Source organism: Mesorhizobium sp. M1143 (genome assembly GCF_040318435.1).
Lineage (GTDB): Bacteria > Pseudomonadota > Alphaproteobacteria > Rhizobiales > Rhizobiaceae > Mesorhizobium.
Genome location: NZ_JAMYMJ010000004.1, coordinates 1 through 224,595, shown reverse-complemented (window position 1 = coordinate 224,595; position 224,595 = coordinate 1). Strand labels below are relative to the sequence as shown.

227 protein-coding genes, 3 tRNA genes, 3 pseudogenes and 1 riboswitch (1 of these 234 only partly in view) are annotated in these 224,595 nt (G+C 62.1%); of the genes and pseudogenes, 120 read left to right on the top strand and 113 right to left on the bottom strand.

Annotated features, from left to right (window positions below; genetic code table 11):
• Nucleotides 1-312: the 3' portion of a TrmH family RNA methyltransferase gene (locus NKH35_RS05710; protein WP_023729785.1), read on the top strand. It extends 540 nt beyond the left edge of the window; only the last 312 of its 852 coding nucleotides appear in the window; its start codon lies off the left edge, out of view; the stop codon is at nt 310-312.
• Between the two features lie 66 nt (nt 313-378).
• On the opposite strand, the gene NKH35_RS05705 is transcribed toward NKH35_RS05710, so the two are convergent.
• The 3 genes from NKH35_RS05705 to gcl form a co-directional block, all read right to left on the bottom strand.
• The gene (locus tag NKH35_RS05705) at nt 379-1,266 is read right to left on the bottom strand and encodes a 2-hydroxy-3-oxopropionate reductase (protein WP_027050438.1); all 888 of its coding nucleotides are present in this window, start codon (nt 1,264-1,266) and stop codon (nt 379-381) included.
• A 218-nt stretch (nt 1,267-1,484) separates the two neighbouring features.
• Complete coding sequence (gene hyi / locus NKH35_RS05700; RefSeq protein WP_023688406.1) at nt 1,485-2,282, bottom strand: hydroxypyruvate isomerase; 798 nt, start codon at nt 2,280-2,282, stop codon at nt 1,485-1,487.
• 168 nt (nt 2,283-2,450) lie between these two features.
• Nucleotides 2,451-4,232, bottom strand: coding sequence for a glyoxylate carboligase (gene gcl, locus NKH35_RS05695; RefSeq protein WP_027050436.1), 1,782 nt, complete (start codon nt 4,230-4,232; stop codon nt 2,451-2,453).
• A 203-nt stretch (nt 4,233-4,435) separates the two neighbouring features.
• On the opposite strand from gcl, the gene bhcR reads away from it, so the two are divergent.
• Nucleotides 4,436-5,254 carry an HTH-type transcriptional regulator BhcR gene (gene bhcR, locus NKH35_RS05690; RefSeq protein WP_352913724.1) on the top strand — a complete coding sequence of 273 codons (819 nt, stop codon included), beginning with the start codon at nt 4,436-4,438 and terminating at the stop codon, nt 5,252-5,254.
• Nucleotides 5,255-5,310: 56 nt separating this feature from the next.
• Nucleotides 5,311-5,664: a hypothetical protein gene (locus NKH35_RS05685; RefSeq protein WP_352913721.1), complete on the top strand. Its 354-nt coding sequence runs from the start codon at nt 5,311-5,313 to the stop codon at nt 5,662-5,664.
• A 76-nt stretch (nt 5,665-5,740) separates the two neighbouring features.
• Here NKH35_RS05685 and NKH35_RS05680 read toward each other — a convergent pair whose 3' ends face one another.
• Nucleotides 5,741-6,049, bottom strand: coding sequence for a BA14K family protein (locus tag NKH35_RS05680; protein WP_023667455.1), 309 nt, complete (start codon nt 6,047-6,049; stop codon nt 5,741-5,743).
• On the opposite strand from NKH35_RS05680, the gene NKH35_RS05675 reads away from it, so the two are divergent.
• Nucleotides 6,042-6,185 (top strand): hypothetical protein, encoded by a 144-nt coding sequence (locus tag NKH35_RS05675; RefSeq protein ID WP_352913718.1) that lies wholly within the window; start codon nt 6,042-6,044, stop codon nt 6,183-6,185. The two genes, NKH35_RS05680 and NKH35_RS05675, sit on opposite strands and share 8 nt — an antisense overlap.
• Nucleotides 6,186-6,252: 67 nt before the next feature.
• Here NKH35_RS05675 and NKH35_RS05670 read toward each other — a convergent pair whose 3' ends face one another.
• Both NKH35_RS05670 and NKH35_RS05665 read right to left on the bottom strand, forming a co-directional pair.
• Nucleotides 6,253-6,462 (bottom strand): hypothetical protein, encoded by a 210-nt coding sequence (locus NKH35_RS05670; protein ID WP_023729791.1) that lies wholly within the window; start codon nt 6,460-6,462, stop codon nt 6,253-6,255.
• A 128-nt stretch (nt 6,463-6,590) separates the two neighbouring features.
• Entirely contained in the window at nt 6,591-6,758 is a 168-nt protein-coding gene (locus NKH35_RS05665; RefSeq protein WP_023695307.1) for a hypothetical protein, read from the bottom strand.
• Nucleotides 6,759-6,915: 157 nt separating this feature from the next.
• Here NKH35_RS05665 and NKH35_RS05660 point away from each other — a divergent pair.
• Nucleotides 6,916-6,991 (top strand) — tRNA-Thr (locus tag NKH35_RS05660).
• A gap of 99 nt (nt 6,992-7,090) precedes the next feature.
• Nucleotides 7,091-8,503: a tyrosine-type recombinase/integrase gene (locus tag NKH35_RS05655; RefSeq protein ID WP_352913716.1), complete on the top strand. Its 1,413-nt coding sequence runs from the start codon at nt 7,091-7,093 to the stop codon at nt 8,501-8,503.
• On the opposite strand, the gene NKH35_RS05650 is transcribed toward NKH35_RS05655, so the two are convergent.
• Nucleotides 8,493-9,527, bottom strand: coding sequence for a COG3904 family protein (locus NKH35_RS05650; RefSeq protein ID WP_352518602.1), 1,035 nt, complete (start codon nt 9,525-9,527; stop codon nt 8,493-8,495). The genes NKH35_RS05655 and NKH35_RS05650 overlap by 11 nt on opposite strands.
• An 84-nt stretch (nt 9,528-9,611) precedes the next feature.
• Here NKH35_RS05650 and NKH35_RS05645 point away from each other — a divergent pair, with 84 nt between their 5' ends.
• The 6 genes from NKH35_RS05645 (at nt 9,612) to NKH35_RS05625 (ending at nt 14,064) form a co-directional block, all read left to right on the top strand.
• On the top strand, nt 9,612-9,935 hold the full coding sequence (locus tag NKH35_RS05645) for a hypothetical protein (protein ID WP_502906973.1): 324 nt from the start codon (nt 9,612-9,614) through the stop codon (nt 9,933-9,935).
• Nucleotides 9,936-10,285: 350 nt separating this feature from the next.
• Nucleotides 10,286-10,543 (top strand): hypothetical protein, encoded by a 258-nt coding sequence (locus NKH35_RS05640; protein WP_352518603.1) that lies wholly within the window; start codon nt 10,286-10,288, stop codon nt 10,541-10,543.
• Between the two features lie 6 nt (nt 10,544-10,549).
• Nucleotides 10,550-10,876, top strand: a complete 327-nt coding sequence (locus tag NKH35_RS32005; protein WP_502906972.1) for an HxsD-related protein — start codon at nt 10,550-10,552, stop codon at nt 10,874-10,876.
• Nucleotides 10,869-12,326: a His-Xaa-Ser system radical SAM maturase HxsB gene (gene hxsB / locus NKH35_RS05635; RefSeq protein WP_352913712.1), complete on the top strand. Its 1,458-nt coding sequence runs from the start codon at nt 10,869-10,871 to the stop codon at nt 12,324-12,326. Before NKH35_RS32005 ends, hxsB begins: the two co-directional genes overlap by 8 nt.
• Before the next feature lies 1 nt (nt 12,327).
• Nucleotides 12,328-13,491: a His-Xaa-Ser system radical SAM maturase HxsC gene (hxsC, locus tag NKH35_RS05630; protein WP_352913710.1), complete on the top strand. Its 1,164-nt coding sequence runs from the start codon at nt 12,328-12,330 to the stop codon at nt 13,489-13,491.
• 9 nt (nt 13,492-13,500) lie between these two features.
• Nucleotides 13,501-14,064: a class I SAM-dependent methyltransferase gene (locus NKH35_RS05625; protein WP_352518605.1), complete on the top strand. Its 564-nt coding sequence runs from the start codon at nt 13,501-13,503 to the stop codon at nt 14,062-14,064.
• A gap of 65 nt (nt 14,065-14,129) precedes the next feature.
• On the opposite strand, the gene NKH35_RS05620 is transcribed toward NKH35_RS05625, so the two are convergent.
• Nucleotides 14,130-14,417 carry a hypothetical protein gene (locus tag NKH35_RS05620; RefSeq protein ID WP_352913707.1) on the bottom strand — a complete coding sequence of 96 codons (288 nt, stop codon included), beginning with the start codon at nt 14,415-14,417 and terminating at the stop codon, nt 14,130-14,132.
• Between the two features lie 77 nt (nt 14,418-14,494).
• Nucleotides 14,495-14,758, bottom strand: a complete 264-nt coding sequence (locus NKH35_RS05615) for a hypothetical protein (RefSeq protein WP_352518606.1) — start codon at nt 14,756-14,758, stop codon at nt 14,495-14,497.
• A gap of 94 nt (nt 14,759-14,852) precedes the next feature.
• Between NKH35_RS05615 and NKH35_RS05610 the strand changes: the two genes are divergently transcribed.
• The gene (locus tag NKH35_RS05610; RefSeq protein WP_352913704.1) at nt 14,853-15,023 is read left to right on the top strand and encodes a hypothetical protein; all 171 of its coding nucleotides are present in this window, start codon (nt 14,853-14,855) and stop codon (nt 15,021-15,023) included.
• Between the two features lie 209 nt (nt 15,024-15,232).
• On the opposite strand, the gene NKH35_RS05605 is transcribed toward NKH35_RS05610, so the two are convergent.
• The 3 genes from NKH35_RS05605 to NKH35_RS05595 form a co-directional block, all read right to left on the bottom strand.
• The gene (locus tag NKH35_RS05605; RefSeq protein WP_352913701.1) at nt 15,233-15,619 is read right to left on the bottom strand and encodes a response regulator; all 387 of its coding nucleotides are present in this window, start codon (nt 15,617-15,619) and stop codon (nt 15,233-15,235) included.
• A 321-nt stretch (nt 15,620-15,940) separates the two neighbouring features.
• On the bottom strand, nt 15,941-16,321 hold the full coding sequence (locus tag NKH35_RS05600) for a response regulator (protein WP_352913698.1): 381 nt from the start codon (nt 16,319-16,321) through the stop codon (nt 15,941-15,943).
• A 169-nt stretch (nt 16,322-16,490) separates the two neighbouring features.
• A complete protein-coding gene (locus tag NKH35_RS05595; RefSeq protein WP_352913750.1) occupies nt 16,491-16,655 on the bottom strand; it encodes a hypothetical protein in 165 nt (54 codons plus the stop codon).
• Nucleotides 16,656-17,017: 362 nt separating this feature from the next.
• On the opposite strand from NKH35_RS05595, the gene NKH35_RS05590 reads away from it, so the two are divergent.
• From NKH35_RS05590 to NKH35_RS05550, 9 genes are all read left to right on the top strand, one after another.
• Complete coding sequence (locus tag NKH35_RS05590) at nt 17,018-17,686, top strand: recombinase family protein (protein WP_352913696.1); 669 nt, start codon at nt 17,018-17,020, stop codon at nt 17,684-17,686.
• 457 nt (nt 17,687-18,143) lie between these two features.
• Nucleotides 18,144-18,587 carry a hypothetical protein gene (locus NKH35_RS05585; RefSeq protein WP_352913693.1) on the top strand — a complete coding sequence of 148 codons (444 nt, stop codon included), beginning with the start codon at nt 18,144-18,146 and terminating at the stop codon, nt 18,585-18,587.
• Nucleotides 18,588-18,631: 44 nt separating this feature from the next.
• Nucleotides 18,632-19,255: a helix-turn-helix domain-containing protein gene (locus NKH35_RS05580; protein ID WP_352913691.1), complete on the top strand. Its 624-nt coding sequence runs from the start codon at nt 18,632-18,634 to the stop codon at nt 19,253-19,255.
• Between the two features lie 563 nt (nt 19,256-19,818).
• Nucleotides 19,819-20,001, top strand: coding sequence for a hypothetical protein (locus NKH35_RS05575; RefSeq protein ID WP_352913688.1), 183 nt, complete (start codon nt 19,819-19,821; stop codon nt 19,999-20,001).
• Nucleotides 19,994-20,419 carry a hypothetical protein gene (locus NKH35_RS05570; protein ID WP_352913685.1) on the top strand — a complete coding sequence of 142 codons (426 nt, stop codon included), beginning with the start codon at nt 19,994-19,996 and terminating at the stop codon, nt 20,417-20,419. The genes NKH35_RS05575 and NKH35_RS05570 overlap by 8 nt, the downstream gene beginning before the upstream one ends.
• On the top strand, nt 20,409-20,792 hold the full coding sequence (locus NKH35_RS05565; RefSeq protein ID WP_352913683.1) for a hypothetical protein: 384 nt from the start codon (nt 20,409-20,411) through the stop codon (nt 20,790-20,792). Before NKH35_RS05570 ends, NKH35_RS05565 begins: the two co-directional genes overlap by 11 nt.
• Nucleotides 20,793-20,913: 121 nt before the next feature.
• Nucleotides 20,914-21,375, top strand: a complete 462-nt coding sequence (locus NKH35_RS05560; protein WP_352913680.1) for a hypothetical protein — start codon at nt 20,914-20,916, stop codon at nt 21,373-21,375.
• A gap of 77 nt (nt 21,376-21,452) precedes the next feature.
• A complete protein-coding gene (locus NKH35_RS05555; protein ID WP_352913677.1) occupies nt 21,453-21,848 on the top strand; it encodes a hypothetical protein in 396 nt (131 codons plus the stop codon).
• Between the two features lie 201 nt (nt 21,849-22,049).
• A complete protein-coding gene (locus tag NKH35_RS05550; RefSeq protein WP_352913674.1) occupies nt 22,050-22,298 on the top strand; it encodes a hypothetical protein in 249 nt (82 codons plus the stop codon).
• A 554-nt stretch (nt 22,299-22,852) separates the two neighbouring features.
• Here the strand turns inward: NKH35_RS05550 and NKH35_RS05545 are convergent.
• From NKH35_RS05545 to NKH35_RS05530, 4 genes are all read right to left on the bottom strand, one after another.
• On the bottom strand, nt 22,853-23,404 hold the full coding sequence (locus NKH35_RS05545) for a DUF2569 family protein (RefSeq protein ID WP_023706997.1): 552 nt from the start codon (nt 23,402-23,404) through the stop codon (nt 22,853-22,855).
• A gap of 153 nt (nt 23,405-23,557) precedes the next feature.
• Nucleotides 23,558-24,238 carry a TetR/AcrR family transcriptional regulator gene (locus NKH35_RS05540; protein WP_352913671.1) on the bottom strand — a complete coding sequence of 227 codons (681 nt, stop codon included), beginning with the start codon at nt 24,236-24,238 and terminating at the stop codon, nt 23,558-23,560.
• A gap of 69 nt (nt 24,239-24,307) precedes the next feature.
• Nucleotides 24,308-25,735 carry an amidase gene (locus NKH35_RS05535; protein ID WP_023734391.1) on the bottom strand — a complete coding sequence of 476 codons (1,428 nt, stop codon included), beginning with the start codon at nt 25,733-25,735 and terminating at the stop codon, nt 24,308-24,310.
• A gap of 97 nt (nt 25,736-25,832) precedes the next feature.
• Nucleotides 25,833-26,867, bottom strand: a complete 1,035-nt coding sequence (locus NKH35_RS05530; protein ID WP_023688398.1) for an extracellular solute-binding protein — start codon at nt 26,865-26,867, stop codon at nt 25,833-25,835.
• A gap of 283 nt (nt 26,868-27,150) precedes the next feature.
• Between NKH35_RS05530 and NKH35_RS05525 the strand changes: the two genes are divergently transcribed.
• The 3 genes from NKH35_RS05525 (at nt 27,151) to NKH35_RS05515 (ending at nt 33,144) form a co-directional block, all read left to right on the top strand.
• Nucleotides 27,151-30,126, top strand: coding sequence for a caspase family protein (locus NKH35_RS05525; RefSeq protein ID WP_352913668.1), 2,976 nt, complete (start codon nt 27,151-27,153; stop codon nt 30,124-30,126).
• A gap of 444 nt (nt 30,127-30,570) precedes the next feature.
• Nucleotides 30,571-31,338, top strand: coding sequence for an NAD kinase (locus tag NKH35_RS05520; protein WP_023715779.1), 768 nt, complete (start codon nt 30,571-30,573; stop codon nt 31,336-31,338).
• A gap of 192 nt (nt 31,339-31,530) precedes the next feature.
• On the top strand, nt 31,531-33,144 hold the full coding sequence (locus tag NKH35_RS05515) for a DEAD/DEAH box helicase (RefSeq protein ID WP_031196539.1): 1,614 nt from the start codon (nt 31,531-31,533) through the stop codon (nt 33,142-33,144).
• A 42-nt stretch (nt 33,145-33,186) separates the two neighbouring features.
• Here the strand turns inward: NKH35_RS05515 and NKH35_RS05510 are convergent, their stop codons facing one another.
• The 5 genes from NKH35_RS05510 to NKH35_RS05490 form a co-directional block, all read right to left on the bottom strand.
• Nucleotides 33,187-33,858, bottom strand: coding sequence for a WbqC family protein (locus NKH35_RS05510; protein ID WP_023734395.1), 672 nt, complete (start codon nt 33,856-33,858; stop codon nt 33,187-33,189).
• A complete protein-coding gene (locus NKH35_RS05505; protein WP_155924165.1) occupies nt 33,855-34,796 on the bottom strand; it encodes a hypothetical protein in 942 nt (313 codons plus the stop codon). Before NKH35_RS05505 ends, NKH35_RS05510 begins: the two co-directional genes overlap by 4 nt.
• An 11-nt stretch (nt 34,797-34,807) precedes the next feature.
• Nucleotides 34,808-35,761, bottom strand: coding sequence for a hypothetical protein (locus NKH35_RS05500; protein ID WP_023734396.1), 954 nt, complete (start codon nt 35,759-35,761; stop codon nt 34,808-34,810).
• On the bottom strand, nt 35,761-36,429 hold the full coding sequence (locus NKH35_RS05495; protein WP_023688392.1) for an acetyltransferase: 669 nt from the start codon (nt 36,427-36,429) through the stop codon (nt 35,761-35,763). The genes NKH35_RS05500 and NKH35_RS05495 overlap by 1 nt, the downstream gene beginning before the upstream one ends.
• A gap of 64 nt (nt 36,430-36,493) precedes the next feature.
• On the bottom strand, nt 36,494-37,183 hold the full coding sequence (locus NKH35_RS05490) for a class I SAM-dependent methyltransferase (RefSeq protein WP_196813703.1): 690 nt from the start codon (nt 37,181-37,183) through the stop codon (nt 36,494-36,496).
• 73 nt (nt 37,184-37,256) lie between these two features.
• On the opposite strand from NKH35_RS05490, the gene NKH35_RS05485 reads away from it, so the two are divergent.
• A complete protein-coding gene (locus tag NKH35_RS05485) occupies nt 37,257-38,909 on the top strand; it encodes a B12-binding domain-containing radical SAM protein (RefSeq protein WP_352913663.1) in 1,653 nt (550 codons plus the stop codon).
• Nucleotides 38,906-40,036 carry a DegT/DnrJ/EryC1/StrS family aminotransferase gene (locus tag NKH35_RS05480; RefSeq protein WP_050485848.1) on the top strand — a complete coding sequence of 377 codons (1,131 nt, stop codon included), beginning with the start codon at nt 38,906-38,908 and terminating at the stop codon, nt 40,034-40,036. Before NKH35_RS05485 ends, NKH35_RS05480 begins: the two co-directional genes overlap by 4 nt.
• Nucleotides 40,037-40,266: 230 nt before the next feature.
• Here the strand turns inward: NKH35_RS05480 and NKH35_RS05475 are convergent, their stop codons facing one another.
• The 4 genes from NKH35_RS05475 to NKH35_RS05460 all read right to left on the bottom strand — a co-directional run bounded on the left by NKH35_RS05475 (nt 40,267) and on the right by NKH35_RS05460 (nt 43,321).
• A complete protein-coding gene (locus tag NKH35_RS05475; protein WP_023691231.1) occupies nt 40,267-40,875 on the bottom strand; it encodes a hypothetical protein in 609 nt (202 codons plus the stop codon).
• A 237-nt stretch (nt 40,876-41,112) separates the two neighbouring features.
• Nucleotides 41,113-41,763 (bottom strand): YiaD family glycine zipper/OmpA-like lipoprotein, encoded by a 651-nt coding sequence (locus NKH35_RS05470; protein WP_023667470.1) that lies wholly within the window; start codon nt 41,761-41,763, stop codon nt 41,113-41,115.
• Between the two features lie 151 nt (nt 41,764-41,914).
• Nucleotides 41,915-42,283, bottom strand: coding sequence for a GFA family protein (locus NKH35_RS05465; RefSeq protein ID WP_352913661.1), 369 nt, complete (start codon nt 42,281-42,283; stop codon nt 41,915-41,917).
• Between the two features lie 147 nt (nt 42,284-42,430).
• Entirely contained in the window at nt 42,431-43,321 is an 891-nt protein-coding gene (locus NKH35_RS05460; RefSeq protein WP_352913658.1) for a LysR family transcriptional regulator, read from the bottom strand.
• A gap of 103 nt (nt 43,322-43,424) precedes the next feature.
• On the opposite strand from NKH35_RS05460, the gene NKH35_RS05455 reads away from it, so the two are divergent.
• A complete protein-coding gene (locus NKH35_RS05455) occupies nt 43,425-44,294 on the top strand; it encodes an NmrA/HSCARG family protein (RefSeq protein ID WP_023715785.1) in 870 nt (289 codons plus the stop codon).
• Between the two features lie 54 nt (nt 44,295-44,348).
• Here the strand turns inward: NKH35_RS05455 and NKH35_RS05450 are convergent, their stop codons facing one another.
• The 5 genes from NKH35_RS05450 to NKH35_RS05430 form a co-directional block, all read right to left on the bottom strand.
• Entirely contained in the window at nt 44,349-44,738 is a 390-nt protein-coding gene (locus tag NKH35_RS05450) for a hypothetical protein (RefSeq protein ID WP_352913657.1), read from the bottom strand.
• 287 nt (nt 44,739-45,025) lie between these two features.
• Entirely contained in the window at nt 45,026-45,445 is a 420-nt protein-coding gene (locus tag NKH35_RS05445) for a GFA family protein (RefSeq protein WP_023691227.1), read from the bottom strand.
• Nucleotides 45,446-45,563: 118 nt separating this feature from the next.
• A protein-coding gene (prfB, locus tag NKH35_RS05440; RefSeq protein WP_155922402.1) for a peptide chain release factor 2 occupies nt 45,564-46,695 on the bottom strand; the annotation gives its coding sequence in 2 pieces (ribosomal slippage) (nt 45,564-46,628 and nt 46,630-46,695; 1,131 coding nt in all).
• A 130-nt stretch (nt 46,696-46,825) separates the two neighbouring features.
• Complete coding sequence (locus NKH35_RS05435; RefSeq protein ID WP_023695364.1) at nt 46,826-49,282, bottom strand: penicillin-binding protein 1A; 2,457 nt, start codon at nt 49,280-49,282, stop codon at nt 46,826-46,828.
• A 213-nt stretch (nt 49,283-49,495) separates the two neighbouring features.
• The gene (locus NKH35_RS05430; protein ID WP_023695365.1) at nt 49,496-50,755 is read right to left on the bottom strand and encodes an N-acetylmuramoyl-L-alanine amidase; all 1,260 of its coding nucleotides are present in this window, start codon (nt 50,753-50,755) and stop codon (nt 49,496-49,498) included.
• 648 nt (nt 50,756-51,403) lie between these two features.
• Here NKH35_RS05430 and NKH35_RS05425 point away from each other — a divergent pair.
• Complete coding sequence (locus NKH35_RS05425) at nt 51,404-54,322, top strand: Rne/Rng family ribonuclease (protein ID WP_352913656.1); 2,919 nt, start codon at nt 51,404-51,406, stop codon at nt 54,320-54,322.
• Nucleotides 54,323-54,415: 93 nt separating this feature from the next.
• Here NKH35_RS05425 and NKH35_RS05420 read toward each other — a convergent pair whose 3' ends face one another.
• Both NKH35_RS05420 and NKH35_RS05415 read right to left on the bottom strand, forming a co-directional pair.
• Nucleotides 54,416-55,345: a glutaminase gene (locus NKH35_RS05420; RefSeq protein WP_023710571.1), complete on the bottom strand. Its 930-nt coding sequence runs from the start codon at nt 55,343-55,345 to the stop codon at nt 54,416-54,418.
• Between the two features lie 11 nt (nt 55,346-55,356).
• A complete protein-coding gene (locus tag NKH35_RS05415) occupies nt 55,357-56,505 on the bottom strand; it encodes a pyridoxal phosphate-dependent aminotransferase (RefSeq protein WP_023710572.1) in 1,149 nt (382 codons plus the stop codon).
• A 152-nt stretch (nt 56,506-56,657) separates the two neighbouring features.
• Between NKH35_RS05415 and NKH35_RS05410 the strand changes: the two genes are divergently transcribed.
• From NKH35_RS05410 to aat, 6 genes are all read left to right on the top strand, one after another.
• Nucleotides 56,658-58,070: a M48 family metalloprotease gene (locus NKH35_RS05410; RefSeq protein WP_023710573.1), complete on the top strand. Its 1,413-nt coding sequence runs from the start codon at nt 56,658-56,660 to the stop codon at nt 58,068-58,070.
• Nucleotides 58,071-58,128: 58 nt separating this feature from the next.
• Nucleotides 58,129-58,932 carry a DsbA family protein gene (locus NKH35_RS05405; protein ID WP_023667484.1) on the top strand — a complete coding sequence of 268 codons (804 nt, stop codon included), beginning with the start codon at nt 58,129-58,131 and terminating at the stop codon, nt 58,930-58,932.
• Nucleotides 58,933-59,079: 147 nt separating this feature from the next.
• A complete protein-coding gene (aroQ, locus tag NKH35_RS05400) occupies nt 59,080-59,514 on the top strand; it encodes a type II 3-dehydroquinate dehydratase (protein ID WP_023667485.1) in 435 nt (144 codons plus the stop codon).
• Nucleotides 59,515-59,540: 26 nt separating this feature from the next.
• Nucleotides 59,541-60,005 carry an acetyl-CoA carboxylase biotin carboxyl carrier protein gene (gene accB / locus NKH35_RS05395; protein WP_023681496.1) on the top strand — a complete coding sequence of 155 codons (465 nt, stop codon included), beginning with the start codon at nt 59,541-59,543 and terminating at the stop codon, nt 60,003-60,005.
• Between the two features lie 10 nt (nt 60,006-60,015).
• On the top strand, nt 60,016-61,359 hold the full coding sequence (gene accC / locus NKH35_RS05390; RefSeq protein ID WP_023681497.1) for an acetyl-CoA carboxylase biotin carboxylase subunit: 1,344 nt from the start codon (nt 60,016-60,018) through the stop codon (nt 61,357-61,359).
• Nucleotides 61,360-61,386: 27 nt separating this feature from the next.
• Complete coding sequence (gene aat, locus NKH35_RS05385) at nt 61,387-62,004, top strand: leucyl/phenylalanyl-tRNA--protein transferase (RefSeq protein ID WP_023667488.1); 618 nt, start codon at nt 61,387-61,389, stop codon at nt 62,002-62,004.
• Between the two features lie 42 nt (nt 62,005-62,046).
• On the opposite strand, the gene NKH35_RS05380 is transcribed toward aat, so the two are convergent.
• The 3 genes from NKH35_RS05380 to NKH35_RS05370 form a co-directional block, all read right to left on the bottom strand.
• Entirely contained in the window at nt 62,047-62,430 is a 384-nt protein-coding gene (locus tag NKH35_RS05380; protein ID WP_352913653.1) for a hypothetical protein, read from the bottom strand.
• A 74-nt stretch (nt 62,431-62,504) separates the two neighbouring features.
• The gene (locus NKH35_RS05375) at nt 62,505-63,056 is read right to left on the bottom strand and encodes a DUF2155 domain-containing protein (RefSeq protein ID WP_352913651.1); all 552 of its coding nucleotides are present in this window, start codon (nt 63,054-63,056) and stop codon (nt 62,505-62,507) included.
• Between the two features lie 115 nt (nt 63,057-63,171).
• A complete protein-coding gene (locus NKH35_RS05370) occupies nt 63,172-63,570 on the bottom strand; it encodes an NADH:ubiquinone oxidoreductase subunit NDUFA12 (protein WP_023667491.1) in 399 nt (132 codons plus the stop codon).
• A 325-nt stretch (nt 63,571-63,895) separates the two neighbouring features.
• Here NKH35_RS05370 and panB point away from each other — a divergent pair, with 325 nt between their 5' ends.
• The 5 genes from panB (at nt 63,896) to NKH35_RS05345 (ending at nt 68,561) form a co-directional block, all read left to right on the top strand.
• Complete coding sequence (gene panB, locus NKH35_RS05365; RefSeq protein WP_352913648.1) at nt 63,896-64,726, top strand: 3-methyl-2-oxobutanoate hydroxymethyltransferase; 831 nt, start codon at nt 63,896-63,898, stop codon at nt 64,724-64,726.
• Nucleotides 64,727-64,737: 11 nt separating this feature from the next.
• Nucleotides 64,738-65,595: a pantoate--beta-alanine ligase gene (gene panC / locus NKH35_RS05360; protein WP_023821373.1), complete on the top strand. Its 858-nt coding sequence runs from the start codon at nt 64,738-64,740 to the stop codon at nt 65,593-65,595.
• Nucleotides 65,596-65,818: 223 nt separating this feature from the next.
• Complete coding sequence (locus tag NKH35_RS05355; protein WP_352596625.1) at nt 65,819-66,979, top strand: helix-turn-helix transcriptional regulator; 1,161 nt, start codon at nt 65,819-65,821, stop codon at nt 66,977-66,979.
• A gap of 181 nt (nt 66,980-67,160) precedes the next feature.
• Nucleotides 67,161-67,988, top strand: coding sequence for an ArnT family glycosyltransferase (locus NKH35_RS05350; protein WP_352913645.1), 828 nt, complete (start codon nt 67,161-67,163; stop codon nt 67,986-67,988).
• A 15-nt stretch (nt 67,989-68,003) separates the two neighbouring features.
• Nucleotides 68,004-68,561, top strand: a complete 558-nt coding sequence (locus tag NKH35_RS05345; protein WP_352913643.1) for a glycosyltransferase family protein — start codon at nt 68,004-68,006, stop codon at nt 68,559-68,561.
• Nucleotides 68,562-68,577: 16 nt separating this feature from the next.
• Here the strand turns inward: NKH35_RS05345 and NKH35_RS05340 are convergent, their stop codons facing one another.
• From NKH35_RS05340 to NKH35_RS05325, 4 genes are all read right to left on the bottom strand, one after another.
• Complete coding sequence (locus NKH35_RS05340; protein WP_352913642.1) at nt 68,578-69,066, bottom strand: GNAT family N-acetyltransferase; 489 nt, start codon at nt 69,064-69,066, stop codon at nt 68,578-68,580.
• Between the two features lie 4 nt (nt 69,067-69,070).
• A complete protein-coding gene (gene gatB, locus NKH35_RS05335) occupies nt 69,071-70,570 on the bottom strand; it encodes an Asp-tRNA(Asn)/Glu-tRNA(Gln) amidotransferase subunit GatB (protein ID WP_023695378.1) in 1,500 nt (499 codons plus the stop codon).
• A gap of 194 nt (nt 70,571-70,764) precedes the next feature.
• On the bottom strand, nt 70,765-71,196 hold the full coding sequence (locus tag NKH35_RS05330; protein WP_023667498.1) for a CBS domain-containing protein: 432 nt from the start codon (nt 71,194-71,196) through the stop codon (nt 70,765-70,767).
• A 151-nt stretch (nt 71,197-71,347) separates the two neighbouring features.
• Nucleotides 71,348-72,115, bottom strand: coding sequence for a rhomboid family intramembrane serine protease (locus NKH35_RS05325; RefSeq protein WP_352913640.1), 768 nt, complete (start codon nt 72,113-72,115; stop codon nt 71,348-71,350).
• 404 nt (nt 72,116-72,519) lie between these two features.
• Here NKH35_RS05325 and NKH35_RS05320 point away from each other — a divergent pair, with 404 nt between their 5' ends.
• From NKH35_RS05320 to NKH35_RS05310, 3 genes are all read left to right on the top strand, one after another.
• Nucleotides 72,520-73,155: a PAS domain-containing protein gene (locus NKH35_RS05320; protein ID WP_352913638.1), complete on the top strand. Its 636-nt coding sequence runs from the start codon at nt 72,520-72,522 to the stop codon at nt 73,153-73,155.
• Between the two features lie 124 nt (nt 73,156-73,279).
• Nucleotides 73,280-73,897 (top strand): PilZ domain-containing protein, encoded by a 618-nt coding sequence (locus NKH35_RS05315; protein WP_023667501.1) that lies wholly within the window; start codon nt 73,280-73,282, stop codon nt 73,895-73,897.
• Between the two features lie 288 nt (nt 73,898-74,185).
• The gene (locus tag NKH35_RS05310; RefSeq protein WP_023681509.1) at nt 74,186-74,794 is read left to right on the top strand and encodes a transglutaminase-like cysteine peptidase; all 609 of its coding nucleotides are present in this window, start codon (nt 74,186-74,188) and stop codon (nt 74,792-74,794) included.
• A gap of 244 nt (nt 74,795-75,038) precedes the next feature.
• On the opposite strand, the gene NKH35_RS05305 is transcribed toward NKH35_RS05310, so the two are convergent.
• Nucleotides 75,039-75,566, bottom strand: a complete 528-nt coding sequence (locus NKH35_RS05305) for a gamma carbonic anhydrase family protein (protein WP_023667503.1) — start codon at nt 75,564-75,566, stop codon at nt 75,039-75,041.
• Between the two features lie 85 nt (nt 75,567-75,651).
• Nucleotides 75,652-76,020, bottom strand: a complete 369-nt coding sequence (locus NKH35_RS05300; RefSeq protein ID WP_352913637.1) for a DUF6949 family protein — start codon at nt 76,018-76,020, stop codon at nt 75,652-75,654.
• A gap of 110 nt (nt 76,021-76,130) precedes the next feature.
• Between NKH35_RS05300 and NKH35_RS05295 the strand changes: the two genes are divergently transcribed.
• Nucleotides 76,131-76,856, top strand: a complete 726-nt coding sequence (locus NKH35_RS05295) for a hypothetical protein (RefSeq protein ID WP_352804484.1) — start codon at nt 76,131-76,133, stop codon at nt 76,854-76,856.
• Nucleotides 76,857-77,111: 255 nt separating this feature from the next.
• Here NKH35_RS05295 and NKH35_RS05290 read toward each other — a convergent pair whose 3' ends face one another.
• The gene (locus tag NKH35_RS05290) at nt 77,112-77,315 is read right to left on the bottom strand and encodes a DUF3126 family protein (RefSeq protein WP_006200852.1); all 204 of its coding nucleotides are present in this window, start codon (nt 77,313-77,315) and stop codon (nt 77,112-77,114) included.
• A gap of 255 nt (nt 77,316-77,570) precedes the next feature.
• The gene (gene cysE / locus NKH35_RS05285) at nt 77,571-78,419 is read right to left on the bottom strand and encodes a serine O-acetyltransferase (RefSeq protein WP_023695384.1); all 849 of its coding nucleotides are present in this window, start codon (nt 78,417-78,419) and stop codon (nt 77,571-77,573) included.
• Nucleotides 78,420-78,552: 133 nt separating this feature from the next.
• Here cysE and NKH35_RS05280 point away from each other — a divergent pair, with 133 nt between their 5' ends.
• Nucleotides 78,553-79,167, top strand: coding sequence for an HD domain-containing protein (locus tag NKH35_RS05280; protein ID WP_352913634.1), 615 nt, complete (start codon nt 78,553-78,555; stop codon nt 79,165-79,167).
• On the opposite strand, the gene NKH35_RS05275 is transcribed toward NKH35_RS05280, so the two are convergent.
• The 6 genes from NKH35_RS05275 to NKH35_RS05250 form a co-directional block, all read right to left on the bottom strand.
• Nucleotides 79,164-79,664 (bottom strand): GNAT family N-acetyltransferase, encoded by a 501-nt coding sequence (locus tag NKH35_RS05275; RefSeq protein WP_023725758.1) that lies wholly within the window; start codon nt 79,662-79,664, stop codon nt 79,164-79,166. The two genes, NKH35_RS05280 and NKH35_RS05275, sit on opposite strands and share 4 nt — an antisense overlap.
• Before the next feature lie 39 nt (nt 79,665-79,703).
• Nucleotides 79,704-80,018 carry a hypothetical protein gene (locus tag NKH35_RS05270; RefSeq protein ID WP_023822943.1) on the bottom strand — a complete coding sequence of 105 codons (315 nt, stop codon included), beginning with the start codon at nt 80,016-80,018 and terminating at the stop codon, nt 79,704-79,706.
• A 70-nt stretch (nt 80,019-80,088) separates the two neighbouring features.
• Nucleotides 80,089-80,277 carry a hypothetical protein gene (locus tag NKH35_RS05265; protein ID WP_352913632.1) on the bottom strand — a complete coding sequence of 63 codons (189 nt, stop codon included), beginning with the start codon at nt 80,275-80,277 and terminating at the stop codon, nt 80,089-80,091.
• A gap of 238 nt (nt 80,278-80,515) precedes the next feature.
• Entirely contained in the window at nt 80,516-81,283 is a 768-nt protein-coding gene (locus tag NKH35_RS05260; RefSeq protein ID WP_023725755.1) for an alpha/beta fold hydrolase, read from the bottom strand.
• Nucleotides 81,284-81,293: 10 nt separating this feature from the next.
• Nucleotides 81,294-81,866: a DUF192 domain-containing protein gene (locus NKH35_RS05255; RefSeq protein ID WP_352913630.1), complete on the bottom strand. Its 573-nt coding sequence runs from the start codon at nt 81,864-81,866 to the stop codon at nt 81,294-81,296.
• A gap of 128 nt (nt 81,867-81,994) precedes the next feature.
• A complete protein-coding gene (locus tag NKH35_RS05250; RefSeq protein WP_031201193.1) occupies nt 81,995-82,591 on the bottom strand; it encodes a cold-shock protein in 597 nt (198 codons plus the stop codon).
• Nucleotides 82,592-82,948: 357 nt separating this feature from the next.
• On the opposite strand from NKH35_RS05250, the gene NKH35_RS05245 reads away from it, so the two are divergent.
• Complete coding sequence (locus NKH35_RS05245; RefSeq protein ID WP_023667513.1) at nt 82,949-83,389, top strand: VOC family protein; 441 nt, start codon at nt 82,949-82,951, stop codon at nt 83,387-83,389.
• Nucleotides 83,390-83,522: 133 nt separating this feature from the next.
• On the top strand, nt 83,523-83,816 hold the full coding sequence (locus NKH35_RS05240) for a DUF2218 domain-containing protein (protein ID WP_023688364.1): 294 nt from the start codon (nt 83,523-83,525) through the stop codon (nt 83,814-83,816).
• A 106-nt stretch (nt 83,817-83,922) separates the two neighbouring features.
• On the opposite strand, the gene NKH35_RS05235 is transcribed toward NKH35_RS05240, so the two are convergent.
• Genes NKH35_RS05235 through ilvA form a run of 3 tightly spaced genes read right to left on the bottom strand, consistent with a single transcriptional unit; the run spans nt 83,923 to nt 86,090 of the window.
• Entirely contained in the window at nt 83,923-84,231 is a 309-nt protein-coding gene (locus tag NKH35_RS05235; protein ID WP_081731510.1) for an outer membrane protein, read from the bottom strand.
• A 27-nt stretch (nt 84,232-84,258) separates the two neighbouring features.
• A complete protein-coding gene (locus NKH35_RS05230; protein WP_023688362.1) occupies nt 84,259-84,837 on the bottom strand; it encodes a DUF1697 domain-containing protein in 579 nt (192 codons plus the stop codon).
• Complete coding sequence (ilvA, locus tag NKH35_RS05225; RefSeq protein ID WP_023715803.1) at nt 84,834-86,090, bottom strand: threonine ammonia-lyase IlvA; 1,257 nt, start codon at nt 86,088-86,090, stop codon at nt 84,834-84,836. Before ilvA ends, NKH35_RS05230 begins: the two co-directional genes overlap by 4 nt.
• 123 nt (nt 86,091-86,213) lie before the next feature.
• On the opposite strand from ilvA, the gene NKH35_RS05220 reads away from it, so the two are divergent.
• The 4 genes and pseudogenes from NKH35_RS05220 to NKH35_RS05205 all read left to right on the top strand — a co-directional run bounded on the left by NKH35_RS05220 (nt 86,214) and on the right by NKH35_RS05205 (nt 90,094).
• Nucleotides 86,214-87,224 carry an aminopeptidase P family N-terminal domain-containing protein gene (locus NKH35_RS05220; RefSeq protein ID WP_352913627.1) on the top strand — a complete coding sequence of 337 codons (1,011 nt, stop codon included), beginning with the start codon at nt 86,214-86,216 and terminating at the stop codon, nt 87,222-87,224.
• Nucleotides 87,217-87,615 carry a hypothetical protein gene (locus NKH35_RS05215; protein WP_352913626.1) on the top strand — a complete coding sequence of 133 codons (399 nt, stop codon included), beginning with the start codon at nt 87,217-87,219 and terminating at the stop codon, nt 87,613-87,615. Before NKH35_RS05220 ends, NKH35_RS05215 begins: the two co-directional genes overlap by 8 nt.
• A 100-nt stretch (nt 87,616-87,715) precedes the next feature.
• Nucleotides 87,716-88,789 (top strand): alpha/beta hydrolase, encoded by a 1,074-nt coding sequence (locus tag NKH35_RS05210; RefSeq protein ID WP_352913623.1) that lies wholly within the window; start codon nt 87,716-87,718, stop codon nt 88,787-88,789.
• Nucleotides 88,790-89,306: 517 nt separating this feature from the next.
• Nucleotides 89,307-90,094 (top strand): annotated as a pseudogene (locus NKH35_RS05205) (alpha/beta hydrolase).
• Between the two features lie 21 nt (nt 90,095-90,115).
• Here the strand turns inward: NKH35_RS05205 and ade are convergent.
• Nucleotides 90,116-91,927 carry an adenine deaminase gene (gene ade, locus NKH35_RS05200; protein ID WP_023734425.1) on the bottom strand — a complete coding sequence of 604 codons (1,812 nt, stop codon included), beginning with the start codon at nt 91,925-91,927 and terminating at the stop codon, nt 90,116-90,118.
• Between the two features lie 262 nt (nt 91,928-92,189).
• Here ade and NKH35_RS05195 point away from each other — a divergent pair, with 262 nt between their 5' ends.
• From NKH35_RS05195 to NKH35_RS05175, 5 genes are all read left to right on the top strand, one after another.
• Nucleotides 92,190-93,041 (top strand): alpha/beta fold hydrolase, encoded by an 852-nt coding sequence (locus NKH35_RS05195; protein WP_352913620.1) that lies wholly within the window; start codon nt 92,190-92,192, stop codon nt 93,039-93,041.
• Between the two features lie 129 nt (nt 93,042-93,170).
• A complete protein-coding gene (locus NKH35_RS05190; RefSeq protein ID WP_352913618.1) occupies nt 93,171-93,833 on the top strand; it encodes an outer membrane protein in 663 nt (220 codons plus the stop codon).
• A gap of 128 nt (nt 93,834-93,961) precedes the next feature.
• Nucleotides 93,962-94,047, top strand: a tRNA-Leu gene (locus NKH35_RS05185).
• 1,333 nt (nt 94,048-95,380) lie between these two features.
• Nucleotides 95,381-95,572 carry a hypothetical protein gene (locus NKH35_RS05180; RefSeq protein WP_023734429.1) on the top strand — a complete coding sequence of 64 codons (192 nt, stop codon included), beginning with the start codon at nt 95,381-95,383 and terminating at the stop codon, nt 95,570-95,572.
• A gap of 890 nt (nt 95,573-96,462) precedes the next feature.
• On the top strand, nt 96,463-96,711 hold the full coding sequence (locus NKH35_RS05175) for a hypothetical protein (protein WP_023695401.1): 249 nt from the start codon (nt 96,463-96,465) through the stop codon (nt 96,709-96,711).
• Here NKH35_RS05175 and NKH35_RS05170 read toward each other — a convergent pair.
• Complete coding sequence (locus tag NKH35_RS05170; RefSeq protein WP_352757907.1) at nt 96,708-97,571, bottom strand: ATP-dependent DNA ligase; 864 nt, start codon at nt 97,569-97,571, stop codon at nt 96,708-96,710. The genes NKH35_RS05175 and NKH35_RS05170 overlap by 4 nt on opposite strands.
• Nucleotides 97,572-97,657: 86 nt before the next feature.
• On the opposite strand from NKH35_RS05170, the gene NKH35_RS05165 reads away from it, so the two are divergent.
• Both NKH35_RS05165 and NKH35_RS05160 read left to right on the top strand, forming a co-directional pair.
• Entirely contained in the window at nt 97,658-97,879 is a 222-nt protein-coding gene (locus tag NKH35_RS05165) for a hypothetical protein (RefSeq protein WP_023681532.1), read from the top strand.
• A gap of 723 nt (nt 97,880-98,602) precedes the next feature.
• Nucleotides 98,603-98,791, top strand: coding sequence for a hypothetical protein (locus tag NKH35_RS05160; protein ID WP_023688348.1), 189 nt, complete (start codon nt 98,603-98,605; stop codon nt 98,789-98,791).
• A 375-nt stretch (nt 98,792-99,166) separates the two neighbouring features.
• Here NKH35_RS05160 and NKH35_RS05155 read toward each other — a convergent pair whose 3' ends face one another.
• Together NKH35_RS05155 and NKH35_RS05150 are read right to left on the bottom strand one after the other, a co-directional pair.
• Nucleotides 99,167-100,138: an ATP-grasp fold amidoligase family protein gene (locus NKH35_RS05155; protein WP_352757908.1), complete on the bottom strand. Its 972-nt coding sequence runs from the start codon at nt 100,136-100,138 to the stop codon at nt 99,167-99,169.
• A gap of 89 nt (nt 100,139-100,227) precedes the next feature.
• Nucleotides 100,228-100,806 carry an NUDIX domain-containing protein gene (locus NKH35_RS05150; protein ID WP_023667531.1) on the bottom strand — a complete coding sequence of 193 codons (579 nt, stop codon included), beginning with the start codon at nt 100,804-100,806 and terminating at the stop codon, nt 100,228-100,230.
• Nucleotides 100,807-100,950: 144 nt separating this feature from the next.
• On the opposite strand from NKH35_RS05150, the gene NKH35_RS05145 reads away from it, so the two are divergent.
• From NKH35_RS05145 to NKH35_RS05130, 4 genes are all read left to right on the top strand, one after another.
• Entirely contained in the window at nt 100,951-102,048 is a 1,098-nt protein-coding gene (locus tag NKH35_RS05145) for an NADH:flavin oxidoreductase/NADH oxidase (RefSeq protein WP_352757909.1), read from the top strand.
• Between the two features lie 124 nt (nt 102,049-102,172).
• Nucleotides 102,173-102,487, top strand: a complete 315-nt coding sequence (locus NKH35_RS05140) for an SH3 domain-containing protein (protein WP_352913614.1) — start codon at nt 102,173-102,175, stop codon at nt 102,485-102,487.
• An 84-nt stretch (nt 102,488-102,571) separates the two neighbouring features.
• Nucleotides 102,572-102,850, top strand: a complete 279-nt coding sequence (locus NKH35_RS05135) for a DUF982 domain-containing protein (protein WP_032891817.1) — start codon at nt 102,572-102,574, stop codon at nt 102,848-102,850.
• Nucleotides 102,851-102,909: 59 nt separating this feature from the next.
• The gene (locus NKH35_RS05130; protein ID WP_023667535.1) at nt 102,910-103,149 is read left to right on the top strand and encodes a DUF2188 domain-containing protein; all 240 of its coding nucleotides are present in this window, start codon (nt 102,910-102,912) and stop codon (nt 103,147-103,149) included.
• Nucleotides 103,150-103,268: 119 nt separating this feature from the next.
• Here NKH35_RS05130 and NKH35_RS05125 read toward each other — a convergent pair whose 3' ends face one another.
• Both NKH35_RS05125 and NKH35_RS05120 read right to left on the bottom strand, forming a co-directional pair.
• Nucleotides 103,269-103,541 (bottom strand): hypothetical protein, encoded by a 273-nt coding sequence (locus NKH35_RS05125; RefSeq protein ID WP_023688343.1) that lies wholly within the window; start codon nt 103,539-103,541, stop codon nt 103,269-103,271.
• A gap of 65 nt (nt 103,542-103,606) precedes the next feature.
• On the bottom strand, nt 103,607-104,608 hold the full coding sequence (locus NKH35_RS05120; RefSeq protein ID WP_352757910.1) for an alpha/beta fold hydrolase: 1,002 nt from the start codon (nt 104,606-104,608) through the stop codon (nt 103,607-103,609).
• A gap of 175 nt (nt 104,609-104,783) precedes the next feature.
• Here NKH35_RS05120 and NKH35_RS05115 point away from each other — a divergent pair, with 175 nt between their 5' ends.
• From NKH35_RS05115 to NKH35_RS05085, 7 genes are all read left to right on the top strand, one after another.
• Entirely contained in the window at nt 104,784-105,524 is a 741-nt protein-coding gene (locus NKH35_RS05115; protein ID WP_023681539.1) for a competence/damage-inducible protein A, read from the top strand.
• Between the two features lie 98 nt (nt 105,525-105,622).
• On the top strand, nt 105,623-106,456 hold the full coding sequence (locus NKH35_RS05110; protein WP_023729831.1) for a universal stress protein: 834 nt from the start codon (nt 105,623-105,625) through the stop codon (nt 106,454-106,456).
• Nucleotides 106,457-106,543: 87 nt separating this feature from the next.
• Nucleotides 106,544-107,044, top strand: a complete 501-nt coding sequence (gene gpt, locus NKH35_RS05105; RefSeq protein WP_023667540.1) for a xanthine phosphoribosyltransferase — start codon at nt 106,544-106,546, stop codon at nt 107,042-107,044.
• Between the two features lie 206 nt (nt 107,045-107,250).
• Nucleotides 107,251-107,748, top strand: coding sequence for an NUDIX hydrolase (locus NKH35_RS05100; RefSeq protein WP_023667541.1), 498 nt, complete (start codon nt 107,251-107,253; stop codon nt 107,746-107,748).
• Between the two features lie 185 nt (nt 107,749-107,933).
• The gene (locus tag NKH35_RS05095; protein ID WP_023681541.1) at nt 107,934-108,254 is read left to right on the top strand and encodes an ArsR/SmtB family transcription factor; all 321 of its coding nucleotides are present in this window, start codon (nt 107,934-107,936) and stop codon (nt 108,252-108,254) included.
• Nucleotides 108,251-108,715: an SRPBCC family protein gene (locus tag NKH35_RS05090; protein WP_352913611.1), complete on the top strand. Its 465-nt coding sequence runs from the start codon at nt 108,251-108,253 to the stop codon at nt 108,713-108,715. The genes NKH35_RS05095 and NKH35_RS05090 overlap by 4 nt, the downstream gene beginning before the upstream one ends.
• A gap of 20 nt (nt 108,716-108,735) precedes the next feature.
• On the top strand, nt 108,736-109,149 hold the full coding sequence (locus NKH35_RS05085) for a GFA family protein (RefSeq protein ID WP_023695410.1): 414 nt from the start codon (nt 108,736-108,738) through the stop codon (nt 109,147-109,149).
• A gap of 43 nt (nt 109,150-109,192) precedes the next feature.
• Here the strand turns inward: NKH35_RS05085 and NKH35_RS05080 are convergent, their stop codons facing one another.
• The 6 genes from NKH35_RS05080 to NKH35_RS05055 form a co-directional block, all read right to left on the bottom strand.
• Nucleotides 109,193-110,998, bottom strand: coding sequence for an ABC transporter ATP-binding protein (locus NKH35_RS05080; RefSeq protein ID WP_352913609.1), 1,806 nt, complete (start codon nt 110,996-110,998; stop codon nt 109,193-109,195).
• A gap of 389 nt (nt 110,999-111,387) precedes the next feature.
• Nucleotides 111,388-111,798 (bottom strand): GNAT family N-acetyltransferase, encoded by a 411-nt coding sequence (locus NKH35_RS05075; protein ID WP_023818165.1) that lies wholly within the window; start codon nt 111,796-111,798, stop codon nt 111,388-111,390.
• Nucleotides 111,799-111,869: 71 nt separating this feature from the next.
• On the bottom strand, nt 111,870-112,820 hold the full coding sequence (locus NKH35_RS05070) for a diacylglycerol kinase catalytic domain-containing protein (RefSeq protein ID WP_027050400.1): 951 nt from the start codon (nt 112,818-112,820) through the stop codon (nt 111,870-111,872).
• Between the two features lie 13 nt (nt 112,821-112,833).
• On the bottom strand, nt 112,834-113,718 hold the full coding sequence (locus NKH35_RS05065) for an SPFH domain-containing protein (protein ID WP_023691182.1): 885 nt from the start codon (nt 113,716-113,718) through the stop codon (nt 112,834-112,836).
• Between the two features lie 34 nt (nt 113,719-113,752).
• Complete coding sequence (locus tag NKH35_RS05060; RefSeq protein WP_023691181.1) at nt 113,753-115,468, bottom strand: NAD+ synthase; 1,716 nt, start codon at nt 115,466-115,468, stop codon at nt 113,753-113,755.
• A gap of 62 nt (nt 115,469-115,530) precedes the next feature.
• The gene (locus NKH35_RS05055) at nt 115,531-116,247 is read right to left on the bottom strand and encodes a DNA-3-methyladenine glycosylase I (protein WP_023691180.1); all 717 of its coding nucleotides are present in this window, start codon (nt 116,245-116,247) and stop codon (nt 115,531-115,533) included.
• 91 nt (nt 116,248-116,338) lie between these two features.
• Between NKH35_RS05055 and NKH35_RS05050 the strand changes: the two genes are divergently transcribed.
• Both NKH35_RS05050 and NKH35_RS05045 read left to right on the top strand, forming a co-directional pair.
• Complete coding sequence (locus NKH35_RS05050; protein WP_352913605.1) at nt 116,339-116,902, top strand: DUF1003 domain-containing protein; 564 nt, start codon at nt 116,339-116,341, stop codon at nt 116,900-116,902.
• The gene (locus tag NKH35_RS05045; RefSeq protein ID WP_352913747.1) at nt 116,899-117,498 is read left to right on the top strand and encodes a DedA family protein; all 600 of its coding nucleotides are present in this window, start codon (nt 116,899-116,901) and stop codon (nt 117,496-117,498) included. The genes NKH35_RS05050 and NKH35_RS05045 overlap by 4 nt, the downstream gene beginning before the upstream one ends.
• A 57-nt stretch (nt 117,499-117,555) precedes the next feature.
• On the opposite strand, the pseudogene NKH35_RS05040 reads toward NKH35_RS05045, so the two are convergent.
• The 3 genes and pseudogenes from NKH35_RS05040 to NKH35_RS05030 all read right to left on the bottom strand — a co-directional run.
• Nucleotides 117,556-117,969: pseudogene (locus tag NKH35_RS05040) on the bottom strand (hemerythrin domain-containing protein); the annotation flags it as partial.
• A 163-nt stretch (nt 117,970-118,132) separates the two neighbouring features.
• A complete protein-coding gene (locus NKH35_RS05035) occupies nt 118,133-118,492 on the bottom strand; it encodes a diacylglycerol kinase (protein ID WP_023681553.1) in 360 nt (119 codons plus the stop codon).
• Between the two features lie 75 nt (nt 118,493-118,567).
• The gene (locus tag NKH35_RS05030) at nt 118,568-118,987 is read right to left on the bottom strand and encodes a GFA family protein (protein WP_023681554.1); all 420 of its coding nucleotides are present in this window, start codon (nt 118,985-118,987) and stop codon (nt 118,568-118,570) included.
• Nucleotides 118,988-119,325: 338 nt separating this feature from the next.
• On the opposite strand from NKH35_RS05030, the gene NKH35_RS05025 reads away from it, so the two are divergent.
• The 3 genes from NKH35_RS05025 (at nt 119,326) to NKH35_RS05015 (ending at nt 121,627) form a co-directional block, all read left to right on the top strand.
• Nucleotides 119,326-120,396, top strand: coding sequence for a GGDEF domain-containing protein (locus NKH35_RS05025; RefSeq protein WP_023681555.1), 1,071 nt, complete (start codon nt 119,326-119,328; stop codon nt 120,394-120,396).
• A 105-nt stretch (nt 120,397-120,501) separates the two neighbouring features.
• Nucleotides 120,502-120,897 (top strand): MbcA/ParS/Xre antitoxin family protein, encoded by a 396-nt coding sequence (locus tag NKH35_RS05020; RefSeq protein ID WP_023667557.1) that lies wholly within the window; start codon nt 120,502-120,504, stop codon nt 120,895-120,897.
• Entirely contained in the window at nt 120,857-121,627 is a 771-nt protein-coding gene (locus NKH35_RS05015; RefSeq protein WP_023688327.1) for an RES family NAD+ phosphorylase, read from the top strand. Before NKH35_RS05020 ends, NKH35_RS05015 begins: the two co-directional genes overlap by 41 nt.
• 58 nt (nt 121,628-121,685) lie before the next feature.
• Here the strand turns inward: NKH35_RS05015 and NKH35_RS05010 are convergent, their stop codons facing one another.
• The gene (locus NKH35_RS05010; protein ID WP_023688326.1) at nt 121,686-123,059 is read right to left on the bottom strand and encodes a class II 3-deoxy-7-phosphoheptulonate synthase; all 1,374 of its coding nucleotides are present in this window, start codon (nt 123,057-123,059) and stop codon (nt 121,686-121,688) included.
• Between the two features lie 271 nt (nt 123,060-123,330).
• Here NKH35_RS05010 and NKH35_RS05005 point away from each other — a divergent pair, with 271 nt between their 5' ends.
• Nucleotides 123,331-123,939 carry a hypothetical protein gene (locus NKH35_RS05005; RefSeq protein ID WP_196814070.1) on the top strand — a complete coding sequence of 203 codons (609 nt, stop codon included), beginning with the start codon at nt 123,331-123,333 and terminating at the stop codon, nt 123,937-123,939.
• Here NKH35_RS05005 and mfd read toward each other — a convergent pair.
• Together mfd and NKH35_RS04995 are read right to left on the bottom strand one after the other, a co-directional pair.
• Entirely contained in the window at nt 123,936-127,427 is a 3,492-nt protein-coding gene (gene mfd, locus NKH35_RS05000) for a transcription-repair coupling factor (RefSeq protein WP_023691172.1), read from the bottom strand. The genes NKH35_RS05005 and mfd overlap by 4 nt on opposite strands.
• A 10-nt stretch (nt 127,428-127,437) precedes the next feature.
• Nucleotides 127,438-127,725, bottom strand: coding sequence for an FAD assembly factor SdhE (locus NKH35_RS04995; protein WP_023681561.1), 288 nt, complete (start codon nt 127,723-127,725; stop codon nt 127,438-127,440).
• A 314-nt stretch (nt 127,726-128,039) separates the two neighbouring features.
• On the opposite strand from NKH35_RS04995, the gene recG reads away from it, so the two are divergent.
• Nucleotides 128,040-130,148: an ATP-dependent DNA helicase RecG gene (gene recG, locus NKH35_RS04990; protein WP_027050382.1), complete on the top strand. Its 2,109-nt coding sequence runs from the start codon at nt 128,040-128,042 to the stop codon at nt 130,146-130,148.
• Here recG and NKH35_RS04985 read toward each other — a convergent pair.
• From NKH35_RS04985 to NKH35_RS04970, 4 genes are all read right to left on the bottom strand, one after another.
• Nucleotides 130,100-130,870, bottom strand: a complete 771-nt coding sequence (locus NKH35_RS04985) for a DUF502 domain-containing protein (RefSeq protein ID WP_031193123.1) — start codon at nt 130,868-130,870, stop codon at nt 130,100-130,102. The two genes, recG and NKH35_RS04985, sit on opposite strands and share 49 nt — an antisense overlap.
• Before the next feature lie 92 nt (nt 130,871-130,962).
• Complete coding sequence (gene glmS / locus NKH35_RS04980; protein WP_352444069.1) at nt 130,963-132,786, bottom strand: glutamine--fructose-6-phosphate transaminase (isomerizing); 1,824 nt, start codon at nt 132,784-132,786, stop codon at nt 130,963-130,965.
• 194 nt (nt 132,787-132,980) lie between these two features.
• Nucleotides 132,981-134,354 (bottom strand): bifunctional UDP-N-acetylglucosamine diphosphorylase/glucosamine-1-phosphate N-acetyltransferase GlmU, encoded by a 1,374-nt coding sequence (glmU, locus tag NKH35_RS04975; protein ID WP_352913600.1) that lies wholly within the window; start codon nt 134,352-134,354, stop codon nt 132,981-132,983.
• A 123-nt stretch (nt 134,355-134,477) separates the two neighbouring features.
• Nucleotides 134,478-135,227 carry a cytochrome c biogenesis CcdA family protein gene (locus tag NKH35_RS04970; protein WP_352913598.1) on the bottom strand — a complete coding sequence of 250 codons (750 nt, stop codon included), beginning with the start codon at nt 135,225-135,227 and terminating at the stop codon, nt 134,478-134,480.
• A 218-nt stretch (nt 135,228-135,445) separates the two neighbouring features.
• Between NKH35_RS04970 and NKH35_RS04965 the strand changes: the two genes are divergently transcribed.
• The 8 genes from NKH35_RS04965 (at nt 135,446) to rpmG (ending at nt 144,807) form a co-directional block, all read left to right on the top strand.
• Nucleotides 135,446-135,823 (top strand): COG4315 family predicted lipoprotein, encoded by a 378-nt coding sequence (locus NKH35_RS04965; protein WP_023734452.1) that lies wholly within the window; start codon nt 135,446-135,448, stop codon nt 135,821-135,823.
• A 316-nt stretch (nt 135,824-136,139) separates the two neighbouring features.
• Complete coding sequence (gene topA / locus NKH35_RS04960) at nt 136,140-138,803, top strand: type I DNA topoisomerase (protein WP_352913596.1); 2,664 nt, start codon at nt 136,140-136,142, stop codon at nt 138,801-138,803.
• Nucleotides 138,804-138,807: 4 nt separating this feature from the next.
• Entirely contained in the window at nt 138,808-141,114 is a 2,307-nt protein-coding gene (gene rnr, locus NKH35_RS04955; protein ID WP_352913594.1) for a ribonuclease R, read from the top strand.
• Complete coding sequence (locus NKH35_RS04950; protein ID WP_031194788.1) at nt 141,114-141,566, top strand: DUF983 domain-containing protein; 453 nt, start codon at nt 141,114-141,116, stop codon at nt 141,564-141,566. The genes rnr and NKH35_RS04950 overlap by 1 nt, the downstream gene beginning before the upstream one ends.
• Before the next feature lie 87 nt (nt 141,567-141,653).
• On the top strand, nt 141,654-142,394 hold the full coding sequence (locus tag NKH35_RS04945) for an NUDIX hydrolase (protein ID WP_023710624.1): 741 nt from the start codon (nt 141,654-141,656) through the stop codon (nt 142,392-142,394).
• 79 nt (nt 142,395-142,473) lie between these two features.
• Complete coding sequence (locus NKH35_RS04940; protein WP_023681570.1) at nt 142,474-143,649, top strand: MFS transporter; 1,176 nt, start codon at nt 142,474-142,476, stop codon at nt 143,647-143,649.
• A 116-nt stretch (nt 143,650-143,765) separates the two neighbouring features.
• Nucleotides 143,766-144,221, top strand: a complete 456-nt coding sequence (locus NKH35_RS04935) for a YqfO family protein (protein WP_352913590.1) — start codon at nt 143,766-143,768, stop codon at nt 144,219-144,221.
• A 418-nt stretch (nt 144,222-144,639) separates the two neighbouring features.
• Nucleotides 144,640-144,807 carry a 50S ribosomal protein L33 gene (gene rpmG, locus NKH35_RS04930; protein WP_006201775.1) on the top strand — a complete coding sequence of 56 codons (168 nt, stop codon included), beginning with the start codon at nt 144,640-144,642 and terminating at the stop codon, nt 144,805-144,807.
• Nucleotides 144,808-145,216: 409 nt separating this feature from the next.
• Here rpmG and NKH35_RS04925 read toward each other — a convergent pair whose 3' ends face one another.
• Complete coding sequence (locus NKH35_RS04925) at nt 145,217-146,590, bottom strand: PleD family two-component system response regulator (RefSeq protein WP_023681572.1); 1,374 nt, start codon at nt 146,588-146,590, stop codon at nt 145,217-145,219.
• A gap of 24 nt (nt 146,591-146,614) precedes the next feature.
• On the bottom strand, nt 146,615-146,986 hold the full coding sequence (locus NKH35_RS04920) for a response regulator (protein ID WP_023667574.1): 372 nt from the start codon (nt 146,984-146,986) through the stop codon (nt 146,615-146,617).
• Between the two features lie 239 nt (nt 146,987-147,225).
• Between NKH35_RS04920 and NKH35_RS04915 the strand changes: the two genes are divergently transcribed.
• A complete protein-coding gene (locus tag NKH35_RS04915) occupies nt 147,226-147,525 on the top strand; it encodes a DUF3572 domain-containing protein (RefSeq protein WP_023691161.1) in 300 nt (99 codons plus the stop codon).
• Nucleotides 147,522-148,175 (top strand): hypothetical protein, encoded by a 654-nt coding sequence (locus tag NKH35_RS04910; protein ID WP_023695429.1) that lies wholly within the window; start codon nt 147,522-147,524, stop codon nt 148,173-148,175. The genes NKH35_RS04915 and NKH35_RS04910 overlap by 4 nt, the downstream gene beginning before the upstream one ends.
• 25 nt (nt 148,176-148,200) lie before the next feature.
• Here NKH35_RS04910 and NKH35_RS04905 read toward each other — a convergent pair whose 3' ends face one another.
• Together NKH35_RS04905 and NKH35_RS04900 are read right to left on the bottom strand one after the other, a co-directional pair.
• Nucleotides 148,201-149,730, bottom strand: a complete 1,530-nt coding sequence (locus tag NKH35_RS04905) for a hypothetical protein (RefSeq protein ID WP_352913587.1) — start codon at nt 149,728-149,730, stop codon at nt 148,201-148,203.
• 98 nt (nt 149,731-149,828) lie between these two features.
• Nucleotides 149,829-150,404 carry a GNAT family N-acetyltransferase gene (locus tag NKH35_RS04900; RefSeq protein WP_023681576.1) on the bottom strand — a complete coding sequence of 192 codons (576 nt, stop codon included), beginning with the start codon at nt 150,402-150,404 and terminating at the stop codon, nt 149,829-149,831.
• 67 nt (nt 150,405-150,471) lie between these two features.
• Here NKH35_RS04900 and NKH35_RS04895 point away from each other — a divergent pair, with 67 nt between their 5' ends.
• Nucleotides 150,472-151,800: a DNA polymerase IV gene (locus tag NKH35_RS04895; RefSeq protein WP_352913584.1), complete on the top strand. Its 1,329-nt coding sequence runs from the start codon at nt 150,472-150,474 to the stop codon at nt 151,798-151,800.
• 6 nt (nt 151,801-151,806) lie between these two features.
• Here NKH35_RS04895 and NKH35_RS04890 read toward each other — a convergent pair whose 3' ends face one another.
• Complete coding sequence (locus NKH35_RS04890; RefSeq protein ID WP_352913581.1) at nt 151,807-152,313, bottom strand: hypothetical protein; 507 nt, start codon at nt 152,311-152,313, stop codon at nt 151,807-151,809.
• A gap of 183 nt (nt 152,314-152,496) precedes the next feature.
• Here NKH35_RS04890 and NKH35_RS04885 point away from each other — a divergent pair, with 183 nt between their 5' ends.
• Nucleotides 152,497-153,378 carry a DMT family transporter gene (locus NKH35_RS04885; protein WP_352913579.1) on the top strand — a complete coding sequence of 294 codons (882 nt, stop codon included), beginning with the start codon at nt 152,497-152,499 and terminating at the stop codon, nt 153,376-153,378.
• A 12-nt stretch (nt 153,379-153,390) separates the two neighbouring features.
• Here NKH35_RS04885 and NKH35_RS04880 read toward each other — a convergent pair whose 3' ends face one another.
• From NKH35_RS04880 to NKH35_RS04865, 4 genes are all read right to left on the bottom strand, one after another.
• Complete coding sequence (locus tag NKH35_RS04880) at nt 153,391-154,194, bottom strand: potassium channel family protein (protein ID WP_352913577.1); 804 nt, start codon at nt 154,192-154,194, stop codon at nt 153,391-153,393.
• Between the two features lie 153 nt (nt 154,195-154,347).
• Nucleotides 154,348-154,746 (bottom strand): nuclear transport factor 2 family protein, encoded by a 399-nt coding sequence (locus tag NKH35_RS04875; RefSeq protein ID WP_023667583.1) that lies wholly within the window; start codon nt 154,744-154,746, stop codon nt 154,348-154,350.
• 169 nt (nt 154,747-154,915) lie between these two features.
• Complete coding sequence (gene dnaE, locus NKH35_RS04870; RefSeq protein WP_352804544.1) at nt 154,916-158,443, bottom strand: DNA polymerase III subunit alpha; 3,528 nt, start codon at nt 158,441-158,443, stop codon at nt 154,916-154,918.
• 260 nt (nt 158,444-158,703) lie between these two features.
• Nucleotides 158,704-160,716, bottom strand: coding sequence for an acetyl-CoA carboxylase biotin carboxylase subunit (locus NKH35_RS04865; protein ID WP_352913575.1), 2,013 nt, complete (start codon nt 160,714-160,716; stop codon nt 158,704-158,706).
• Between NKH35_RS04865 and NKH35_RS04860 the strand changes: the two genes are divergently transcribed.
• The 7 genes from NKH35_RS04860 to NKH35_RS04830 all read left to right on the top strand — a co-directional run bounded on the left by NKH35_RS04860 (nt 160,709) and on the right by NKH35_RS04830 (nt 165,755).
• A complete protein-coding gene (locus tag NKH35_RS04860) occupies nt 160,709-160,942 on the top strand; it encodes a hypothetical protein (RefSeq protein ID WP_352913573.1) in 234 nt (77 codons plus the stop codon). The genes NKH35_RS04865 and NKH35_RS04860 overlap by 8 nt on opposite strands.
• Nucleotides 160,942-162,069, top strand: coding sequence for an S-(hydroxymethyl)glutathione dehydrogenase/class III alcohol dehydrogenase (locus NKH35_RS04855; protein ID WP_352913571.1), 1,128 nt, complete (start codon nt 160,942-160,944; stop codon nt 162,067-162,069). The genes NKH35_RS04860 and NKH35_RS04855 overlap by 1 nt, the downstream gene beginning before the upstream one ends.
• A 67-nt stretch (nt 162,070-162,136) precedes the next feature.
• The gene (gene gfa / locus NKH35_RS04850) at nt 162,137-162,706 is read left to right on the top strand and encodes an S-(hydroxymethyl)glutathione synthase (RefSeq protein WP_023729860.1); all 570 of its coding nucleotides are present in this window, start codon (nt 162,137-162,139) and stop codon (nt 162,704-162,706) included.
• A 64-nt stretch (nt 162,707-162,770) separates the two neighbouring features.
• On the top strand, nt 162,771-163,238 hold the full coding sequence (locus NKH35_RS04845) for a YaiI/YqxD family protein (RefSeq protein ID WP_352913568.1): 468 nt from the start codon (nt 162,771-162,773) through the stop codon (nt 163,236-163,238).
• A gap of 16 nt (nt 163,239-163,254) precedes the next feature.
• Nucleotides 163,255-163,932 (top strand): DUF1345 domain-containing protein, encoded by a 678-nt coding sequence (locus NKH35_RS04840; RefSeq protein ID WP_352913566.1) that lies wholly within the window; start codon nt 163,255-163,257, stop codon nt 163,930-163,932.
• Nucleotides 163,933-164,086: 154 nt separating this feature from the next.
• Nucleotides 164,087-164,962 (top strand): cytochrome b/b6 domain-containing protein, encoded by an 876-nt coding sequence (locus tag NKH35_RS04835; RefSeq protein ID WP_352913563.1) that lies wholly within the window; start codon nt 164,087-164,089, stop codon nt 164,960-164,962.
• 1 nt (nt 164,963) lies between these two features.
• A complete protein-coding gene (locus NKH35_RS04830; RefSeq protein WP_352913560.1) occupies nt 164,964-165,755 on the top strand; it encodes a molybdopterin-binding protein in 792 nt (263 codons plus the stop codon).
• 145 nt (nt 165,756-165,900) lie between these two features.
• On the opposite strand, the pseudogene NKH35_RS04825 reads toward NKH35_RS04830, so the two are convergent.
• Nucleotides 165,901-166,890 (bottom strand): annotated as a pseudogene (locus NKH35_RS04825) (hypothetical protein); the annotation flags it as partial.
• 199 nt (nt 166,891-167,089) lie between these two features.
• Nucleotides 167,090-167,176: riboswitch (glycine riboswitch) on the top strand.
• A 149-nt stretch (nt 167,177-167,325) separates the two neighbouring features.
• On the opposite strand from NKH35_RS04825, the gene gcvT reads away from it, so the two are divergent.
• From gcvT to gcvP, 3 genes are read left to right on the top strand one after another with little or no spacing between them, the layout of a single operon-like run.
• On the top strand, nt 167,326-168,426 hold the full coding sequence (gene gcvT, locus NKH35_RS04820) for a glycine cleavage system aminomethyltransferase GcvT (protein WP_352913558.1): 1,101 nt from the start codon (nt 167,326-167,328) through the stop codon (nt 168,424-168,426).
• Between the two features lie 5 nt (nt 168,427-168,431).
• Entirely contained in the window at nt 168,432-168,800 is a 369-nt protein-coding gene (gene gcvH / locus NKH35_RS04815) for a glycine cleavage system protein GcvH (RefSeq protein ID WP_023681591.1), read from the top strand.
• A gap of 17 nt (nt 168,801-168,817) precedes the next feature.
• Nucleotides 168,818-171,628 (top strand): aminomethyl-transferring glycine dehydrogenase, encoded by a 2,811-nt coding sequence (gene gcvP / locus NKH35_RS04810; protein WP_352913555.1) that lies wholly within the window; start codon nt 168,818-168,820, stop codon nt 171,626-171,628.
• A 12-nt stretch (nt 171,629-171,640) separates the two neighbouring features.
• Here the strand turns inward: gcvP and NKH35_RS04805 are convergent, their stop codons facing one another.
• The 11 genes from NKH35_RS04805 to cpaB all read right to left on the bottom strand — a co-directional run bounded on the left by NKH35_RS04805 (nt 171,641) and on the right by cpaB (nt 181,822).
• On the bottom strand, nt 171,641-172,804 hold the full coding sequence (locus tag NKH35_RS04805; protein WP_023688295.1) for a GGDEF domain-containing protein: 1,164 nt from the start codon (nt 172,802-172,804) through the stop codon (nt 171,641-171,643).
• 161 nt (nt 172,805-172,965) lie between these two features.
• Entirely contained in the window at nt 172,966-173,436 is a 471-nt protein-coding gene (locus NKH35_RS04800; protein WP_023688294.1) for a hypothetical protein, read from the bottom strand.
• Nucleotides 173,437-173,568: 132 nt separating this feature from the next.
• The gene (locus NKH35_RS04795) at nt 173,569-174,087 is read right to left on the bottom strand and encodes a PA3715 family protein (protein ID WP_502906974.1); all 519 of its coding nucleotides are present in this window, start codon (nt 174,085-174,087) and stop codon (nt 173,569-173,571) included.
• A gap of 25 nt (nt 174,088-174,112) precedes the next feature.
• Entirely contained in the window at nt 174,113-174,406 is a 294-nt protein-coding gene (locus tag NKH35_RS04790) for a hypothetical protein (protein ID WP_245262619.1), read from the bottom strand.
• A gap of 146 nt (nt 174,407-174,552) precedes the next feature.
• Nucleotides 174,553-175,518, bottom strand: a complete 966-nt coding sequence (locus tag NKH35_RS04785; RefSeq protein ID WP_023688293.1) for a type II secretion system F family protein — start codon at nt 175,516-175,518, stop codon at nt 174,553-174,555.
• Between the two features lies 1 nt (nt 175,519).
• Nucleotides 175,520-176,485 carry a type II secretion system F family protein gene (locus tag NKH35_RS04780; RefSeq protein ID WP_352913550.1) on the bottom strand — a complete coding sequence of 322 codons (966 nt, stop codon included), beginning with the start codon at nt 176,483-176,485 and terminating at the stop codon, nt 175,520-175,522.
• 4 nt (nt 176,486-176,489) lie between these two features.
• Nucleotides 176,490-177,911, bottom strand: a complete 1,422-nt coding sequence (locus tag NKH35_RS04775) for a TadA family conjugal transfer-associated ATPase (RefSeq protein ID WP_023667600.1) — start codon at nt 177,909-177,911, stop codon at nt 176,490-176,492.
• Nucleotides 177,908-179,122, bottom strand: a complete 1,215-nt coding sequence (locus NKH35_RS04770; RefSeq protein ID WP_023667601.1) for a CpaE/TadZ family protein — start codon at nt 179,120-179,122, stop codon at nt 177,908-177,910. The genes NKH35_RS04775 and NKH35_RS04770 overlap by 4 nt, the downstream gene beginning before the upstream one ends.
• A gap of 44 nt (nt 179,123-179,166) precedes the next feature.
• Nucleotides 179,167-179,433, bottom strand: coding sequence for a hypothetical protein (locus tag NKH35_RS04765; protein ID WP_023667602.1), 267 nt, complete (start codon nt 179,431-179,433; stop codon nt 179,167-179,169).
• A gap of 4 nt (nt 179,434-179,437) precedes the next feature.
• Entirely contained in the window at nt 179,438-180,838 is a 1,401-nt protein-coding gene (locus NKH35_RS04760; RefSeq protein ID WP_352913548.1) for a type II and III secretion system protein family protein, read from the bottom strand.
• A gap of 78 nt (nt 180,839-180,916) precedes the next feature.
• Complete coding sequence (gene cpaB / locus NKH35_RS04755) at nt 180,917-181,822, bottom strand: Flp pilus assembly protein CpaB (RefSeq protein WP_023688289.1); 906 nt, start codon at nt 181,820-181,822, stop codon at nt 180,917-180,919.
• A gap of 256 nt (nt 181,823-182,078) precedes the next feature.
• On the opposite strand from cpaB, the gene parE reads away from it, so the two are divergent.
• Both parE and NKH35_RS04745 read left to right on the top strand, forming a co-directional pair.
• On the top strand, nt 182,079-184,133 hold the full coding sequence (gene parE, locus NKH35_RS04750; protein WP_023691142.1) for a DNA topoisomerase IV subunit B: 2,055 nt from the start codon (nt 182,079-182,081) through the stop codon (nt 184,131-184,133).
• Nucleotides 184,134-184,235: 102 nt separating this feature from the next.
• Entirely contained in the window at nt 184,236-186,305 is a 2,070-nt protein-coding gene (locus NKH35_RS04745; RefSeq protein ID WP_352913545.1) for an FUSC family protein, read from the top strand.
• 4 nt (nt 186,306-186,309) lie between these two features.
• On the opposite strand, the gene NKH35_RS04740 is transcribed toward NKH35_RS04745, so the two are convergent.
• On the bottom strand, nt 186,310-187,431 hold the full coding sequence (locus tag NKH35_RS04740) for a DUF2336 domain-containing protein (protein ID WP_023701210.1): 1,122 nt from the start codon (nt 187,429-187,431) through the stop codon (nt 186,310-186,312).
• Nucleotides 187,432-187,522: 91 nt separating this feature from the next.
• Here NKH35_RS04740 and NKH35_RS04735 point away from each other — a divergent pair, with 91 nt between their 5' ends.
• Both NKH35_RS04735 and NKH35_RS04730 read left to right on the top strand, forming a co-directional pair.
• Complete coding sequence (locus tag NKH35_RS04735; protein WP_460221626.1) at nt 187,523-188,035, top strand: MaoC family dehydratase; 513 nt, start codon at nt 187,523-187,525, stop codon at nt 188,033-188,035.
• Nucleotides 188,035-188,910 (top strand): HpcH/HpaI aldolase/citrate lyase family protein, encoded by an 876-nt coding sequence (locus tag NKH35_RS04730; protein WP_023734472.1) that lies wholly within the window; start codon nt 188,035-188,037, stop codon nt 188,908-188,910. The genes NKH35_RS04735 and NKH35_RS04730 overlap by 1 nt, the downstream gene beginning before the upstream one ends.
• Here NKH35_RS04730 and NKH35_RS04725 read toward each other — a convergent pair.
• Both NKH35_RS04725 and NKH35_RS04720 read right to left on the bottom strand, forming a co-directional pair.
• Complete coding sequence (locus tag NKH35_RS04725; RefSeq protein ID WP_352913543.1) at nt 188,907-190,808, bottom strand: CASTOR/POLLUX-related putative ion channel; 1,902 nt, start codon at nt 190,806-190,808, stop codon at nt 188,907-188,909. The genes NKH35_RS04730 and NKH35_RS04725 overlap by 4 nt on opposite strands.
• Nucleotides 190,809-190,919: 111 nt before the next feature.
• The gene (locus NKH35_RS04720; protein ID WP_023723386.1) at nt 190,920-191,504 is read right to left on the bottom strand and encodes a nitroreductase family protein; all 585 of its coding nucleotides are present in this window, start codon (nt 191,502-191,504) and stop codon (nt 190,920-190,922) included.
• Here NKH35_RS04720 and NKH35_RS04715 point away from each other — a divergent pair.
• Complete coding sequence (locus tag NKH35_RS04715) at nt 191,488-191,676, top strand: hypothetical protein (protein ID WP_155923774.1); 189 nt, start codon at nt 191,488-191,490, stop codon at nt 191,674-191,676. The two genes, NKH35_RS04720 and NKH35_RS04715, sit on opposite strands and share 17 nt — an antisense overlap.
• Entirely contained in the window at nt 191,669-192,631 is a 963-nt protein-coding gene (locus tag NKH35_RS04710) for an RgsD C-terminal domain-containing protein (RefSeq protein WP_023695450.1), read from the top strand. Before NKH35_RS04715 ends, NKH35_RS04710 begins: the two co-directional genes overlap by 8 nt.
• Before the next feature lie 58 nt (nt 192,632-192,689).
• Here the strand turns inward: NKH35_RS04710 and NKH35_RS04705 are convergent, their stop codons facing one another.
• Nucleotides 192,690-193,628, bottom strand: a complete 939-nt coding sequence (locus tag NKH35_RS04705) for a lysophospholipid acyltransferase family protein (protein ID WP_023688280.1) — start codon at nt 193,626-193,628, stop codon at nt 192,690-192,692.
• Nucleotides 193,629-193,713: 85 nt separating this feature from the next.
• On the bottom strand, nt 193,714-195,687 hold the full coding sequence (gene thrS, locus NKH35_RS04700) for a threonine--tRNA ligase (RefSeq protein WP_023688279.1): 1,974 nt from the start codon (nt 195,685-195,687) through the stop codon (nt 193,714-193,716).
• 206 nt (nt 195,688-195,893) lie between these two features.
• Here thrS and NKH35_RS04695 point away from each other — a divergent pair, with 206 nt between their 5' ends.
• Nucleotides 195,894-196,730: an SAM-dependent methyltransferase gene (locus NKH35_RS04695; RefSeq protein WP_023734475.1), complete on the top strand. Its 837-nt coding sequence runs from the start codon at nt 195,894-195,896 to the stop codon at nt 196,728-196,730.
• 13 nt (nt 196,731-196,743) lie between these two features.
• Here NKH35_RS04695 and blaOXA read toward each other — a convergent pair whose 3' ends face one another.
• From blaOXA to NKH35_RS04680, 3 genes are all read right to left on the bottom strand, one after another.
• Nucleotides 196,744-197,559, bottom strand: coding sequence for a class D beta-lactamase (gene blaOXA / locus NKH35_RS04690; protein ID WP_023688277.1), 816 nt, complete (start codon nt 197,557-197,559; stop codon nt 196,744-196,746).
• 157 nt (nt 197,560-197,716) lie between these two features.
• Nucleotides 197,717-198,085 carry a membrane protein insertion efficiency factor YidD gene (gene yidD, locus NKH35_RS04685; RefSeq protein WP_023667617.1) on the bottom strand — a complete coding sequence of 123 codons (369 nt, stop codon included), beginning with the start codon at nt 198,083-198,085 and terminating at the stop codon, nt 197,717-197,719.
• Nucleotides 198,086-198,208: 123 nt separating this feature from the next.
• The gene (locus tag NKH35_RS04680) at nt 198,209-198,367 is read right to left on the bottom strand and encodes a hypothetical protein (protein WP_023667618.1); all 159 of its coding nucleotides are present in this window, start codon (nt 198,365-198,367) and stop codon (nt 198,209-198,211) included.
• Nucleotides 198,368-198,461: 94 nt separating this feature from the next.
• Between NKH35_RS04680 and NKH35_RS04675 the strand changes: the two genes are divergently transcribed.
• Nucleotides 198,462-199,379, top strand: a complete 918-nt coding sequence (locus NKH35_RS04675) for a LysR substrate-binding domain-containing protein (RefSeq protein ID WP_023688276.1) — start codon at nt 198,462-198,464, stop codon at nt 199,377-199,379.
• Nucleotides 199,380-199,405: 26 nt separating this feature from the next.
• Here the strand turns inward: NKH35_RS04675 and tolA are convergent, their stop codons facing one another.
• Both tolA and NKH35_RS04665 read right to left on the bottom strand, forming a co-directional pair.
• Nucleotides 199,406-199,804 carry a cell envelope integrity protein TolA gene (gene tolA / locus NKH35_RS04670; RefSeq protein ID WP_155923776.1) on the bottom strand — a complete coding sequence of 133 codons (399 nt, stop codon included), beginning with the start codon at nt 199,802-199,804 and terminating at the stop codon, nt 199,406-199,408.
• A 40-nt stretch (nt 199,805-199,844) separates the two neighbouring features.
• On the bottom strand, nt 199,845-200,291 hold the full coding sequence (locus NKH35_RS04665; protein WP_023688274.1) for an iron-sulfur cluster assembly scaffold protein: 447 nt from the start codon (nt 200,289-200,291) through the stop codon (nt 199,845-199,847).
• 243 nt (nt 200,292-200,534) lie between these two features.
• Here NKH35_RS04665 and folE point away from each other — a divergent pair, with 243 nt between their 5' ends.
• The 3 genes from folE (at nt 200,535) to NKH35_RS04650 (ending at nt 202,720) form a co-directional block, all read left to right on the top strand.
• Nucleotides 200,535-201,170, top strand: coding sequence for a GTP cyclohydrolase I FolE (gene folE, locus NKH35_RS04660; protein ID WP_023667622.1), 636 nt, complete (start codon nt 200,535-200,537; stop codon nt 201,168-201,170).
• Nucleotides 201,171-201,205: 35 nt separating this feature from the next.
• The gene (gene hisI, locus NKH35_RS04655) at nt 201,206-201,664 is read left to right on the top strand and encodes a phosphoribosyl-AMP cyclohydrolase (protein WP_023688273.1); all 459 of its coding nucleotides are present in this window, start codon (nt 201,206-201,208) and stop codon (nt 201,662-201,664) included.
• Between the two features lie 84 nt (nt 201,665-201,748).
• Nucleotides 201,749-202,720, top strand: a complete 972-nt coding sequence (locus NKH35_RS04650) for a patatin family protein (protein WP_023688272.1) — start codon at nt 201,749-201,751, stop codon at nt 202,718-202,720.
• A 15-nt stretch (nt 202,721-202,735) separates the two neighbouring features.
• Here the strand turns inward: NKH35_RS04650 and recJ are convergent, their stop codons facing one another.
• From recJ to NKH35_RS04630, 4 genes are all read right to left on the bottom strand, one after another.
• Nucleotides 202,736-204,520: a single-stranded-DNA-specific exonuclease RecJ gene (gene recJ / locus NKH35_RS04645; protein ID WP_023734478.1), complete on the bottom strand. Its 1,785-nt coding sequence runs from the start codon at nt 204,518-204,520 to the stop codon at nt 202,736-202,738.
• 247 nt (nt 204,521-204,767) lie between these two features.
• Complete coding sequence (locus NKH35_RS04640; RefSeq protein ID WP_023753343.1) at nt 204,768-206,081, bottom strand: homoserine dehydrogenase; 1,314 nt, start codon at nt 206,079-206,081, stop codon at nt 204,768-204,770.
• A 50-nt stretch (nt 206,082-206,131) separates the two neighbouring features.
• Nucleotides 206,132-207,349, bottom strand: coding sequence for an LL-diaminopimelate aminotransferase (locus NKH35_RS04635; protein ID WP_023681615.1), 1,218 nt, complete (start codon nt 207,347-207,349; stop codon nt 206,132-206,134).
• 89 nt (nt 207,350-207,438) lie between these two features.
• The gene (locus NKH35_RS04630) at nt 207,439-207,849 is read right to left on the bottom strand and encodes a hypothetical protein (RefSeq protein ID WP_023688270.1); all 411 of its coding nucleotides are present in this window, start codon (nt 207,847-207,849) and stop codon (nt 207,439-207,441) included.
• Nucleotides 207,850-207,946: 97 nt separating this feature from the next.
• Between NKH35_RS04630 and phaC the strand changes: the two genes are divergently transcribed.
• The 3 genes from phaC to NKH35_RS04615 all read left to right on the top strand — a co-directional run bounded on the left by phaC (nt 207,947) and on the right by NKH35_RS04615 (nt 211,662).
• On the top strand, nt 207,947-209,782 hold the full coding sequence (phaC, locus tag NKH35_RS04625) for a class I poly(R)-hydroxyalkanoic acid synthase (RefSeq protein WP_023688269.1): 1,836 nt from the start codon (nt 207,947-207,949) through the stop codon (nt 209,780-209,782).
• A gap of 360 nt (nt 209,783-210,142) precedes the next feature.
• The gene (locus NKH35_RS04620; RefSeq protein ID WP_245260877.1) at nt 210,143-211,264 is read left to right on the top strand and encodes a YcbK family protein; all 1,122 of its coding nucleotides are present in this window, start codon (nt 210,143-210,145) and stop codon (nt 211,262-211,264) included.
• 323 nt (nt 211,265-211,587) lie between these two features.
• Nucleotides 211,588-211,662 (top strand) — tRNA-Glu (locus NKH35_RS04615).
• Nucleotides 211,663-211,681: 19 nt separating this feature from the next.
• Here NKH35_RS04615 and NKH35_RS04610 read toward each other — a convergent pair.
• Entirely contained in the window at nt 211,682-212,836 is a 1,155-nt protein-coding gene (locus tag NKH35_RS04610) for a class I SAM-dependent methyltransferase (RefSeq protein ID WP_352913744.1), read from the bottom strand.
• Between the two features lie 498 nt (nt 212,837-213,334).
• Between NKH35_RS04610 and NKH35_RS04605 the strand changes: the two genes are divergently transcribed.
• From NKH35_RS04605 to NKH35_RS04595, 3 genes are all read left to right on the top strand, one after another.
• Nucleotides 213,335-213,973 (top strand): methyltransferase, encoded by a 639-nt coding sequence (locus NKH35_RS04605; protein WP_352913741.1) that lies wholly within the window; start codon nt 213,335-213,337, stop codon nt 213,971-213,973.
• The gene (locus tag NKH35_RS04600) at nt 213,943-216,489 is read left to right on the top strand and encodes a glycosyltransferase (RefSeq protein ID WP_023734482.1); all 2,547 of its coding nucleotides are present in this window, start codon (nt 213,943-213,945) and stop codon (nt 216,487-216,489) included. The genes NKH35_RS04605 and NKH35_RS04600 overlap by 31 nt, the downstream gene beginning before the upstream one ends.
• 362 nt (nt 216,490-216,851) lie before the next feature.
• The gene (locus NKH35_RS04595; protein WP_023734483.1) at nt 216,852-218,579 is read left to right on the top strand and encodes an adenylate/guanylate cyclase domain-containing protein; all 1,728 of its coding nucleotides are present in this window, start codon (nt 216,852-216,854) and stop codon (nt 218,577-218,579) included.
• A 231-nt stretch (nt 218,580-218,810) separates the two neighbouring features.
• Here the strand turns inward: NKH35_RS04595 and NKH35_RS04590 are convergent, their stop codons facing one another.
• Together NKH35_RS04590 and NKH35_RS04585 are read right to left on the bottom strand one after the other, a co-directional pair.
• A complete protein-coding gene (locus NKH35_RS04590; RefSeq protein WP_352712792.1) occupies nt 218,811-219,836 on the bottom strand; it encodes a class I SAM-dependent methyltransferase in 1,026 nt (341 codons plus the stop codon).
• Nucleotides 219,833-220,822 (bottom strand): acyltransferase family protein, encoded by a 990-nt coding sequence (locus NKH35_RS04585; RefSeq protein ID WP_032996874.1) that lies wholly within the window; start codon nt 220,820-220,822, stop codon nt 219,833-219,835. Before NKH35_RS04585 ends, NKH35_RS04590 begins: the two co-directional genes overlap by 4 nt.
• A gap of 594 nt (nt 220,823-221,416) precedes the next feature.
• On the opposite strand from NKH35_RS04585, the gene NKH35_RS04580 reads away from it, so the two are divergent.
• The 5 genes from NKH35_RS04580 (at nt 221,417) to NKH35_RS04565 (ending at nt 223,510) form a co-directional block, all read left to right on the top strand.
• Nucleotides 221,417-221,854, top strand: coding sequence for a Ros/MucR family transcriptional regulator (locus tag NKH35_RS04580; RefSeq protein WP_352712794.1), 438 nt, complete (start codon nt 221,417-221,419; stop codon nt 221,852-221,854).
• A gap of 29 nt (nt 221,855-221,883) precedes the next feature.
• Nucleotides 221,884-222,114 carry a DUF6894 family protein gene (locus NKH35_RS32000; RefSeq protein ID WP_488494727.1) on the top strand — a complete coding sequence of 77 codons (231 nt, stop codon included), beginning with the start codon at nt 221,884-221,886 and terminating at the stop codon, nt 222,112-222,114.
• A gap of 505 nt (nt 222,115-222,619) precedes the next feature.
• Nucleotides 222,620-222,823 carry a CsbD family protein gene (locus NKH35_RS04575; RefSeq protein WP_023673385.1) on the top strand — a complete coding sequence of 68 codons (204 nt, stop codon included), beginning with the start codon at nt 222,620-222,622 and terminating at the stop codon, nt 222,821-222,823.
• Nucleotides 222,824-222,982: 159 nt separating this feature from the next.
• Complete coding sequence (locus NKH35_RS04570; protein WP_023697507.1) at nt 222,983-223,162, top strand: hypothetical protein; 180 nt, start codon at nt 222,983-222,985, stop codon at nt 223,160-223,162.
• 54 nt (nt 223,163-223,216) lie between these two features.
• Nucleotides 223,217-223,510 carry a helix-turn-helix domain-containing protein gene (locus tag NKH35_RS04565; RefSeq protein WP_352712799.1) on the top strand — a complete coding sequence of 98 codons (294 nt, stop codon included), beginning with the start codon at nt 223,217-223,219 and terminating at the stop codon, nt 223,508-223,510.
• 529 nt (nt 223,511-224,039) lie between these two features.
• Here NKH35_RS04565 and NKH35_RS04560 read toward each other — a convergent pair.
• Entirely contained in the window at nt 224,040-224,237 is a 198-nt protein-coding gene (locus NKH35_RS04560; RefSeq protein WP_352712796.1) for a hypothetical protein, read from the bottom strand.
• Nucleotides 224,238-224,595 lie beyond the last annotated feature (358 nt).

Here is a 224,595-nt window from a genome sequence, read left to right as displayed (position 1 = left end):
GCCTCCGGCGCGCTGGAACATATCGACCAGATCGAGGTGAAGAACCTCGCCGACGCGCTGGAACAGCTGCACGAAGCCGGCTTCCAGACCATCGGCCTCGATTCGGACGGGCCGGCCGAACTCGAAACGGGTTTTTCAGGCGAGAAGATCGCGCTGGTGCTTGGCGCCGAAGGCAAGGGCCTGCGCCAGAAGACGCGCGAGACGGTGACCACGCTCGCCCGCCTTGACATGCCCGGCGCCATCCGCTCGCTCAACGTGTCGAATGCGGCGGCGGTGAGCCTTTATGCGGCACGGAAATTCCTTGGAGGGTGAATGGTGAAATAGTGAATGGGAAAGCGTTCTTACCGTCACCATTCACCATTCACTATTCACCATTCACTATTCACCCACTTCATGCCCCGCCATCCGCTCCAGCGCCCGCACCAGCGCCGAATGATCCTCTTTCGCCCCGCCATTCGCCGCGCACGAGTTGAACAGCTGCTGCGTGGTCGAAGTATTCGGTAGCGAAACTCCGAGCGCCTTGGCGCCTTCCAGCGCCAGGCTGAGATCCTTCTGGTGCAGTTCGATGCGGAAGCCCGGCGCGAAGGTGCGCTTTATCATGCGCTCGCCATGCACCTCGAGGATGCGCGATGCCGCCAGCCCGCCCATCAGCGCCTGCCGGACCTTGGCGGGGTCGGCGCCGGCTTTTGCGGCAAAGACCAGCGCCTCGGCGACCGCCTCGATGGTCAGGGCCACGACGATCTGGTTGGCAACCTTGGTGGTCTGGCCGACGCCGTTCGGGCCGACAAGCGTGATGTTCTTGCCCATCTTTTCGAACACGGGCTTGGCGCGCTCGAACGCCTTGTCCTCGCCGCCGACCATGATGGTCAGCGACGCCGCCTTTGCGCCGACCTCGCCGCCCGACACCGGCGCGTCAAGATAGTCGCAGCCGAGATCGTTGATTTTCTTGGCGAAAACCTTGGTCTCGATCGGCGAGATCGAGCTCATGTCGATGACCAGCTTGCCCTTGCTCAGGCCGGAAGCGACACCGTTCTCGCCGAACAGCACCTCGGCTACCTGCGGGGTGTCGGGAACCATGGTGATGATGATATCCGCGGCCTTCGCCACTGCCGCGTGGCCGGTGATGCTTCTCAAGCCCTTGGCGACGAGATCGGCCGGCGGCTTCGAGCGGTGGTCGCTGGCAATGACGGCGTAGCCGGCATCCAGGAGATGCCCCGCCATCGGCGCGCCCATGATGCCAAGGCCGATGAAGCCGATGGTTTCCATTGTTGTCTCCTTCGTTGAGGCTGAGTTCCTTCGCGCCCCCCTCTGGCCTGCCGGCCATCTCCCCCACTTGTGGGGAGATTGGCAGTTCCGGCGCCTCGCTCACCCTGCAATGTTGGGAATTGACGAAAGCCGGGATGACGTCTGATCTTCCCACCTGTGGGGGAGATGGCCGGCAGGCCAGAGGGGGGCGCGAAGGAACGCGACTTCAATCGTAACAGCTAAGCCGCGGCACTCCCCTGCCCGTTAAGCTCCCGAAACCACCCCAGCCCAGCCTCCGTCCCCGCCTTCGGTTTGTATTCCGCTCCGACCCAGCCGGAATAGCCGATCCTGTCGATATGCTCGTAGAGGAAGGGATAATTGATCTCGCCCGTCCCCGGCTCGTGACGGCCGGGATTGTCCGCAAGCTGGATATGCGCGATGCGGCCGAGGTTGGCCTCGATGGTACGGGCGAGATCCCCCTCCATGATCTGCATGTGATAGATGTCGTATTGCAGGAACAGGTTCTTCGAGCCGACGCGGTCGATCATCGCCAGCGCATGGTTCGAATAGTTCAGGAAGAAGCCCGGGATATCGCGCGTGTTGATCGGCTCGATCAAAAGCCGGATGCCGGCCTGCTCCAGTTTCTCGGCTGCAAACGCCAGGTTTTCGGCAAAGGTATTTTCCAGCACCGAATGATCGACACCCTGCGGCGCGATGCCGGCGAGGCAATTGACCTGCTCGCAGCCCAGCGCATGGGCATAGCTGATCGCCTTGGCGATGCCTTGCCGGAATTCCGGCACGCGGTCGGGTAGCACCGCGATGCCGCGCTCGCCCTTGCCCCAGTCGCCGGCCGGCAGGTTGAAAAGCACCTGGTTCAGGCCGTTCTTCTTCAGCCGGGCCGCGACCACGTCAGGCGTATGATCATAGGGGCCGATATATTCGACGCCCTTGAAGCCGGCGCGGGCTGCGGCATCGAAACGATCGAGGAACTCATGCTCGCCAAAGAGCATCGACAGATTGGCTGAAAAACGCGGCATTCTTTTTCTCCTTCTTCTGCTTGGCCCTAGGCGTGTTGAGATTCAGGTCGGGCAGAGTCGAAAACGGTGACTTTCGAGAACCGGAGCGGAACGTACTTTCTGTACGTGAGCACCGGAAGCGCAGGAAGGCGCCGTTTGCAGGCCTGTCTCACCTGAATATCGGCGCGCCTAATCGAGCAACACAATCGCCGTCGGCGCATCCTCATGGCTTTCGGCAAGGTCCTCGAATTCGGTGATCTTGTCGATTTCCGTGCCCATGGAAATGTTGGTGACGCGCTCGAGGATGAATTCGAGCACCACCGGCACCTGGTATTCCTTCATCAGCCGCTGCGCTTCCTTGAACGCGCCGGCGAACTCTTCCGGTTTGCGCACCCGGACCGCCTTGCAGCCCATCGCTTCTGCGACCGCGACATGGTCGACGCCGTAGCCGGCCTCCGGATCGTTGGCGCGGTTGACGTTCTCGAAGGCCAGGCTCACCTCGAAATCCATCGCAAAACCGCGCTGCGCCTGGCGGATCAGGCCGAGATAGGCATTGTTCACGACGACATGGATATACGGCAGTTTGTGCTGTGCGCCGGCCGCCAGTTCCTCGATCATGAACTGGAAGTCGTAGTCGCCCGACAGCGCCACGATGGTGCGATCCGGATCGGCGGCGCGCACGCCAAGCGCTGCCGGCAGCGTCCAGCCGAGCGGGCCGGCCTGGCCGCAATTGATCCAGTTGCGCGGCTTGTAGACATGCAGGAACTGCGCCCCGGCGATCTGCGAGAGGCCGATCGTGGTGACGTAGGTGGTGTCACGGCCGAACGACTTGTTCATCTCCTCATAGACGCGCTGCGGCTTCAGCGGCACCTGCTCGAAATGCGTCTTGCGCTTCATCGTCTTCTTGCGGGTCTGGCATTCCTTCGCCCAGCCCGACCAGTCGCGCAGCTTTCCTGCCGTCTTCCATTCGGTGGCGACGTCGAGCAGCATCTTTAGTGCCGCACCGGCGTCCGAGACGACGCCGAGATCCGGCGCGAACACCCGGCCGATCTGGGTCGGTTCGATGTCGACATGGATGAATTTCTTGCCCTTGGTGTAGACATCGACCGAACCGGTGTGGCGGTTGGCCCAGCGATTGCCGATGCCAAAGACGAAATCGGCTTCCAACATCGTCGCATTGCCGTAGCGATGCGAGGTCTGCAGCCCGCACATGCCGGCCATCAGCCGGTGGTCGTCGGGGATCGCGCCCCAGCCCATTAGCGTCGGGATGACCGGCACGCCCGTTATCTCGGCAAATTCGATCAACAGATCCGACGCATCGGCGTTGATGATGCCGCCGCCGGCGACGATCAGCGGCTTTTCCGCGGCATTGAGCATCGCCAAGGCCTTTTCGGCCTGGGCGCGCGACATTGCCGGCTTGAACGGGACCAGCGGTTCATAGGCATCGATATCGAATTCGATCTCGGCCAATTGCACGTCGACCGGCAGGTCGATGAGCACCGGGCCCGGTCGCGACGAGCGCATCAGGTGAAATGCCTTCTGCAGCGCCATCGGCACGAGATAGGGCTCCATGACCGTGACCGCCCATTTGGCGACGGGTGCGGCTATGGCGGCGATATCGACCGCCTGGAAATCCTCCTTGTTGAGCCGTGCCCGCGGCGCCTGACCAGTGATGCACAGGATCGGGATGGAGTCCGCCGCCGCCGAATAGAGCCCGGTGACCATGTCGGTGCCGGCCGGGCCCGACGTGCCGATGCACAGCCCGATATTGCCTGATTTAGCTCTCGTGTAGCCCTCGGCCATATGCGAGGCCGCTTCGACATGGCGCGCCAGGATGTGGCGGATCGAGCCCCTCGCCTTCAGCGCCGAATAGAACGGATTGATCGCCGCGCCCGGCACACCGAAGCCGCAGGAAACGCCTTCCTTTTCGAGAACGAGAACCGCTGCATCTACAGCGCGCATCCTGGCCATGTCCAGCCTCCGCAAATTGTTGGTCGACCGACAATGCCAGTATGGTTTTCATTTTTCAATTTTTTCAGAATAATTTTTCATTTCTAGAAAACGGCTCCTGTCCACTGATTTCGCTGGCTTTTCCGTTTTTCATGAATCCGGGCACCATAATCTGTGAAAATGTTTTTCATTGCGATTTCGCCAAAAGCGGCGACTAGGCCCCCATGCACACCCCCAAAAAACGCCAGCGCGGCCGGCCGCGCGCTTTCAACGGTCCGTCCGAGGCCGGTTCTGTACAGTCGCTGGACCGGGCCTTGCGCATCCTGGCCATCGTCGCCGAAGGCAGTGGCCTGTCGCTGAGCGAGATTTCGGCGCGCAGCGAGCTCGCAGCGTCCACCGCCTACCGCATGCTGACGACGCTGCAGAACCACGGCATGGTTGAATTCGATACATCGGACCAGTTGTGGTCGATCGGCGTCGAGACTTACCGCATGGGTGCCGCCTTCCTGCGCCGCCGCAAGCTGGTCGACCGGGCCCGCGTGGTCATGCAGGAATTGATGGAGAAGACCGGTGAAACCGCCAATCTCGGCGTCGCCGAGGACGATTGCGTCGTTTTCGTCAGCCAGGTCGAGACCCATCAGGCGATCCGCGCCTTCTTCCGCCCAGGCACGCGCAGCTCCTTCCATGCCTCGGGCATCGGCAAGGCGGTGCTGGCGCAGCTCGAGCCGGAACGCGTCGCCGCCATCCTGCGCAAGTCGGGCCTGCAGCGCTTCACCGACAAGACGCTGTCCGACATTTCGGCGCTGGCCCATGACCTGGCTGTCATCAAGCACCGCGGCTGGTCGGTCGACGACGAGGAGCGGCATCCCGGCATGCGCTGCGTGGCCGCCGCCATTTTCAACGAGTTCGGCGAGCCGATCGGCGGTGTCTCGGTCTCCGGACCGACGGTGCGGGTGACGATGGAGCGGCTGGACGAGATCGGGCCGCTGGTGCGCGACGCCGCCGCTGAGGTGACGAGGATGATCGGCGGGTTCCGATTATAATGCGGAGAACGCTTCAGCTTTTGCTCGCCGCTTCACTGTGCGGATGCGTGGCGACGGTGCCCGAGCCCGCCCCTGTCTCCCAGCAAGTCAGCGAGATTCCGATCTCGCTCGCTTTGGAGGAGACAATCACGATCGGCATTCGCCAGCATTTACATGATCCTGTATCCGCCAAATTCGGGACGATGCGTGCCGGCGAGCGAACGCTCGACGGCCGCCGCGAAATCCTGGTCTGCGGCCATGTCGCTGCAAAGACGTCGTCCGGTGGTCATACAACAGACCAACCGTTCGCCGCCAAGATCTATCCGGATGAAGGAAGCAGCTTCGAACTCATCGCCATGGGGGATCAATCGCAGAATGCGAGTGTTGCCCGCATCTGCCGTGCAGCGGGATTGCCGATCTCCGAACCGTAGCCCGCACCGCGGCGCGCTCAAATCAGGAAGGAGGGGCTGCGTACAGCCCCTCCTTTCCGTGTGGGGGTGCCTCCTCTTAAAGGCGGCAATAGTGGCGGTAGCCGTCGTAGCCGACATAGGTGTCGGAGTACGGATCGTAACTGGCGTAGCGATTGGCGCAGCGGCGGACGTGCCAGGAGCCACCCTCGTCGTCGACATAGACGGTGCGGGGCTGCTGGTTGAGCAGGCTGCCGAGCACGAAGCCGCCGACGCCGGCGGCGATGCCGATGCCGATTTCGCGGTTGTGGTGATGGCTGTGGGCGGCCGACGGCTGGACGGTGCCGACCAGCGAGGTGGCGGCGACGGTGCTGGCGATGAGGGCAGAAGCGATTTTGCGCGTGAACATGACGATCTCCTTGTTTCGTTGCGAGAGGCGATCCATCCGCCTCTTGATCATCGGTCGTTTCGGCGCGGAAAAAGGTTCGAAAGAATTTGGGATTTTCTTGAAGGCTGGAAATCAGCCGATGGAAACCATGATCTGATCGATCGAGCGCTCAACGCAAAAAAGGGCGGCTGAAGCCGCCCTTTCCGCGAGGCAGGTCGTCTCGCTCAAAGGAAGATGATCACCTTCCCGTGGTGATGATGATGCTTGTGGTGATGATGCTTGTGGTGATGGTTCCACCACCACCAGGGCTTGTCGTGGTGCTTGTGATGGTGGTGATGATGGCCGTGAGCGGAGGACGACTGGACGGTACCGGCGAGCGCGCCGTTGGCGAGGAAGATGGCGACCAGGCCCGAAGTAAGAGTGCGCTTCAACATGATGATCTCCTTGATCGAGGCGATCATTCGCCTCTGGAGATCAGTTGCGGTGACGTGGTGAAAGGTTCGAAGGCTTTGGGTGAATTGTGAATAGTCAATGGTCCGAAAGGCGTTTGCCCATTCACCATTCATCCCATCCCAGTCACATGCCGCAGCCAAAACGCCATCGCGATAAAACCGACGATGGCGGCGATGCCGGTCCAGTCGACATTGGCGCTCTTCACGTCCCTGATGAGCTTTACCGCAAGCAGCCAGGCAATGACGACAAGCGGCAGGATGATGACAAGTCTGATCATGCGACACCCGTTCGATGCGTTTGCACCTGAGAGATATGTAGGAATCGCATTGGCGGTTTTCAGCATGGCGGCCCGCCCACCTCGGCGGGGTCCATCAGCGATCGAAAACGGAGTTTTGTCTTTACTGGCGCACGAAATATGCTAACCGGAGCGCCGTGCCCTTGTAGCTCAGCTGGTAGAGCAGCGGTTTTGTAAACCGAAGGTCGGCGGTTCGATTCCGTCCGGGGGCACCAGTTTCCACCCGACAATCCCCAGAAATCAAGGAACTCACGGGTTTCAACGTTCCCCGAGGTACACCAAAAGGTACACCGAGGGGTACACCGAGGATGAAAATGGCACTGGAACACGTCCAGCCGCGCGGCAACAGGAAGGTCTATCGAAGGAAGGTGCCGAAGGCACTTCAAGGCATTCTCGGCAAGACTGAGATGGTGCTTCGCCTCGGAAGAACCGACGCCGAGGTGCGCAAGCAGTATGACGCCACCCACGCCGAGGCAGAGCAAATCTTCGCCAAAGCATGGGATGAGTTGCATGGAGTGAAGGCGCCGGCTGCGAAGCTCACAGCGCGCGAACTGTTCGACCAAGCGACGAAGCGACTTCGGGACCTTGGCTTCAACCCATATCGCGCCGGCAGCGGCGATCCTGATGATCATGAGGAACTGTCCGAATGGATTGCTCGCGATGTAGTCGCTGAGCAGATCGCCAACGGCTACCCGAGGGACGAAGAGACCGACCATCCCGTTGGCGTCTCTGACGAGGACCGCGCACTGCTCACGCTTCTGACCTCCTCAAATAAGCCCGTCGGTCCCGCACCCACCCTAGAGGACGCCAAGCGGCTCTATCTGAAGGACCGGTTCACCAAGACCAATCCTTCCGAGAAATCGAAGAAGCGGGATCAGCAACAAGCCGACCGGGTGGTCGGGCATGTGAAGTCGGCTCTCGGCTATGACCCGGTGCTGGCGGACATGAAGCGTGCCGACGCCAGAACCGTTGCTAACGCCATGTTGAAGGAAATCCCGACTGCTGCGACTGTGGACCGATACCTCAATGTCGTGCGCGCAATCGTTGCCTATGGCATTCGTGAGTTCGACCTGACCGGCACAAAGAACCAGTTTGAGAAGCTTGATGTTGCCGACAGCAGTAGGGAGCCAGACAAGCGAAAGAGGCTTCCTTTCACCCCCGAGCAATTGGCCGCGACGCGGGAGCGGGTACTTGACCGCGCTGCCGGCGACCTCCAACAGATTTGGAGGCTCCTAGAAGGCACCGGCTGCCGTCTGTCCGAGATTACCGGGCTTCGGGTCAGCGACGTTATGCTGGAGGCCCAATATCCGCACATCGACGTTGAGTGGCATGACGAGCGCCGGGTCAAAACCGAAGTGTCTCGCCGGAAGGTTCCCCTCATTGGTGACGCCCTCCAGGCGGCGCGGGAGGCAGTCACGGCTGCAGGTGAGAGTAAAATGCTGTTTGCCCGTTACGGTCATGAAGGCGGCGGCGACAAAGCCTCGGCGGCGCTTGGAAAGCACGTCAGAGCCGCCGTGACTGACAAGAAGGTGACCACCCACTCGTTGCGCCACCGCATGGAAGACTTGCTGGTGATCGCTTGGGTCCCCGAGAAGCTCAAGCGGTCCATCATGGGGCACTCAGGGGGCGGCGCTGGGGACAACTATGGTGGGGAAGAGGCGCGGCTCAAGGTGGCAACTGAGGCCATGGTGAAGGCGTTGGCAACCGTTGGCTTGCCTAGCGCGTGACTTTGCTGGTCTCAGCGATGATTTTGGGGCTCTGTCCAATCGCAATCGTATAGCTGAAGCGCGCCACACCCTTAGCCTGCTTGTGCCTTGGCAGACTGCGGACGACCCAGTCGTAAGTGCCCGACACCATGCATCGCTCATTGGCACAAGTGACTATGACGCTCTCGTCGTGGAGATTGTATCCACGTTCAGGCCATCGTTGGAAATAGCTTCTCTTGTCGGCGATGATCGAGCTTAGGTCCGTTGGCTTTCCGTAATAATCGACGATGCCAGCATACGAATTTTGAACCTGAGCGATCGCCAAATCTGCGTTGTCGCCATGGTGCTCGATGAGCCCTTTGATAAATGCTACCGCCGCGCTCTCTAGCTGGCGCTCGTCTGCGCTGGCTTCAGTTGGGGCCGGACTGGGGGTTGGCGACACACGCGACGTGTCAACGGACGGCGGCGTGGTGGAAATGTTGGTGACGCGCAGTTCACCCATCTCGCTGGCGGACAGATATCGCATATCAGACCTGTCGTAGCTCAATGCCACGGCCATCAACTTGGGGTCTACGCCCATCTCGGCCATGTAGGACATGATTTCGGCAGTTACGGCTTGAACGTTCGCCACAGCCTCGTCGGTAGACATCCCGCTGTCTGGGGCGAAGGATGAGCGGTGAACACCAATAGAGCCCGGATCGGCAACACGGCGAACGCCACCCATGTAAGCTAACGAGCAAGCCGACGCGCACTGCAACTGTCGGACTTGAAGCGTATCAAGGCCGGCCGCCCGGATCATACGTCCAAGCTGCATTGCACTTCCGATACTGCCCCCCGGCGAGTCGAATACGACCACCCTAGCCCCACTGCTTGCGACAGCGCGCCTAAACTCATTCAGAGGTTCGTTGACGCCAAATTCACCGGAGACGATGAGAAACGGAAGCTCGCCCGGCGACGACACCGGCTTGTATTCCAGAGCCTTAGCTGAACTTGATGTGGCGACAATAACTGACGCGACAGCGAGAAACTTCACAACCGAACGCATAACCCAACATCCAAACCCACCAACCTCAACTAAGAGCCACTTAAACAACTATTTCAAGGGGCAACTGGACCCGGGCAACTGGCGATGAGAGAACTGGTTGAAACTCAGTGTCCTGTCGGGAACATTAAAACGATGTGCAACCTCTACAACCTCACCACGTCGCAAGAGGCCATCCGCCAATGGACGGGCGCTTTGCGGGACATCTTGGGGAACCTTGAGCCGTCCCCAGATATCTATCCCAACCTTCCGGGTCCGGTGGTCCGCAACGCGCTAGATGGTCAGCGTGAGGTTGCCAAACTGCTCTGGGGGATGCCGACCCCTCCCGAGCGGGTCAAAGGCAAGGCCGACTATGGCGCCACCAACATCCGCAACCCGCAGTACTCCCACAAGAAACCGAGACATGGCTGACCGCGCCGTGGTCTGAGGCGAAGCAGCTACAGCGGACGGCGCCGGACGACGCGCTTGTGATCGTTGAGAAGCCGGCGACTCAGATCAAGTTCCCTGAGGGTTCCAAGGCTGGAAGCGGTCAATTGTCGCTGCTGTAGGGCCAAAGCAGCAGTGTACCAAAGCCCGGTCCGACAAAGAACCGAAGAAGTGCTCCTCCACTAAAAAAGTCGCGAGAATCAGGCCTAATTGCTCATGATGGGGTCCTTATAGCTCAAAGAATGCTAACCTTGTTGGTGGAAGCTGCTCAGAACCACTTGCGTTCCGACCGAGGGCGCTTTAAGTCTAAGCATCTTGGGGATGGGGAATCTTAAATGACAAAGCGCAATTTTCTGTCGCCGATTGCTCTGTCGGCTTCGATTATCTTGGGCACACCGGTGCAAGCGGCGGTTTCGATAGATTCCGCTGAAGCAATCGCGAATGCAACGGAAACCAGCGTATCGCCAGGCAACGATGGGTTCGGAGTGGTCCTTGATCGCTCCAGCGGCACCGAAGTGAGGATGGCATACCATTCCAGCCATTCTTCGCACTCCAGTCATGGTTCTCACTGTTCCGGCTACAGCTACTGCTAGCTGCACATGCTCACCGCAACCGTGGAGACGGCGAACTCCGCAGAGATACGATTTGATCTGACCGTCTTCTCGTTGGATTGCGTGAAGCGTGCCGTTTATAGAGTGACCGGCGGCTCGTCAGTGGACATTGCCACAGAGGCTGGGTTCGCGAAGTGCGTGCTTCACTTCAATAAGCCGACCTCGTTGGAGCAGGCTGATCGAGCCATTGAAGCTCTGCGACTTGAAGTACTAGACCAGGACCTACGCAGGACCGTAGCCGAGGAAACTGCCTCGGTCAGAAACGCAGTGCTAGCCCTGGCTTTTTCCAAATCCGGCCTTCAATCAATTGACTAAGTTCGCTCCACCAGCGGATTTTCGGGGGGCTGTCGAAGCCCAATATCAATTGGCCTTCTTTCGTTTTTCGCCGCTGGAAGGTGATCGTTACGTACTCACCAATCAGGCGGGAGAATATTTGGTTCTATCACGGGCGGTACTGTCGTCCTTCATTCGACACGAACTGCCGACTAGCGACCCCCATTACTTGCGCCTTCGGCACCGACACTTTCTTTTTGATGCCTCATCAAACCTCGGTAAGGCATTGCTCGCCAACAAAGTCCGAACCAAAGCGAAGCGGCTAGAGAATTTTACAGCCCTTCATATCATGGTGGTCTCGCTTCGCTGTGAGCATTCGTGCCCTTACTGCCAAGTATCGAGGCAGAGTGAGGACCGCTCCGCATTTGACATGAGTGAGGAGACCGCAGAAAAAGCACTAGCGTTGGTATTTCGCTCGCCGAGCCCTTCCATAAAGATCGAATTTCAGGGAGGAGAGCCGCTTCTGAACTTTGAATTGATCCGCTACGTCGTAGAACGAGCCGAGCGGATTAATTCATCGGAGCAGCGAGACTTGCAGTTCGTAATCACGACAAATCTCGCAGTTGTAGATGACGCGATGCTGGAGTTTTGCCGCCTCCATAAAATCCTTATCTCAACCTCATTAGATGGGCCGTCTCACCTCCACAATTCAAACCGTCCACGCCCTGGCAAGAACAGCTACCAGTTAGCTGTTGCAGGCATCGAGAAGGCGAGGAAGGTGCTCGGGCATGAACGCGTTAGTGCGCTCATGACGACGACCAAAACGAGCCTCCCCATGGGCCGTCCGATCATTGACGAATACGTGCGGCTACAATTCCCAGGTATATTCCTCCGACCCTTGTCACCATACGGGTTCGCCATCAAGACCAAGTCGTATGCGGCCTATGATGTCGAGAGATGGTTGGATTTCTATTTCGATGGCCTGGAATACATAATTGACCTGAATAGGAAGGGTTTGCCGTTTAAGGAGTTTTACGCGTCAACCATCCTGACAAAGATGCTCACTCCATTTGAGCCTGGCTATGTGGATCTGATGAGCCCTGCCGGGATAGGGATATCGGCGGTCGTGTACAACTATGACGGCGACGTATATGCGTCAGACGAGGCACGAATGTTGGCCGAGATGGGCGACAAGACGTTCCGTATCGGCAACGTCCATGCCAACAGTTACCAGGAGATATTCGCGTCAGACGCCCTGCTGGACCCGATAGAGCAGTCCTTCGCCGGCTCTGCACCGATGTGCTCAGAGTGCGCTTTTGAGCCTTACTGCGGGTCAGACCCTGTCTTCCACATGGCCACACAGCGTGACTTCGTGGGGCTGAAGACGAGGTCCGCCTTTTGTCATCGGAACATGACCATCTTCAAGAGGCTCATCAGCCTGATGGAAGACAGTCCGATGATCCGCGAGTTGTTCTTACAGTGGGCCAACTAGGATGCTCCAGCTCAGCGGCTTCGCCAAGACAAACAACCTAATAGCCAACCCTCGGCCCGTATTACTCCGGCTGATCGGCGCTGATCGGGTGGGGCAGCTTGTCAACTCGGAGCACGACGCCCGCCTCTTCAGAGGTGGAAGCCTTGCAGAGGGTTTCGAATGGGTTGTCACCTTTGAAGCCCATAGGACCGAAGCTGAGCAAGTTGCTAATAGCAAGCATATCATCGTCCTACCGGACCATTTTGGGTACCTTGGCGATGGAGATGTCATTAGGTTCGTTCCCGGTCGGAATGCAATCCGAGTGCTTTTCCGGGCAACGGCCAGCGCCAACTATTTTCTGCTCACGGAACGCTGCAACCACTACTGCCTTATGTGCTCGCAGCCCCCGAAAGATATTGATGACAGTTGGCTCGCTGCGGAGATGCAGGAGCTGCTTCCGCTTCTGCCGGTCAGCACACCATTTCTGGGCCTGACGGGAGGCGAACCTACTCTGCTTGGGGAAGATTTTTTTGATCTTTTGTCCACAGCCAAAGCGCTTATCCCAGACACGGCGGTCCACATTCTGTCCAACGGTCGGGCTTTCCAAGATTTCGAGTTTGCGTCACGCTATGCAAGCCTGAACCACAGACATCTATCGCTAGGCATTCCTCTTTATTCGATCGATCCTGAAGTCCACGACTACGTTGTTCAGTCCAAGGGCGCCTTTGACGAGACCGTTAAGGGCATTTTGAATCTGGGGGCGCTTGGACAGAAGGTCGAAGTACGCGTTGTCGTGCACAAGCAGACATGCAATGGGCTACTAGAGCTCTCAGAATATATCTTCAGGAACTTGACGTTCGTTGACCACATCACGTTTATGGGTTTGGAGATTACCGGGTTCACCCGTGCAAACATGGACAAGCTCTGGATCGACCCTTTCGAATACCGTGGCGAGCTTCGGTCGGCAGTCCAGTTCTTGGCGGCCGCCAAGATGAATGTGTCAGTGTACAACCATCAACTATGCGTACTTGATCCGTCGATTCATCGGTATGCAAGGCAGTCGATTAGCGATTGGAAAAACGAGTACCTCGACGAATGCTCCAACTGCAGCCGCCGCGACGAATGTGGGGGCTTCTTCTCTTCAAGCAAGCTCGCTCATAGTGCGCACATTGCGGCATTCCAATAGGGCTGCCTGATGCCAGAACAGCTTGATCGCCGCGCCCGATTCCCCACCGACTTAGATCTATCGCCATACGTCCGACGCTGCTTCAAGCGCCTTCCAAAGACGTCCGGGCTCGATGTGCTAGATGTCCCTTCTGGATTTGGCAGGCATTCATTGTTCTTTGCCGCTCAAGGTAATCGGGTCGTGGCGGCTGACATAGATCAACACAGACTAGACCAGTCGATGGCAAGCTGGCGAACAGTGAAGCCACCCCGAGGGAATTTGCAGCCAGTTTTGGTCGACGCTGAACAGTCTTTGCCTTTCTCCCGAGAGGCTTTCGATCTCGTGCTTGTTATTCACTACGTTTCCGACAAGGTCATTGAGGCGGTCTGCCCTCTGATACGCACAGGTGGATTTCTCATATACGAGACGTTCGGCGCACACGGTCGAAATCGCAGAAACCTACCGACTGCGGGGCAAACGGCGAATAGAGTTTCGGGATTTGAGGTGCTGGATTTGAGAGAGAGACCATTTCGCACTGCTGCGGGAGAGACAGTCACAGTCAAGATGCTGGCGCGAAAGCTAGCAGCTACATAGCCTTGGGCCTCACTCCTCATCACGCCAGACAACCCGCCGCACCGTCCTGATCTCTGCGAGCCGCGTCACCCGAATGCCTGGCGTTCCCGTGCCGACGGGTTTTGTGTCTCGGCGTGCATGTACTCGTTCTTGCCGAACCGTCTGCAGCTCATTTTCCTCCCGACTAGCTCCTCCTCAACCTCCCCGAAGATTTCCCTCAGGTCACTCGGCAGATACCATCGTTTGACGTTACACAGCCCGCATCGGACCAGCAGCAGCTGCCCAATCGTGGGCATTGCTGAGCTTCCATTCGCCTCCGCGCTTTCGTCTTCCACCAGTGTCAAGCCGTCGCCGACAGGTTCGTAGCCGTCCACAAGGGCCACGTGATGAAGGCACTCAAGGCGCCGGGCGTCCCGTTAGGAAGACCGACGAGGATGCTGAAGCTAAGGCCCTAAATGACGACTGCCGACAACAGCAGGACGACACCAATACCGATCATCAGTAGGCCGGGCCAGTTTTGCGACAGCCCGAGGAAACCCAGCCCGCGATGGCGCGGCTCAAGTGTCGGACCCGGCGTTGCGAGATTTGGCGTCGGGCCGCCTGGACGTGCGGGAAAGGGCGTCGGATTGCTAAGCCGCCCGCGATTAAGCACTGCCAGCGCCATGTACACAATGCCAGCGACAATGAGCAATGCACCGATCAGGATGACAGCCATTTCTCTCTCCTCGATCTCTCACGAAGCGCTTCGCTGCAGAACTATCAAGATGCCCGGCAGGTTCCGACAAGGGGGCGCACTAATGGTTCGGAGCGTGAGCCACACGGCCACCGAGCCGCAACTCGATCGATCCGCCGGCGATTTGGAGCTGGCTGCCGACGAGGCAAAAGCCGCCAGCGGTGGAGACGCCCGGGAGGCCGTGAAGGCGCTCCTTGTCGCCAACGCCTCGTTGGAACGCGAGGTGGCCCTATGGCTCCAGCGGTGAGCTTTGGGTTTAGCAGGGGGTGGCATCTCGGATGAACTTACAGGCAGTTCACCGTCTTGCCCCCTCAGGTCACAAAGCCTTCCACTGGCACTACCCTCGCCTGTTCTCCCTTTGGGTGATCCCCTAAGTGACGCTTGATCGCCTCCTCAGGCAGCCCCAGCAGTTCTCCCTGTGGTGCAGCCGAGGGGTGCCTTAGGGTGCCAGGGTAGTCAGGAGGAAGTTGGACCACCCTCATTCAGTAGGTTCGAGAGCCCTGTAATGATCTGGGGCATGACGAACGGCTTGGTGATCATGATGCTGTTGGGCACCCCGAGCGCGGGCCAATCGTCCGCACCATCTCCGCTCACGTAGATGACAGGTAGGTTGGGATTGACGCTCCGAGTGTGCCGGGCGACTTCCCAGCCGGTGGGTCCCTCGCCCAGTCTTATGTCTGTGACTAGGGCCTCAATGCGCTCAGGGTCGTCGTTGAAGGCCCGTATTGCATCTGCCCCTTTCGTCGCTGAGACCACCTCGAAACCAGCGTCAACCAGGGAGTGCTCAACATCTATGAGGATCATACTCTCATCCTCAACAAGCAGGACGACGATGGATGACATGGGCCGACCTGTTTGTCGAACACTGACGGCCAGCAATGCACGAGGCGGCGAATTGTTCCCGCCAAATTAACATTTGTTAATCGGAGAGCAGGACTTCCTCCTCCTTGGCAGCCAGCCAGAAGAGCCTTTGGACCTCTTGAGCTGACGCCCTATGCTTCCTGAAGGCCACGCAAACCTGGACCGCACGTCGCCAATGAGCGCCCCTCTTGGTGAACCTTAGGAGCTGCGCGCCGGCTGCCTCGACCGAGGCGACGTTGTAGCGGAGACCTAGGGGTTCCCTAATGGGGACTGCTGGGGTGAACCAATTGAGTGCCATAAACGTCATGCGGCGGACCGTCTTCTGACACAAGCGGCCACTGCATTAGTCACATCACCGTCCGCAGCTGGCTTTGATACCCAAGTTCCCTTTTGAAAGATCGGGGCGTAGTAGCGAGGATCGAACACGATTCCCGAATGGACGACAAACGGGATATCCCGCGCATAAAGGAGCCTGGCTATGTCCTCGCAACTTCCATCATTCAGCTCGATATCAAGGACGGCTACATCGGGGGAATTTGATTGCAGCCACTTAAGAGCCTGAGAGCAAGATGGCAGGACTGCCAAGACATTGAAGCCGGCATCAGACAATGTGTCTTCAACGTCGAGCGCAATTAGCGGCTCGTCTTCCAAGACGACAACCGACAACACCGATTGGCTGCCCATCGTTAACCCTCGTGAGGGGCAGGAGGTTGAAGACCCTTCCCACTCGCCAGTGCCTATACCCTCGGCCGGCGACGAATAGGTTATCAACGTCCACTTAGATACATTGTCAAGAGCTTTTTTCGCTTAGAGCCAGCGATGATTTCAGGCGCAGCGCGGCACCTAAGTGCTATCAGGCGAACCCTCCTGGGAACCTCCCGTGGGACAGCCTCTGCTTCAGGTCGTTGGCATTCAGGATGTCCGCCAGCTCCTTGGCGTACTCCGGGTCGGGAAGGTCGACAGATGGGTGGCCCGCTACAATAGCAGGCTGCCCAGTGAACACGTCGAACACCGTCAACGTTCCATCCTGTTCCCGCCTGACGTCGTACCGCAGAGTTGCCATTAGGGACATCTAATGTGGGTCGGGAATGTTTGGTACAAAAATCCGCGCGGGTGATCGGATAAGAGGCACGCGCGGTGGCCCCCCGTACCCGGTCAGGTTCGACGATAAGACGCCCGCCGGTTTCCGTGACGATGGCCGTTGCGATGCCCTGAGGGGTGACGCTGGGCTCGGGTCGATGCCGGCTGGGGACACCCGGACCATAGCACAACCCGACAGTTTCGCAGGCGTCTTGTCCTTGACGCTGTACCTCATTCTCAAGTACGAGGTACAGAAAGCGAGCCCAGTGGCTTGCACCACAAGGGATCGGACTTCAGAGAATGACCACAGCAGTTGCTTACCTTCGGACATCCTCACGCACCAATGTCGATGGCGACAGTGCACCACGGCAGCAGCAAGCTATCGAGGCCTACGCCAAGCGCCACGGGATCAAAGTGGTTCGGGAGTTCCACGATGCGGCAGTGAGCGGGGCTGACCCGATTGATACACGTCCGGGCTTCCAAGACCTCCTTGAGTACTTGGCAGGCAATGGGGCGCGGGTGATCCTAATCGAGAACGCCAGTCGGTTCGCGCGTGACCTCGCGGTGCAGATAGCAGGCCATAAGCTCCTGCAAGGTCTCGGCTATGAGCTGATCCCGGTCGATGCGCCGGACAGTTTCACCGACGACACGCCTACCGCAGCAATGGTGCGGCAGATACTCGGAGCCGTGGCTGAGTTTGAGAAGGCGCAGCTCGTGGCGAAACTCAAGGGTGCACGGGACAGGGCCTCCAAGGCCATTGGACGGCGCGTGGAAGGGAATCACGGTTACCGCTTGGACAAGCCGGACCTGATCAAGGAAGCCAAGCGATTGGCCCGGAAGAGCCCCAAGACAGGCAAGGCGAGAAGCCTTCGTGAGATTGCAGCGATGCTTGCAGGACGGGGATACACGACCGTCAACGGCCAGCCGTTCTCAGCTTCTCAGGTGCAGCGGCTGATTGATACGGCGTGACAATAGGGACACCCAGCAGACTGTGGCGGGCGAACATTAGAAACCGCTGAATAAGGCCCCCACTAGCACCACGCAGGCGATTTGGTCGCGCCATGACGGATTGGGTTAGGTTGCCCCACTCGCACCTACCATCAGTTCACAAGGCCTTCCACTAGTACTGCAAAGGCGACAATCCGGACCGCTAGGCGAGTTAGGCTCATTTGCTCCCTGAATGACAACGGCCCCCACTAGCACTACGAGACGCGTTTCATTCATGCGACTTCACATCTACCGACCGGCGCTGTTCTCCCAGCGTTTGCGACTGCCATTGTCTCTTTCGCTTTTCCTAGGCGATGGGAAGTGGCGCACTGGCTGGTCGGTAGATGTAAGGCCGTGTGCGTCTCTATCTGTCCTCCGGTTTTGTATGAAATCACCGGCGAACTGTTTTGTATGAAGCACTATCACGAAAGGATCGCTCTTGAATTTTGACGACACTACTGTCCAACAAATCGGGGCTCAGGCCTACGGGCATTACAAGGCCGGTGAAAAGAACTACACCAAGGCTATGGAACACGCCAAATCGGCGGGCCTCTACCTAATCGAGGCCAAGAAGCGCGTTGGCACGGGCAAGTTTGTCGCGTTCCTCGCCGATCACTGTCCCATCAGCAAGTCTCGTGCCTATGAGTTCATTGCCATTGCGGAAGGTCGGAAGAGCCCAAGTGCCGAGGCCGACCGCGTCCGAGAATGGCGGCAGAAGCAGGCCGGGGTGCGGCAGCTTCAGGGCCAGTCCGTACGTACGGAAACGCGAAACCCTTCCGCAGATTCCGGGAGGGAACGCCTGGAAGCCATGGCGCGCGAGCTCATCAAGCGCCTCTCCACCGCTCAACTTGAAAATTGGATCAGGCTAGCTCCCGCTGCGTAAAGCGGCAGGGCTGGTCACCTCGATGCGCCGCAAAAGGAACCAATATGACCAACTTCAATCTCCTTGAAGCCGATTTCGTCAAGGTTTCGGACTACTGGACCGCCGAGGTGGAGGCGTTTCGACGGAAAGGCCCACGCTGGACAACGCCCCGTTACCAAGAGGCAGCCCGCAAATTCAGTGAACGCGCGCCAGAGTTCAACCATAAGGCCGCCCTCGTCCTACGCGCTGAGGGCTTCTCGCAGCCCGCTTCCGCGAAGGTGCTGGGGATCACCGACCGTGCCGTGCGATCTCATCTTTCGCAGCCCTGTGAGGCTCTGGAGGCTGAATGCAAGGGGATCGCTTGGCGAGGCCGTGTACAGCGCTATGAGGTAACCAAGCGGGGACGCGCTCCGTTTGATGTCTGGGCACGCCTGAAGACGAGCAAGGCCCCCGTGGTGGCTGACCTTCTCGGCTTCGACCCATGGACAGCCGAGGGCATCGGGGTCGGCACCCGCGAGAAGGTCGCCTTCTACATCGTGGATGGATGGTCGCAATCCGAAGTGGCGGCTCTGCTCGGCATCTCGAAGCAGGCAGTGTCGAAGCATGTCGCTGCAATCAAGGCCCAGATCGCGGCACGAAAGCGGGATACCGGAAGATTGTTCAAACTGAAACGAACCCGGAAGTTATGAAGGCGCTGAACCAAGATTTCTAAATGATAACAATAGCATAAGCGGTTGACTACCGCATATAGGCACAACTCCCCTCAGGGACTTTCCCTTCGGGTGTCACCTTGATCAGGCCTTCGGGCTCCCTATCGACGATAGGCTTATCCGAAGATGGCACCAAGGTTCTCCTGAGTTGCTCAGGGACATAAGACACCCTCTAGAAGCCCTCTGTAACCAGAGACAGCCTAGAGATACCCTTATTTCTGAATTGTCATTGGTCGCTTCGCTCCGAAGACCATGGAATGTGTCTCCTGAGTACCTGATCAACCTCAGCACAACTTCACTCAGAGCTTTGGTCTACTCTCTGGATTTCCCTTGTTCCAAGGTCATAGCCAGAGGGAACCCAAACGAACCCTGAAGTCTGACCACCCGAGGCTTGGATGACCGATGGTCTCCCCTCCACAGGTCTTCACCCTTCCACGTCAACCGGAAGCGTCCCTTTAAGGGAAGCTCTCGAATGTCACCACGAACACCTCACCCGAAAGGATCACAACAGATGAACATCACCACAGGAGCCGACCCCTATCATGTCGACTGAGGCCGACCGCATTGCATGGCGGATACACGGTCGAGAATGGCGAGCAGCGAACCCGGCTCGCGCCAAGGAAATCAGCCGCGAATGGTATCACCGCAACAAGGCCCAGGTAGCCGAGGCACGGAAGATGAAGCGAGAGGCCGCGCGTCTGGTCAAGGAGGCAGTCAATGGTTGAGATAACCCGCCAGATCACCCCAGCAATCCGCGTTGTCGAGACTGACCGTGAATGGATCGTCCAGACGGTCGAGATGAAGCGGACCCGCAGACAGGGGGTTCACACCACCGGCAAATGGGCTGACCGCGCGTACATCACCAGCCGGTCAATGCTGAACATGGAACTGAAGCGGCTGGTCGGCAAAGGAGCCGTCAAGGCTGGTCTTCGAGGGCATGTCGAACATGACGCCTTGGACTGGTTGAACCGCCTGCCCGTTCGGCATCCGTCGCGGGACAAGGAACCCAGCGTTATCGACATGCTGGAGGCCTCGACAGCGGCCAGCGAGCATGGGGAAACCTTCCGTGACCATCTGCCGCTGATCGTGAAGCACGGGCCGCTAAGGTGGCGCAACGACCGGAATGCGCGCTTTGACCCTTGACGACATCAGGCGGCGGGAATGGGTCGCGACCTACCCGACGCGGGAAGCGGCCCTTGCATTGGTCGAATGGATCAAGGCCGATGACTGGGAGACCACCTCCGAGTTGGACCGAAGGCTTCCGGGCATCGGCATCGATTGGACCCAGAGCTTCAACACGGCTGCTGAACGATGCTTTGAAATCTACGGCTATCCCGAGCTTGAGGCTGTGGCAGTCGCACGGCGTTTTGCCGAGATGTCTATGAGACCCACAGCGCCGCGTGGAAGGGTCGCCGGAGGCAGCGATGGCCTTACCGGAGCAACGACCCCAACAGGCCTTAGCGCGCGTCCTGAAGCCCTCCAGACGATGTCTTATGGGTTCACGCCACGGCGCTGACACCAAGTCTCACGGAAACTCCACGGGACATCAGCCACCACCATCACCACCAACCTATCCGCACCCGGAGCAATGACGCGCCGGGGCGGTCAACCATGACCAAATTGAAGGAACGAACGTCATGAACGATTTCAACAAGGCCAGCGGCCTCATCACCACGGGCACGACCGACATCCGCGCTCAGGAAACACGGGAGCGACAGGCCCTTGAAGACCGGGTGGATCAGATGCGGCGCGACCATGAGCAGGCCGAGAAGGACCGCAAGGAAGCCGACTTTCAAGAGCAGATCGCGGCGCAAACGGAAGCAGGCCTTCGGGCAAACCAACAGCTTCAGGCTAAGCGCCTTGGCATCAACACCGAGCAGGCCCTGACCGAAGGCCAGAAAGCCCAGGTAGCAGCGGCTAAGCCGATGAACGGCTCGGCACCGCAGGCCCTTGTGGATCAGCTTCCGGTGACCGTTGGTGGTATCCAGTTGGGACCCCAGCAGGCCAAGGACATGGCGGCACGTGGGGAGATCAGCCAGGGCGATTACGTTGCGGCTGTGAACGCGGCTCTGGTCCCCTACGGCTATTCTTTCAGGTAGCCACGGGGGCCGAGAGTGACGACGGGGCTTCGGCCCCTGAGTTGCCCACCGTGGATGGCGAGGCCGGCGAGGCCGACGTGGAACTGACCGACGACGAGAGAGAAGAGAAACAACATGCAGAGTTTGTCCGCATGGCTGACCAGAGCCTTGACCGCTTCAGGGATACCCACAGCGAACCACAACAGCAGTTCATCGTGGATGCCTACGTGGAGACCGGAGAAATCCTTACCGGCGAAGCATACGGGATCGACCCGGTGGAAGCGGCTGTGGTCGAGACTGCGTTCTCTCAGCATCTGGACCGCAATGTCCTTCGGCAGCATGGGCTGACGTTGGTCACGTACTTCGAGCATGTGGACGAGGCTGACTACCCGACGCTCCGCAGAGCTGCGGCCAAGGGGGAATGGCACGTCTTCCACGGCCATGCCCAAGCCATAGCAGCCGCCCGGAAGAACGGTTCTGCCTACTCCGACTAACTCGCACTGCAACACATTCCCTGCCCCGATGCGTCGCCCCAAGAGGTGCGTCGGGGTGGGACGTCTAACGCTATGCCCGTCAGCAGCGGTTGCAATGCGCTTTTGGCCGATGTCCTGAGTGTCTGGTTTCGGACATAGGCTTGAAAGCCGCCGCATGTTAGCGGTAAATCGTGGTGGTTTGGGTCCGGGGAGGAACTCTCGATGACCAACACTTTTCACACCGTCAGCGTTGAAGGTGCGGCTGAGGCCTACGTGCTGTCTAGAGGCAGGGCCGGCTTTCTCTCCATCGCACAAGCGATCCGCGCCATCCGAACACTCATGCCGGCTTGCAGGGCCACCGACCGCGAGTTGGAGGAGATGCTGGCGGACGCATGCATCGCTCACCGTGTGCCTGTCGCTTTCGACGCAACAACACCGGTCGACGTCCCAGAAATGCCGCTCCATTCCTAGGCCTGAGATGCCCGAGCTTTGGCAGACGCCCAATTCCTCAGCCGTCAGACAGGCAATTGTCTGCTACCTAATTGAGAATGTCGAACGTCCGGTCGTTTCGATATCCGCTGCAATCCTGGCGGTGAGGGAGAGATTTCCCGGTTGCGACCTCACGGATTGGCAGCTTGGTGATCTTGTTGCGCGAAGTGCCGTCGACGCAGCCTTTGCGATCCACTTCGACGCCGGTGGTCGCTAGCACGGTTTTTCAGTTATGGGATTTTGCCAGGGTCGCCGAAGTTGACAAGAGGTACACCATTCTGGCACAAAGAGGTACACCGAGCTTAACGGCCTCGGGGGAAGAGCCCATCTTATCTCCTTGATTTCTAACCGGAAGTTCGGGTGGAACGCCCCAGTTGGATTTGGCATTTAGCGCCGTCCGGGGGCACCACCCCTTCGCTCTTCGAGCTTCGGGTGGCAGGCCACCCAAAGCTCGTTAGACGAAGGAGGACTGCCGACGGTTCTATTCGGCGGAGCTGGCAGCACGACATCAGGCCAACTCGCAGCCGTCGGACCTTCTAGGAAAATGTCGCGGCCTGTATGGCCGCCGTATCGCCGAACGTGTTTCTCACCCTGACCGACCTGTATACATAGGCGGCCCAGATCCCTGTGACTATGAAGGATGCCAAAGGTGTAACCAGAGCCCCTCCGGCAAGCAAACGGTTTACCGGGACACCAAGCACAATCGATATCCAAACTGCGTCCAGTATGAACAAGAGAGGGATCGCAAACCACAGACATATGAACAGCTGCGGGAAGCGGTGGCTTCGCCGCAGCATCGAAACAAGCACGACCAGCTGAAGCACCAGAAATGCCAGATTGAGGGCTGCCTCGCCATAGATGGCCAAGGCCCCGTTGGGCACTGTAACAAGCTGTTGGTAGGTTTTGACCAGACTGGCCATATCGACAAGTGTGCGCAACGGCGAAAGGGACAGGCTGATCGCCAGCAGGATCAGCCAGCCGCCGAACCCCACGAGGTCATCTGGGCTCTGTGAGGATTTGCGCGACGACCGGACGGCGAAGAAAACCGGCACACCAATCAGCAACAGAAGTATCAGCCAATGCCACATCTACCCACCCTCGAATGCATCCTTAGGTTGTTTAAATCGCACCTCTGGATTGTGCAAGCATTTTTACAGAGATCAAGGCATCGTAGAGATTTTCGGGTTTAGGTTTGCAGAGGACGCTTTCCGTCGCTCGCAATGGCCGCATCTCACCCCAAGTCAAAAATGCCGCGGAAAGGCCTGGTGCAGCAGGAGCAGCATGGTCTTGCGCAGCACGTCGGTGTCGCGGCTGGACGGGTTGAGATGGTCCCAATACCAGGCGCCGTGAACCAGATAATTCAGGCTCTCCGACAGCGTGTCTATGTCGACGCCGGTGTAACCGCCGCTGCGCGAAATCTCGATCAGCAGTTCGCGCGCTTCGGCCGTGTAGGCGAGATCGCTCGGCAGGCCGATTTCATTGTAGATCTGCATGCTCTTGCGGTCGCTGGAAAAGACGACGAAGACCGAAACCCATTTTGGATGCTGCCGGGCAAAGCGCTGCGCGCAATCGACCGCGCCCAACACCCGCTCCACCGGCGACAGGCCGGGCGCCCGCACCAGCGTCAGCCACAGCGCGTCATATTGGTCGCTGAGATATTGCAGGACGGCCCGAAACAGGTTCTCCTTGCTGCGAAAATGAAACACGACCAGTGCGTTGGACGAGCCGACATGCCCGGCAATGCGCTGCATGGTGACGCTGGCCAGCCCCTCCTCCGCGATGAGCTCGATGGTGGCGTCGATGATGCGCTGGACGCTCGCTTCGCCGCGCTCGCGCCGGCGGTCCATGGGCGCGGCGTCGTTCGCCGCACCCTTGGCCGCCTTGCTTTTTCCCGCATCCGGAGTGGCTATGCGTTGCGCCATTGTCGTCAGGCCTTTCCCCGGCGGCCGAAACGTCCCGCCGCTGCTTTGGCATGCCGGAGCCCTGTGGACTCACAGCGCTGGGCGTGTCCCGGCGTTCGTGTACCACTGACCCCGAGCCGTCTCATAGGCCATACCCGCCCGGAACACGTCGGCGTCGCTATAGGTGCGGCCGACAATCTGGATGCCGGTGGGCACGCCATTGGCGGCGCGGCCCGACGGCACGGACAGAACCGGGCATCGGCTCAGCATGTTGAACGGCGTCGTCATCACCCAGCCCAGCGACGGGTTCACCTCTCGTCCATTGATCTCGACCTTGCCTTTGGTCTGATCGAATTCCGCCGGCACTGCGGGAAGCGCATTGGTCGGGCAGATCAGCACATCGTATTTTTCCAGCAACGGCCCCAGCGTCTGGTACATCCTGGCCGCCACGTCCAAAGTTGCGACAAAGTCCGTGGCCTTCGACTTCTGGCCGTCCTGCGCAAACTGCCTGGCATAGCTGGTCATGTCCTTGCCGTGCTTGGCGAGCAGCGGCGACAGCGAGGCGCCGAAGAGATGTTCGAGATAGGCCATGCCGGCCTTGAGCACCTCGCCGCCCCAGCCGAGGTCCACCTCCTCGACAGTGGCGCCGAGCGAGCGGAACACATCGCAGGCGGAGAGCGTGTTTTTGCGCACGTCCGCATCGACCTCGAAGGACCCGAGATCCATGGAGAAAGCGATCTTCCAGCCTTTGATCGGCTTGTAGTCGAGCGGCAGGCGCAGTTTCGGGCGCAGCGTGGCGATGTCGAGCGGGCTCGGTCCGGCCATGACATTCTGCAGCAGGATCGCATCCCCGACGTTTCGGGCCAGCGGCCCGGTGTGGCAGTAGAAATCGAGATTGAACGGCGGCTCATCGGGATTGCGGCCGTAAGGCGGCTTGAAGCCGACGAGGCCGCAGGCCGAGGCAGGGATACGGATTGAGCCTGCAATGTCCGAGCCGGTGGCGATCGACGATGTGCCCGACGCCAGCGTTGCCGCCGAACCACCCGACGAGCCGCCCGGCGTAAAATCCGGATTCCAGGGGTTGCGCGTGACGCCCCAGCGCTTCGACCAGGTATAGCCGGCGCAGCTGAATTCGGGCGTCGCGGTGCGGGCGTGCACGATACCACCCGCCTTCATGACACGCTCGTTCATCGTCGAGGTATGGCCGCCAATGGCATCCTTCGACAGCAGCGAGCCATGCGAGGTCGGCTTGCCCTTGATGTAGCTCTCATCCTTGATGCCGATCGGCAGGCCCTCGAGCGCGCCGGTCCTGGCGCCTCTGGCGTATTTCGCCTCGGCTTTTCCGGCGAGATCCATCGCCTCGTCGAAATGCGTGAAGGTGAGGCAGTTGATCGTCGCCTTGGTTGCCTCGGCGCGGCGGATGGTGGCCTGCATCAGTTCCAGAGGCGACAGTTTCTTCGCCTTGAACAGCCGCAACGCCTCGCTGGCCGGCATGTAGCAAAGGTCGAGATCGGACATAAAAAATCTCCCGCGGCGGCTTTACGGCATCTGGCATTGGGGATGGCCGAGCCGCGATGCGCGGCCCGATGTTGGTCAGCTTCGGCCGGCGGCGCTGCTATTTCTGCAGATCGGTCCAGATCCTGGTGTAGAGCGCCTGGACGTCTGCGGGACAGGCCGACATGAATTGGCCCTTGTCGGCAAATTCGGCCGGAACATCCACTTCGGGCGCGCCCTTCATATCGGCCGGCAGGAAGGGCTCGGAGCCCTTGATGCCATTGGCGTAGTGCGCGAAGGCCGAGATCATCGCTGCATTCCTGGGGTCCATGATGAAATTCTGGAAGAGCTTGGCGTTCTCGACGTTCTTGGCATCCTTGAGCACCGCGACATTGTCCATCCAGATTGGAAAGCCCTCCTTGGGATAGCCGTAGACGATCTTGTCGTTCTCCAGCCGCTCGCGCAGCGATATGCCGTTCCAGTTGACGCCGGCGGCAATGTCACCCCTGCCGAGACCGTCGACGGCCGCATAGTCGAGCGACAGCCATTTCGCTTTCGCCTCGATGAGCTTGTCATGCACCTTTTTCAAAAGCACCTTGTCGTCGGTGCAGTACTTACCGCCCTCATAGGCAATGGCGAGGAACATGATGTCTCCCATTTCGGGCACGACATTGATCTTGCCCACGAGTTCCGGCGGCGGATCGAGGAAAATCGCCGAGGTGTTCGGATCGCCCGCATAGACCGATTTGTTGACCGAGATGCCGGTCGTGCCCCATTGCCACGGCACCGAATATTTGCGGCCGGGGTCGAACGGCACGTCGACCCATCTCGGATCGACGTTTCTAAAGTTCTCCATCGTGTTGGGATCGGTTTCCAAGAGCAGGCCTTCGCTGATCCAGATCGGCATAACGCTGGCCGATGGAACGACGATGTCATAGCCGGAAGCGCCCTGGCGGACCTTGGCCAGAGCCGTATCGTTGGAGTCGTAGTCGGTGACGGTAACCTTGACCTTGTAGGTTTCCTCGAACTTCTTGATCAGGTCCGGGCTGGTGTAGTTGCCCCAATTGTAGATTTGGAGTTCGCCCTCGGCGCGGGCAATGCCGGTCATCGCCAGCAGCGACAGGCCGAGCGCCGTGGCGGTCGATTTCAACTGCATGCTTGTGTCTCCCATTGTTGGGACCGGCGGGATTGCGCCTCGAGTCCCTAAGTTCCCTTCGTCCTGGTGATCATTCACCGGCGAATGCCGGCTGACCAACTCGGTATCTCGGCAACGGTATTAATTACTAAACATACAGTCAATATCTTTTGCGACACAACTGCATGGTCGGCACCGGCAGTGCGCCGGCGAAGCCGACATGATATGGTCAAGGTTGGGCCATTGATGAATTGGGGCAAGCCGTGGCGTGAGCGCCGCAGCCTGCAGGGCTTGGATCACGGTCATGCGCCTTTTTCTGGCGGTCGTGCTGCTGATGACCATGGCGCTCTTCTCCGCTGCGCGCGGCGAAGCGCGGATAGCGCTGGTTGTCGCCAATCCGGCCTCTGAGGGCTCACCGGCAATCGCCAACGCCGACCTCAGTGCCGAACTCGTTGCAGCGACACTACGATCGCTTGGCTTCACCGTCCGGCAGGTGTCGGATGGCGACCGCGCCGATGTCGCGCGCGCCATGCATGATTTCGCCCAATCCCTGGCCAATCCGGACTCCGTCGGCATCTTCTACTATGTCGGCCACACCGCGCAGGCCAACGGCAGGAACTATTTACTGACGCGCGGCACCCGGATCGATTCAAAGGAAACGGTCGACCAGACGGCATTGCCCCTCGATCTGTTCATGCAGGCGCTCGAGGCAACCCCGACATTGAAGGTGGTTCTGCTCGACAATCCCGGCGATGGCCACAACCCTACTTCCGGCGTGATGCAGGGTCTGGCTGCGGTCGATCCCCTCACCCACGCCATCGTCGCTCTGTCGGCCAAACCCGGAACCGTTGCACTGGACGAAGCCCGCCCCGTCACCGTATTTGCCGATGCGCTCACCGCTGCGCTGGTCAAGCGCGGCGCGGACATAGCCATCATCCTCGCCTCGGTCAGGCAAACCACTATCGACAAAACGTCAGGCGCCCAGTGGCCATGGATGGCATATGGCCGCTCGGCAGACGCTGCCTTTGTGCTGACGCCGGACCAGGTGGCCGGCGCGGCACCGGCGCTGCCGCTTGTGCCGGAACCGGCACCGCCGGCGATGGCGAGCGGCGGCTACATCTCCGGGAGTGGCGGTTGGGAGCCTGATGGCAGCGACTACGCCGATGGCAGCGGTCAGGAGCCCTACCCCATGGACGTTGCCCCGGGCTCCGGCAGTCCCGATGCCGCGATGGGCGACAGCGCCAAGGAGGCGGCGCTCTACGAGGAATACAAACGCCAGGAACAGCAGCGCCAATTGCAGGAAGAGCAGGCTCGGCAACGATACGAAGAGGAAAAGCAACGTCTTGAAGACGCAGCTGCGGCCGCTGCCCAGAACAATCTCGGCGGGACCTATCCGCAGGATGGCGGAGCCACCGGCGCCGAACCGCCCCCCGATAAGGCAGGGATCCCCCCTGAGGACGGCATGACATCGGCCCCGCCACCCGCGACCGGCGCCGAAAGTCCGCCGGAGGCGCAGGCGCCACCGAAACCAGCGCCGCCGCCCATCGACCAGGCGCAAAGCCCTCCTTCCGGCGGCGCCCTTCCACAACCCGAGACGGGCGCTGTCGAAGTGGTGCGCCATCCAACCATCGATGCGCCGGATGAGATTGTCGCCGGCGAGACGGTGACCGTTTCGATCGCCCTTACCGAAGAGCAATTCACGCCCGAAGTGAAGGTGAAGGCAGCGCCGGGCTCGTCGGTGACGGAAGATGGCGCCCTGGCCATGGCGATGCCGGCAGGAGCCGAGCAATGGCCGATCGACATCGATCTGTTCGCCTCCGGCTTCGATCTCACCGACGGCGGCAAATGGAGCCGACGGACGACGCTCTACCGCCAGGGCGACAGCGACTTCGTCCGCTTCGACGTCAAGGCGCGGCCGATCGCCAAGGACAGCAAGCCGTCCCAGTTCATCGCACGCATCTACAGCGCCGGGAGGTTCCTCGGATCGGCGTCGCGGTCCGTTGTCATCCGTCGCACAGCGCCTGTCGAGGCAGCCGCTCCGAGCGCCACAGCCGAACGCTCCGCAGCACCTGCCATGCTGATGCTGGCCGCAGCGGCGCCGCAGCCGGCGGTAACTGGCAATGTGACGCTCGGCGGCGCAGCCGGCGATGACGTCCCCGATCTCGACGTGACCATACTCTATGACGATCCGAGCGGGCTGGGTTCGGGGCAGATCATCATCCATTCGCCGCATCTGGCCGGTCCGGTGACCGATACGTTCTCGACGCCACCTGAGATGGCGGCATGGCTGGACTCCGAATATCGCCGCCTGCTGCAGCTCGGCCTGAGCCTGCGCGGCGCGGTATCGCTGCAGCAGCCTGCCGCAAGCAGCGATCCGGGGACGCAAAAGCGCTTTGTCACGCTCGCCGCCGAAGGTTTTGGCGATGCGCTCTACCGCGACTATGTGCCGAAAGCGTTCAAGGACGTGTTCTGGTCGCTGCGCGGCAAAGGCGAGCTGCATTCGATCCAGATCACCTCGAACAGCCCGACACTGCCCTGGGAATTGATCCGCCCGCGCAGCGTCGACGGCGCCACCGCCGACGGTTTTCTCGGCATGGGCTATCGGCTGGCGCGCTGGGCTCCGCGCAGCAGTGCCTCACAGGTCGACAACCCGCTCGACCGCATGACCTTCACCGGCGTCGCGGCTGTCGCGCCCTCCTATGTCGACAAGCGCTCGCTGCGCTTTCAGCAGGACGAGATCGCGGCGCTGAGCAAGCTTTACGGCTACCGCCGCTTCGATGGCGATTTCACCTCTTTCGAGAAACTGGTCGGTGAAGTCTCGACCGGTTTCATTCATTTCTCCGGTCATGGCGCGGTCAACCAACCGGGCAGCGGCCGGCCGGTCTTTGCCATCGATCTCGTCGATCAGTCGCTCGACCCGGATACATGGGCTGCGTTGGTCGCCACCGCGCATGGCAAGGGCAATCCGTTCTACTTCTTCAACGCCTGCGACACAGGCCGTTCCCAGATGCTCGGCGGCTTCGTGCAGGGCTGGGGTCCGGCGGTTCTGGCGGGCGGCGCTTCCGGCTTCATCGGCGGCATGTGGCCACTGACCGACCGCGCGGCAGCGGCCTTCTCGACCGATTTCTATGGTGGCATCAGCACGCGGATCAAGGACAGGCCGGTCTATCTGGCCGAGATCCTGCAGGATGTCCGCAGAGAATTCTACCAGACCGGCGATCCGACCTATCTCGCCTACACATTCTACGGCAACGCCAATCTTCAGATCGTCGCGCAGTGAGCGATGGATCGTCGTTGGCAGATTGGCTTCAGCCTACAACGCGTTTTGCGGGCATGGCACGCCGGCGTCGCCGCAGCGTGAGGCCGTCGGCCTGGAGCTCATGTCTTCGGAATGCCGTACAAGCTCAGCAAAGAGAAGGGCGAAGCTTCCCAGCATCAGGAAGACGATAATCAGGCGTGTCACCGGCAATAGACAGGTCTCGACTGGCTAGCCCCCCAGCCACCCATCCTCTGTCGGCTAACATGATCGATCAGGCTTTACGAGTGCTTAAGCTCGCACTTAACCATCACATTCGCCGTTCCGGCGACATGAAGCGCGAGCCGCCGATTTCGTTTCGCCGCGGCCGCAACTGCGCCGACGATGCCTCCCTTTGCAGATGCGCTTGCCCATGCTACCCCACGCAACCGCCGCCGACCGCCATCGGCCGACCGCCATCGGAATGTCATGAGCAAAGCCAATTTCGCCTTCGTCTCCTCCGACACTGCCGATGCCAAGGCGGCGATGGAGAGCCTGTCGGCCCGCTATGGCCAGGCATCCTTCGACGACGCCCAGGTGGTGGTGGCGCTGGGTGGCGACGGCTTCCTGCTGCAGACCTTGCGCGACACGATGAGCACGGGAAAGAAGGTCTACGGCATGAACCGTGGCACCATCGGCTTCCTGATGAACGAGTACCGCGTCGGGGGCCTCACCGAGCGCATCGCGGCCGCCGTCGCCGAAACGATCCGCCCGCTGGAAATGCTGGCGTTGACGCATGAGGGCGAGACGGTTTCGGCACTCGCCATCAACGAGGTGGCGCTGTGGCGTCAGTCCTACCAGACGGCAAAGATCCGCATCACCGTCGACGAGCAGGTCCGCATCGAGGAACTGAACTGCGACGGCGTGATGATCGCGACGCCGGCCGGCTCCACCGCGTACAATCTTTCGGCGCACGGGCCGATCCTGCCGCTGGATGCGCCGTTGCTCGCGCTGACCCCGGTCAGCCCGTTCCGGCCGCGCCGTTGGCGGGGTGCCTTGTTGTCAAACAAGGCGACCGTACGCTTCGATATTCTGGAGTCGGAAAAGCGCCCGGTGAACACCGCCGCCGACCACACCGAGGTCAAGGCGGTGGCTTCCGTAACGGTCCGCGAATCGCCGACTGCGACGGCAACGCTGCTGTTTGATCCCAACCATTCGTGGAACGAACGCATTCTCGCCGAGCAGTTCCGCTATTGAGCCGGCGCAAAGAGTGACTACCTAATTAAGCATCGCGATTAAGCTTACGTTTTCACAATCGTGCCAATCCCGCCCGTTTCTGTTGACAAATCGCGGGCTTGCGCCTAATCGCAATACCAATCTTGCAGGCACGCTGTGCTTGCCGCGACGGATGCCGTTGCGCTTCCCCGAACCAGCCAAAGACAGCAACTCTTGTCCTCAGACACCACGACCGCTCTAGAAGCGTTGACCTTTTCAGACCTCGGCCTGTCGCCCAAGGTCCTTTCCGCAGTCACCGATGCGGGCTACACTGTGCCGACGCCGATCCAGGCTGGCGCCATCCCGCATGCCTTGCTCGGCAAGGATATTCTGGGCATAGCACAGACCGGCACCGGCAAGACGGCTTCCTTCGTGCTGCCGATGCTGACCCGCCTCGAAAAAGGCAGGGCCCGTGCCCGCATGCCGCGCACGCTGATCCTCGAGCCGACGCGCGAGCTCGCCGCGCAGGTCGAAGAGAATTTCATCAGATACGGCAAGAACCACAAGCTCAACATCGCGCTGCTGATCGGCGGCGTCTCCTTCGACGAGCAGGACAAGAAGCTGGAGCGCGGCGCCGACGTGCTGATCGCCACGCCCGGCCGTCTGCTCGATCACCGCGAGCGCGGCAAGCTGTTGCTCAACGGCGTCGAGATCCTCGTCATCGACGAGGCCGACCGCATGCTGGACATGGGCTTCATCCCCGACATCGAGCGCATCTGCGAGATGATCCCGTTCACCAGGCAGACGCTGTTCTTCTCAGCGACCATGCCGCCGGAGATCACCAAGCTCACCGAGAAGTTCCTGCATGCGCCGGTGCGCGTCGAGGTTTCCAAGGCGGCATCCGCTGCCACCAACATCATCCAGCGCCTGGTCAAGTCCGGCTCCAAGCCGTGGGACAAGCGCGAGACGCTTCGCAATCTGATAAAGGCCGAAGACGCCGAGCTGAAGAACGCTATCATTTTCTGCAACCGCAAGGTCGAGGTCGCGGAGCTGTTCCGCTCGCTGCTGAAGTATGATTTCGACGCCGGCGCCCTGCATGGCGACATGGACCAGCGCGCCCGCATGCAGATGCTGGCCAATTTCCGCGATGGCAAATTGCGCTATCTCGTGGCGTCCGACGTCGCCGCGCGCGGCCTCGACATTCCCGACGTCAGCCACGTCTTCAACTACGACGTGCCGATCCACGCCGAAGACTATGTCCACCGCATCGGCCGCACCGGCCGCGCCGGACGCTCGGGCAAATCCTTCACCATCGCCACCAAGTCCGACACCAAATACATCGACGCCATCGAGCGGCTGATCGGCAACAAGATCGAGTGGCATGACGGCGACCTGTCGACCGTGGTCGCCAGCGAAGGCGGCGAGGACGAAGCGCCCCGCCGTGGCCGTGGCGCTCCGCGCCGCGCCGGCCGCAAGGACGAGGACCGCAAGGCCCATGATCGCAAGGAGGGTGGCGAGCGCAAGCCGCGCGAACGCCATGCCAAGCGCAGCGACGACGCGCCAGCGGCAGATGCCGCGCGCGAGGAACAGCCGGTGGTAGCCGAGGCCGCGGTCGCCGACATCGGCGAACGGCATCAGCGCAAGGAAGCGATCCGCTCCGAAAACAGCGACCGCAAGGTCTCCGATCGCAACAACGAGAACCGCGCCCCGGAACGCGGCGACACAAGGCCGCAGCGCGCCAGCAACAGCCGCCCTGCCCGCGGCAACAACCGCGGTGAAGACAATGACGGCACCGTCGGCTTCGGCGACGACATGCCGGCCTTCATGAAGATCGTCGCCAAGGTCTGATCGTCGCAGTCCTAAAATAGCTGCCAAGTGATCGGCAATTGCTCACGGCCCCCATTGGCACGTGTTTCGAACATCGTCGCGAAGGTCGGCGAGGTTATTGCCAAAAAAGGCAGGCAGGATGTGGGGGAACCTCCCTGCGTAGGGCACGAGAAACTGCAGATCGATGCCCGCCTGCTGGAAGTTCTCGGTGGCATAAAGGTGGCGCCCACCGGCAGCGTTGATGTAGCGCTGTCCGCCGAGCGCTCGAACGATGCCGATAATGCGCGCTTGCCCTCGCAAGGCGGGATCAACGCCGAGGCTGGAACTGCGCAAGATGTTTGCTTTGAGTTCGAGCGCGTCGGCGACGAGCCGAAGACCGTTCTCGAGAAAGCTTGTCACGTCGCCAAGCGGCCCGGTCAGATGGCGGCTGATCCGCTCCGCGGCCGGCGTTGTCGCCTGGCCCGGCAGGCCGAAAGCGGCCAGGCGCTTGTCCAGAGCGGTTCGGGCGCCGTCCGCCCAGCGCAGATCCTTTATCTGTGTATTGAACGGCATAGGCGCGAGCGGCAATGTCAGCCAGCGGCCCGGTGTCATTTCGCAACGATGCACCCGTCCCCGGCGCGGGAACTGGACATCGTCGAAAACAACGAAGACGTCGCTCGCAGCCATCAGGCGAAAATAGCCCGCATGCGGGAAGAAATATGGCTGCATGACAGCAATGGTGAGCTTGCCCGTCACTGCGTCTTGCCTTCGCCATAGAAGCAATGAGGCAAGCTTCGAACGTGCTGCTGGAACGCTTGAAGGACCGGCGATGCGAACGACTTGCCACAGAAGGCGTCGAATTCGTCGCGGTTGCACAGGAAGCTGTGGCGATCGAACTGCTCGCGGCGAAGATAATGCAGCACCCGGATATCCGCCGGGTCGCGCAGCCCGTGCGCCAGCATCTCGTCGGAGTTTGGACAATTGTATTCCGGCCCGAGAGGCAACGCATCGGCCCCGACCGTCAGGATGGCCAGCGACAGCGCGATCTGGCCGGAAAAGAAGATCGAGGGCTGATCCTTCAAATAATCCAGTACGCGCGCGGTAAGCGGGCGGATCAGTGGCTGAATGGCGCTGAAAGCGCTTTTGTTGAAGACGACGAAGCCATAGTTGATATAGGCGGGGCACCCGCCGAAGGCGCCATCCGACGACTCGGAATATCGCCAGTTGAGAGGCGTATCTGCAAAGCCGAGCGTCTCAAGAAGCCGACGCCATGCAGCGTTGTTTTCCGAGCCATCTCTCGAAAATGGCGAGAAATGCGCCGGTAGGCCGGCAACACTCGGCCGATCAGCGTCGCGCATGCGTTGCAAAAGCTCGTCGATCGGCCGCATCAGGCAGGCGTCGGCATCGGCGAGGATGATGACATCGCCGCGCGGCGCCTCGGCATAGCGGTCAAAGCCCGAGGAGAAACCCCGGTCGCTGATAGCACGCGGCACGGGGCGCCACGTTACCGGGAAGGCCGAGGACCAGGTGTTGGCGGCATGGAGTTCGTCGATGTCGGCATGCCCGCCAACAGAGACCACAATGGGGGCGGCCGCATAGACGCCGCCGAGCTTGGCCAACGACAAAGCTGCCAGCTTGACGTTTGAGAAAAATTCCGGCTCCGGCAGGATCGGGATGCGAAATTCGAAAGTCATGCCGGTCCCCGTCATGTCAAATCGCGAGTCGCCCAGCCGATGCCGGCCTCGCCGAACCCGTTGCCGTTGTAGAACATCACTTCACCGGAAGCCCGTCGCATGACGCAACAATAGGCCTGCATCCAACTGTCGAAGTCGCCGGCCGCCGGCGGATTGCTGAAGATCACAGGTTCCGCCTCGCCAGCCATGCCATCCCGGACATCTATCAGGCGGGAAAAAAGGCGGTAGGCTTCATTGCCACCATCGCGAAAGTCCCGCCCGCGGCGGCTGTACCACAGCCGTATACCGCCAGCCTCATGCGTGACCCAGGGACGCGTCTGGCTGTTCCCGTCCCCGAGGTCGTCACCTAGGACCGGGACCGAGCCTGTTTCCCACAGAATTCCGTCCCTCGAAACACAGCTGCGGAGCACATAGTCAGGCTCCCGGACACCTCTAGTCTCCACCCAACCGGTGCCGCTCGCATACCACATGCGATAGCCGCCCTTGATCGCACCAACGAAGGGCGTTGACACGAAATAGGGATCTGCCGGACCGATACTGCGGACCGGCCCCGCAAATGCTCTCTCGAAATTCAGCCCATCATCGCTGGTGGCGAGCCCGATGGCGATCTGAAAGCTGACATCGCTACGTGGGTAGATGCCCGAATAATACAGATGCACGCGCCCACCGATCATCACCGCGCAGGAGGGCCCCAGCCCCGAGCAATCGAAAGTGCCTGGCAGGCCCGGCTCCATGATCGGGTCGAAATACTCACCCAACACACGCATGCCGTCTTGCGGGTCGACATCAACGGCCAGGATGGATGACCGGTTGGCGCTATTGCGCCCGGCGAAATAGATGCGCCAAAGCCGAGGCGAAAGGGCGAGGACCGTCGGAACCTGCGCGTAGCTGCCCCACCACCCGTGCCCTGCCTTTATGGGCACCAGCAACCCCTGCCGGGTCCATTTCCTCTGACGGCCAGGCATCAGCGGAACTTCATCGACTTGATACGGGCGCTGGAATAGGGCTTCGGCAAGTCCGAGGGATGACGCACTACACTGTTGGCGGGCACATCGCGCCGGATCATGCAACGGGACTCGATATAGCTTCCGGCACCGATCGTGATGCCGTTGTCGATGCCGACCTGGCCGCCGATCAGGCTGCACGTGCCGATATGGACACCGCTCGCCAGCCCCACCTGCGACGAGACGAAGCAGAAATCCTCGACGATGGAGTGATGACCGACATGGCTACCGCTCCACATCATGATGCCTTCGCCGAGGCGGACAAACGGCTGCAGCGTGCAATTCTCGAGAATGAAGCAGTTTTCACCAACCGTGTCCGCCATATTGTGCGTAGAGGGGTGGATGAAGCGCGTGAAGCTGTACCCGCGCGCCCGGCCCTGCTTATGCCGATCACGGCGGAACTCGTTGAGGTTCTGGTAGCTGAGCGGACCAAGCAGCTTGACGGTTTCAGGCGGGAATCGATCCTCAAGCTTTTCCCAGGCGACCACGGGAAGACCTTTGAACTCGGTTTGTGTGAGGAAGTCTTCGTCGACAGTAAAACCGACGACGCGATCCTCTCCGAACCTGTCGAGGTAGGCCCACGCGACCTCGGCGATCTGGCCCATCCCAAAAATAACCACGTCCGCCATGCCGCCCCCGCGCCTATGCCCATTATATTCTTGACCCGCAAGCCGGAAATCCGCGGATCGTCGGCTACGCGGCAGCCTTGTAGACGTAAACCGTGTACTCGTAGAGCCCGTAGTCGGCGCGAATGAGGTGATGACGCGACAATTGACCGACGACGAAGTGGCTTATCCGATCATAAGGTACGTGAAAAAGGTCCTCGCGTTCCCAGTCGACGTGCTTCGACATCAGGTTGAAGGCCATTCCCTTGCGGGCATGCGGGAACACCCTTGCGATCAACCGGGTCATGGTGTCGAACATCGTCTCGTAGGCGACGCCACAACGCTCCGTGAAGACCCCGTTCATGATGATGTAGTCGGCCTCGGGCACAACCACCTCATTCTGCATCACGTCCATACAGTCAAAGGTCACGCCGGGATATTTGCGCCGGCACAGGTCAATGAACCGTGCGGACAGATCGAGCCCCCGATATCGCAGTTTGCGATCGTCGGATTGGCGCAAATAGTCGAGGAAATGGCCGGCGCCGCAGCCGAAGTCCAGCACATCGACCCGGTCGCGCTCACGCATCGCCTCGGCCATTATGCGGTAACGTGTCGCTGCCCCCCCGGCATCCGGCCAGTCGACTCCCTGGGGCGTATCGCCATGACGTGCAAGACACGCCTCGTAGTGGGCGACCAGCGCGTCGTATGGACCACTGTCGGGCAATTGGAATACCTCGTCTAATTGGCAATAGAAGGCGTCGGCTGGCTTGTATATCACTCTATAATCTGCGCGAAACATCATGTCACTGAATCGCTCACTCACAGGCTTATACTCGATGGACACTTCGAATATGCCTTTGCCGCGCAAGCTTCGGGTTTGCCTCATCAATCCGCGGTTCCGCCCTTCCGTCTGGAGCCGGGACGAGGTGCTTCCCGTTCTGCCTGGCAAGAAAGGCAGCTGGATCGTGACAGGTTCCCTGCCCGCCCTTGCGGCGCTTGCTCCGGATCATTGTGATGTCGTCCTGCTCGATGAGAATGTCGAGGACCTGGATTTCGAGCGGCTCGGTGCCTTCGACATCGTCGGCGTGACCGGCATGATCGTGCAGCGCGACCGCATGTTTGAAATCCTCGAGAGACTGCGCGATCTACCGATTACCGTCGCCGCGGGCGGTCCCTATGTCTCGGTGTCGGAGGCGGAGTTTGTCGACCGCTGCGACGTGCGCTTCATCGGCGAAGCCGAGGAAACGTGGCCTCGCTTCCTGACGGCTTTCGCTCGCGGAGAGCCTGTCCAGAAGCGCTACGAGCAGGACGCGAAAACCGATATGGAGACCGTCCCCACGCCTCGATATGACCTGCTGAAATCTGGAAGCTACGTGGTAGCGTCTCTACAGTTCTCGCGAGGATGCCCCTTCCTTTGTGAATTCTGCGACATCATTACCATCTTCGGTCGCCGGCCACGCCTGAAGTCGCCGGCGCAAATGATTCGCGAGTTCGATGCGATCGTGAAGGCGGGCTTCCGTACCTGTTTTCTGGTCGACGACAATTTCATCGGTAACAAGGTCAAGGCCAAGGAACTCCTGAGAGGCCTGATCGATTGGCAAAAGGTAAACGGCTATCCATTGGCCTTTTCGACAGAAGCCAGCATCAATCTGGGTGACGACGCGGAAATGCTCGATCTGATGCGTCTGGCCAATTTCCGCCAAGTCTTTGTCGGCATCGAGTCGCCCCGCGCCAAGTCGCTGATGGAAACGAGGAAGATCCAGAACGTTCGTGGCGACAGCATGATCGACAAATTGCAGCGCATCCGCGACAGCGGGCTGGTGATTCAGGCGGGTTTCATCGTCGGTTTCGATAGCGACGATGAGGCGATCTTCGATGAGCAGTTCGAGTTCATTCAGCAAATCGGTATCGCGCAAGCATCTGTGGCAATCTTGTGCCCGATCCCCACGACGCCGCTCTATGGGCGGCTGAAGATGGAGGGTCGGCTGGACCTCAGCGACCCCTATGTCAGCTTCCGCCCGAAGAAGATGACGCGCGAAGCGCTGAGGGCCGGCTATGACAGGTTGGTGCAGCGCCTTTACGAGCCGGACGCCTACTTCAGCCGCCTTGTGGATGGCTATTTCGGATCGCCAGGCTTTCGCAAGAGCCGGGCGACGCTTGCAACCCTGATCGGCCGGAAGCGTTCCGGCGTGACCCGGATTGCGGAATTGGCCGGTGCCATCCTGATGGCTGCCCGACTCTTCAGAGCTTTGCTTGCCAAGCGCAGCGCGATGTCGCTGGGCGGCGCCTATGTCAGGCATTGGCGCCGCAACCGGCGTCTCTGCGGCCGCGAGGCGATACCATTCGCCAGTTTCGTGCTGCTTTGCGCCGATCACTGGCATTTTTACACCATCTCGCGGACCAGCAGTAAGATCGAGATCGGGACCAGCCGGCCCGAAACCTTGCGGCCCATACCCGCAAATGAAGGCCTCTATCTGGACAAGACCGCAGGCGGTAGAGCTTGAACGCCGACGGATTGTGGGATGCCGATCCCGGCCCAGCGCCCGATGTTCCCGTGTCGCGCCCGCGACTGCCGACAGGCGACAGCATCCTTCCCTATCTGCACGAGATCGATGCAACCCGCTGGTACAGCAACAACGGTCCGTTGAACCGGCGTTTCCAGGAAGCTCTCAAGACTCGGACCGCTGCAGGCCATGTCGTATGTGGCGCAAACGCAACGCTGGGGTTGGCGCTCGCATTGATGGCGCAGAAACCGGCGAAGGGAAGTCTCTGCATGATGCCGTCCTGGACCTTCGCGGCCAGCGCGCACGCGGCGGTCCTCGCAGGGCTCGTTCCATGGCTGGTCGACGTAGACCTGGACAGCCAGCAACTGTTGCCCGAGAGCGCGGCAGAACTCCTCCGCCAGGCTCCCGGCGGCGTCGGAGCGGTCATGCCGGTCATGCCGTTCGGCCGCCCGATTGGTGTCGCGAACTGGGATCGGTTCAAGAGCGATACCGGTCTTGCCGTGGTAATTGACGCAGCCGCAGCCTTCGACACCTTGACGCCATCGCGGGTTCCGGCAGTCGTCAGCCTGCATGCCACCAAGGCACTCGGCATCGGCGAAGGTTGTTTTATCGCGTCAGACGACGGCTCTCTGATCGAGGAAATCGCGGAGGGTGCCAACTTTGGTTTTTCAAATTCGCGCGAGGCGGTCAGACCGGCCCTGAACGGCAAGCTCAGCGAGTATGGTGCGGCCGTCGGCCTGGCTGCACTTGAGCTGTGGCCACATACGCGTGCCGCCTACAAGCGCGTTGCCACAAGCTATAGCCGCTCGCTGGGGTCGATTTCCGGGCTGAGCTTGCCGGAGGGGTTCGGCGAAAAATGGATATCCTCCACCGTCACCATTGGCCTGCCGCCTGGTTCGATGGACCGGGCGCTCACGGCGCTGGCGAAAGGAGGGGTTGGTGTGCGCCGGTGGTGGGGTGGCGGTCTGCATCGGCACGCAGCCTTCGAACATTTTCCCAGGCTGCCGCTACAGACCACTGACATACTGGTAGCGACTCAACTGGGGCTACCCTGTTGGACCGATCTTGCGGATGAAACAATCTCCCGCATCTGCTCGATCCTCAGCGAAGTGGCTGCTGCGGGCTGAGCCGAATGTCTGGTCGAGTCTTAACGCAAAACGGCCCCTTAGCGCCCAGCGCGATGCTGGCGCGTGCGCAATTTTGCCGCCATTGTCGGCTTCCCGACGACGACATCATGCGGGCAGCCTTCATGCGCGCCGGCCCTCATGCCGATCGTCGTCCGAGCCTGACTCCCGAGCGCTCTCAAATGCAGCCGGCCAGCTTGCACTCTTGGCACGCTCCTATCCTGGCCCGTCCGTCACATCGGGCCGGGCATCATCTTGGTCGGGTTTTCCAGCATCGGAAACTCTGCCTTGCTGCATTTCACGTTCGGGTTGGTCGGACTGAACATGCCGTTCGGATTGTCTCTGAACAGCCAGGCATGAAGGTCGTAGTGGACGAACTCCCTCGGAATGAGCGGATAGTGCCCTTCCATCGGTCCCATGAAGGTCTGGCCAAATAGTTTTGGAGGTTCCTTGGTGTCTGGCGTCAGGGGCACCAGCCATTCCACGCCAACCAATTTCAAGCCTTTCTTGGTCGGCTCGTAGATCAGCACATTGGGGCGCATCGGATCGAGTTTCTGACCGACACTCGGGACGTTGACGAAATGGATGCCCATAGCGCCCTTCGGATAGTCCATTGCGCCCTCGATCCTGTCCCCGCTGTAATAGACGCACCCGACAGTCGACAGATAAAGGTCGCGGACGGCGACCGTGTAGTCTTCATATTTGGCGAGCGATTTCTTCAACGCTTCGATGTCGGCTTTGTTGGCGTCCTCGGCTCGAGCCGTGGCCGCCGCGCACCAAGCAGAGACCAGACCTGTCAAAATGAGGACGCCGCAACGCCCAAGACGAGCTGTTCTTGTCATGCATTCCTCCCAGATTTCCTTATCTGGCCGTGCAGGACCGGGGCCGACTAAGTGACTGCATGGCCGTTTGTATCGCCCCATCCCCTCTGGAACCGCACCAATGCTAATCCCTTCCAAGGCCTCCGGAAAGGGATTATTAGAAATCTCTAATGCGTTAGACCTTTTGGCGGACCACAGGAGCCCAAAAAGAAAGCGGCCCCTTGCGGGGGCCGCCTTCGCATTTCGATGCCGAACAATTCAGGTCAGCGGCGAAAGCTGGATCTCGACGCGCCGGTTCTGCGCACGGCCGGCCGCCGTTCCGTTGGACGCGATCGGACGGGTCTTGCCGAATCCGGTGACGGCGAAGCGGCGCGAATCGACACCTTGGCCTGAGAGATAGTTGGCGACCGCCAATGCGCGGCGCTGCGACAGATCGAAATTGTGTTCGTCGCCACCGGTCGAATCGGTATGGCCGAACACGTCGACCGTGGTCTGCTTGAACTTCTTCAGCACCAGCGCAACCGAGTTCAGCACCTGGTAGAAGCCGGGCTTCACCGCATCCTGGTCGACGTTGAAAGTAATGTCGGACGGCATGTTGAGGATGATCTGGTCGCCGGTGCGGGTGACGCTGACGCCGGTGCCTTCGAGCTGGCGGCGCAGTTCAGCCTCGTTCTGGTCCATGGTCGCGCCGATGGCGCCGCCGGCCAGCGCGCCGATACCGGCGCCGATCAGCGCGTTGCGGCGGTCATTGCCGCCGGCAAGCAGGCCGAGGCCCGCGCCCGCCAGGGCGCCAAGGCCGGCGCCGGCTGCGGTGTTCGAAACCTTCTGCTCCCCGGTGTACGGATCGGTCGTGGTGCAGGCACTCACCAGCACAGCCGTCGCAACGGCGACGAGCACAGTCTTTTTCATAAGGATCGTCCCTCTCCAAAGCGCGGCCTTTGCGGCTCGCGCATATAAGCCCTTCTCCGGTCTTGTAACATGAAATGCGGCGAAAAACCGAGCGGCGAAAGCGGCTTCTCCCCGCTCGCGCCACACTTCCGCTTCGGTGGCTGGTGCTGGCCTACCAGAGGTTCTTGCCGTCAATGACGACCACCTCGACCTTGTCGAGGTCGAAATCGTCGAACAGCTGCGAATTGACTGAGATCTTGGGATTGTCGAAGTCCGGTTTTCCGGTCGACCAGTCCGGCGTTTCGGTGAAGGTGCCGCAGCCGCAAATGGCGCAAAACCCGTGTTTGACGGTCTTCGATCCCCATTGATAGAAGGAAACGTTTTCCGGCGAGCTGGTGAGCTTGAATTGCGACGGAACGTAGTAAGCCCACAGCGAACCGCGCTTGGAGCAGAACGAGCAGGTGCATTGTGTTACCGTCTCGGGCGCCTGCGAAACCTCGAACGTCGTCGCCTTGCAATGACAGCTGGCCTTGATGGTCATGAAAAGCTTTCCTCTCCGTTGCCCGCCACCCATGCGGCAAGGCACCATAAAGGAAGGCTCCTGACAACTGTCTGTCAGCAGGCTCCGGTCGATCGAGCCGAGCGGCGCTCTGGCTGAAGCAGGCCCGTCGTCACCTCCCAATCGTCGTCACCTGCCGATATAGGCGGCCAGTTCGTCCGGCGTCCCGTTTGGGAAAGCCTGTTTCAGAAAATCCAGGAACGCCGACACGCGCGCGCTGAGCAGCCGCCGGGAGGGGTAGAGCGTCCATAGAGAAATTTCGGGGCCGTCAATATCCCCCCAATTCACCAGTGTGCCGTCAGCCAGGTCGTGGGCCACCAACGAAATGGGAAGCCGTCCTGCGCCGATGCCGGCTCGCACCGCATCCCGGACCATGATCAGCGTCGACAAGGCGAGGACCGGCTCGATTCTAAGTGTTGCCCGGCCACCTGGTGTCTTCACCTGCCATGTTTGCCGCTCGCCTGTCCCGCGCGCAACGCCAGGAGCGGCGAGCCCATCGGTCGGGCGAGGAAGGTCCGGGCTCGCCACAACGACCAGGCGGTCGCGGAGAAACGCCCGTCCGACCAGGCTTTCATCGGGATCCGGATTGACCCGGATTACCAGATCGTAGCCTTCCTCGATCATGTCGACATGCCGGTCTTCGGTGGTCACTTCAAGCCTCACCTCAGGATACCTCAGGGCAAATCCCGCAGCGATCCTCCCCATTGCAGTCTGCGAAAAATGCAAAGGCGCGCTGATCCGCAATCTGCCCTTGGGTCTCTGACCGCCCGAGGCAATCGCCGATGCCGTCTCGTCCAGCTCGGCAAGCAACGCCCCCGTCCGCTCGAAGAGCGCCCGTCCTTCTTCGGTCAGCTTCAGGTTACGCGCACCCCGTTCGAACAGACGCAGATCGAGACAGCTTTCCAATTCGCCAACGCGCCGGGACAACGTTGCCTTGGGCCGGCCGGTGGACCTTGCCGCTTTGCCGAAGCCGCCATGGCGAGCCACGAGGTTAAAATCGGCAAGGGCTAAAAGATCCATGACTGTCCCACCAGCGAGACGACGTGTCTAAAATTGCCGTCTACTGGGCTCTTTGTGAGCCACACATATTGGGGCTGTCAAGCAACCCAACAGGAGAAATTCCATGACCATTCTCGTTACCGGCGCCACCGGCAATATCGGCCGCCAAGTCGTCGAACAGCTCGCCAAGCGCGGCGCCGATGTGCGTGCTCTCGTGCGCGATCCGTCGAAAGCCAGTTTTCCGGCAGGCGTATCCGTCGTGCAAGGCGACTTTCTCGATGTCGATTCGCTGCGCAAAGCCATGTCTGGCGTTTCCACGCTGTTCCTCTTGAACGCCGTGGTGCCGGACGAATTCACCCAGGCTTTGATCGCCTTGAATGTCGCCCGATCGGCCGGCATCGAGCGGATCGTCTATCTCTCGGTGATCCACGCTGACGTCTATGTGAACGTGCCGCATTTCGCGGGCAAGTTCGGCGTCGAGCGAATGATCGAACAGATGGACTTCAAAGCTACGATCTTGCGCCCGGCCTACTTCATCCAGAACGATCTGACGGTCGAAGACGTCATCACCGGCTACGGCACCTACCCAATGCCGATCGGCCCCAAGGGTCTCGCCATGATCGACGCCCGCGATATCGCCGAGATCGCCGCTCTTGAGCTGCTGCGTCGCGAACGGTCCAAGGAGCCGCTTGCGTTCGAGAGGATCAACCTCGTCGGTCCGCAGACACTGACCGGGACGGACATTGCCGCAATCTGGTCAGACGTACTCGCCCGCCCGATCAGCTACAGCGGCGACAATACGGAGGGTTTTGAGCAAAATCTCAAGCAGTTCCTGCCCGCCTGGATGGCCTACGACATGCGCCTGATGGGCGAGCGTTTCTTCACCGACGGGATGTTGCCCGAGGCCGGCGACGTCGAGCGCCTGACGGCACTTCTGGGTCGCCCACTGCGCCCGTATCGCGACTTCGCCTCAGCACTCGCTGCTTCCGTCTGACGCAAGCGCCTTCAGCACCAAGGCCGGCCTTCCGATGAGAACTGCCAACAGAACTCAGTAGGAACGCGGTGGCACGAACAGGCAGATCGTCTTGCCTGCGTCGAGGCCGGCCTGGTGCGCGCACCAGTGGAAATCGCCGTCGGGTGAGTCCTTGACCCGCTTGTCGCTCATCGGCACGACCTCCCCCGTTCCGGCGATGACATAACCCTCCGGCTTTTCCAGCACCTCGCCGGTATGGGTGGTGCGGCAGTCGTAGTTTGCACAGCAGGCGAAGGGATAACTCCAGCCTTGCGGCTTCACCGCCGTGGGCTTGGCGTCATGGGCGAAGGCGGGTGCGGTCAGCACCGCCATCGCGATTGCAACGATCGGGGTGACGAACAAGGAAAACAGGAGTCGGCCAGCCGGTTGAACGGCTCTGGCCGATCGGAGAGTGGCAGCAGACATGGAAGCGTTCCTTTCACACGAGCATCAAGCGTTTCGCTTGCCCGTTCCCGGAACGTGTCTTCCCAGTGGCCGGATCGTCAGGTCGCAGATATGCCGCGTCCGGCCATAAATGCTTTTTCTCTTCCAGCGCTCGGATGCTGGGCTGATTCCTTGGCCGGCGCAAGAAGTTGCTGCGCGAGGCCGCACATCTACGCCGCCATCTGCAACCGCTGACGAGATCCAAGGCCAGGCTCAACTCCCGGCAGACGGGCAACGAAACAACGGGATTGGCCGTATGTGGTTCCAGCCTATACGTCGCCTGGACCGGCGATCACATGCCCTTCATATTGCGGCAAGTCGTCGGCGATGGTGAACCATGGCGCCTTGGAGCCGACGAAGATGTGCGCGGTCGGCCGGATCGTTGGATCGTCGACCAGCGTGCCCATGGCGACGTGGACATAGGCGCCGTCGCGGACCAGCGAATACAGCAACGAGCCGCAGCGGCTGCAATGCGCATCGTGGCCGCTGTCATCGCCGAAATGGATGAGCCCGTGATGCCCTTCGGCAAGGGCAAGTTTCTCGCGCTCGATGCCGGCGAAGGGCTTGAAGGCGGAACCTGTGGTGCGCCGGCAGTTCGAACAATGGCAGTTGGCGGCATAGACGAACTCGTCCGCCACTTCATACTGGACCGCGCCGCAAAAGCATTTGCCGGTGAGCCTGCGAGTCATGGTTCCTCCTTCGCTCCCCCGCCAAGGGATGTTCTTATTCAAGTCAGCCGAGTCGAAAGTGGCGGAAGCGCAGGAATCTGCCATTCGCAGGCCGGCCTCAGCTGAATATGGACATATCCTAGTCGAGGTCGGCCACGGCTTCACCGGCACCGCCCTCGATGCGCTGCGACAACGAAGCTTCCATGAAGTCGTCGAGGTCGCCGTCGAGCACGCTCGACGGGCTGGTGCTCTCGACGCCGGTGCGCAGGTCCTTCACCAACTGGTAGGGCTGCAGCACATAGGAACGGATCTGGTGACCCCAGCCGATGTCGCTCTTCGACGCTTCTGTGGCATTGGCCACCGCTTCGCGCTTCTTCAGCTCTTCCTCGTAAAGGCGCGAGCGCAGCATTTCCCAGGCCTTCGCCTTGTTCTTGTGCTGCGAGCGTTCGGCCTGGCAGGCAACCGCGATGCCGGTGGCGATATGGGTGATGCGAACCGCCGAGTCCGTGGTGTTGACGTGCTGGCCGCCCGAACCGGATGAGCGGTAGGTGTCGATGCGTACATCGGATTCCGAGACGTCGATCTCGATCCTGTCATCGACGACCGGGTAGACCCAGACGCTGGAGAAGGACGTGTGGCGGCGCGCATTGCTGTCATAGGGTGAAATGCGGACCAGGCGATGAACGCCCGACTCGGTCTTCAGCCAGCCATAGGCATTGTGGCCCTTGATCAGGAGCGTGGCGGACTTGATGCCGGCCTCTTCGCCGTCATGGACTTCCAGCACTTCGACCTTGAAACGGCGACGCTCGGCCCAGCGCGTGTACATGCGCAGAAGCATCGAGGCCCAGTCCTGGCTCTCGGTGCCGCCGGCGCCGGCATGGACTTCGAGATAGGTGTCGTTGGCGTCGGCCTCGCCCGACAGCAGCGTCTCGACCTGGCGGGCCTTGGCCTCGCCCTGCATCGAGCGGAGGGCTGCTTCCGCCTCGGCGATCACGCTCTGGTCGCCCTCTTCCTCACCCAGTTCGATCAGGCCGATATTGTCTTCCAGCGCCTGAGTCAGGCTTTTGACGCCGGCGATCCCGTCTTCGAGGCCTTGGCGCTCGCGCATCAGCTTTTGCGCTTCCAGCGGATCATTCCAGAGGCTGGAATCCTCGGCGCGCACGTTCAGGTATTCAAGCCGCTTTATAGCCTGATCCCAGTCAAAGATGCCTCCTCAGCAGGGTGATCGCCTGCCTGATCTCGTCGACAATATTCTGCGTTTCCGCGCGCATGGCTGGTTGTTCTGTCCTGTTTTTGAAGTGGCGCTTGGGTCGGCGCGATACATAGGCACGGCATTGCTGCCTGTAAAGCGAAATGGGCCGGCTCAACAAGCCAGCCCATTCGACGTAAAAAATCAGGTCGTCAGTAGAGTCCGCCGCCGGGTGCCTGGATAGCTTCCGTAGCCTGCGGCGATAGCGGTCCGCCGGCGCCGTTGGACCCGTCGGCGCCCATGCCGATCACCCAATAGCTGTCGGCGGGGCCGGTGCCGGGCTTGAAGGCTTCGATGATGGTGCCGGGATCGCCCGACGCGGCACGCATGCCGGTCTTGCGGTTGATCGCGACCAGGTTCATGCCTTCCGGCACCTTGAAGTCGACATTGGGCGTGCCGTCCAGCGCAACGCGCATGAAGTCCTTGAAGATAGGCGCCGCCAGACCACCGCCGGTGGCGCCATGGCCGAGACCGCGCGGCGTGTCGTAACCCATGTAGAGGCCGACGACGAGGTTCGGCGTATAGCCGATGAACCAGGCGTCCTTCTCGTCATTGGTCGTTCCGGTCTTGCCGGCGATGTGGCGGCCAAGCTCGGCGATGGTGGCGCCGGTGCCGCGCTGGACCACGCCTTCCATCATCGAGGTGATCTGGTAGGCAGTCATCGGATCGAGCACCTGCTCGGAATTGTCGACCAGTTCCGGTTCGGGCTGGTTGTTCCATTCGGGCGCGTTGCAGCCTTCGCAGCCGCGCTCGTCCTGCTTGAACACGGTCTTGCCGTAGCGGTCCTGGATGCGGTCGATGAGCGAGGGTTTGATCGACTTGCCGCCATTGGCCATGATCGAATAGGCCGACACCATGCGCATCACCGTCGTCTCGCCGGAGCCCAGCGCCATCGGCAGATACGGCGCCAGATGGTCGTAGACGCCGAAACGCTCGGCATATTCCACCACCAGCTTCATTCCCATGTCGTTGGCGAGCCGCACCGTCATCAAATTGCGCGACTTTTCGATACCGGAGCGCAAGGTCGCGGGGCCGGCCACCGTGCCGTCATAGTTCTTCGGCGTCCAGGTCGTGTTGCCGCTCTGGATGGTGATCGGTCCGTCCATGATAACCGAGGCCGGCGTATAGCCATTGTCGAGCGCGGCCGAATAGACGATCGGCTTGAAGGACGATCCCGGCTGGCGCATCGCCTGCGTGGCGCGGTTGAACTCCGACTGCGCATAGGAGAAGCCGCCGACCATGGCCAGCACGCGGCCGGTATGTGGATCCATGGCGATCAGGCCGCCCTCCACTTCCGGCACCTGGCGCAACGTGTAGGCGCCTTCCGACCCTTCGTTCTTCTGCACGAAGATGACGTCGCCGGGCTGCAGTACATCGGCCGGAGACTTGGCCTTGACCGTCTTGCCATCGACCACATGGCGCATGGCAAAGCTCATGTCTTCCTTGCTGACGGCGCCTTCGACGCGTTCCTTGACGATGTCGCCTGATATCTGCCGCGTCGGCTGCAGGCCGATGGAAAGGCCGGTCGCCGAGCTGTCGAGCACGACGGCAAGCGACCATTCCGGCACGTCTTCCAGCCCCTTGACGTTGCCCAGCGCCACGCCCCAGTCGCCGGAAGCATCGATATGCGTCACCGGTCCGCGATAGCCGCGCAGCGTGTCGTATTTGAGCAAGCCGTTCTGCATCGACTTGCGGGCGATGAGCTGGATCTTCGGATCGAGCGTCGTGCGCACCGAAAGGCCGCCCTCATAGAGCGCGTTCTCGCCATAGCGCGAGATGATCTGGCGGCGCACTTCCTCGGTGAAATATTCACCCGCAAACAGATAGGAGCCATTGCGGCGCGGCGTCACGCCAAGCGGCTCGGCCTTGGCCTTGTCGCCTTCCTCGCGCGTCACGTAGCCGTTCTCGACCATCTGGTCGATGACCCAGTTGCGGCGCTCGATGGCGCGGTCGGCATGCTTGAAGGGATGGTAGTTGTTGGGCCCCTTCGGCAGCGACGCCAGATAAGCGGCTTCCGCGACGGTGAGTTCGTTGACCGACTTGTCGAAATAGGTCAGTGCCGCGCCCGCAACGCCATAGGCGCCGAAACCGAAGAAGATTTCGTTGAGATAGAGCTCAAGGATGCGGTCCTTCGAATAAGCCTGCTCGATGCGGAAGGCCAGGATCATCTCCTTGATCTTGCGCTCGTAGGTCTGGTCCGAGGACAAGAGGAAGTTCTTCGCCACCTGCTGGGTGATGGTCGAGGCGCCGACCTGGCGCCTGCCCGAACCCAGATTCTGCAGGTTGACGTAGATGGCGCGGCCAAGCCCGGTGATGTCGATGCCGGGATGGTTGTAGAAATTCTTGTCCTCGGCCGACAGGAACGCCGCCTTGACCCGGTCCGGAACCGCCTGGATCGGCAGATAGAGCCGCCGTTCGCGCGCATATTCGGCCATCAGCGAGCCGTCGGAAGCATGGATGCGGGTCGTCACCGGCGGCTCGTACTTGGCCAGAACCTCGTAGTCGGGTAGGTCTTTCGACAGATGGCTGATGTATATCGCCACGCCCGCGGCGACGATAAGCGCCAGCGTCGTGCCGATACCAAAGAAATAGCCGATAAGACGAATCATGCCCGCTCCAGTCCGAGGTCCGGGAATTTCCTAGACGAAGCCGCCTTTCGCGCAAGCCTTCGCAACTGTCCCGATCCGTGATGGAAAACCCATGTCGCCACCATGTGGGCAAAATACGGCAGTGCCCGGTTTCGGCATCCCCCACCGGAAATAAAAGCGCCTAGTGTTGTCCCCGTGCAACGCTGCCTCCGGTCGTGGGCGGCGGCGACCATCTCAGCCTCCGGTTCCCGTTCCCATCTTGGCGGAGGCAAACAGGGCGACGGCGTTGGTGATGCTCTGCGCCGCCTTGCCGCGCCAGTCGGCGTCGAGCAGTTGCGCCTCATCCTTGGCGTTGGAGAGATAGCCGAGTTCCACCAGCACCGACGGCACATCGGGCGCTTTCAGCACTTTGAAGCCGGCCGAACGCTGCGGATTGTTGATCAGGCCGACGCTGGTGGACAACTGGCCGACCAGAGTGTGGGCAAAGCTCATCGAGAAATTATGCGTCTCGCGGCGGATCAGGTCGATCAGTATGTCGGTGACTTCCTTGTTGTCGTCCTTGATCACCATGCCGGCGAACTGGTCGGAGAGGTTTTCACGGTCGGCAAGCGCCTGCGCTTGCGGATCGGACGCCTTGTCGGAGACGGTATAGACGGTGGCGCCTCTGATACCCTTGACGCTGATCGTGTCGGCATGGATCGAGATCAAAAGGTCAGCCTCGTGCTGCCGGGCGATGCGCACGCGGTCATCGAGCCGCAGGAACTCGTCGGTGTCGCGCGTCATGAACACGTCGTAGTTGCCGACGGTGGCGAGCTTGTCGCGCAATTCAGTGGCAAAGGCCAAGGTCACGTTCTTCTCGATGGTGCCGTTGAGGCCTTCGGCGCCACCGTCGATGCCGCCATGGCCGGGATCGATGACGATGGTGAAGCGATGCCCGGGATTGGAGATCGGCCCTGTGCCGACCCTGGAGCCCTTGTCGGTGGAGACGGTCGAGCCAGTGGTCAGCGCCTGGTTGGCAAGGGCTTCGTCGAACTCGCGGTCGGAGGCTGCCGACATGTCGATGGCGATGCGATAGCCTGCGCCGTCCTCGTTCTTGAGCACCTCGAGCTTGTCGACCGAGAACGGCCCCTTGCCGGTCAGGATCAGCCGCGATCCCTCGCCCTGATCGCCATAACGCACCGCTTTGACCAGGCCGCGGGCCTTGGCGTCCTTCGCGCCAATGGCGAATCGGGTGCGCGGCAGGTCCACGACCAGCCGGTTGGGGCCGCGCAGCAGGAACCATTTGATGTCGGGCTCGCGGTCGAAATCGATGACGATGCGCATCTTGGTTGCGTCGCCGGCCATCTTGTAGGCGGTGGCGCCGAGTGGCGCATCGGCGGCGCGTGAAACCGGCGCAAAAGCAAGGCAAAGCGCCAGCAGCAACAGCACACCGGCAGCGCGCAGGAAACGGCCTGCACGGCCATGGCCCTTGTCTGTGGTGCCCGCCAGTCCCATTTCTTGCAGTCGCTCCTGGTTTGGCGCCTTGCGCCCGCGTGGTTGGTCGAAATGCCGGTCAGGCCGCAGACTCGATTAACGATTGGTATCCAGAGAAGGTTAACCAAGCCTTTTCATTGAGGATTAAGGCCTGTGCTTCCGTTACGGCACTGCTTTTTGCCGGCATCCGAAATCGGGGTTGCCTTCCACCCCGTCAAATCATAAAAGCGATGGTGGATCACTGCAATCCTGGAACCGCTTCTCCCGCAGCTTCCTGCTACAGGTCAGATGAAAGGCGGCTCCTTTCGCTTCCCGCGAAAAGGCTTCAGGTGATCGCGACGAATTTCGCAGGTGTGCGCCCGTGGCGGGGGAATCGCCTGCGTGAGGAAAACGGCCGGGTTTGTTCCCGTGCCGGCTCTGTATGAGCAAACAAGCTGGTCCGGTTCGTCCGGGCTTTGGTTCAAAAGGTTCTGCTGGTGACGATGGCTTCAAGCGCAATCATGGAAAGGTCCGCATCAAACCGCGCCATTGTGGCTGCGGGCGGCACCGCCATGGCGCTCAAGCGGCGTCCGGCGGACATTCAGACATCCGGCACCCACATCCCAGACACGCAGCAGCGGGCTTTGCCTCGCAAGCTGCGGCTGACGGCTGCCGGGAGGAAACGAAATAATGCCCAACAAAATGCTGATAGACGCCTCCCACCCGGAGGAAACACGCGTTGTCGTTATCCGCGGTAACCGTATTGAAGAATTCGACTTTGAATCTCAGGACAAGAAGCAGCTCAAAGGAAACATCTATCTCGCCCGCGTAACGCGCGTCGAACCTTCCCTTCAGGCAGCCTTTGTCGAATATGGCGGCAACCGTCACGGTTTCCTCGCCTTCAGTGAAATTCACCCCGACTATTACCAGATCCCGGTCGCCGATCGTCAGGCTTTGCTGCGCGCTGAAGCGCAGGAAGCCGAGGACGAGGAGAACGAGGACAATGACGGCGACGACCGCCAGAGCCGCGATCGCGGCCGGCGCGGCCGCCGGCGCGGCGGCAAGGGTCGTGAGCGAGGCGAACACAAGCGCGACGCCGGCGCCGATGATGAGAACGGCGAACATGGCGATGCCGGCAGCGATGCCGTCTCCGAAGCGCCTGCTTCCGAGCATGCCGCGGCCGATACCGCCGGGCATGACGATCATGCCGGGCATGGCGACAGCGAAGCCTCCGACGCCGAGACATCCAGGAGCGAACCGTCGGAAGGCGGCCCGACATCGATCGCGGCAAGCGTCGAAGCGGATGTGATCTCCGAAGCTGTCCCTGCGGCGGAGCCGGGTGACGAAAGGTCGTCCAGCGAGGCAAGTGGCGAAGCCACCTCCGGGGACAATGACCGCGGCATGCTGGAAGAGGTGCAGTCCTCGCATCCGGACGACCACGAGATCGAATCCGTAGGCGCCGAGGATGCGCTGGAAGAGGTGCGCAGCCGCCGCAAGCCGGTGCGCCGCCAGTACAAGATTCAGGAAGTCATCAAGCGCCGGCAGATTCTGCTGGTGCAGGTGGTCAAGGAAGAGCGCGGCAACAAGGGCGCTGCACTCACCACCTATCTGTCGCTTGCCGGCCGCTATTCCGTGCTGATGCCCAACACCGCACGCGGCGGCGGCATTTCGCGCAAGATCACCAGTGCGGTCGACCGCAAGCGCCTCAAGGAGGTCGTTGCCGATCTCGAAGTGCCGCAGGGCATGGGCGTCATCCTGCGCACCGCCGGCGAAAGCCGCACCAAGGCGGAAATCAAGCGCGACTACGAATACCTGATGCGGCTTTGGGAAAACGTCCGCAATCTGACGCTGCAATCCACCGCCCCTGCCCTCGTCTATGAGGAAGGCAGCCTGATCAAGCGCTCGGTGCGCGACCTCTACAACAAGGATATTGACGAGATTCTTGTCTCCGGCGAGGAAGGCTACCGCGAGGCCAAGGATTTCATGCGCATGCTGATGCCGAGCCACGCCAAGGTGGTTCAGCCGTTCCGCGACACGACGCCGATCTTCGTGCGCAACGGCATCGAGGCGCAGCTCGACCGCATGCTGCAGCCGCAGGTGACGCTGAAGAGCGGCGGCTACATCATCATCAACCAGACCGAGGCGCTGGTCGCCATCGACGTCAATTCGGGCCGCTCCACCAAGGAGCACTCGATCGAGGACACCGCTCTCCACACCAACCTTGAAGCGGCGGAAGAAGTCGCCAGACAATTGAGGCTGCGCGATCTCGCCGGCCTGATCGTCATCGACTTCATCGACATGGAGGAGAACCGCAACAACCGCTCCGTCGAGAAGCGGCTGAAGGATCACCTCAAGAACGACCGAGCCCGCATCCAGGTCGGCCGCATCTCGCATTTCGGCCTGATGGAGATGTCTCGCCAGCGCATCCGCGCCAGCGTGCTGGAATCGACCATGAAGCCCTGCCCGCATTGCGGCGGCACCGGCCATGTGCGCTCCGATTCGTCGGTGGCGCTGATGGTGGTGAGGGCGATCGAGGAATTCCTGCTCAAGGATTCGCGCAGCCACATCACGGTGCGGACCCCGGCGGCGACCGCTCTCTATGTGCTCAACCACAAGCGCGGCACGCTGGTGGAACTCGAAAGCCGCTTTGGCTTGACCATCACCGTCGAGGCCGATGATACGGTCGGTGTGCAGCATTACGCGATCTTCCGCGGCGCCATTGCCGAAAAGCCGGAAGGCTTTGTCGAAGCGCGAACCTTCCCGGCCTATGTCGAGCCGGAAGAGCCCGAGGACGAGATCGTCATCGAGGAGGAAGACGACGAGGTTGTGGTACAGGCAGAGCAGCCGCGTCAGGCGCAGCCGCAGTCGCAGCAGCAGCAGCCGAGATCGGCTGAGGACGGCGAAGGCCGCGATCGCAAGCGTCGCAAGCGCCGCAGGCGGCGCGGCGGCAAGGATCGCGAACGCGAACATGGCGATCGCGAGCATGGCGCCGAAGGTGCTTCGGTTTCGGCGGCAAGCGACGACTTTGCCGCTGAACCAGGCGATGACGATGCAACACAGCAAGACGAAGCCCAGGTTGGCGCCGTCGAAACGGTGGAAGCATCAGATGACGCCCAGGGCAAGAAGCGCCGTCGCGGCAAGCGCGGCGGCAAGCGCAATCGTCGCGAAGACGGCACGGAGACCGAAGCCGGCGAAACCGCCTCGGTGGCCGAGGCCGCTGAAGTCGGAACGGCCGCAAGCGAGCCCGTGGCAGCCGTAGCGGTTGAAGAAGCAGCGGCTCCCGCCGCGGCGAACGACGACGCTCCAGCCGAAAAGCCGAAGAAGAAGCGCGCTTCAAGGGCAAAGAAGGCTGTGGTGGAAGTCGCCGATGAGACGGCGGCCGAGGCTGCACCGGAAGCTGCCGTCGAAGCAGCCGCCCCCGCTGCGGCCGATGCCGCCACGGAAACGACAGTCGACGACGAGCCCGCCAAGGCTCGCCCGTCACGGCGCAAAGCCGTGGCCGCGGATACCTCCGCGGTGCCGGTGGTTTCCTCCAGCGTTGCTGACGAGGCAAAGTCAGAGGAAAAGCCGAAGCGCGCCGGCTGGTGGCAGCGGAAGGGCTTTTTCTAAGCTATTCAGCCGATTAAGATAGGTTCCTGACAAAAATCCCGCGCCGTTCAAACCACGGCGCGGGATATTTGCATGCGCGAATGACGGAAGGCGTCAGGGGGCGAAAATCGACCAGTTCATCATCCTGGCCAGTTTTTCCAAGGCGATCGACCCCAGCTTGGAATTGCCGTTGGCGTTCAAGCCCGGCGACCATACGGCGAGCGAAGCAACACCCGGCACGATCCCCAATATGCCACCGCCGACGCCGCTTTTGCCGGGAATGCCGACACGGAAGGCGAAATCGCCGGAGCCGTCATAGTGGCCGCAGGTCAGCATCATGGCGCCGATGCGCCGCGCCCGCTCGGCAGACACCACGGAGTGCCCGGTTGCCGGGTTTCTGCCGCCATTGGCGAGGAAGCGGCCGGCCAGCGCCAATTGCCGGCAGCTCATGGCGATGGCGCAATGGTGGAAGTACACGCCCAGCGCCAGCTCCGGTGCATGGTGGAGATTGCCGAAGGATTTCATGTAGTTGGCAAGCGCGAAGTTGCGATAGCCGGTGGCGCGTTCGGAAGCCGCGACCTCGCGGTCGATGATGATCGCTTCGTCATCAGCAAGGAACTGGATGAAGCGCAGGATTTCGCCGATCGCCTCGCGCGGCTGGTGGCCGGCAAGCAGTATGTCGGAGACGACGATGGCGCCGGCATTGATGAACGGATTGCGCGGAATGCCGTTCTCATGCTCGAGCTGCACGATCGAGTTGAACGGATTGCCCGACGGCTCGCGTCCGACACGCTGCCACAGCGCGTCGCCGACATTGCCGAGCGCCAACGTGAGCGTAAACACCTTGGAGATGGACTGGATCGAAAACGCCTGGTCGGCGTCGCCGGCGACCAGCACGCGGCCGTCATTGGTCACGGCGGCAATGCCGAATTTCTTCGGATCGACCTTGCCGAGCTGCGGAATGTAGGTGGCGACCTCGCCGCGATCGGAGCGCTCGGCCATCTCGGCGGCGATGTCGGCCAGCGCTTGTTCAAGATCCGGCATGCTCGTCCCCGCTATTTCAGCCAGCGCTCGATGCGCGCCATCGCCTCGACCATGTCGTCATGGCTGCCGGCATAGGAAAAGCGCATCGTGCGGTGTCCTGCCAGCGGATCGAAATCGCGACCGGGCGTCGCCGCCACATGCGCTTCGGCCAGCATTTTGCGCGCAAAGGCCATGCTGTCATTGGTATGCCGGGTGACATCGCAGAAAGCGTAGAAGGCACCGTCCATCGGCGCCGCCAAGGGAAATCCGAGTTCCGGAAGGCGCCGCATCAACAGCTCGCGGTTCCAGGCATAGCGCGCCTTCACTGCTTCCAGCTCTTGCGTCGCCTTGAAGGCTTCGATCGCCGCGATCTGCGACAGTTCCGGCGGCGAGATGTAGAGGCTCTGGGCGATGCGCTCGATCGGCCTCACCAGAGCTTCCGGCAGCACCATCCAGCCAATGCGCCAGCCGGTCATGCAATAATATTTCGAGAAGGAATTGATCACCGTCACGCCTGAGCCATGGGCCAGCGCAGTGGTGTCGGGCGCGGCATAGGCCAGCCGATGATAGATTTCGTCCGATATCACCGCGATGCCGAGTTCTTCGGCTGTCCTCACCAGTGCGGACAACTCGTCGGCGGGAATGACCGCACCTGTCGGATTGGCCGGGCTGGCGAACAACACGCCCTTCAGCGGTTTTTCCTGGTGCGCCGATTTCAAATGCTCGGCGTGCAGGTAGGCGTCCGTGCCGAGCTCGATCTCGACGATCTCGATGCCGAGCGCGGCCATGATGTTGCGGTAGGCCGGATAGCCGGGTGCTGCGATGGCGACGCGGTCGCCGGGATCGAACATCGCCAGGAATGCCAGATTGAAGGCGGCCGACGATCCCGTGGTCACGGCGATCCGGTTCGGCGCGACATCGATCCCGTAGTGATCGCCATAATGTCCGGCGATCGCCTTGCGCAGATCCGCCAGACCGAGCGTGTCGGTATAGCCGATGCGTCCGATCCTCAGCGCATTTGCGGCTGCTTCCCTCACGCCCACGGGCGCCGGATCGGATGGCTGGCCGACGGCCATGGAGACGACAGGCACGCCCGTCGCCTTCAGCCGGTTGGCTTCGGCCAGAATGTCCATGGCGTGAAACGGCTCGACTTCACCGCGGCGCGACAGCGAAACTACCATTTGACCTCAATCTTTCCGTCCGGCCCGCCGCTCAAAGCCATCAACCGGCGGCAGCGCCGCACAAATGCCCGATTGATGTGAGGATCACAAGTTCGCCTAGTTTCGGTGCCGTGACTTTTCATCGTTCGCGCGCTCGTTTACCAGTGGACCTCATGCAGAGCCGACCCAAATCAACGATGTCCAAATCTTCCATCAGGAAGACAGCGCGCGGCTTTGCGACGCTTTTGCTTGCCGCCGCCGTCGCTGCAACCGGCTCGGTGACGGCCTTCGCGCAGGCGGTGCCGGTCGTGCGCGATGCCGAGATCGAGGCGCTGGTGCGCGACTATGCGCGGCCGATCTTTAAGGCGGCCGGTCTTGCCAATGACGGCGTCGATATCGTTCTGGTCAACGATCAGAGCTTCAACGCCTTCGTCACCGGGCGCCGGCTGTTCATCAACACCGGCGCGCTGATGCAGGCAGAAACGCCCAACGAGATCATCGGCGTCATCGCCCATGAGGCCGGCCACATCGCAGGCGGCCATCAGCAGAAATTGCGCGACCAGCTCGAGCGCGCCAAGACCATGGCCATCATCGCCACGCTGCTTGGCGCCGGCGCCATCGTTGCCGGCGCTACCACCAACAGCCGCGGCCTTGCCGGCGCCGGCATGGGTGTCGCCGCGGGCGGCGGCGAGATGGCGCAGCGCAGCATTCTTGCCTACCAGCGCACCGAAGAGTCGACCGCCGACCGCTCTGCCATCACCTATCTCAATGCCACCGGCCAGTCCGGCATGGGCATGCTGAAGACCTTCGCCCGCTTCCAGAGCGCGCTGTCGCTTTCCGGCACGCAGGTCGATCCCTACCGCATCAGCCACCCGATGCCGCAGGAGCGCATCGCCAATCTCGAAGTGCTGGTCAAGCAGAGCCCTAACGTCGACAAGGTCGATCCGCCGGCACTGCAGCAGCGGCACGACATGATGCGCATCAAGATCGCCGCCTATATGGGCGGCCAGGCCGCCGCCACGCGGCTGATCCGCAAGGCCCCGGGCAGCCTCGCCTCGCGCTATGGCGAAGCGCAGATGGCCTATCTCTACGGCAATCTGGGTGCAGCACTGACCAAGGCCAATGCATTGATCAAGGAACAGCCGAAGAACCCCTACTTCCAGGAAATGCGCGGCGACATACTGATGAAGGCCAACAAGCCCAAGGACGCCGCGGACGCCTATGCCAAGGCGGTCAGCCTCGATCCGGTGAGGTCGGGCCTGTTGCCCGTTTCCCTCGGCCAGGCGCTGATGGCCATCGGCACGCCCGACTCGCTGAAGAAGGCGGTGGTGCAGATCAACAACGGTCTCGGGCGCGACAAGGAAAACACGGTCGGATACCGCTATCTCGCCCAGGCCTATGGCGAGCTTGGCAACATTCCGGCGGCGGAACTCGCCACCGCCGAGGGCCACTTTTATTCCGGCGATTACACGAATGCGAAAATTTTCGCCATGCGCGCGCAAAAAGACTTGAAGCGCGGCGAGCCCGGCTGGATTCGGGCGCAGGACATCATAAACTACAACCCTTCAGGCAAACTCAAGAAATGAACCTTCCGGTCGCCCGCGGCGACTAGGATAGACCGGAACCGGTAAAGAGGATGAGACGATGAACAAGGCAATATTGCTCGGCACGACGGGAGTGGCGGCTGCTCTTGCCATGCTGGCTTTCGGGTTCGTCGCCGGCAGTCCGCAGGTGGCCAAGGCCGGCACGGCGCAGACCGTGCAGACCGCCTCTGCCGACACCAAGATCGATCGCACCGAGGTCGAGGGCATTATCCGCGACTATCTCCTGAAGAACCCCGAAGTGCTGCTCGAAGTGCAGGAGGCGCTCGAGGCCAAGCAGAAGGAAGAGCAGCGCATAGCCAGCCTCGGCGTCATCGAGAAGGCCAAGTCCGAGATTTTCAACTCGACCTTCGACGGCGTCGTCGGCAATCCGAAGGGCAAGGTCACCATCGTCGAATTCTACGACTACAATTGCGGCTTCTGCAAACGCGCCATCGACGACATGCAGGCTCTGACAAAGGCCGATCCGGAGCTGCGCTTCGTGCTCAAGGAATTCCCGATCCTCGGGCCGGATTCGCAAAAGGCCAGCGTCGTCTCGATGGCTTTCCACCTGATGCATCCGGAGAAATACGGCGAGTTCCACAACGCCCTGCTCGGCGGCCAGGGCCGCGCCACCGAGGCGGCGGCCATCAAGGTTGCGCTGTCGCTAGGCGCCGATGAGGCGAAATTGCGCGAGAAGATGAAGGATCCGACCATCACCGAGGCTTTCTCCAAGACCTTCGACCTCGCCAACAAGCTGGCCATCACCGGAACGCCTTCCTACGTGGTCGGCAATGAGGTGGTGTTCGGGGCGCTCGGCCAGGAAGTGCTGGCCGAAAAGATCGAGGCGGCGAAAGCCGCGCTCTGATCTTGCACGCGAGCCTTCTCACGGGCACATTTCCGCCTGTTGTGGACAGTGAAAGATCGCACTTGTGCTCTTTCCGCGGGCGGCTATGCCCATTATAGAAGGCCCTGCGCGCCGGCTTGAGGCCGGCGTCGGAAAAGGTCGGCATTTTTGAAAACGATTTTCGTCCTGAACGGCCCCAACCTGAACGCGCTCGGCAAGCGCGAGCCGGGCATCTATGGCGGCAAGACGCTTGCCGCGATCGCCGACGACTGCAAGCAGGCGGGCGCCGCCCTTGGTCTCGAGATTGATTTTCGCCAGTCGAACCATGAGGGCGACCTCGTCGACTGGATCCAGGAAGCTGGCGACAAGGCAGCCGGCATCGTCATCAATCCGGGTGCCTACAGCCACACCTCGATTGCCATTCACGACGCCATCCGCGCTGTCGCGCCGCTGCCCGTCGCCGAAGTTCACCTCTCCAACATCCACGCGCGGGAACCATTCCGCCACGTCTCCATGGTCGCGCCGGTCGCTGTCGGCATGATCTGCGGGTTCGGGCCGCTTGGCTACTCGCTGGCGCTGCAGGCGCTGGCGGCACGCCTATGACCGGCCCACAAACAGAAGGCTCGAAAATGTCGATAAAGAAGACCGGTGTTGACCAGCAACTGATCCGCGATCTGGCGGGCATACTGAACGACACCAATCTCACCGAGATCGAAGTCGAGCTCGGCGACCTGAAGGTGCGCGTATCGCGCCAGGCGCCGGCCGTCCACGCCATCGCCGCACCGCAGGCCGGTTATGCTCCGGCAGCGCAGCAGCCCGCGGCGGGCGCGGCTGCCGCACCAGCAGTGGCCGATCCGTCCAAGAACGCGGTCCCCTCGCCGATGGTCGGCACCGCTTATCTCGCGCCCTCGCCCGACGCTAAGGCCTTCATCGAAGTCGGCCAGAAGGTCAAGGAAGGCCAGACGCTGCTGATCATCGAAGCGATGAAGACGATGAACCAGATCCCTTCGCCGCGCGCCGGCACGGTGACGGCGATCCTGTTCGAGGACGGCCAGCCGGTCGAGTACGGCATGCCGCTCGTCGTGATCGAGTAGAGCGGGCCGGATGTTCCAGAAGATCCTCATCGCCAACCGCGGCGAAATCGCGCTTCGGGTGCTGCGCGCCTGCAAGGAACTCGGCATCCAGACCGTGGTCGTGCATTCGACCGCCGACGCTGACGCCATGCATGTCAGGCTCGCCGACGAAAGCGTGTGCATCGGTCCGCCGCCGTCGCGCGACAGCTACCTCAACATCCACCAGATCGTCGCCGCCTGCGAGATCACCGGCGCCGACGCCGTGCACCCGGGCTACGGTTTCCTGTCGGAGAACGCCAAGTTCGCCGATATCCTCGCCGCCCACAACATCACCTTCATCGGTCCGTCGGGCGACCATATCCGCATCATGGGCGACAAGATCGAGGCCAAGCGCACGGCAAAGCGGCTCGGCATTCCGGTTGTGCCGGGCTCCGACGGCGCAGTCACCGACCAGAAGGAAGCCAGGCGCATTGCCGCCGAGATCGGCTATCCCGTGATCATCAAGGCTTCGGCAGGCGGTGGCGGGCGCGGTATGAAGGTCGCCCTTACCGAAGCCGATCTCGAGATCGCCTTGCAGACAGCCAGCACGGAGGCCGGCGCGGCCTTCGGCGACGATGCCGTCTACATCGAGAAATACTTGGAAAAGCCGCGCCACATCGAGGTCCAGGTATTCGGCGACGGCGCCGGCCGCGGCGTGCATTTCGGCGAGCGCGACTGTTCGCTGCAACGCCGCCACCAGAAAGTCTGGGAAGAGGCGCCCTCGCCGGCCCTCAACGCCGAGGAGCGCGCCCGTATCGGCAATATCTGTGCCAAGGCCATCGCCGACCTCGGCTACTCCGGCGCAGGCACCATCGAATTCCTGTACGAGAATGGCGAGTTCTACTTCATCGAGATGAACACGCGGCTGCAGGTCGAGCATCCGGTGACGGAGGCGATCACCGGCATCGATCTGGTCCACGAACAGATCCGCGTTGCCTCCGGCGGCGGGCTTTCGGTGCGCCAGGAGGACATCAAGTTCAACGGCCACGCCATAGAATGCCGCATCAATGCCGAGGACCCGCGCACCTTCACGCCTTCGCCCGGCACGATTACGCATTTCCACACGCCTGGCGGTCTCGGCATCCGCGTCGATTCCGGTGTCTATTCCGGCTACAAGATCCCGCCCTATTATGACAGCCTGATCGGCAAGCTGATCGTGCACGGCCGCAACCGCGTCGAATGCATGATGCGGCTGCGCCGGGCGCTCGACGAGTTCGTCGTCGATGGCATCAAGACGACACTGCCGCTGTTTCGCGACCTGGTCGGCAATGCCGATATCGCCAATGGCGACTACGACATCCACTGGCTGGAAAAGTATCTGGCCAAAGAGGAATAGCGCCCGAATTGCCGCTATGATGCCGCGATGACCCGCCCTTACGCTCCCGGCTATCGCATTCCGACCGACCTGTTGCTCAAGGCCTATGCCTCGGGCGTCTTCCCGATGGCCGAGAGCGCTTCCGACCCGGAAGTGTTCTGGGTGCGGCCGGAGACGCGCGGCATCATTCCGCTCGATGGCTTCCACACGCCGAAGAGCTTGAAGAAGACGATCCGCAAGCACCCGTTCGACATCCGCTTCGATTTCGATTTCGAGGCGACGATCGACGGCTGCGCCGAAAAGCGCGAGGAGCGCCGCTCGACCTGGATCAACGCGCCGATCCGCGAAGCCTATATCGAGCTGCACCGTCTTGGGCACTGCCATTCGGTCGAGGCATGGCGCGAGGAACGGCTGGTCGGCGGCCTCTATGGCGTCTCGCTCGGTCGCGTGTTCTTCGGCGAAAGCATGTTCGCCCGGGAAACCGACGCGTCCAAGACCTGCCTGTATCATCTGGTCGAGCGGCTGAAGGCGCGCGGCTTTGCCCTGCTCGACACGCAATTCACCACTGAGCATCTCAAACGCTTCGGCGCGGTCGACGTGCCGCGCGTCAAATACGAGAAGATGTTGGCCGAGGCGCTGAAGGGCGAAGCCGTTTTTTATCCCTGATCGGAGACCGAGCGGCCGAGCCGGCTCGACCGGTGAAAGGGGTCAGCCCTTCGCGGTTTCCATCGGCGTCTGCGAATGGAACATCATCTTCCAGCCGTTGACACGGTGGACATAGCCAGTGCTGACCAGCGCCGCGTAGGGCTCGCCGTTTTCCCGTGTCGCATGAGCCTCATAGGTCAGCATGATAATGTCGCTGCCGGGCTCGATGATACCCTTGAGGTCGATCTGAAGGTCGCGCCAGCGTTTGGGCTTGGTCGCGGTCTTGGCCAGATCGGCATTGTCCATTGCCTGTGCCATCTCAGGAAACGCCACCAGGCATTCTGTGTCGACATTGGCGGCGTAATAAGCTTCGTCGCCCGTCCAGAACCCCTTTTCGAGTTCGAGCAGGTCGTCTTTGCTGGCCGTGATGCGTTTGCTGTCCGACATCAGAATATCCTCCAAGCGCGCAAATGCGCGGTCGTCCATGGCCCAACGCATGGTGGCCATGACGGTTCCGGGGATCAGTTGGTGTTGGTCGCGTCAGGCTCCGTGGGGTCCGGCTGTTCGGCGGCCGGAGCAGCGGTAGGCTTTGGCTTGGACGTGTCGACCTTGGGCGTCTCGGCATTGGCCGCGTCGGGCGGCGGCACATCCGACTTCTGCTTGCAGCCCTTTAGCCAGACGTCATAGACGGCGTGCTCGACGGCGTTTAGGCCGGGGCTCTCGGCGAACATCCAGCCGGTGAAGATGCGGCGGATCTTGCGGTCGAGCGTGATTTCGTCGACTTCGACGAAGGAATCGGTCTTCGGCTCTTCATTCTCCGGCCGCGAATAGCAGATGCGCGGTGTCACCTGCAAAGCGCCGAACTGCACGGTTTCGTCGATGTAGACATCGAAGGTGATGATACGGCCGGTGATCTTGTCGATGCCGGCAAATTCGGCGACCGGATTGGTGATGCGATCGGAGATTGCGGGTGCTGCCGCAGGCGCCTGCGCCGAGGCAAACGCTGTCGGGAACATGGCGACAGCGCCAATTGCCGCCAGTCCGGCCATCGATGTCAGGCTGAAAATGTTCATGCGGAGATACCGGTGGTTTGGGCCCGGGTGATTCTGTCACGCCCAAGGCTATTCGCCGTTGTCATATCAGCAAGCAGCTAAACGCCAATTGTGGCGACAAAGGACCGGCCGGCGGTCAAGAACCAGGCGTCCACGCATCGTAGTCGCCCGTCACCTGCGGACGGTGCTGATTGGTGAGCACGGAACCCTTCGGGCGATAAGCCGCCGGTGTTCCCGTGAGGTTCGGCTCATGCGCCTTTTCCCATTCGCGCGGCCGATAGTCGTCGCTTGGCGGCGCCACATCGACGCGGTGATGCATCCAGCCGTGCCAGCCCGGAGGGATCGCCGAGGCCTCCGAATAATTGGCGTAGATGACCCAGCGGCGGGTGCGGCCTTCCGAATCGACGCCGCCTTCGTAGTAGACGTTGCCGGCCCCATCCTGGCCGACCTTGTTGCCGTGGCGCCATGTGTGAAAACGGGTTCCCAGCGTCTGGCGGTTCCACCAGGTGAAAAACTGCAGAAGGAAAGTTTTCATTCAGATCCTCGCGGGCGCGCGGCGGTGGCTGTTCCCTGCTTATGGCGTCAGGCCTTGGCGAAGGCAAGGGTTTTGCGGCGCCTGCGGCACTGACGGCATGCCGAAACGCTCGGTCATTGGCCGATCCATTTCGCACCTGCGAACCGACGCTTGCCAAGCCGGCTGCGTCTTCCTAAAGCTCTCATCGCCCGGCGCTGCCGCATGACCCCGAAAATCGAAATCGATTTTGGGAAAGGATCATGCGCAAACCAAAGTGCTACAGCGTCCTTTGCGCGTCCACGGGACGCGCGGCGCTGTAGTCAACGCCGGCTGCGGGAGGTGAGGAATGGCCCCAGCTGTCGCCAGGATCAGTGCGAAGACAATACGCGCCCGCAAGGGCGGCGTGCCGGTCGTATGCCTTACCGCTTACACCTATCCCGTCGCCCGCCTGCTCGACGATCATGTCGACCTTCTCCTGGTCGGCGACAGCGTTGCCATGGTGCTGCATGGCCACAAGACCACGCTCGGCGCCTCGCTGGAGATGATGATCGCCCATGGCCAGGCCGTGATGCGCGGTTCATCAAAGGCCTGCGTGGTGGTCGATATGCCGGCCGGCAGCTACGAGACTTCGGCCGCGCAAGCCCTTGCCTCGGCGCGCCGCATCTCTGAGGAAACCGGCTGCCAGGCGGTGAAGCTGGAAGGCGGCGTCGAAGTCGCCCTCCAGATCGCGGCAATCGTCGCGGCCGGCATTCCAGTGATGGGCCATATCGGCTTGCAGCCGCAATCGGTGGAAAAGGACGGTGGCTACAAGATCAAGGGCCGCACGCCGGAGAATGTGGCCGCGCTCATGCGCGACGCCGACGCGGTCGAGAAAGCCGGCACGTTTTCGCTGGTCATCGAGGGCACGGTCGAGACCGTTGCCGCCGACCTCACCCGGCGCATTGCCATTCCCACCATTGGCATCGGCGCCAGCCGCGATTGCGACGGCCAGATCCTGGTCATCGACGACATGGTCGGCCTGACGGTCGACCGGGTGCCGAAATTCGTCAAGGAATACGCCGATTTGCGCAGCGCGGTCGCCGATGCCGCGGCGCGCTACGCAGCGGAGGTGCGCAGCCGCACCTTCCCCGGGCCGGGCCACGTCTTTTCAGCCGCGAGCGACAAGGACAAGGCATGAACCGGCCCCCCATCAGCCAGCCGCTCGTCGTCGACACCGTGCCCGGCCTTCGCGCGCAGATCCGCGAATGGCGGCGCGAAGGCCTGAGCGTCGCCATGGTGCCGACCATGGGCGCTTTGCATGACGGCCATATCTCGCTGGTCGGGGCCGCGCTCGCAACGGCCGATCGCTGCGTCGTCTCGATCTTCGTCAACCCGGCCCAGTTCGCCCCCACTGAAGATCTCGACAAGTATCCGCGTCAGCTGGCCCGCGATCTCGACCGGCTGACCGAGGCCGGCGCACAGCTTGCCTTCACGCCTACGGTTTCCGAGATGTATCCGGCAGGCTTTGCGACGAAGATTTCGGTCGGCGGCCCGTCTTCTGGCCTGGAATCGGATTTCAGGCCGACCTTCTTCGAGGGCGTCGCCACGGTCGTGGCCAAGCTCTTTCTGCAAGCCCTGCCCGACTACGCCATCTTCGGCGAAAAAGACTACCAGCAGCTTTGCGTCGTCCGAAAGCTCTGCCGCGATCTCGACTTGCCGGTGGACATCGTCGGCGCGCCAACCGTGCGCGATGCGCATGGCCTGGCAATGTCGTCGCGCAACGCCTATCTCGACGCCGCCGAGCTCGACGTCGCGCGACAGCTCAATGTCATCTTGCGCCAGACGGCGGCAGCGCTCGCGGCCGGTGCCGATGAAAACGGCGTTACCGGTAAAGCCACTGCCGCGCTTCTCGAGGCAGGCTTCGACAGCGTCGACTACGTCGCCGCACGCGAGAGCCTGACGCTCACCTCGTGGCGGCGTGACGGCGATGGCCGCCTGCTTGCCGCAGCGTGGCTTGGCAGAACTAGGTTGATCGACAATGTGGAAGTTTCCTCATTTATTCCCTGAAAAATTCCAATTCCGTTCACTTTGATTTGTATCGCAGACCGGCCCGAGCGCTCTTAGACAACGGCTCATCAGGCACGTTCTGGCCAGCCCGTAAGCGCTCACAATACACCGAACGCCGCTGTGAGACGTTTCACAGACTTAACCAAGCCGGCTATGTTGTGTGCGCCCCACGCAGAGACAGTGTGTTACCTGCCACTACGCTGCAATACTTACGAGGCTCTACGTGTCTGTCCAAGCCAACGTATTCGGTCGCGCCCTGCCGCAGATCGTCGAAGCGATTTACGATTCGATTGCCGATGTCGGCCGTTGGCCATCGACGCTCGAATCAATCTGCAAATTGGCGCTCGGCCGGCTTGCCATGCTGGCGGTCGTCGATACGGCGAGAAACTCGGCCCGGTTTTCGACTTCCTGCGGCGATCCGGTCCTGCTTGAGCCGCTGCAGCGCGACTACGCCTGCGAGGTGCCCTTCTTCAAGGCGGTGCCGAAGATGGAAATCGACATGCCGTTCACCGTCGATAGCGTCTACGCCCTGCAAGGCCCCGACGCCCGCCAGAACTGGCTCGAAAGCCGCATCGTGCGCGAGTGGGTGGAACCCAACCGTCTCGACGATTTCTTCTGGGTAGCGCTGATGAAGCAGCCGGCGCGCACCGGCACGCTGATGGTGGTTACCGACAAGGACAGGCCCCAGATTTCAGCCAGGGATATCGACCTGATGTCCAGGCTGGCCCCCCATGTCCGGCGTGCGGTGACCATCGGCGACCTGTTCGAGGCCGAGCGGCGCAAGGCCGACATCTTTCGCTCGATCCTTGAGAGCCTCGACCATCCAGTGCTGATCGTCGCCGACGATATGCAGATCATTTTCGCCAATCCGGCAGCCGAAGCCCTGCTCACCGAAACCGCCTCAGTGTCCTCGGTGCGCGGCCAGCTGTCCTTCGCTTATGCCAACGCCAACACCGCCATCGGTCGCGCCGTCCAGCTCGGCACGCGCGACGAATTCGCGCTCGGACCGTCCGGCATCAACATTCCGCTGGTGAAGGCCATGTCTCCGGCGGTGGCGCATGTCATGCCTCTGGCGCGACGCGACATTTCGGCCCGCATATCGCCGCGCGCCGCCGCGGCCATTTTCATTGCCGCCGCCGGCGCCGCATCAGTGCCGGCGCTGGAAGCGATCGCTGCGCTGTTCGGACTGACCGCAGCGGAAAAGCGTGTCGCCGGCCATGTCGCCGCCGGGCTGACACGGCGTGAAATCGCGGCTGCCAGCGGCGTCTCGGACGGCACCGTCAAATCACAGCTGGCAACCATCTTCGACAAGACCGCCACCGGCGACCAGCGAGAGCTGGAACTCCTGATGCGCGAATTGACGCCGCCGCTGCGCTCGGCCTGAAGCCATACTCGGAGCCAATCGTCAAATTTTTCAACTATTTGCCGGTACGCAGGCGTAATCACGATACCAAGCCGGCATCGTTGCAATTCGGCCAAAATCATGGTGCGGTTCTGCTCCGGTCCGGAGACGGTGCATCGTGCACGACCGGACGTGGAAACCATTTCCTGGGCGGTCCCCGAACTTGATACCGACACGAATTGAACGGCTGCTGCCTTACCTCTTCCTGCTGGCCCTGCTTTGCATCGCGCTCGCTTTCCGTCCGCTACTGCCGGTCGATGAGACGCGCTATCTCAGCGTCGCCTGGGAGATGTATCTCGGTGGACATGTCTTCGTACCGACGATGAACTTTGCGCCCTATCTGCAGAAGCCGCCGCTGTTGTTCTGGCTCATCGATCTCGTCTGGAACATCTTCGGTGTGAGCCGCGCGGCGGCGATGCTCGTCATCTTCGCCGCCTCGTCGCTGGTCATCTGGCTGACGACACTTCTGGCCAAAACCCTGTTTCCCGAGCGCCCGGACATCGCCAGTCGCATCCCCTGGCTGGTGGCCGGCAGCACCGTCTTTGTCATCTATTCGACCCTGATCCTGTTCGACATGCTTTTGACGGCTTGTGTGGTCGCCGCACTGCTGGCGTTGCTGGGCTTCGCCAGGACCGGCAACCGCTGGCAGGCGGTGCTGGCGGGTCTGTTCATCGGGCTCGGCGTGCTGGCCAAAGGCCCGGTCGTGCTCATTCACATCGGCGCGCCCGTCCTGCTCTATCCTCTCTGGCGTGACCGGCGAGCCGGCCTTGCCCCTTTGCAGTTCTTTGCCGGAGCCGGCCTGGCAATTCTCGCCGCCCTTGTCCCGGTCGCCATATGGCTGGCGCCCGCGACCATCCTGACCAAGGGCAGTTTCGTCTACGACCTCGTCTGGAACCAGTCGGCAGGTCGGGTTACCGGAAGCCTGCACAATTCGCATGGCCGGCCGTTTTACTTTTACCTGATGCTGTTGCCGCTCATGTTCGTGCCCTAGGCCTTTATCCCCCCGGTGTGGCGGCTGAAGCCGGCTGCCCGGATACGCAGCCTCATCGACACGAAATCCCCGGATCTGCGTGCCCTGCGCCTGCTGTCGTTCTCGTTCATTGCGGTGCTGCTGGTCTTCAGCGCCATATCCGGCAAGCAGCCGCACTATGTCGTGCCGGCACTACCGTTCGCGACCATTCTGCTGGGCTACTTCATGGCCGAGATTTCAGTAGCCAGGCTGAGGGCGACGGCCTTTGTCATGCTTGCCCTTTTCGCCATCGGCCACGCCGCCGCCTCGGCGACCGTGTTCAAACGCTACGATCTCACGCCGCTGGCGAGCTTCATCGACGAACGAAAGGACGCCGACTGGGCCGTCGCTTACGACTATCAGGGCGAGGTCGGTTTCCTTGGGCGAATAGAGAAGCCATTCGAGAACGCCGACAAGCCTGAGGAATGGCTCAAGTCTCATCCCGGCGGCTACGTCATCGAAAAGCAATCGAAAGATCCGGGCACATCCGAACAGATCGCCTTCCGGCAGCCGGTGGAACGCGGCTATCTGGTCGTCCTGAAAGGACAGCACTGAACGTTTCGTCGGACGCTTATCCCAGCGGCTTCTCGAAGATCAGCGCCGGCAACCCCGAACCGCCGCCGCAATCGGCGGTGCTGCCGGCCGGCAAAAATCCCTTCGAACGGTAGAAGGCGATGGCCGGCACGTTGGCCTCTTCCACCTCGACCCGCAAAGTGTTTGCCTCGGGAAAGCTGGCTTCGACCTCGTCCAGCAAGGCCTGGCCGATGCCTTGCCGCTGGCAGGCCGGCAGTACATAGAGCTGGTTCAGCAACACGATCTTCGCATCCGCCGTTGGGGCGGCAAAAGCCATGCCGCCGATACGCTTGCCGTCATCGGCGACCAGGAATTCCGAGTTCGGCCTTGTCAGCCGCGCCTTGAGCGAGGCGATCGAATGCCAGTCGTCGGTAATTTCGATCACCCGCTGGGCGCCATAGATCGCGTCGTAGGTTGCGTGCCAGGTTTCGACCAGCAGCGCGCGGACAGCGGCAAGGTCACGTTCGCTGGCGGTGCGGACGAACATTGTTCTATTCGATACCGAGCTTGGCCTTGACCAGATCGTTGACCGCCTGCGGGTTGGCCTTGCCGCCGGTGGCTTTCATCACCTGGCCGACGAACCAGCCGGCCATGGTCGGCTTGGCGCGAGCCTGCTCGACCTTGTCGGGGTTGGCGGCGATGACTTCGTCGACCGCCTTCTCGATGGCGCCGGTGTCCGTGACCTGCTTCATGCCGCGGCTTTCGACCAGCTGGCGCGGATCGCCGCCCTCGTTCCAAACGATCTCGAACAGATCCTTGGCGATCTTGCCGGAGATGGTGCCTTCCTTGATCAGGTCGATCACGGCACCGAGCTGCTCCGGTGTTACAGGAGCATTTTCAATGTCCTTGCCGGCCTTGTTAAGCTGGCCGAGCAGGTCATTGATGACCCAGTTGGCGGCAAGCTTGCCGTCGCGGCCCGAGGCCACCTGCTCGAAATAGTCGGCGATCGGCTTTTCCGACACCAGGATCGAGGCGTCGTAGATCGACAGGCCAAGTGAGGAGATCAGGCGCGCCTTCTTGTCGTCGGGCAGTTCCGGCAACTCCTTGGCCAGCGCGTCGACATAGGCCTGGTCGAACTCCAGCGGCAAAAGGTCGGGATCGGGGAAGTAGCGGTAGTCATGCGCCTCTTCCTTGCTGCGCATCGAGCGCGTCTCGCCTTTGACGGCGTCGAACAGCCTGGTTTCCTGGTCGATCTTGCCGCCATCCTCGAGGATGGCGATCTGGCGGCGCGCCTCGAACTCGATGGCCTGGCCGATGAAGCGGATCGAGTTGACGTTCTTGATCTCACAGCGCGTACCGAATTCGCCGCCGGGCCTGCGAACGGAGACGTTGACGTCGGCGCGCATCGAACCTTCGTCCATGTTGCCGTCGCAAGTGCCGAGATAGCGCACGATGGTGCGCAGCTTGGTGACATACGCCTTGGCCTCGTCGGCGGAGCGCATGTCGGGCTTGGAGACAATCTCCATCAGCGCCACGCCGGAGCGGTTGAGATCGACATAGGACATGGTGGGATGCTGATCGTGCATCGACTTGCCGGCGTCCTGCTCCAGGTGCAGGCGCTCGATGCCGATCTCGATGTCCTCGAACTCGCCCTGCCGGTCGGGACCGACCGAAATGACGATCGTGCCTTCGCCGACGATCGGCTGCTTGAACTGCGATATCTGGTAACCCTGCGGCAGGTCGGGATAGAAATAGTTTTTCCGGTCGAACACCGACTTGTGGTTGATCTGCGCCTTCAATCCGAGGCCGGTGCGGATCGCCTGCTTGACGCATTCCTCATTGATGACCGGCAGCATGCCGGGCATGGCCGCGTCGACCAGACTGACATTGGCGTTGGGCGCCGCGCCGAAAGTAGTCGACGCCCCGGAAAACAGCTTTGCTTCCGAGGTCACCTGCGCATGAACCTCGAGGCCGATGATGATCTCCCAATCGCCGGTAGCGCCGGGAATAAAACGTTTGGCATCGGGCGTGCGGGTATCGATAAGGGTCATGGTGGCCTGCGCTTTTGGCTCGCGAAAACTGCGATTTTCGCGAATTTGGGTATCGGTCTTCGCTAGTGCAAACCGCTTCGCGAGACAAGCGCCCAAAGCAGCGGGCTGGCCTTTTCAGCCCCTTTCGGCCGCTCTACAACCAATAGAATGAACGCCGCCGGCCGGCATTCCCGGTCGGCGGTTTCTTCGTCAGGTCAGGCTGTTGCGATGTAGGCCCTGATCTCGTCGGCCTCGCGCTCGACATCCTCGATGCGGCGCTTGACCACGTCGCCGATCGACACGATACCGTCGAGCAGCCCATCCTTTTCCACCGGCAGATGGCGGAAACGGCCTTTGGTCATGATCTCCATCACCTCGTTGACCGTGTGGTTCTCGTTGCAGATCTTCACTTTCGGCGTCATCGCCGAGCGTACCGTTATATCAAGTGCGGCAGCGCCTTCCCTGGCAACGACCCGCACGATGTCACGCTCGGAAAGGATGCCGACGATCTTGCGATCGCCGTTGGTGATGACCAGTGCACCGATCTTGTGGTCGGCCAGGATTCGAATGGCTTCGCTGAGCTTTACATTCGGCCCGAGCGTGAACACGTCATGGCCTTTTCTCTCGAGAATTGCCTTAACCGTCATGGCGTCCTCCTCCTCCTGCTTGGCTAGCCAGCTCCCGCCCTGACCGGCTTCACATAAGAGTGAACATCGTGCGCCGTGATCGGTTGCTTTTCAAGTGTGCCAGTGGGGTGTGCCAGTGGGGTGTGCCAGTGGGGTGCGCCAATAGAGTGCGCTAGTCGGGGGTGCGCTGGTCGTCGGGGATCTCCCATTCAGGCGCCCGCCAGCGCCGGTCGAACCAGCGCAATCCGAAGAAGCCTGCGACGAGGCCGCCAATGTGCGCTTCCCAGGCGATCTGGCCGGGTTCTCCGAGCCCGAGACCGTAAAGGCCGGTGGCGAGATTGATGACCATCCAGGCGCCGAGAAAATTGACGACGCCGCGCATGCGCAAAACGACTGCGATCGGCAGCACGGGACCGGCAAAGGCCGCCCTGCCGGAGGAGCGGTCGGTACGGAACCCGAAGCGAGCCGCCGCACCCATCATGCCCGATATCGCCCCGGAAGCGCCGACCAGCGGTGCTTCGCCGTATGGATGGACCGCCCAGAACAGCACCACCGCGGCCAGCCCGGTGGCGGCGAAAAACAAGGCGAACCAGAACCAGCCGAGACGGTTGGCCAGCGGCGACCCGAAGGCGGCCAGCGCAACCATGTTGATGGCAATGTGAGCAACGCCGCCATGCATGAAGGCATATGTGAAAGGACGGGTGAAGAGGAACCAGTCGAAACCGTATTGGCCGGTGTAGAGGACGGGAATGAAGGCGCCATCGGTGAGCAATGTTATCTGCTGCTCTTCGGTCAGCACATATTGCTGCAGCAGGAAGACGGCAACGCAGATGCCGATCACCGCCAGCACCACCGGTGGCAGGTTGAACACCGGCTCGCGGCGCGGCGGCGGCGCCTCCGCGGTCTGTTCGATCTCCAAGGGGCCGGCCGGTTCGCTCATATGCTCTGATCCAGGGATTTGCGTGTCGTCGCGAGCATCTAGGCCATGCCCGGACAAATCACAAACTACGAATCACAACCGCGAATCACCAGGGGCGCGAATCAAAAAGAAGCCGTCCAAGGTTTCCCTTGAACGGCTGGTCGAGCCCCCCTGCTCCCCTAAACTATTGACCGAAGTGCTGTTGGTCGTCGCGAAACGACCGCTTCTGGAGTGGTTTTGGTGTGCCATGGCAAGCCTGCGCGCGCAACGTAAACCACTTGTTAACCTTAACGCCCCCGACCCGTGAACAAGTCTTAACGACGCTGGCACGCATCCTGCTCCGGAACGCATGTAGGTCATCGGAGGGCGCCCTTTCTGTTCACCGATGGGACCATCAGACGGCAGAATGCGCGGAGTTTCATAGCATGAACCAGAACGGATCAATCGCGCTGTTCCATTATTGGAATCGCCTGCGTGGTGGACGTCCTGCCCCAAAGCGTTCGGAGGTCGAACCGGCCGACATCAAGGCGCTTTTGGCCGACACCTTCATCCTGGAAAGGGATACGCGCGGCGAAGCGGTGTTCCGGCTTGCCGGCACCAGGCTTTGCGCCGGCTACGGCCGCGAGCTCAAGGGTTTTTCGTTCCCCTCGCTATGGCGTGAGAAGGACCAGCGGCTGGTGTCGCGCCTCATTCACGGCGTTTTCGAGCAGAAATCCGTGGTGTCGATCACTTATGAGGGATTCAGCCGCAACGGCCGTTCCAACCACTTCGAACTGCTTGCGCTGCCGCTCGATGGCGGCCTCGAGAACCCGCGCTGCCTCGGTGTCATCAGCGCCGTGGAAAAGCCGTTCTGGCTGGGCGCCGACCCGATCACCGATGCGCTGATCGATGCCATCCGCGTCATCGATCCCGACAAGGACCCGATGTTCCTGAAAAACCGGCCGGAAATATCCGTTCCGTCGTTGGCTCCCGAACTCGAAGCGCCGGAGACCATCTCGGCGCTCGGTCGGTCGCGCCGTATCCGCCACCTCGTCGTGTTCGACGGCGGGCGCGAGCAATAGTCTCCAAGCCGGCGCTAATCTTAACTATCGGGGGCCCACTTTTCCCCTTTGTTAACCTGCTTGGCTGTAGTTTTTGCCGAGATTCCACGCACGACGCGGGAATGCCAACGGGGTGTAGGCAGTCATGAGGTCAGCGGCGGTCGAATACGCACCGTCCCGCGCCGAAAGGCGTAACTTTCAGCGCGTCCGGGTCAAGATCTACGGGCGCTTCATGCTGGAGGACCGCACCGAACACCCTTGCCAGGTCGTCGATATGTCACCGGGCAATGTCGCGTTGCGCACCGAGCGCGTCGGCATGCCGGGCGAAAAAATCATTGCCTATATCGATCATATCGGCCGCATCGAGGGCGTGGTGACGCGCACTTCGCAGGACGGCTTTGCCATGACCGTCATTGCCTCGGATCGCAAGAAGGACAAACTGGCCGCGCAGTTGACCTGGCTCGCCAACAAGCATGAACTCGACCTGCCGGAAGACCGCCGCCACGAACGCGTGGCGCCGCGCAACCCGACAAGCGTGCTGCAGCTCACCGATGGGCGCCAGTATCAGTGCCGCATCATCGACCTGTCGCTGTCGGGCGCGGCGGTCGAGATCGACGTCAAGCCGGCGCTCGGCATCCAGGTCATGCTGGGCACCATGCGTGGCCAGGTGGTGCGTCATTTCGAGGATGGCGTTGCCATCGAATTCGCCGTCATCCAACGCCCGGAAACGCTCGATTCCGAGTTCAACGCCCCGCGCGCCTGAACGATCGGCAACAGGCAGCAAAAACGAACCGGCCCTGCGCGGCCGGTTTTTTGTTGCCGGCGTTCCGCCTGCCTCTCCAGCTTGTAGCGGCACGCAGCAAATCCACGGCTCCACCCGGAAATCCGCGCCCCGACACCGCGGGTTTACGCCGAGACCTGAACGATGTTATTTTAAAATAGGTCAAATTTTACGCGTATTCTATTGAGCTTTTACTCAATGTCTACTTCGGGTTTTTGCGTCAAATAAATCCAACGCTGTCATTGTCTCCTCAAACGGGGAGACTGACGAATGGCAAAGATTTGGGGCAAGCTGTTGCTCTTGGCAATGGCGATGCAGCTTTCCGCTTGGGGAACGGCGCAAGCAGCAGGACCGGCCTACATGCACACTGGCGGCCGCACGACACAGCCGGTCGGTCACTACGAATTCTGCCAGAAGCTGCCGCAGGAGTGCGCTCAGCGCACGCCGAAGCAGGCACCGGTCGAACTGACCCGCAAGCTGTGGGCGGCGATCGTCGACGTCAACAATTCTGTCAACACCCGGATCGTGCCGCGCACCGACATGGAAATGTGGGGCAAGGAAGAGGTCTGGTCCTATCCCGACAGCGGCTTCGGCGACTGCGAGGACTATGCGCTGGAGAAGCGCCGCGAATTGATGGCGCTTGGCGTTCCCGCCGGCAATCTCTTGATGACCGTAGCGCGCCAACAAAATGGCGACGGCCATGCGGTGCTGACCGTGCGCACCAGCCTCGGCGAGTTCATCCTCGACAATCTGGAGTCCAAGGTGCTGTCCTGGACCGACACCGACTACACCTACCTGAAGCGCCAGTCCGACCAGAATTCCGGCGTGTGGGTGACGATCAATGACGGTCGCGCCGACGCGGTTGCCAGCGTCCGCTAGGACGCCATTACAGAGGTCAAGCACATCGAATAATGCGACGTGCCTAACGAGAAAGCCCGGTCGAGTCCCCACCCTCCCCGTCCCCAACGACCGGGTTTTAAGGAGCCGGCCCCGTCCCCGGGCCGGCTCCACTATTTCAGACCATGATCCCGAACCGAAGGACCGCGGCAGCGAAAAGTGAGAACCGGTTTTTGCTGCGCTGACCTGCCGTTCGGAAAGGATCATCGTCAAACAGGAATAGAGTTCAGGCCTTCTTCAGCCCGGCCTTGAAGCGCTTGCCGTTGGCGACATAGTGCGCGGCCGACGCGCGCAGCCTGGCGACCGCGGCGTCGTCCAGCGTCCTGATCACCCGCGCGGGCGAGCCGACGATCAGGCAATTGTCGGGGAACTCCTTGCCTTCGGTGACCAGCGCGCCGGCGCCGACCAGGCAATTCTTGCCGATCCTGGCGCCGTTGAGGACTATGACGCCCATGCCGATCAGGCTGTTGTCGCCGATCGTGCAGCCATGCAGCAAGGCGCGGTGGCCGATCGTGCAGCCCTGCCCGATCGTCAGGGAAAAACCGGGATCGGTGTGCATCACCGTGTGTTCCTGGACATTGCTGTCGGCGCCGATGACGATCGCCTCGTTGTCGCCGCGGATGACCACGCCAAACCAGAAGCCGGCATTGCGGCCGACGCTGATGTCGCCGATCAACGTAGCGTCCGGCGCGATCCAGTTGCTGTCGGCATCCTCGAAACGGGGCGCTTTTCCGTCGATTGCGTAGGTCGGCATTTGCAGTCTCCGATTCGTCGCAGGCCGGGACAAACCCTAGAACAATCCGAGGAAAACCGCGTGCCGGTTTTCTCCCGCAATTGCCTCAAGGCAAATACCGCGCCAGCGATTCCACCAAAAGCTGAAGCGCACCAGGAGAGCTGATGCCCCAGGAGGCAATGGCGATCAGCACGATGCCCAGCACCAGCGCCCAGGCGATCACCGTGCAGCCGCAGGACATCAGCATGAGCGTGGAAATGCGGCCTTCGCGCCGTGCATCGAGCGCCTCGTTGGCGAGCATGAACGGCCCGGCGCAAGCGGTCGTGGCCAGCGAGCGCAGGATGTACTCCGGCGACACATAAGGCTCGGCAAAGGCAAGCCGGCGGCCCGCCGCCAGTTCCATCACGGACCCGGTAAGCCCGCAGGCGGTGAGCCCGACGGCAAAAGCGAAGAGAACGGGTAGCAGCAGGCTCATCTTTACCTTCCGTTTACCATGAAATCGCACAGTCGCGTCCAGCGCAGCAAGAGCCATGCCGCGGCATGTGTGCCGCCCAGGGACAGAGGGCGGCGACTATGGGGATTGCGATGAAGCAGGCAGCGACCGCAGAAGAGTTCAACGTCGTCGATTCCGTGCTGATGAAGCGGGTGTTCTATGCTTTTGCCGCACTGGCGCTGCTGTCGCTGGCGATCAGCCTTGGCGGAAAATGGTTCGGCCGCTCGATCGCCATGGCCGGCTACACCGACGACATCACGGTCCACAGGGTAGTGATCGGCAACAATGTCATTGCCGTGCCGGCCAACGCCATCCGCTTCCTGCAGGCGCGCCGCGACGGCATCGCTTCGCGCCTCGACCTCTATCTGCGCTATCCCCAGATGGACGGTTACAGCGAAGCCGCCCGCGACGATTTCAACCACACGGGGGCCGCCAAAAACATCATCTTCCTGTCGTTTGAACCGCAGATGATGTCGCGCGACATGAGCGGCCGTTTCGCGCCGATCTATAGCGCGCTCATCAGCCAGCCCGGCGCGCCCGGCCCCGGCGGCACGACGATTTACGGTTTTACGGAAAAATCAGGCTATCTCAACGAGGTGCTTGCGGTCGCCGGCCGGCCCGGCAAGGACCCGTTCGTCGCCCGCTGCCTGAGCGGACCGAGCGCTGAGGAATCGCTGGCGCCCTGCGAGCGCGACATCCAGGTCGGCGACAGCCTCAGCCTGACCTACCGCTTTCCCCGGGAGTTGCTGGGCAACTGGCCGGCGCTTGACGCCGCTATCGTCGCCGAGGCCACGCGCGTCTTAAAGACCGCACGGTAGCGGCCCTCCGCTTTTGTCATACACGGGCGCGAAGCCGCGCGGACCCGAGGATCCGTTCCATGCCCTTAAGGCAGCGAAGCGGTGCAGAATTACTGTTGGGAAGCAGCAGAGGCAGTTCTGGACCGCCACATTCCTGAGCCGAGGCCCGGAATGTATCCCAGGGTCTCAGCGACGCCGCTGTGCGGCTGCTTCTCCCCGGGATGACGATGGCGCAGGTGGCTGCCGCCAATCGCCGAAGTCCGTAGCCCTCTGGGCTCAGGCCAGATCGATGTCGAGGATCGCCATCGAGAAATTATAGTCGCCGTCGTCCTCGTCCTTGAAGACGATGCCGAGGAACTCGTCGCCGACATAGACCTCGGCCGAATCTTCCTTGCGCGGCCGCGCCTTCACCTCGAGTTTGGGATTCTGGAAGACGCGCTTGAAATAGGCGTCCAGCTTTCTGATTTCGTCCGGCTTCAAAAGTCTTCTCCGATCGTCGGGCTTGCTCGTTGGAACGCGCTTCTGGCACGTCGACAATGGCGATGTAAAGGCAAGCCGGTTGGATAGAACGCGAACCCTGGAGCCGGATGATTTCAGGTCGAATCCAAATCCGCCTCTAAATCAAGGAGGTAGAGCATGATGTCGTCCGAAAACCGCTTCACACTTTTCGGCATCATGCTCCAGAGGCAACGGCGCCGGCAACCGGACTCAGTCCGGCACGCCGGGTGTTGCAAATCAGATGTCGAAGCTGACGACCTGGTCCATCGACTGCGACGGCAAAAGCTGGTCCATCTGCCGCGAAGGCTGGTCGCAGCCGGTCTCGCCGACGACGCGGGCCGGTACGCCGGCAACCGTCTTGTTGTGCGGCACCGGCGACAGCACGACCGAGCCTGCCGCGATCTTCGAGCAATGGCCGATCTCGATATTGCCGAGAATCTTGGCGCCGGCGCCGATCAGCACGCCGTAACGGATCTTGGGGTGACGGTCGCCGCCGGCTTTGCCGGTGCCGCCCAGCGTCACGCCGTGCAGGATCGACACATCGTCCTCGATCACCGCCGTCTCGCCGACGACGAGGCCGGTGGCGTGGTCGATGAAGATGCCCTTGCCGATGCGGGCGGCCGGGTTGATGTCGGTCTGGAACACCGAGGACGAGCGGCTCTGCAGATAGAGCGCGAAATCCTTGCGGCCCTGATTCCACAGCCAATGTGCCAGCCTGTGCGTCTGGATGGCATGGAAACCCTTGAAATAGAGCACTGGCATGATGAAGCGGTCGCAGGCCGGATCGCGGTCGTAATAGGCCTGGATGTCGACACGAACGATCGACGACCATTCCTTGTCGTCGGCCAGCATCGACTTGAACGTCTGGCGGATGAGGTCGGAGCCGATGTCCTGATGCGCGAGCCGCTCGGCGAGCCGATGGATGACAGCTTCCTCCAGGCTCTCCTGGTTGAGGATGGTCGAATAGAGGAACGCCGCCAGAAGCGGGTCGCGGTTGACCGCTTCCATCGCCTCGTCGCGGACCGAACGCCAGATCGGATCGACCGGCTGCACCTTTGTGGGGCGGGAAATGCTGATGCTGTTCATCGACGTCTTGTCCTGCGTCCTGGCCGCTTGCCTATTCTCCGGCGGCACATATAAGCCAGATCATAGCACGATTGAACTCAATTTTCCTTAGTGCTCGGTGAAATGGATTTGGTTCACGGAAATTCAAGCCGCCATGGAAAACGAACCCTTGATCGACGCCCCGCTGAAACGCGCGCTTTGCCGGCTCTATCAAGCTCCGGATCGCCACTATCACAACCTCGCCCATATAGAGGCGTTGCTGGCGCTGGCGGACGAATATCGAGCATCGCTGCATGATTCCGGCGCCGTCGAAGCCGCAATCTGGTTCCATGACGCCATCTATGACAGCCGCGCCAAGGACAACGAGGCCAGGAGTGCGGCACTTGCTCAGGACAAACTTGGCGCCCGCACCGATCCGGAGCGCCTCGGCCGCATAGCGGCGATGATCGTCGCCACCGCCACGCATGAGCTGCCCAGCCTTCAACCACGGGGCCTTGCCGATGAGAACGCCCTCCGCGACGCAGCGCTTTTCCTCGACATGGACCTGGCGATCCTGGGTGCGTCACCCGACGCTTTCGACGCCTACGAACAAGCGGTCCGCCGCGAATATGGCTGGGTCGAGGAGCCGATGTGGCGCGCCGGCCGCGGCGTGATTCTCAAGACTTTCCTCGCGCGCCAGCATATTTTTCACTCGCAGGAATTCCGCCAGAGGTTCGAGCCCCAAGCCAGGCAAAACCTGGCGCGGTCTCTAGAAACGCTCAAATCCTAATCCGGAAATGTCCCCATGCGCTGCGCATAGGCTTTGAAACCGGCGCGCCTGTAGACCGATTGCGCGGCCGGATGGTCGTATGTGTCGGTATGAAGCCAGACCCTTTGCGGCGCCCGCGACCAGATGGCGCGAAGCGCCTGGTCGAGCAGGAACGGGCCGAGCCTGCGACCCTGGAAGGCGGGAACCAGCCCGAAATGAACCAGCTCGACCTCAGGCTGGCCGACGCCGTTGAATTCGCACAGGCCAGCGGCCTCGCCCTCGACGCGCAGCACATGGATATGTGTCGAGGGCAGCGCCAGCAGGCGCTCGAGGTCTTCCGCCGGCATGCGCAGCCGCTGGTCCCACTGCACCGGCTCGCCGACAGCGCGGTAGAGGTCGATGTAAGCGGCGCTGTCCAGCCTTTCCAGCGCCACCGTGGTCGCTGCTGCAGGGCTGACGCGTGCAGGCGCCAAATCGCGCGGGCGCATGTCCATATAGGTGACGAGAAGGTCAACCAAAGCGGCACCGCCTCCGGCTGCAAGCCAGACGAAGATCGATCACCTGAAGGCGCCAACGGACTTGGTCGCCGCCCAAACAAAGAACAGGCCGATCACCAACGACAGCCCGTTGAGGAGGATACCGACGATGCCGAGGACATGATTGTCGTTTGAACGTCCCAGTGCCATCAAGCCAAAAACCACGCCGGTGATGTGCGCCAGCGGCGCCGCAACGAGAAACACCACCAGAAAAACCCCGCCGAGGACGTTTTGAGCGGCCAGCGACGCCTCGCCTGGCATCAACGCCAGCGTGACCACCGCCGCAAAATCCATTGCGAACGCCAGCAGGGCCAGGATCACCGAGCGTTTGCCCAAGCTGCTCCGCCCCACCACGCCGGGCATTGCTATCGTGCTTCTTCCCCATCCGGCCATTACTCGTCCCCGATCAGGTGAAAGCGCCTATCGTCGATGCCATTGCCACAAGCAGCAGGAAGCCAACCGCCAGGGAGCCGCCGTTGAGCAGAATGCCGACGACCCCAAGCACGCGGCTATCGTTCGAACGCACCAGCGCCATCAGCCCGAAAATCAATCCGGCAATATGCGCCAACGGCCCTGCCAGCAGGAAAACCGCCATGAAGAAACCCGTGGCGATGTCTGGGCACGCTCGGATGCGTGGGTCGGCAGCGCCACCATTGTGGTCAGCGCTATCACACCGGCACCGAAGGCGAGCAGCGCCAGGATGACGGAACGCTTGCCGAACTTGCTTGTCACGACGGGGCCCGGCAGAGCGTCGGCGCTTCTTCCCCATTGTGCCATTGTTTGCCACCCCTCGCCGGCCGCCCAATCCATATCGCCCGAAAATCGCTTACCGGTTAAAGCGGATTCTCGGCATAAAACTCCAAAACCCGCTGCTTGAAGGTCTTGTCGCCCACCGCCAGCATATGGTCACGGCCGTCGATGTGAAATGACTTGGCATTCGGCATCAGCGCGGCGAGCTCGTCGGGCGAGCCGCCGATATCGTCTGTCGTCCCGACCGCAATCAGCGTCGGTTGGGCGATGCGCGTCATGTCGTGTTCGCTGAGCAGTTCGCGCGACGTGGCGATGCAGGCAGCCAATGCCCGGCGGTCGCTGCGCGTCTGATCGGCAAAGGCGCGAAAGGAGCGACCGCGCGGATGGCTGGTGGCGGCCGGATCGTCGGCCAGCAGCGCCTCGGCGATCGGATCCCAGTCGCCGACGCCGTCGACCATGCCGATGCCGAGGCCGCCGAAGACCAGCGTCGCCACCTTGTCGGGATCGGACAGCGCCAGGAACGCCGCGATGCGCGCGCCCATCGAATAGCCCATGACATGCGCGCGGCCGATGCCGAGATGGTCGAGCAGGGCCGCCGCGTCCGAAGCCATTTTGGCCGGGGTGTAGTCGGCCTCGTCATAGCTTTTCGACGACGAGCCGTGGCCGCGATTGTCGAAGGCGATGGCGCGATAGCCGGCATCGTTCAGCGTCTTGAACCAGCCGGGCGATACCCAGTTGACATAGTGGCTGGAGGCAAAGCCGTGGATCATCAGCACCGGATCGCCCGCCCCCGACGCCGGCAGGCGGTCGAGGAAGGCGAAGTCGAACCCGTCATGGGAGAAGAATTGCATCGGGAGCGGCTCAGCCGGCGCCGGGCGTGGGCGCGTTGCCCTTGTCCGATGGCGGCATGCCGGGGCCGTACACCGTGCCGACGGCCGGATGGCGCAGCAGATCGCCATGGTCGATGCCGTTTTTGGCGGCGGTGCCGGCCTTGAGCTCCAGCACGAAGCGCACTGGCACACCCGGCGAGATGACTGCATCGGACAATGGAGTGCCGTGCTTGACGGCCCGGACCTTGCCGTCCTGTCCAACAAAGATCAGGTCGAGCGGCATCGGCGTGTTGTGCATCCAGAAGCCGACCTGCTTCTGCATCTCGAAGACGAACAGCATGCCATGATTGTCGGCCATATCCTGGCGATACATCAGGCCGGCCTCGCGTTCCGAGTCGGTGTCGGCGACTTCGATCGAAAAGGATTTATCGCCGCCTTTCGTCGCCACGACCAAGGGTGTCGGATCGACGGGAAGGATCATCGCCTGACCGCCGGCGATCGTCTGCTGGGATGCGGTCGGCTGCCCGGAATAGAAGTAAGCGCCTGCGGCTACCGCAACGATGACGCAGAGCGCGCCCGCTGTCAGCCAGTTCCTGTACGCCATTGGAAATCCTCGACCAAAGACCATGATCCCTAAAAGTGGTCTCAGGTATTCGGATAAGATCGTGGTGAAACCAAGAAAAAGAGCCGTCCTGAATTGGTCGGCTGGAGTTCATCGTAAGGGCTCGCGTCCTAATGCGCGACCGGCAAGGTGCCCATATCGGGGTGAATCTCGGCAGCCATGAGGCCCTTGTCACCGCGTCCGAAACGCACCAGCACGACCTGTCCGGGCCTGAGCTCGGTGATGCCATAGCGGCGCAGCGTCTCCATATGGACGAAGATATCCTCGGTGCCCTCGCCGCGCGTCAGAAAGCCGAAACCCTTGGTGCGGTTGAACCACTTGACCAGCGCCCGCTCGAGCCCGCTTTCCGGCGTCACCGCCACATGGGTGCGCTGTTCCTGCATCTCAGCCGGATGGACCGCGGTGGTGGTGTCCATGGACAGCACCCGGAACGCCTGCAAACCACGGTCGCCATGCTTGACAAGGCACACGACACGCGCGCCCTCCAATGCCGTCTGAAAACCGTCCTTTCGAAGGCAGGTGACATGGAGGAGGATGTCGCCCGAAGAACCGTCATCGGGTAGTATGAAACCGTAGCCCTTGGCCACGTCGAACCATTTGATGGCGCCGGCGATTTCGACAAGGTCGGCGCTATCGCCGCCACTGTCGCGCTTCAGGGCGCCGTCAAGGTTCTCATCCCGCCTCGTGAAAGAGGCCTTATCCCCCATAAGAACGCCCCCTTTTTTCAAGAAAACCGCAAGTGATTCTTGACATTAGATTAACACCGCCGCTTCCGGGGTGTGCAAGACCTGCCGTGCCTTTTTTCACGGTTGAATACAGGAATAGCTGACTTGTTGTTTGCCGGCGTCGCTGCCGGCAGCAATGACGATCCATCAAGGCGGTCAACCGGTCGGCAATTTGCAAGGGATTTTGCCGAAATCGGCAACCACTTGTGTCCGGCGCTTTTGTCAGAGCAATCTGATTTTTCCAAAACCGGTGACCACTTTTCCAGTCCGATGCTCGTTGCCCTTCGGCGGGGTGGACCTTATGTTGCCTCGCAACCCAAACATCCCCGAGGAAATCCCATGCGCTACCTCCACACAATGGTCCGTGTCGCCGACGTCGATGTCTCGCTTGATTTCTACTGCAACAAGCTCGGCCTTAAGGAAGTGCGCCGCTACGAAAACGAGCAGGGCCGCTTCACGCTGATCTTCCTCGCCGCCTCCGAGGATGTAGAAAGCGGCATCACTGAGAAGGCGCCGCTGATCGAACTGACCTACAATTGGGATCCGGAGGAGTACAAGGGCGGCCGCAATTTCGGCCATCTCGCCTATGAGGTCGACGACATCTACGCCACCTGCCAGCATCTGATGGACAATGGCGTCATCATCAACCGGCCGCCGCGCGACGGCAACATGGCCTTCGTCAAGTCGCCGGACGGCATCTCCTTCGAACTGCTGCAGAAGGGCCCGGCCAAGCCCAAGGCCGAGCCGTGGGCATCGATGCCGAACACCGGCACCTGGTAGCGATCACGCCATCTTGAGCGAGGCGGCCGCGCCGACAAGCCGGCCGCCTTTGCCATTTCGACCAACGGCACCTATTTACCTGCCTGTCGCGCCAGCCAAGCAAAGCCAGTGCCTCATCCAGGAGAATTCGTTCATGCCGACCAGCCGTGCCGATGTCACCACCGCATATGCCAGCCGCTATTTGCAGCAGCTGTGCAAGCACTGGGCGCACAAATCTCCCGTCGAATTCGATCCGAACCACGGCACCATCGATCTGTCGCTCGGCCGCACGGTTCTCGATGCCGATGCGGCAGCGCTGCATATCACGGTGTCGACGGATGAAAGTGGATCGCTGGAGCGCATGGAGAGCGTCGTTGCCGATCACATCAAGCGCTTCGCCTTCCGCGAGGAGCTGACTTTCGAGTGGAAGCAGGCTCCGGCGACCTGATCTGCTGTCAGCCGCAACGCCGAACGCCGGAAGCTGGCCAGCCCCGGACAACGTTATGGCGTCACTTGGTTGCGACGCCATCTGAATTGTCGGAACGACGGATCGATCAGAACTTGTAGTTCAGGCCGATCTTGATCGTATGGGCGTCGATCTTCACCCTTGCGTCGTTGCCCTCGATATCTGTCAAACGGACCTTGCCGAAGTCGAAGTACTGGTATTCCAGCTTCGTGGTCCATTTGTCGGCGAAGGCCCATTCGACACCGCCACCGATCGTATAGCCGAAGCGGCCTCCGCTCCTCGATGCGCTGCTGTCCGGGTCGGGCACCCCGTCAAAATCGAAAGTATCGCCATAACTCAATTTGTAGTGAGTCGCCGCCGCGCCGCCCTTGTTGTTTAGCCGAGACTTAATTAGCATCGCGACCGCAATGCAGATCTAAGCGATTCAAAGCGAACGCGCCATCTGCAGCAGCGCCAGCACCGAGCGCCAGTTGCGCGCGGTGCCGGGCACTTTCAGCACGCGCGGGATCAGCCCGGCGAACACCGATTTGCCGAGCCCGTCCGGCGCCTTGAGGTAGAGCACGTCGTCCCTGACCTCGAAGCTTTCCGGGCCGGTGCATTTTTCGGCAAGCCTGGCGATCTCGTCCGCCGTCGGCTGGCGCTCCAGCGTGTAGGCGTGAAGCTTGGTCGGATCGCCGGCGACTTCCGGATAAGGATTCTCCTTCACCAACCGTTCGAACCAGGAGAGATCGCGCACCATGATGCGCGAGTGAAAGCCCCATTTTTTCTCGAACGCCATTTCGATCTGTTTCGCCAGCGTGGCGGCGTCGCCCTTCCTGGCCCGGAACACGACATTGCCGCTCTGTACATAGCTGGCGACGTCCGAGAAACCGAACTCTTCGAAAAACGCTCGCAACTCCGCCATCTTGACGATGCGGTTGCCGCCGACGTTGATGCCGGAAAACAGCGCGACGAAGACCACCCTTCGCTCTTCGAGCTTCGGGTGGCAGGCTGTACCGCTCATATGATGAACCCGGCCAGGGTCTCGTTGTCGGTGATGTCCTGATAGTGCACGCCCTCGGCCTCGAAATTCGCCCTCAGCAAATCGAAGTTTCGCCGGTCTTTGGTTTCGATGCCAATAAGCACAGAGCCGAAATTGCGCGCCGATTTCTTCAGATATTCGAAGCGCGCGATGTCGTCGTCGGGACCGAGCAGTTCGAGGAAGTCGCGCAGCGCGCCCGGCCGCTGCGGAAAGCGGATGATAAAATATTTCTTCAGCCCCTCGAAGCGCAGCGCCCGCTCCTTCACGTCGGGCAGCCGCTCGAAATCGAAATTGCCGCCCGACACCACCGCGACGATGGTCTTGCCGCGGATTTCCTTGCGCGAAAAATCCTTCAACGCGTCGATCGCCAAGGCACCGGCCGGCTCCAGCACCACACCTTCGATGTTGAGCATCTCGATCATGGTGGCGCAGAGCCGGTTCTCAGGGATCAGCCGCACCGCCTGAGCGGCGAACTCCTTGAGGTGGCGCAACGGCTCGCGGCCGATCTCGGCCACCGCCGCGCCGTCGACGAAATTGTCGACATTGGCGAGCCGGACGCGCTTGCCGCTGGCGAGGCTCTGATGCAGGCTCGGCGCACCGGCCGGTTCGCAAAAGACGTAGCGCGCGTCACGTTGCTGATCGGCGAAATAGTGCGTCACCCCCGCGGCCAGGCCACCGCCGCCGACCGGCAGCATGATGATGTCGGGCATGCGCGCGCCTGGCATCTGGTCGGCGATCTCATAGGCGACCGTCGCCTGCCCCTCGATAATATCCTTGTGGTCGAAGGGCGGCACCATATGCGCGCCGGAACTTTCGGTGAATTCGAAGGCGGCGCGGTAGCAGTCGTCGAAGAAGTCGCCGACCAGCCTGATCTCGACGAAATCGCCGCCGAACAGCCGCGTCTTGTCGATCTTTTGCTGCGGCGTCGTCACCGGCATGAAGACCACGCCCTTCTTGCCGAAATGGCGGCAGACGAAGGCAAAGCCCTGCGCATGGTTGCCGGCCGAGGCGCAGACGAACAGCTCGGCCTCGTTGCCGGCGGCAAGCGCCTTGCGGAAAAAGTTGAAGGCGCCGCGGATCTTGTAGGAGCGCACCGGCGAAAGATCCTCGCGCTTCAACAGCACCCGAGCCCCCGTCTTCTTCGACAGATAGTCGTTTTCCTGCAGCGGCGTTTCGGGAAAGATCTCGCGGATCGCGGCTGCGGCGGTGGCGACACGGGAGGAGAAACTGTTCATGGCGCCGTCACCTCTGGATCGAATGGTTCGAAGGCGAAGCCTATTGCACAATTCGCCGTTTGCAGCCACCGATGCGGCGCGGCCGCTTTGACGCGCCAGCAGGAATCCATTGGAGCCATCTTCATGCCTGTTTCGGCTGTCGCCCTGAAGACCATAGACCTTCCTGAATTCGGCGAACCAACAGTGATGCCGCTAGTTCAGCGGCGGACCTACGAAGCGCGCATCGAGGCTCTGCTGGCGCGCGGCGCCGAGGCCGGGCTCGACGCCTTTGCCGTCTATGGCGACCGCGAGCACGCGGCCAATGTCGCCTATCTCAGTGGTTACGATCCGCGTTTCGAGGAGACGCTGCTGGTCATCGTTCCCGGCAGCCAGCCAAAACTTCTCGTCGGCAATGAGGGTTGGGGCTATGCCGAAATCTGCGACGGGCCTTACCAGCGCGTCCTATACCAGACCTTCTCGCTGCCGGCGCAGCCACGCGACCGCTCGGCCTCTCTATCCGACACGCTTGCCGCCTGCGGCCTGAAAGCCGGCCAGAAGATCGGCGCCATCGGCTGGAAGCCGTTCGGCCCCGGCGATGGCGGCTTTGGCGAGACGACGCTCGACCTGCCGTCCTTCATCGCCGATACGCTGCGCACACTGGCCGGCGACAGAGGCGCGGTGGTCAACGCCGCCAACCTGTTGATGAACCCATCCGACGGCCTACGCGCCATCAACGAGGCAGACCAATTGGCGTCCTTCGAATTCGCCGCGACCTTTTCCTCGCAGGGCCTGCGCAACGTGCTTGGGAATATTGAGCCCGGCATGAGCGAATTGCAGGCCGCGCGGCTGATGGGGATCAACGGCCTGCCCCTGTGCTGCCACCCGATGCTGTCCGCCGGCAGGCGTGCGCCCTACGGCTTGCCTAGCCCGCCTCGACATCATCAAGCGCGGCGATCCCGTCACCATGGCCTATGGCATCCAGGGCTCGCTCAACGCCCGCGCCGGCTTCCTGGTCGAGAGCGCGGCCGAACTGCCGCGCGAGATAAGCGACTATGTCGAACAGCTGGTAGCGCCCTATTTCGCCGCCGTCGTCGACTGGTACGAGACCATCGGCATAGGCGTTGCCGGCGGAGCGCTTTGGAAAGCCGTGCATGACCGCATAGGCGACCCGTTCTTCGGCGTCTCGCTCAATCCCGGCCATCTCGTCCACATCGACGAATGGATGCATTCGCCGGTGTTTTCCGGCTCGGACATCAAGCTGCAATCGGGCATGGCGCTGCAGGTCGACATCATTCCGGCGACCGGAACCAGCTATTTCACCACCAACATCGAAGACGGTATCGCGCTTGCCGATGAGTCCCTGCGCGAGGAGATCGCGGCCCGCTATCCCGAGGCATGGCGCCGCATCGAGGCGCGCCGCGCCTTCATGCGCGACGTGCTGGGCATCAGGCTCAAACCCGAGGTATTGCCCTTCTCCAACATCCCTGCGTTCCTGCCGCCATTCTGGCTTTCGCGCAACAGTGCGATGGCTGTGACCCGACGCTGATCACATTTCGGCTGGACACGACTTACTTCTGCCGCACTCTCACTGTCCGGGAGGTGCCGCGGGGGTATATGGGCCTTTTGGCCGGAGTGGAATTTTTGACGTGCGTTTGAAGACGATTTACATTCTTGCACTTGCCCTGTTGATCGCCGGCTGCGGCGGCCGCAAAACCGAGGAACTGCTCGGCAGCGCCGTCATGTCCACGCCGGTGACCGAAATCTCGGGCAATCACTCGATCTTCATTGCCACCACACGCAAGAAATCCGACGATCCCAACAAAGTTTTCGACGGCGAACGCTCGGCGACGCTGAACTACGCCCGCGTCACCGTCACCGTTCCCGGCATCCACCAGACCGGCCAGATCGAGCGCCGCTCGCGCGGCAAGTCGAACGACCCGGCGAAATACTTCATGGCTTCCGAGGTCGTCGGCTACGATGCGCAGCCTCAATTCTCAAGCGCGCTCAACACCGACATCGCCGCGCGCGGCGGCCGCGTCATGGTCTTCGTGCATGGCTACAACACCGGCTTCGACGACGCGGTCTACCGCCTGACCCAGATCGTCCACGATTCCGGCTATCCCGGCACGCCGGTGCTGTTTTCCTGGGCATCGGGCGCCAGAACCACCGACTATGTCTATGACAAGGAAAGCGCCAGCGCCGCCCGCGATCAGCTGGAGGTGACGTTGCGCATGCTGCAGCAGTCCGGCGCGCGGCGCATCGACATCGTCGCCCACTCGCTCGGAACCTGGGTGACCATGGAAACGCTGCGCCAGATGGCCATCACCGGCGACCGCGATCTCGGCGGCAAGCTCGGCGATGTCGTGCTGGCTTCTCCCGACATCGACGTCGACGTCTTCAAGAGCCAGATGCGCCGCTACGGCAAGCCGGACAAGCCGTTCATCCTGCTGCTCTCCGACGACGACCGGGCGCTGCGGCTCTCAGGCCTGATCGCAGGCTCGCGGCCACGCGTCGGCGACTACAAGGATGCCGCCGACCTCGCCGCTTATGGCGTCACCGTGGTCGACCTCTCCAAGGTCAAGGGAGGCGACAGCTTCAACCACACCAAATTCGCCGACAATCCCGAACTGGTGAAGATGATCGGCCAGCGGCTGCGCGAGGATGACGGCTTTGCCAGCGACCAGACGGTGACCGACCGTATCAGCGCGCTCGGACAATAAGGCTGTCGCCTTGCGGCGACCGTCGCCGCGTGAGGTCGCGAATGCCGCTCGGCCCGATCACTTTCAACTGGACCGGACCGGTCTCTGCCTCTACGACATTGAAATCGGCGCCAATGCGCCAGCGGGAGCCCGCTTGAACGAGCGATGGAAGACTGTCCTGGTCCTTGCGTTCGCGCTAGCTGCCGCCGGCTGCGCCGGCCCGAACACCCATGACCTGTTGAACGAGACGACGGTTTCGGTGCCTGCCTCCGACATCGCGGCCACCCACGAAATCTTCGTCGCCACCACCCGCAAGCAGGCGACCAAGGACCCACGCCAGGTGTTCGATGGCGATCGCTCGCTGACCACCAGCTACGCTCGCGTCGACGTCACCGTGCCGAAGGTCCACCAGGTCGGCGCCATCGAGCGCGCCAAGGGCTCGGCCAATTCGAACCCGGCCAAGCAATTCACCGCCACCGACGTCGTGCGCTACGGCGACGCCTCGCAATTCGCCAAGGCCGTCGGTGCCAACATCACCATGAATGGCGACCGCGCGCTGGTCTTCGTCCACGGCTTCAACAACGGCTTCGACGATGGGGTCTACCGGCTGACGCAGATCGCCCACGACACCGAATATCCCGGCACGCCGATCCTGTTTTCGTGGGCTTCGAGCGGCAAGACCACGGGCTATATCTACGACAAGGACAGCGCCAACGCGGCGCGCGACGACCTCGAGGCGACGCTCAGGATGCTCGCCAAGACAAAGGTCAAGAGCATCGACATCATCGCGCATTCGATGGGAACCTGGGTGACGATGGAAGCGCTGCGCCAGCTCGCCATCACCGGCGACCGCGATCTCGACGGCAAGCTCGGCCGTGTCGTCCTGGCATCGCCCGATATCGACGTCGACGTCTTCAAGAAGCAGATGATCCGCTACGGCAAGCCCGACAGGCCGTTCGTCATCCTGCTTTCCGCCGACGACCGTGCTCTGCGATTGTCCAGCCTGATATCCGGCGACAAGCCGCGCGTCGGCGACTACGGCAACGCCGCCGACATTGCCAGTTACGGCGTTACGGCGTCGTTGTGGCCGACCTCAGCCAGATCAAGGGCGGCGACCGCCTGAACCACGCCAAATTCGCCGACAACCCGTTCCTGGTGCAATTGCTCGGCGACCGTCTGCGCGCTCCAGCCGGCCTTGCATCGGACGAACCCACGCAGGGCCAGATCGACAATCTCGGCCGAGGCCTCGGCAAGGCAGTCGGATCCGTCGCCGAGATCATCATCACCACGCCATTCAAGGTGCTGACCATCGCCACCGGCGGATGAGAGCCAAGCAGCGGGCTGATCTCAGATAAAAAGATCGACCTTCTGGAACGTCGTCACGTCGATCAGGCCGACATCGGAAATCCTGAGCTCCGGAATGACGACCAGCGCCAGCAGCGAGTGCTGCATGTAGGCGTTGTTGAGCGAGCAGCCCATCTTGCGCATCGCCTCGGTGAGTTTCTCCGCCTTGGCCGCCACGATTTCCGCCCGCTCGTCCGACATCAGCCCGGCGATCGGCATTTCGACCAGCGCAAGCTCCTTGCCCTTCGAAAACAGCACCACGCCCCCGCCGACCTCGCCCAGCCGGTTGACGGCCAGCGCCATGTCTTCCTTGTTGGTGCCGACGCAGATGATGTGGTGGGCATCATGCGCGACGCTCGACGCCATGGCGCAGTCGCCCATATAGCCGAAGCCGGAGACGAAGGCATTGGTGACGCCTCCGGTGCCGCGGTGGCGCTCGACCAGCGCGATCTGGCAGATGTCGTTGCGGCGATCCATGGCGACCAGCCCGTCCTCGACCGGCAGGTCGGCCTCCAGCGCCCGCGTCGGCGCCTGGTTTTCGATCACGCCGATGACCCGCACCCGCACCTCGTTGGCGCCCTTGGGCGCCGCAATGTCGAAGTCGCCTGGCTTCAGCTTCTTGCCGAGCTTGACGGTGTTCTTCGCCGATTTGGGGTAATCATAGGCCGGAATGTCGATCTCGAGCTTGCCGCCCTTGGCCAGCCTGATACCGCGGCCATAGACCTCGTCGATGGTCATGGCGGCAAGATCGGAGACGATCAGCAGATCGGCCAGCCGTCCCGGCGCGATCGAGCCCAGTTCGCGCTCCAGCTTGAAATGCTGGGCGGTATTCAGCGTCGCCATCTGGATCGCCGTCACCGGCTTCAATCCCTGTTGGATGGCGTGGCGCACCACCCGGTCCATATGGCCTTCATGCACCAGCGTGCCGGAATGGCTGTCGTCGGTGCACAGGATGAAGTTGCGCGGGTCGAGACCGCTCTCGGTCACCGCCTTGATCTGCGAGGCAACATCGTACCAGGCCGAGCCCAGCCGCAGCATTGCCTTCATACCCTGGCGCACACGGGCGATTGCGTCCTCGGCGCGTGTGCCTTCATGGTCGTCCTCCGGCCCGCCGGCGACATAGCCATGGAACGGCAGGCCGAGATCGCGCGACGCATAGTGGCCGCCGACCGTCTTGCCCGCTCGCACCGTGGCGGCTATCTCGCCCGACATCACCGGATCGTTGGCCACGACACCGGGAAAATTCATCACTTCGCCGAGCCCGATGATGTTTTCCCAGGTCATCGCTTCCGCGACATCGGCGACCGTCAGTTCGGCCCCGGCATGCTCCAGCCCCGGCGCCGACGGCACGCAGGACGGCATCTGGACATGGACGTTGATCGGCATGGCGACGGCCTCGTCATGCATCAGCCGCACGCCGGGCAGACCCAGCACATTGGCGATCTCGTGCGGATCGATGAACATCGAGGTGGTGCCGTGCGGGATGACGGCGCGGCAGAACTCGGTCACCGTCACCATGCCGCTCTCGACATGCATGTGCGCGTCGCACAGGCCGGGCACCAGATAGCGGCCGCCGGCATCGACCACCTTGGTGCCCTGGCCGATGGCATGGCTGGCATTCGGCCCGCAATAGGCGAAGCGGCCGCCGGCAACGGCGATGTCGGTGCCGGCTATGATTTCGCCGGAGTGCACGTTCACCCAGCGGCCGTTGCGAATGACGAGATCGGCAGGCTTGCGCCCCGTCGCGACGTCGACCAGATGCGTCGCCATCTCGGTCCAGGGCTTGGGTTTCGTCGCCGACGGCTGCTTGGCCATGAAAGACTCCTGTTTGCCCGACTGTGCCAAGCCGGCAACGTTTTGACCAGCGATTGCGGACGAAATCCGGTCGATGAGAACTCGCCCGGGCGGATGCGCCGCACCTGCTCACCCCGATGGCAGGCATCAACGGTGCGGTCATTCAGTTTGGCTTGTGCCGGCACTTATGTTACCATTCTGGCCATGGTGCTGATTTGCGCCGACGACCCGCCGCGAGGCGGGTTTTTGTTATGATGAGGCCGAGACCTCCTGAGGTGAAGTCATGATCCGGTTCCTGAAAGCATTCGCCTTCGTCACCCTGTTCCTGATCTCGTCCGGCTTTGCATCCGCCGAGGAGCGTTGGCAGACCTTGCCGGAGCCGGCGGCGATGCCCAAACCGGATCAGAGCGGGTATGCGCCGGTCAACGGCATTCAGATGTACTATGCCGTTTTCGGCGCCGGTGATCCGATTCTCCTGATTCATGGCGGCCTTGGCCACGGCGACATCTGGGCAAGCCAGGTGGCGACGATGTCCAAGACGCACAAGGTTATCATCGCCGACAGCCGCGGCCATGGCCGCTCTACCCGCACCGAGCAAGCTTACGGCTATGACCTCATGGCGTCGGACTATCTTGCGCTGCTCGACTATCTCAAGATCGACAAGACCGCTCTTGTCGGCTGGAGCGACGGCGGCATTATCGGCATCGACATCGCGCTGCATCATCCGGAGCGGCTGACAAGGCTCTTTGCGCAGGCCGCCAACGTCACCACCGATGGCGTCGATCCGGGTGTGCTGACCAACAAGACCTTTGCCGCCTATATCGACCGCTCGGGACGCGACTACAAGAAACTGTCGAAGACTCCCGACCAGTACGATGCCTTCGTGGCGCAGATCAGCCACATGTGGGAGTCGGAGCCGGCCTGGACCAAGGAACAGCTCGGCAAGATAACCACGCCGACCGCGATCGTTGCCGGCGACCATGACGAGGCGATCAAGCGCGAACACACCGAATACATGGCCTCCGTCATTCCGGGCGCCAAGCTCATCATCCTGCCCAACGCCAGTCATTTCGCCATGCTGCAGGCGCCGGACGAATATAGCCAGGCGGCGCTGGATTTCATTGACGCCAAATAGCGCCCCCAGGTAGAGCACCCCAGCGCAGCAACGGGTGCATTCCGATTGTTGAACAATGGGTTCCGTTTTGCGGCGAATAGGATTACCTTCCGGCAAGGCGCCTTCTGAACCGCCTTTTCGGAGAACTCGATGCGCTGTCTGACCATTGCCAGTGCCGGATTTCTGATTGCTCTGGCCGGGCCGGCATTCGCCGCCGACTCGATGGCGGTGCCGATGACCGAACCAGGCTTCGACTGGACCGGCTACTATGCCGGCCTGCAGGCTGGCTACGGCTGGGGCCAGTCCGACATATCAGTGACGGAAGGCGCGCCGTTTTCCATCTCGCCCGACATTGACGGCGGTTTCGTCGGGGGCCATGTCGCCGGCCTGTGGCAGTTCGACCAGGCAGTGCTCGGCGCCGAGGCGGAGCTCAATTACTCCGCCATCGACGGTACGGCCGTATCAGGCCTTGGAAGCACATTTCGCACGGACATCAAGTGGTTCGGATCTGTCGACGCCAAAGCGGGCTTAGCCATGGACCGCTTGCTGGTCTACGGCGTCGGCGGCGTCGCCTTTGCCGGCATCGAAACGTCGCAAGTCGCAGGCGCGTCGTTCGCCGGCACACGCACGAATGTCGGCTGGACCTTGGGTGCCGGCGTCGACTACGCGCTGACCGACAAATTCATCGTCGGCGCGCAATATCGCTATTACGATTTCGGCTCCGAGCACTATGACGTGGCGGAACCCTTTAACGATCGCGATCAGGATGTGAAGCTGAACGCGGTCGGTATCAATCTCAGCTACAAATTCTGAGCGTTCTCGGCGACTGAGATTTTCGCGACAACCAATTGTTTTGAAATCACGAACCACCTTTCATGAGTTCGACACTCGGCAAAAGATGGCTTGACGGGTTTTCGCTGGCGTCTGAAAAGGGCTGGCCTGCGGACGTGGCGGAATTGGTAGACGCAAGGGACTTAAAATCCCTCGATCTCTGATCGTACGGGTTCGATTCCCGTCGTCCGCACCAAATTGAAATGCTTAGGATTCGTTCTGTAAGAACTCACTGGCTACCATAGAAAAGGCTGACGCGGGTAGCCGTAGAGCCGGGATACAAAGCCGGGAACTGCCATGCTGGAGTTTTGGTGTTCGGTATTGGCTGCCGTAAGAACAGTGACGGGGCTGACGGCGCAACTGCGCTTGAGCCAAATCCCGAACCTGTAGCCCTTTCGGTCGTAAGCTCGGCAGTTGGGGATCTAATGCAGCCGAAAAACGACGGTATCCGTGTCGCCGGACTTGCATCGAATGCCGACCAAAACGCCGGTTTCATAGTCATCGACGTGCCACGGTCGGAACGTCGACCACACCGCAGCGATCAAAAGCTATATTACAAGCGTGCTGGTAGCTCTTCATACGCTATGGAGCATGTCGACATCGAGGATGCCTTCCGAAGGATCTCCGTACCGGAACTTACAATGAAGGCCGACATGAGAAATACGCGTCGTCCGGCCTTGACGGTCATTAGATCAGGATGTGGCTGCAGAACGTCTCAAAGACCTTTGCGAGCCGGCCACCTATTGGCCAGGGCAATCCTCTTCGAGTGTAAGCCGCAACTCACAGACCTTATCATGCCGATGCCACTGGGGCTTGGCTTTGATAAAAGCGCATTGGCAGAGGAGAGGGACAAAACTGAAGAGGTTTAACACTCTTGCTGGAATACCTGCTGCAACACTCCTGTCGGTAGCGACCGACCGCGCGGGCCAGGTCAAGCACTCCCTTGGGAGCCGGCTGGGGCCGCAGCGCCTCAACCCGGTGGGCATGCTCCGTCGCGATTTTAAGAAGAGTTGCAGCCGTTTCCTGTGGCGTCCGACCTTGCGCTTCTGACGCAGTCACCAAGGCCGCAAACGCGGCTTCTAATGCGACTTCACAGTTCACCTCACGGTCTGGGCTATCCTCTGGCAATCGGGGGTTCGACCGATTGGGACATGGTGACTTCTTTCAAAGGGGAAAAACCGCCGCCCCAGCCTTTTGCCACTCAAACATTTCAGCAAAGGATCACTCCAGCTATCAGCAGCGTGATTAGAACTGACAACGGCACGGCCAGAAGACCGACCAACTCAACATTTCTTGTGTTTTGTCGCTTGTCCATCTTCGTCGCCCGCATGTCGTTGGCTTTGGCATCTTGCCGTCAACGTGCAGCTGTTGGAACCAACCACAAGTGCCGCTGATCGGAGATTCAGTCGGTGCTGCATATTAGCAACACATTGTGGAACGATCGGGCGGCATCAGCCAATTGCTTTTGAATGCCCTTGCACTTGCTTCGTACGATTCCGTACAGTTTCCCCCATTGGGGGAGGCGGCCGATGGACCATGACGAGGAAGGCTACAGCATTAACGCCTTCGATTTCGATGTGGTGTGCGAGACCTTCAGGAGATCCGTTCGGGAGCTGGGCCTGGCTGAAGAGCATTGGGTAGACCACGCGAAGGCGCTCCTACGGGAATTCACCGACAGCGCACCTGACGACGACATGATTAGCCGGATCGTCGGGCGCTAGTGGCCTATACAGCTGTAGTTTGTTAGAATCGTACCCCGGTCCTGCCACGGAAACCTTTTCCAAGGTTTGCCGCGTCATAGAGGCATCACAGAAGCTCTTGGAACAGATTGCCCAGCGCGGAGGCCCATTAACGAAAAAGCTCGCCACCTTGAGGCAACGGGCATCGCCAATGCCCTCAGAGAGCCCTGCCTGGACGTGTGGCGTCCTGTCCGGCCCTCGCCATTGATTTCGTCGGCAAGCTTGTCTTTGGCCTCGTGATAGGAGTTGGCATCGGGATGGCAATCGCCGGCTGCCAAGGATGCCGGGCCGCTGGCCGACCTATCAGTCAGGCGTCCGTAGCCAGAGCGTTATAAAGCAGCAAACACGCCAGGATAGAAACGGCGCTGCCTAGCAGCTGGTCTGCCGTCAGGCCGGAAAAATAGACAAGATGAAACGTCACCATCGCTCTACCAATCACGGTTCGGAACACTGCCGAATTAACCGTTAGCCCACGCTAATGTTCCGCTCTGGACTCACTACCGCTTTGGAAGAATCCTGCCGCAGCGATCAGCGCCCCGCCGACCTTGATCTCAACGTCGGTGCCACAAGGCTTTCCTTCGTTCGCATGGTTCGTAGAGATTAGCACGATCGCATACTCTCATCTCATCCGGCGTCGTCTCCCTCACAAAGCAGCGCCGGTAAGGCTCGGCGACCTTCTTGTTGTCCCGTGTGCCAAAGGAGGTCGCCGGGCCTGCCGTTGCTCATCTTTGCTGGTGGCTGCTCCTGATGGCTGCGCTTGACGCCGTCGCCCTACTGCTACCTGCGGGGTAAGGCTGGCGAGCCCTCTTCTCAGGCAGTCCGGCATGCAGGATTATAGTCCTCGTTGCGGCGACCCTCAATGGAGAGCGCCAATGGCCAGAACCAAACCTTCGGAACAACTTTCCCGGGCTGAAATCGAGCGCTTCCTGGCGGCAGCCGAAGCGCTGCACAAGAGCATCGTCGGGCCGCTCCTGGCGTACCACGGCGAGCACTACCAAGCTCTACGCAAGGTCCATGGACCCCTGTTGAAGTCGATCGAGACCATCACCGGCCAGAGGGCGAAGTTCATCCAGTGGAACGGGACAGGACCGGCACAGCCCCGGGACAAGCCTCCGGGCTAAGTCTCCTCCCGGAAATCCAGCAGCTTGGCATGGCGAAGCTTCTCCTCGCCCTTCAGGAACCGCACGCGGCCGACCAGGCCCGGCTTTAGCCATTCGGCCTTGTCACTCTTGAGCCCTTTCGGCGCCGGCCCGCCAATCTTGCCTTGCACGCGGTCCCATAGGCGCTGGCGCTTGTCCGCCTTGAAGGTGACGAAGGCGCCGCCGGCATAGTGGCCTTTGTCGGCCATCAGCACCATGGCAGGCTTGCCGGCCTCGCGCTGCACGCCGATGATGTCCATCTCCTTTTCGGCATAGCACTTGATCTTGCGCCAGTTCGTCGTCGGACCCGACCGATACTTGCTGCCCTTCCGCTTTGAAACGATACCTTCAAGCCCAGCCTGGTCAACCAGATGAAAGACGGCGTCGCCAGTGCCCGGCATCGCTTCGCTGAACTGGATTCGGCCACCGTCCGGGATCAACGCCCGGAGGATCTCGCGACGGTCTTCCACCGGCGTGTTCCGCAAGTCATGCCCGTTCAGATGCAAGAGGTCGAATGCTGGCAGATACAGATCGCGCGACGGCTTGCGGCTGGTCGCGGCTGATTGATGCGCATGGAAGTCGGATAGGCCAGCCTCATTGATCGTAATGGTCTCGCCGTCGATGATGAAGTCTTTCGCCTCCATCGCTTCCGCCTCACCGGCAAGTTGGATGTAGCGGCCCGTCCAATCATAACCGTTCTTGGTGATCAGCCGAATCCCGTCATCATCCTTGATGACCTGGGTGCGGTACCCATCGAATTTGATCTCATGAATCCAATCATCGCCCATCGGCGGCGTGTCGACCAGTTCGGGTTCCATGGGCTTGATGAATTTCAGACGCATGCACTGACTCGCAGAACTGCGACTTCAATTAGCTAGCGCTAAATTAGTTCCGGAACATTTTAGACGAATTGGATGTTTGAAGGGCTATGAAGATCGAAGCCGACCAATGCCGGGCAGCGCTGACGCTCATCCGGCGCACAATGGAAGAGCACTGTCCTCCTGGCGTGCTGCCGAGCGAAGAGATGGTCAATGGGCTCTATGGTCCGGAACTGATCCATGAGGCGGAAGCCATTGCCGCCGGCATCGTCGCAACCATTGACCAGCTGCAATTGCCCGTGATGAAACCGCCGTCCCCTAGTATCAAATAGAGACCGATACAGGGAAGGTCGCTTGGCCGCGCGATCGTGGGCTCGCAACGACCGGCGAGGCGATGCCGGCCTCACCAAGGGTTACAGCCCCTCGACCAGCAGCGAAGGCGGCTCGCGGCAGTGCAACGCCCGAAGTGTTTCGAGACGACGTGTCCACCGAGCGTAGCCAGCGCGCGTCGTGCTGCACAAGGACCGAGGCAGCGGCACGGCCGCCCGGGTTACTCCAAAGGCGGCTCTTCGCTCTGTGGAGCCAAAACGGTGATATCCATCCTGGCGATTGTCGATGCGGCGCGCCCCTGGGCGCCAGAATCCGTGTCGCCACTTTCTGCCGCCATTGCCTTGGCGCGATGTCCTACGCTGTCTGCGCTTTTGCCTGGCGCAAATCCTTCGCCCGGTTCTGTCTTTGCGGGTTTCGGTCGAGTTTCAGCTGCCTGCCGATGTTGGTTTCCAATCGCCGAGACCATTGATACCTCCCCTTGATGAGGCCGCGACTGTACCTGTCAAGGCTGTAGCGAGGCTGATCACTTAAGTGGTCGGGTTGCGCCCGCTCGTAGTGGCCCTCCGATCACTGGGCTCTCGATGCCTTGGCGCTCGCGGACGTCTGGTCGGGTCGGAAGTTCAAACTCAGCCGCCCTTTGCGGCACCGGCTTCGCCCGACAACTAGGAACGATTTCGGCCGCCATGTGTTACGCAATCATGAATCTCGCGGATCCCGGATCAACAATGGCAACCGATCTTTTCACGATGCAACTCGCTGATGCTCAGCAGCGCATCAAACAGACCGAGTTCGCGCTGGTACTCAGCGAGAAAATGGTGGCTGAGAACCTCGCTTTATCCAGCAGGATACGATCGGCGAGGCGGCGTGTCCTGAAGGCCGGAAGGCCTCTGGCGACAGTCGACTCAACAAGCTGAAAGAGTTCTTCAAATGATCTCGACCCAGTCCGGACGTGGGAGAGCTTGCCGGTAACCTTAGCGGTAATCGGCCGAGTCGCAGCAGGAAGGGCGCTGAAAACTTGCTCGATGAAGACTGCGGCGTCGCTATGAATCTCGCCTTGTGTTGCCGAATCCGATCTGCGCAAAGGCGCGTGGTCGAGACCAGGCAGCGGCTCACGAAGATTGATCCCAGCAGGGCAAATTGACCGCTACGGCTCAGTTGAGGCAGCACTTCGAAATCACGGCTATTGACCTGCTGAGCTATCAGTTTCCCTCGATCTCTAATCGTATGGGTTCTCCGCACCACCCTTCGCTCTTCGAGCTTCGGGTGGCACGCCACCCAAGGCAGCCATCTCAAACGTCGAGATAGCCGGCGGCGACGAGCATCGCCTTGTATCGTTGGGCAAATCGGCTGGGCAAACGACTGAGGTAACCTGACGCGCCAATATCCCAATGCGCGCCCAGTTCGCGGTCGAACGCAGCCGGGTCGAATTGCAGCAAGCCGCTGCGTGGGTAGACCGTGAATTCTCCGAAGATCGGCTCCCCCTCCTCCTCGTAGAAATCGACACGCACCATGTCGAACTCGCTGCCGAGCGCCTCGGCTGCCTCGATCATCCGCGCCAGGCTCTTGGGAGGGGGAATTTCCAGGCTCGAGTCGATCGCGCCCTGGACGATGTTCAGCGGGCGCCAATCGCGATCCAGGTGGGCGGTATTCTTGACCGTGGAACGGAAGGCGACGACGACAATGTAGGCGACGTGGCCAGCCAGCACACAGAATTTGTAGTCGACCGGGTCATAATCCTGGTCCTTGCCGACAAGCGCTTCGACGAAAACCCGCCGCTCTATGTGCGCATAGCTGCGCTCCAGCTTGCGGGCGCCATAGGTTTGGCCAAGGTATTCCGTCATCTCGGCAATGATCGCCTCCCGGTCGGCGTTGGCCGGATCACGAACGATGACATTCATGGCGCAACCGTGGTTGCATTTGACGGCGTAGGGGATTTTCAGGTCATCGAAAGGGATCTGGCGCGGATCGTCGCCCTGCCACAGCACCTCCGGGATGGCGAGCCCGGGAAGCCGCTCCCTGACGATTTCCTTGGACTTGAGCTTGTCGAGAAGGCCGGTAAAGCGAGGATCGTCATCGAAAATCTTGCGCCAGTGGATCTTTTCCGTGAACGTCACCGGGGCTGCAAAATTCGGCAGATGCCGCATCCGCTCAAGGAAACGCTGGGTCAACCGGCGGTAGCGGACAAGCAGCGCGGCGTTCAGCAACAGGAGAGATGCCCGCGCGCTGTTTCGCTTCAGCCATGCCTTTGCGCCACGCGCCATTCCGGTGTCCTTGCAACCTGCGCAACTTCATCCGCGAAGTGGACGTGCCACCCTGCCCGCAGCAGTGAGGCACGTCGAGCTTCGCCGAGCTAGCCCTTCATCGGGTACAGTTTCAAATGCTGGATCAGGATGATCGTCTTGGCGTCGATGATGCGGCCGTCTGAAATGCCGGCCAGCGCTTCATCAAGAGGCATTTCCAGAACCTCGATGTCCTCGCCCTCGTCGGCCGCGCCGCCGCCGGCCGAGATGCGGTCGGCGGGTGAATAGCGCGCCACAAAGAACCACAGCCGTTCGGTGACGCTGCCTGGGCTCATATAGGGGGAAAACAGCCGCTCGATGTTCTGTAAGCGATAGCCGAGCTCTTCCTCGGCCTCCTTGAGGATGGCGGTTTCGGGATCGTTTTTGTCGAGCAGGCCGGCGCAGGCCTCGATCAGCGGTTCGCGGTGGCCGGTGACGTAGGCGGGGTAGCGGAACTGCCGCACCAGAAGCACCGTCTGACGCTCGGGATCGAAAGGCAGGATCACCGCGCCGTCGCCACGGTCGTAGGTCTGGCGAATCTGCGTCTCCCACTGCCCGTCGCGCCGGCGGTAATCGAGAACGGTCTTCTTCAGAACCGCCCAGTCGTCGGACAGGACTTCCTCCGAGCGGATGCGGATACGATCTTCCATGATGAGCTCCAAGCTGTCGGCGCCATGGCGTAACCGCGAACGGTTTTGCGCGCAACCGAAACGGCGAAGCTTTCACCGCCTCGTGTCTGGTGCCGGCAACTGCCATCGCCTAAATAGCTGCAGTCCCTCTCCGGAGTTTTTTTGATGACCGCAGCGCTTTTCCAGCCGATCGCCCTCGATGGCCTGACCTTTCCGAATCGTATCGCGGTGGCGCCGATGTGCCAGTATTCCGCCGAAGACGGCTCGGCCAGCGACTGGCATCTCTATCACTGGATGAACCTGGCGATGTCGGGCGCCGGCATGGTCACCGTCGAGATGACCGACGTCGAACGGCGCGGCCGCATCACCCATGGCTGCCTCGGCCTCTATTCCGACGACAACGAGGCGGCCGCCCGGCGCACGCTAGATGCAGCAAAGCGCGTCGCCGCGCCGGAAACGAAATTCGGCATTCAGCTTGCTCATGCGGGCCGCAAGGCCTCCAACCGAAAGCCCTGGGAAGGTGGCGGCCCATTGCAGCCGGGCGAGGATCCCTGGCAGACCGTCTCGGCCTCGGCCATCGCCTATGACACCGGCTGGAATGTGCCGCATGCGGTGGAGGAGGATGAAATCCTGCAGCTTATCGAGCGCTTCACTCAAGCCGCGAGGCGGGCCGAGCGCGCCGGCTTCGACTTCCTCGAACTGCACGCCGCGCACGGCTATCTGATCTTTCAGTTCCTGTCGCCGCTTTCCAACCAGCGCACCGACCGCTGGGGCGGCTCGCTGGAAAACCGCATGCGTTTCCTCATCGAGATCGCCAAATCGGTGAGGAAGGCGGTTCCAAACCTGATGCTTGGCGCCCGCCTGTCGGTAAAGGACTGGGTCGATGGCGGTTTCGAGGTCGCGGACGCGATCGAGGTGGCCAAAGCCTTGAAGGCGCTTGATGTTGCCTATCTCTGCTGTTCGAGCGGCGGCAATTCGCCGTTGCAGAAGCTGCCGACCGGCCCCGGCTATCAGGTGCATCTGGCCGAAGCGGTGCGCAAGGGCGCCGGCATCCCGACACGGGCTGTCGGCCTGATCGACGATCCCGCGCAGGCAGAGGCGATCGTCGCCGACGGCCGCGCCGACATGGTCGCGCTGGCCCGCGCCTTCCTCGCCGATCCGCGCTGGGGCTGGCGCGCCGCCGCCACCTTCAGCGAAAAAATCCATCCCGCGCCACAGCTCGCCCGCTCGGTGACCACGATGCAGCACTGGACGAAGGGCTGAACAGGCAGTGCCGACGGATGCGCCAAAAGCATCTGCTGGACAGATTGCCGCAGCTTCGCTTTAATCCGCCCGCTATAGTCCCTGGGGGCAGGCCGCCTTGGCGGCCGGATTGGGAGCAAAGTCCATGGCATCAAGGGCAATCTATCCGGCGGCAGCCGCTCTGGTGGTTGCGCTGTCGTTCGCCGCGTCGTCTCCGGTCGGCGCGCAATATTGCGAAGGCACGGTGCACGGCCTGTCCAGGCACTACGATCTGGATACCGGCAGCGGGTTTCTCGCCGTGCGCGCACGGCCGCACTCGTCGTCGCGCATGATCGGGCAATTGTTCAACGGCGACCACACGGAGATTTTCGACCGCCGCGGCAACTGGTACCAGGTCGAAATCGGCGGACGGACCGGCTGGGCCAACGCCCACTGGCTGCGCAACGACTGCGGTTACTGAGACCAACGATTGCGGTTGGTGAGACGTTTGGGCGCAGGCTGACGGCCACTTTTGCAACCATATTGGCTGCTTTGCGTTGCGGCCATCATGGATAACAAACCTTTTGAAACCCCGGTCGTGGTCGAACTCGGCCATGTCGGCAAATATCGCCAGATCCGCAGCACCCAGGAAGCGGCGGAGTGTCTGATGACGGTGTGGCCGCTCAATCGCGGCCCGCGCCATCGTGATGCTCTCGACACTTGCCTCAAAGTGCTGGAAGGTTATCGTTCGACGGCCGATGCACGCAGGGCTTTGATCGAAGCGGCCAAGGAATCGGAAGTGCTGGTTCCCGAAGACCGGCTGCCAGACGCCAAGTTGCATTGAAGCCCAGATAGCATTGAATAACGGGCCGCATTGAGCGGACGGACGAACCGGAGGATTTCATGGCGAAGCTGACTTACAAGATCGTCGAGCATGACGGGGGCTGGGCCTACAAGGTCGGTTCGACATTCTCGGAGACATTCCCGACCCACCAGGATGCGCTGCGCGCCGCCGAGATCGCCTCGGCCGAACAGCAGATCGCCGGCGCCACGGACGGCATTCAGTATGAGGATGCCGAAGGCAAGTGGCACGACGAACTGGCCGACGGCCGCGACCGGCCGCAGACCGAAGTTTCCGACTGATCCTTGCCCCTCAGCTTTCGCTGCCGGCCATGGATGCTCGCCTAAGCAATTCCCTTGGGAATTGCGTGTCAAAACAAACAGGCGGGACATCCTGCCGGTCAGTCGAAGCCGCGGCTTGATCACTTGCCGCAATATTGATCGTTCACGTTGGGCCTCACATTTCCATAGGGTCCTGACGGGTCGGAGGCGCACGGCCCCGTAGCGCCGCCATAGCCTTGGCTGCCGTCGGCATTGATGCTGCCGGTGGTGCTCTGGTCGACGGTCGATGACTGCTCGTTCCCGAACGGCCACCAGCTGTGATGGTTGGAATACGTGCTGTCCGATGACTGCGCCATCGCCGATGTGGCAAGACCGATCGTCAGCACGGATGCTGCAAAAACTTTCCTGTACATTGAATTACTCCGTATCCGCCGCCTTGGGTGCGACACGGGGTAAAACCGGATATCAGCCGAATGGTTCAGTGAAATTGTTGTGAGGCTGTGGTGAGGTCTTGGCCGGCGAATGTCCGCTCGGCAATGCGCTTGATGAAGGCGATGACGCGGTCCGGCTCGACGAATTGCGGCATGTGGCCGAGGCCTTCGACCGTCTCGAAATCGAGCCCTTCGATCCTGTCCTTCATCGGCTCCCCATGTATGCGCATGGCGATGACGCGATCGGCTGTCCCGAAGAAAATGCCGGCCGGCATGGCGATCTCTTCATAGCGCTCTTCGATGCGGCCAAGATCCTGTTCGACCGCTACGAAATCGGTGGAGGTTGCATGGAAATGGCTTGGCCTCAGCCCGAGCCATCCGCCGCCATCGATCATGTAGTCGGCGGGAACGGCCTGCGGCGCGAAGATGAACTCCAGTGTCTGCCGCGCATATCTGAGGCTTGTCGGTATCGCGACGGTGTAGGCCATGATCCAGCGCCAAAGCCGCGAACGGATATAGAGCAGGCCCGCTTTCTCGCGGGCGCCGGCTTCCAGATGCGTCAGCGGCGCCAGCAAAGCGATGCCGGAAATCGCGCCGGGATGCTCCAAGGCCAGGGTCAGCGCGACGGCGCCCGCCAGCGAGTGCCCGACCACGAGCGGCCTTTCCAGCCCGAGTGTTTCGATGAAGCGCCTGATGATCTCGACCTGTTCAGGCAGACGGCCGGTGGCTCCTCGCGCGCGAACAGAATAGCCCGATCCCGGCCGGTCGAGTGCAATGAGGCGGTAGCCAGGGCCAAAGCGCTCAAACAGCGTGTGGCGAAACTGGTGGAGCTGCGCGCCAAGTCCGTGCACGAACAGGATCGGCCGTCCCTCGCCCGTTTCGACATAATGGATGCGGCTGCCGTCGATCTCGACGAAGTTTCCGCTGGCCGGCACCAGCCTTTCGGCCTTGGCGGCAATCCAGAGCGTAGCGGCCACCAGACAGGCCACGATGACGAGAGCCAGCACGGACAGGCCGGCGACAAGCCAAAGCAGAATCGATACCAGCATGTTTTCACCCGGGAAGCGGACCGGCGCGCACCATCACCCACTGACGAACGCTCGGCAAGGCAGATGGCGGCTTGTGTCGGCATTGCCGCCAGTTCGATGGCGCGCTATCTCAGGCGACCTTCTTTCTGCCTCAGGCGACCTTGTCTGCCAACGGGCCTGTTTGCCGGAGCCTTCCATGCCTGAAATCGTCACTGCCGCCATGCTTGTCATCGGCGACGAGATTCTGTCCGGCCGCACCAAGGATAAAAATATCGGCCACCTCGCCGACATCATGACGGCCATCGGCATCGACCTGAAGGAAGTGCGCATCGTTCCCGACGAGGAGGACGAGATTGTCGCTGCGGTGAATGCCGTACGCGCCCGCTACACCTATGTCTTTACCACCGGTGGCATCGGCCCGACGCATGACGACATCACCGCCGATTCCGTTTCCAAGGCTTTTGGGGTGCCGTGCGAATACGACGCCAAGGCCTATGCCATGCTGGGCGAGAGCTATGCCGCGCGCGGCATCGAATACACCGAGGCCCGCAAGCGCATGGCGCGCATGCCGCGCGGCGCCGACCATATCGACAATCCGGTCTCCGTCGCGCCCGGCTTTCGCATCGGCAACGTCCATGTCATGGCCGGCGTGCCGGCGATTTTCCAGGCCATGCTCGACAATGTCGTGCCGACGCTGAAGGCCGGCACCAAGATGCTGTCGGCCACCGTCCATTGCCCGTTCGGCGAAGGCCTGATCGGCGGTCCCCTGGGCGACATCCAGAAGGCGCATCCCGACACCATCATCGGCTCCTATCCGAAATATGGCGACGGCAAATTCTGGACGGAGCTGGTGGTCCGCGCCCGCAGCCAGGAGGCGCTGGATTCGGCACGCAAGGACGTCGAGGCGATGGTGGCCGGCTTCACCGCCGCCAATTGACCCTGGGTTCGCGGACCATCGCCGGGCCGGAACCAAGCACCGCACTCCCACGTTTTCCCTCGGGCGCAGCACGCGCTGGCAGATTTGAGGGATTTCGCATGCGCTTCAAGACCATCGTCGCCATATTGCAGAACGAACAGGACGCCGAACGCGTGCTCGACTGCGCCATCCCGCTTGCCGACCGGTTCGAGAGCCATCTCATCGGCATCCATGCCGAAGCGCTGCCCGTTCCCTACACCTCGGCAACCGGCTTCCCCGACACCGAGTTCCTGCAGGTCTCCGCCGACATGAACCGCGAGCGCGCCGAGAAATTGCAGGCGCTTTTCGTTCGGCAGATCGAGAATTCCGGCCTGTCCTTCGAATGGCGCAGCCTCGAGAGCTTTTCCGGCGACAGCGCGCTGACGGGTATTTCCAGCGTGCGCGCCGCCGATCTGATCATTGCCGCGCAGCGCGAGACCGGGGGCGACACGAGCGCCGATGTCGACACGCTGGTTTACGATGCCGGCCGGCCAGTGCTGGTGGTGCCGCATGAGGGGCCATTGGTCACCACATTCAAACATGTGCTGCTGGCCTGGAACGGCAGCAAGGAGGCGGCGCGTGCCGCCTTCGACGCGCTGCCCTTCATCATCGAGGCCGAAAAGACCGACATTCTGGTCATCGATCCGCCGGATACGCTGGATGACAACCCGGAAGCCGCCGGCGCCGAGATCGCCGCAGCACTCTCCAGGCATGGCGCAACGGTCAGCGTGTCGGTGCAGAAATCGGGCAACGCCTCGGTCGATGACGTCATCCAGACCCGGATCGCCGAGACCGGAGCCGACCTTCTGGTGCTCGGCGCCTACAGCCATTCCTGGCTGCGTCAGCTTTTGTTCGGCGGCGTCACGCGCACCGTGTTGCGCAGCGTGCCGGTGGCGGCCTTTTTGTCGCGTTAACTCCACAGACTGGCCCCGCCCTTGCCAATGCCCTGACTTTCCAGTTAATTCCGCGCGCATTCCACAATGTTGCGCGCGGAGTGCAGAATGTCCCTTCCCGAAAAAGCCTTTCCGGTCTCCTGGGACCAGTTCCACCGCGATGCCCGGGCGCTCGCCTGGCGGCTTGCCGGCGCCAACAAGGGTCAGTGGAAGGCCATCGTCTGCATCACCCGTGGCGGCCTGGTTCCCGCTGCCATCATCTCGCGCGAACTCGGCATACGCGTCATCGAGACGGTCTGCGTCGCCTCCTATCACGACTACACCAGCCAGGGGCAGTTGCAGGTGCTGAAGGAGATCACGCCGGCGCTGCTCGCCGATGATGGCGCGGGCGTGCTGATCATCGACGACCTCACCGACACCGGCAAGACCGCAGGCATCGTGCGCGCCATGATGCCCAAGGCGCATTTCGCCACTGTCTACGCCAAGCCGAAAGGCAGGCCGCTGGTCGACACCTTTATCACCGAAGTCAGCCAGGACACCTGGATCTACTTTCCCTGGGACATGGGTTTCACCTACCAGAAGCCGATCGCCGACGATCACGCCGGCTGATTCGCGCCAGCCCCATTTCTGCCCAGACGGCCAAACCCGCCCCGTTTGCTATGAAAACAGGCAATGGAAGGCACATTATTCTGTCGAATCGACGCCTGTTGGCGGATTGGACGGTTGGTGTGATGTTTTTTACTTTTAAGACTTACACTTGTCGGTAAGATTCATACGGCGGCTAACGATTCTGAGGGCTGGGGTAGCTTTCACTGATGCTGACGACACCGGCGACACACGACCATCTGGCTGAAAGGGTCCGCAAGCTCTTCGGCACTTCGCCTTGTCGCCTGCAGGTTGCCGCTTTGCCATGGCGCAATAACGAAGACGGCGTCGAGATCATGCTGATCACCAGCCGAGACACCGGGCGTTGGGTGCTGCCGAAGGGCTGGCCCGAGGCCAGGGAGCCGCTCTGCGAGGCAGCGGCGCGCGAGGCGGGCGAGGAAGCCGGATTGCGTGGCAAGATTTCGCTTTTCGAGGCCGGTCGTTACTTCTACGCCAAGGCCCTAGCGTCCGGCGAGGAAGTGCCTTGCGAAGTGCTGGTGTTTCCGCTGCAGGTCGAGCACGTTGCCGACCGCTGGAAGGAAAAGCGCGCGCGCACCCGCAAATGGGTCAATGGGGCCGAGGCCGTACGCATGGTCAACGAACCGGACCTCTGCCAGATCATCGCCCATTTCTGCGCCGATCCCGACAAGTTCGTCGTTAGAGCGTAGCTCACAGCCACCGCTGCATAGTCCTGCGCGCCCGCACCGGTTCTTGCCCCGATTCCGGGCTTGGTGCTTCGCTCCGCGCGCCAGCAATCCGACACTATAAATCCCTCCCCTTCAGGCCAAGCTTAGCCACAGCTTGACATGCAGGCTTTTACCTGCATATTGTGTCTTCAAGATGAGTGAGACCAATGGACGCCGACAAGGTTTTCAAAGCGCTGGGCGACCCGACCCGCAGAATGCTGCTCGATCTTCTGTGTGAGAAGAACGGCCAGACGCTCGGCGAACTTTGCGAAAATCTCGACATGGCGAGGCAATCCGCCACGCAGCACATCGATCTGCTGGAAGCGGCCAATCTGATCAGCACGGTCAAGCGTGGCCGCGAGAAACTGCATTTCATCAACCCCGTGCCGCTGCACGAAGTCTACGAGCGGTGGGTGCGAAAATTCGAACGGCAGCGGCTGAGCCTGCTGCACGACCTGAAACAAGAACTCGAAGGAGACGACCAATGACCCGGGAAACCACCAGTTTTGTCTACGTGACCTACATCAGATCGACGCCACAAAAGGTGTTCGAAGCCATCACCAGGCCCGATATCGCCAAGCGCTACTGGGGCCACGAGAACGTCTCCGACTGGAAGCCCGGCTCGAAATGGGAACATATTCGCGCCAATGAGGAGCGCTCTATCGAACTCGTCGGCAAGGTGGTCGAAATCTCGCCGCCAACCCGCCTGGTGATGAGCTGGGCCAACGCTTCGCAGGCCGACGATCCCACCAAGCATAGCCGGGTGACGTTCGCCATCGAGGAATACGACACCATGGTCAAGCTGACCGTCAGCCATGACGAGCTCGAAGCCGGCAGCGGCATGGCCAAGGGCATCAGCCAAGGTTGGCCGGCCGTGCTGTCCAGCATGAAATCCTTCCTCGAAACCGGCACAGGCATCGACCTGTTCGCCAAGCCGAAATCGGCCTGAAGCAACCGCGGAGAACGATGATGACCAGGCACTTTACCGGCGGCTGCGCCTGCGGCGCGATCCGCTATGAGGCCAGCGGCGAGCCGATCTTTCAGAACCACTGCCAATGCCTCGATTGCCAAAAGCGCAGCGGTACTGGCCATTGTTCCTATGTGACCTTCGGCCGGCGCGCTGACGTAAAGATCACCGGCGAGCCGAGCACGTGGCGGATGATCGCCGACAGCGGCAATGAAAAAGCCCAGGCCTTTTGCCCGACCTGCGGCACGCCGGTCTACGTAACGTTCGTCGCCATGCCGGAGGTGACGGCTATCCAAGCCACGAGCCTCGATGATCCCGGCCAGTTCGACCCGCAGGCGGTCACCTACACCGTGCGCGGCCACGCCTGGGACACGATCGACCCAGCGCTTCAGCCATTCGAGCGAATGCCTGGATGAACCAGGCAGAGCCCTATCCCTCGGATAGGGCTCTGCGTTCAGCTCAGATCACCAGGCCCTTGGTCAGTTCCAGCGCCTGCCGCTCGAACAGGCGGCGGTAGATGCCGCCCTTCAGCCGGATCAGCTCGTCATGCGAGCCTTCCTCGACGATCTTGCCACGGTCGAACACGAGCAGCCTGTCCAGCGCCCGCACCGTCGACAGACGGTGCGCAATGACCAGCGTCGTGCGGCCAACCATCAGCCACTCCATCGCCTGCTGGATCAGCACTTCCGATTCCGAATCGAGGCTCGATGTCGCCTCGTCCAGGATCAGGATGCGCGCATCCGCCAGGAAGGCGCGCGCGATCGCCACCCGCTGGCGCTCGCCGCCCGACAGTTTCACGCCGCGTTCACCGACCAGCGTGCCGTAGCCCTTCGGCAGGCCGGTGATGAAGTCGTGCGCGCTGGCGAGCTTGGCGGCATGCTCGATCTCGGCCTGCGTGGCGTCCGGACGGGCATAGGCGATGTTTTCCGCCAGCGAGCGGTGGAACAGGATGGGCTCCTGCTGGACGATGGCAATCTGCGCGCGCAGCGACGCCTGTGCAACCTGGGAGATGTCTTGGCCATCGATCAGGATCCTGCCGCCGCTGACATCATAGAGACGCTGGATCAGCTTCACGAAGGTCGTCTTGCCCGAGCCGGAATGGCCGACCAGTCCGACCCGCTCGCCCGCCGCTATCTCCAACGAAAAGTCGCGGTAGAGCGGCAAGCGATGGCTACCATAGTGGAAGGTGACGTTATCGAAGGCGATGTGGCCATGCGTGATCCGGATCGGCTTGGCGCCGGGCCGGTCCTCGATGCCGAGCGGTTGCGACTGGAAATCGACCAGTTCCTCCATATCGTTGACCGAACGCTGCAAATTGCGGATATGCGTGCCGATGTCCCTGAGGTAGCCCTGCAGCACGAAGAACGAGGTCAGCACGAAGGCGACATCGCCCGCACTTGCCTGGCCCCAGGCCCACAGCATCAGCGACAGGCCGATTACTGCCGTCCGCAGCACCAGCAGCATGGCGCCTTGCGTCGTGCCGTTGATGGTGCCGCGCACCCAGGTGCGGCTGGTCCGCGCGCGCCATTTGGCGACGACCTTGGCAAGCCGCGCTTCCTCGCGCGTCTCGGCGCCGAAACCCTTGACCACGGCATTGCAGCTCAGGGCATCGGCAAGCGAGCCGCCAAGCCGCGTATCCCAGCTGTTGGCGAGCCGTGCCGCGGGCGCGACGTAGCCGAGCGACAGCAGCGCCGTCACGGTGATGAACAGCAGCGAGCCGACTGCCACGACCAGCCCCATCAGCGGCCAGAACCAGCCGAGCAGCAACGTCGAGCCGACCAGCATGGCGACCGACGGCAGCAACGCAATCAGGATGGTGTCGTTGAGCAGGTCGAGAGCCCACATGCCGCGCGTAACCTTGCGCACCGTCGATCCGGCAAAGCTGTTGGCGTGCCAGTCGGTTGAGAAGCGCTGCACGCGATAGAACGCGTCGGCGGCGATGTCGGCCATCATCTTCAGCGTCAGTTCGACAATGCCCATGAAGGCGAGGTTGCGCAGCACCACGCCGGTCAGCGCCAAAGCGATGAGCGCGAAGAACGCCGCCATTGCCGCGTTCCACGCGACATCGTCAGCCAACGCACTGCTGGCGACGGCGTCGACCAGCCGGCCGGAATAGAGCGGCGTCAAGACGTCGGCCAGGGTCGACAGCAGGAAGCTGCCCATGATCAGCGAAAGCCGCCACGGCTGGCGCCGCCAGTGGCTGAGCGTGAAGCCAAGAACGCTGCGAAAGGCGCTTGCACGCAGATCGATTCGAAAACGAGTCATGATGTCATCCGGGCGCAAATCTGCCCGGTCCCGGTAAGGTCTGAAAATTGAAAACCGCGCTGGGCAATTCGCCCGGGGCTGCGGAGGTTCGGCATAGGTGGCGGCGCGCCCGATTCGTCGGGTGGCTACCGGCATCGGCAGAAGCCTGTACTCGACCCGGCATCGGCGCGAAGGACAAACCTTCGCCGGACGCCAGGTGAGACCTAGGCTTCGCGGCCTCGCATTACCATGTGAAATACTGCCATTCGGACCTCCCGCAAGACACTTGCGGAGCGGTCCTTATAGAGACGCCATGAAGGATCGCCAAGGCCGGGCACGTGGCAAAGCGTAACTGGTCCAACCAGTGAGGTTAATTTGCAACAACAGCCGGTCAACCCCCTCGCTATGCCTCATTCCGGGTTGCGATCGAGGCGCATGTAGCGGCCGTCGGTCGATGCCTTGAAGCCCAGCTTCTCATAAAGGCCATGCGCGTCACTGGTCGACAGGCTCCAGTGCGAGACCGTGCTGAGTTCAGGGTGGTCGATGAGCGCCCGCACCAGTTGCGTGCCAATGCCTTGGCCACGATGCTGCGGCCAGATGATGATGTCGGCGAGATAGGCAAACACCGTACGGTCGGTGATGGCCCGGCCAAAACCGACTTGGTTCCCATCGATATAGGCCGCGGTGCAGAACGAGTTGGCAAAGGCGCGGCGATGAAAGTCATCGCTGCGGCCGGCGCCCCAATAACTCGCCATCAACAGATCGGAGGTCGCCCGGAAATCGATCCGTGACATGTCGAAGCTGATTTCACAGTCGGGCATGGTGCCTCGCAAAGAATGGAGGGCGGCCGAATTTCGGTCCGGCCCGTGGTTTGGTTACCGACCTGGCGCGCTTACGGCACCACGAGATAGGCCTTCTGGTCGGCGATCGCGATGGTCACGTCGGTGCCGGAATTGAACTCGACGAAATCGAGCTCCATCCCGTCGCTGAAGATTACGCCGCCCCTGCTCTGCCGCGAAGAAACCACCAGCGGCCGGTCGCGGGTGATGACGCCATGCACAAGCGACACGCCGGTCGTGTTGCTCGGAAACGGTTCGCGCACCGAAAAGAACAGCTGTTCGCCTTCGCGGTCATAGCCTTGCGGCGGCACGGTCGGCACGGAGTTGTCACCATAGGCCGCAGCCAGTCCCGCGGCGCCCGCCATCACCGAGCGTAGCCAGCCGGTAGAGCCGGCGCCCGTGGAGATGATAATGCCGCTCGACGACTGGCGCTCGGTCCTGCCGCCATAGGTCAATTCGTAGCGCGCCGAGACATGCGTCGAGGCGCCAACGAACAGATCGTTGAAGGCGATCAGCCGGCGTCCGTCATTGGAGCGCGCTTCGGCCATCACCACCGCCTGGCGCTTCGCCTTGCCGGCGATCGTCAGGCCGAGGACCTTTTCGGTATCGTCGGCATTCCACGGCAGCAGCACGCCGTCGAAAAGCGCCGGGTTCGGGTTGATGCCGATCAGCGGCTGGTACGGGAGGTACTTCGCGGTGTTGGACACCAGCCCGTCCTGACCGAGCGCGATCACCGCGTCGGAGCCGAATTCGAACTGCGGTACCAGTTCGCGGTCGAGCCGCAACTGTTTGAGGCCTTGGGGAAGCGAACCCATCACCCGGTCGAGCGCCTGGTGATAGACGTCATGCGCCGCCTTGACCGGGTCGAAATTCATGCCGGCCTGCCGGAGATAAAAGCGCGCCTGTCCCTGCGTGTTGAAGCGCGTCGTCAGCTCCTCCAGCTCGGTCTTGCGGGTGACGACGATCACCCGGTCGATCGGCCTGCCGCTCTGGTCGCTTGCCACCCGTGCTTGCCTTTCAGGACCCGGCTTTCGGCGTGGAAAGCTGGCTGAGCGCGCTGGTGAGCATGTCAGGCGTGATCGACAGATTGCCGACCGAACCGCCCTTTTCCGCCCAGGCCTTGAAAGCCATCGCCGTCAGCACGTGCGCCGGCGCCGACGAATAGACGGTGAGTTCGAGCTGTTGGGCCTTGGCTTGCGCCTCGGCAAGCGTCAGCTTGTTGCGCGCCTCGGTATCGACCAGCAGCTTGTTGCGTTCGGCAAGCTCGATTTCGGTCGCCAGCTCGCTCTGCTTGATCTCGCGCTCCTTCTCCACGCCCCAGGCACGGCGCCCATAGATCGCGGCATCGGCCTGGCGCTGCAGCGCCTCGCGATATTCGGTCTGGAGCGCCTTGCGGATCTCCGGCGTCGGCTGGACCGAGGTGATGTGAACCTCCTCGATCGACAGGCCGGCGGTCGCGGCAATCGGATCGTTGCGCAGCAGTTCGGCCAGATTGCCGCCGAGCTTGGTCACCTCGGCCAGCGCCTGTTCCAGCGTCATGCTCGAAACCACCGCGCGGGCGCGGCTCTGTATCGCCAGCACCAGGCGTTCGGCGATCTTCTCACGGCCGTCGCCGACGACGTCGGCACGGCTGAGCTTGGCGCTGAAGTCGAAGCCTTCGGCCGCCTTGAGCGGATCGACAATGCGGTAGCTGACGGAACCCTGGATCGCCAGATCCTGGAAATTCGCCGTCGTCTCGGTGAAGATGAAAGGGTTGTCGAGCGACGTCACCGGCACCATGGCGATGGTGGTGCCGAACGTCCCGTACCAGAAGGAGATGCCGCGCCCCTGCTCACGGACCTTGCCGTTCTTGAAGCGCAGGATGTGATACTCAGGCGTTCCCTTGAAATAGCTGATAAACATGCGGCCCCCCAAGGTTCATCAATTTGATCGATGCTTAACCGCGATCCCTGAAACGGTTGGTGATGGGATAGCGGCGGTCGCGGCCAAAATTCTTCCGGGTGATCTTCACGCCCGGCGCCGCTTGCCGGCGTTTGTATTCGGCAATGTAGAGCAAATGTTCGACGCGCGTCACCGTCGCCCGGTCATGGCCGCGCGCGACGATGTCGTCGACGCCCATCTCGTTCTCGACCAGGCATTCCAGAATGTCGTCCAGCACCGGATAGGGCGGCAGCGAATCCTGGTCGGTCTGGTTCTCGCGCAATTCCGCCGACGGCGCCTTGTCGATGATATTCCTGGGGATCACCTCGCCTGAGGGACCGAGCGCGCCCGGCGGCACATGGCTGTTGCGCCAGCGCGACAGCGCATAGACCTGCATCTTGTAGAGGTCTTTTATCGGGTTGAAGCCGCCATTCATGTCGCCATAAAGCGTGGCGTAGCCCACCGACATCTCGCTCTTGTTGCCCGTGGTGACGACCATCGAGCCGAACTTGTTGGAGATCGCCATCAGGATCGTGCCGCGCGCGCGGCTCTGTAGATTCTCTTCGGTGATGCCTTCCTTGGTGCCTTCAAAAAGCTGCGCCAGCGTGTGTAGGAAACCCTCGACCGGTTCGAAGATCGGCACGATGTCATAGCGGCAGCCAAGCGCACGGGCGCAATCCTCGGCATCCTTCAGCGAATCCTCCGAGGTATAACGGTAGGGCATCATCACCGCCCGCAGCCGCTCCTCGCCGAGCGCATCGACGGCCAATGCGGCGCAGATCGCCGAATCGATGCCGCCGGAGAGACCCAGCACGACGTTCTTGAAGCCGTTCTTGTTGACGTAGTCGCGCAGGCCGAGCATGCAGGCGCGGTAGTCCGCCTCCTCGCTCTCGGGGATTTTCGACATCGGCCCTTCCGAGCAGACCCAGCCGTCGAACTCTTCTGCGTTTTGCGCGCCTGCGGCGACGCGGTTGCGCTTCCAGGTGGTGACGTCGACAGTTTCCTCGAACTGGCTCATCTGGAAGGCGAGCGTCTTGTCGGCGCCGATGGCAAAAGAGGCGCCGTCGAAGATCAGCTCATCCTGGCCGCCGATCTGATTGGCATAGATCATCGGCAAACCGGTCTCGATGACCTGGCGGATAACGACCTGATGGCGCACGTCCATCTTGGCGCGGTAGTAGGGCGAGCCGTTCGGCACCAGCAGGATTTCCGCGCCGCTCTCGGCCAGGGTTTCACAGATCCCGACGTCGCCCCAGATGTCCTCGCAGATCGGAATTCCGATGCGCACACCGCGGAAGTTGACGGGTCCCTGAGCCTCGGGGCCGGCCTGGAAGACGCGCTTCTCGTCGAACTCGCCATAGTTTGGCAAATCGAGCTTGTAGCGCTCGGCGAGGATCTTGCCGCCATCGGCGACGATGATCGAATTGTGGGTGCCGCTCTTGCGCTTCAACGGCGTGCCGATGATGACGCCCGGCCCGCCGTCGGCGGTATCTCCGGCGAAGTCCTGAGCGGCCTTCTCGCAAACCTTGAGGAAGGCCGGCTTCAGCACCAGGTCCTCCGGCGGGTAACCGGCAAGGAAAAGCTCGGTGTAGAGCACGATGTCGGCGCCCTGGCGGGCGGCATCGGCCCTGGCCTCGCGCGCCTTGGCGAGGTTGCCGGCGACATCGCCGACCGTCGGGTTGAGCTGGGCAACGGCGATGCGCAGAATATCGGGTGCGGTCTTCTGGGTCATCTGTGCGGTTTAGCGCGGCAAATTTGCCCGGGCAATGGCGTTCGTTTGGACCAATTCGGTGATCAGTCATCGCCCATATATTCGCGCAGCGATTGCGGCGAATGGTTCTCTCCGATCGACATCGCCAGAATGCGCGAGATGTGCCGGCGCGGCAGGCCGGTTTCCTGCGCCCATTTGTTGATCTGCGCCTGAATCCTGTCGAGATCCCTCTTCGACGTCGGACTTTCGGCGATGTCGAGGCCGGCGTCACGCAAAGCCGCGACCATATCGGCCGAGATGACGAAGGCGTCCCATTGCAGCCAGCGCAGGAAATACTGGCCGGTGTTGCCGCCAAGCCGGCTGCCATGCTTGCCGAGATACGCCATCAGCCCGACCTGGTCGTCGTCAGGCCACTCCGCGAGGAATTTGCCGAAACCGCCATGTTCCTTCGACACACGCTCAACGAAGGCGGCGTTGTCGCGGACGGATTTGATCTTCTGCGGGTTGCGCACAATGCGTTGATCAGCCGTAAGGTCGTGCCAGAAGTCATCAGGTTGAAACAACAGCCGTTTCGGCTGGAAATGGAGAAACGCGTCCTCGAACCCGGGCCATTTCTGTTCAATAACGCGCCAGACGAAGCCGGCGGCAAACACCCGCTCGGCCATTGTCGAGAGGATACGATCGTCCGTAATGTCAGCCACGGCGGCATTTTCAGGCGCCGGCCCGAGCAGCGAGGTCAGCACCGCGTCGCCGCCTTTGCGTTTTGCAGCACGGGCGCGAATCTTCGCGAAATCGGGCATCCTGCATCCTCGCGCCGCGCTTTTGACGAAACGCCATCTTCCTATATGCAAACGAGGCTGCCAAGCCGACGCTTTTCCTATGGAGACATCCATGCACAAGACCGTGCCAGAACTGGCCAACCGCTGGCTGAAGCGAACGCCGGAGGGCCTCAGCGAGCTCGAGCGGCGGGTGTTGCAGAGCACTGTCGACCGCAAGCCCATCTCGCAGGATATCAACGACAGCCTCACCGGCCTTCAGGGCGCCGGCGACCGGATCGCCGATGCCATTGCCCGCATCGGCGGCTCGTGGACGTTCATCCTGTCCTTCATTGCTTTCCTGGTGCTGTGGATCGGCGCCAATTGGTGGCTGCTCGGGCGAGACTCGTTCGACCCCTACCCCTTCATCTTCCTCAACCTGGTGCTGTCGATGATCGCCGCCTTGCAGGCGCCGGTGATCATGATGTCGCAGAACCGCCAGGCCGCGCGCGACCGCATCGACGCCGCGCATGACTATGAGGTCAACCTCAAGGCCGAGATCGAGATCATGGCTCTGCATGAAAAGCTGGACGAACTGCGCCACAGCCAGATCATCGGCGTGCGCGAGGACATGGCGCGCCTGGCCGAACAGGTGAACCGCATAGACGAAAAACTGTCGGGCCGGCAAACCTCTCAATGACCGGGATCGTCCATCACCTCATCGAGCAATATGGGTTGATCGCGGTTTTCCTGGGCTGTGTCGCCGAAGGCGAAAGTGCGGCCATCCTCGGCGGCTTCTTCGCCCATCAGCATGTCTTCATCCTCTGGAAGGCTTTCCTCGCGGCCGCCATTGGCGCCTTCGTCGGCGACACGTTTTTCTTCATTCTCGGCCGCAGCTTTGCCGACCATCCCAGGGTGCTGAAACTGAAGGCGAGGCCCGGCTTCAACCACGCCTACCGTCTCGTCTCGTCCCATCCCAACATATTCGTCCTGTCCAACCGCTACATCTATGGCCTGCGCCTGGTCGGCGGCATCGCGGCCGGTTTCGCCAGCATTTCGGTAGCGCGCTTCGTTATCCTCAACGCGGTGTCGTCGCTGGTCTGGGCGGCTTTGTTCTGCGGCATCGGCTACGTCTTCGGTCTCGGCGCCGAGCAGATGATAGGCAAGGCTCACGAACGGCTGCTGATCGCGCTTGCCATAGGTCTGGGTGTCGCCATCCTTGCCTGGCTCATCGCCCGCACCGTCGTCGGCAAGGAGCGCGCCAAGGACGCCCGCGACAGCGAAACGACATCGTAAGGTTCGGTCGTCGTCCTCGACCAGAGCCCGGTCGCCGCGATCGAGGATCAGCGGGATGATGAGATCTTCCTCGTCGGCCAGATGCCGCTTCAGCATGGCGACCAGCCGGCTGTTCTCGTCCGCATAGGCGTCGGCGGCGAAGCGCTGCCTGTCCTCGCTCTCCTCGAGCGTGCGGATGAAGGCGTTCGCCGTCTCGGCGTTGCGCTCCAGCCCCTCATGAATGGTGTGATGGTCGGCATCGAGGATTTCGAAGCCGCGCTTCAGGCGCGGCTCCGCCTTGGCGAAAGCCGGGAAATATTGGTAGTCCTCGACATTGTGGTGGCCGTCGAGATTGCCGAGAAAGTGGTTCAGCCGCGGCGCGAACCAGCGCGCGAAATCCGGCGCCGTCAGCCTGCCTTCGCGATAGTCGCCAATGCCGTTGGTGAGCATGCCGCCCAGCTCTCGGAACATGTCGTGCCGCTGCAGCCACATGTTTGCCATGCCGTGGATGTTGGCGTGGCCCTGCCATGTCTCGCGCGGATATTTTTCCGCCAGCCAGCGCAGGTCTTCCGGCAGGCCGGCTCTTTCAAGCAGCAGAAAATTGGCTTCCACGACGTCAGTCTCCTTTGGTGACTAACATATGGGAGCGTTCAGATCAGATCGGTAGTCCCGTGATGCGCTCGATGAGGGCGATTCCCCAGACGCCGGCGACGATAATAACCGAAATCAGCACCGCCAGCGAGCCGCAGTCCTTGGCGAGCTGGATGTCGACGTTGAACTCGCGACTGAAGGCATCGCAGGCTGCCTCGATGCCGGTGTTCAGCACTTCGACCATGATGAGCAGCAGCACCGCGCCGATCAACAGCGCGTAGCCGCGCCACGAGACCGAGACGAACCAGCCGAGCGGCAGCGCCAGCACCAGCAGCATCAGTTCCTGCTGAAATGCCCTTTCGCTGGCGGCGAGCTTGCGAAAGGCTCGCACAGAATTGAAGTAAGCACCGATCAGCCGCTGCATGCCGCATCCCCTTCGAATCACCGGCAGGGGATATCGCAATGGCTGGATCAAGGGAATAAGGCAGCCGCCGCAAAATCACTCCTCCGCAACCTTGATCGGCGGCGTCGACTTCTCGAACTGCGGCAGTCCATCGTCGATCGTATAGTAATCGCCCTTGTCGCCGACAAAGATGTGGCATTGGCCTTCGAGCCCGGTCGGGTTGTCGAACGATCCGGCCAGAACCGAGACATAGGCATCCTGACCCGGCTTCCAGAACAGCACCGAGCCGCAGATCTTGCAAAAGCCGCGCTTGGCAAAGGAAGACGATTCGTACCAGCTGATGTTGTCGGCGCCGGTTATCGTGATGTCGCCGTCGGCGACGTTGGTCGCGGCGTAAAAATGCCCGCTCTGCTTGCGGCACTGCGAACAGTGGCAATAAATGACTCCGCGCAACGGCCCTCGCGTCTGGAAACGCACGGCTCCACACAGGCAAGATCCGCTGTGGTTGTTGCTCATCCCTGCCTCCACCAGCCATCGTTCACGGCTTCGCCGCTGGCCGAGAGGATTTCAGTTTTGCCGCAGCCGGGCACCGGCAAATGCGACATGGGGTGGGCGTGTTCGGACCTGACCTCAGGATCTTTGCAAACCATTTCTGCAGCCTGCGGTAGAACGGACGCGTTACCTGGCGGCACATTAAGGAAACTTTAGCGCCGGCGCATCTATGGTCGTTGCCAAGCGAATGTCGCGATTGGGGACGTGTCTTTCGCAGGATGATCCGAAATACGGCTGGCACTCTCCGGTCGGCGGCATCTCGCACGGTCTGCGATGGTTCCCAGAGGCAGAGTGAACAGAACATGCAGCCGGCAGCCGTCCAGACCGACCGAAACAGCGACATTGCAACAGCCGTTGTGGCGACCATGCGTCAGCTCGGTGTGCTTGGCCTGCCGCGCAATTACGAAATCTTCTACGAAGCACTGAAAGGCACCAACCGCGAACTCGGCCTGGCCGTCGTCGCGCTCGGCAACCAGCCGACGCAGGACGATCTCGACCGCATCGGCCGCGCTTTCTTTGCACAGCATCACGGTCCCGGCATTGTCGAGCAGGCGCGCGACGTGCTGGCCAGGGAACTCGAGGACATCGCCTTGCTGCTGCGCAGCGAACGTAGCCATATCGAGAAATACGGCAAGATCCTCGATGAGACATCGAGTGGCCTCGCCAACCGCAGCCTGCTTTCGCAGGATCTGCTGCAGAAGGTCGCCAGCGCCATGGCGGCGGCCACCAACTCGACCCTCGACCACGGCAAGCAGGTTGCAACCACGCTGAGCGACAAGACGGCGGAACTGGAGAGCGTCAAGTCGAAGCTTGAGGAGTACAAGCGGCTCGCCGACACCGACCCCTTGACCCATATCTGGAACCGCCGCGCCTTCGACAAGCAAATCACGGCGATTTACACCTCCAACAAGGGGATCCTGTTCAACGCCCTGATCCTTGCCGACATCGACCATTTCAAGGGTGTCAACGATCGCTACGGCCACCCGGTCGGCGACAAGATCATCCAGATCGTCGCTGAAATCTTCCAGACCAGCATCCGTGAAGACATGTTCGTTGCCCGCACCGGCGGCGAGGAATTCGCGCTGATCGTCGAGGGCGCCAGCGAGGATACCACTTACGAGATCGCCGAACGCATCCGCGTGCTGATCGAACAGACGCCGTTCACCAGCAGCCAGACCGGCGCCAATTACGGCACGGTGACCGTTTCCATGGGCATCTGCATGGCTTCCGAAGCGGAAAGCCCGGAGGATCTTTACACCAAGGCGGACCGGGCGCTCTACCGCTCCAAGGTTGGCGGGCGCAACCGCGTCACCCGGCACTCGACAATGGCCGGCCGCACCGGCAAGAACTGGCTGCTATACAAGAAAGACTGACGCTTCGGCGTGCAGCCAATTCCCGGGCACAGGCAAATTTATCGGATCCCGCCTCTTTCCATATGAATTTCAGTGGACTATATTTTCCATGGAAAGAGAGAGGCCATGTCTGTTACACAACCCAATGCCGCCCCTGATCTCACCGCGACGGCGGCCGAAAACGCGGTTCTGACCAAGGCCACGCTGCGCGCCGCCGAACTCTTGGATATAACCGCCAGGGTGCTTGCGTCGATCATCGGCGTCTCGGAAGCCACGGTTTCACGCATGCGCAGGCAGGAATTCCTGCTGGAGCGCGGCACCAAGCCGTTCGAACTCGCGGTGCTGTTCGTGCGGCTGTTCCGTTCGCTCGATGCCATTGTCGGCGGTGACGAGACGATAGCCCGGGCATGGCTGAAGAACGCCAACACGGCTTTCGATGGCAGCCCGCTTGAAAAGATCCTCACCATTACCGGGCTTGTCGATGTCATTGCCTATCTGGACTCCCGACGCGCTCTCGTCTGAAGCCGTCCGGCTCGACGGCAAATACTGGCGCATGGTCGAGGCGCAGCACCGCGTCTCGACGCTGAAGATCGTCGACACGCTGGACGAACAGGCGCTGCTCGAGGATCTGATCGAGGAGACCAAGCCGCAGATCCCCATGGAATGCCGGCATCTCCACTATCTCTTGGCGACGCCCTTCCGCTACGGCTCGATCTATCCCTACGGCTCGCGCTTCCGCCGCGCCGGCCGCACCCTGGGCGTCTACTATGCGGCGGAGACGATCATGACGGCGGTCGCCGAAATGGCCTTCTACCGCCTGCTGTTCTTCGCCGATTCGCCCGACACGCCATGGCCGCGCGACGCCGCCGAATACACCGCCTTCGCCGCTGCGATCCGTACCGACAATGCCATCGACCTGACGCGGCCGCCGCTCGACCGCGATCGGGCCCATTGGACGCATCCGACCGACTATGCCGCCAGCCAGGCGATTGCCGATGTCGCGCGTGAGGCTGGGCTGGAGGCGATCCGTTACCGTTCGGCGCGCGACCCGAAGGGCGTCAATGTGGCGCTGCTGACATGCCGCGGCTTTACCAAGGCCAAGCCGCTGGAGCCGCACACATGGCGCATCCGGCTAGGCTCCCTCGGCGTCCAGGGGATCTGCGAATTTCCGGAAAGGCGCATCGAGTTTTCCAGAACCGCCTTCGCCAATGATCCCCGGCTCAACGGATTGCGCTGGGAACGCGGGCGTTGATCAAACGAAAAAGCGCCGGATTTCTCTGGCGCTTATCATTTCAATTCTGAAAACGGGTTCAGCCGTTAGCCACCTGCTTGTGCTGCACCGGATGGCTCTTCTTCAAGAGATCCGACACCAGGAACGCCAGCTCGATCGCCTGGTCGGCGTTGAGGCGCGGGTCGCAATGGGTGTGATAGCGGTCCTGCAGCTCCTCGGCGGTGATGGCGCGGGCGCCGCCGGTGCATTCGGTGACGTTCTTGCCGGTCATCTCGACATGGATGCCGCCGGGGTGCGTGCCTTCGGCGCGATGCACCTCGAAGAAGGTCTGCACTTCCTTGAGGATGCGGTCGAACGGCCGCGTCTTGTAGCCGGCAGCCTCGATCGTATTGCCGTGCATCGGGTCGGACGACCACACGACGCTGCGACCTTCCTTCTGCACCGCGCGCACCAACTTCGGCAGATGGTCGGCGACCTTGTCGGAGCCGAAGCGGGCGATCAGCGTCAGCCGGCCCGGCTCGTTCTCCGGATTGAGCAGGTCGATGAGCTCCAGCAGGCCGTCAGTCGTCAGCGACGGGCCGCATTTGAGGCCGAGCGGGTTCTTGATGCCGCGGCAATATTCGACATGCGCATGGTCGGGCTGTCGGGTGCGGTCGCCGATCCAGATCATGTGGCCCGACGTTGCGTACCAGTCGCCGGAGGTCGAATCGACGCGGGTCAGCGCCTCTTCATAGCCGAGCAGCAGCGCCTCGTGACTGGTGTAAAAGTCGGTCTCGCGCAGCGCGTAGTTGGTCTCCGAGGTGATGCCGACGGCCTTCATGAAGTCCATCGTCTCGGTGATGCGGTTGGCGAGCATGCCATACTTCTCGCCTTGCGGGCTGTCGGAGACGAAGCCCAGCATCCAGCGATGCACATTCTCCAGGCTGGCGTAGCCGCCTTGGGCGAAGGCACGCAGCAGGTTAAGCGTCGCCGCCGACTGGCGGTAGGCCATTTCCTGGCGGGCCGGGTCGGGAATACGCGACTTGGGGTCGAACTCGATGCCGTTGATGATGTCGCCACGGTAGCTTGGCAGCGTCACCTCGCCCTTGGTCTCATTGTCGGACGAGCGCGGCTTGGCGAACTGGCCGGCGACACGGCCGACCTTCACCACCGGCTGCGCGCCGGCAAAGGTCAGCACCACCGACATCTGCAGGAAGACGCGGAAGAAGTCGCGGATGTTGTCGGCGCCATGTTCGGCGAAACTCTCGGCGCAATCGCCGCCCTGCAGAAGGAATGCGTCGCCGGCAGCGACAGCCGCAAGCTGCTTCTTCAGCTTGCGCGCCTCACCGGCAAAAACCAGCGGCGGAAAGGTGGCGAGCTGGGCTTCCGTGTTCTTCAGCGCGGCGAGGTCCGGATAGGCAGGAACCTGCTTGATCGGCTTTGCTCTCCAAGAATTCGGCGACCATTTCGTCATCGCTGCACCCAAACGCTCTTTCCAGCAGGCTTTTGCCCGCCATTCCCGCCCCATATGGGGATGGCGGCTCCATACACGAAGCCGATTTTCTATTCTAGACCGGAATTCAAGCGCTGGCGAATGATGGGGAGCTCCATGCCGCGACCCACTTTGGCTTCTTATCTTCGCGACGGCTGTGCAATATCCCTTGGTGCCAGAATCGATCCTCACCGATGTAGTCGCGCCGGTCATCGTCCGCTGCGCAACAATTCTCCATGGAGTTCCTATGTCCGTGTCCGCCTACCTTGACCGCGTGCGCCGCGAGCAAGGCCTGTTTACGATCGAAGAGGTTGTTGGCCTGTCCGAGCGCGGCAACGTGATCTACGACCCCTACTCCACGCTGATTTCCGCAGGCGCCGTCATCGGGCGAGGCAACGTCTTCTTCCCCGGCGTCTACCTGTTCTGCACCGACGGTGGCGCGCTGGAGATCGGCGACGCCAACATTTTCCACGCCAACACACTGTTCGAAGCATCCGCCGGCGCAATCCGCGTCGGCTCACGCAACCAGTTTGGCGAAGGCGGTTTTACTGCAAAGGCCAACAGGCCGGGAGCCTCGATCGTGATCGGCGATCAAGGCCGCTATCTCAACGGCGCGGCGGTGTTCGGTGAGACGGTGCTCGGTTCGGGCAGCCAGCTTCTCGGCGCGATCACCGTCGACAGTTGCCGGCTGGAACCGGGCGGCAGTTTTCGTGAGTCCGACCCCGACCGCCGGGCCGGATTGCTGAAAGGCGCCGGCGCCGCGCGCGGCTTCACCGTGCCTGCCGGGCACGTCATCGTCGGCGCCGGCACGTTCTCGGCATCCGACCTGCAGTTGCAGTCGAATTTCCATCCGAAAGTCTAGGTGGCCACCAGCCGCGCCAACTGCGTCATGACGACAGCCGAGCCCGCCAGGCGCTTTTCCGCCGTCGGCCAGTCGCGGATGAAGACCACGCTGTGGTCGGCCCTGATCTTGGCCAGCGAGCCCTGTTCGCCGATGTACTTGACCAGCCCGACCGGGTTCGAAAACTCGCGCTTGCGGAAGTGGATGACGACGCCCTTGGGGCCGGCATCGAGCTTTTCGACATTGGCCCTCCGGCAGAGTGCCTTGATGAAGACGATCTTGAGCAGATGCTTCACTTCCTCCGGCAGCGGGCCGAAGCGGTCGATCAGCTCGGCGCCGAAAGCATCGATCTCCTCGGTGCTTTCGAGATCGCCAAGGCGGCGGTAGAGCGCCAGCCTGAGCTGCAGGTCCGGCACATAGCTTTCCGGGATCATGACCGCCGTGCCCACCGCGATCTGCGGCGACCAGCCGCCATCCTGCACCTCACCGGAATCCTTCACCTCGGCCACCGCCTCCTCCAGCATCTGCTGGTAGAGCTCAAAGCCGACCTCCTTGATGTGTCCGGATTGTTCTTCGCCGAGTAGATTGCCGGCGCCCCTGATGTCGAGGTCGTGGCTGGCGAGCTGGAAGCCGGCGCCAAGCGTGTCCAGCGATTGCAGCACCTTCAGCCGGCGCTCGGCGGTGTCGGTGAGCTTGCGATTGGCCGGCAGCGTGAACAACGCATATGCCCGCACCTTGGAACGGCCGACGCGGCCGCGCAGCTGGTAGAGCTGCGACAGGCCGAACATATCGGCGCGATGGATGATCAGCGTGTTGGCGGTCGGAATGTCGAGCCCGGATTCGACGATGGTGGTCGACAACAGCACGTCGTACTGGCCGTCATAGAAGGCGTTCATGATGTCGTCGAGTTCGCCCGGCGGCATCTGGCCATGGGCCACCGCCACCTTCAGCTCGGGGACGGATTCGCGCAGGAAATCATGGATTTCGGCGAGATCGCTGATGCGCGGAACGACATAGAAGGAATGGCCGCCGCGGTAGCGTTCGCGCAGCAGCGTCTCGCGGATGACCAGCGGGTCGAAAGGCGAGATGAAGGTGCGCACCGCCATGCGGTCGACCGGCGGCGTGGCGATCAGCGACAGTTCGCGCACGCCGGTCAAGGCAAGCTGCAGCGTGCGCGGGATCGGCGTCGCCGACAGCGTCAGCACGTGGACGTCGGTCTTGAGGTCCTTCAGCCGTTCCTTGTGCTTGACGCCAAAATGCTGCTCCTCGTCGATGATCAGCAGGCCGAGATTCTTGAACGAGATCGCCGACCCGAGCAGTGCATGGGTGCCGATGACGATGTCGACCTGCCCCTCGGCGATGGCTTTCTTGGTTTCCGCCAGTTCCTTGGCGCCGACCAGCCGCGAGGCCTGGCCGACGCGGATCGGCAGGCCGGAGAAGCGCTGCGAAAAAGTCTTGAAATGCTGGCGCGACAACAGCGTCGTCGGCACCACGACCGCGACCTGGAACCCTTCCATCGCCGCGATGAAGGCGGCGCGCAACGCCACTTCGGTCTTGCCGAAGCCGACATCGCCGCAGATCAGCCGGTCCATCGGCTTGCCGGCGCCGAGATCGTCCACGACGGCATCGATCGCGCCCTGCTGGTCGTCGGTCTCCTCATAGGGAAAGCGCGCCGAGAATTCGCCGTAAAGCCCTTCCGCCGGCACCATGGGCGGCGCGGTACGCATCTGGCGCTCGGCGGCAATGCGGATCAACTGTCCGGCCATGTCGAGCAGGCGCTTCTTCAGCCGCGCCTTGCGCGACTGCCAGGCGCCGCCGCCGAGCTTGTCCAGCGTCGCCTCGGCTGTGTCAGAGCCGTAGCGCGACAGAAGCTCGATGTTTTCCACCGGCAGGAACAGCCGGTCGTCGCCGGCATAGTGGATTTCCAGGCAGTCATGCGGCGCGCCGACCGCCTCGATGGTGCGCAGGCCGATGAAGCGGCCAATGCCGTGATCGGCGTGGACGACGATGTCGCCGGCCGACAGCGACGAGGCCTCGGCGATGAAATCCGACGCGCGCTTCTTGCGCTTCGAGCGGCGGATCAGCCGGTCGCCCAGAATGTCCTGCTCGGCGACGACGACCAGCTGTTCGGTCTCGAAGCCGGATTCCAGCGGCAGCACGGCGAGTACCGCCTGCCCCGGCTCGAGCTTTTCCGCCTCGGCCAGCGTCGCCACCGGCACGAGATTGCCGAGATGGTGCTCGGCCAGGATCTGGCCCAACCGGTCGAGCGAGCCTTCGGTCCAGCCGGCGACGATGACCCGGCGGCGCGCCGCGCGCTCGTCAGCGATGTGTTTTACGACGACATCGAAGACGTTGATGTTTGGGTCAGCCCGTTCCTCGGCAAAACTGCGGCCATGGCGCGAGCCGCCATGGAAGACCTTCTTGGCCCCGACATCGGGCGCGTCGAAGGCGGTGAAGTCGATGGCTTCGCGCGGTCCGAGCGACGCCACGAGGTTTTCCGGTGAGAGATAGAGCAGGTCCGGCGCCACCGGCTTGTAGGGCACGGCGTCCTTCAACGCGGCGTCGGCCTGTTTGCGGCGCGCTTCGTAGTGGTCGAGGATTAGCGTGTGACGCTCAGCCAGCGCTTCGTGCGCCAGATGGTCGAAGATGACAGGCGCATCCGGCAGATAATCAAACACTGTCTCCAGCCGCTCGTAGAACAGCGGCAGCCAGTGCTCCATGCCGGCAAAGCGCCGCCCTTCGCTCACCGCCGCATAAAGGCCGTCGTCGCGCTGCGGCGCGCCAAAGGCTTCGATATAGGAGCGGCGGAAGCGGCTGATGGTTTCGGGGGTCAGCGCCACTTCACTCATCGCCTGCAGCGCCATCGACTTGCGCTGGCCGGTGGTGCGCTGCGTGGCGGCGTCGAAGACGCGGATCGATTCCAGCGTGTCGCCGAAGAAATCGAGCCGCAGTGCTTCCGTCCAGCCGGGTGCGTAGAGGTCGAGGATGCCGCCGCGCACGGCGAATTCGCCGATACCGCGCACCGTCGGCACTCGCTCGAAGCCGGAAATCTCCAGCCGGGACACCAGCGCGTTCATGTCGATTTGGTTGCCGGGCTTTGCGTGGAAAGTCTGCGCTTCGACCAGATCGGCCGGCGGAATGCGCTGCAGCAGCGCATTGGCAGTGGTCAGGATGACCGCGCGATGCGGCTTTTTTGCCAGCGCGATCATTGCCGTCAGGGCGTCGAGCCGCTTGGCGGCGGCATCGGAGCCTGGCGAAACGCGGTCATAGGGCAGGCAATCCCAGGCCGGCAACTCCAGCACCGGCAGGCCGGGGGCGGCAAAGGTCAGCGCCTCGATGATCGACGGCAGGCGCTGGCCGTCGCGCGCCACGAACAGCACCGGTTTGTCAGGCGCAATCTCATGGATCGCCTGCACCAGCGCAAAGGCTTCGTAGCCATCGGCAACGCCGTCGACGATGAACTGGCCGGCACGGCCTTTCGGCAGACCGATTTTGGGAATGAGGCTCATGGTTGCACGTTTAAAATGTCATGGTCCGGCGCGATGCCAGGATCTTTTGCAGGACGGCACAGTCGATATTCCTGGGAACCGGGCGTTCGCCGGTGACCATGGGCAGGAATTCGGTGTCGGGGATGTCGAGGAGCCTTTCATATTGGTCGATTTCATCGCCGGTCAAGGCGCCGATCTCGTTGTCGGCAAACGTACCGAGGATAAGGTCCATCTCGCGCATCCCGCGATGCCAGGAGCGGAACAACAGCTTGCGGCGCCTGATATCCAGCCCCTCGCTTGATCGTTTCGTCCCGGTCATCGTGCCGCATCCTTGCTTGGTGCGGCGCATATAGCGTGGATAGAGGGCGGTGTCAGCCTTGCAACGCACGGGTGGGCGGCTAAACATCCCTGGTGTGAAGAACACTCCTGACAACGCTGGTGCCGGACACCGCCCGCACTTCACCCTCCCCCTTGTGGGGAGGGTCGGCGAGCACGCTTCGCAAAGCGAAGCGAGTGAGACGGGGTGGGGGTGCGGCGCTGACCTACCGACTTCCTCGAAAGTTAGCCGCGCACCTACCCCCATCCCGCTCCGCTTCGAGGATCGACCCTCCCCACAGGGGGGAGAGTGAAGCCATGCGCCCCTCCCTCCTCGACCCTCTCTTCGTCCCGATCACTTCGCTTGCCGGCGTCGGCCCCAAGGTTGGCGCTCTGATCGAGAAGGTGGTGGCGGCCGATCTCGGCGAACGGCCGGCGCGCGCCGGCGACCTGTTGTTCGTTCTGCCGCACACCGTCATAGACCGCCGCAATCGTCCCGGCATCGCGCTTGCGCCGGCCGGCGCCATCGTCACGCTCGACGTGCGCATCGACCGCCACCAGCCGCCGCCGCGCGGCAACCGGTCGGTGCCTTACCGCGTCTATGCCCATGACGACACCGGCGAGATCGGCCTGATCTTCTTCCACGCCCATGCCGCCTATCTCGAAAAGGCGATGCCGGTGGGCGAGCATGTCGTCGTCTCCGGCCGCATGGAGTGGTTCAACGGCCGCCCGACCATGGTCCATCCCGACCATATCGCCCTGGTGAGCGAGGCGGAAACACTGCCGCTGGTCGAACCGGTCTATCCGCTGACCGCCGGCCTGTCGGGCAAGGTGCTGCGCCGCGCCATCGGCCAGGCGCTCGGCCGGCTGCCGGAATTGTCGGAATGGCAGGACGGCGCCTTCATGCGCAAGCAGACTTTCCCCGCCTTCGCCGACGCGCTCGCCCGCATCCACTATCCCGCGGACCCGATCGATGTCGCCATCGAGGGGGTGGCATGGCGCCGCCTTGCCTATGACGAGCTTCTCGCCGGCCAGGTCTCGCTGGCATTGGTGCGGGCAAAAGTGCGCCGCCTGTCGGGCCGGCCGCTCATCGGCGACGGTCGCATCGTTGAGAAACTGCGCGCAGCCCTGCCCTATTCATTGACCGGCAGCCAGGAATTCGCGCTTGCCGAAATCAATGCCGATCTGGCCGACCCCGAGCGCATGCTGCGCCTGCTGCAAGGCGATGTCGGCTCCGGCAAGACGGTGGTGGCGCTGCTGGCCATGGGGCGCGCAGTCGAGGCCGGTGGCCAGGCGGCATTGATGGCGCCGACCGAGATCCTGGCGCGCCAGCATCTGGCGACGATCACGCCTTTGGCCGAACAGGCCGGCCTGCGCGTCGCTATCCTGACCGGCCGCGAAAAGGGCCGCGAACGCACTGAAACGCTATCAGGTCTCGCCAGCGGCGAGATCGACATCGTCGTCGGCACCCATGCGCTGTTCCAGGAAACGGTGACCTATCACGACCTCGTCTTTGCCGTGGTCGACGAGCAACACCGCTTCGGCGTCCACCAGCGGCTTGCCATCACCGCCAAGGGCGACGCCCCCGACATGCTGGTGATGACGGCGACGCCGATCCCGCGCACTCTGGTGCTGACCGCCTTCGGCGACATGGACGTCTCCAAGCTGACGGAAAAACCGATCGGCCGCCAGCCGATCCGCACCGTCACGCTGCCACTGGAACGGCTGGACGAGTTGGTCGGTCGCATGCTGGACGCGGTTGCCGACGGCCAGAAGATCTACTGGATCTGCCCGCTGGTCGAGGAATCCGAAGAGATCAAGCTGATGTCGGCCGAGGACCGTTTTGCCTCGCTGCAGCCCTTGTTCGGCGATCGCATCGGCCTCGTCCACGGCCGCATGAAGGGTGCCGAAAAGGACGAGGCGATGCGCGCCTTCAAGGCCGGCGAAACCCGCATCCTGATCGCCACCACCGTTATCGAGGTCGGCGTCGACGTGCCGGACGCCACGATCATGGTCATCGAGCATGCCGAGCGTTTTGGCCTGGCGCAACTGCACCAGCTGCGCGGCCGCGTCGGGCGCGGCGACAAGCCTTCTTCCTGCGTGCTGCTTTACAAGGACCCGCTCGGCGAGACGGCAAAGCGCCGGCTGTCGGTGATGCGCGAGACCGAGGACGGTTTCCTGATCGCCGAAGAGGATCTGAAGCTGCGCGGCGAAGGCGAATTGCTCGGCACCCGCCAGTCCGGCACGCCGGGCTTCCAGGTGGCGCGCATCGAGGTGCACGCCGACTTGCTCGAAGCAGCCCGCGACGATGCAAGGCTGATCCTGTCGCGCGACCCGGAACTACAGTCTGAGCGCGGCGAGGCGCTGCGCCTGCTGCTCTATTTGTTCGGCCGCGACGAGGCCGTACGGCTCTTGCGCGCCGGCTGAGCGCCCTCGGCGATCAGCCCGCCAAGCGGCGGGTTGGCGAGATCTCCGTCGATCGGCTGGCCGTTCATCGTCACCATTTTCGGCTTGACTTCGGGCGCCACCAGCCCGGCCGAGACGATCAGCCTGGCGCCGTCCTCGATCGTCATGTCGAGCAGCACGATGTCGGATTTCGGCACGTACATCAGGAAACCGGTGGTAGGGTTCGGCGTGCACGGCATGAACACGGCGATCATCGGGTCGCCTGCATGGTCGAGCTTCTGGTTGATCTCGGTTTCCTTCTCGCTGGCGACGAAGACCAGCGACCAGACGCCTTTTCGCGGATATTCGACCAGCCCGACCTGGCGGAACATATCGCCCTTGTTCGACAGCACCGTCTGGAAAATCTGCTTCAGCGAACCGTAGATGCCGCGCACCAGCGGCATACGGCCAAGCAGCCGTTCGCCGAAATTGACGATGGCGCGACCGACGATGTTGGCGGTCATGAAGCCGATCAGCGTGATCAGCACGAGCGCCACGATCAGGCCGAAGCCGGGCACCGGAAACGGCAAATAGGTGTCGGGGCTGTAGCGCGCCGGAATGTACGGCTTCACCCAGGAATCGACCCAGCCGACGAACGACCAGGCGATATAGGCGGTGATCGCCAGCGGCGCGCAGACGATAAAGCCTGTGAGGAAATAGTTCCTCAGCCGGGTCATGCCGGAAGTTCTGGGAGCATCGGACATGGTTCACCGGGGATGCGGGTTGCAGCGCCACACTAGTGAAGCGGACGGCGCTTTGGAACTGCGAAGTTTTTTAGACCCCCGATGAGCGCCGACTACTCCACGGTCACCGATTTCGCCAGATTGCGCGGCTGGTCGACGTCCGTCCCCATGAACACGGCGGCGTAGTAGGCCAGCATCTGGATCGGCAGCGCATAGATGATCGGCGAGATGATTTCCGGCACGTCAGGCAGGATGATCGTCTCCATCGTCTTCAAGCTCACCTGAGCCGCGCCCTTGGCGTCGGTGATCAGGATGATCTTGCCGCCGCGCGCCGCCACCTCCTGCATGTTCGACACAGTCTTTTCGAAGATGCGGTCATGCGGCGCGATGACGATGACCGGCATGTTTTCGTCGATCAGTGCGATCGGGCCATGCTTCAGTTCGCCCGCGGCATAACCCTCGGCATGGATGTAGGAGATTTCCTTGAGTTTCAGCGCGCCTTCCATGGCGAGCGGGAAATTGGTGTCGCGGCCGAGATAGAGCACGTCCTTGTAGCGCGAGATTTCGCGCGCGATGCGCTCGATCTGCTCCTCGAGCTTGAGCACCTGGTTGGCGTAGCGAGGCGCCTCCGAAAGAGCGCGCACCAGCGTCTTTTCCTCGTCCTTCGAGATCGTGCCGCGGGCCACACCCGCACGCACCGCCAGCGAGGCCAGCACCGAAAGCTGGCAGGTGAAAGCCTTGGTCGAGGCGACGCCGATCTCCGGCCCGGCCAACGTCGGCAGCACGACGTCGGATTCGCGCGCCATGGTCGATTCGCGCACATTGACGATGGCGCCGATCTTCATGCCCGCCTTGCGGCAATAGCGCAGCGAGGCCAGCGTGTCGGCGGTTTCGCCGGACTGCGAGATGAAGAAGGCAGCATCATCAGCCGATAACGGCATTTCGCGATAGCGGAATTCCGAGGCGACATCGATGTCGACCGGCAGCCGCGCATAGCGCTCGAACCAGTATTTGCTGATCAACCCCGCGAGATAGGCGGTGCCGCAGGCCGAGATCGCCAGCCGGCCGATCTTAGCGAAGTCGAACGGCAGTTCCAGCGGCTTCGACACGCCAGAGACGAAATCGACATAGTGCGCCAGCGTATGCGAGATCACTTCGGGCTGTTCATGGATTTCCTTTTCCATGAAATGGCGGCGGTTGCCCTTGTCGACCATGAAGCTGGTCGACAGTGATTGCTGGCGCTTGCGGGCAACCTCTTTGCCGTCGATGTCGAAGATGGTGACGCCATCGCGGCGCACCACCGCCCAGTCGCCGTCTTCGAGATAGGTGATGGAATTGGTGAACGGCGCCAGCGCGATGGCGTCGGAGCCCAGAAACATCTCGCCATCGCCATGGCCGACGGCCAGCGGCGGGCCATTGCGGGCGCCGACGATGAGATCCTCGTCGCCGGTGAACATGATGGCCAGAGCAAAGGCGCCTTCCAGCCGCTTCAGCGCCTGGTGCGCCGCCTCGATCGGCTTCAGCCCTTTGGCAAGCTGCCGCGCCACCAGATGCGCTACGACCTCGGTATCGGTCTGCGACGAGAAGGAATAGCCGTCGCGGATCAGCTCATCGCGCAACTCGGCGAAATTCTCGATGATGCCGTTGTGAACGATGGCGACGCCGTCGGAGAAATGCGGATGGGCGTTGGTCTCGTTGGGCACGCCATGTGTGGCCCAGCGCGTGTGGCCGATGCCGATCGTGCCATCGAGCGGCTCGTCCTTCAGCCGGCGTTCGAGGTTGATCAGCTTGCCTTCGGCGCGGCGGCGGCCAAGCCGGCCATGCTCGATCGTGGCGACACCGGCCGAGTCATAGCCGCGATATTCCAGCCGCTTCAAAGCATCGACGATGAGCGGCGCGACTTGGCTCTGGCCGACAATTCCGACGATACCGCACATGCGCCTGCCCCCGATTCACCTGGAAAACCAGTCCCGATGGAAAACCAGCGCTATCTAGGGATTGCCGGCCCGCCGCGAAAGTCACTTTGCGTTTCGTCTGCTGTAACGGAACGCTTCTCAACCCGATGCACCATGACACACCGCTCTTGCAATCCGGTTACCGCAATTCCTCGGTTGTTCAATTGCTTCGGCGGTTAATGGCCGGTGCCGGCCTTTTTCTTCGCCGCTGCGGCAGACGCGAAGCGCTCGCGCAATTCCTTGCCCTTGCCGGGAATGGTCTTCTGGCGGGCGCGGCCGAAGGCCAGCGCATCGTCCGGCACGCTTTCGGTTATGACGCTACCCGAGGCGATGTAGCCGCCCTTGCCGATCGTAACCGGCGCCACCAGCGACGAGTTCGAACCGATGAAGGCGCCCTCGCCGATGTCGGTGAAAAACTTCGAGTAGCCGTCATAGTTGCAGGTAATGGTGCCGGCGCCGATATTGGCCCCCGCGCCCACACGGGCATCGCCGATATAAGTCAGATGATTGACCTTGGCGCGCTCCTCGATGACCGCCTGCTTGACCTCGCAGAAATTGCCGACCTTGGCTTTCTCGCGGAGATCGGCGCCTGGCCTGAGCCGTGCGAACGGACCGACGTCGCAATTGGCAGCGACGGTCGCGCCTTCGATGTGGCTGAAGGCGTGGATCTTGGCGCCGCCGGCGATTTTCACGCCCGGGCCGAACCAGACATTGGGCTCGACGATGGTGTCGGCGCCGATTTCGGTATCGTGCGAGAAATACACGGTGTCCGGCGCAATCAGCGTTACGCCCGACAGCATCGCCTCGTCCCGACGACGCTGTTGCCAGATGCCTTCCGCCTGCGCCAGCTCGGCCCTGTTGTTGATGCCGAGCGCGCTCTCGAAGCTCGTTTCGGTGGCGACGACATCGAGCCCTTTCGCACTGGCGATCTCGACGATGTCGGTGAGATAGTACTCGCCCTTGGCGTTCTTGTTGCCGACCTTGTCGAGCAGTTCGAGCGCATGAGCGCCGGCCACCGCCATCATGCCGGCATTGCAGAAGCCGATCTTCTTTTCCTCGGCGGAGCAGTCCTTCTCCTCGCGGATGGCGGTGAGCTTGCCACCTTTTTCGATCAGCCGGCCATAGCCGGCCGGGCTGGGCGGACGGAAACCGATCACCACGACGGCCGCGCCATCGGCAAGCTTTTGCCGCGCGGTCACCAGGGCTTCAGCATCGATCAGCGGCGTGTCGCCGAACATCACGAGAATATCGTCATAACCCTTTGATATCGCATCGCGCGCAGCCAGCACGGCATGTGCAGTGCCGAGCCGCTTCTCCTGCACGAAGGTCTCGGCCTTGGGCGCGAATTTCGCCGCCGCCTTGCGCATATCATCGGCGCCATGGCCGATCACCAGCGCCTGGCTGCGGGCGCCGGCGGCCTCGGCCGCTTTCACCACATGGGCGACCATCGGCAGTCCGGCGATCTGGTGCAGCACCTTCGGCATCGCGCTCTTCATGCGCGTGCCTTCACCGGCGGCGAGAATGACGGACAAGCAGGATCTCTGGCTCATGGAAGGACAACCGTATGAAATGGGATCAGGAATCGCAGAGTGGTAGCATCTGGCGTCATGCTGCACCAATGGGGTTAAATTCCGGTGAGGTGATGAGGCAGTTCACTCTCGATCAGCGGATCGCTACCCCAGCCGGCCCAGCACCGGAAAATTCTCCAGCAGCCAGTAGGACACCGTCTGCACGCCGCCGGTGAGGAAGAACACGCCGGCGACGACCAGCAGCGCGCCGATGGCTTTTTCGACGCGGCCGAGATGGACGCGGAACCTGCCGAGGAAGCGCATGAAGGCGCCGGAGAACAGGGCAGCAATCAGGAACGGAATGCCGAGGCCAAGCGAATAGGCGGCAAGCAGAAGAGCGCCCTCGCCCACCGTCTCGCGGCCGCCGGCCAAGGGCAGGATCGGCCCCAGCACCGGGCCGATGCACGGCGTCCAGCCAAAGGCGAAGGCCAGCCCCATGACATAGGCGGCGACCATGCTGGCAGGCTTGCCCTGCGATTGAAAGCGCGCCTCGCGCGACAAAAGCGGGATGCGCAAGATGCCGAGGAAATTCAGCCCCATCAGGATGATCAGCACGCCGGCAGCCATCGCCAGCGGTTCCTGCCAGACGCGCAGCCAGTGGCCGATGGTCGAGGCGCCGGCGCCGAGCGCCACGAACACGGTGGAGAAACCGAGTACGAAGGCGAGCGAGGAATAGATGAGCGCGCCGCGGGCGCCGGCCTTGGCCGCGACGCCGGCACCGCCACCGCGAAAGTCGTCGACCGACACGCCGGCCATGTAGCAGAGATAGGGCGGCACCAGCGGCAGCACGCAAGGCGACAGGAACGAGATCGCCCCCGCTCCGACCGCGCTGACATAGCCGATGTCCAATGGCATTCCAGAACCCCAGATTCCTTGGCGCCGATATAGCGACGCAAAATCGTGTTCGCCAATCACCATCGTGTGGAATTTGGCTACAGATACGATCCGGCCGGACGAATTGTTGTCGGCCAATCCCAAGTTGACCAAGCCGGGGAAGAAATGTCCCTCGCCGAACGTTCACATAGCGAAGCCGCGATTTCTGCGCGCTTCGTCGGATCACCAGGGAGATTTCCATGAAAACGATCACCGTCGGCCTGGCCGCCCTTCTGCTCAGCACCGCCGCATCCTTCGCCGCCGAAGCGTGGAAGGAAGCGGAAGTCGCTGGCACCAAGATCTACACCGATGCCAACGGCATGACGCTCTATACCTATGACAAGGACGAGAAGGGCAAGACCAACTGCTATGACAAATGCGCCACCAACTGGCCGCCGCTGAAGGCCGAGGACGGCGCCAAGGCGGACGACGAATGGACCATCGTCGACCGCACTGACGGCACCAAGATGTGGGCCTATGACGGCAAGCCGGTCTACACCTTCATCAAGGACAAGAAGGCCGGTGACATCACCGGCGACGGCGTCGGCGAAGTCTGGCACATCGTCAAGGCCGACTGATCGTCCGAACCTCTATCCCGCGCGCCATCGGCGGGACTCGGCTGGCCGCCGGCTCCAAGCGACCCGGCGGCCAGTTCGGCATTTACGGGCAGCACGAACCGGTCGCGGCGCCTTTCCCGGTGGCTCGAAACACGAACCGTCCCAGACAAAAATTTTGTGATCTTCTCCATACACTCTAAGAGTGTATTGCGGCACACGCCTCCGCATTTTGGCCGCTTGCCCTTGACCGATCGCAAAAGCGCGGCCATGTGAGCGACCAATTGAATGCGTCACGCAGCGGAATTCTTCTGCCGCCCCACAGCTGATATGAGACCTCATGGACGTCGTCGTCGTCGAATCGCCGGCCAAGGCAAAGACAATCAACAAGTATCTCGGCAAGAACTTCAAGGTTCTGGCCTCGTTCGGCCATGTCCGCGATCTGCCGGCCAAGGATGGTTCGGTGCGTCCCGACGAGGATTTCGCCATGTCCTGGGCGGTCGACACCGCGTCCGGAAAGCGTCTCACCGACATCGCCAACGCGGTCAAGGATGCCGATGGCCTGATCCTCGCCACCGATCCGGATCGCGAGGGCGAAGCCATTTCCTGGCACGTGCTGGAGGTGCTCAAGCAGAAGCGCGTGTTGAAGGACAAGCCGGTCAGCCGCGTCGTCTTCAATGCCATCACCAAGTCGTCGGTGCTGGAAGCGATGGCCAATCCGCGCCAGATCGATGCGCCATTGGTCGATGCCTATCTGGCTCGCCGCGCACTCGATTATCTCGTCGGCTTCACGCTGTCGCCGGTGCTGTGGCGCAAATTGCCGGGCGCCCGTTCCGCCGGCCGCGTCCAGTCGGTGGCGCTGCGCCTGGTCTGCGACCGCGAATCCGAAATCGAACGTTTCGTCCGCGAGGAATACTGGCAGATCGCTGCCCTCCTCGGCACGCCACGTAACGACAGCTTCGAGGCGCGGCTGACCGCGTTCGAGCGCAAGAAGCTGCAGAAGCTCGACATCGCCAGCAAGGCGCAGGCCGACGATATCAAGGGCATGCTCGAAGGCGCGACCTTCAAGGCTCTGTCGGTGGAAGCCAAGCCGACGCGGCGCAATCCTGGCCCGCCCTTCACCACTTCGACGCTGCAGCAGGCGGCATCGTCGGGCCTCGGCTTTTCGGCGACGCGCACCATGCAGGTGGCGCAGCGCCTCTATGAAGGCATGGAGATCGGCGGCGAGACCACCGGCCTGATCACCTATATGCGAACCGACGGCGTGCAGATGGCGCCGGAGGCGATTGACGCCGCCCGCGACACCATCGCCAAGGAATTCGGCCCAAGATACCTCCCGGAAAAGCCGCGCCAGTACACAGCCAAGGCCAAGAATGCCCAGGAAGCGCACGAGGCGGTCCGCCCGACCGATTTCATGCGCACGCCGGCTTCGGTCAGGCAGTATCTCGATTCCGACCAGCTGCGGCTTTACGAATTGATCTGGAAGCGCGCCATCGCCAGCCAGATGCAGTCGGCCGAGATCGAGCGTACCACGGTCGAAATCGAGGCGGTCAATGGCGCTCGCACCGCGGAGCTTCGCGCCGTCGGTTCCGTCGTTCGCTTCGACGGCTTCATCGCCGCCTACACCGACCAGAAGGACGACGACGCCGAAGACGAGGAAAACCGTCGTCTGCCCGAGATCCGTGCCGGCGAGCAGCTGGCCCGTCAGGCGATCAATGCCACCCAGCACACCACCGAGCCGCCGCCGCGCTATTCCGAGGCGTCGCTGATCAAGAAGCTGGAAGAGCTCGGCATCGGCCGTCCGTCGACCTACACCGCGATCCTGAAGACGTTGGAAGACCGTGACTACGTCAGCATCGACAAGCGCCGGCTGGTGCCGCAGGCCAAGGGCCGGCTGCTGTCGGCTTTCCTCGAAAGCTTCTTCGAGCGTTATGTCGAATATGACTTCACGGCCTCACTCGAGGAAAAGCTTGACGAGATTTCCGACGGCAAGCTCGCCTGGAAGGACGTGCTGCGCGACTTCTGGAAAGACTTTTCCGGCGCGGTCGCCGACATCAAGGAACTGCGCGTCACCGACGTGCTCGATGCGCTGAACGAGGAACTGGCGCCGCTGGTGTTCCCCGCGCGGGAGGATGGCTCGAATCCCCGCATCTGCCCGAAATGCGGCTCCGGCAATCTGTCGCTGAAACTCGGCAAGTTCGGCGCCTTCGTCGGCTGCTCCAACTATCCGGAATGTTCCTTTACCCGCCAGCTCGGCGACGCCGCCAACCCGAATGGCGAGAATGGCGGCGGCGAGGACGGCACCAAGGTGCTCGGCAAGGACCCCTACACGGCAGAGGAAATCACGCTGCGCTCAGGCCGCTTCGGTCCTTATATCCAGCGCGGCGACGGCAAGGAAGCCAAGCGCTCCAGCCTGCCCAAGGGCTGGACGCCTGATTCCATCGACCATGAGAAGGCCCTGGCGCTGCTGTCGCTGCCGCGCGACATCGGCAAGCATCCCGAGTCCGGCAAGATGATCTCCGCCGGGCTTGGCCGCTATGGTCCGTTCGTTTTGCACGATGGCACCTACGCCAATGTCGACAGCATCGAGGATGTGTTCTCGATCGGCCTCAACCACGCTGTCACCGTGATCGCCGAGAAGCAGCTGAAGGGCAAGGGCGGCCGCAATGGCGGCACTGCGGCGGCGCTGAAGGAACTCGGCGACCATCCCGATGGCGGGGGCAAGATCGTCGTGCGCGATGGCAAATATGGGCCCTATGTCAACTACGGCAAGGTCAACGCGACACTGCCCAAGGGCAAGGATCCGCAGTCGGTGACCGTCGAGGACGCGCTGGCGCTGATCGCCGAGAAGGAAGCCAAGGGCGGCGGCAAGAAGCCGTTCCGCAAGGCGGCAGCCGCCAAGGCCCCCACAGCCAAGAAAACCACTGCCAAAACAACCACTGGCAAGAAAACCACAGCCAAGAAGTCGGCGACCAAGAAGCCGGCGGCGAAGAAAAAGGGATAGCAGCGTGGCGCGCAGGATCACCGGTAGAAGCCACGGCGATCCGCGCACCGCCGACACGAGGGCCAAGGTCAAGGACGACTACAGGCCCTCGCGTGACGAAATCCTGCGCTACATCGCCGAGAACCCCGACCGCGCGGGAAAACGCGACATCGCCAAGGCGTTTGCCTTGCGCGGCGACGACCGCATCTGGCTGAAGGACATTCTGCGCGACCTGCAGGACGAAGGCATCCTGACCAAGGAGCGCAAACGGCTGGCCCGTGTCGGCGCCTTGTCGCATGTCGCCGTACTCGACATTTTTGGCCGCGATGGCGACGGCATCCTGCTGGCGCATCCTGCCGAGCCCGTAGGCACCGGCGAACCGCCCGTCGTCTCGATCCGCGTCTCGCGCGGCGGCAATGGCCCGCAGCCGGGCATCGGCGACCGTGTGCTGGCCAAGACCTTCCCGACCGACGATGCGACCGGGCCCGCCTATACGGGCCGCGTAATGAAGATTTTCGAGAAGCGGACAGATGCCGTGCTGGGCGTCTTTCGTATCCTTCAGGACGGCACCTTCCGCATCGAGCCGGTGGAACGTCGCCAGCCCGAACTGATCGTCGACAAGGAATTCCAGAACGGCGCCAGGAACGGCGACCTTGTCGAGGTCGAGCCCGCGCGGGCCTCCCGGTATGGTTTGCCGCGCGCAAAAGTGGTGGCGGTGCTGGGCTCGCTGACCAGCGAAAAGGCGGTCTCGATGATCGCCATCCACGCGCACGACATTCCGCATATCTTCCCGGCCGACGTCATCGCCGAATCCGAGGCGGTAAAACCGGCGACGCTTGCTCACCGCGAGGACTGGCGCGACCTGCCGCTGGTGACCATCGACCCGGCCGACGCCAAGGACCATGACGACGCCGTCTTCGCCACGCCCGACCTCGACGAGAAGAACCCCGGCGGCGTGATCGCCACGGTGGCGATCGCCGATGTTGCAGCCTATGTCCGCTATGGCACCGCACTCGATCGCGAGGCGCTGAAACGCGGCAATTCTGTCTATTTCCCCGACCGCGTCGTGCCGATGCTGCCAGAGCGCATCTCCAACGACCTGTGCTCGCTGCGCGAAGGCCAGGACCGTCCCGCGCTTGCCGTGCGCATGATTTTTGCCGCCGATGGCCGCAAGCTGCGTCACACCTTCCACCGCGTCATGATGAAATCGGCGGCAAAGCTCGCCTATCCGCAGGCCCAGGCCGCGATAGACGGCCTTCCTGACGACAAGACCGGCCCGATCCTCGATACGGTGCTGAAGCCGCTGTGTGACGCCTACGCCATCCTAAAGCGCGGCCGCGATGGCCGCCAGACACTCGAGCTTGCTCTGCCCGAGCACAAGATCCTGCTCAAGCCGGACGGCACCGTCGACCGCGTCGTCGTCCCGGAGCGGCTCGACGCCCACAAGCTGATCGAAGAATTCATGATCCAGGCCAATGTCGCCGCCGCCGAAACGCTGGAAGCGAAGAAGCAGGCGCTGGTCTACCGCGTCCACGATGCGCCGTCGCTGGCCAAGCAGGAATCGCTGCGCGAGTTCCTGCAGACGCTCGGCCTGTCGCTGGCGCGTGGCGCGCAGATGCGGCCCGCCCAGTTCAACGGCATTCTCGAGCGCGTGCGTGGCGCCGACAATGAGGGGCTGGTCAACGAAGTGGTGCTGCGCTCGCAGAGTCAGGCCGAATATTCGCCCAAGAACATCGGCCATTTCGGCCTCAACCTGAAGCGCTACGCGCATTTCACCTCGCCGATCCGCCGCTATGCCGATCTGATCGTGCATCGCGGGCTGATTGCCGCACTTGGGCTCGGCCCTGGCGGGCTGACGCAGGACGAAGAGACGCGGCTGGAAGACGTCGCGGTGCTGATCTCCGGCACCGAGCGCCGCGCCATGGCGGCCGAGCGCGACACCGTCGACCGGCTGATCGCTGCCTACCTCGCCGAGCGCATCGACGACCGGTTCGACGCCCGCATTTCGGGCGTCACCAAATCGGGACTATTTGTCCAATTGCCGCAGTTTGGCGCAGATGGCTTCATCCCGGTGTCAAGTCTGGATGGCGATTACTATATATATGACGAAACCGCGCGATCGCTGTTCGGAGAACGCACCGGCAAGGGCTATCAGCTTGCCGACCGCGTCGAGGTTCGCCTGATCGAGGTGGCGCCTATGGCCGGCGCGATGCGTTTCGAGATGCTGACCGACCCGAAGCCCCTGCCCGGCTCCAAACGGTCGTTTCACAAGGCAAAAGGCCGCGCCCGCGCGTCGCAATCGCGCCCGGGGTCGCGCGGCAGGAGACGATAATGGCAAGCGAAATGGGAATCCAGAAGCAGGTTTTCGGCGGCGAACATCATTCGGGCCGAGTCGCCCGCCCGCTGTGGACGGCGATGAAGCGCGGCGCCCTTGGCCGCTGCCCGCATTGCGGCGAAGGCAGGTTGTTCGCCGGCTTCACCAAAAGTGTCGACAAATGCGCCGTGTGCGGTGAGGAGTTCCACCACCACCGCGCCGACGACCTGCCCGCTTATCTCGTCATCGTCATTGTCGGCCACATCGTTCTCGGCGCCTTCATGGGCGTTGAGGCGACCTCGACGCTCTCCATGTGGCAGCACATCGCCATTTGGGTGCCGTTGACCATCGTGCTGTCGGTCGCTCTGCTGCAACCGGTCAAGGGCGCCGTCATCGGACTGCAATGGGCGCTCTATATGCACGGCTTCGGCGGCGAAAAAGACGGCACCGAGCCGCATCCCGGAACCTAGTTTGCGTCAGGGCAATGTCGCTTGGCGCAACATGCCGACCGTGAAAGGCCACTTTCGTTTGCCAGAAGTTTCCGCTAGGTCCTGCGCATGGAAGGTATGACCAAGGCGGAAGTCAGCAGGATGGACCGTGGCGCAGCCGCCCACAGCGGCCTGCCCATACGCCCGCGCGATGCCGCCACCCTGATCCTGCTCGACCGCGAGGGCGACGAGATTCTGGTGCTGATGGGCCGGCGCCATGCAGGCCACGCCTTCATGCCCGGCAAGTTCGTCTTTCCCGGCGGCCGCACCGATTCGGCCGACAGCCGCATAGCCGTTGCCACCCCATTGCTCCCGGAGGAAGAAGCCAGGCTGACCGCCGGCGTCGGCCGCATCAGCCCGTCGCGGGCCCGTGCCATCGCGCTCTCGGCCATCCGCGAGACTTATGAGGAAGCCGGCCTGCTCATCGGCCGCAAAGGCTCGTTCGCAACCGACAAGCGCGACTGGCAGGGCTTTGTCGAGCACGGCGTCCAGCCTTCGCTGGCGCCGCTGCGCTTCATCGCCCGCGCCATCACCCCGCCCAATCGCGTGCGTCGTTTCGACACCCGCTTCTTCAGCGCCTGGCGCAGCGATGTCGCCGTGGAACTGCCGGGTGGCGGCCCGACCAATGAGCTGGAAGAACTGGTCTGGCTGCCGCTTGCCAAGGCCAGAGAGGCCGATATCCCCGACATCACCCGAACGATCTTGCAGGAGCTGGAGACGCGGCTTGCCGGCGATCCGCGCCTGCGACCCGGTGGGTCCGTGCCGTTCTACCGGCTTATCCGCAACCGCTTCGTTCGCGAAATTCTTTAGAGCAATTCCAGGAAAAGTGTGACGCGGTTTTCCGTCCGGAATTACGCAATATCAAACAGACAGAGTATTCAGGCATCACATGACGGTCGATACCCAGCAAGAGGGCGACGAGCGCGTACATTGGCTACCGATGATCGCCGCGATCTCGTCGATCAGCGTCGTCGGCATCGCCATAGGCCTCGGCATGCCGCTGCTCAGCGTTATTCTCGAGAGCCGCGGCCACTCGGCATCGATGATCGGCCTCAACACCGCGGTCGCCGGCCTTGCCTCGATCGCCGGCGCCCCGCTGGCCACGCCGCTGGCGATGCGCTTCGGCGTCGCCTGGACGATGATCGCCATGATCGCCGCCGGCGCGCTCGCCTTTGTCGGCTTCCACTTCGCGCCGGACTTCTGGATGTGGTTCCCACTACGCGTCGTGCTGCACATCGCGCTGACGGTGCTGTTCATCCTGTCGGAATTCTGGATCAGCACCTCGGCGCCGCCGCGCCGGCGCGGCCTGGTGCTCGGCATCTACGCCACAGTGCTGTCGCTCGGCTTCGCCGCCGGGCCATGGATCTTCGCCCATATCGGCAGCACCGGCTTCTTGCCGTTTGGCGTCATCATCGTCCTGGTCGCGCTGGCCGCAATCCCGGTGCTGGCCGCACGGAATGAAAGTCCCACAATCGTGGTTGACGGCGAAACCAGCAACTTCCTGCGCTACATCTGGCTGGTGCCGACAGCGACCGCCGCCGTGCTGGTGTTCGGCGCCGTCGAGACCGGCGGCTTTGCGCTGTTCCCCGTCTATGGGAACCGCATCGGCTATTCCGAGGCGGATGCAGCCCTCCTGCTCACCATGATCGGCCTCGGCAACGTGCTGTTGCAGATCCCTATCGGCATGATCAGCGACCGCGTCTCAGACCGCCGCTATCTGCTTTTGGCCTGTGCCACGGTCGGACTTGCCGGCACCATCTTCATGCCGTTCTTCGCCGGCAATTGGCACCTGATGGCGGCGCTTCTGTTTGTCTGGGGCGGCGTGGTGGCCGCCATGTACACGATCGGCCTTGCCCATCTGGGCTCGCAGCTCTCCGGCCATGAACTGGCCTCGGCCAACGCCGCCTTCGTGCTCTGCTACGGCGTCGGCATGGTGCTTGGCCCGCAGGCGATCGGCATCGGCATGGATGCCTTCGGGCCCTCCGGCTTCGGCTGGTCGCTCGGCCTGTTCTTTGCCGCCTATATCGCCTTGGTCAGCGCCAGGCTGGTCCGCAAGATCTGGTAGCCTGTCCGTCGCCAGCCTGCGCAATCCTGACGGGATGTCGCCGCTGCTGACAGAACCGTGTCAGGAGACCTCAGCTAAAAGGGTGTCCCAAAAAACCCGAGTTTGAGGATACGGCGATGATCGACAGCGGCTTTGAAACCACATCTCTGCGCATGACGCTTCTGCTGCTTGTCAGCTTCCAGGCCCCGGCAGCCGATGTCGACCGCATCATGGACGCCGTGGTCGCGATCGCGCCGCTGGCAATGGGCAAATACGACCGCAACGCCTATCAAACGGCGCACGGCATCGAACGCTACCGACCGCTGGAAGGTGCAGCCGCCAGCGTCGAAACCGAACTGCGCCGCCGCCCCGGCACCGTCGAGGTCTCGTTCGAGTTGCCCGACGACCAGTCGCTCGCCGCCCGCGTCGTCGAGGCGATTTTCCAGGCGCATTCCTACCAGGAGCCGGTGATCCGCATCCAGCCGATCCTCGCCAGCCGCTCCAAGGGCCTGGACGACCGCGCCAATCCGAATCGCTGGTGGAACACCACTGGGGACTGGAAGAAAGCGCTTCCAGTTAAGGAAGAAGCCTAGAAATCCGGCCCCGCTGAGGGGAAGCAGCGGCTTTACCTTCTCCGTTGTGAGGTGAGAAGCGGTCCGAAGCGGACGAAAAGCCAATTGCTTGGTTTTCGAGATTCGAACGCCCTGAGCCTGCGAAGAGTTGGTCGGGGTGACCAATCCACCCTGCCGAACCCCGCCGCTTCGCAGCGTCCCGGCATTCGCCGGCCTATAGCCATGCTGTCCGTCTCATCCTCAGCCTCCATCGGGCCGATGATAAAACCGGACAACTCATGTGCTCCTAATCCGGACAACTCATGTGCTTACGACACAGGCAAGGCGTCGGGCTTGACTTTCCGGGCACGTTCTTTATGTGTCGCGCCAAGTTTCCCGCGTCCGGGTGTTTTCCCCCGCTCCAGCGGCCAAAACCCCACGAACATAACGGACTGATACAATGGCCAAAGCCGCAAACATCAAGATCAAGCTTCTGTCGACCGCCGACACCGGTTTCTTCTACGTGACCAGCAAGAACAGCCGTACCAAGACCGACAAGCTGTCGTTCCGCAAATACGACCCGGTCGCCAAGAAGCATGTCGAGTTCAAGGAAACCAAGATCAAGTAATCTGGTTTTCATACGCTCTGTCAAAAGCGCCGCCCCTTCGGGCGGCGTTTTTGATTCAAGGCCCCGAAAAGCCAGAACCCTCCGCTGTTTGGCGCGAAGTGCTCATCTCATTTTTTGGCAAAAAAGGGGGCCGGTCGGCGTATGGCAGCGGTACGAGGAGGCCACTATGTGCCAGCGCCGGCCGGCCGACCCCACGGACCCAGGAGATGCGGCGGACCTGAGCATCATGGGGTATTCGGCGAAGCGATGCGGCTGTCTACCCTCGTGCCCGCATCGCCCTTGTTCTTGCACCGCACATTTGCGCAACAATGTTTGAAAATCAATAGTTTCTTAACCAAGCCTGCCGAATCGCTTGGATTAAGGTAAATTCCTAACCCTGTCCGATTGACTGCATAATCGGTGTTCTAGCCTACGCTGCCTTGGCGACGACCCGGTTGCGGCCGCCACTTTTGGCTTCGTAGAGCGCCACGTCGGCACGTTTCATCAAAGCCGCGACCGTGTCCGCGCCCTTCAGAACCGATGACACGCCGACGCTGACCGTGACTTCGATCGCCTTGCCTTCAGGGCCGATGGCAAACGGCAGCTGGGCGATTTCGGCGCGAATGCGCTCGGCAACCTTCTCCGCCACCGCGCCGTCCGTGTCCGGCATCACAACGACGAATTCCTCGCCGCCGAAGCGGCAGGCAAGGTCGATGCCCCTGACGTTCTTGCGCAGCCGCCTTGCGAACTCGCGCAGCACATCGTCGCCGCCATCATGGCCATGCGAGTCATTGACGGTCTTGAAGCGGTCGAGATCGGTGATCATCACCGACAGAGGCCGCCGCCGCGCCACGGCGCGGTCGAACAGCGTCTGCAGATGACTGTCGAGGTAGCGGCGGTTGTGCAGTCCGGTCAATGCGTCGGTCACCGCCATCTCGATGGTCTGGGCGACGCTGGCGCGCAGCTGATCGTTATAGCGCTTGCGCCGCACCTGGGTACGCAGCCGCGCCGTCAGCTCCTGCTGGTCGATCGGCCGCATCAGATAGTCGTTGATGCCGAGTTCGAGGCCTCTGATGATGCGGCCCTCCTCGCCTTCGTCTGCAATCAGGATGATCGGCAGGAAGCGGGTGCGGTCGAGCGAACGCAATTGCGAACACAACCGCAGCGGATCGAAATCGGTAAAACCGGTCGAGATCAGCACGCACTCATAGGGCGCCTCGGCGGCCTGGAAGAAGCCGGCATGCGGATCGGTGGCAATGTCGAGCTCGGCGCTGCCGCGCAGCATATTCTGGATGCGCTCAACCGACGATTTGCGCTCGTCGATCAACAGCACCTTCGGCGTGGCGTCCTCCGACGCGAAGCTGCGGCTCAACAGCGCCTCGATGCCGATGTTGCGGGTGGTCGATGCGCGCAGCCGCAGCTCGTCGGTCAGCGACTTCAGCCTGACCAGGCTCTTCACCCGCGTCATCAGTTGCAGATCGTTGACCGGCTTGGTGAGAAAGTCGTCGGCGCCTGCCTCGAGGCCGCGCACCCGATCGGCAACATGGCCCAGCGCGGTCACCATGACCACCGGTATATGCGCGGTCGCCGGATCGCTTTTCAGCCGCTTGCAGACCTCGAACCCGTCCATGCCGGGCATCATCACGTCGAGCAGCACGACATCGACCTTGCCGTTTTCGCAGGTCTCGATCGCGTCCGGCCCGTTGGAGGCCGTCAACACCTCGAAATATTCGGCCAGCAGCCGAACCTCGAGAAGTTTGACATTGGCAGGGATGTCGTCGACGACGAGGATCCGCGCGGTCATGTCACAAGGCTCCGGCTGAAGGCATCAGGCATCACCGAGATAGGATTTGATGGTCTCGATGAAACGCGGCACCGAGATCGGCTTGGAGATGTAGGCCTCGCAACCGCCCTGGCGAATGCGTTCCTCGTCGCCCTTCATGGCGAAGGCGGTGACGGCGATGACCGGAATGGAATGGAGGTCGTCGTCCTCCTTCAGCCATTTCGTCACTTCCAGCCCCGACACTTCGGGCAGCTGGATGTCCATCAGGATCAGGTCGGGCCTGTGCTGGCGCGCCAGATCGAGCGCCTCGAGCCCGTTGCGCGTGCGCACCGTTTCATAACCGCTGGCTTCGATGAGGTCGCGAAAGAGCTTCATATTGAGCTCGTTGTCCTCGACGATCATGACCTTCTTAGGCATCGATTTCCCGTCCCGGCCAGGCTTCTGCCCGAAGCCCTGCCGCTATGCGCCCTTGTCGAAGCACACCAAACCCTCGCTCACCCTTAAGGCAATATGATTGACGAAATGGAAACCCGAAGCGGCAAAAGCCATTCGGATTCCACCTCGAAAACCACATTGGATCGGGGCTGTGGCTTGCCGCAGGCGACGCTTGCGATTACTGCGGAAAAGAGACTCATTTCCGCAACGAGAAAGTAGTGATGGCAAACGCAGCGTCAATGCGCGAGGAAGCGGAAACCATTGCCGTGAAGGCACTGGGCTTCGTCGCCGCCGACCCCGAACTCCTGCCGCGCTTCCTGGCCATCACCGGCATCGAGGCGTCCGCCATCCGCCGCGCCGCGGCCGAACCGGGATTCCTTGCCGGCGTGCTGCAGTTCATCCTCGCCCACGAGCCGACCTTGCTGCGCTTTGCCGAGGAAACCGGCACCCCGCCTGCCTCAGTCGGCAAGGCTTTGCGCGCGCTGCCTCTTGGCGGCGACGACCATGAGCATTCGATATGAGCGACGATCCCGAGACGGCACGCCAGATCGCCGAACTTGCAGCCGACGACCGGCCTCTGCTGATCCTCGATGTCGACGATGTCGTGCTCGAATTCATCCGGCCGTTTCCGCATTTCCTGAAATCGCGCGGCTTCGGCCTGACGCTGGCCTCGTTCCGTCTCACCGGCAACATTGCCGAAACGGCGAGCGGCCGGCTGATCGAACAGCCGGAGGTGACGGCACTTCTCGGAGATTTCTTCGATACGCAGGCCGACTGGCAGAGCGTCACCGATGGTGCCGAACAAGCGCTTGCCAGCCTTGGCGACCGCGCCGAGATCGTCCTTTTGACCGCCATGCCGCACCGGCATCGCGCTGCGCGCCGCGCCCATCTCGATGCGCTCGGGCTGCCCTACCCGCTGTTGACCACCGAGATGGCCAAGGGACCGGCGGTGGCGAAACTGCGCGGCAAGAACGGCCGGCCGGTGGCCTTTGTCGACGACCAGCCCGCCAATCTCATCTCGGCGCGCAATTCCGTCGCCGACGCGCATCTCTTCCACCTGATGGCCGACAATTCGCTGCGCGCCTTCATGCCGCCGGTGCCCGACGACATCATCTCCGTCGAGGACTGGCGCGATGCCGCGCCGAAGATCGCGAGCGCGCTCGGGCTTTAAGCCCAAGCGCCTCCAAGCTTGGCGATCAAGGCTGCAGCTTCGCCCCTGCTCCGCCATTGTTGCCCTCGCCAGGGATCGCATCCTGATCGGTGTTGTCTTCCACGACCGGATCCGGCCCCTTCAGCATGGCGCCGTTGACCGTCACCGACCCATCGTGCCTGGCGTTGATCACCCATTCGATACGGCCGTCCGGCAGCGTCTTGGCAAATCCCTTGATGGCCAAGGCGCCGGTAAAAGCCTGTGAGGCCTGCGGGTCGGTCTTCGCCGCCTCCTGCAGGCTTGCCACGATCTTGTCGTAGCCGGTCACGTCGATTGTCACGTTGGCATCGGGCTTCTCGCCATCGGGAAACGTCATATCGCCCTCCAGCCCGATTTCGGCACCGCCGCCCTTGACCGTGCTGTGGCCGATGAGGATCTTGGGGCCGTTCGCCAGAAAATCTTTCTTCAGGCCGTCGCCGAAATCCGCCGAAAGCGGCGGGTTGTTGTTGAGATCGAAGGCCTCGATAGCCTTCTTGGCCATTGTGTCGAGATCGATGTTGGCCCCACCGAAATTGAGGTCGATGTCGGTGGGCAACAGCGCGACGCTCCAGGCTGGAACAAGATTTTGCGGTATCGAGAGCCCAGACGCTTTGATCCCGTAGCTGATCGTCCCGTTGCGCGAGACACCGTCCATGCCGAAGGCGATGCCGAGTGTTGCTGCGCCGAAACTGCCGATCGGGCTGCCGACGCTGAAATCCTTGAGACTGTAAGCCCCATCAATCCGCTCCCATATCGGCAGCGCGGTCAGAAGATGCGACTTGAGCTCCGCCTGATTGGCTTTCAGTTTCGCCTCGTCCTCATTGGCCACGGCGAAAGCCAACAGGTCCAGAATAGGCTTCGTGCGCAGCCCCTTGCCTTTCGCGTCGACCGAAAATTCGGGCGACTTGACCGTCAGCGGGATTTTCTGCCCGCTGTTGGGGTTGTCGATCGTGATGACCTCTGCAAAATCGGCAATCGTCTGAACCATGCTAAAATCGACACCGCCATTTGCGCCCTCGGTAGCGCTCATTGTGGCGGTTCCAGCACCAGAACTCATCTCCGTGCGCTGCCTGGCGTCCTGCGACGTCATATTCATGCCTTCAAGTGACGACGTGGCGCTGCTGAAAGCCGCCAACTCGGGATCGTAGACACCAACGAACTTCCCGCCCTTGATAGACATCTTCATGCTTTGCGGCCCCTGAGGGCCGTTGAACTCCATCGACCCTTCCGGCGCCAGATTGCCTGAGACATCCCACGCGCCATCGCTGCGTGGTTTGGTCAACAGCGTATAAGGGGTGAGATCGAGCTTCAGGCCATCCTGTTTTGCCAAGAGTTCCACGACGGGCTTGAAATCGAATGCGAGCTTGTAGGCGTCGCCTTCGACCGAGACCTTCAGAAATCCGATCTCGAACGGCTTCTTGCTGAAATAGCGCGCCAGATTGTCGGTAAGCTGCTTGGCGCCCTCGCTGTCGACCGTCTGCCCAAGCGCCGGCGCACTGCAGGCTAGAAGCAAAGCGAATGGCAAAACGCGCTTCATATCGATCCTCCACTTTATTGCAGTCGTCAAAACCGCTTCTACCACTGGTAGGAAAATACCATCACAGCCGCAAGACAAGACCTATGGATTGCTGCCGCCTACAACACCAGCCGCATCAGCGGCCGTCCGGCCTTGCGTTCGACAAGCCGCTCGAAGCCGGCCTTTTCAAACACACGCGACGAGCCGACGAACAGCCCGATCGAACGCGAATCGCGCGACACGTCGATCGGACACGCCTCGACCAGCCGCGCCTTGTTCTGGCGGGCAAAAGCGATGCCGCCCTCGACCAGGCGGTGGCTGACGCCCCGGCCGCGCGCGCTGGCGCGGATGAAGAAGCAGGAGATGGCCCAGACGCCGGGATCTACGGCGTCGGTTGGATCGACCGGCGCCGAGCCCCGGCCCCGATTGTTCCATTCGGGCACGTCGGCGCGTGGACCGATCTGCATCCAGCCGACCGCCTGGCCGTCCTCGAAGGCCAAAAGCCCCGGCGGCGGCCCGGCCTCGATACGCGCCTTGATATGATCCTTGTTGCGCTGCTTGTCGCTGGCCCGTCGGACCGCCGGCGCCATCCGGAAATGCGTGCACCAGCAGCCGTAACAGGCGCCCTGCTTGCCGAAAAGATCCTCGAAATCCGCCCATAGGTCAGGCGCCAGCGGCGCTATGGTGGTGCTCATGAGTTCTCTCCCGGCTAACCGCTTGTGGCGGCTTCCGTCCTGACGTACCATTGCATCTGTTCTCTTTATGTTCGCAGCGATGGCGGCCCCTGTCAACAATCCCGAGCACGGTTTTTGCCGCGACTGCCTGACCTTTCAGCGCAGCGATACCAGGCGCTGTGAGCGTTGCGGCAGCCCTCGACTCACCCGCCATCCCGAGCTCTACCAGCTGCATCTGGCGCATATCGATTGCGACGCCTTCTATGCGGCGATCGAAAAGCGCGACAATCCGGCGCTGAAGGACAAGCCGCTGATCATCGGCGGCGGCAAGCGCGGCGTCGTTTCCACCGCCTGCTACATCGCCCGCATCCAGGGGGTGCGCTCGGCAATGCCGATGTTCAAGGCGCTCGAAGCCTGTCCGGAAGCGGTCGTCATCCCGCCCAATATGGAGAAATACGTCCGCGTCGGCCGCGATGTCCGCGCCTTGATGCAGGCGCTCACGCCGCTGGTCGAACCGCTCTCCATCGATGAGGCGTTTCTCGACCTTGCCGGCACCGAGCGCCTGCACGGCATGCCGCCGGCGGTGGTGCTGGCGCGCTTTGCGCAGACCGTCGAAAAGGAAATCGGCATCACCGTTTCGGCCGGCCTTTCCTACTGCAAGTTCCTGGCCAAGGCTGCCTCCGATTTCCGCAAGCCGCGCGGCTTTTCGGTGATCGGCGAAGCCGAGGCGCTGGGTTTCCTGGCCGAACAGCCGGTGACGCTGATCTGGGGCGTCGGCAAGGCTTTTGCCGCAACGCTCGAACGCGACGGCATCCGCAGCATCGCCCAATTGCAGCGCATGGAGCGCGCCGATCTGATGCGCCGCTATGGCGTGATGGGCACCCGGCTCTACCATCTCTCGCGCGGCCAGGACGACCGCCGTGTCGATCCCGACCAGGATGCGAAAAGTGTGTCGGCCGAAACCACTTTCGACACCGACATAGCTGAAATGGGCGAACTGGTTCCAGTGCTGAGGGGATTGTCGGAAAAGGTCTCGGCGCGGCTGAAGAAGTCAGGCATTGCCGGGCGCACCGTGGTGCTGAAGCTGAAGACGCAGGATTTCAAGCTGCGTACCCGCAACCGCCAGCTCGGCGACCCGACAAGGCTGGCCGACCGCATTTTCCAGACCGGGCTCGAGCTGTTGCGCAAGGAGGCGGACGGGACAAAGTACCGGCTGCTCGGCATCGGTGTCAGCGATCTCTCGGATGACGAGAAGGCCGATCCGCCCGATCTCGTCGACGTCGGCTCGCGCAAGCGCGCCATGGCCGAAAGCGCCATCGATACGCTGCGCGACAAGTTCGGCAAGAAGGCGGTGGAAACCGGCTACACCTTCGGCAAAGGCCGCAACGCCAATCCGCCAGAGCCGATCGAGGAGTGAGACGGCTTAGATACGCTTGAGATCGATGCGGCTGGTCACCACGTTCTTGCCGGTTTTCGGATCGACGTCGGTAACGGTCAACCGCATTCCGTCGCCGCTGGTTTTCTCGACCGTCAACCGCGCCTTGCGATCGCCATTGACCTCCGCCGCCCAGCGAATGCCGAGACTGATCGCGGTGCCGGAACGGCTGCCGGCGAGCTGTGCCGGCCCGGTGCGCGACCCGACATAGACGCCTGTATACTTCGCCCCGCGGGCCTTCAGATTGGCGCTGATGGCGCGCGTCACCACGACAAGACCACGGCAATTGCCGTCAAGCGACAATGAGCTCGAGGTCGCGTCGGAATTGAAGGTGCAGGACACATTCACCGTCGGTGCGTCGGTGGTGACCTTGACTGTCCCCTTGCCGGAGAAATTCCCTTGCAAGGAGCTGAGAAAATTCGCCTCGTCGGCATGGGCCGCGGCGCTTGCAGTTAGCAGGCAGCCGGCTAGCAGAAACCGCGCGAATGATTTCATCGGAATCTCTCCCCCGTTGATGTTTAAGAAACGATGCGTCCAGCAATTGGCCAATACCGGGAACCAACGCCTGCCGTTGCGTCAGGTTCCACTTCCAGCATGGCTGTTTTGCAACGGGTCTGGCCCAGTCGAATGCGTCGCCTAGCGGTTGCGATGGAAGCCCCGGCTTGCGACATAGCGCCTATGGCACCTTCCCCATCGATCCCCAAAGCCGCGTTCTGGATGGCGCTGTCGATCGCCTCGTTCCTGGCGATGTCGGTCGCCGGCCGCGCCACGACCGCGGAGCTCAACGTGTTCCAGGTGCTGGAACTGCGCTCGGTGATCGGCTTTTTCATCCTGCTGCCGCTGGTGATTGTGAGCGGCGGCTTTGCGGCGATGCGCACGCAGCGCCCCGTCGCCCATCTCGCCCGCAATGTCATCCACTATACCGGCCAGGCGGCATGGCTTTACTCATTGACACTGATCCCGCTGGCCGTGCTGATTTCGATCGAATTCACGACGCCGATCTGGACGGCCCTGCTGGCGGTGGCCTTCCTCGGCGAAAGGCTCTCCCGACCCAAGCTGGCGGCGATCGCGCTGGGGCTGATCGGCGTGGTGATCATCGTGCGGCCCGGCGTTGGCGCCGTCGATCCGGGGCACCTGATCGTGCTCGGCGCCGCTGTCTGCTTCGGCATTTCGGTGGTCATGGTCAAGTCGCTGACACGCACCGACAGCGTCGTGCGCATCATCTTCTGGATGCTGATCATCCAGTCGGTAGTCGGCTTGATCCCGGCGCTCTACGAATGGCGCAACCCGCCACTGGAACTCTGGCCGTGGATCGTCCTGATCGCCTTCACCGGCATGTCTTCGCATTTCTGCATGGCCCGCGCACTCGCCTATGCCGACGCGACCGTCATCTCGCCGATGGACTTCTTGCGCGTGCCTTTATCGGCGCTGATCGGCTGGCTGCTCTATAGCGAGCAGATCGACGCCTTCACCGCCGGCGGCGCCCTGCTGATCCTGCTGGGCAACCTGCTCAACCTGCAGCGCAAGGCGCCGCAACCAGCGGAAGTGGCTACGTCATAGCACCGCCGCCAATCAGCTTCCTTCGTCGGGGATGTTGAGGAGATGCCCGCAGGCCTTGCAATGCACGGCGTCCGGTTCGTGCCGCTGCAGGCCGCATTGTGGACAGGGAAAGAGCACCTTGGCCGGTCGGAAGATCGCTGTCGCCAGCCTGACGAACAGCGAGATGCCGATGATCATGGTGACGATTGCGGTCAGCTTGCCGGCAATTCCCGGCAGCACGATGTCGCCGAAACCGGTCGTCGTCACCGTGGCAACGGTGAAATAAAGCGCATCGACATAGTTTTCGAGGCCGGCGCCGGAGCGGAAGAAGAAGGTGTAGACGAAACCGGTGATGACGAAGAGAAACGTCAAAAGGTTGATGACCGCCTGGCTCGCCTCGCGCCATGGCCTTAGCCCGCGCATCTCGAAATGCCGCCACAGCGAGCCGCTGCGCGACAGCGACCACAGCCGCAGGATGCGCAGGAACGCCAGATTTGCCAGCGCCGTCGGCATCAGCAGCGTCAGAAGGATGAAGACATCGACCCAGGATGTCGGCTGTTTCATCAGCCGCAGCATGTCGTTGGAGGCTAACAGCCGGGCAATCAGGTCGGCGGCGACCAATGCGGCGACGGTATAGTCGAGCCACAGGAATGACGGCTTGTCCTGGAGCACCGGCGTGGCAACGAAGAAGGCGATGATGGCGAGGTCGATGATGACCGCCACCAGCTGAAACCGGAACGCCGCCGGCGTGCGTCCGTGATAGAGCTTGCGCAGCCGGTCACGCAGCCGCGCCATCGCTGAGCTTTGCTGCGATCCGTCCTTCTCGGCTGCTTTCATCACCAAGTGCGTAACGGTCCCAGGCGGGGCCGTCTAGAGCATGATCCCAAAAAGTGGGTGCCGGTTTTTGGAAAAGATCACGTTCCAACAAAGGGTTAGATCATGATGAGATTTCAACCGAATCTCATCATGATCTAATGGCCCCGGTGATCCTCAGCCCTCCACCACCTTGCCGTCCGGCCCGACGAGGCGCCAGGCCGAGGCGGTGTCGTAGACGAACCGCTCCTCCGCAATCCGGTCACCACGCCAGCGCTGCAGGGCCACCTCTTCCAGCCGGCGCACGGTGCCGGCCTTGTCGACACGGTCGAAGGTCCAGCGGATGGCGACATTGTCGCCATCGACCAGGAATGTCTGGACAGGATGGGTGTGCATCTTCTCGATCCGGTCGAGTGCTGCCTGCTCATGCGCCATCAGTGTTTCCTTGCCGCGCCGCGGGACGCCGAGATTTTCCTGCATGGTGGCATCGTCATGGTAGAAGTCGGCGATCGCTTTGACGTGGCTGCCTTCGACCACCTCCTTGAGGAAGGCTTCGACGCGTTCGCGGCTGGGCATGATTGTGCGTTCCTGTGAAGTTTCTGCTCAACGCATGTGGTTCAAAGGAAGGTCAGGTCAACCACGCCCCGCACGCTGGCCCTATCGGCTGCAATGTCAGGCCCAGAGCATCTTTAGGCCGTGATGCACTGGCCGACGTCGATGCGATTGCCGTGTATATCAGCGCAGCCTAGACGAGCTCGACTTCGACCACACCCGGCACCGCGCGCATGGCCGACGCGATCTGCGGCGAGATGCGGTAGCGATTGGGCAATTCGATCTCGATCTCACCTTGCCCGGCTTCCTTGATCAGCACGAAGCTGACCTGGCCCTCGCCCTTTACCGCCAGTTGGCCGGCCAGCATGCCGATCGGAGCCGCATCGCGCACGAAGATGCGCAGCGCCTTCTGGATACGGCTGGCCTCATCCTCCAGCGACTGCACCGTCTGGATGCGCAGATTGACCCCTTCGGGCCTATCCTCGGCCGAAACGGTGATCACCACCGAACGTCCGGGCTCGAGCAGATCGCGATACTGCGCCAACCCTTCCGAAAACAGCACGGCTTCATATTGGCCAGATGTGTCGGAAAAGGCGATGACGCCCATCTTGTTGCCGGTTCGGGTCTTGCGCTCCTGCTTGGTGGTGACGGTGCCGGCGAGCCGGCCCGCGGCGGCACCGCGTTTGACCGCAGCCGAGAACTCGCCCCAGTTTTGCACGCGCATCTTCTGCAGGGCCGCCTTGTACTCGTCGAGCGGATGCGCCGAAAGATAGAAGCCGACGACCTGGAATTCACGGTGCAGCCGGTCGGCGGCAAGCCACGGATCGGTCTGCGGTAAATTGAGCGCCTGCTGCTGCGCGCCGAGCGACGCGCCGAAAATGTCGTGCTGGCCCGAAATGGCATTCTGCTGCGCCAGCGAAGCCAGCCCCATCATCCGTTCGACGCCGGCCATCATCTGGGCGCGGTCGTGGCCGAAGCAGTCGAGCGCGCCGGCCATGATCAAGCTTTCGAAGACGCGCTTGCCGACGATCTTGGGATCGACCTTTTCACAGAAATCGGCGAGATTCTTGAACGGCTTTTCGCCGCGCATGGCGACGATGTGCTCGACCGCAGCGTCGCCGACGCCCTTGAGGGCCGCCAGCGAATAGTAAATGCGGTTCTCGCCGACCTCGAAATTGCGGAAGCTGGTCATCACTGACGGCGCCACCACCTCGATGCCGAGACGCAGCGCATCCTGGCGGAAATCGGCGAGTTTGTCGGTATTGCCCATGTCGAGCGTCATCGACGCCGCCAGGAACTCGACGGGGTAATGCGCCTTGAGATAGGCGGTCTGGTAGGACACGACGGCGTAGGCGGCCGCGTGCGATTTGTTGAAGCCGTAGTCGGCGAACTTGGCCAGAAGGTCGAAGATGAAGTCGGCCTGCGGCTTGCCGACGCCGCGTTCGACCGCACCGGTGACGAAGCGCTCGCGCTGCTTGTCCATTTCGGCGCGGATCTTCTTGCCCATCGCGCGACGCAGCAGATCGGCTTCGCCGAGCGAATAGCCCGACAGTTCCTGCGCGATCTGCATCACCTGTTCCTGGTAGACGATGACGCCTTGCGTCTCCTTCACCAGATGGTCGATCTTGGGATGGATCGATGCCATCTCCTCTTCGCCATGCTTTCTGGCGTTGTAGGTCGGGATGTTCTCCATCGGGCCGGGACGGTAGAGCGCCACCAGCGCGATGATGTCCTCGATGCAGTCGGGCCGCATGCCGATCAGCGCCTTGCGCATGCCGGCACTTTCCACCTGGAACACACCGACCACTTCGCCGCGCGACAGCATGGCGTAGGTTTCAGGATCGTCGAGCGGGATCGTCGCCAGGTCGATCTCGATGCCGCGCCGGCGGATCAGCTTCACCGCCGTCTCCAGCACCGTCAGCGTCTTCAGGCCGAGGAAGTCGAATTTTACCAGCCCGGCCTGCTCGACATATTTCATGTTGAACTGGGTGACCGGCATGTCGGAGCGCGGATCGCGGTACATCGGCACCAGTTCCGACAAGGGCCGGTCGCCGATCACGATGCCGGCGGCGTGCGTCGAAGAGTGGCGGTAGAGCCCTTCCAGCTTTTGCGCCATATCGAGCAGCGTCTGCACGATCGGCTCCTTCTCGGCCTCCTCGGCAAAGCGCGGCTCGTTGGCGATGGCATCCGCCAGCTTGACCGGATTGGCCGGGTTCTGCGGCACCATCTTGGAGAGCTTGTCGACTTGGCCGTAAGGCATTTGCAGCACGCGGCCGACGTCGCGCAGCACCGCGCGCGCCTGCAGCGTACCGAAGGTGATGATCTGCCCAACCTGGTCGCGGCCATATTTCTGCTGGACGTAGCGGATGACCTCTTCGCGCCGGTCCTGGCAGAAGTCGATGTCGAAGTCGGGCATCGACACGCGGTCGGGGTTGAGGAAGCGCTCGAACAGCAGCGAGAAGCGCAGCGGATCGATGTCGGTGATGGTCGTGGAATAAGCGACCAGCGATCCGGCGCCCGAACCACGGCCCGGCCCGACCGGAATGCCTTGCGCCTTGGCCCATTTGATGAAGTCGGCGACGATCAGGAAATAGCCGGGAAACTTCATCTTCTCGATGATGGAGAGTTCGAAATCGAGCCGCTCGCGGTATTGTTCGACCGTGTAGCCGGAAGTGGGCCCATGCGCAGCCAGCCGCGCCTCCAGCCCCTCATGCGCCTGCCGGCGTAGCTCATCGGCCTCCGCTTTCAGCGCCACCTCATTGTCGGCGACATCGCCGCCGGTAAAGCGTGGCAGGATCGGATTGCGGGTCTTGGGATAATAGGAACAGCGCAGCGCGATCTCGACGGTGTTGTCGATCGCTTCCGGCAGGTCGGCGAACAGCCGCGCCATATCCGCCTGGCTGCGCAGGAAATTGTCCGAAGTCAGCCGGCGACGGTTGTCGGCGGCAACCACCGAACCCTCGGCAATGGCGATCAGAGCATCATGCGCGTCATAGTCGTCGCGGGCGGCGAAGAACGCCTCATTCGTGGCGACCAGCGGCAGATCATGGATATAGGCAAGGTCGACCGATGATTTCTCGATAGCGCGGTCATAACCGGAAACACGGTCCAGCTCGACATAGAGCCGGTCGCCGAACAGCGCCTTGAGTGCCAGAAGCCGCGTCTCGGCAAGATCTCGGCGATCCTCCTTCAGCGCCCGGCCGATCGGGCCGCGCGGCCCGCCGCTGAGGCAGATCAGGCCATCGCTATGGCCTTCCAGCATTGCTGACGTCAGATGCACGGGCTCGCCCGGCGGCGTCTCCAGATAGACCTGGCTGACCAGCCTGACGAGGTTGCTGTAGCCGGCCTCGGTGGCGGCGAGCAGCACCACGGCGTGCATCTCCGGACCATGGCGGCGGCGGTCGCGCTGCGCGTCGCTGGTCTCGCCGGAAAAGGCGAGATCGATCTGGCAACCGATAATCGGCTGGATGCCTTCCTTCACCGCCTTCTGGGCAAATTCCAGCGCGCCGAACAGATTGTTTGTGTCGGTGACTGCGATTGCCGGGCACTCGTCCTTGACTGCATGACCGACAACGGCGGCGACCTGCAAGGCGCCCTCGAGCAGCGAATACGCCGAATGCACGCGCAGATGGATGAACGGCCGCGCCGGCGCCTCCGGGCGCGCAGCGGCGAGCGCTGCTTCGCGCCTCAGGGGATCGCGTGGAAGTTTGTCATCCGCCATGATGTTTCAAATTGCTCGAAGGGCTTTGAGTCGATGGAGATGTATTGTCCCGGACCGGGCGATGCCAGTCCAGCACAAATGACCACCGACCACAGGCTTCCGTACCCAGCCGCACGGCTCAGAGATTGTTCGAAATTCGCTCTGGCGAGTCATATGATGGTGGTTTCGAGAATCGGAGCGCAGCGGCCATTGGTCCGTGAGCACGGGAAGCGCAGAAACCACCTTCAGATGGCCGCCGGAGTAGAATTTCCAAACAATCTCTAGGCGAACTCCATGATCACCGCATCGACAGCCAGGCTGTCACCCGGCTTGGCGTTGAGCTTCGACACGACAAGATCGCGGTCGGCGCGCAGCACGTTTTCCATCTTCATCGCCTCGACCACGGCCAGCGTCTCGCCGGCCTTGACCTCCTGCCCCTCGGCAACCGCGATCGACACGACCAGGCCCGGCATCGGGCAAAGCAGCATCTTGGACGTGTCCGGCGCCACCTTCTCCGGCATCAGCCTTTCCAGCTCCGCCGTGCGCGGCAGCATGGCGCGCGCCGTCACCGACATGCCTTTCCAGGCAATGCGCAGGCCGTTCGGCGCCGGCCTGATCTGCGCAGTGACCTTGCGGGCACCGACAGTGCCGCGCCAGATGAGGTCGCCCGGCCGCCAGTCGGACGCCACGGTCAGCGCTTTGCCGCCATCGACCGACAGATCGATTTCCATCGGAATGGAGATCATGCCCTCGATGATCGAAGCCTGGAGATAGTCGTCGCCGAGCTTCACCACCCAATCGCGCTTGAGTGCGCCCGAATGCGGCGCCAGCCGCCCGTCCAGCCGGTCAAGCCGATCGCGGCGCAGAAGCTCGACCGCGGTGGCGATCGCCGCCAGCACTGCCTTTTCATCGCCATTGGGCACGATCGGCGCGAAGCCGTCAGGATATTCCTCGGCGATGAAGCCCGTCGATATCCGCCCCTCGCGCCAGCGCGGATGCTGCATCAGCGCCGCCAGGAACGGGATGTTGTGCTCGATGCCGTCGACGACGAAACTGTCCAGCGCTTCCGACATGGCGTCGATTGCCTCGATACGCGTCGGCGCCCAGGTGCAGAGCTTTGCCACCATCGGGTCATAGAACATCGAAATCTCGGACCCCTCGGTGACGCCGGTGTCGTTGCGGATGACGATGTCGCCGAACGTGCCCTCTTCCGGTGGCCGATAGCGCGTCAGCCGGCCGATCGACGGTAGGAAGTTGCGGTAGGGATCCTCGGCATAGAGCCGGCTTTCCACCGCCCAGCCGTTCAGCTTGACGTCACCCTGCTTGATGCCGAGCTTCTCGCCGGCGGCAATGCGGATCATCTGCTCGACCAGATCGATGCCGGTGACGAGCTCCGTCACCGGATGCTCGACCTGCAATCGTGTATTCATTTCAAGGAAATAGAAGTTCTTTTCAGCGTCGACGATGAACTCGACGGTGCCCGCGCTCTGATAGTCGACCGCCTTGGCCAACGCCACGGCCTGTTCGCCCATCGCCTTGCGCGTCTTGGCATCGAGGAACGGCGACGGCGCCTCCTCCGCGACCTTCTGGTTGCGGCGCTGGATCGAACATTCGCGCTCGCCGAGATAGAGCGCGGTGCCATGCGCGTCAGCCAGCACCTGGATTTCGATATGGCGCGGATCGACGACGAACTTTTCGATGAAGACGCGGTCGTCGCCGAACGAGCTTTTGGCCTCCGAACGCGCCCGGTCAAAGCCGTCGCGCACTTCCGACTGGCTCCAGGCGATGCGCATGCCCTTGCCGCCGCCGCCGGCCGACGCCTTGATCATCACGGGATAACCGATCTCGCCGGCGATCGTTTCGGCATGGTCGCCGTTTTCGATGACGCCGAGCCAGCCTGGCACGGTCGAAACCTTGGCCGCGTTGGCGAACTTCTTCGATTCGATCTTGTCGCCCATCGCCTTGATTGCCTTGGGTTTTGGACCGATGAAGATAATGCCTTCGGCCTCCAGCGCCTCGCAGAAGGCGGCGCGTTCGGAGAGAAAACCATAACCCGGATGCACGGCCTGCGCGCCCGTCTCTTTGCAGGCGGCGATAATCTTCTCGGGCAGGAGGTAGCTCTGCGCGGCAGGCGACGGCCCGATATGCACGGCTTCGTCGGCCATTTCGACATGCACGGCGTCGCGATCGGCATCGGAATAGACCGCTACGGTGGCAATCCCCATCTTGCGCGCAGTCTTGATGACGCGGCAAGCAATCTCGCCGCGATTGGCGATCAGGATTTTCGTGAACATCGAAGGCGTTTCCTCGGGTCTTTCGTCCTTCTTATGGGCTTCGGCAGCCGGGCTCAAGCACCGCGCCGCTGTGCAGCAATCTACGCCGAGCCGATGTTGCGGGACGAAAGCCGGGGCCGCCGAGCACTGGGCCAAGATTTGCGCCATATTTGGTCGCCAAACCGGGTTGAAACAGTATAAAAATCCTGAAAGCCTGAAGACCAATCGCATGGGAGGAATTGCCTGATGAAAACCCGCGCCGCTGTCGCTGTCGCCGCCGGAAAGCCGTTGGAAATCATGGAGGTCGACCTCGATGGACCGCGCGAAGGCGAGGTGCTGGTCGAGATCAAGGCGACCGGCATCTGCCATACCGACGAATTCACTTTGTCGGGCGCCGATCCCGAAGGCCTGTTCCCGGCGATCCTCGGCCATGAAGGCGCCGGCGTCGTCGTCGATGTCGGCAAGGGCGTCACCTCGGTCAAGAAGGGTGACCACGTCATTCCGCTCTACACGCCGGAATGCCGGCAGTGCCCGTCCTGCCTGTCGCGCAAGACCAACCTCTGCACCGCCATCCGCGCCACACAGGGCCAGGGCTTGATGCCGGACGGCTCGTCGCGCTTCTCGATCGGCAAGGACAAGATCTTCCACTATATGGGCTGCTCGACCTTCTCCAATTTCACCGTGCTGCCCGAGATCGCGGTGGCCAAGGTCAATCCCGACGCTCCCTTCGACAAGATCTGCTACATCGGCTGCGGCGTCACCACCGGCATCGGCGCGGTCATCAACACCGCCAAGGTCGAGCAAGGCGCGACATCAGTTGTCTTCGGCCTCGGCGGCATCGGTCTCAACGTCATCCAGGGCCTGAAGCTGGCCGGCGCCGACATGATCATCGGCGTTGATCTCAACAACGACAAGAAGGCATGGGGCGAGAGGTTCGGCATGACGCATTTCGTCAATCCGAAGGAGATCGACGGCGACATCGTCCCCCACCTCGTCAACATGACCAAGCGCGGTGCCGACCAGATCGGCGGCGCCGACTACGCGTTCGACTGCACCGGCAACACCAAGGTGATGCGCCATGCGCTGGAAGCCTCGCATCGCGGCTGGGGCAAGTCGGTCGTCATCGGCGTGGCCGGCGCCGGCCAGGAGATTTCGACCCGGCCGTTCCAGCTGGTCACCGGCCGCACCTGGATGGGCACCGCCTTTGGCGGCGCACGCGGCCGCACTGACGTGCCAAAAATCGTCGACTGGTACATGGACGGCAAGATCCAGATCGACCCGATGATCACCCATTTGCTGAAGCTGGAAGACATCAACAAGGGCTTCGACCTTATGCATGAGGGCAAGTCGATCAGGAGCGTCGTCGTTTATTGAGGAGAAGAAGCCGCCGACCGAAGGGCCAGCGACTGTAGTTGCATGGGTTCAACAAGGGAGGAAGATAATGCCTGAGAAACTGCATCCGAAAATCGACAATGGCCTGCCGAAGGAAAGCGCAAGCTTTGCCGGCGGCACGCTGGTCTGTGCCTGCACCAGCAAGCCGGTGAAGGTGAAGGTCAAGGGCCAGATCGCCCACAACCATGCCTGCGGCTGCACCAAATGCTGGAAGCCTGACGGCGCGGTGTTCTCGGTCGTGGCCGTAGCCGGCACCGGCGATGTCACAGTCACCGAAAACGGCGACAAGCTGAAAGTGGTCGACCCCTCGGCACTTATCCAGCGTCACGCCTGCACCGGCTGCGGTGTCCACATGCACGGCCCGGTCGAGCGCGACCATCCGTTCAAGGGTCTGTCCTTCATCCATCCCGAGCGCTTCCAGGAAGACGGCTGGTCACCGCCGGGCTTCACCGCTTTCGTTTCGTCGATCATCGAATCCGGTGTCGACCCCAAGCGCATGGACGGCATCCGCGGCCAGTTGAAGTCGATGGGCCTCGAACCCTATGACTGCCTCAACCCCGGCCTGATGGACTACATCGCCACCTGGACGGCGAAGAAGTCGGGCGCGCTGCCGGCCTGACGGTACGAGATTTCTGGCATGGGGCCGGGTAACATGCCGGCCCCATGTCCGTTTTGGAGAGATAATGCCGGCACCCGCCATCTACGTCGACGCCGACGCCTGCCCGGTGAAAGCCGAGGTCGAGAAGGTCGCCGAGCGCCATGGCGTGGTCGTCACCTACGTCTCCAATGGCGGGCTGCGTCCGTCGCGCGATCCGATGATTCGCAACGTCGTCGTCTCTAAAAGCGCCGACGCCGCCGACGACTGGATTGTAGACAATGCAAAACCCAACGACATCGTGATCACCGCCGACATCCCGCTTGCCGCTCGCACCGTGGCGCTCGGCGCGCATGTGCTTGGGCCAACCGGCCGGCCGTTCACGCCGGAGACCATCGGCATGGCGGTTGCAATGCGCGATTTGAAGCAGCATTTGCGCGAAACCGGCGAGAGCAAGGGCTACAATGCCAGCTTCGCGCCGCAGGACCGCTCGCGCTTCCTCGGCGAACTCGACCGCATCCTGCGACGCGCGTTGAAATCCGTCACACCGGAATAGAAACGGCACCCGGGCCATGGCGACAGATACCCCGATCACGAACCCACTGCACCGGCACAAGCAATTCCTGGTGTCGGCCTGCGTCGGTCTGCCGGCATTGGTTATCGCGTTGATCGCGGGCTTGCCGCTTGCCTATTCGATTTCGATTGCCGCCGACGCCTTCTTCGTCGTCTTCATCGCACTCGTCATCGCCAAGATGCCGCTGCTGTCCGGCCGCTATCTCAGCAAGAACGCGCGCGAGGTCGACCTGCCGGTGCTGAGCATTTTTGCCATCACGCTGGGCGTCGTCAGCATCGCCATTGTCCTGTTGTTCCTGCTGATCAATCACAAGAACCGCGACCCCATCGAGCTGGGTATCGCCATGCTGGCGATCCCGCTCGGCTGGTTCACCATCCATGCCATGGCCGCACTTCACTACGCGCATGTCTACTGGATGGACGGCGACGCGATCGATGCCGAGACCAAGAAGAAAATGCCCGTCGGCGGCCTCGATTTCCCCGGCAGCAAACGGCCCGACGGCTGGGACTTCCTCTATTTCGCGACGGTGATCGGCATGACCGCGCAGACCGCCGACACGGCGATCACGACCTCACACATGCGCCGTGTCGTGCTTGTCCATTCGATCCTGTCTTTCTTCTTCAACACCGTCATCGTCGCCGCCGTCGTCAATCTCGCCGTCAGCCTCGGCAATTGAGCATCCGTGCCCGCGATAAATCCGTGCCTGTAATAAAAAACGTGCCCGTAATAAAAACGTGATCGGATGAAACATCGCTTTCGACGGCGACGTATTGGGAGGAGAACGACAAGCGCGGCCATCCCAGGATCGCGCAGCCGGAGGCGAGGAAAAGATGGAAACCATTACCGTGAGTCAGCCCGGCGCAGGCGTCGATTCCGCCTCAACGAAGGATGCGACGCTGATCTACCGGCAATCGCGCTGGACCCGCCTGACGCACTGGCTGTGGGCGATCTCGCTGTTCTTCATGCTTTTGTCCGGCCTGCAGATCTTCAATGCCCGGCCGCAGCTCTACATCGGCAAGCAATCCGGTTTCGAGTACAACAACACCGTCTTTGCCATCGGCGCCGAAAACACCACGACGGGTCCGCGCGGCTATACCGAAATCTTCGGCCATCGCTTCGACACCACCGGCGTGCTCGGCTGGTCGGGCCCAGCCGGTCAGCAGACGTCGCGTGCCTTCCCCTCCTGGGCGACGATCCCGTCCTACTACGATCTCGGCACCGCCCGCGTCGTGCATTTCTTCTTCGCCTGGATACTGACCACCACCCTGGTCGTCTGGCTGGTCGCCAGCTTGGTCAACGGCCATCTGCGCCGCGATCTGGCGCCGCGCCTTGACGATCTCAAGCGGCTGCCGCAGGACATCATCGAGCACGCCAAGCTCAGGTTCCACCACACACGCGAATACAACACGCTGCAGAAAATAGCCTATGGCGGCGTGCTGTTCGTGCTGTTGCCACTCATGATCATCACCGGCCTTGCCATGTCACCGAGCATGAACTCGGTGCTGCCCTGGTTAAACGAAGTGCTCGGCGGAAGGCAGACGGCGCGCACCATCCATTTCACGGTGATGGTGCTGCTGGTCGGCTTTTTCATCGTCCATATAATGATGATCCTCGCCGCCGGCCCGATCAACGAACTGCGCTCGATCATCACCGGCTGGTACCGCACCGATCCGCCAAGGCATGGCGACACCGAGAGGAGTGCGTGAGATGGCCAAATTCCAGATCAGCCGCCGAAAGTTCCTGACGGGCGCCGGCCTCGGCGTTTCCGGCATCATGTTGTCGGGCTGCGATGCCTTCGACAGCCAGCTCGGCATGGGCGATGGCCTGCGCAGTTTCCTCGAAAACGCCAATGGCCTGACCTACCGCGCGCAACGCTGGCTTGCCGGCCGCGATGTTCTGGCGCCGGAATTCACCGAGGCCGACATCCGCCAGCCGCAGCGGCCGAACGGCGTCACCGCGCCCGAGGATGACACCTACAAGGGCCTGCTCGCCAACAATTTCGCCGACTGGCGGCTGGAGGTAACGGGCCTGGTCGAAAAGCCGCTGTCGCTCAGCCGCGAGCAGTTGGAGAACATGCCGAGCCGCACGCAGATCACCCGCCACGACTGTGTCGAAGGCTGGAGCTGCATCGCCAAATGGACCGGCACCCCGCTGTCGCTGGTGCTCGACCAGGCTGTGGTCAAGCCGCAGGCCCGCTATGTCATGTTCCACTGCCTCGACACGATCGATCGTAGCCTCTCCGGGGAAATCAAATATTATGGCACCATCGACCTGATCGATGCCCGCCACCCGCAGACGATCCTCGCCTACGGCCTCAACGGCAAGCCGCTGCCGGTCGAAAACGGCGCGCCGCTGCGCGTGCGCGTCGAACGACAGCTCGGCTACAAGATGCCGAAGTATCTCTACAAGATCGAGCTCGTCGACAGTTTTGGCAATACCGGCGGCGGCCGCGGCGGCTATTGGGAAGACAATGGCTATGACTGGTATGGCGGGATTTGATAGGCCTCGCATTCTGACCGAGCGCGATCTGACTCCGACCGAACCGAGCTTGCCTGAGGAAGCCGGTTTCGAGCGAGTGGCCGAACTTGGCGATTGGCCTGAAGACACTCCAATATCGTCCTCTGCAAAACGGTCGCAGAAAATTGTCGAGCAGCGGCTTGAGCGCCGGATGTATCTCCGGCGAGGCGAGTTTGATCAGCGTCAGCAGCGCGCGTTCATTGTCACGCAGCGGGCGGTCGGTGCCGATGCGATCGGCCAGCCATTTCGCCTCGCTGGCGTCGATCGTCTCGGCGCGGCGCGCGAGTGCCTCGGCGGCACGGTTCTTCGACTCCCATTCGGCCTCGATATCGCCGGGCGAACGATAGGCTTCAATGATGCCGGCCAGTCCGCCCGACACCATGCGGCTGAAGAAGCCACCAATTTCGGGCTCGGCCTGGTCCAAGAAACTGTCACGACGCAGCGCCACATCGCGCGTCGGCGCTTCGTAGCCGGCCGAACACATGACGAAATTGGCGAGCGCCTTGACGAACAGGTCGTTCCAGGACGGGTCGTTGTGGGCCGCTGCGGTCTGCTCGTTGATCTGGAACAGCACCTCGGCCTCAACCCGTGTGATGGCAATGTTACCGTCGCCGCCATAGGCATGGAGAATGCGGCGCAACAGATCGACCTCTGCCTTGGCGACCAGCCCGGGAACCAGCGCGCCGCCGAGCATCAGTGGTCCCTTGCCGTCGACCACCGCGTTGGCGACCTGCTCGAGCGCATAGGCGGAGAGCCGGCCGGGCGATGATTTCGCCCTTTCCAGCACATGCACCAGCAGCTCCAGTTCGGTCACACTGTCGACCATTTCGTTGCGCGAGATGGTCTGGATCAGCCAACCGGCATTGTCTTCAGAGATATAGCCTGCCGGCTTTTCCTGGTGGACGATGTAGTCGGTAACGGCCTCGACGAAGAATTCAGGCCATTGCGGGCATTTGTCCGTCGCTGTCGCATCGAGCGCGAACAGTGCTTCAGCCTCGCCGCGCGTCACCACGCCGTCGGCGATCACTTCGCGACGCAGCATGACGACATCTTCCGCCGTGATGCGGTCCTTCGAGGCCAGCCCCGCCACCGGCGCGCTCCCGATCCGTTCGCCCATCTGTCAATCCCCATCCGCCGTGCCCAACGCAATTGCCGGCCAAACCGTCAGCCCAGAATATCGCCATTGTCTTGAAAAACCGGCAAACGGCGTGGTTAGCGAAGACTGTAAAGACGACGCGCTTTACGTGTCGCTGGCAGGTGACAAGGTGTCGCCGACAAGCTATGGATGGCGCGTCGAGGGCTTAAGTTTTGAGTCCTACCTGTTTGCGGGAGAGAGCAGCGCGAGCTGCCGCCGAAGGGGAAATCGCCCGAAATCTCTCAGGCAAAAGAACCGTAGACGGGAAAGACACTCTGGAAAGTCGGGGCTTGCCCCCGCGCCGAAGGTGTAAGCGTCGCCGACAGAGTTCCGGTTGCGCGAGTCTCTCAGGCTTCAGACAGAGGGGCACGGACTGGTCGCCAGCAGCGGCCGATTGCGTGCGACTCTGGAGATGACATGACGGGCGACGACACCAAACACCTTCCTCTCGAAGATCTGCACACCGCCGCCGGCGCACGCTTTGGCGCCTTTGCGGGCTGGTCGATGCCGCTGACCTATCCGGCCGGCGTGATGAAGGAGCACCTTCACACCCGCGAACATGCCGGCCTGTTCGACATTTCGCATATGAAGCTGTTCGAGATCAGCGGACCGGGCGCTGCGGCACTGCTCAACCGCGCCAGTCCGCTCGATGCCGGCGCGCTTGAGATTTCACAGTCCAAATATACCTTCTTCCTCAACGAGGCCGCCGGGATCATCGACGATCTGATCGTCACCCGGCTCGGCGCCGAGCGCTTCATGGTGGTCGCCAACGCCGGGAATGCGGTCGAGGACGAGAAGCATTTGCGTGCGCTGGCGACCGATTTCGACGTGAAGGTCGATGCGCTCGATCGCGTCTTCCTGGCGATCCAGGGGCCCGAAGCCTGGGCTGCCTTGTCCCGCGCCGGCATCGAGACCGGCTCGCTCTTGTTCATGCATGGCATCGAGCCGAAGCAAAACTGGTTCATGAGCCGCTCCGGCTACACCGGCGAGGACGGCTTCGAGATCGGCCTGCCGGAGGCGGATGCGCGCGCTCTGGCCACGAAACTGATCGAGGACGAGCGTGTGTTGTGGATCGGCCTTGCTGCCCGCGACTCGCTGCGGTTGGAGGCCGGCCTGTGCCTGCACGGCCAGGACATCACGCCGGAGATCGATCCGGCGAGTGCCGGCCTGATGTGGGCGATCCGCAAAGATCTCCGCGCCGGCGGATCCTTCATCGGCGCCGATGCGCTGCGGTCCATCCTGGAGCGCGGGTCGTCGCAAAAGCGCGTCGGCCTGAAGCCGGACGGCCGCCAGCCGGTGCGCGCCGGCGCTGCTTTGTTCGATGCCGACGGCAATCCGGCCGGCCACGTGACATCAGGCGGCTTCGGCCCCTCGGCCGGCCATCCCGTCGCCATGGGCTATGTGTCAACGGCCTTGGCCAAGCCGGGCACGAAACTCTTCGCCGATGTTCGCGGGACGAAAATCTCGGTCGATATCAGTTCCTTGCCCTTCACTCCTCATCGCTACCGCAAAGGATAATTCCGATGGCAAAAACCTATTTCACACAAGATCACGAATGGCTGAGCGTCGAGGGAGGCATCGCCACCGTCGGGATAACCGACTATGCGCAGGAACAGCTTGGCGATCTCGTCTTCGTCGAACTGCCTCAAATCGGCACCAAACTCAGTAAGGGCGACACCGCCGTGGTCGTCGAATCCGTCAAGGCGGCATCCGATGTTTATGCGCCGGTTGATGGCGAGATCACCGACGCCAACGGCGCGCTGTCCTCGGACCCGTCGCTGGTCAACTCCGCTGCGACCGGCGACGGCTGGCTGTGGAAGATGAAGCTCGCCGACGAAGGCCAACTCGCAGGCCTCATGAATGAGGCCGCCTACAAAGCCCATATCGGTTGACATCAGGACCTATTGCCATGAGCGCAGCACTTACCCCCTTCTCGGCCCGCCACATCGGTCCTGATGTAAACGACGTCAGAGCCATGCTTGCCGTGATCGGCGTTCCCTCCGTCGAGACGCTGATCAGCCAGGCCGTGCCGCAGTCGATCCGCCTCGATCTGCCGCTAGCCCTTCCCGCGCCGGCGAGCGAAGCCGAAGCGCTGGCCGAATTGGCTGCGACCATGGCAAAAAACAGGGTGCTGAAGAGCTTCATCGGCGCCGGCTATCACGGCGTCCATGTGCCGCCGGTCATCCAGCGCAACCTGTTCGAGAACCCGGCCTGGTACACCGCCTATACGCCCTACCAGGCCGAGATCAGCCAGGGCCGCCTGGAAATGCTGTTCAACTTCCAGACCTTGGTCACCGAATTGACCGGCCTGCCGGTGGCTTCGGCCTCCCTGCTCGACGAAGCGACGGCGGTGGCCGAAGCGGTCGGCATCGCGCTGCGCCATCACCGCGACAAGCGCACCAAGGTGGCGCTGGCCGGCACGCCGCATCCGCAGACGCTGGACGTCGTGCGCACCCGCGCCGAGCCGCTCGGCATCGAGATCGATGGCGAGACCATCGACGACAACACCGCCGCCCTGCTGGTCTCCTGGCCGGACACGTTTGGCGTCTATGGCGACCACAAGGCGGCGATCGAGAAGGCTCGCGCCACCGGCGCCGTGGTCGTCTTCATCGCCGATCCGCTTGCGCTCACGCTGACCGAAGCGCCGGCCAGGCTTGGCGCCGACATCGCCGTCGGCCCGATGCAGCGCTTTGGCGTGCCGATGGGCTTTGGCGGCCCGCACGCCGCCTATTGCGCCGTCTCCGACAAGCTGACCCGGCTGATGCCCGGCCGCCTCGTCGGCCAGTCGATCGACAGCAAGGGCCGTCCCGGCTATCGCCTCGCCCTGCAGACGCGCGAACAGCATATCCGCCGCGACAAGGCGACCTCCAACATCTGCACCGCGCAGGCGCTGCTTGCCAACATGGCGACCGCATACGCGATCTGGCACGGGCCTACTGGTTTGCAGGCGATCGCAGCCCGAATTCATGAGCTCGCCAACGGCCTCGCAGCAGGCCTGAAAACCGCTGGTGTTTCCGTGCTCGGCTCAAGCCGTTTCGACACGGTGACGGCCGAAGTGAAGGGCAAGGCAGCTTCGATCGCCGCTGCCGCTGAAAAAGGTGGCCGGCTGCTGCGCGTCATCGATGCCGACCGCATCAGCATCGCCTTCGACGAAACCTCGACCGAGGCGGACGTCGAGGCTATCGCCGCCCTGTTCGGCGCCAAGTCCGGCGCTACTGAGGCCGGCGCGATGCCCGGCAAGCCGCGCGGCAAGGAGTTTCTGACCCAGCCGGTTTTCCGCGAAAACCACTCCGAGACCGACATGATGCGCCTGCTGCGCAGGCTAGCCGACAAGGATTTGGCGCTCGACCGCACCATGATCCCGTTGGGCTCCTGCACCATGAAGCTCAACGCGGCGGCCGAAATGATGCCGGTCAGCTGGCCTGTTGTCGCCAACCTCCATCCCTTCGCGCCGGCCAGCCATTCGGCCGGCTATCGCGCCATGGTCGGCGAGCTGGAAGGCTGGCTGGCGGAGATCACCGGCTTCGACGCCGTCAGCCTGCAGCCCAATGCCGGCAGCCAGGGCGAATATGCCGGCCTGCTCGCCATCCGCGCCTATCACCGTTCGCGTGGCGAAGGCCATCGCACCATCTGCCTGATCCCCCAGTCCGCGCATGGCACCAATCCCGCGAGTGCGGCGATGGCCGGCATGAGCGTCGTCGTCGTGCGTTGCCTGGAGGACGGCAATATCGACATGGACGATATGCGGGCCAAGGCCAACGAGCATTCGAAGAATCTCGCAGCCCTGATGTTCACCTATCCCTCGACGCACGGCGTCTACGAAGAAGGCGCGCGCCACCTGTGCGCTCTCATTCACGAGCATGGCGGCCAGGTCTATTTCGACGGCGCCAACCTTAACGCCCTGGTTGCTTTGGCGCGGCCCGCCGATATCGGCGCCGATGTCTGCCACATGAACCTGCACAAGACCTTCTGCATCCCGCATGGCGGCGGCGGTCCGGGCGTCGGTCCAATTGGCGTCAGGGCGCATCTGAAACCCTATCTGCCTGGTCATGTCACCGAAGGCTCGGCGCATGCCGTGTCGGCCGCACCGTTCGGCAGCGCTTCCATCCTGCCCATCACCTGGATGTACATCCGCATGATGGGCGCCGCCGGCCTGAAGCAGGCGACGGAGACGGCGATCATCTCGGCCAACTATGTGGCGACGCGGCTCGCGCCGCACTTCCCGCTTCTCTACAAGGGCAGGCACGATCGCATCGCGCATGAATGCATCCTCGACACGCGCGTCCTCAAGGAGAGCGCCGGCATCAGCGTCGATGATATCGCCAAGCGGCTGATCGACTACGGCTTTCACGCGCCGACCATGTCGTTCCCTGTCGCCGGCACGCTGATGGTCGAGCCCACAGAGTCCGAGCCCAAGCGCGAACTCGACCGGTTCTGCGAGGCGATGATTGCCATCGCCGGCGAGGCAGCGAAAGTGGCGAAGGGCGAATGGCCGCTCGAGGACAACCCGCTGGTCAATGCCCCGCACACGGCGGCCGAAACCCTTGCCGGCCAGTGGACTCACCCCTATTCGCGGCTGGAAGCGGCCTACCCCGCCGGCGATGTCGATACAGCGGCCAAATACTGGCCGCCGGTCTCGCGCATCGACAATGTCGCCGGCGACCGCAACCTCGTCTGCTCCTGCCCGCCGTTGTCGGAATATCTCGGCGCCGCCGAATAACACTCTGGCCTGTCAGGCTGAACGCAAGGCCGGCCCATCGGCCTTGCCGTTGAGGACAAGCACGCGATTTCGCCCGTCGTTCTTGGCCGCGTAGAGCGCCCGGTCGGCCTCGGCCAGCACTTCATCCAGGCTGCTGCCGTCTTCCTTGCCAAAGCCAATGCCGCCGCTGACGCTGCTGCGCAACGGCCCGCGCGGCGTCGGCACCACTTCCGTGCCGAAGGCGACGCCGATCCTGCTGGCGAGATCGTAGGCCTTGTCTTCGGTCATCCGAGACATGACCAACGCGAACTCCTCGCCGCCCAGCCGGAAGGCGTCGACGCCAACCCTGTCATACTTCTTGATGACTGCGGCGAAACGGCAAAGCACCCGGTCGCCGACGGGATGGCCATAGATGTCGTTGGTCCGCTTGAAGTGGTCGAGGTCGAACATGGCGACCGACATGAACGGGCCGAAGACGCGCTCGCCATAAAGCGAGTTCAAAGCCCGCCGGTTCATGAGACCGGTCAACGGGTCGGTCAAGGTCTCGGCCTTCAGTTCGATCTGTGCCTGCAGATGATGCAGCGAGAGCGTCAGCGCGCCGAGCGCCGTCATGCAGGCGACTGCCACGACCGAATTCAACCGCTCGGCCCAATTGTCGGGTGCGACGCCGAGCACCCACTGGCCCTTGACCAGAAGCACGGCGCCGCAGAGCCCGAAGGATACGCCGCAGACGCCGCTTAGCGCCGAAACGACCAGCAGAATGCCGCGATCCTGACTGCCCTTGATCCAGAACATCACCCCGATCGAGGCGAGCAGCACTGTTACCGTCGCATAGGTGAGGATGAAGCCGACACCATCGAAACCGAGATAGGTCACGCCGGCGCAGACAGCGATCGCGAGCATGGCCGGCAGGACAGCGCGGCTGTAATTGCGCACACCAAGATATTGCATGGCCGAAAGTGAAAGCGCCAGGAAACCGAGGCTGAGCAGCGCCAACGCTGCCTGACAAAGCAACGGACTGGGCTCCCTCGTGTAGCGCCAGAAGACGATGACGTGGGCGACAAGGACGAGAATGCCGCACGCAACCGTCAGCACGAAGCGTGCACGCGGCGCCGTGAACCAGATCACAAACATGGTGACGCTCAGGCATGTGCCCGACAGCGCAGCCGCCAGCAATAGCGAACTGAAATCCAGCATGGATGAGCGGCAACCTTTGGCATCTTCGATTTGTGGCGCATCATAGGCATGCAACCGGCCGGAGATACCGTTTTCGGCCGGTTTTCAAAGCAACCTGCCGACAGGGTTTACAAAGCGTCGACTGCCGTCCCGCGAAGCTCGGCACGCGAGTGTACCTAGTCTCAGCCCTTGTTGAGCAGCGCCAGATTGGCGTTGACCACGCTCGGGTCGGCCATGCCGGCCCTTGCTTCCATGAGCAGCGCTCTCGCCTTCTTCTTGTTGCCGCGCAGCAGCTGCGAATAGCCCATATTGTTGACAATCTGCGGCTTGCGCCCGGCAACCTTCAAAAGCTGGTCGTAGGCGCGGTCGGCGAAGTCGAAGCGGCCGAGTTCGTCATAGGAGGCGGCAAGCCCCATCCATCCCTCGGCACTGTCGGCCTTCAGTTCCACGGCCTTGCGGAAATGCTGTTCGGCAAGGCCGTAATTGGCCTCGCGGAACTGCGCCTTGCCTTGCGCAAGGTCGGAGGTGCTGACGTCTTTTGCCACCGGTTGGATCGATGTGGTCTTGGTTTTGTCGACGTTGTCGGTCGTGCAGCCGCCGACCATCAAGACCGCCGCTAGCGCGGCCATTGCCGTGAAACTTCTGTGACGCATGCCCCTGGCCCCAATCGCCCGATTTACCGGGTCGTTCTTCCGGAAGCAGACTACAATAGGGCGATTAAACTTCAGTGCGGAAACGCGCCTAAAATTTGGTTTCGGGCACAGAAGCCATTAACCAACCGAAGCCTATTCCGGCTCCAGCGCCTTGAGCCCCGCCGGAAACTGATAGCGCCTGCCGTCGTAGCGCAGCCGGTAGGTTCGTTTCATGAACCTGCCGGGATGGGACTGGCACTCGCCATTCTTGTCGACAGACGGATTGTCGGTGTCCAACCGCTCGAACACTGTGATGTCGTGATAGCCGTGATGTCTCGCCGGGCTCATCGCCAGGCTGACCCGGCTGGATTGAAAGGATCCTGCGCAATTGGTGTCGCCTTCGCCGCCAAAGCCGGCCACGATGATGCCGTCGAGCACCAGGCGCAGAGCACCGCCGTCAAGGGCATAGAGCCGCAGGTCGGTTTCACTGAAAGGATTCGGCTGCGAATGGTTTGCCATGTCGATGCGCAGGCCGAAGGCGCCGACATCGGGCGCCAATCTGTAGCGCCCGGTATCGAAGTCGATCTCGCGGATGCCGACGGCATCATCGGTCATCAGCCCGGGCTGGCGCAGGCGCTGGCGCACCTGCCGGGACTTCCTGTCGACGACCAGAAGCTCGACATCGCCGACATGCCCGTCATCGCTGGAATTGGGAGCTGTCGATCAGCGGCACGGCGACCAACAACAGATCGTCATGGGCGGGCCAGATCGTGCAGACCACGCCGAATGGCGCATCGCCATCCCAAAGCGTCTGGGCGATGCTGGTATGAGGTTCGAGCGTGAAGGAGGCGCCATCGGCACTCTTTTGGGCCTTGGGATATGCCTGCTGCACCAGAGCGGCAGCGTCGCCGCAATCGTCGGCCGCGGCCGAGGCCGGCGACAGACTGGCCGCGGCGAGGCCGAGGAAGGCGGTGCACAAGACTATTCGCATGGACGGCTCACTCATTTTGCTTTTTGCGGATTTTGCCGAAGGAGAGCGGCCAAACCGGCCGGATATGACATCCAGGCGAAGCGTAGTTGAAGTGAGTAACCGCAGAAAGCCGCCGGGCGGCCACTTGGTATCTACTGCCTTGGTATCTACTGAACCGCCGTCATTTTGACGATGATCGGGATGACGGCGATCATCAGCACCACCGGCAGGATGCACACCACCACCGGCACCGACATCTTGGCCGGCAAGGCATGTGCCTTCTCCTCGGCCAGCGACATGCGCTTGTGGCGCATTTCGTCGGAGAACACGCGCAGCGCCCCGGCGAGGCTGGTGCCGAGTTCCTTCGACTGCTGCAAGAGCGTGGCGAAGGAGCGCACCTCGTCCAGGCTGAGGCGGTCGGCGAGCGCCTTCAATGCATCGTCGAGGCTGCGGCCGGCCCTGAGTTCCAGCGACACCAGCTGCAGGTTCTGGCTCAGCGACGGATAGGTCTTGGCCAGTTCCTTCGAGACGCGCTCGATGCCGGCCTCCATGCTCATGCCGGCATCGGAGCAGACGATCATCAAATCCATGAAGTCGGGAAAGCCGTTGCGGTATTCGCGCATCTTTTCCCGCACCTTCTGGCTGAGCACCAGGCCGGGCACGAAATAGCCGGCGGCTCCCGACAGGATGATGAAGGTCCAGCGGCTGGTCGCGGTGGAATCGACGCTGCCCATCCAATGGTTGACCAGGAACGCGCCGATCGCTGCGCCCACCAGGCAGGCGAAGCGGATCAGGAAGAATGTGCCGACCGCGCGCGGCTCCATATAGCCCGCCTGGATCAGCTTCATACGCAGCCGGGCGACATTTTCCGGATCGCTCTTGGCGTAGAATTCCTGCGCCCGCTTCACCGCCTTCTCGCGCACGACGCTCTGGTTCTTCTTCGGCGCCACCTCGGCCTGTTGGGGAGTCTTGCTGTCGTCGATCTTGAGCCGGCGCTTGAGATCGTTGCGGTCGCCTTTGGCCACCACCAGCGGCCATGCCACCGCGCTGCCGCCCAATGCCAGCAGCATCGCGGCTACCGGCATCAGCGACGTCGGCGCCAGCGAGGCAAGAAACTGGATCACCTGCTCCATCTCAGAACCGGAAGTTCGACATCTTGAACATGATGATGTTGCCCAGCATCAGCCATGTCACCGAACCGCCCAGCAGATACCAGGTCTTCGGCACATCCCAGACGCTTTGATAAAATTGCGGCATCATCACCATGATGGCGGCGAACAGCAGCGCCGGCACCGCCGTCAGGATATAGGCCGACATACGACCCTCGGTCGAAATGGCGCGCACCTTGCGGCGCAGCTTGCCGCGTTCGCGGATCGTCGTCGACAGCCCGTCGAGGATCTCGCGCAGATTGCCGCCCGAACTCGTCTGGATGGAAACCGCGGTGACGAACAGCGGCAGATCCTCCTGGCCGACGCGATCAAACAGTGAATTCAACGCCGAAACCAGGTCGGAACCATAAGTCACCTCGTCGGAGATAACGCCGAATTCGGTGCCGATCGGATCGGGCATCTCGCGCGACACCATGGAGATCGCCACCGGAACCGGATGCCCGGCCTTCAAGCCGCGCGTGATCAATTCCAGCGCCTCCGGCAACTGCATGCCGAAACGCTTCACCCGCCGGGCACGCTTGGAACGCAGCACAATTACCGGCAGCAGCGCTGTCAGCACCACAAACAGCAAAATGGCGAGCAACAGCGGCAGGCCGTACCAGAGCGCGACGAGCATCATCGCCAGCGCCACGCCCGTCGTCATCGTCAGGAATTTCGGCAAGGGCATCACCATGCCAGACTGCGTGCGCAGCGCGCGAAAACGGTCGGGCGAGAAGAATGACGTGCCGGAATCGAGGCCGCGTTCCTTGCGCAGCTGGATCAGCACCTGTTCCTGGCTGATCTTGTTTTCCTGCAGCTTCATGCGCCGGTTGATAGCCAGGCGCTTGTCGCTGCGGCCGGCATAGAGCAGATAGCAGCCTTCGGCGATCATGATGCCGGTCAGCGCTGCCGCGGCATAGACGACATAGATCGGGCTGAAATTCTCGAACACCCGGCTACTCCTGCGGCCGGCCGGGTTCGAAATATTTGCCGGGGAATTCAATGCCCATATTGCGCAGGTCCTCGAGGAAACGCGGGCGAATGCCGGTCGCCTCGTAGTGACCGAGGATCTTGCCGTCGGCTTCCATGCCGGTGCGCACGAAGCGGAATATCTCCTGCATCTGGATGACGTCGCCTTCCATGCCGGTCACCTCGGCGACGCTGGTCACCTTGCGCTTGCCGTCCGACAGTCGCGTCAGCTGGACAATAAGGTCGAGCGCGCTGGCGATCTGGCTGCGGATCGACTGCACCGTCATCGGCATGCCGGTCATGCCCAGCATCTGCTCGAGGCGCGAAATGGCGTCGCGCGGCGTGTTGGCGTGGATGGTCGCCATCGAGCCTTCATGGCCGGTGTTCATCGCCTGCAGCATGTCGAAGGCCTCCTCGCCGCGGCACTCGCCGAGGATGACGCGGTCAGGGCGCATGCGCAGCGCGTTCTTGACCAGGTCGCGCTGCTTCAGCTCGCCATGACCTTCGATGTTGGCGGGGCGCGTTTCCATGCGCGCGACATGCGGCTGCTGCAGCTGCAGTTCGGCCGCGTCCTCGATGGTGATCAACCGTTCGTCTTCCGGAATAAAGGCTGACAATGCGTTGAGCATCGTCGTCTTGCCGGTGCCGGTACCGCCCGAGATGATGGTCGTTTTGCGGGCGTGGACTGCAGCCGCCAGCACCTCGGCCATGTTCTGGGTGATGGCGCCGAACTCGACCAGCTTGTGCAGGCCGAGCTTGTTCTTTGAAAACTTGCGGATCGACACCAGCGGCCCGTCGACGGCGACCGGGCGAATGGCGGCGTTGAAGCGCGAGCCGTCGAGCATGCGGGCATCGACCATCGGCTGCGATTCGTCGACCCGGCGGCCGACGGCGGCTACGATCTTGTTGACGATGCGCAACAGGTGCGCCTCGTCCTTGAACGGGATATGGACCTGCTGCAGCTTGCCCCGTTTTTCGACGAAGCAGTTCTGGTGGCCGTTGATCAGGATGTCGTTGATGTCGGGGTCCTTGAGCAGCGGTTCCAGCGGGCCGAGGCCGACCATCTCATCGACGATGTCATCGACCAGCGCTTCAAGTTCGACGGTGTTGATCGCCATACGCTCCTGGCGGGTCTTTTCCGACACGAACTCCTGCACCTGCCGGCGCATCTCATCCTTGGGCAGGCGCTCCAGCGCGACCAGGTTGATTTCCTCGAGCAGCAGCCGGTGGATGCGCACGCGGGCATCGAGCACCTTGTTGGCGCTTTTTCCCGGTGTTGTCTCCGGCTTCGGCGGCAAGGCCTTGCGGTTCGTCGGGATGACCACGGCGTGATGCGCGACCGGCGCCGCCTCGGCCGGCTTCAGCGCGCGGACGTCACGGTTCTGCAGGGTCGAGAAGCGGCTGGTCATCCGGCTTTCCTCTTCAGGAGGCCCCTGCCGATGCCGAACAGCGAGCGCGATTTCTCCGGCGTCACCACGGCTTCTTCCGGCAGGATGATCCTCTTCAGATCGTTGACGACATTGGCGTTCGGGTCGATCTCATGCAGCGGCACGCCGCGGTCGACCGCTTCACGCACAAGCCGGTAATTGTTGGAGATGCCGCCGACGAAATGCTCGCCCAGGATTTCCTGGACATCCGCCTGCTTGATGCCGTTGTCGAACATCTTCTGCTCGAAACGATTGACGATGACGTTCGGCTTCACTTCCTTGCCGGCCGTCTCGTAGACCGCCTGGATCAGCCGCTGCGTGTGGCGCAGGCATGGCACCGTCATTTCGGCGACGATGTAGAGCTTGTTGGAGCCGAGCAGCACCGTCTCCGTCCACGGAAACCAGGTGCGCGGCATGTCGATGACGACGTTATCGAAATAGGCCGAGACGAGATCGAGCATGCGCACCACGACATCGGTCTTGAACGAGCGCATTTCCGACGGATGCGTTGGCGCCGCCAGCACGCAGAGCCCGCTCGCATGCTTGGACAGCATCACATCCAGCAGCTGACGGTCGAGGCGCTCGGGCTGGTTCTCGATTTCGGTGATGTCGAAGCGCGGCTCGAGGTCGAGATATTCGGCGCAGGCGCCTTGCTGGAAATTGAGGTCGACCACGCAGGTCGACGCGCCGCGCGTCACCGAATGATGCAGCTGGAAGGCGGTCTGCAGCGCCAGCGTCGTGGTGCCGACGCCGCCGGCGGCCGGCATGAAGGTATAGATCTGCGACTCGGTGTTTTCCTCGCGCCCCGGCCCTTGCAGCGCGCGCACGACCGACCGCACCAGATCGGCGGTGGTGATCGGCTTGACCAGGAAATCGGCGACCTGGAGCTGCACCAGGATACGCACTGCGGCTGCGTTGAATTCCTGGGTGACGACGACCACCGGAACGCGGCCTTCAAGCCGGCGCATGATGCGCTGCAGCGACTCGATCTCTTCCAGCTTTGCCGCATCCATGTCGACGATGAGCGCGCCGAAATCGGCTTCCTGGACCTCGCCGCGCAGTTCGGTAATGTTCTTCTCGACGGTCGAAAGCTGGATCACCTCCGAGGCCGCGAACGCGGTGCGCGTATCCTGCGCAAAGGTCCGGTCGCTGGACACCAGCAGGATCTTCTTGGTCTTGATGCCGCTTGCCATTTTGTCAGCCTGTCAGGTCATTCCCGGTCAAATCACCGGGCAAATCAATCGGTTGTCGCTGTCGGTTGCACGGCCTTGGCAGCAGCAGCCTGGTCGGCGGCGTTGACTGCCGCCTCACTGCGCTGCGCCGGCACCAGCAGCCTGGTGTTCTGGACGCCGTATTTCCAGGGATCGACCATCTGCATGGCCGTATTGGCGGCCTGTGCGTTGCCGGCGGCAATCGTCGGTCCCTCGGAGCGGACATAGTCGTCGCTGGTGCAGCCGCCGGCGAGGCCGGCGATCAGCAGGGCGATGCATGATTCCACGCGCATGGCTTCAATCCTTCGGCAGGTCGAGGAAATGCCCGACGGTGGTGACCGCGGCCGGCTGTGCCGTACTGCCGCTGGCCATTGCCACTGCACGATTGGCTTCGGACGATTTCACTTCCTCGGTGTTGTTGAGGAAATAGTCGACATTGCTGGCCGGCTGCGTGCCGTCGGTCGGCTCGAGCAGCTTCTTCGACGGATCGACCGGCTTGACCAGATAGGGGGTGACGATGATCACCAGATCGGTCTCGCGCCGCTGATAGGATTTGGAGGAGAACAGCGAGCCGAGCACCGGCAGCTTGCCGAGGCCGGGAAGACGCGACGTGGTGATGTCGTTCTGTGACTGCAGCAGGCCGGCGATCATGAAGCTCTGGCCGTTCTTCAGGTCGACCGATGTCCTGGCGCGGCGCACGATAAAGCCCGGCACCGAGATATTGCCGATATTATAGGAGGCCGAAGCATCGATCGAGGACACTTCCGGCGCGATGTCGAGGCTCACCAGCCCGTCCTTGAGAACCGTCGGCGTGAAGTCGAGGCTGACGCCGTATTTCTTGTAGCTGACGGAAATCTTGCCATTGTCCTCGGAGACCGGGATCGGGAACTCGCCGCCGGCGAGAAAGCTTGCCGTCTGGCCCGAACGGGCGATCAGGTTCGGCTCGGCCAGCCGCCGGGCGAGACCACGTTCCTCCAGGGCCTTGATGGCGACGTCGATCGACAGGCCATTGGACAGCAGCCGGCCGATGATCTCGCCATTGCCGGCTCCCGGCACCGAGCCCGGCTCGATGGTGACGTCCCGCCCGCCAATGCCGTAAGCAAAATTGGCGCTGTATTTGGCGCCGAGATCCTGTCCGGCCTGGCGATTGATCTCGACGAAGCGGACGTTGAGCTGAACCTGCTGCGAGGACGAGATGTTGACCGAATTGATCACTTCCTCATTGCCGGAGAAACGGCTGGCGATCTTGCTTGCCTTCTCGGCGGCGACGGCGTCATCGGCCTCGCCCGACAGCACGACGCGGCCATTGGCCGAGCCGACCTTGATCTTGGCGTCCGGCACGCTGGCGCGAATGGTGCTGGCCAGCTGGTCGGTGTCCAGCGTCACCTCGATGTCGACGGTGCCGACCAGCTGCTTGTTCTCGTCGAACAGCGCGATGCCGGTGGTGCCGAGATTGTTGCCCAGCACATAGAAGGATTTGTCGGTCAGCGGATTGACGTTGGCGATCTCCGGATCGCCGATGACGATCTGGTAGAAGGCGGCATTGGTCATGACCGTCTTCGGCTTGCCCTTGGCCACCTTGATCGACGCATTGGTTGTCGACGAGACATGGACGATATCGTTGTCGGCCTTGGCTGGCGCGCTGAGGCCGAGCATTGCGGCCGCGGCGAGGCAAGCCGCCACCGCGAGCGCCCGCATTGGGCGCAGTCCTTTCGCCATCTGAAATGCATGAAGTCCCGACATCTGTCCCGTCCCTCGCCCGGTCCCCACCGGCAGTTATTGCTGGTCCCGCGCAGGAACCTGGTATTCTTCGACCTGCGTGCCGCGCGTCACGATGATCGTCTTGAATTTCGGCTTCTCAGGCTCCTTGGTCGCGGCAGTGAACAGCGCGCCGGCAGCGGCCTGGACGCCGGAGGCGACCGATCCGCCGAAGGACGAGATGGTGGTGACGCCGTCCTTGGCGGCCCCTCCGTCTGCGGCCGAGCGGAGCGACAGCGACAAGGTGCCGACGGTGCGGGCAAGCGCCACTTTCTGCGCGCCTTCGGTCGTCACCTCGATGGTGACGGAATTGGCGATCTGCGGTGTGGTCTGGCGCTCGTCGGCGCCCTGCCCCACGGTCAGCACCTTGGCGTCGGAGACGACAATCTCGGAGGTAACGGTCGATCCGGCAGCGCCCTGCGCGTTCTTGGCCACTTCCTGGATTTCGCCCGCATCGCGTGTCAGCACCACGTCGACCCGGTCGCCCGGCATGACGAAGCCGCCGACACCGGCGATCTCGTCGGTGCGGATTGTCACCGCCCGCATGCCGGGCGTCATCATGTTTGATAGCGTCGCGCGGCCGTTCGGCCCCGACAATTTGCTGATCAGCACCGGCTCGTTGACCTCGATCGGCGACAATACCACGCGGCTGCCTTCGGCGAGCAATGCATTGACTGTGGTGAACGCGCCCTGCGGCACCGAATCCTCGGACCATGGGATTTCGCTGAGCTGCGCCCGGTCAAGCTCCATGCCGTAACGCAGCGGCGCGTTGGCCACCACTATGGTCTTGAAGACGACCTTGGGGACGGCGGGCGCCGGGATCGACGCCGTTTTCTCTTCGGCATCGGCCTTGGCCTGGCTTTTCACCCAGAAATCCGCGGCAAAGATTGAAATCGCGCCGAAGACGGCAGCGATGCCAATCATCGTTATGGCCTTGCCCCTCACAACCAACCCCTGACATTCGTGGTCTTTTGTTTTGTTGGAGCGACGCTAGGCCGCTTTGTTAAAGATTCAGGAATCGCGGCCGCTCCGCACGGACCTATTTCCGCCGGCTTGGTTATCGAAAGGTTTTAGGATAAGAAGGGTTTAATCCCCGAACGTAACAGGAACTTCCGTCGCTTGGCGCCGAAAAGCGTGGCAGTATCGACGGGTGATTCGCGGCACGGATTCTATGGTAGGCATGGACGACAACAACGATCTTTTCGGCAATCTGGAAAAGCAGCCCCAACCGGCTCGGACACCTTCGCGCCCGGCCGACCCGCTGGTGCAGGCCACGAAGCGTCCTGCCGCGACCAAGGACGGCAGCGAGGGCTATAGCGCCGCCGACATCGAGGTGCTGGAGGGGCTGGAGCCGGTGCGGCGCCGTCCCGGCATGTATATTGGCGGCACCGACGACAAGGCGATGCACCATCTGTTTGCCGAGGTCATCGATAATTCGATGGACGAGGCGGTCGCCGGCCATGCCACCTTCATCGATGTCGAGCTGTCGGCCGACGGGTTTCTGACCGTCACCGACAATGGCCGCGGCATTCCGGTCGATCCGCATCCGAAATTCAAGAAACCGGCGCTCGAAGTCATCATGACGACGCTGCATTCGGGCGGCAAGTTCGATAGCAAGGTCTATGAGACCTCCGGCGGTCTGCACGGTGTCGGCGTCTCGGTCGTCAATGCGCTGTCGGACCATCTCGAAGTCGAGGTCGCGCGCGGTCGCCAGCTTTACCGCCAAAGGTTCTCGCGCGGCGTTCCGGTGAGCGGGCTGGAGCAGCTCGGCGAAGTGCACAACCGGCGCGGCACCAAAATCCGCTTCCATCCCGACGAGCAGATTTTCGGCAAGGGCGCCGCCTTCGAGCCGGCGCGGCTCTATCGCATGACCCGCTCGAAAGCCTATCTGTTCGGCGGCGTCGAGATCCGCTGGAGCTGCGACCCATCGCTGATCAAGGAAAAGGACCAGACGCCGGCCAAGGCGGAGTTCCATTTCCCCGGCGGCTTGAAGGACTATCTCAAGGCATCGCTCGGCGATGATTTCCAGGTGACCCGCGAAATCTTCGCCGGCAAGAGCGAGAAGCAGGGCGGCCACGGTTCGCTGGAATGGGCGGTGACCTGGTTCGGCGGTGACGGCTTCGTCAACTCCTACTGCAACACAATCCCGACCGGCGAAGGCGGCACGCATGAGGCCGGCTTTCGCAATGTGCTGACGCGCGGGCTTCGGGCCTATGCCGACCTGGTCGGCAACAAGCGCGCCTCGATCGTCACCTCCGAAGACGTGATGATCTCGGCGGCAGGCATGCTGTCGGTGTTTATTCGCGAGCCGGAATTCGTCGGCCAGACCAAGGACAGGCTGGCAACGATCGAAGCCATTCGCATTGTCGAGACCGCCATCCGCGATCCCTTCGACCACTGGCTGGCCGACAATCCGCAGGAAGCCTCCAAGCTGCTGGAATGGGTGATTGCGCGCGCCGACGAGCGGGTGCGCCGGCGCCAGGAAAAGGAAGTGTCGCGCAAGAGCGCGGTGCGCAAGCTGCGCCTTCCCGGCAAGCTCGCCGACTGCACGCAGAATGCCGCCGCGGGCGCCGAACTGTTCATCGTCGAAGGCGACTCGGCCGGCGGCTCGGCCAAGCAGGCGCGCGACCGCGCCAGCCAGGCGGTGCTGCCGCTGCGCGGAAAAATCCTCAACGTCGCCAGCGCCGGCAACGACAAGCTCGCCGCCAACCAGCAGATTTCGGACCTGATTCAGGCGCTCGGTTGCGGCACGCGCTCGAAATACCGCGACGAGGATTTGCGCTACGACCGCGTGATCATCATGACCGACGCCGACGTCGACGGCGCTCACATAGCCTCGCTGCTGATCACCTTCTTCTACCAGGAAATGCCGAACCTGGTGAATGGCGGCCATCTCTATCTGGCGGTGCCGCCGCTCTATTCGATCCGGCAAGGCGGCAAGGTTGCCTATGCCAGGGACGATGCGCACAAGGACGAGCTGTTGCGCACCGAATTCACCGGCCGCGCCAAGGTCGAGATCGGCCGTTTCAAGGGCTTGGGCGAAATGATGGCCGCGCAGCTCAAGGAAACCACCATGGACCCGAGGAAGCGCACGCTGCTCCGGGTCGATGTGATCGACGCCGTGGCGGCGACCAAGGATGCTGTCGACGCGCTGATGGGCACCAAGCCGGAAGCCCGCTTCCGCTTCATCCAGGAACGCGCCGAATTCGCCGCGACGGAAGTGCTGGATATCTGAGCGCCGGCCGACTCTTCGTTTTGACGCAGTTCCGGGCGGAAAACCGTTTCAAACTTTTCCTGGAATTGCTCTAGCCTGCACTTCCGATACGGAGACCAGCTTGTGATCCGGGCGCGGCTGAAGAGCTACTTCGAAACCAGTTTGGCGGGCCTGACGCAGCCCACGCGCTCGGATTGGATTTTCGCCCTGCGCATGGTTTCGGCCGGTCTGATCGCGCTTCTCGCTGCTTACGCGTTGAAACTCGACCACCCGCAATGGGCGATGATGACGGTCTTCATCGTCGCCCAGCCGGTCGCCGGCATGGTGCTGGCGAAAGGTTTTTACCGGCTGCTCGGCACGCTGGCCGGTGGACTTGCGGCGATCGGCATCACCTCGGTTTTCGGCACCAATCCCTGGCTGCTGGTCACGGCGCTGTCCGTCTGGATTGGGCTGTGCACGCTGGTTTCGTCGCTGCTGCGCAATCCGGAAGCCTATGGCGCCGCACTTGCCGGCTATACCGCGATGATCATTGGGCTGCCGGCTTTCGGCCAGCCGCACGTGGTCGTCGATCTCGCTGTCGCGCGCTGCGCCGAGATCGTGCTCGGCATCGTCTGCGCCGGCCTGACCAGCCGGCTGATCCTGCCCAAGCTGGCCGCTGACGCCATCATCTCCAGGCTGAAGCGCAGCATCCTCGACCTTGCAACCTATGCAGGCGGCGCTTTTTCCGGTGGCGACCCGGCGACGCTGGCCGGCCTGCACCGCAAGCTGATCACCGACGCCCAGATGCTGGCCGAGATGCGCGCCTATGCCCGGCTCGAAGCACCGAGCTTCGCCACCCGCGCCCATCCGGTCCGCCTAACCATCGGTCAGCTTCTCTCGGCGCTGTCGGCGGCGCGCGCGCTGCATTCGCATGCCGCGCCGAAAAACGCAGCGCTCATTCCGGTACGCTCCGAACTGCAGTCGTTGGTCAGCGAGCTGGCAGCGACGCCCGAGGCGCTGGACGACACGTCGCCCTGGGTGACGCGGCTCGACGCGATTGCCGGCAAGGCCCGGCAAATGCCCGACGCCTCGACCGATCAGGGCGACGACAGGGTCGGCACCATAACCCGCCTCACCATCGCCGCCGATTTCGCCGAAGCCTTCAAGCAGGTGCTGCGCGGCCTCGACGCCCTGCGCGCACCGGTGACGGGCCCCAGCCGGAGCAACAGGCAGCCGCCTGCGCTGGTGGTGCACCGCGATTATCCCGGGGCTTCGCGCAATGCCATACGCGCCGGCCTTGCCACGTTGGCGGTCGCCGCCTTCTGGCTGACGACGAAATGGTCCGACGCGGCCGGCACTGTCATCCTCGTTGCCGTCGTCTCCAGTCTTTTCGCCTCGCGGCCTGACCCGGTGCGGGTGTCCTGGGGCTTCTTCAAGGGAACGCTGCTGGCTTTGCCCTTTGCCTTCCTTGTCGGCCAGGTCGCGCTGCCTGCTTTGCCCGGCTTCGGCTGGTTCACGCTGTTTGTCGTGCCGATCCTGGTACCGACGGCGCTGGGCATGGCCAATCCGCGCACCGTCGGCGTGGCGACGGCCTTTGCCATCAATTTCCTCGCCTTCCTCAGCCCGCATCAGGCGATGACCTATGCCCCAGGCCCGTTTTTCGCCGGCTCGGCGTCGGTGCTGGTCGGCATCCTGCTGGCGATCGGCGTCTTCATCGTGGTGCTGCCGGTGGATCCATGGCGCGCGGCCAACCGCATCGTGCGGGCCATGCGCGAGGATCTGGCGCGGCTGTGTCTGCACGAGCGGGTACCGCGGCGTTCGGCCTTCGAGAGTCTGGCCTATGACCGCATCAACCAGCTGATGCCGCTCTTGCAGAATGCCGGCAGGAAAGGCGATGCGATCCTGGGCGGCGGGGTCGCCGCCGTTACCGTCGGCCTCGAAATCCTGCGCCTGCGCGCCGCGCAGCAGAGCCCGTCCACTCCTACCGACACCGCGGTCTCGATCGCCAATTTCCTGCGCGGCCTCGCGCGTGAACTGCTCTTTCGCGCAACCGGCGATCCACAGACAGCAACCATCACTGTGGCCCGGCAATATGCAGCAGGCCTCTCAGAGCGCAGCAGCAGTGCGGATATGCTGCAAATCGCAGCCTCGCTGCGCATCATCGCCGCCGCGATCGAAGACTTTCCGGATTTTTTTGCGAGGGATCGCGGCTAGGGCGTCAGGCCGCGGCTATCGCCAGCGCATGCCCGCGCGCGTTTTCCCGCAGCGCGTCGAGGTGGATCGACTTGACCAGGCCGGCGAGATCGCCCTCGGTGGCCGGACCGCCGAGCTCCTTCAGCATCAGCCAGCTGACCTCCTGCACGCCGGCGAGGCGCTTGCCGTTGGCGACTTCGCGCCAGATTTTGAGCGCGCGCAGGATGATGCCATGGGTGGAAGCGGCAAGGCCGGCGCCGCGGAATAGCGCCTGCAACGCAACGTCCTGGCCGCCTGCGAGCAAGGCCCGCACCCGCTGCTCCGACTGCTGGCTGAGCGCAACCAGGGCCGAGCCGAAAAAGTCGACCTTGCCGTGGGCAATGGCACGGATGATGAAACTTGCGGTCAGGTCGCCGCGCAGGCGCAGATGTTCGATAAGTGCCGCATGTTCCTCCGCGCGCGTGCCTTCGACCAGCCGCACCGAAGCCTTGACGCAAGCATCGCGCGTGACGCGCTCGGCTCTGGCCGCCCCCATCAGCGCCATCACCAGCGGCGAAGCCTTCAGCGTTTCGCCGAGCTTGACCAGTAGCATGTGCCGGCAGTCGGCCGGCAGCCGCACATCCGTGACCATTGCCTCGCGCAAATGAGCGATATGGCCATGCCGCTCGGCGATGCGGCGGAAGGAGAGCGAGGCTATGTCGGCGCCGTCATTGGCGAGCAGCGCCGCACACGCTTCCGGTTCGCCGATCTCGGCGATCGCCGCGGCAACCGCCATCGAAACGACCGGCCGGTCGGCGATCAGTTTTTGCGTCGCCTTGTGCCCGGCCGCGACGCGGTCGATCAGGTCGGCGTCCGTCAGCAGCGGGGAGCGCGCCAGCACCAGGGCTGCCACTTCCGGCTGATCGGAGGCAAGCGCGCTGATGATCTGCAGCGGCGCGTGATGGCTCATCGACAGCGCTTCGGCCATAGCCAGCCGCACCTTCGACGAGGCGTCGTCGAGCAGCAGCGTCAGCGCCGCTTCGGCCGCGCAACGGTCTTCGAAAGGCAGGTCGGAATTGACGTAGGCGCGGGCCAGCGCGCTCGCCGCCGCGGCGCGCTCCGAAACTCTCGCGGTGTAGATCCATTTGAGAAAATGCGAGACAACCATACTGCCTGCTACGCCCCTTGCCGGAAAGCTTCCGGCCCCAGGAATGACCCTAGGCAGAAATGGTTTACGAACGGTTCACCATGTTTATTAACTGGCTTGCGGGCGGCATGGGCAGCGCCTATCAACCGTCAGGCAGCGGAGGAGAAAAACGATGCCCGGGCTTTATCTCGAAGAGTTCGTCGTCGGACATGTCTTTCGGCACACGCTGCGCAAGACCGTCACCGAAAGCGATAACATGCTGTTCTCGGTGATGACGCTGAACCCGCAGCCGCTGCACATCGACTTCGACTTCGCCGCCAAGAGCGAATGGGGCAGACCGCTGGTCAATTCGCTGTTCACGCTCGGCCTGATGATTGGCATTTCCGTCAATGACATCACCGTCGGCACCACAATTGCCAATCTCGGCATGAAGGAGACGGTGTTTCCGCACCCGGTCTTCCACGGCGACACCATCCGTGTCGAAACGACGGTGCTCTCAGTCAGGGACTCGAAATCGAAGCCGGACCGCGGCATCGTCGAGTTCGAGCATCACGCCTACAATCAGAACGATGTGCTCGTTGCCAAATGCACGCGCCAGGCGATGATGATGAAAAAGGCGGCGTGATGCGCTCGCTGCTGTTTGTGCCCGGGGATTCCAAAAAGAAACTGGAGAAGGGTTTTGGCGCCGGCGCCGACGTGGTCATCGTCGATCTCGAGGATTCGGTGGCGCCACAAAACAAGGCGACGGCACGCGACATCGCGGCACGCTTTATCGCCGGCAACCGGCAGCAGACAAGCTCCGCCATCTATATCAGAGTCAACGACCTATCGACCGGGTTGACCGACGATGATCTGGCCGCCCTGGTTCCGGTCAAACCCGACGGCATCATGCTGCCGAAGTCGAACAGCGGCCAGGATGTCCAGCAGCTATCCGTAAAGCTCCGCGTACATGAGGCCGAAAACGGATTGCCGGATGGCGCGATCAAGATCCTGCCGATCATTACCGAGACCGCTGCTGGGTTGCTGGCCGCCGCGACCTATGCCGGGGCAAGCGCCAGGCTTGCCGGCCTCACCTGGGGTGCCGAAGATCTGTCGGCGGCGATCGGCGCGCAGGCTGCGCGCGACGACAACGGCCGCTACACCGATGTCTTCCGCCTTGCCCGCACCATGACCATCCTTGCCGCCGGCGCAGCTGAAGTCGCGGCGATCGACACGGTTTTCCCCGCCTTTCGCGACATGGCCGCCTTCGAAGCCGAATGCACGGAGGCCGAGCGTGACGGCTTTACCGGCAAGATGGCGATCCATCCGGCGCAAGTGCCGGTCATCAACGCCGCCTTCACGCCATCGGCGGAGGCAGTGCAACGCTCGCAGGCCATCGTCGCGGCCTTCGAGGCGGCCGGAAATCCCGGCGTGGTCGGCATTGACGGCAAGATGTATGACCGGCCGCATCTCAGGCTCGCCGAACGGCTTCTGGCTCGCGCCAAGGCAGTCGGGGTTTAGTCCCGCGCCAGCACGATGACCCGGTCCTCAGGCAGGTAGGCCAGCGCTTGCGACTTCAACGGGTTGACGGTGACGCCGCCCAGAGCCCGCTCATCACTCTGCGCAGCGCGAACGCGCCTATGTCCGATGGCGATCTCGCCGCGCAGCCGCGCGGATTCCGCGATCGTCCAGAACGTCACCGGCTGATCGATGGCGACATAGTGGCCGACCGGACGCATGTAGATTTCGGAGCCCTCCTCGTCGAGCAGGTCATCGAAGATCGCGGCGAGATTCTGGTTCTCCGATGCCTGCGCCAGCATCAGGCTGACCAGCCGGTTGCTGACGACGAAGTCATCGGCCTTGGTCACCGCCGCCAACTCGCGGTTGCGCACGTCGATCATTTCGCTGACAATCGAGATATGCGTGCCGGCATCGTCTGCGATTTTGCGCAAATGCAGCAGCGTCACCAGCGTGCGCGTATCGGCGGGCTGCGCTGCTATGGTCTCGCTGTAGCCGAGGACGAGCACGTGGTCGTAGGAAGGCACGTCCAGGCTTGCCAGTGCTGTGCTGCTCGACGTGTCGGTGATCCGGCAGGAAACCGACAGATTGTCGCCGACGACCGGCAGCCCGGCAACTTCCTGTTCGAGGCCTGGCGTATCGGCGGCGATGGTCAGGATCGAACCAGGCGCGACATAGCGCGACAGTTCATAGGTTATGATCGGACCGCGCCGGTTCCAGCCAAGGATCAGCGTGCGCTCCGGCTTCGCCTCGATGGGCTGATGGCGAAGAATCGCCGCGGCATCGATCTTGGCTCCGGCGCTTCCCAGCTTGATGGCGGCATCGTCCTCGGCAATGATGATGGCGCGCATGTCCTTGCCGATTACCAGCTCCGGTGGCGGGTTGAGGTTGACGCGCCCCTGCTGGTCGCAGAGCCCGATCAGCGTGCAATGCTCATACGCCATCACTGCCTCGCCGAAGGTCTTGCCGGTGAGGTCAGGCTGCTCGGTCGTGTAGATTTCGCAGCCGTCGAAATCGAGCAGCTCCGAATAGACGCCGCTGAGACCCGACTGCCGGCTCGAATGCACGACGATGCGCGAGATCAGCTGGTCGGCCAGGACAAGCTGCACCTCCGCCCCGCCGACGACGCGGGCGACCTCGGCGTTCTTTCCGTCGCGGATCTCGGCGGCGATGTTATAGGGCGCCGTGCGCCGGTTCGGGTCGTTGGCCAGCGCCAGCACCGTCTTGATCACCTGCGAATCCGGATCGTCGCCGTCCGGCGACAGCACGATGATCGAACGCGAGGTCTGCGGGTTGACGATGGCCAGATCATATAGGTCAGTTGGGTCGCCGCTGCGGCAGATGATGCGTGTATTGCCCAGTCTGTCGACTTTGGCGGCGATCTCGTCCTCCATCGCCACCTTGTCCATATTGGCCATGACGACAATGCGCGGATGGCGGCGGCTGGCATTGGCAATGACGAGTTCGGAGATGACGTCGAAGATCGACGGCGACCAGTTGAGGATGATGGTGTGGTCGCTCTCCAGCACCCGCGAACGGCCCTTGCGCAATTCATCGAGCTTGCTGTCGACGCCGGCGCTGAGCACGCCGATGAGGGCCGACACGACGAAGATGCCGGCAAGCGTGACAAACAGCATGACGAGACGGAAGGCCCAGCCGGTGTCGCCGCCCATCGTGCCGGAATCGAGCGTGCGCATCAGCGATTCCCAGAATGCTTCGAAGAAGTTCAGTGGTTCGCCGCCCTCCGGCGCGATGCGGGTCACCGCAAGAAAAGCCGCGGCGGCGATGATGATCAGCAGCGAAGCGACGGCGAGCCAGCCGATCAGCGCGATCGGCCCGGCCGCCATGCTCTTGTCAAACCCATAGCGCAGCCGGGTTCGCAGCGAGTCTCGTTTCTTCATGTCGCCGGCGACCCCCAAAAAAATCCCCATGGTCGATGCGCCAACCCCCAACGCATCGCCGAAGCCGCTGTCTTAGCCTGTGTTTAAATAAAGGGGAATCGCTTTCGGGTGTCAGCCGTTCCACGGCCCCGCATAATCGGCATAGAGCTTTGCCGGATCGGGCCGCGGCCGTTCCGGCGCCGGTCCCTGATAGCAGCCGATATGGACGAAGCCGACAACACGTTCCTGTGGCGCCACTCCCAGCAGCGCCCTGCCCTCCGCCACGTCGGAATACCAGTTGCTGATCATGTTGGTGCCGTAGCCCAGCGCATTGGCTGCGATCATCAGGTTCATCGCCGCCATGCCGCCGGACAGGAACATTTCCCATTGCGGGATTTTTGGATTGTCCTTCGGGCTCGAGACCACGCCGATCACCAGCGGCGCACGCGAAAACCGAGCCAGTTCCTGGTTGCGGCGGTTTTCCGGCAGCGGTCCTTCGCGCTGTTCGGCGAGCGCCGCCAGCTTCCTGCCGATCTCGACGCGCGCCTCGCCGCGATAAAGGATGAAGCGCCACGGCTCCAGCCGGCCGTGATCGGGCACCCGGCTTGCAGCCGCGATCATGGTCGCGATATCGCCATCGCTGGGCGCCGGTTCCTTCAATTCAGGAATCGGTGCGGAGTTTCGGGTCAGCAGGAAGTCGATGATCGGCGACGCCATGGGGGCCAGGTCTCCTAAAGCACTCGATTTTGAGCTGAAGCGCGCCATTGCGGATCGGGGCGGCTCGGGCATTGGCGCGGGCGCGCCGACGAAAGAACCTGTTGCCAAGGCGGTCGGACTCTTAAGCCTTGAAATTGCCACCGCCTTGGGCTTCAACGCAAGGCATGTTTGAGGGGACATCGCGCCTTTTCCTGATTTGGCTCGCCGTAGCGCTGTTTGCGCCGGCCTCGATGGCCATGGCGCAGAATGCCGACGGCATCGGCAATCTGAAACTCCCCGATATTTCGAGCTATGCACCGCCCAAGGGCGAGACGCCGCTGGCACTCGGTGGCGGCGGTGCCATAACGCTGTCGGCGCAGTTGACCGACAAGGGCGCCGACATCACGCGCGGCATCGTCTGGCGCGTCTTCAAGCCCGAGGCCGCCGGCGACGGCAAGCTGCCGATGGTGGCTTCCGCGCATGGCGGCAGCGCCGTGTTCCAGCTCGAACCCGGCAGCTATCTGGTCCACGCCTCATACGGACGCGCCGGCGCCACCAAGCGCATCACCGTCGGCAAGGACGCCAGGCGCGAAAGCCTGGTGCTCGATGCCGGCGGCCTCAAGCTCGACGCGGTGCTGTCGGGCGGCGTGCGTATTCCGCCGAAAAAACTGCGCTTCTCCATTTATGAGGGCACCGCCGAGGCCAATGGCGACCGCGCTTTGATCATTCCCGATGTCGAGCCGAACAGCGTCGTCCGGCTCAACGCCGGTGTCTACCATGTCGTCTCCACCTATGGCGCGGTCAATGCCGTCATTCGCTCCGACATCCGCGTCGAGGCCGGCAAGCTGACCGAAGCCACCGTCGAGCATCGCGCGGCGGAGGAGACCATGAAGCTGGTGCGCGAGACCGGCGGCGAGGCCATCGCTGATACATCCTGGTCGCTGCTCAACGAATCCGGCGATCCGATCAAGGAGGCCGTCGGCGCCTTCGCCTCGATGGTCTTGGCCGAGGGCCAATACACCATCATCGCCAAGAACCGCGACCGCATCTACCAGAAGGATTTCACCGTCGTTGCCGGACAGAACCAGGAGATCGAGGTCCTGGCCACCGAAGCCTCGGCCATCGATCCCGAGGAAGGCGCCGACTGACCGGCGCGCCCATTGGCCTCGGTTTGGCTCTCAGTTGAAGTGGTAGTTCAGGGCTACGTCAGGCGGCCTTGCGCAGGCGGCGCTGCAGGAAGTGGACGCGGCTGCGCGGTGCGTCGGGCGCCAGATCGAAGACGCCGCGATGAAGGCGATCAAGCAAGGTCTTGCGGTCGCGCAGCGGCTCCAGCTCATCCCAGCGCAGTACGTTGCCGACGCGAACGTCGATCGCTTTGCCGGACAGCCGCGCGAATTCGCGGATGAGCATTGAAAGGCGCAACGTCAGCGACGCCTTGCCGACGAATTTCGCCAGCCTTCCTTCGCGCTCCCCCATGTTCATCGGGCCGCTGACCAGATGGAACAGCCGGCCGTTCTGCCCGGAAAAATGCATCGGCACCACCGACGCCTTGGCGTCCTGCACGAGGCGCGCCGGAAACATCTTCCACGGCAGGTCGCGCGCCCGGCCAAAGCCTCTCGGCGCGGTGGCGACGCCGCCGGCCGGAAATACCACTATGGTGACGCCCTCTTTCAACAGCCGCACTGCCTCGTGGCGCACCGCCATGTTGTTCTTCACCGCGTCCTTGGTCTCGGAAAAGTCGATCGGCAGCGAGTACGGTTCCATTTCGCGGACCTTCAGCAGATCCTTGTGGATCATGACGCGGAACGGACGCCCGAGCTGCTCGACCAGCGACAGCACTGCAATGCCGTCGCCAATGCCGAACGGGTGGTTGGCTACGATCACCAGCGGTGTGTCCGGCAGCTTTGCCGGCGGCCACTGATCGGTGCTGCGGACCTTGACGTCGATCAGCTGCAGCATGCGGCTGAACACCCGCTCGCCGGTCGGCGCCACCTGGCGGCGCCAGAAATCATAGAGCGCGGCATACCGGTCGCGCCCCGACAGACCTTCAATGGAATGGATGAACCAGCGCGTCAGCGCCGGCTGGCTCGCATTGGCGTAGGAGAGTTCGGGAAACGGCCTTTCCCGTATCTTCAGCTTGAGCATGGGGGCTCGTTACAAGGTTGGCGTGACAGGCATGTGAAAATGGCGGTGGATCGCTCCACCGCCATTTCTCCGAAATATTGATTGCTCAGGCCGCGCTGCGCCTGCGGTCGGGCGAAACAGCCTCGTCGGAAAGCAGCTTCAGCGCGTCGGCCAGCTTGAGCGATTCCTGATCGCGCGAGCCGAGCCGGCGGATGTTGACCGTCTCCTCTTCCGCCTCGCGCTTGCCGCATACGAGGATCACAGGAACCTTGGCCAGCGAATGCTCACGCACCTTGTAGTTGATCTTCTCGTTGCGCAGATCCGGTTCGGCCAAAAGTCCTGCCGCCTTCAACTGTGCGACGACCTTTCGCGCATAGTCGTCAGCATCCGAGGTGATCGTCGCCACAACCACCTGCAGCGGCGCGAACCACAGCGGGAAATGACCGGAATAATGCTCGATCAGGATGCCGAGAAAGCGTTCCATCGAACCGCAGATGGCGCGATGCACCATCACCGGCTGCTTCTTTTCCGAATCCGAACCGATGTAGAAGGCGCCAAAGCGTTCCGGCAGATTGAAGTCGACCTGCGTGGTGCCGCACTGCCATTCGCGGCCGATGGCGTCCTTCAGCACATATTCGAATTTCGGCCCGTAGAAAGCGCCCTCGCCCGGATTGATCGAGGTCTTGATGCGGTTTCCCGAGCGCGTCCTGATTGTATCCAGCACGTTGCCCATGATCGCCTCGGCATGATCCCAGGCCTCGTCGGTGCCGACGCGCTTATCCGGCCGCGTCGACAGCTTCACGCTGACATCGTCGAAGCCGAAATCGGCGTACGTCGACAGGATTAGATCGTTGATGCGCAGGCATTCCGCGGCCAGCTGCTCCTCGGTGCAGAAGATGTGCGCATCGTCCTGCGTGAAGCCGCGCACGCGCATCAGCCCGTGCAAGGCGCCGGACGGTTCGTAACGATGCACATTGCCGAATTCCGCAAGCTTTACGGGAAGATCGCGATAGGATTTCAACCCATGCTTGAATATCTGCACGTGGCCCGGACAATTCATCGGCTTTAGCGCGAACACGCGGTCGTCGTCGGTGTCGTCGCCGGCCACCGTCACCTTGAACATGGCATCGCGATACCAGCCCCAGTGGCCCGACGTCTCCCACAGGCTCTTGTCGAGAACCTGCGGTGCGTTGACCTCCTGGTAGCCTTGCTCGTCGAGGCGGCGGCGCATGTAGTTGACCAGATTCTGGAACATCTTCCAGCCCTTGGCGTGCCAGAAGACGACGCCCGGCCCCTCTTCCTGGAAATGGAACAGGTCCATCTCGCGGCCGAGCTTGCGGTGGTCGCGCTTCTCGGCCTCTTCCAGCATCGTCTGGTAGGCATCGAGTTCAGCCTGCTCGGCCCATGCCGTGCCGTAGATGCGGGTCAGCATCGGGTTGTTCGAATCGCCGCGCCAATAGGCGCCGGCCACCTTCATCAGCTTGAAGGCGTTGCCGATCTGGCCGGTCGAGGCCATGTGCGGGCCGCGGCAGAGGTCGAACCATTCGCCCTGGGAATAGATCTTGAGATCCTGGTCTTCGGGAATGGTGTCGATCAGCTCGAGCTTGTAGCGCTCGCCCTTCTCGGCAAAGACCTTTTTCGCCTTGTCGCGCGACCAGACTTCCTTGGTGAACGGCTTGTTGCGCGCAATGATCTCGCGCATCTTCTTTTCGATCACCGGGAAATCGTCAGGCGTGAACGGCTCGTTGCGGGCGAAGTCGTAATAGAATCCGTTCTCGATTACCGGCCCGATGGTCACTTGCGTTCCCGGCCACAGTTCCTGCACTGCCTCCGCCAGCACGTGTGCTGCATCATGACGGATGAGCTCCAGCGCGCGCGGATCGGTGCGGGTGATGATCTCGACCTTGCCGGACTTGCCAAGCGGGTCGGAAAGATCGCGAACGGTGCCGTCGATGGCATAGGCGACGGCTTTCTTGGCCAGCGACTTCGAGATCGATTCGGCGAGGCCTGCACCGGTCATCGCCGCGTCATAGTCGCGAACGGAGCCATCGGGAAATGTCAGGGAAACGGAATTCAGCATTTGTATCTCCTATCCAGTCCCGCAAACGAGCGCGGGTGGTCGTGGTGTGAAGCCGGAGGCATCCGGCAGCGGGCGGGTTTTAGAGGCCACGCGGCATCAGGTAAAGAGCCGTCGTTGGCGCAGCTGTCAGGAAATGGCGCGACAGATGTCGCAGGCCAGTCGCACAGGCTTGCGAATTTCCCCGACACGAGGTTGGAATCCCCGGCATGGAAGACGCAAAACCCAGCCGAACCGCCTTGGGCGTCGCGCGCATGCGGGCCCTCCACCAGTTCTCGCAGCAGGCGGCGCTGTTTCGCGACCCATATGCGAGTGCGATACTGGGCGATGCCGCACCGACGGTGCAGGAGCTCGAGCAGGAAGATGAGCGCAGCCGGCGCATGCGCCTGTTCGTGGCAGCGCGCGCTCGCCTCGCCGAGGACTGGCTGGCTGCGGCGGTGCGCCGGGGCGTCCAGCAAGTGGTGGTGCTCGGCGCCGGCCTCGACACTTTCTCGCTGCGCAATCCGTACCCTGATGTCGCGGTGTTCGAAGTCGATCACCCGGCGACACAGGCCTGGAAACGGAAATGCATCGCCGATGCTGGTCTTGCCGAACCGCGGGCCACCATGTTCGTGCCGGTCAACTTCGAACGCCAGCGCCCCGCGGATGAACTGGCATCGGCCGGTTTGCGGCAGACCGAGCCCAGTTTCTTCATCTGGCTGGGTGTCGTTCCGTATCTGAGCCAGGACGCAATCTTCAGCACCCTGTCCTGGATTGCCGGCATGCCCGGTTCGGAGGTCGTCTTCGACTACAGCGAGCCGGCCGAGAACCGCGATGCGGCTGGACAGGCTGCCCTCTCTTTCCATGCGGCGCGCGTCGCCGCTGCCGGAGAGCCCTGGATCAGCTTCTTCGTGCCCGCGGCACTGGCGCAATCGCTGCGCGAGCTCGGCTTCGATGAGATCGAAGATCTGGAAAGCAGCGACATCGCCGGCCGCTTCTCCAGGACGCCAAAGGCGGAGACAAGGAATTCCGGCGGCCACATCCTTCGTGCCCGCCGGAGCACTTGAAGCTAAAGCAAGTTCACTTCACCAGTTGCGGCAACTCCCTCAGTAACGCCGCGCGTGTCGCCGGGCCTTTCGGCATGTCGATCGGCTTGGTGTCGACGACCAGCCGGGCGAAGACGATCGGGCGGCCGCCCTTTTCGGCCCAGCCGACGAACCAGCCCAGCGCGCGCTTGTCCTTGCTGTTTCCCAGCCTGGTGCTGCCGGTCTTGCCCCGCACCGTCCAGCCGCCGGCCTGGAAAGTCGGCAGGATGGCTCGGGTCATCTCATGCGCCTTGGCAGAAACCGGCATCTTGCCGGCGAGCAGCTGGCGCAGGAAGGCTGTCTGTTCGACCGGCGATATCTCAAGCGAGGAATTTATCCAGGATTGCGTGAGCCCGTTGTCCTTGTCGGCATCGCCCGAGACATCCATGTTGCCGTAGCCGAATTTCGAGACGTAGCCGGCAAAGCTTTTTGCGCCGAGCCGGCGCACGATCTCGCGCGAATACCATACGATCGAGTCGCGCTCCCAGATCGTCGGGTCGACGGCTTTGTGGTCGCGGCTCACGGCCCTGAATTCAGGCTTGTAGTCCCAGGTCGGCGTATGCGCATCGCTCAGGATACCGCTGTCGTAGCCGATCAGCGCCAGCGGCACCTTGAAGGTCGACGCCGGGCTGACGCGTTGGTCGCAGACGCCGCTTTGATAGAGCGTCTCGCCGCTCGCCGCGTCCTGGATAAGCGTGCAGGCGACATCGCCAAGCGGAGCCGATTGCGCCCGCATCGGAAATCCCAGAAACCAGGCCAGCAGGAAGAGGACCGCGGCAATGATGAAGGGATGGGTTTCGATCCGACGCATGTGGGCTCTCCTGGGAATGAACAGGAGGCGCTTAGCCAAGTGTCTTGGCTCGATTTTGACTCAAATGCGCAGTCTTTGTGCAGCCCGTTGTTAACCTTACCGGATTGTAAAGAAATGCCGCGCTGGCGATCTGGATCAGGGACCAGCGCGCCCGCCGTCAGGCCTCGCCGCGCTTCCTGCCGATCTGCCAATAACGCCATGGCATGAACCAGACATAGCGCTGATCGAGTACCTCCGGCACGCGATCGATGCCATGCGAACCGAAAGGGCCGCAGCGCAGCACGCGGAACAGCCCCATGAAGCCGCCGGCCCACAGACCATGGCGGGCGATCGCCTCATGCGCGTATTCGGAACAGGTCGGCAGATGCCGGCAGGAATTGCCGACAAATCCGGACAGCGTCAGTTGATAGAGGCGCACCAGCGACGTGCCGAAAATGCGGCCGGGTGTTTTGCGCCACGGACCGGGCCAGTTGCGCCCGCGCCGGGTCCGTCCGGCGGCATGCACATGCCGATGCTGGTCGCCCACCGCAGTCTCTTTCCGAACGCGACCCGAAACCGGCTTCCGGGTCAGCTTGCGTTTCCAAACCGATAGATGTGAGCTTCGGCCGGCAAACGCAATCCTCTTCACTCACTCGCCTCTTTGTCGGCTTCAGGGTCGCGAGCGGCGAAAGGGATGCCGCTCCGCTGGAGCCGCCCAGCGGGTGGCCGGCCTTTGCTCGGTGCGCTGCACATGATGCTGCCTGTCGCCACGCCATTGAAACGTCGCGATCCGCATCACATCGCCAAAGATTTCCAGAAACTGGATCATGTCCGTGTCTCCTCTAAGAGCGGATTAGACGCCCGCTGGCCTTCGCCTTCAAACGAGTATAATTTCCGGTTCGGATAACTTCGGGTTATGCGAATTGAAGCGCGGACGGTTGCCCCTGACGGCGTTGCGAAGTTTCGAGGCAGCCGGCCGGCAATTGAGCTTTAGCCGGGCCGCCGAGGAGCTGTTCGTCTCGCAGGCCGCCATCAGTCGGCAGATCCGCGAACTCGAGCAGTTCCTGCGCCAGCCCTTGTTCCACCGCCATCACCGCCGCGTCGAGTTGACCGAGGCCGGCCAGCGCCTGCTCGATCAGTTGGTCAGGAGTTTCGATGACATCGACAGGCTGGTTTCGGACCTGGTGGCTGCCCCGGCGCAGTCGGTGGTCCGCGTCAGTGTCGAGCCGTCGCTGGCCTCGGTATGGCTGTTGCCGCGGCTCAACCGCTTCAGCCAGTTGCGGCCCGATATCGACGTTTCCCTCGAAGTCGACCCAAGGCCGATCGAGTTCCGCAGCGATCAGCCCGAACTCGCCTTGCGCTTCAGCGCGCGCGCCACCTCATGGCCGCGCAGCGAGGCCGAATGGCTAGCCTCGACCGTCGATTCACCGGTCCTGTCGCCCACCTTGCTGGCATCGGGCCCTGCCCTCGAAAAGCCGCTCGACCTTGCCCGCTACACGCTGTTGCACGAGGAGAATCGTCAAGGCTGGGCGCGCTGGTTCGAGGCAGCCGGCGTCGCCGCCGACGCCATTCCGGCGCGCGGCCCTATGCTGGCGGATGTGTCGCTGTCGAAGCAGGCCGCCCTGCTCGGCCACGGCGTGGCACTGGGCGACCTGTTGCAGATCGGCGAGGAGATTGCATCCGGCGCGCTGATCAAGCCGTTCGACATTGATGTCGCATCCGGCGCCTACTGGCTGGTCGCCAAGAGTTTGAAGGACCTGCCGGAACCGGTCAAGGCGTTTGCCGACTGGGTGAGAAGCGAATTTGCCGAAAGCAGACGGGCGCAGACACTGCAGACCTAAGCCGGCGTAATCTTAGCGTCCGGCTTCTATTTCTGCTGCGGGGTGGATGACATGTCTCGGGCGTCGAAATTGACAGTGATCTCGCGCCAAGCCTGGTAGCTGTCGACATAAGCGGCAAGGCCAGTGAAGGGCGCACAACGGGCAATTGCCCGAGCTGCGCTTTGATTGAACATCTTGCCCTGTGGCTCTGTCGCGGGGTTGAGTACCTTTGGCGGTCCCGCCAGCGAACCATCCCGGTTCAGGCTGATTTGGACGCGCGTGATCGTGATCACTGATCCGTCGCCGACTGTGATATTCCAGCAGCCAGCCAGCTTGTCAAAGAGATAGGTGGCGGCCTTCTGCTGCGAAGCGCTTTCTTCTCCGGCAGCATAGCCACTCGTCACCAGCGAAACCGCAACGCCCAAAGCCACCATCAACCAATGCAAGCACTTCCTCCGTCATGGCCTGCGCGAAGTCTGCGCTATGTCACACCGCTTCTTCCGCGCGCTTCTTCTCGATCTGGCCTATGGCATCGACGACCGCATCGAAGGTCAGCATGGTCGAGGCATGACGCGCCTTGTAGTCGCGCACCGGCTCCAGATATTTCAAATCGGCAAAGCGGCCTTGCGGCGGCGCGCCGTTTTCCTTCAGCATCTTCAGCATGGTCTCGCGCACCGCGCGCAATTCGTCGGCGCTAGCGCCGATGACATGTTGAGCCATGATCGAGGACGAGGCCTGGCCGAGCGCGCAGGCCTTCACGTCATGGGCGAAATCGGTGACGACGCCATTGTTCATCTTGAGGTCAACGGTCACAGTCGAGCCGCACAGTTTGGAATGCGCCTTGGCGCTCGCATCCGGATGATCGAGGCGGCCGATGCGCGCGATATTTCCGGCAAAACCCAGAATTTTCGCATTGTAGACGTCGTCAATCATATTTTTCCAATCCGCGTCGCCGCCAAGCGAACAGCGATTGCCGCTGTAGCGTCTTTCATTCGCTGCGCACGACCATATATAATGCTGGCAGTCGGGTATCGACAAGGCAACGCAAAGCCATCGTCCTTGCCCATTTCGTTCACGCCGCTTGCGGGCTGGAAACAGGGCGAGTTTTCAGCACTCGAAAGGTTGTGGTCCGTTCAACTCGTTCCTCCTGAGAGAGGAACTACGGGAGACGCCTTTATGGATGCCGTCATCAAGAAAATAATGCCCCCTTCCGACTATCTGGACAAGCCGGTCACCGACAGGCCGAGCGAAGCCGAGGTCGAGGCCGCCGTGCGCACGCTGTTGCGCTGGACCGGCGACAATCCGGACCGCGAGGGCCTGATCGACACGCCCAAGCGCGTCACCAAGGCCTTTCTCGAAATGTTCAACGGCTATGACATGTGCCCGGCCGAAGAACTCGGCCGCACCTTCGAGGAAGTCGCCGGCTATGACGATCTCGTCATCGTCAGGGACATCCAGTTCCACTCGCATTGCGAGCACCACATGGTGCCGATCATCGGCAAGGCGCATGTCGGCTACCTCCCGGATGGCAAGGTCGTCGGCCTGTCCAAGATCGCGCGCGTCGTCGATATCTTCGCCCATCGCCTGCAGACTCAGGAGGCCATGACCGCACAGATCGCCGGCGTCATCCAGGACGTGCTCAATCCGCGCGGTGTCGCCGTCATGATCGAGGCCGAGCATATGTGCATGGCCATGCGCGGCATCCGCAAGCAGGGCTCCACCACGCTGACCTCGACCTTCACCGGCGTGTTCAAGGACACGCCCGAGGAACAGGTCCGTTTCGTCACCATGGTGCGCGGCCTCGGGGCGTAAGCCCCTCGCCGGCATCGCTAGATCAAGGACCGGCGATGTCGGCACTAACATTTCCCAAGGCTCCATCAGACAAGAAGGCTCTCGAAGAAGGCGCGGTGTTTTCCCCGCGCTTCGATGCTGCCGGGCTGGTCACCGTCGTCGTCACCGACGCCGCTGACGGTATGCTGCTGATGGTCGCGCATATGAATGCCGAGGCGCTGGCGCTGACGCTCGAAACCGGCATCGCGCACTACTGGTCGCGCTCGCGCAGCACGCTGTGGAAGAAGGGCGAAACATCAGGCAATTTTCAGACCGTCGTCGAGATGCTCACGGATTGTGACCAGGACGCCATATGGTTGCGCGTCAAAGTGTTGGGCCACGACGCAACTTGTCACACCGGCCGGCGTTCATGTTTTTATCGGACGGTGGGGCTAATCGGCGGCAAGGCAACGCTTGCCGGCGATGGCAGCACGCCGCTGTTCGATGCGGAAAAAACGTATCGGAAGCCCGCGTGAACCATTCAACAGTCGCAAACCACTCATATTCACTATTCTCAAACGTCCTTCCTGTAGAACGGACGCGGGACAAGGGAGATCATGATGCTCGAGTGGGCGTCATTGCGTAGCAGACCGGACGTGCGGGAGGCCAATGGCCCCTCATCGTCCGGCGGCGTGCCTGACCCGCAACCCGCGGGCAAGACAGGCATTTCGCTCGCGCTGGGCGGCGGCTGCGCACGCGGCTGGGCGCACATTGGCGTGCTGCGCGCGCTCGACGAAGCCGGCATCGAAGTCTCGATGATCGCCGGCACCTCGATCGGCGCGCTGGTTGGCGGCTGCTATCTGGCCGGCAAGCTGGACGAACTCGAGGAGTTCGCCCGCAGCCTGACCAAGCGGCGCATCTTCGGCCTGCTCGATCTCAATCTGCGCGGCAGCGGCCTGTTCGGCGGCATGAAACTGGACGTCAGGCTGCGCGAGCACATGGCAGGCATCCGCTTCGAGGATCTGACGAAACCCTTCGTCGCCGTTGGCGCCGAAATTCGCACCGGCCATGAGATCTGGCTGTCCAGCGGTTCGCTGATCACCGCGATGCGGGCTTCCTATGCGCTGCCCGGCGTGTTCGAACCGGTGAATTGCAACGGCCGCATCCTGGTCGACGGCGCGCTGGTCAACCCCGTTCCGGTCTCGGTCTGCCGCGCCTACGAGCAGCCGCTGGTCGTCGCGGTCAACCTTCACTACGATCTGTTCGGCCGCGCCGCCGTCATCAAGCACAGCGCCGGGGAACTGCTCATCGAGAAGGACGCGCCCCGTCCAGGCCAGGCCGACCCGAACCACCAGCCGCACCAGAGCCGTCTCGGCATCACCGGCGTCATGGTCGAAGCCTTCAACATCATCCAGGACCGGATTTCACGCGCAAGGCTGGCGGGCGATCCGCCCGACATGTCGCTCCAACCGAAACTCAGCCATATCGGCTTGACCGAATTCCACCGCGCGGATGAGGCGATCAGCGTCGGTTACCAGGCGACGATGGCGCAGATCAGCGAGTTGAAGCGGCTGCAGACGGTTCTCGCTTAAACCAATTCGGCAATGTCAGGCTTTGGCCGCATCGGTGATGCGGAACTGCACCGTGCGGTTCCCGTTCCAATAATTCCCCGACAGCGAGCCGGCTACATGGATCGTGTTGCCCCTGTTCTTGAACAGGAATTCGCCCAGCGCGGTATCGACGGATCGAAAGGCGATGCCCTGGATGCGGCCGCCGCTTTCCGACTGCAGATCAGCCCGGATGTGGTTGGTGCCGACGGCCCGCGCGTCGGCCAGCCGATGGCGCGGCAGCGCGAACACCGGCGCGACATGGCCGGCGCCGAAAGGCCCGGCCTTTTCCAGTGCATCGAGCAAAGCAATCGTCGCGCCCTCGGCGGCGAGCGCGCCGTCGACGGCCAGACTTTCTTCGTCCTGCAGCCGGAACACTTCGGCCGCCGCGCGCTCCTCGAAGAAAGCACGGAGTTCGCCGAGCTTGGCGCGTTCCACCGTGATGCCGGCGGCCATGCCGTGGCCGCCGCCCTTGACGATCAGCCCGGCATCGGCGGCTGCGCGCACCAGCCGTCCGAGATCGAAGCCCGACACCGAACGGCCAGAGCCGGTGCCGATGCCATTGGCGTTGAAGGCGATGGCGAAGGCCGGCCGCCGCGCATGGTCCTTCAGCCGCGAGGCGATCAAGCCGACAATGCCGGGATGCCAATTGGTGCTGGCGGTGACGATGATGGCCGGCCCATTGCCGCCGGCAAGTTCGGCGTCAGCCTCGGCGCGCGCCGCTGCCAGCATCTCCAGCTCCATCTGCTGGCGTTCCTGGTTGAGCCGGTCGAGTGTCTCGGCAATGGTCCCGGCCTCAACCGGATCGTCGGTGGCGAGCAGCCGGCTGCCAAGTGCTGCATCGCCGATGCGGCCGCCGGCATTGATGCGCGGCCCAATCAGATAGGCGAGATGAAAGGTGCTTATCGGCTCACCGATGCGGGACACCCGCGCCAGTGCGGCGAGCCCCTCATTCTTCTGCTGCCGCGCCATCTGTAGTCCCTTGACGACGAAAGCGCGGTTCACGCCGATGAGCGGCACCACATCGCAAACCGTGGCCAGCGCCGCCAGGTCGAGCAACGACAACAGGTCCGGCTGCGCGGCATCGGGCAATCGGCTGCGCAGGACCCTCGCCGTCTGCACCAGAGTGAGGAAGACGACACCGGCGGCGCACAGATGGCCTTGCCCGGAAAGGTCGTCCTCGCGATTGGGATTGACGACCGCGGTCGCCTCCGGCAGCGGGCCGCCGACCTGATGGTGGTCGAGCACCACCACATCGGCGCCTGCGGCCTTGGCGGCATCGATAGAGACAGCGCTGTTGGTGCCGCAATCGACGGTGACGATCAGCGTCGCGCCGCGCGAGACCAGTTCGCGCATAGCCTCCGGATTGGGGCCGTAGCCCTCGAAGATGCGGTCGGGAATGTAGATCTCCGAAGGCACCGAGAAATGCGCCAGGAAGCGCTTGAGCAACGCCGAAGAGGCGGCGCCGTCGACATCGTAGTCGCCGAAGATTGCCACCTTCTCCTTGGCCATGACCGCTTCGGCGATGCGGGTCGCAGCCTTGCCCATGTCGGTCAGCGAAGCCGGATCCGGCAACAGATTGCGAATCGTCGGATCGAGGAAGCGCTCGGCCTGGTCGGCGGTGACGCCGCGCCCGGCGAGCACGCGAGCCACAATGTCGGGCACGCCGTGGCCCTGCGCTATGGCCAGCGCAGTCATGTCCTGCCGCTCGCTCAACCGGTGTTCCCAGGAAACACCGGTCGCCGACTGCCTGACATCGAGGAAGAGGCGTTTGTCGCCCGTCATAGGAGGCGTAGTCTACAGATTGTCATTTCCGGCAATATGCGACGGCTAAACAGGAAAGTCTCAACTTTTCCACCTCTTGGTGACGCGCGTTGATCTCGCGGCTCACGCCTCCGCCAGAGCCCGATCATGACTGGTGGGTTCGACCTGAAATCTCAATCCGGCTCCGAATCAAAGAGATAGAGCATTATGGCGTCCGAACCACCTTTCAGCAGGAATATCAATCGGTTAAGGAGAAAAATGACTTGGCCTAACCAGCGCGCTCAATGCGGATAACCTGCGGCTTGTCTGTGAGGTGGCCGTCCTTGGTGATGCCGTCGACAGCCTTGCGCACCGCTGCTTCCGTCGTCTCGTGGGTGACCAGGATCACCGTCTTTTGCGCGTCGGTCTCACCGCTGACGGCATGCTGGACGATCGATTCCAGCGAAATGTCGTTGTCGGCCATGCGCTTGGCGATCGCGGCGAAGACGCCGATGCGGTCGTGCACGGTCAGCCGGATGAAATAGCCGCCGGCATGGCTGCGCATCTGCGCCTTCTTGTAGGGGCGCAGTTCCTTGGCCGGCAGGCCGAACACCGGACCGTGCTGGAAGCCCGGCCGGCTCTTTGCGATGTCGGCGATATCGCCGACCACGGCGGACGCGGTGGCGTTGCCGCCGGCGCCCGGGCCGGAGAGCAGCAGTTCGCCCAAAATGTCGGTTTCGATGGCCACCGCATTGGTAACGCCATGCACCTGTGCGATCACCGACGCGGTCGGCACCATGGTCGGGTGCACGCGCTGCTCGATGCCGCTGTCGGTGCGCTGCGCGACACCGAGCAATTTTATCCGGTAGCCAAGGTCGCCCGCAGCGCGGATGTCGGCCTGGCTGATGTTGGAAATGCCTTCCATGTAGATGTCATTGGCCGCGATCCTGGTGCCGAAGGCCAGGCTGGTCAGGATCGACAATTTGTGCGCCGTATCATGGCCCTCGATATCGAAGGTCGGGTCGGCCTCTGCATAACCCAGCCGTTGCGCGTCCTTCAGGCACTCGTCGAAGGAGATGCCCTCGGCCTCCATGCGGGTCAGGATGTAGTTGCAGGTGCCGTTGAGGATGCCGAAGACGCGGGTGACCGAATTGCCGGCCATCGCCTCGCGCATCGTCTTGATGACCGGGATGCCGCCGGCAACTGCCGCCTCGTAGTTGAGCAGCACGCCCTTCTTCTCGGCGATTTCGGCAAGCGCCACGCCGTGCTTGGCCAACAGCGCCTTGTTGGCGGTGACGACATGACGTCCGGCTTCTAGTGCTGCCTTGACCGACGCGCGCGCTGCCCCTTCGTCGCCGCCGATCAGTTCGACGAAGACGTCGATATCGGCGGCCTGCGCCATCTTGATCGGATCGTCGAACCATTTGGCGGCGCTGAGGTCGACGCCACGGTCGCGCTTGGGATCGCGCGCGGAAACGGTCGTGACGATGACATCGCGTCCGCACTGGCGCGTCAGCTCCGCTGCCTTGTCGCGCAGCACGCGCGCCACCGAGGCGCCAACCGTACCCAGACCCGCAATTCCAACACGCAACGCTTCAGCCATGCCCGGCGACGCCCCTCAAAAAATCTACTCGAATAAGATGTGCGGCGACTTTAGCGATGCGCGGCGAGCGGCACCACATTGTTCGGCTGCTTGGCGCTGGACGCCAGGAAGCGCTTGATGTTGCGCGCCGCCTGCCGGATCCGGTGCTCGTTCTCGACCAGCGCGATGCGAACATGATCGTCGCCATGCTCGCCAAAGCCGATGCCCGGCGCCACCGCCACGTCGGCGTGCTCGATCAGGAGCTTGGAAAACTCAAGCGAGCCGAGATGCTTGAACGGCTCCGGGATCGGCGCCCAGGCGAACATCGAGGCAGCCGGTGCCGGAATGGTCCAGCCGGCGCGGCTGAAGGCGTCGACCATGACGTCGCGGCGCTTCAAATAGACCTCGCGCACTTCGGCGATGTCGGCGCCGTCGCCATTCAGCGCATGCGCCGCCGCCACCTGGATCGGCGTGAAGGCGCCGTAGTCGAGATAGGACTTCACCCGCGTCAACGCCGAGATCAGCCGCTCATTGCCGACGGCAAAGCCCATGCGCCAGCCGGGCATGGAGAAGGTCTTCGACATCGAGGTGAACTCGACGCAGACATCGATGGCGCCCGGCACCTGCAGCACCGAAGGCGGCGGATTGCCGTCGAAATAGATCTCCGAATAGGCAAGGTCCGACAGGATGATGATGTCGTTCTTCTTGGCGAAGGCGACCACGTCCTTGTAGAAATCGAGCGAGGCGACCAGCGCCGTCGGGTTCGACGGATAGTTGAGGATCAATGCCAGTGGCTTCGGGATCGAATGACGGACACCGCGCTCGAGCGCCGGGATGAAGCCGTCATCCGGCTCGACCTGCAGCGAACGGATGACGCCGCCCGACATGATGAAGCCGAAAGCATGGATCGGATAGGTCGGGTTGGGGCACAGGATCACGTCGCCCGGCGCGGTGATCGCCTGCGCCATATTGGCGAAGCCTTCCTTCGAACCGAGCGTCGCCACCACCTGCGTGTCGGGATTGAGCTTCACGCCGAAACGGCGCTGATAATAGGCGGCCTGGGCGCGGCGCAGACCTGGGATGCCGCGCGAGGAGGAATAGCGATGCGTGCGCGGATCTCGCACCACTTCGCACAATTTGTCGACGATCGCCTTCGGAGTCGGCAGGTCGGGATTGCCCATGCCAAGGTCGATAATGTCAGCGCCGCGCGAACGGGCGCTGGCCTTCAGCCGGTTGACCTGCTCGAACACGTAGGGCGGAAGCCGGCGGACCTTGTGAAATTCTTCCATGTCAGTTCCAGACGATTAAGATTGGCTTTAGCACAGTTGGCTTGGCTAGGCGCCTTTGGCAAAGACCGCTTTCGGCGCGCGATATAGCTTTATTTGCAGGTAGGGTCGAGGGCGGGATCGCATTTGGCTTCGATCTGCTTCAGCGTGTCCTTGCCATGGTTCTTCGCCAGCGAATTCAGCGCCGCCGGGCTGGTGGACGGGGCACCGCCGCCGCCCTTGGCCACTTGCCCCTGCTGTTCGCCCTTCAACTGGGCAAGCTTGGCCTGCGTCTCCTCAGGGGTGAGCTGCTTTGCCGCCACCTGCGGTGGGATGTTGAGATTGGGATAAGAGCCGGTGTCCTGCGCGCCCTGGGTCAGGCCGACATTCATCCCGTTGCCGGTGTTGGCGCTCGTGCAGCCACTTGCCGCCAGCAGCCCTGGCGTCAGACAGGCGATTGCAACCGCGACGCGGCAAAAGCGGCCTGCCTCCGAAAAAATGGTCTTGCCGGTGTTAATCGTCATATTGTTTTCCTGGCAGCCGGGGTACAGCGCATTGGACCCGGTCAGATGTCCCATGATAATATGTCAAGAAAACGCCTCGGGAGGAACCCCGCGAGCCATGTCCAAAACACCTGATTCGAGCAAAGCGGAAGATGATCAATCTTCGACCGTCGAGCAATATCTGGTGAAAGACCCGGAACGCTTCGCGTTGAACATGGCGCGTATGGTCGAACAGGCCGGCAAAGCCGCCTCCGCCTGGGCCGAGCCGCGCGAAAAGGGCGAGGTGCGCGATCATGTCGCCGAACCCGTGGTCGACATGGTCAAAACCTTTTCCAAGCTCAGCGAATATTGGCTGGCCGACCCGCAACGCGCGCTGGAAGCGCAGACGCGACTGTTCGCCGGCTACATGACGGTCTGGGGCAACGCCATCCAGAAGGTTAGCCCGAATGCCGAAGCGCCGGACGATGCGGTCAAGCCCGAGCGCGGCGACAAGCGTTTTCAAGACCCCGAATGGGGTCGCAACGCTTTCTTCGATTTCCTCAAACAGGCCTATCTCGTCACCTCGCGCTGGGCGGCCGACCTGGTCGAGCACGCCGAAGGCCTCGACGACCACACCCGCCATAAGGCGAGCTTCTACGTCAAGCAGGTGTCCAATGCCATCTCGCCGTCGAACTTCATCCTGACCAATCCGGAGCTGTTTCGAGAAACCGTCGCCTCGAATGGCGAAAACCTGGTGCGCGGCATGAAGATGCTGGCCGAAGACATCGCCGCCGGCAAGGGCGACCTGAAGCTGAGACAAGCTGACTATTCGCCCTTCGAGATCGGCAAGAACGTCGCGACAACTCCCGGCAAGGTGGTCGGCCGCAGCGATGTCGCCGAAATCATCCAGTACGATCCGACGACGGAGACGGTGCTCAAGCGCCCGCTGCTGATCTGCCCGCCCTGGATCAACAAGTTCTACATCCTCGATCTCAACCCGCAAAAGTCCTTCATCCGCTGGGCGATCGAGCAAGGCCATACCGTGTTCGTCATCTCCTGGATCAATCCCGACGAGCGGCACGGCGCCAAGGGCTGGGAAGCTTACATACGGGAAGGCCTGCAATACGGCCTCGACATGATCGAGAAGGCGACCGGCGAGAAAGAGGTCAACGCCATCGGCTATTGCGTCGGCGGCACGCTGCTGGCGGCCGCACTCGCACTGCTGGCACAGGAAGGCGACAACCGCATCAAATCGGCGACCTTCTTCACCACGCAGGTCGACTTCACCCATGCCGGCGACCTGAAAGTCTTCGTCGATGAGGACCAGGTGGCAGCGGTCGAGAAATCGATGAACGAAAAGGGCTACCTCGACGGCACCAAGATGGCGACCGCCTTCAACATGCTGCGCTCGGGCGACCTGATCTGGCCTTATGTCATCAACAATTACATGCGCGGCAAGGATCCCCTGCCCTTCGACCTGCTCTACTGGAACGCCGATTCCACCCGCATGGCGGCTGCAAACCACTCCTTCTACCTGCGCAACTGTTATCTTGAGAACAATCTGACTCGTGGCGTGATGGAACTCGCCGGCCGCACTGTGTCGCTGGCCGACGTCACCATCCCGGTTTACAACCTGGCGTCGAAGGAAGATCACATCGCGCCGGCCCTTTCGGTGTTTCTCGGCTCGCAATATTTCGGCGGCGATGTCGAGTTTGTGATGGCTGGTTCCGGCCACATTGCCGGTGTCGTCAACCCGCCGGCAGCCAAGAAATACCAGTACTGGACCGGCGGCAAACCGACGGGCGATTTTGGCCAGTGGCTCGCCTCGGCGGTGGAGCATCCCGGCTCCTGGTGGACGCACTGGCAGCACTGGATCGAAACCCAGGACGACACCCTCGTTCCGGCCCGCAAACCGGGCAAGCACATGAAAACCCTGGGTGATGCCCCCGGCACCTATGTGAAGGTGCGTGTGTAACGACCGGCACCTTTTGCAGGTGCCTGTGTGTAACGGAATGTAATGTCTGGTGAGTTGACGAGCCGGCAAAACGGGGCGAAATGGTGTCGTCAACCTTCAAGAAGCCTCAATTGGCCTCCAACGAGCAAATAATTCAGAGGCTTGCAGAATTGACACAAGTCTCGTTTCCGGTTTGGGAACACAAGGTTATTGGATGTGAACGTTTCCACGCCGCACCAATAGCAGGCCGACCGGACACCGAGGGGGAATTTAGTTTTGAAATCAGTAGGATCGCGTCTCGCGGGGAGAGAAGGTCGCACTATAGCGGCAGCGCTTTTCTCCGTGCTTCTGGCGTCCTGCACCTCCGCTGGCGACCCCACAATGTCCGTCGGCATGCCTGGCTACAACGCGACCGCTTCTGACATCGCCGCGGCTTCCGGCGCCAGCCCTGCGGCGCCGGGCGATTCGACCGTGCAGGTCACATCCACCGGGCCGCAGATGATGATGACGGCAGCGGGCGATGCGACACTGCCCGAGCAGGTCGCCTATGTGCCGGTGGCCAAGCCCGGCACCGGCTTCCCGGTCAATGTTCCCGCCGGCTCCGAAACCATTGTCGGCCAGACGCCGCAGTCGCTGCAGCAGTCAGCACAGACCGCGGCCGCAACGGACGCCGTGGCGCAGAAGATCGCCGCCGCCGATGCCGGCGTGACCGCACCGAAAGCGACGGCAGCGGCACCCGCGACCAACGAGGTCTACGTGACCGCCGCGCCCCAGCAGATCGACACGCCGAAGAAGGGCTTCCTGGCCTCACTGTTCAGCACCACGCCAACCTCGGCGGCACCTGCTCCGCTGGTCAACTCGCGCTCGGGCGAACAGCCTGCGGTTGCTGCCCAGAAGGCCGCCCCGGCAAAGCCGATCATCACGTTGGCCTCAGCCAGTTCGGCCGACAAGCCCTTGCAGCTTGCCTCGCTTGGCAACGAGAGCAACCACATCACCGGCAGCGATGCGCTGCCCGGCGTGCGCCAGACGGCGCTGTTCGAGATCAAGCGCAAATCCGGCCTCGACGATGAAAGCGACGTCGACCTGAACGAGGACGAGGGTTCGGGCGGCGCCTATCAGGTGGCTTCCGCCGCCGGCCTCGCCCGGTTGGCGCCCAACGGCCTGTTGAAGCAAAACGAGAGCGTCGACGTCGCCTGCCTGAAGCCGTCGCTGGTGCGGGTGCTGAAGACCATCGAAGGCCATTACGGCCGCAAGATGATGGTCACATCAGGCTACCGCGACCCGGCCCGCAACCGCCGCGCCAACGGCGCCAAGAATTCGCTGCACATGTATTGCGCCGCCGCCGACATCCAGGTTCCCGGCGTCTCCAAATGGGAACTGGCGAGCTACATCCGAACCATGCCCGGCCGCGGCGGCGTCGGCACCTACTGCCATACCGAATCCGTTCACGTCGACGTCGGCCCCGAGCGCGACTGGAATTGGCGCTGCCGCCGGCGGGGGTAGCATCCCCATTCGGCAAACGGGCCGAGGGGCTGTTAGCAGCCCGCCGTTTTTTCCGATTAGCTATCAGCGACGTTCGAGATTAGCCGAGGCACCCGCGACTTCGTCATCCTATGGCGAAGCAAGGCGCGCAGCGACGCAGCGCAGACCATAGGATGACGACTGCGCGGCGCGTTCATCCAAAGATGTGCAACGACGCGAGGCCAGAAACCTGCGCTGGCTCACCAAACTGGCTTTTCTTGCCCCTCTTGAAAAAAGTTTCCGCATCTGGCGGCTGATGGGTTGCCGGTTGGCAACAACGCAATTATAAGCCGCTTCGTCTGAGCGCGCCCATCGTCTAGCGGTTAGGACACCGCCCTTTCACGGCGGTAACAGGGGTTCGATTCCCCTTGGGCGTACCAGATCTTTCAGGCACTTAGCCTACCTTTTTTCCTTACGTCGAATGTGCGTCGAATATACGCCTGCGAACATTGGCGGATGCTGGGTGTTGATTCCGTCCGTTTTGCCGAAAACTGCCGTGGTGGGGAGCCGAGCTGATGGGATTTCTTGGTCGCTCCCGGTGGTCGGCTCGCGCGAGGCTACTGTTGTCGGACGGTCTGCTTCCAACTCCCGTGAACATCGGTATTGGGCACCGGTCTTGAAATTCGGTTGCGGCCGTCCCTGCCCTTCCCTTTTGGTACTGCGAAATCCTTGTCTGTAACGGCGTTGAGCCGCTCCCAAATACGTTCCTGCTACGCTGTCCCGGTGCATACCGTAGCGTTGCGTTGCAAAAACCGTAGCAGTGTGTTCGCAACCTGTTCTGTCTCGAACTCCTAGTCTTTCTAGGCAAGATCGCCCTATGTCGAGAACCAGCATGGAGGACGCATCGTCTTCGCGGAAGTTTCCGGCGATGCCACTAAGCAGAAACTGCATAATTGTCCCGCCACACGCATTAATTGCGATGATGTCGAAATTGTCTGCGATAGCGGAAACGATGTCCTGCGACCGAATAGCTTCCGACGGATCGACACGCCGAACCTCGGCTGGATCCGGTATGGGTGCTTGAGTCGCCACTTGACCAAGGTTCGCAGGGATAAAACTCCGTCGATATTGGTGCGGGATCAAATGGAACGCATGTGAGATCGCCTCCCGTTGGGCAGGCGGAAAGCCGAAATGGTTCGCTCCGACATACTCGTTGACGAACAGCAGACCACCCGGCTTGAGGCTATTGTGGACACGTTCGAGCACGCGCTCAAGCGCTTGGATATGGTGAAGCGATCCGTTGAACCAAGCGGCATCATACACTCCCTGCTCTAGGCCCGCCGTTTCGATGTCTGCGCAGCGATATTGGATGCCGGTGAACCCTTCTTGACGTGCTGCCAATATTGCACCCTGGATTGCCGCTGGCGCGATATCGAACGCATCGCACATTATACTGGCGTCAATTCGCATGAAGTGCCGCTCAAGGTCGCCGTAACCGCAGCCGATGCTAAGCATGCGAAGCTCGTGACCTTGCGGGGCGAATGACCCAAGGCAATACTCTACCCACGACCCATAATTCCCGCCGGCGCAAGCGCGACGCTGGTGACGCGCCATGACGGCTGGGACAGCAAGCCAGTAGGACATTCGCCGAGAACTCGTCAGATCCGCTGCTTATATCAGACCAGCGCTCCGCGACGCGCGCTTTGTCGTCGTTAGTCATAGCGCCTTCTATCGGCATGCTAAGCTTTCTCCATCCTGTCATCCTGAATTTCGGCGTAGCCTGCTTCCACCGGCAATTGCGTTCAACCGGTATCTTAGCGTATCTCCCTCATTGGGGAACACTGGCGCCGCCAGCGTGGGATCAGGAGCTCTGATGTCGTCGCGTAAAGAGGCAGGACAGAAGCCACACGCTCCCATGAATAGTGAGACCTATTGGTCGCGCCGCTTCGAAACCGACTGGGTTGTCAATCGAGGTCGGGAGCAGTCGGTTTTCTTTGGCCGGATCATTCTCGATCATCTGCCGGAATGGCTGACCCGTTCGCTGCGTGATGAGCGCTGGACGATCTGCGATTGGGGGGCGCTCTGGGCGACGGTACGGACCTCCTGGCTCAAGTGTTCCCAGGCCCGGTCACAGGGATCGATTTCGCCGAACCCGCGATTGCCTCGGCGCGCGCGACATTTAGCAAGCCGCATTTTTTGCGGGTCGACCTTTTTCGCGAACTGTTCAATGAGCGTTTCGATGTGGTTGTCTCCTCCAACACCCTTGAGCACTTCGACGATCCCGTGGCCGTCCTCGAGCGTCTCGGGGAAATGGCAACCGAAGCTCTTGTGATCCTCGTCCCCTTCCGAGAGTATTTGAGGTTAGACGAGCACAAAAGTACGTTCGATCCCTCGAACATCCCGGCAACGCTTGCAGGCGGGGAACTAGTGCTGGCTACCTCGAAAGTTGTCGACGCTCGAGCGATGGAGCCGACGTATTGGGCAGGCGAGCAAATCCTTCTCGTTTATGCCCGAACACAACGTATCGCCGAGCGTGAATTTCGCCTCAGTGACCTCACGTTCGAGCATTGTCCGTCCGCCCCGATCGCGCGTAGGCAGATCGAACTGAGGACGAGGCGCGGGCCAGGAGCTTCATCGACGAACGCGCGCGTTGGAACGTCGAGGTCGCCAGGCTGGCCAGGGAACTCAGCGACGTCAGGATCGAACACGCGGAAGCCGAAGTGGTTCATTCGGCGACCAAGCGTCGAATAGTTGAACTGTCGGAGGAAGTCGGGGCGGCGAACACACGAAGCCTTGAGACCGAGCGTATCCGCACGGCCTTGGCTGATGAGGTGGCGCGGCTCAGCGACTCACTATCGGCTGAACGTCATGCCACCAATGTCGAACGGGTCAAAGTCGCCGAGCTTCTCGCAGCCGCCAACCTGGCTGCCCTTGATCACTCGCGGCAGATCCGGGCGCTAGCTGAGGAGTTTCGGGTCGGTCGCAAACCCGTAAAGGAGATTAGCGAGTTCCTTGCCAATGCAACACAAGGCCAGGAGTGGAGCAATTCCGCCAAAGACGAGGAGATCGCGACACTGCGAACTCTCCTCCAGGCGCGCGATGATGGTATCGCCTGGCTGCAGGGCGAGATACAAGTCCTAGCCGGCGAGTACGAGCGGCGACGTACCAGCTTCCGCATTCTCCTGGCTGACCTGATCATCCTGATCCGGCGTAGATGGCCCTGGCTCCGGGGCATCGGAAAGGTCCTCCTTCCGCGTCGTCTACGTTTCAGGATATTATCCCGGGCGAATTCCTCGCCACTCCTGACGCTCGTAAATCGCGCCGGTGGTCAACCGCGGGCCGTCATGGCTCCAAGTGTTGCCAGGGCCGGGACACCGGGCGCGCCCGCGCCAGGAGCGGAGCACGCCGGTCTCCTAGACATAGTATGCTTCGCCAACATCGCTTGGTCAGCGCGTTACCAGCGTCCTCAGCAGCTAATGTCGAACCTCGCTGCCCGCGGCTACCGCGTGTTCTATATCGTACCCTCGCGCACGCCTCCATCGGGCCGGGATTACGACCTCATGGAGGTTGCGAACGGCGTCTTCGAGGTCTCATTGCGAGCCGACGGAGTGCAGGATTTCTACAGCAAATCTATGAGCCGTGGGAATCAGACAGCCTTCGGGGAAGCGATGTCGGCGCTCGCGCGCGATCTCAGGATTAAAACTGCGGTCACCGTCGTCCACCTCACATACTGGACGCCGCTAGCACTTGCGTTGCGGACGTCCCGCGGGTGGCACGTGCAGTACGATTGCATGGACGAGTGGGACAATTTCCCGAACATCGGCCGCGACCTCCTCCATGACGAGGAGACGCTGGTTCGTGAAGCCGACCTCGTGACCGTCACAGCCGCCCTGCTACAGGATAAGTGGCAAGCCAAGGCGCGCCGTTGCGCCGTCGTTCGCAATGGGGTGGACTACGCGTTCTTCCAAGAGCGGTGCGTTCCGAATGATCTCTTGGCAAGCATGAAGGCTCCGATCATCGGCTACTATGGTGCGCTCGCCGAATGGCTCGATTTCGAGCTAATCGCTGCCGTGGCCCGCCAGCGTCCCGATTGGTCCTTCGTTTTGATCGGCGATGATTTCTCCACTGACCTGGCCGGCCTCGACAGCCTTCCAAATGTGCATCTGCTTGGACTGCGTCCCTATAGTGAGATGCCTCAATACCTCTACTGGTTCGACGCATGTTTGATTCCGTTCCGGGTTTACAACGTCACGCATGCGGTCGACCCGGTGAAGTTCTATGAATACATGAGCGCCGGAAAGCCTGTAATCGCGACGCCGACTGCTGAACTCCAAGTCTACAAGGACTATCTCTCATTCGCGGCCACTCCTGATGAGACAGTGCAGGCCATAGAAGCAGCGCTTGCCGATAGTGACCAGGCACTGTCCCGCCGCCGACGGGAACTGGCGAAAGCTAATGACTGGTCCGAGCGGGTGGACGCCACGCTCACGGCCCTCCGTCACGGCTTTCCAGTGGTGTCAATCATTGTTGTTGCGTACAACAACATCGATCTCACTAAGGCCTGCATCGACAGCCTGATCCGGAATACCACTTACCCGAATTACGAGATCATCGTGGTCGACAACGCATCGGAAGACGGAACGCAGTCTTACCTACGACAACTATCCGGCTTGGAGCTGCCCGTCAGGATCGAGCTCAATCGGGATAACCGCGGGTTCGCTGCCGCAAACAATCAAGGCCTACGTATAGCGACTGGCGACGTACTCGTTCTTCTGAATAACGACACCCTCGTGCCGAAGGGATGGCTCGACCCCCTCATTCGTCACCTGGAAAATCCATCTGTCGGCCTTGTCGGTCCTGTCACCAACGAGATCGGCAACGAAGCGAAAATCTCGGTGGATTATGTAGACACGGAAGGCATGGAGGCGTTTGCAGATAAGAATGCGGCTCGTCACGCCGGTCAATCCTTCGACATTCCAATGTTAGCGATGTTCTGCGTCGCGATGCGTCGTGACACGATGGAGGCTGTGGGACCACTCGACGAGGCATTCGGGCTGGGGCTATTCGAGGACGACGATTATTCACGCCGCATTCATGAAAAGGGCTTGCGCACAATCTGTGCCGAAGACGCCTTCGTTCACCATATTGGTGGGGCAAGCTTCACCAAGCTCCCACAGGCGGAATACGCCGAGCTCTGGCAGCGCAATCAAGCCCAGTTTGAAAGTAAATGGGGCGGGTGGACGCCTCACCGCCACCGTGATGTTTAAGAAAATAATTGGCGGGGTGTGGCGGCAAGAACAAATGGCCAAGATTTTATGCGTTATCGGGTCTCAGGACTGCCAATCTCCAGCACCCATTTCCGGAGGAGTAACCGAATGGCCACTTCGATAGTGGCGACTGTGCATTTCGCACCAACTGAGAAGGCTCAACGTCGCGCTACTGAACCAAGGGGTTGGGAGTTCGGCCATCAGCTTCCTGTTGCTGACGTCGGTCGCCTTATTGAGAAGGGGTATTGCTTGGCTGTCAGGCGCCTCGGCCTATTCGCGCTAGGGCTTTGCACCCCCCTTCCGGACACTAAGAATAGCTCGTACAGTCTAGCATTCCTCAGCCCATCGACTGTGGGACCGGTATGGTGGAACAGCAGACGACCCGCCGGCTTTCGGCCATTCTAGCAGCCGACGTTGTCGGGTACTCCAGCATGATCGGAACCGACGAGGCCGGAACAGTGGCGGCGCTGCGGGAGGTTTGGCGAGAAACTTTCAACCCCGCTGTCACCGCGCGTCACGGCCGCATTGTAAAGATGATGGGCGACGGAGCGCTGGTCGAATTTCCAAGTGTAGTGGGTGCGGTCGAATGCGCAGCGGCGATCCAGCGAGCGATGGTTGAGCGAAATCTCGTCTCCACTCCCTCAATTCAATTTCGCATCGGCATTAATCTTGGCGACGTCATAGTAGAGGGCGATGACATTTTCGGTGACGGCGTGAACATCGCCGCGCGGATCGAGGCTATCGCCAAGCCCGGTGGCGTGTCGGTGTCCGCTTCTGTTCGGGAAAATGTCGGCAACAAGCTCGAATTGGCATTCGAAGATACCGGCGAGCACAGCCTTAAGAATATCGAGCAACCGATACAGGTCTACAATGTCCTTTTGGACAGCACGTTGCCCAAGGGCGCCGCCAGCGCGCGCGCTTCGGAAACGCGGACCAAAGGCAGCATAGCCGTGCTGCCTTTCTCCAACATGGGAGGAGATCCGGAGCAGGATTATTTTGCTGAAGGCATCGCGGAAGACATTCTGACCGAACTTTCGCGCTTCAGAAACCTGTTCGTGATTGCCCGGAATTCATCGTTCTCGTTCAAGGGTAAGGACGTTGGTACTCAGGAGATCGGAAAGGCACTGAATGTCGAATATATCGTAGCTGGCGGCGTGAGGCGCATCGGCAAACGGGTCCGCGTGGCGGCACAACTTATCCACAGCACTACTGGTCAGGAACTTTGGGCCGAACGCTATGATCGCGAAGTTGAAGATATCTTCGTCGTCCAAGACGAAGTTGTCCGAACCATCGTTGTCACGCTCGAATCGCGCCTTCAATTGGCCATTGCCAATGATGCGAGCAAGCGGAATCTCCCGAGCCTGGCGGCCTATGAATGCGTTCAATTGGCAAAAAAGTATGTTGCCCTGCATGATGCTGCACGAGCAATGCCATTTGTAGAGAGGGCTCTCCAGCTAGATGCTGAATACGCCGTTGCTTATGCTATGCGAGCCGCGACGTTCTACGTGCAGTACCTCGAAAACGCGCAAGCGAATACGCTCGACGAAATGGCGGCGGCCTCTCGAACCGCCATCGCTTTGGATGAAGGTGATTCCATAGGGCATGCGCTACTCGGAATGGCCCTGATTCTCAAAGGGCAATACGAGTTGGCAGCGTCTCATCTGGAACGGGCCATCAGCCTAAATCCGGCCAATTCTGTCGCCGTCGCGTATCAGGCAGAGTTGCTCTTGCGAAACGGTGACTTCGCCATAGCGCTCAAGACGATGGATGAGTTGCTTCAGCGCGATCCAATTCCGGCTACATGGCATTGGGAAATCAAGGGCATGGCTCTACTAATGCTGCGACGATATCAAGAAGCGATCTTGGCATTTTCTCGGCAGATCCATCCATTTTGGTACATTCATGGCGACCTAGCGATGTGCCATGCGCGCCTCGGTCACCTGGGTGAGGCGAAGGCGGAGGTTGAGAAGCTCATATCGGCAATGCCCGATATAACGATCAGCCGGTATGTCGAAATCGACCCATATAGAAATCAGCAGGATCGCGACTTCATCGTAGAGAGCCTTCGGCTGGCTGGGCTGCCCGAGTAGCGATGCCAGATTAGCGCTCGCGCGCTGGATTGCCGACCGCCCCGCAAGCCTTGACGGGCGCAACCGGCCCCACAGGACCGACAGGAGCTACCGGTCCCGTCGGCGTGACGTTTGTGGCGACGCGGACGGCACTGAAGGCCGTCAACACCGGTACCACGATTCAGGTCTATCTGACCGAAGTCGGCCGCGAGGGTCGATTGAGGACGCTCTGCGCACCCACGGCCTCATCAACTAGGCCATTCCAACCAACGACAGGGCCTTTCGCTTGACGCGGCTTGCCAGAAGCAGCGCCACAGCTTTTGTTGACAGGATCGGTGGATGCACGGGTACCTCGATATGGACGGGTACCTCGATATAGATGGTCCTCGCCGGCATAGGCGGATTCCCGCTGCCAAACAGTTCTTGAGCCAACTCCGCGATCTGCCGTTGCGACAGTTCCAACCGCTTGGCATCGAAATCAGCCGATGACATCTTCGCAACCGGCGCGACCTTAAGCTGGACGATGAACTCGGATCCGTGGCTTTCCTCGAGACTTGTAATAGCTAGGCTGATCAGGCCCATTTGGCGCAGTTCAAGGACCAGCAATTCGAATGAAGCCGGAGTGAAGAACCAGGCGTGAGCATCGACATAGGGGCCATCGAGATTGGCGATGTCGGCCTGATAACATCCCCACGCATGGTCAAAATTCCCGGTAAAGCTCAGCGGCGCCTTCGACCCTGCAAGCCAAGAGCCCACGCCGTTTCTGTTAACGGAGCAGGCGCGGGCCTCAAAGAGAGTTTCCGGTGTGTGGCGGGTCCGCTTCTCTCGGTAGGCCGTCAGCACTTCGCGGATGCCGGTCGCCGGCTTCAGGACATCGAAGCACTTGCGCATGTCAGGTACGGCGAGAGAGACAATGCCCCCTGGCCGCAGAAGGCGTGATACCTGTTGCAAGAAGCTGACCAAATCGGGCGTGTGTTCAATGACGTGGCTGGCAATGAAAAAGTCGTAGCCGCCCGGCTTTCTAGAGAGTGCTAATGTATCTAGCGGCTCGCCTGACCAGACGATGTCGACATCTTCAATTTGATCGGCTCGCTTGCGTATGGCTTCGACTTTGTGATTGCGGGCCGCTGCGCGCAACGCTTCCCCATCCTGAAAATCGATTACCGTTGTTTTCCAGCCGTGGGCCTTCGGCGCAACGGGACTATAGAAAGGGCCGATCTCGACGCCGACCATAGTGCTCTTGTCGAGATTCCGCAGAAGCTCATCAAATCTCATCATGTTATCGCCACAACCTGATTGGTGTGGCGTTCTGTTCTCGTCATGATCAACCGTCGCGCCGGCTTTTCGATGCCGTAGTAGGTCAATGTAGCTGCCACGAGCGTACCGGCGAGGACCAATGAAGTGTAGAGGGCAGGATGTTCCGCGTAGCTGATCCAGCGTGACAACTGCGCCATGACAGGCCAGTGCAGCAGATAGATCGAATAGGATATTTCGCCTAAGTAACGCGCGGGGCGGCTGCCAAGCGTCCTGGTTGCCAAGGGGGCCGAGATTGCGGTTTGTACGAGAAGGGCGACTGCAGCGAAATTCAGAGGGGATTTCCAGAAATCGAAAAAGTCTATGCCGAGTCGTTTCGACACTGCTGGCATTGCGGCAAAAAATAGGGCGACGGCTACGGCAAAGCTGGCGTTTGATGACGTGCGCGGCAGCAGCGAAACGCCAAGCCCGACCATAAAGTACGAGACGAAAAAGAGCCGCCCGCCGAAGGTATCGGACATTATCACCAGCAGGGGGATCGCCGTTAGCAGCATTAGGATCGATGCTAGCCTGTTGATCGAGAACATCAGCCAGATGAGGCCGAAAAGAGCGTAGAATTGAACCTCGATCGGGACCGTCCACAAGACGCTCGTCGCCTGAAAGAAGGTCAGGTGGGCTGCCAGGTTGGAGTGGTCGACGGCATAAAGAACAGGGGTTCCCGTGAAGTTCATTATGACGAACGAAGCCAAAACTACCGCGAGATACATCGGAAACACCCGAGCGATCCGACGTCTGTAAAAGCCAGCCACTTCCGCCCCGCTGAACGGCAAGTTCAGGTACAGCATTCCCATAAGAAAACCGGAAAGGCAGAAGAAAAGTTGAACCCCGACCTGCGCACCACCGTCGCCGAAGACTCCAGGAAGGAAGCCGAGCACATTGCACACGTGGCCGGCGACCACCAACAGCGCAGCAAAGCCGCGCAGACCGTCAAGATTTTCTAGCCTTCCCATGCGTGTTACGTGCCCTGAATGGCGGTAACATGCCACAGGGTATAGGGATTACTTCGCTGATTTCAGGTTAGGCCGGCAAAAAGGTCACACAGAAGCTGACTAGGTAAGCCGGGTCACCGGCTTTTGGCTAGCCGCATCCACCGCAACTTCCGTTCGAGAGGATCGGAGGCGTGACGTAAACCGGGACTTCCACCACGATCGGTGTGTGTGTGTCTTAAGGCTCGGCATAAGAACGTATAGAGAACAAGGTTCTTGATCGTCAAGCCGATTTGTGGAATCCTTTCAACATGAGCGACGAACCATCACGGCTTGCCGAAGGCATTACAGCGCCCCCGCGCGATCGACGACGCGTCGACAATCATGCGTGCGAGCACCCCGGTTGCGGCAAGGATGCTGGGTTTGGCTTTGCTAAGCCGCGTCAGCCTTCGCACTGGTTCTGCCTGACGCACCGCGACAACGGCGAGCGATACCTGTAGGCAGGTGAATATCGGCATGACATACGGCGACTACGCGTGGACGTGTGGCAACTTCACCGCAGGCTTGCGCACGTAGGGTTGGTTCATTAGAGAGGTCTCAAAGACAAGGGACCAACACATGACCGACGAAGACAACCAAGTTGTCGAACTGGCGGAACTTACAGCGGACGTCGTTTCCGCATACGTAGCCAATAACCCACTACCGGTTGCCAACTTGCCCTACCTGATTGCATCTGTGCACGCTTCATTGTCAGGTTTGAGCAGCCAGATCGCACCGGCTGCAAAAGAGCCTGTGCCTGCGGCAAATCCAAAAAAGTCTGTGTTCCCGGATTACATCATCAGCCTGGAAGACGGCCGGAAATTCCAGTCTATGAAACGTCACCTTGGCCTGCTTGGCATGACACCCGACGAATACCGTGAGAAGTGGGGCTTGTCTCACGATTACCCCATGGTCGCGCCGAACTACGCCGCGAAGCGATCGGCCCTTGCGAAGGCGTCTGGTCTAGGTCGGAAGGCTGAGGTTAAGGCGCCGGCGAAACGGGCGAAGAAGGCGTAGTCCGAACCCCACATGACGCAACGTCAAGAATCAGCTATCGAAACCCGGATACCGAAGGCACCGAGCTTGCAAACTCGGCCGCCGCTGAAGATGAGGCGGCAAGGGCACTGTTTGAAATCGCAAAAGAACAGATGGGCGGCACATTCCGCCAAGTCGCCTTCCAAGTTCATGACGGCACCAGCATTTCGCTGTTTGAGGTGAAAGTCACGTGTGAGGTGACGCGGGCTGCACATTCCGATGACAGACCGTTGGAAGCCTGACGATTCATACCTCGAAAGCGCTCGCCGGAACCAACGCCGGGCGGTTGGCGAACTCAACTCCCTACGTACGACCATCGACGAGACACGCCGCGTCCTAGCTGCGTCACGGAAGCTCTTGGAACAGATGGCCGAACGCGAAGACCCCCAGCCGCCAGGTTAAGGCGCCTTCTATTGGAATCCGCTCATCTTGACGCGAGAGCTGGCAAGTCCATCAACCGGCTACCCGCAGAAGCAGTGCGACACCGATCCCATAAGGGATCAGCAGTGCCGCCAAGGCGACCCACAGGCCCGGATCGGCGAATACCTGCATCTGGCTGCGAAGCTGTTCCATTGCACCCAACGGCGAAAGGCCCGCTGTGTTCCAAAACTGAAAAGGCCGGCGCACTCAAGCGGTCGACGGGCATCAGGTTCCATTGCTAGATCACCAGCAAGCGCGCTCCCCTACAGCGGAACCTGACGGCCATACGACCGTTATTCGAAAGGACAACGAAAGGAGATCGCCATCATGGACTGGAACCGTGTCGAAGGAAATTGGAAGCAATTCAAAGGTAAGGTCAAGGAGCAATGGGGCAAGCTCACTGATGATGATCTCGACCGCATAGCCGGCAACCGCGATCAGCTCGAAGGTACGATCCAGGAACGCTACGGCATTGAGAAGGATCGCGTGCGGCGAGACGTCGACGACTGGTATGGTCGGCAAGACTCGTAGGATACCACAGTTGAACCTTTTCAAATAAAGGGCGCGTCACGAACCGCGCCCTTTTCGCGTTATGGCATCCGTGTGCCGTTCGGCTCGGCCTTGAACAAGCGATTTTTGGGAACGTGTCGGCTTCCAGCCGCGTTGATCTCCACAATGGAGGTCGTAGCAATGTCCATCCACAAAGAAGACTATCGAACGAACAAGGCTGACTACCTGATAGCGAAAAGGCCAGATCTGGTTGAGAAGACCAAGCCGAAAAAGAAGACGTTGCGGCGTGACGATCAGCGTTCCGCAAAGTTATTGGAAAACCCTGCCGCGTTACCCGAGAGGCCGGCCTCACGCCGTTAGAAATCGCAGAAGGTCAAGAGGAACATTTTAGCGATATTGAATGTTCGACTGTTTATGGACAGCCGAACCGTACTCTCAGCAGATCAATCTAAAGCAGCACGAGCCCTACTGAACTGGTCGCGTGTGCGACTTGCCGCAAAGGCCAATCTTAGCGAAATGGTGATCAGCGATCTTGAGAACGAATTCAGGAGACCGCGTCCCCACAACCTCGCCGCCATCCGCAAAGCGTTTGAGGATGCCGGAATCGTCTTCACCGTCGAAGGCACTCCATCGCTAGCCCGCTCAGAAGGTGATAGCGGCCTAGCCGCTGATAATAGACAGTGGCGCCGCCGGGAGAAAAAAGCATAAGGGGAAAAGCCCGGGTACACTCCGCAACCCGATCTCTAAAGCGGCCGCTGACAAGGGCGGTTGTTCACTGACTTTGTTCCGGCGCTCACCTTTCTAAGGTGCCGCTCGAATATGGCCAGCTTCTCTTCGTAGCCGAGCCGCACTTTGGACCTGCTGCTATCGCATTTGAAACCGGCAATCGTTTTGAGCCAGGATCCTCTTCTCACCATTGGGCACGAACAGGACGGGCATTGGAATTCTATAGCTACGTCGCGCAGTTCATTTGATAGAGGCACTGTGCATGTTCTCCTCAGTGGCACGGCCACTGCAACAAAGTGGAAGGAGAAATGTTTCGCGGCTCGGCCATTTACGCGAAGGAATCAGACCTAAGTCCAAATGTTGACGGGGGCAGGCAAGCTGTTCCTTGCCCCTCGATCCGTCGCCGTGGCCTCTCACCATACTCGGCCGCAGCTCAAACGCTCGTATCACCGGCCAGAACGCGCAGTTCAGCCAGTGGAATGGCACAGGACCGGCAAAGCCGCGCGACCGGTTAAGTTAAATCCGCACGAACTTGTCGAGATTCAGACGGATTCCGTTGGCCTTCCGCAAAGGCCAGGGCATAGGATTCAAGCTCGAATGATCGGCTGTCTTCCTTCCCCTTCTCTACCACGCGGACGAACCATTCTCCGCAGGCTTCGACCACCTCAACCACTGTCTGAGTTTCGGTGTTTTGAACTGTGCCGCCCATCGCAATTGCCTCCACCGCCAAACGGGACAATTAATGGATTTATAAGACCTGGGGAATCGATCTTTCAAGCTGGAATCCGCATTAGCGCTGGATGTTGCATCGCGGCGCGGAGGGGTTTTATTAGCTCCCCCTCATCTTGACGCCGGCGCCGGCTGCTCCAAAGTCTTGGGCATCGCTCGGGGAAGTATCAAAGTTGGCGACGAGGTCGCAGTCACGGCGATTGTGCGCGGCCGGGTGACGCCCGATCGCATGAGCGTGACGACCCCCTCCTACGACTTCCCGCATTCTGTTGTCGATTCGACTTGGAAGACTGTGATTGGCCAGCATATGGAATTGATCGGCCCTGTCACACGCATCG

Bases quoted from the DNA above. Each gene is read 5' to 3' on its own strand.
- NKH35_RS05095 (WP_023681541.1), top strand. From the start codon at position 107,934: ATGGACGCCGACAAGGTTTTCAAAGCGCTGGGCGACCCGACCCGCAGA.
- NKH35_RS05060 (WP_023691181.1), bottom strand. From the start codon at position 115,468: ATGACCCAGAAGACCGCACCCGATATTCTGCGCATCGCCGTTGCCCAG.
- NKH35_RS05045 (WP_352913747.1), top strand. From the start codon at position 116,899: ATGACCGGGATCGTCCATCACCTCATCGAGCAATATGGGTTGATCGCG.
- NKH35_RS05545 (WP_023706997.1), bottom strand. From the start codon at position 23,404: ATGTGGCATTGGCTGATACTTCTGTTGCTGATTGGTGTGCCGGTTTTC.
- hisI (WP_023688273.1), top strand. From the start codon at position 201,206: ATGTCGGCACTAACATTTCCCAAGGCTCCATCAGACAAGAAGGCTCTC.
- hyi (WP_023688406.1), bottom strand. From the start codon at position 2,282: ATGCCGCGTTTTTCAGCCAATCTGTCGATGCTCTTTGGCGAGCATGAG.
- NKH35_RS05255 (WP_352913630.1), bottom strand. From the start codon at position 81,866: ATGGCGTACAGGAACTGGCTGACAGCGGGCGCGCTCTGCGTCATCGTT.
- NKH35_RS04760 (WP_352913548.1), bottom strand. From the start codon at position 180,838: ATGCGGGCGCTCGCGGTGGCGGCTTGCCTCGCCGCGGCCGCAATGCTC.
- NKH35_RS05550 (WP_352913674.1), top strand. From the start codon at position 22,050: ATGACCAACACTTTTCACACCGTCAGCGTTGAAGGTGCGGCTGAGGCC.
- NKH35_RS05455 (WP_023715785.1), top strand. From the start codon at position 43,425: ATGACCATTCTCGTTACCGGCGCCACCGGCAATATCGGCCGCCAAGTC.
- NKH35_RS05600 (WP_352913698.1), bottom strand. From the start codon at position 16,321: ATGGGCAGCCAATCGGTGTTGTCGGTTGTCGTCTTGGAAGACGAGCCG.
- NKH35_RS05640 (WP_352518603.1), top strand. From the start codon at position 10,286: ATGACAAAGCGCAATTTTCTGTCGCCGATTGCTCTGTCGGCTTCGATT.
- NKH35_RS05530 (WP_023688398.1), bottom strand. From the start codon at position 26,867: ATGCAGTTGAAATCGACCGCCACGGCGCTCGGCCTGTCGCTGCTGGCG.
- NKH35_RS05195 (WP_352913620.1), top strand. From the start codon at position 92,190: ATGATCCGGTTCCTGAAAGCATTCGCCTTCGTCACCCTGTTCCTGATC.
- glmU (WP_352913600.1), bottom strand. From the start codon at position 134,354: ATGAGCCAGAGATCCTGCTTGTCCGTCATTCTCGCCGCCGGTGAAGGC.
- NKH35_RS04840 (WP_352913566.1), top strand. From the start codon at position 163,255: ATGGCGACAGATACCCCGATCACGAACCCACTGCACCGGCACAAGCAA.
- NKH35_RS05165 (WP_023681532.1), top strand. From the start codon at position 97,658: ATGAAGATCGAAGCCGACCAATGCCGGGCAGCGCTGACGCTCATCCGG.
- NKH35_RS05370 (WP_023667491.1), bottom strand. From the start codon at position 63,570: ATGAAAACTTTCCTTCTGCAGTTTTTCACCTGGTGGAACCGCCAGACG.
- NKH35_RS04935 (WP_352913590.1), top strand. From the start codon at position 143,766: ATGATCGACAGCGGCTTTGAAACCACATCTCTGCGCATGACGCTTCTG.
- NKH35_RS05170 (WP_352757907.1), bottom strand. From the start codon at position 97,571: ATGCGTCTGAAATTCATCAAGCCCATGGAACCCGAACTGGTCGACACG.
- phaC (WP_023688269.1), top strand. From the start codon at position 207,947: ATGTCCAAAACACCTGATTCGAGCAAAGCGGAAGATGATCAATCTTCG.
- ade (WP_023734425.1), bottom strand. From the start codon at position 91,927: ATGGCCAAGCAGCCGTCGGCGACGAAACCCAAGCCCTGGACCGAGATG.
- NKH35_RS05305 (WP_023667503.1), bottom strand. From the start codon at position 75,566: ATGCCGACCTACGCAATCGACGGAAAAGCGCCCCGTTTCGAGGATGCC.
- NKH35_RS04580 (WP_352712794.1), top strand. From the start codon at position 221,417: ATGACCGACGAAGACAACCAAGTTGTCGAACTGGCGGAACTTACAGCG.
- NKH35_RS04725 (WP_352913543.1), bottom strand. From the start codon at position 190,808: ATGAAGAAACGAGACTCGCTGCGAACCCGGCTGCGCTATGGGTTTGAC.
- NKH35_RS04910 (WP_023695429.1), top strand. From the start codon at position 147,522: ATGAGCGACGATCCCGAGACGGCACGCCAGATCGCCGAACTTGCAGCC.
- NKH35_RS05375 (WP_352913651.1), bottom strand. From the start codon at position 63,056: ATGAACATTTTCAGCCTGACATCGATGGCCGGACTGGCGGCAATTGGC.
- gcl (WP_027050436.1), bottom strand. From the start codon at position 4,232: ATGGCCAGGATGCGCGCTGTAGATGCAGCGGTTCTCGTTCTCGAAAAG.
- NKH35_RS05535 (WP_023734391.1), bottom strand. From the start codon at position 25,735: ATGTCCGATCTCGACCTTTGCTACATGCCGGCCAGCGAGGCGTTGCGG.
- NKH35_RS05500 (WP_023734396.1), bottom strand. From the start codon at position 35,761: ATGCCTGGCCGTCAGAGGAAATGGACCCGGCAGGGGTTGCTGGTGCCC.
- NKH35_RS05325 (WP_352913640.1), bottom strand. From the start codon at position 72,115: ATGAGCGAACCGGCCGGCCCCTTGGAGATCGAACAGACCGCGGAGGCG.
- NKH35_RS05340 (WP_352913642.1), bottom strand. From the start codon at position 69,066: ATGTTCGTCCGCACCGCCAGCGAACGTGACCTTGCCGCTGTCCGCGCG.
- NKH35_RS05155 (WP_352757908.1), bottom strand. From the start codon at position 100,138: ATGGCGCGTGGCGCAAAGGCATGGCTGAAGCGAAACAGCGCGCGGGCA.
- NKH35_RS05540 (WP_352913671.1), bottom strand. From the start codon at position 24,238: ATGGCGCAACGCATAGCCACTCCGGATGCGGGAAAAAGCAAGGCGGCC.
- NKH35_RS05680 (WP_023667455.1), bottom strand. From the start codon at position 6,049: ATGTTCACGCGCAAAATCGCTTCTGCCCTCATCGCCAGCACCGTCGCC.
- NKH35_RS04610 (WP_352913744.1), bottom strand. From the start codon at position 212,836: ATGGCGCGTCACCAGCGTCGCGCTTGCGCCGGCGGGAATTATGGGTCG.
- NKH35_RS05615 (WP_352518606.1), bottom strand. From the start codon at position 14,758: ATGGCTGTCATCCTGATCGGTGCATTGCTCATTGTCGCTGGCATTGTG.
- blaOXA (WP_023688277.1), bottom strand. From the start codon at position 197,559: ATGCGTCGGATCGAAACCCATCCCTTCATCATTGCCGCGGTCCTCTTC.
- NKH35_RS04680 (WP_023667618.1), bottom strand. From the start codon at position 198,367: ATGATCCAGTTTCTGGAAATCTTTGGCGATGTGATGCGGATCGCGACG.
- NKH35_RS04775 (WP_023667600.1), bottom strand. From the start codon at position 177,911: ATGACCAGCCGCTTCTCGACCCTGCAGAACCGTGACGTCCGCGCGCTG.
- NKH35_RS05080 (WP_352913609.1), bottom strand. From the start codon at position 110,998: ATGACTCGTTTTCGAATCGATCTGCGTGCAAGCGCCTTTCGCAGCGTT.
- NKH35_RS05050 (WP_352913605.1), top strand. From the start codon at position 116,339: ATGCACAAGACCGTGCCAGAACTGGCCAACCGCTGGCTGAAGCGAACG.
- NKH35_RS05240 (WP_023688364.1), top strand. From the start codon at position 83,523: ATGCCGACCAGCCGTGCCGATGTCACCACCGCATATGCCAGCCGCTAT.
- NKH35_RS05030 (WP_023681554.1), bottom strand. From the start codon at position 118,987: ATGAGCAACAACCACAGCGGATCTTGCCTGTGTGGAGCCGTGCGTTTC.
- NKH35_RS05100 (WP_023667541.1), top strand. From the start codon at position 107,251: ATGCTGACGACACCGGCGACACACGACCATCTGGCTGAAAGGGTCCGC.
- NKH35_RS05425 (WP_352913656.1), top strand. From the start codon at position 51,404: ATGCCCAACAAAATGCTGATAGACGCCTCCCACCCGGAGGAAACACGC.
- NKH35_RS04865 (WP_352913575.1), bottom strand. From the start codon at position 160,716: ATGTTCACGAAAATCCTGATCGCCAATCGCGGCGAGATTGCTTGCCGC.
- NKH35_RS05010 (WP_023688326.1), bottom strand. From the start codon at position 123,059: ATGACGAAATGGTCGCCGAATTCTTGGAGAGCAAAGCCGATCAAGCAG.
- NKH35_RS04885 (WP_352913579.1), top strand. From the start codon at position 152,497: ATGGCACCTTCCCCATCGATCCCCAAAGCCGCGTTCTGGATGGCGCTG.
- NKH35_RS05330 (WP_023667498.1), bottom strand. From the start codon at position 71,196: ATGACGGTTAAGGCAATTCTCGAGAGAAAAGGCCATGACGTGTTCACG.
- NKH35_RS05650 (WP_352518602.1), bottom strand. From the start codon at position 9,527: ATGCGTTCGGTTGTGAAGTTTCTCGCTGTCGCGTCAGTTATTGTCGCC.
- NKH35_RS05405 (WP_023667484.1), top strand. From the start codon at position 58,129: ATGAACAAGGCAATATTGCTCGGCACGACGGGAGTGGCGGCTGCTCTT.
- NKH35_RS05280 (WP_352913634.1), top strand. From the start codon at position 78,553: ATGGAAAACGAACCCTTGATCGACGCCCCGCTGAAACGCGCGCTTTGC.
- NKH35_RS04900 (WP_023681576.1), bottom strand. From the start codon at position 150,404: ATGAGCACCACCATAGCGCCGCTGGCGCCTGACCTATGGGCGGATTTC.
- recJ (WP_023734478.1), bottom strand. From the start codon at position 204,520: ATGACGGGCGACAAACGCCTCTTCCTCGATGTCAGGCAGTCGGCGACC.
- NKH35_RS04950 (WP_031194788.1), top strand. From the start codon at position 141,114: ATGGCAAGCGAAATGGGAATCCAGAAGCAGGTTTTCGGCGGCGAACAT.
- glmS (WP_352444069.1), bottom strand. From the start codon at position 132,786: ATGTGCGGTATCGTCGGAATTGTCGGCCAGAGCCAAGTCGCGCCGCTC.
- NKH35_RS05570 (WP_352913685.1), top strand. From the start codon at position 19,994: ATGGTTGAGATAACCCGCCAGATCACCCCAGCAATCCGCGTTGTCGAG.
- NKH35_RS04805 (WP_023688295.1), bottom strand. From the start codon at position 172,804: ATGCTGGATTTCAGTTCGCTATTGCTGGCGGCTGCGCTGTCGGGCACA.
- gcvT (WP_352913558.1), top strand. From the start codon at position 167,326: ATGACGGGCGACGACACCAAACACCTTCCTCTCGAAGATCTGCACACC.
- recG (WP_027050382.1), top strand. From the start codon at position 128,040: ATGCGCCCCTCCCTCCTCGACCCTCTCTTCGTCCCGATCACTTCGCTT.
- ilvA (WP_023715803.1), bottom strand. From the start codon at position 86,090: ATGAACAGTTTCTCCTCCCGTGTCGCCACCGCCGCAGCCGCGATCCGC.
- NKH35_RS04740 (WP_023701210.1), bottom strand. From the start codon at position 187,431: ATGGTTGTCTCGCATTTTCTCAAATGGATCTACACCGCGAGAGTTTCG.
- NKH35_RS05505 (WP_155924165.1), bottom strand. From the start codon at position 34,796: ATGACTTTCGAATTTCGCATCCCGATCCTGCCGGAGCCGGAATTTTTC.
- NKH35_RS05380 (WP_352913653.1), bottom strand. From the start codon at position 62,430: ATGTCGGACAGCAAACGCATCACGGCCAGCAAAGACGACCTGCTCGAA.
- NKH35_RS05420 (WP_023710571.1), bottom strand. From the start codon at position 55,345: ATGCCGGATCTTGAACAAGCGCTGGCCGACATCGCCGCCGAGATGGCC.
- NKH35_RS05245 (WP_023667513.1), top strand. From the start codon at position 82,949: ATGCGCTACCTCCACACAATGGTCCGTGTCGCCGACGTCGATGTCTCG.
- NKH35_RS05705 (WP_027050438.1), bottom strand. From the start codon at position 1,266: ATGGAAACCATCGGCTTCATCGGCCTTGGCATCATGGGCGCGCCGATG.
- NKH35_RS04855 (WP_352913571.1), top strand. From the start codon at position 160,942: ATGAAAACCCGCGCCGCTGTCGCTGTCGCCGCCGGAAAGCCGTTGGAA.
- NKH35_RS05015 (WP_023688327.1), top strand. From the start codon at position 120,857: ATGTCATTGCCTATCTGGACTCCCGACGCGCTCTCGTCTGAAGCCGTC.
- NKH35_RS05645 (WP_502906973.1), top strand. From the start codon at position 9,612: ATGAGAGAACTGGTTGAAACTCAGTGTCCTGTCGGGAACATTAAAACG.
- NKH35_RS04570 (WP_023697507.1), top strand. From the start codon at position 222,983: ATGTCCATCCACAAAGAAGACTATCGAACGAACAAGGCTGACTACCTG.
- NKH35_RS05230 (WP_023688362.1), bottom strand. From the start codon at position 84,837: ATGAGCGGTACAGCCTGCCACCCGAAGCTCGAAGAGCGAAGGGTGGTC.
- NKH35_RS05260 (WP_023725755.1), bottom strand. From the start codon at position 81,283: ATGCAATTCTTCTCCCATGACGGGTTCGACTTCGCCTTCCTCGACCGC.
- NKH35_RS05295 (WP_352804484.1), top strand. From the start codon at position 76,131: ATGAAGCAGGCAGCGACCGCAGAAGAGTTCAACGTCGTCGATTCCGTG.
- NKH35_RS04945 (WP_023710624.1), top strand. From the start codon at position 141,654: ATGGAAGGTATGACCAAGGCGGAAGTCAGCAGGATGGACCGTGGCGCA.
- NKH35_RS05445 (WP_023691227.1), bottom strand. From the start codon at position 45,445: ATGACTCGCAGGCTCACCGGCAAATGCTTTTGCGGCGCGGTCCAGTAT.
- NKH35_RS04695 (WP_023734475.1), top strand. From the start codon at position 195,894: ATGGAAGACGCAAAACCCAGCCGAACCGCCTTGGGCGTCGCGCGCATG.
- NKH35_RS04940 (WP_023681570.1), top strand. From the start codon at position 142,474: ATGACGGTCGATACCCAGCAAGAGGGCGACGAGCGCGTACATTGGCTA.
- NKH35_RS05430 (WP_023695365.1), bottom strand. From the start codon at position 50,755: ATGGGACTGGCGGGCACCACAGACAAGGGCCATGGCCGTGCAGGCCGT.
- NKH35_RS05150 (WP_023667531.1), bottom strand. From the start codon at position 100,806: ATGGAAGATCGTATCCGCATCCGCTCGGAGGAAGTCCTGTCCGACGAC.
- NKH35_RS04830 (WP_352913560.1), top strand. From the start codon at position 164,964: ATGGCCAAATTCCAGATCAGCCGCCGAAAGTTCCTGACGGGCGCCGGC.
- NKH35_RS04575 (WP_023673385.1), top strand. From the start codon at position 222,620: ATGGACTGGAACCGTGTCGAAGGAAATTGGAAGCAATTCAAAGGTAAG.
- NKH35_RS04595 (WP_023734483.1), top strand. From the start codon at position 216,852: ATGGTGGAACAGCAGACGACCCGCCGGCTTTCGGCCATTCTAGCAGCC.
- NKH35_RS05495 (WP_023688392.1), bottom strand. From the start codon at position 36,429: ATGGCGGACGTGGTTATTTTTGGGATGGGCCAGATCGCCGAGGTCGCG.
- bhcR (WP_352913724.1), top strand. From the start codon at position 4,436: ATGCACACCCCCAAAAAACGCCAGCGCGGCCGGCCGCGCGCTTTCAAC.
- hxsC (WP_352913710.1), top strand. From the start codon at position 12,328: ATGCTCCAGCTCAGCGGCTTCGCCAAGACAAACAACCTAATAGCCAAC.
- NKH35_RS04790 (WP_245262619.1), bottom strand. From the start codon at position 174,406: ATGCGAATAGTCTTGTGCACCGCCTTCCTCGGCCTCGCCGCGGCCAGT.
- NKH35_RS05025 (WP_023681555.1), top strand. From the start codon at position 119,326: ATGCAGCCGGCAGCCGTCCAGACCGACCGAAACAGCGACATTGCAACA.
- NKH35_RS04765 (WP_023667602.1), bottom strand. From the start codon at position 179,433: ATGCGCGTGGAATCATGCATCGCCCTGCTGATCGCCGGCCTCGCCGGC.
- NKH35_RS05435 (WP_023695364.1), bottom strand. From the start codon at position 49,282: ATGATTCGTCTTATCGGCTATTTCTTTGGTATCGGCACGACGCTGGCG.
- NKH35_RS05300 (WP_352913637.1), bottom strand. From the start codon at position 76,020: ATGAGCCTGCTGCTACCCGTTCTCTTCGCTTTTGCCGTCGGGCTCACC.
- NKH35_RS05055 (WP_023691180.1), bottom strand. From the start codon at position 116,247: ATGCCCGATTTCGCGAAGATTCGCGCCCGTGCTGCAAAACGCAAAGGC.
- NKH35_RS05670 (WP_023729791.1), bottom strand. From the start codon at position 6,462: ATGTTGAAGCGCACTCTTACTTCGGGCCTGGTCGCCATCTTCCTCGCC.
- NKH35_RS05110 (WP_023729831.1), top strand. From the start codon at position 105,623: ATGCGCTTCAAGACCATCGTCGCCATATTGCAGAACGAACAGGACGCC.
- dnaE (WP_352804544.1), bottom strand. From the start codon at position 158,443: ATGGCGGATGACAAACTTCCACGCGATCCCCTGAGGCGCGAAGCAGCG.
- NKH35_RS04650 (WP_023688272.1), top strand. From the start codon at position 201,749: ATGCTCGAGTGGGCGTCATTGCGTAGCAGACCGGACGTGCGGGAGGCC.
- NKH35_RS04915 (WP_023691161.1), top strand. From the start codon at position 147,226: ATGGCAAACGCAGCGTCAATGCGCGAGGAAGCGGAAACCATTGCCGTG.
- NKH35_RS04565 (WP_352712799.1), top strand. From the start codon at position 223,217: ATGGACAGCCGAACCGTACTCTCAGCAGATCAATCTAAAGCAGCACGA.
- gpt (WP_023667540.1), top strand. From the start codon at position 106,544: ATGTCCCTTCCCGAAAAAGCCTTTCCGGTCTCCTGGGACCAGTTCCAC.
- NKH35_RS32005 (WP_502906972.1), top strand. From the start codon at position 10,550: ATGCTCACCGCAACCGTGGAGACGGCGAACTCCGCAGAGATACGATTT.
- NKH35_RS05265 (WP_352913632.1), bottom strand. From the start codon at position 80,277: ATGGCGGTTTTCCTGCTGGCAGGGCCGTTGGCGCATATTGCCGGATTG.
- thrS (WP_023688279.1), bottom strand. From the start codon at position 195,687: ATGCTGAATTCCGTTTCCCTGACATTTCCCGATGGCTCCGTTCGCGAC.
- NKH35_RS05140 (WP_352913614.1), top strand. From the start codon at position 102,173: ATGGCATCAAGGGCAATCTATCCGGCGGCAGCCGCTCTGGTGGTTGCG.
- NKH35_RS05130 (WP_023667535.1), top strand. From the start codon at position 102,910: ATGGCGAAGCTGACTTACAAGATCGTCGAGCATGACGGGGGCTGGGCC.
- NKH35_RS04620 (WP_245260877.1), top strand. From the start codon at position 210,143: ATGTCCGTCGGCATGCCTGGCTACAACGCGACCGCTTCTGACATCGCC.
- NKH35_RS05075 (WP_023818165.1), bottom strand. From the start codon at position 111,798: ATGCCCGACTGTGAAATCAGCTTCGACATGTCACGGATCGATTTCCGG.
- NKH35_RS05415 (WP_023710572.1), bottom strand. From the start codon at position 56,505: ATGGTAGTTTCGCTGTCGCGCCGCGGTGAAGTCGAGCCGTTTCACGCC.
- NKH35_RS04845 (WP_352913568.1), top strand. From the start codon at position 162,771: ATGCCGGCACCCGCCATCTACGTCGACGCCGACGCCTGCCCGGTGAAA.
- NKH35_RS05475 (WP_023691231.1), bottom strand. From the start codon at position 40,875: ATGACAAGAACAGCTCGTCTTGGGCGTTGCGGCGTCCTCATTTTGACA.
- NKH35_RS04640 (WP_023753343.1), bottom strand. From the start codon at position 206,081: ATGGCTGAAGCGTTGCGTGTTGGAATTGCGGGTCTGGGTACGGTTGGC.
- NKH35_RS05175 (WP_023695401.1), top strand. From the start codon at position 96,463: ATGGCCAGAACCAAACCTTCGGAACAACTTTCCCGGGCTGAAATCGAG.
- NKH35_RS04710 (WP_023695450.1), top strand. From the start codon at position 191,669: ATGTTTGAGGGGACATCGCGCCTTTTCCTGATTTGGCTCGCCGTAGCG.
- NKH35_RS04890 (WP_352913581.1), bottom strand. From the start codon at position 152,313: ATGAAATCATTCGCGCGGTTTCTGCTAGCCGGCTGCCTGCTAACTGCA.
- gfa (WP_023729860.1), top strand. From the start codon at position 162,137: ATGCCTGAGAAACTGCATCCGAAAATCGACAATGGCCTGCCGAAGGAA.
- NKH35_RS04970 (WP_352913598.1), bottom strand. From the start codon at position 135,227: ATGCCATTGGACATCGGCTATGTCAGCGCGGTCGGAGCGGGGGCGATC.
- NKH35_RS05160 (WP_023688348.1), top strand. From the start codon at position 98,603: ATGGCAACCGATCTTTTCACGATGCAACTCGCTGATGCTCAGCAGCGC.
- accB (WP_023681496.1), top strand. From the start codon at position 59,541: ATGTCGATAAAGAAGACCGGTGTTGACCAGCAACTGATCCGCGATCTG.
- NKH35_RS05520 (WP_023715779.1), top strand. From the start codon at position 30,571: ATGAGCAAAGCCAATTTCGCCTTCGTCTCCTCCGACACTGCCGATGCC.
- NKH35_RS05580 (WP_352913691.1), top strand. From the start codon at position 18,632: ATGACCAACTTCAATCTCCTTGAAGCCGATTTCGTCAAGGTTTCGGAC.
- NKH35_RS04895 (WP_352913584.1), top strand. From the start codon at position 150,472: ATGTTCGCAGCGATGGCGGCCCCTGTCAACAATCCCGAGCACGGTTTT.
- NKH35_RS04715 (WP_155923774.1), top strand. From the start codon at position 191,488: ATGATCGGCGACGCCATGGGGGCCAGGTCTCCTAAAGCACTCGATTTT.
- NKH35_RS05485 (WP_352913663.1), top strand. From the start codon at position 37,257: ATGCCTTTGCCGCGCAAGCTTCGGGTTTGCCTCATCAATCCGCGGTTC.
- NKH35_RS04985 (WP_031193123.1), bottom strand. From the start codon at position 130,870: ATGTCCGATGCTCCCAGAACTTCCGGCATGACCCGGCTGAGGAACTAT.
- cysE (WP_023695384.1), bottom strand. From the start codon at position 78,419: ATGAACAGCATCAGCATTTCCCGCCCCACAAAGGTGCAGCCGGTCGAT.
- NKH35_RS05220 (WP_352913627.1), top strand. From the start codon at position 86,214: ATGCCTGTTTCGGCTGTCGCCCTGAAGACCATAGACCTTCCTGAATTC.
- NKH35_RS05090 (WP_352913611.1), top strand. From the start codon at position 108,251: ATGACCCGGGAAACCACCAGTTTTGTCTACGTGACCTACATCAGATCG.
- gcvP (WP_352913555.1), top strand. From the start codon at position 168,818: ATGAGCGCAGCACTTACCCCCTTCTCGGCCCGCCACATCGGTCCTGAT.
- NKH35_RS05575 (WP_352913688.1), top strand. From the start codon at position 19,819: ATGTCGACTGAGGCCGACCGCATTGCATGGCGGATACACGGTCGAGAA.
- NKH35_RS05525 (WP_352913668.1), top strand. From the start codon at position 27,151: ATGCGCCTTTTTCTGGCGGTCGTGCTGCTGATGACCATGGCGCTCTTC.
- NKH35_RS04635 (WP_023681615.1), bottom strand. From the start codon at position 207,349: ATGGAAGAATTTCACAAGGTCCGCCGGCTTCCGCCCTACGTGTTCGAG.
- NKH35_RS05235 (WP_081731510.1), bottom strand. From the start codon at position 84,231: ATGCTAATTAAGTCTCGGCTAAACAACAAGGGCGGCGCGGCGGCGACT.
- NKH35_RS05410 (WP_023710573.1), top strand. From the start codon at position 56,658: ATGCAGAGCCGACCCAAATCAACGATGTCCAAATCTTCCATCAGGAAG.
- NKH35_RS04995 (WP_023681561.1), bottom strand. From the start codon at position 127,725: ATGACCGGGACGAAACGATCAAGCGAGGGGCTGGATATCAGGCGCCGC.
- NKH35_RS04630 (WP_023688270.1), bottom strand. From the start codon at position 207,849: ATGACGATTAACACCGGCAAGACCATTTTTTCGGAGGCAGGCCGCTTT.
- NKH35_RS05465 (WP_352913661.1), bottom strand. From the start codon at position 42,283: ATGACCATCAAGGCCAGCTGTCATTGCAAGGCGACGACGTTCGAGGTT.
- gcvH (WP_023681591.1), top strand. From the start codon at position 168,432: ATGGCAAAAACCTATTTCACACAAGATCACGAATGGCTGAGCGTCGAG.
- NKH35_RS04800 (WP_023688294.1), bottom strand. From the start codon at position 173,436: ATGCGTCACAGAAGTTTCACGGCAATGGCCGCGCTAGCGGCGGTCTTG.
- accC (WP_023681497.1), top strand. From the start codon at position 60,016: ATGTTCCAGAAGATCCTCATCGCCAACCGCGGCGAAATCGCGCTTCGG.
- NKH35_RS05085 (WP_023695410.1), top strand. From the start codon at position 108,736: ATGACCAGGCACTTTACCGGCGGCTGCGCCTGCGGCGCGATCCGCTAT.
- NKH35_RS05665 (WP_023695307.1), bottom strand. From the start codon at position 6,758: ATGATCAGACTTGTCATCATCCTGCCGCTTGTCGTCATTGCCTGGCTG.
- NKH35_RS05315 (WP_023667501.1), top strand. From the start codon at position 73,280: ATGAGGTCAGCGGCGGTCGAATACGCACCGTCCCGCGCCGAAAGGCGT.
- NKH35_RS05320 (WP_352913638.1), top strand. From the start codon at position 72,520: ATGAACCAGAACGGATCAATCGCGCTGTTCCATTATTGGAATCGCCTG.
- NKH35_RS04920 (WP_023667574.1), bottom strand. From the start codon at position 146,986: ATGCCTAAGAAGGTCATGATCGTCGAGGACAACGAGCTCAATATGAAG.
- NKH35_RS05065 (WP_023691182.1), bottom strand. From the start codon at position 113,718: ATGTTTATCAGCTATTTCAAGGGAACGCCTGAGTATCACATCCTGCGC.
- parE (WP_023691142.1), top strand. From the start codon at position 182,079: ATGGACGACAACAACGATCTTTTCGGCAATCTGGAAAAGCAGCCCCAA.
- panB (WP_352913648.1), top strand. From the start codon at position 63,896: ATGGCCCCAGCTGTCGCCAGGATCAGTGCGAAGACAATACGCGCCCGC.
- NKH35_RS05190 (WP_352913618.1), top strand. From the start codon at position 93,171: ATGCGCTGTCTGACCATTGCCAGTGCCGGATTTCTGATTGCTCTGGCC.
- gatB (WP_023695378.1), bottom strand. From the start codon at position 70,570: ATGACCCTTATCGATACCCGCACGCCCGATGCCAAACGTTTTATTCCC.
- NKH35_RS05590 (WP_352913696.1), top strand. From the start codon at position 17,018: ATGACCACAGCAGTTGCTTACCTTCGGACATCCTCACGCACCAATGTC.
- NKH35_RS04585 (WP_032996874.1), bottom strand. From the start codon at position 220,822: ATGGGAAGGCTAGAAAATCTTGACGGTCTGCGCGGCTTTGCTGCGCTG.
- NKH35_RS05310 (WP_023681509.1), top strand. From the start codon at position 74,186: ATGGCAAAGATTTGGGGCAAGCTGTTGCTCTTGGCAATGGCGATGCAG.
- NKH35_RS04925 (WP_023681572.1), bottom strand. From the start codon at position 146,590: ATGACCGCGCGGATCCTCGTCGTCGACGACATCCCTGCCAATGTCAAA.
- NKH35_RS04785 (WP_023688293.1), bottom strand. From the start codon at position 175,518: ATGGAGCAGGTGATCCAGTTTCTTGCCTCGCTGGCGCCGACGTCGCTG.
- NKH35_RS05120 (WP_352757910.1), bottom strand. From the start codon at position 104,608: ATGCTGGTATCGATTCTGCTTTGGCTTGTCGCCGGCCTGTCCGTGCTG.
- NKH35_RS05125 (WP_023688343.1), bottom strand. From the start codon at position 103,541: ATGTACAGGAAAGTTTTTGCAGCATCCGTGCTGACGATCGGTCTTGCC.
- NKH35_RS05035 (WP_023681553.1), bottom strand. From the start codon at position 118,492: ATGCAGCGGCTGATCGGTGCTTACTTCAATTCTGTGCGAGCCTTTCGC.
- NKH35_RS04705 (WP_023688280.1), bottom strand. From the start codon at position 193,628: ATGCTCAAGCTGAAGATACGGGAAAGGCCGTTTCCCGAACTCTCCTAC.
- NKH35_RS05605 (WP_352913701.1), bottom strand. From the start codon at position 15,619: ATGTCATCCATCGTCGTCCTGCTTGTTGAGGATGAGAGTATGATCCTC.
- NKH35_RS04720 (WP_023723386.1), bottom strand. From the start codon at position 191,504: ATGGCGTCGCCGATCATCGACTTCCTGCTGACCCGAAACTCCGCACCG.
- NKH35_RS05655 (WP_352913716.1), top strand. From the start codon at position 7,091: ATGGCACTGGAACACGTCCAGCCGCGCGGCAACAGGAAGGTCTATCGA.
- NKH35_RS05020 (WP_023667557.1), top strand. From the start codon at position 120,502: ATGTCTGTTACACAACCCAATGCCGCCCCTGATCTCACCGCGACGGCG.
- topA (WP_352913596.1), top strand. From the start codon at position 136,140: ATGGACGTCGTCGTCGTCGAATCGCCGGCCAAGGCAAAGACAATCAAC.
- NKH35_RS05560 (WP_352913680.1), top strand. From the start codon at position 20,914: ATGAACGATTTCAACAAGGCCAGCGGCCTCATCACCACGGGCACGACC.
- NKH35_RS05145 (WP_352757909.1), top strand. From the start codon at position 100,951: ATGACCGCAGCGCTTTTCCAGCCGATCGCCCTCGATGGCCTGACCTTT.
- NKH35_RS05180 (WP_023734429.1), top strand. From the start codon at position 95,381: ATGGACCATGACGAGGAAGGCTACAGCATTAACGCCTTCGATTTCGAT.
- NKH35_RS04665 (WP_023688274.1), bottom strand. From the start codon at position 200,291: ATGATTGACGACGTCTACAATGCGAAAATTCTGGGTTTTGCCGGAAAT.
- aat (WP_023667488.1), top strand. From the start codon at position 61,387: ATGACCCGCCCTTACGCTCCCGGCTATCGCATTCCGACCGACCTGTTG.
- NKH35_RS04835 (WP_352913563.1), top strand. From the start codon at position 164,087: ATGGAAACCATTACCGTGAGTCAGCCCGGCGCAGGCGTCGATTCCGCC.
- folE (WP_023667622.1), top strand. From the start codon at position 200,535: ATGGATGCCGTCATCAAGAAAATAATGCCCCCTTCCGACTATCTGGAC.
- NKH35_RS04560 (WP_352712796.1), bottom strand. From the start codon at position 224,237: ATGGGCGGCACAGTTCAAAACACCGAAACTCAGACAGTGGTTGAGGTG.
- NKH35_RS05115 (WP_023681539.1), top strand. From the start codon at position 104,784: ATGCCTGAAATCGTCACTGCCGCCATGCTTGTCATCGGCGACGAGATT.
- NKH35_RS05460 (WP_352913658.1), bottom strand. From the start codon at position 43,321: ATGGATCTTTTAGCCCTTGCCGATTTTAACCTCGTGGCTCGCCATGGC.
- NKH35_RS05250 (WP_031201193.1), bottom strand. From the start codon at position 82,591: ATGGGGGATAAGGCCTCTTTCACGAGGCGGGATGAGAACCTTGACGGC.
- NKH35_RS04875 (WP_023667583.1), bottom strand. From the start codon at position 154,746: ATGCCCAGCCGCGAACGCGTCGAAGCCTTCCTCAAGGAGGTGGTCGAA.
- rpmG (WP_006201775.1), top strand. From the start codon at position 144,640: ATGGCCAAAGCCGCAAACATCAAGATCAAGCTTCTGTCGACCGCCGAC.
- NKH35_RS05470 (WP_023667470.1), bottom strand. From the start codon at position 41,763: ATGAAAAAGACTGTGCTCGTCGCCGTTGCGACGGCTGTGCTGGTGAGT.
- NKH35_RS04770 (WP_023667601.1), bottom strand. From the start codon at position 179,122: ATGGCAAGCGGCATCAAGACCAAGAAGATCCTGCTGGTGTCCAGCGAC.
- NKH35_RS04880 (WP_352913577.1), bottom strand. From the start codon at position 154,194: ATGAAAGCAGCCGAGAAGGACGGATCGCAGCAAAGCTCAGCGATGGCG.
- NKH35_RS04965 (WP_023734452.1), top strand. From the start codon at position 135,446: ATGAAAACGATCACCGTCGGCCTGGCCGCCCTTCTGCTCAGCACCGCC.
- NKH35_RS04730 (WP_023734472.1), top strand. From the start codon at position 188,035: ATGCGCTCGCTGCTGTTTGTGCCCGGGGATTCCAAAAAGAAACTGGAG.
- NKH35_RS04905 (WP_352913587.1), bottom strand. From the start codon at position 149,730: ATGAAGCGCGTTTTGCCATTCGCTTTGCTTCTAGCCTGCAGTGCGCCG.
- NKH35_RS04590 (WP_352712792.1), bottom strand. From the start codon at position 219,836: ATGATGAGATTTGATGAGCTTCTGCGGAATCTCGACAAGAGCACTATG.
- cpaB (WP_023688289.1), bottom strand. From the start codon at position 181,822: ATGATTGGCATCGCTGCCGTCTTCGGCGCGATTTCAATCTTTGCCGCG.
- NKH35_RS05450 (WP_352913657.1), bottom strand. From the start codon at position 44,738: ATGTCTGCTGCCACTCTCCGATCGGCCAGAGCCGTTCAACCGGCTGGC.
- mfd (WP_023691172.1), bottom strand. From the start codon at position 127,427: ATGAGCCTCATTCCCAAAATCGGTCTGCCGAAAGGCCGTGCCGGCCAG.
- NKH35_RS05625 (WP_352518605.1), top strand. From the start codon at position 13,501: ATGCCAGAACAGCTTGATCGCCGCGCCCGATTCCCCACCGACTTAGAT.